General features: G+C 55.9%; 200 protein-coding genes, 6 tRNA genes and 1 riboswitch (1 of these 207 cut by a window edge). Of the genes, 92 read left to right on the top strand and 114 right to left on the bottom strand.

Going from position 1 to position 230,686, the window contains the following annotated elements; genetic code table 11:
• On the bottom strand, nucleotides 1-708 hold the 5' portion of the coding sequence (gene pepQ, locus VIJ98_RS01030) for a Xaa-Pro dipeptidase (protein WP_036648706.1). The gene continues 624 nt to the left of window position 1, outside the view; the window shows 708 of its 1,332 coding nt (coding positions 1-708); the start codon lies at nucleotides 706-708; its stop codon lies beyond the left edge, outside the window.
• 186 nt (nucleotides 709-894) lie between these two features.
• On the opposite strand from pepQ, the gene fadB reads away from it, so the two are divergent.
• On the top strand, nucleotides 895-3,078 hold the full coding sequence (gene fadB / locus VIJ98_RS01025; RefSeq protein ID WP_323271889.1) for a fatty acid oxidation complex subunit alpha FadB: 2,184 nt from the start codon (nucleotides 895-897) through the stop codon (nucleotides 3,076-3,078).
• A gap of 10 nt (nucleotides 3,079-3,088) precedes the next feature.
• Nucleotides 3,089-4,252, top strand: a complete 1,164-nt coding sequence (gene fadA, locus VIJ98_RS01020) for an acetyl-CoA C-acyltransferase FadA (protein ID WP_323271888.1) — start codon at nucleotides 3,089-3,091, stop codon at nucleotides 4,250-4,252.
• Between the two features lie 81 nt (nucleotides 4,253-4,333).
• Here the strand turns inward: fadA and fre are convergent, their stop codons facing one another.
• The 3 genes from fre to pepE form a co-directional block, all read right to left on the bottom strand.
• Nucleotides 4,334-5,035: an NAD(P)H-flavin reductase gene (gene fre, locus VIJ98_RS01015; RefSeq protein ID WP_008105825.1), complete on the bottom strand. Its 702-nt coding sequence runs from the start codon at nucleotides 5,033-5,035 to the stop codon at nucleotides 4,334-4,336.
• A gap of 39 nt (nucleotides 5,036-5,074) precedes the next feature.
• Nucleotides 5,075-6,559, bottom strand: coding sequence for a 4-hydroxy-3-polyprenylbenzoate decarboxylase (gene ubiD / locus VIJ98_RS01010; protein ID WP_008105823.1), 1,485 nt, complete (start codon nucleotides 6,557-6,559; stop codon nucleotides 5,075-5,077).
• Nucleotides 6,560-6,632: 73 nt separating this feature from the next.
• Nucleotides 6,633-7,364, bottom strand: coding sequence for a dipeptidase PepE (gene pepE, locus VIJ98_RS01005; protein ID WP_008105821.1), 732 nt, complete (start codon nucleotides 7,362-7,364; stop codon nucleotides 6,633-6,635).
• A gap of 209 nt (nucleotides 7,365-7,573) precedes the next feature.
• Here pepE and rfaH point away from each other — a divergent pair, with 209 nt between their 5' ends.
• Nucleotides 7,574-8,062, top strand: a complete 489-nt coding sequence (gene rfaH / locus VIJ98_RS01000; protein ID WP_008105818.1) for a transcription/translation regulatory transformer protein RfaH — start codon at nucleotides 7,574-7,576, stop codon at nucleotides 8,060-8,062.
• Here rfaH and tatD read toward each other — a convergent pair.
• The 10 genes from tatD to udp all read right to left on the bottom strand — a co-directional run bounded on the left by tatD (nucleotide 8,059) and on the right by udp (nucleotide 17,484).
• Complete coding sequence (tatD, locus tag VIJ98_RS00995) at nucleotides 8,059-8,841, bottom strand: 3'-5' ssDNA/RNA exonuclease TatD (RefSeq protein WP_061719386.1); 783 nt, start codon at nucleotides 8,839-8,841, stop codon at nucleotides 8,059-8,061. The genes rfaH and tatD overlap by 4 nt on opposite strands.
• 60 nt (nucleotides 8,842-8,901) lie before the next feature.
• On the bottom strand, nucleotides 8,902-9,660 hold the full coding sequence (gene tatC / locus VIJ98_RS00990; protein ID WP_008105814.1) for a Sec-independent protein translocase subunit TatC: 759 nt from the start codon (nucleotides 9,658-9,660) through the stop codon (nucleotides 8,902-8,904).
• Between the two features lie 2 nt (nucleotides 9,661-9,662).
• Nucleotides 9,663-10,190 (bottom strand): Sec-independent protein translocase protein TatB, encoded by a 528-nt coding sequence (gene tatB, locus VIJ98_RS00985; RefSeq protein WP_061719384.1) that lies wholly within the window; start codon nucleotides 10,188-10,190, stop codon nucleotides 9,663-9,665.
• 2 nt (nucleotides 10,191-10,192) lie between these two features.
• Complete coding sequence (gene tatA / locus VIJ98_RS00980; protein ID WP_008105810.1) at nucleotides 10,193-10,447, bottom strand: Sec-independent protein translocase subunit TatA; 255 nt, start codon at nucleotides 10,445-10,447, stop codon at nucleotides 10,193-10,195.
• A 110-nt stretch (nucleotides 10,448-10,557) separates the two neighbouring features.
• Entirely contained in the window at nucleotides 10,558-12,195 is a 1,638-nt protein-coding gene (gene ubiB / locus VIJ98_RS00975) for a ubiquinone biosynthesis regulatory protein kinase UbiB (protein WP_008105809.1), read from the bottom strand.
• A complete protein-coding gene (locus VIJ98_RS00970; protein WP_008105807.1) occupies nucleotides 12,192-12,797 on the bottom strand; it encodes an SCP2 domain-containing protein in 606 nt (201 codons plus the stop codon). The genes ubiB and VIJ98_RS00970 overlap by 4 nt, the downstream gene beginning before the upstream one ends.
• Nucleotides 12,798-12,803: 6 nt before the next feature.
• Nucleotides 12,804-13,562, bottom strand: coding sequence for a bifunctional demethylmenaquinone methyltransferase/2-methoxy-6-polyprenyl-1,4-benzoquinol methylase UbiE (gene ubiE / locus VIJ98_RS00965; RefSeq protein ID WP_008105805.1), 759 nt, complete (start codon nucleotides 13,560-13,562; stop codon nucleotides 12,804-12,806).
• A gap of 75 nt (nucleotides 13,563-13,637) precedes the next feature.
• Nucleotides 13,638-15,149, bottom strand: coding sequence for a DNA recombination protein RmuC (gene rmuC / locus VIJ98_RS00960; protein ID WP_154156852.1), 1,512 nt, complete (start codon nucleotides 15,147-15,149; stop codon nucleotides 13,638-13,640).
• 202 nt (nucleotides 15,150-15,351) lie between these two features.
• Complete coding sequence (locus VIJ98_RS00955; RefSeq protein WP_154156853.1) at nucleotides 15,352-16,623, bottom strand: tetratricopeptide repeat protein; 1,272 nt, start codon at nucleotides 16,621-16,623, stop codon at nucleotides 15,352-15,354.
• A 99-nt stretch (nucleotides 16,624-16,722) separates the two neighbouring features.
• Complete coding sequence (gene udp / locus VIJ98_RS00950) at nucleotides 16,723-17,484, bottom strand: uridine phosphorylase (protein WP_008105797.1); 762 nt, start codon at nucleotides 17,482-17,484, stop codon at nucleotides 16,723-16,725.
• Between the two features lie 302 nt (nucleotides 17,485-17,786).
• On the opposite strand from udp, the gene VIJ98_RS00945 reads away from it, so the two are divergent.
• Nucleotides 17,787-18,623, top strand: coding sequence for a dienelactone hydrolase family protein (locus VIJ98_RS00945; protein WP_323271887.1), 837 nt, complete (start codon nucleotides 17,787-17,789; stop codon nucleotides 18,621-18,623).
• 41 nt (nucleotides 18,624-18,664) lie between these two features.
• Here the strand turns inward: VIJ98_RS00945 and metE are convergent, their stop codons facing one another.
• Nucleotides 18,665-20,935, bottom strand: coding sequence for a 5-methyltetrahydropteroyltriglutamate--homocysteine S-methyltransferase (gene metE, locus VIJ98_RS00940; RefSeq protein ID WP_323271886.1), 2,271 nt, complete (start codon nucleotides 20,933-20,935; stop codon nucleotides 18,665-18,667).
• 135 nt (nucleotides 20,936-21,070) lie between these two features.
• On the opposite strand from metE, the gene metR reads away from it, so the two are divergent.
• Complete coding sequence (gene metR / locus VIJ98_RS00935; protein WP_008105792.1) at nucleotides 21,071-22,003, top strand: HTH-type transcriptional regulator MetR; 933 nt, start codon at nucleotides 21,071-21,073, stop codon at nucleotides 22,001-22,003.
• Nucleotides 22,004-22,096: 93 nt separating this feature from the next.
• Nucleotides 22,097-22,576 carry a DUF1456 family protein gene (locus VIJ98_RS00930; RefSeq protein ID WP_323271885.1) on the top strand — a complete coding sequence of 160 codons (480 nt, stop codon included), beginning with the start codon at nucleotides 22,097-22,099 and terminating at the stop codon, nucleotides 22,574-22,576.
• Nucleotides 22,577-22,712: 136 nt separating this feature from the next.
• Here the strand turns inward: VIJ98_RS00930 and VIJ98_RS00925 are convergent, their stop codons facing one another.
• The gene (locus tag VIJ98_RS00925) at nucleotides 22,713-23,576 is read right to left on the bottom strand and encodes a carboxylate/amino acid/amine transporter (RefSeq protein ID WP_008105787.1); all 864 of its coding nucleotides are present in this window, start codon (nucleotides 23,574-23,576) and stop codon (nucleotides 22,713-22,715) included.
• Between the two features lie 338 nt (nucleotides 23,577-23,914).
• Here VIJ98_RS00925 and glpT point away from each other — a divergent pair, with 338 nt between their 5' ends.
• Complete coding sequence (gene glpT / locus VIJ98_RS00920) at nucleotides 23,915-25,255, top strand: glycerol-3-phosphate transporter (RefSeq protein ID WP_154156856.1); 1,341 nt, start codon at nucleotides 23,915-23,917, stop codon at nucleotides 25,253-25,255.
• A gap of 33 nt (nucleotides 25,256-25,288) precedes the next feature.
• On the opposite strand, the gene yigL is transcribed toward glpT, so the two are convergent.
• Nucleotides 25,289-26,089: a sugar/pyridoxal phosphate phosphatase YigL gene (gene yigL, locus VIJ98_RS00915; RefSeq protein WP_008105786.1), complete on the bottom strand. Its 801-nt coding sequence runs from the start codon at nucleotides 26,087-26,089 to the stop codon at nucleotides 25,289-25,291.
• A gap of 37 nt (nucleotides 26,090-26,126) precedes the next feature.
• Entirely contained in the window at nucleotides 26,127-27,119 is a 993-nt protein-coding gene (gene pldB / locus VIJ98_RS00910; protein ID WP_154194531.1) for a lysophospholipase L2, read from the bottom strand.
• Nucleotides 27,120-27,223: 104 nt separating this feature from the next.
• On the opposite strand from pldB, the gene rhtB reads away from it, so the two are divergent.
• Nucleotides 27,224-27,847 carry a homoserine/homoserine lactone efflux protein gene (gene rhtB, locus VIJ98_RS00905; RefSeq protein ID WP_008105784.1) on the top strand — a complete coding sequence of 208 codons (624 nt, stop codon included), beginning with the start codon at nucleotides 27,224-27,226 and terminating at the stop codon, nucleotides 27,845-27,847.
• Nucleotides 27,848-27,909: 62 nt separating this feature from the next.
• Here the strand turns inward: rhtB and rhtC are convergent, their stop codons facing one another.
• The 3 genes from rhtC to pldA are packed head-to-tail and all read right to left on the bottom strand — an operon-like array spanning nucleotide 27,910 to nucleotide 31,274.
• Nucleotides 27,910-28,533 (bottom strand): threonine export protein RhtC, encoded by a 624-nt coding sequence (gene rhtC / locus VIJ98_RS00900; RefSeq protein ID WP_154156859.1) that lies wholly within the window; start codon nucleotides 28,531-28,533, stop codon nucleotides 27,910-27,912.
• 12 nt (nucleotides 28,534-28,545) lie between these two features.
• On the bottom strand, nucleotides 28,546-30,372 hold the full coding sequence (gene recQ, locus VIJ98_RS00895) for an ATP-dependent DNA helicase RecQ (RefSeq protein WP_061719374.1): 1,827 nt from the start codon (nucleotides 30,370-30,372) through the stop codon (nucleotides 28,546-28,548).
• A gap of 23 nt (nucleotides 30,373-30,395) precedes the next feature.
• On the bottom strand, nucleotides 30,396-31,274 hold the full coding sequence (pldA, locus tag VIJ98_RS00890; RefSeq protein ID WP_323271884.1) for a phospholipase A: 879 nt from the start codon (nucleotides 31,272-31,274) through the stop codon (nucleotides 30,396-30,398).
• Nucleotides 31,275-31,439: 165 nt separating this feature from the next.
• On the opposite strand from pldA, the gene VIJ98_RS00885 reads away from it, so the two are divergent.
• Nucleotides 31,440-31,910 (top strand): thioesterase family protein, encoded by a 471-nt coding sequence (locus tag VIJ98_RS00885; protein WP_008105780.1) that lies wholly within the window; start codon nucleotides 31,440-31,442, stop codon nucleotides 31,908-31,910.
• Between the two features lie 22 nt (nucleotides 31,911-31,932).
• Nucleotides 31,933-32,832, top strand: a complete 900-nt coding sequence (rarD, locus tag VIJ98_RS00880) for an EamA family transporter RarD (RefSeq protein ID WP_061719373.1) — start codon at nucleotides 31,933-31,935, stop codon at nucleotides 32,830-32,832.
• Here the strand turns inward: rarD and VIJ98_RS00875 are convergent.
• From VIJ98_RS00875 to VIJ98_RS00835, 9 genes are all read right to left on the bottom strand, one after another.
• A complete protein-coding gene (locus tag VIJ98_RS00875; RefSeq protein ID WP_323271883.1) occupies nucleotides 32,803-33,855 on the bottom strand; it encodes an AbrB family transcriptional regulator in 1,053 nt (350 codons plus the stop codon). The two genes, rarD and VIJ98_RS00875, sit on opposite strands and share 30 nt — an antisense overlap.
• Before the next feature lie 145 nt (nucleotides 33,856-34,000).
• Entirely contained in the window at nucleotides 34,001-34,954 is a 954-nt protein-coding gene (corA, locus tag VIJ98_RS00870; RefSeq protein ID WP_008105777.1) for a magnesium/cobalt transporter CorA, read from the bottom strand.
• A gap of 310 nt (nucleotides 34,955-35,264) precedes the next feature.
• Nucleotides 35,265-37,427, bottom strand: a complete 2,163-nt coding sequence (uvrD, locus tag VIJ98_RS00865; RefSeq protein WP_154156861.1) for a DNA helicase II — start codon at nucleotides 37,425-37,427, stop codon at nucleotides 35,265-35,267.
• A gap of 52 nt (nucleotides 37,428-37,479) precedes the next feature.
• On the bottom strand, nucleotides 37,480-38,196 hold the full coding sequence (gene yigB, locus VIJ98_RS00860) for a 5-amino-6-(5-phospho-D-ribitylamino)uracil phosphatase YigB (protein WP_061719370.1): 717 nt from the start codon (nucleotides 38,194-38,196) through the stop codon (nucleotides 37,480-37,482).
• On the bottom strand, nucleotides 38,196-39,104 hold the full coding sequence (gene xerC, locus VIJ98_RS00855) for a tyrosine recombinase XerC (RefSeq protein ID WP_323271882.1): 909 nt from the start codon (nucleotides 39,102-39,104) through the stop codon (nucleotides 38,196-38,198). The genes yigB and xerC overlap by 1 nt, the downstream gene beginning before the upstream one ends.
• Nucleotides 39,101-39,805, bottom strand: coding sequence for a DUF484 domain-containing protein (locus VIJ98_RS00850; protein ID WP_061719368.1), 705 nt, complete (start codon nucleotides 39,803-39,805; stop codon nucleotides 39,101-39,103). The genes xerC and VIJ98_RS00850 overlap by 4 nt, the downstream gene beginning before the upstream one ends.
• Entirely contained in the window at nucleotides 39,802-40,626 is an 825-nt protein-coding gene (dapF, locus tag VIJ98_RS00845) for a diaminopimelate epimerase (RefSeq protein WP_008105772.1), read from the bottom strand. Before dapF ends, VIJ98_RS00850 begins: the two co-directional genes overlap by 4 nt.
• A 29-nt stretch (nucleotides 40,627-40,655) precedes the next feature.
• Nucleotides 40,656-40,859, bottom strand: a complete 204-nt coding sequence (gene lptM, locus VIJ98_RS00840) for an LPS translocon maturation chaperone LptM (RefSeq protein WP_008105771.1) — start codon at nucleotides 40,857-40,859, stop codon at nucleotides 40,656-40,658.
• A gap of 134 nt (nucleotides 40,860-40,993) precedes the next feature.
• Entirely contained in the window at nucleotides 40,994-43,555 is a 2,562-nt protein-coding gene (locus tag VIJ98_RS00835; protein WP_036648695.1) for a class I adenylate cyclase, read from the bottom strand.
• 316 nt (nucleotides 43,556-43,871) lie between these two features.
• On the opposite strand from VIJ98_RS00835, the gene hemC reads away from it, so the two are divergent.
• The 6 genes from hemC (at nucleotide 43,872) to VIJ98_RS00805 (ending at nucleotide 48,806) form a co-directional block, all read left to right on the top strand.
• Complete coding sequence (hemC, locus tag VIJ98_RS00830) at nucleotides 43,872-44,813, top strand: hydroxymethylbilane synthase (protein ID WP_323271881.1); 942 nt, start codon at nucleotides 43,872-43,874, stop codon at nucleotides 44,811-44,813.
• A complete protein-coding gene (gene hemD / locus VIJ98_RS00825; protein WP_008105768.1) occupies nucleotides 44,810-45,550 on the top strand; it encodes a uroporphyrinogen-III synthase in 741 nt (246 codons plus the stop codon). Before hemC ends, hemD begins: the two co-directional genes overlap by 4 nt.
• 23 nt (nucleotides 45,551-45,573) lie before the next feature.
• Nucleotides 45,574-46,704, top strand: coding sequence for a uroporphyrinogen-III C-methyltransferase (gene hemX / locus VIJ98_RS00820; RefSeq protein WP_323271880.1), 1,131 nt, complete (start codon nucleotides 45,574-45,576; stop codon nucleotides 46,702-46,704).
• 2 nt (nucleotides 46,705-46,706) lie between these two features.
• Nucleotides 46,707-47,903, top strand: coding sequence for a protoheme IX biogenesis protein HemY (hemY, locus tag VIJ98_RS00815; protein WP_008105766.1), 1,197 nt, complete (start codon nucleotides 46,707-46,709; stop codon nucleotides 47,901-47,903).
• Between the two features lie 160 nt (nucleotides 47,904-48,063).
• A complete protein-coding gene (locus VIJ98_RS00810; protein ID WP_154156865.1) occupies nucleotides 48,064-48,432 on the top strand; it encodes a DUF6516 family protein in 369 nt (122 codons plus the stop codon).
• Nucleotides 48,429-48,806: a MarR family transcriptional regulator gene (locus tag VIJ98_RS00805; RefSeq protein WP_061719364.1), complete on the top strand. Its 378-nt coding sequence runs from the start codon at nucleotides 48,429-48,431 to the stop codon at nucleotides 48,804-48,806. The genes VIJ98_RS00810 and VIJ98_RS00805 overlap by 4 nt, the downstream gene beginning before the upstream one ends.
• A gap of 564 nt (nucleotides 48,807-49,370) precedes the next feature.
• On the opposite strand, the gene VIJ98_RS00800 is transcribed toward VIJ98_RS00805, so the two are convergent.
• The 18 genes from VIJ98_RS00800 to trxA all read right to left on the bottom strand — a co-directional run bounded on the left by VIJ98_RS00800 (nucleotide 49,371) and on the right by trxA (nucleotide 64,966).
• Nucleotides 49,371-49,447, bottom strand: a tRNA-Pro gene (locus tag VIJ98_RS00800).
• A 37-nt stretch (nucleotides 49,448-49,484) separates the two neighbouring features.
• A tRNA-Leu gene (locus tag VIJ98_RS00795) sits at nucleotides 49,485-49,571 on the bottom strand.
• A gap of 16 nt (nucleotides 49,572-49,587) precedes the next feature.
• A tRNA-His gene (locus tag VIJ98_RS00790) sits at nucleotides 49,588-49,663 on the bottom strand.
• Between the two features lie 92 nt (nucleotides 49,664-49,755).
• A tRNA-Arg gene (locus tag VIJ98_RS00785) sits at nucleotides 49,756-49,832 on the bottom strand.
• 159 nt (nucleotides 49,833-49,991) lie between these two features.
• Nucleotides 49,992-50,726 (bottom strand): lipopolysaccharide N-acetylmannosaminouronosyltransferase, encoded by a 735-nt coding sequence (gene wecG / locus VIJ98_RS00780; protein WP_101763764.1) that lies wholly within the window; start codon nucleotides 50,724-50,726, stop codon nucleotides 49,992-49,994.
• A 28-nt stretch (nucleotides 50,727-50,754) separates the two neighbouring features.
• Nucleotides 50,755-52,098 carry an ECA oligosaccharide polymerase gene (wzyE, locus tag VIJ98_RS00775; RefSeq protein ID WP_323271879.1) on the bottom strand — a complete coding sequence of 448 codons (1,344 nt, stop codon included), beginning with the start codon at nucleotides 52,096-52,098 and terminating at the stop codon, nucleotides 50,755-50,757.
• Entirely contained in the window at nucleotides 52,095-53,165 is a 1,071-nt protein-coding gene (locus tag VIJ98_RS00770; RefSeq protein ID WP_323271878.1) for a TDP-N-acetylfucosamine:lipid II N-acetylfucosaminyltransferase, read from the bottom strand. The genes wzyE and VIJ98_RS00770 overlap by 4 nt, the downstream gene beginning before the upstream one ends.
• Nucleotides 53,162-54,415 carry a lipid III flippase WzxE gene (gene wzxE, locus VIJ98_RS00765; RefSeq protein WP_323271877.1) on the bottom strand — a complete coding sequence of 418 codons (1,254 nt, stop codon included), beginning with the start codon at nucleotides 54,413-54,415 and terminating at the stop codon, nucleotides 53,162-53,164. The genes VIJ98_RS00770 and wzxE overlap by 4 nt, the downstream gene beginning before the upstream one ends.
• The gene (gene rffA, locus VIJ98_RS00760) at nucleotides 54,415-55,545 is read right to left on the bottom strand and encodes a dTDP-4-amino-4,6-dideoxygalactose transaminase (RefSeq protein WP_323271876.1); all 1,131 of its coding nucleotides are present in this window, start codon (nucleotides 55,543-55,545) and stop codon (nucleotides 54,415-54,417) included. Before rffA ends, wzxE begins: the two co-directional genes overlap by 1 nt.
• On the bottom strand, nucleotides 55,542-56,240 hold the full coding sequence (gene rffC / locus VIJ98_RS00755) for a dTDP-4-amino-4,6-dideoxy-D-galactose acyltransferase (protein ID WP_323271875.1): 699 nt from the start codon (nucleotides 56,238-56,240) through the stop codon (nucleotides 55,542-55,544). Before rffC ends, rffA begins: the two co-directional genes overlap by 4 nt.
• The gene (gene rfbA, locus VIJ98_RS00750; RefSeq protein ID WP_256698028.1) at nucleotides 56,218-57,099 is read right to left on the bottom strand and encodes a glucose-1-phosphate thymidylyltransferase RfbA; all 882 of its coding nucleotides are present in this window, start codon (nucleotides 57,097-57,099) and stop codon (nucleotides 56,218-56,220) included. Before rfbA ends, rffC begins: the two co-directional genes overlap by 23 nt.
• A gap of 22 nt (nucleotides 57,100-57,121) precedes the next feature.
• Complete coding sequence (gene rfbB, locus VIJ98_RS00745) at nucleotides 57,122-58,198, bottom strand: dTDP-glucose 4,6-dehydratase (protein ID WP_323271874.1); 1,077 nt, start codon at nucleotides 58,196-58,198, stop codon at nucleotides 57,122-57,124.
• The gene (gene wecC / locus VIJ98_RS00740) at nucleotides 58,195-59,454 is read right to left on the bottom strand and encodes a UDP-N-acetyl-D-mannosamine dehydrogenase (protein WP_323271873.1); all 1,260 of its coding nucleotides are present in this window, start codon (nucleotides 59,452-59,454) and stop codon (nucleotides 58,195-58,197) included. Before wecC ends, rfbB begins: the two co-directional genes overlap by 4 nt.
• Before the next feature lie 2 nt (nucleotides 59,455-59,456).
• On the bottom strand, nucleotides 59,457-60,581 hold the full coding sequence (gene wecB / locus VIJ98_RS00735; RefSeq protein ID WP_323271872.1) for a non-hydrolyzing UDP-N-acetylglucosamine 2-epimerase: 1,125 nt from the start codon (nucleotides 60,579-60,581) through the stop codon (nucleotides 59,457-59,459).
• Nucleotides 60,582-60,591: 10 nt separating this feature from the next.
• A complete protein-coding gene (wzzE, locus tag VIJ98_RS00730; RefSeq protein WP_323271871.1) occupies nucleotides 60,592-61,641 on the bottom strand; it encodes an ECA polysaccharide chain length modulation protein in 1,050 nt (349 codons plus the stop codon).
• 35 nt (nucleotides 61,642-61,676) lie between these two features.
• The gene (wecA, locus tag VIJ98_RS00725; RefSeq protein WP_008105746.1) at nucleotides 61,677-62,750 is read right to left on the bottom strand and encodes a UDP-N-acetylglucosamine--undecaprenyl-phosphate N-acetylglucosaminephosphotransferase; all 1,074 of its coding nucleotides are present in this window, start codon (nucleotides 62,748-62,750) and stop codon (nucleotides 61,677-61,679) included.
• Between the two features lie 278 nt (nucleotides 62,751-63,028).
• On the bottom strand, nucleotides 63,029-64,288 hold the full coding sequence (gene rho / locus VIJ98_RS00720) for a transcription termination factor Rho (RefSeq protein ID WP_008105744.1): 1,260 nt from the start codon (nucleotides 64,286-64,288) through the stop codon (nucleotides 63,029-63,031).
• Nucleotides 64,289-64,633: 345 nt separating this feature from the next.
• Nucleotides 64,634-64,966, bottom strand: a complete 333-nt coding sequence (trxA, locus tag VIJ98_RS00715) for a thioredoxin TrxA (RefSeq protein ID WP_008105741.1) — start codon at nucleotides 64,964-64,966, stop codon at nucleotides 64,634-64,636.
• Nucleotides 64,967-65,083: 117 nt separating this feature from the next.
• On the opposite strand from trxA, the gene rhlB reads away from it, so the two are divergent.
• A complete protein-coding gene (gene rhlB, locus VIJ98_RS00710) occupies nucleotides 65,084-66,379 on the top strand; it encodes an ATP-dependent RNA helicase RhlB (RefSeq protein ID WP_008105739.1) in 1,296 nt (431 codons plus the stop codon).
• A gap of 7 nt (nucleotides 66,380-66,386) precedes the next feature.
• Entirely contained in the window at nucleotides 66,387-67,871 is a 1,485-nt protein-coding gene (gene ppx / locus VIJ98_RS00705) for an exopolyphosphatase (protein ID WP_061719353.1), read from the top strand.
• A 64-nt stretch (nucleotides 67,872-67,935) separates the two neighbouring features.
• Here the strand turns inward: ppx and rep are convergent, their stop codons facing one another.
• Nucleotides 67,936-69,957 (bottom strand): DNA helicase Rep, encoded by a 2,022-nt coding sequence (gene rep, locus VIJ98_RS00700; RefSeq protein ID WP_008105735.1) that lies wholly within the window; start codon nucleotides 69,955-69,957, stop codon nucleotides 67,936-67,938.
• A 72-nt stretch (nucleotides 69,958-70,029) separates the two neighbouring features.
• Here rep and ppiC point away from each other — a divergent pair, with 72 nt between their 5' ends.
• Complete coding sequence (gene ppiC, locus VIJ98_RS00695; RefSeq protein WP_008105734.1) at nucleotides 70,030-70,311, top strand: peptidylprolyl isomerase PpiC; 282 nt, start codon at nucleotides 70,030-70,032, stop codon at nucleotides 70,309-70,311.
• Here ppiC and VIJ98_RS00690 read toward each other — a convergent pair whose 3' ends face one another.
• Together VIJ98_RS00690 and pdeH are read right to left on the bottom strand one after the other, a co-directional pair.
• A complete protein-coding gene (locus VIJ98_RS00690; RefSeq protein WP_323271870.1) occupies nucleotides 70,312-72,372 on the bottom strand; it encodes an AsmA family protein in 2,061 nt (686 codons plus the stop codon). It lies immediately after the preceding gene.
• Between the two features lie 61 nt (nucleotides 72,373-72,433).
• Nucleotides 72,434-73,207 (bottom strand): cyclic-guanylate-specific phosphodiesterase, encoded by a 774-nt coding sequence (gene pdeH / locus VIJ98_RS00685; protein ID WP_323271869.1) that lies wholly within the window; start codon nucleotides 73,205-73,207, stop codon nucleotides 72,434-72,436.
• Between the two features lie 282 nt (nucleotides 73,208-73,489).
• On the opposite strand from pdeH, the gene VIJ98_RS00680 reads away from it, so the two are divergent.
• Both VIJ98_RS00680 and VIJ98_RS00675 read left to right on the top strand, forming a co-directional pair.
• A complete protein-coding gene (locus tag VIJ98_RS00680; protein ID WP_323271868.1) occupies nucleotides 73,490-74,422 on the top strand; it encodes a sugar kinase in 933 nt (310 codons plus the stop codon).
• 366 nt (nucleotides 74,423-74,788) lie between these two features.
• Nucleotides 74,789-75,661 (top strand): alpha/beta hydrolase, encoded by an 873-nt coding sequence (locus VIJ98_RS00675; protein ID WP_008105727.1) that lies wholly within the window; start codon nucleotides 74,789-74,791, stop codon nucleotides 75,659-75,661.
• A 3-nt stretch (nucleotides 75,662-75,664) separates the two neighbouring features.
• On the opposite strand, the gene VIJ98_RS00670 is transcribed toward VIJ98_RS00675, so the two are convergent.
• The 6 genes from VIJ98_RS00670 to bcsE all read right to left on the bottom strand — a co-directional run bounded on the left by VIJ98_RS00670 (nucleotide 75,665) and on the right by bcsE (nucleotide 84,933).
• Entirely contained in the window at nucleotides 75,665-77,173 is a 1,509-nt protein-coding gene (locus tag VIJ98_RS00670) for a pitrilysin family protein (protein ID WP_258144303.1), read from the bottom strand.
• Nucleotides 77,174-77,418: 245 nt separating this feature from the next.
• Complete coding sequence (locus tag VIJ98_RS00665) at nucleotides 77,419-78,699, bottom strand: dicarboxylate/amino acid:cation symporter (RefSeq protein WP_008105722.1); 1,281 nt, start codon at nucleotides 78,697-78,699, stop codon at nucleotides 77,419-77,421.
• Nucleotides 78,700-78,927: 228 nt separating this feature from the next.
• Nucleotides 78,928-80,940: a biofilm formation regulator HmsP gene (gene hmsP, locus VIJ98_RS00660; RefSeq protein ID WP_323275716.1), complete on the bottom strand. Its 2,013-nt coding sequence runs from the start codon at nucleotides 80,938-80,940 to the stop codon at nucleotides 78,928-78,930.
• A 633-nt stretch (nucleotides 80,941-81,573) separates the two neighbouring features.
• Nucleotides 81,574-83,205 carry a cellulose biosynthesis protein BcsG gene (gene bcsG / locus VIJ98_RS00655; protein ID WP_323271867.1) on the bottom strand — a complete coding sequence of 544 codons (1,632 nt, stop codon included), beginning with the start codon at nucleotides 83,203-83,205 and terminating at the stop codon, nucleotides 81,574-81,576.
• Nucleotides 83,198-83,386: a cellulose biosynthesis protein BcsF gene (locus VIJ98_RS00650; protein WP_008105667.1), complete on the bottom strand. Its 189-nt coding sequence runs from the start codon at nucleotides 83,384-83,386 to the stop codon at nucleotides 83,198-83,200. The genes bcsG and VIJ98_RS00650 overlap by 8 nt, the downstream gene beginning before the upstream one ends.
• A complete protein-coding gene (bcsE, locus tag VIJ98_RS00645; protein ID WP_154156882.1) occupies nucleotides 83,383-84,933 on the bottom strand; it encodes a cellulose biosynthesis protein BcsE in 1,551 nt (516 codons plus the stop codon). The genes VIJ98_RS00650 and bcsE overlap by 4 nt, the downstream gene beginning before the upstream one ends.
• Before the next feature lie 196 nt (nucleotides 84,934-85,129).
• Here bcsE and bcsR point away from each other — a divergent pair, with 196 nt between their 5' ends.
• Genes bcsR through bcsC form a run of 5 tightly spaced genes read left to right on the top strand, consistent with a single transcriptional unit; the run spans nucleotide 85,130 to nucleotide 94,338 of the window.
• Nucleotides 85,130-85,324, top strand: a complete 195-nt coding sequence (bcsR, locus tag VIJ98_RS00640) for a cellulose biosynthesis protein BcsR (RefSeq protein ID WP_061719343.1) — start codon at nucleotides 85,130-85,132, stop codon at nucleotides 85,322-85,324.
• A complete protein-coding gene (gene bcsQ, locus VIJ98_RS00635) occupies nucleotides 85,324-86,055 on the top strand; it encodes a cellulose biosynthesis protein BcsQ (RefSeq protein WP_323271866.1) in 732 nt (243 codons plus the stop codon). Before bcsR ends, bcsQ (VIJ98_RS00635) begins: the two co-directional genes overlap by 1 nt.
• Entirely contained in the window at nucleotides 86,052-88,655 is a 2,604-nt protein-coding gene (bcsA, locus tag VIJ98_RS00630) for a UDP-forming cellulose synthase catalytic subunit (RefSeq protein ID WP_323271865.1), read from the top strand. The genes bcsQ (VIJ98_RS00635) and bcsA (VIJ98_RS00630) overlap by 4 nt, the downstream gene beginning before the upstream one ends.
• Nucleotides 88,656-88,670: 15 nt before the next feature.
• Nucleotides 88,671-90,956: a cellulose biosynthesis cyclic di-GMP-binding regulatory protein BcsB gene (bcsB, locus tag VIJ98_RS00625; RefSeq protein ID WP_323271864.1), complete on the top strand. Its 2,286-nt coding sequence runs from the start codon at nucleotides 88,671-88,673 to the stop codon at nucleotides 90,954-90,956.
• Nucleotides 90,949-94,338 (top strand): cellulose synthase complex outer membrane protein BcsC, encoded by a 3,390-nt coding sequence (gene bcsC / locus VIJ98_RS00620; protein ID WP_323271863.1) that lies wholly within the window; start codon nucleotides 90,949-90,951, stop codon nucleotides 94,336-94,338. Before bcsB (VIJ98_RS00625) ends, bcsC begins: the two co-directional genes overlap by 8 nt.
• Before the next feature lie 231 nt (nucleotides 94,339-94,569).
• Here the strand turns inward: bcsC and VIJ98_RS00615 are convergent, their stop codons facing one another.
• From VIJ98_RS00615 to VIJ98_RS00540, 16 genes are all read right to left on the bottom strand, one after another.
• Nucleotides 94,570-95,574, bottom strand: a complete 1,005-nt coding sequence (locus tag VIJ98_RS00615; RefSeq protein WP_323271862.1) for a glycosyl hydrolase family 8 — start codon at nucleotides 95,572-95,574, stop codon at nucleotides 94,570-94,572.
• A gap of 9 nt (nucleotides 95,575-95,583) precedes the next feature.
• On the bottom strand, nucleotides 95,584-96,030 hold the full coding sequence (gene bcsD, locus VIJ98_RS00610; RefSeq protein WP_008104594.1) for a cellulose biosynthesis protein BcsD: 447 nt from the start codon (nucleotides 96,028-96,030) through the stop codon (nucleotides 95,584-95,586).
• Nucleotides 96,030-99,833 carry a cellulose synthase subunit BcsC-related outer membrane protein gene (locus VIJ98_RS00605; protein WP_323271861.1) on the bottom strand — a complete coding sequence of 1,268 codons (3,804 nt, stop codon included), beginning with the start codon at nucleotides 99,831-99,833 and terminating at the stop codon, nucleotides 96,030-96,032. Before VIJ98_RS00605 ends, bcsD begins: the two co-directional genes overlap by 1 nt.
• An 11-nt stretch (nucleotides 99,834-99,844) precedes the next feature.
• On the bottom strand, nucleotides 99,845-102,382 hold the full coding sequence (gene bcsB, locus VIJ98_RS00600) for a cellulose biosynthesis cyclic di-GMP-binding regulatory protein BcsB (protein ID WP_323271860.1): 2,538 nt from the start codon (nucleotides 102,380-102,382) through the stop codon (nucleotides 99,845-99,847).
• Complete coding sequence (gene bcsA, locus VIJ98_RS00595) at nucleotides 102,379-104,484, bottom strand: UDP-forming cellulose synthase catalytic subunit (RefSeq protein WP_008104601.1); 2,106 nt, start codon at nucleotides 104,482-104,484, stop codon at nucleotides 102,379-102,381. Before bcsA (VIJ98_RS00595) ends, bcsB (VIJ98_RS00600) begins: the two co-directional genes overlap by 4 nt.
• A 54-nt stretch (nucleotides 104,485-104,538) precedes the next feature.
• Nucleotides 104,539-105,339, bottom strand: coding sequence for a cellulose biosynthesis protein BcsQ (gene bcsQ / locus VIJ98_RS00590; RefSeq protein WP_061719335.1), 801 nt, complete (start codon nucleotides 105,337-105,339; stop codon nucleotides 104,539-104,541).
• Nucleotides 105,330-106,004 (bottom strand): cellulose biosynthesis protein BcsO, encoded by a 675-nt coding sequence (gene bcsO, locus VIJ98_RS00585; RefSeq protein WP_323271859.1) that lies wholly within the window; start codon nucleotides 106,002-106,004, stop codon nucleotides 105,330-105,332. The genes bcsQ (VIJ98_RS00590) and bcsO overlap by 10 nt, the downstream gene beginning before the upstream one ends.
• 474 nt (nucleotides 106,005-106,478) lie before the next feature.
• Nucleotides 106,479-107,486, bottom strand: coding sequence for a dipeptide ABC transporter ATP-binding subunit DppF (gene dppF / locus VIJ98_RS00580; protein WP_008104607.1), 1,008 nt, complete (start codon nucleotides 107,484-107,486; stop codon nucleotides 106,479-106,481).
• Nucleotides 107,476-108,462, bottom strand: a complete 987-nt coding sequence (dppD, locus tag VIJ98_RS00575; RefSeq protein ID WP_008104610.1) for a dipeptide ABC transporter ATP-binding protein — start codon at nucleotides 108,460-108,462, stop codon at nucleotides 107,476-107,478. The genes dppF and dppD overlap by 11 nt, the downstream gene beginning before the upstream one ends.
• A gap of 12 nt (nucleotides 108,463-108,474) precedes the next feature.
• Nucleotides 108,475-109,377 (bottom strand): dipeptide ABC transporter permease DppC, encoded by a 903-nt coding sequence (gene dppC / locus VIJ98_RS00570; protein ID WP_061719333.1) that lies wholly within the window; start codon nucleotides 109,375-109,377, stop codon nucleotides 108,475-108,477.
• Between the two features lie 9 nt (nucleotides 109,378-109,386).
• On the bottom strand, nucleotides 109,387-110,406 hold the full coding sequence (gene dppB, locus VIJ98_RS00565; protein ID WP_008104614.1) for a dipeptide ABC transporter permease DppB: 1,020 nt from the start codon (nucleotides 110,404-110,406) through the stop codon (nucleotides 109,387-109,389).
• Between the two features lie 198 nt (nucleotides 110,407-110,604).
• The gene (gene dppA / locus VIJ98_RS00560; RefSeq protein WP_008104616.1) at nucleotides 110,605-112,215 is read right to left on the bottom strand and encodes a dipeptide ABC transporter periplasmic-binding protein DppA; all 1,611 of its coding nucleotides are present in this window, start codon (nucleotides 112,213-112,215) and stop codon (nucleotides 110,605-110,607) included.
• A gap of 955 nt (nucleotides 112,216-113,170) precedes the next feature.
• Nucleotides 113,171-113,247 (bottom strand) — tRNA-Pro (locus VIJ98_RS00555).
• A 103-nt stretch (nucleotides 113,248-113,350) separates the two neighbouring features.
• On the bottom strand, nucleotides 113,351-115,042 hold the full coding sequence (eptB, locus tag VIJ98_RS00550; RefSeq protein ID WP_323271858.1) for a kdo(2)-lipid A phosphoethanolamine 7''-transferase: 1,692 nt from the start codon (nucleotides 115,040-115,042) through the stop codon (nucleotides 113,351-113,353).
• Between the two features lie 268 nt (nucleotides 115,043-115,310).
• The gene (locus VIJ98_RS00545) at nucleotides 115,311-115,739 is read right to left on the bottom strand and encodes an organic hydroperoxide resistance protein (RefSeq protein ID WP_008104621.1); all 429 of its coding nucleotides are present in this window, start codon (nucleotides 115,737-115,739) and stop codon (nucleotides 115,311-115,313) included.
• A gap of 102 nt (nucleotides 115,740-115,841) precedes the next feature.
• On the bottom strand, nucleotides 115,842-116,306 hold the full coding sequence (locus tag VIJ98_RS00540) for a MarR family winged helix-turn-helix transcriptional regulator (RefSeq protein ID WP_154156892.1): 465 nt from the start codon (nucleotides 116,304-116,306) through the stop codon (nucleotides 115,842-115,844).
• 62 nt (nucleotides 116,307-116,368) lie between these two features.
• Between VIJ98_RS00540 and VIJ98_RS00535 the strand changes: the two genes are divergently transcribed.
• Complete coding sequence (locus VIJ98_RS00535; RefSeq protein WP_154156893.1) at nucleotides 116,369-116,962, top strand: HD domain-containing protein; 594 nt, start codon at nucleotides 116,369-116,371, stop codon at nucleotides 116,960-116,962.
• A 42-nt stretch (nucleotides 116,963-117,004) separates the two neighbouring features.
• Here the strand turns inward: VIJ98_RS00535 and VIJ98_RS00530 are convergent, their stop codons facing one another.
• The 7 genes from VIJ98_RS00530 to VIJ98_RS00500 all read right to left on the bottom strand — a co-directional run bounded on the left by VIJ98_RS00530 (nucleotide 117,005) and on the right by VIJ98_RS00500 (nucleotide 125,224).
• Nucleotides 117,005-117,301 carry an HTH-type transcriptional regulator gene (locus VIJ98_RS00530; protein WP_008104629.1) on the bottom strand — a complete coding sequence of 99 codons (297 nt, stop codon included), beginning with the start codon at nucleotides 117,299-117,301 and terminating at the stop codon, nucleotides 117,005-117,007.
• Nucleotides 117,302-117,548: 247 nt separating this feature from the next.
• Nucleotides 117,549-121,148 (bottom strand): urea carboxylase, encoded by a 3,600-nt coding sequence (gene uca, locus VIJ98_RS00525; protein WP_323271857.1) that lies wholly within the window; start codon nucleotides 121,146-121,148, stop codon nucleotides 117,549-117,551.
• A gap of 79 nt (nucleotides 121,149-121,227) precedes the next feature.
• Complete coding sequence (locus VIJ98_RS00520) at nucleotides 121,228-121,863, bottom strand: urea amidolyase associated protein UAAP2 (protein WP_154156895.1); 636 nt, start codon at nucleotides 121,861-121,863, stop codon at nucleotides 121,228-121,230.
• Entirely contained in the window at nucleotides 121,863-122,570 is a 708-nt protein-coding gene (locus VIJ98_RS00515; RefSeq protein ID WP_154156896.1) for an urea amidolyase associated protein UAAP1, read from the bottom strand. Before VIJ98_RS00515 ends, VIJ98_RS00520 begins: the two co-directional genes overlap by 1 nt.
• 11 nt (nucleotides 122,571-122,581) lie before the next feature.
• On the bottom strand, nucleotides 122,582-123,328 hold the full coding sequence (locus VIJ98_RS00510; RefSeq protein WP_154156897.1) for an ABC transporter ATP-binding protein: 747 nt from the start codon (nucleotides 123,326-123,328) through the stop codon (nucleotides 122,582-122,584).
• Between the two features lie 10 nt (nucleotides 123,329-123,338).
• Nucleotides 123,339-124,151: an ABC transporter permease gene (locus VIJ98_RS00505; RefSeq protein ID WP_008104638.1), complete on the bottom strand. Its 813-nt coding sequence runs from the start codon at nucleotides 124,149-124,151 to the stop codon at nucleotides 123,339-123,341.
• 14 nt (nucleotides 124,152-124,165) lie between these two features.
• A complete protein-coding gene (locus VIJ98_RS00500) occupies nucleotides 124,166-125,224 on the bottom strand; it encodes a putative urea ABC transporter substrate-binding protein (RefSeq protein ID WP_323271856.1) in 1,059 nt (352 codons plus the stop codon).
• A gap of 63 nt (nucleotides 125,225-125,287) precedes the next feature.
• A riboswitch (guanidine-I (ykkC/yxkD leader) is annotated at nucleotides 125,288-125,382 on the bottom strand.
• 407 nt (nucleotides 125,383-125,789) lie between these two features.
• Between VIJ98_RS00500 and VIJ98_RS00495 the strand changes: the two genes are divergently transcribed.
• The 12 genes from VIJ98_RS00495 (at nucleotide 125,790) to VIJ98_RS00440 (ending at nucleotide 139,496) form a co-directional block, all read left to right on the top strand.
• Nucleotides 125,790-126,512, top strand: coding sequence for a FadR/GntR family transcriptional regulator (locus VIJ98_RS00495; RefSeq protein ID WP_323271855.1), 723 nt, complete (start codon nucleotides 125,790-125,792; stop codon nucleotides 126,510-126,512).
• Entirely contained in the window at nucleotides 126,509-127,504 is a 996-nt protein-coding gene (locus tag VIJ98_RS00490; protein WP_323271854.1) for an ABC transporter ATP-binding protein, read from the top strand. Before VIJ98_RS00495 ends, VIJ98_RS00490 begins: the two co-directional genes overlap by 4 nt.
• Nucleotides 127,501-128,562, top strand: a complete 1,062-nt coding sequence (locus VIJ98_RS00485; RefSeq protein WP_323271853.1) for an oligopeptide/dipeptide ABC transporter ATP-binding protein — start codon at nucleotides 127,501-127,503, stop codon at nucleotides 128,560-128,562. Before VIJ98_RS00490 ends, VIJ98_RS00485 begins: the two co-directional genes overlap by 4 nt.
• A 16-nt stretch (nucleotides 128,563-128,578) precedes the next feature.
• Nucleotides 128,579-130,096, top strand: a complete 1,518-nt coding sequence (locus tag VIJ98_RS00480; protein ID WP_061723450.1) for an ABC transporter substrate-binding protein — start codon at nucleotides 128,579-128,581, stop codon at nucleotides 130,094-130,096.
• A gap of 17 nt (nucleotides 130,097-130,113) precedes the next feature.
• Nucleotides 130,114-131,055 (top strand): ABC transporter permease, encoded by a 942-nt coding sequence (locus VIJ98_RS00475; RefSeq protein WP_008104649.1) that lies wholly within the window; start codon nucleotides 130,114-130,116, stop codon nucleotides 131,053-131,055.
• 2 nt (nucleotides 131,056-131,057) lie between these two features.
• The gene (locus tag VIJ98_RS00470; protein ID WP_154181923.1) at nucleotides 131,058-131,939 is read left to right on the top strand and encodes an ABC transporter permease; all 882 of its coding nucleotides are present in this window, start codon (nucleotides 131,058-131,060) and stop codon (nucleotides 131,937-131,939) included.
• A gap of 9 nt (nucleotides 131,940-131,948) precedes the next feature.
• Nucleotides 131,949-133,547, top strand: a complete 1,599-nt coding sequence (locus tag VIJ98_RS00465) for a gamma-glutamyltransferase family protein (protein WP_323271852.1) — start codon at nucleotides 131,949-131,951, stop codon at nucleotides 133,545-133,547.
• Between the two features lie 527 nt (nucleotides 133,548-134,074).
• The gene (locus tag VIJ98_RS00460) at nucleotides 134,075-134,788 is read left to right on the top strand and encodes a DUF3053 domain-containing protein (protein ID WP_008104654.1); all 714 of its coding nucleotides are present in this window, start codon (nucleotides 134,075-134,077) and stop codon (nucleotides 134,786-134,788) included.
• A 457-nt stretch (nucleotides 134,789-135,245) separates the two neighbouring features.
• Nucleotides 135,246-137,180 carry a PTS mannitol transporter subunit IICBA gene (locus VIJ98_RS00455; RefSeq protein ID WP_008104656.1) on the top strand — a complete coding sequence of 645 codons (1,935 nt, stop codon included), beginning with the start codon at nucleotides 135,246-135,248 and terminating at the stop codon, nucleotides 137,178-137,180.
• A gap of 94 nt (nucleotides 137,181-137,274) precedes the next feature.
• Nucleotides 137,275-138,423: a mannitol-1-phosphate 5-dehydrogenase gene (mtlD, locus tag VIJ98_RS00450; protein WP_008104658.1), complete on the top strand. Its 1,149-nt coding sequence runs from the start codon at nucleotides 137,275-137,277 to the stop codon at nucleotides 138,421-138,423.
• A gap of 60 nt (nucleotides 138,424-138,483) precedes the next feature.
• Nucleotides 138,484-139,029 carry a mannitol operon repressor MtlR gene (gene mtlR, locus VIJ98_RS00445; protein ID WP_258144282.1) on the top strand — a complete coding sequence of 182 codons (546 nt, stop codon included), beginning with the start codon at nucleotides 138,484-138,486 and terminating at the stop codon, nucleotides 139,027-139,029.
• Between the two features lie 104 nt (nucleotides 139,030-139,133).
• On the top strand, nucleotides 139,134-139,496 hold the full coding sequence (locus VIJ98_RS00440; protein ID WP_008104662.1) for a YibL family ribosome-associated protein: 363 nt from the start codon (nucleotides 139,134-139,136) through the stop codon (nucleotides 139,494-139,496).
• A 7-nt stretch (nucleotides 139,497-139,503) separates the two neighbouring features.
• Here the strand turns inward: VIJ98_RS00440 and VIJ98_RS00435 are convergent, their stop codons facing one another.
• The 3 genes from VIJ98_RS00435 to VIJ98_RS00425 all read right to left on the bottom strand — a co-directional run bounded on the left by VIJ98_RS00435 (nucleotide 139,504) and on the right by VIJ98_RS00425 (nucleotide 142,456).
• Complete coding sequence (locus VIJ98_RS00435) at nucleotides 139,504-140,466, bottom strand: VirK/YbjX family protein (RefSeq protein WP_154156903.1); 963 nt, start codon at nucleotides 140,464-140,466, stop codon at nucleotides 139,504-139,506.
• Between the two features lie 186 nt (nucleotides 140,467-140,652).
• Complete coding sequence (gene sodA, locus VIJ98_RS00430; protein ID WP_008104664.1) at nucleotides 140,653-141,270, bottom strand: superoxide dismutase [Mn]; 618 nt, start codon at nucleotides 141,268-141,270, stop codon at nucleotides 140,653-140,655.
• A 160-nt stretch (nucleotides 141,271-141,430) separates the two neighbouring features.
• A complete protein-coding gene (locus tag VIJ98_RS00425) occupies nucleotides 141,431-142,456 on the bottom strand; it encodes a LacI family DNA-binding transcriptional regulator (protein WP_154194606.1) in 1,026 nt (341 codons plus the stop codon).
• Nucleotides 142,457-142,814: 358 nt separating this feature from the next.
• On the opposite strand from VIJ98_RS00425, the gene VIJ98_RS00420 reads away from it, so the two are divergent.
• From VIJ98_RS00420 to alsE, 4 genes are read left to right on the top strand one after another with little or no spacing between them, the layout of a single operon-like run.
• Nucleotides 142,815-143,258: a PTS sugar transporter subunit IIA gene (locus VIJ98_RS00420; RefSeq protein ID WP_008104669.1), complete on the top strand. Its 444-nt coding sequence runs from the start codon at nucleotides 142,815-142,817 to the stop codon at nucleotides 143,256-143,258.
• A 15-nt stretch (nucleotides 143,259-143,273) separates the two neighbouring features.
• Nucleotides 143,274-143,540: a PTS sugar transporter subunit IIB gene (locus VIJ98_RS00415; RefSeq protein WP_008104674.1), complete on the top strand. Its 267-nt coding sequence runs from the start codon at nucleotides 143,274-143,276 to the stop codon at nucleotides 143,538-143,540.
• A 44-nt stretch (nucleotides 143,541-143,584) separates the two neighbouring features.
• Nucleotides 143,585-144,844 (top strand): PTS ascorbate transporter subunit IIC, encoded by a 1,260-nt coding sequence (locus tag VIJ98_RS00410; protein WP_008104676.1) that lies wholly within the window; start codon nucleotides 143,585-143,587, stop codon nucleotides 144,842-144,844.
• A gap of 50 nt (nucleotides 144,845-144,894) precedes the next feature.
• Nucleotides 144,895-145,572 (top strand): D-allulose 6-phosphate 3-epimerase, encoded by a 678-nt coding sequence (gene alsE / locus VIJ98_RS00405; RefSeq protein WP_323271851.1) that lies wholly within the window; start codon nucleotides 144,895-144,897, stop codon nucleotides 145,570-145,572.
• A 65-nt stretch (nucleotides 145,573-145,637) separates the two neighbouring features.
• Here the strand turns inward: alsE and VIJ98_RS00400 are convergent, their stop codons facing one another.
• Nucleotides 145,638-146,978, bottom strand: a complete 1,341-nt coding sequence (locus VIJ98_RS00400; RefSeq protein WP_154194610.1) for an aspartate aminotransferase family protein — start codon at nucleotides 146,976-146,978, stop codon at nucleotides 145,638-145,640.
• Nucleotides 146,979-147,152: 174 nt separating this feature from the next.
• On the opposite strand from VIJ98_RS00400, the gene VIJ98_RS00395 reads away from it, so the two are divergent.
• A complete protein-coding gene (locus VIJ98_RS00395; RefSeq protein WP_154156906.1) occupies nucleotides 147,153-147,929 on the top strand; it encodes a DeoR/GlpR family DNA-binding transcription regulator in 777 nt (258 codons plus the stop codon).
• Here VIJ98_RS00395 and fdhD read toward each other — a convergent pair.
• Nucleotides 147,926-148,708 (bottom strand): formate dehydrogenase accessory sulfurtransferase FdhD, encoded by a 783-nt coding sequence (fdhD, locus tag VIJ98_RS00390; protein ID WP_407330312.1) that lies wholly within the window; start codon nucleotides 148,706-148,708, stop codon nucleotides 147,926-147,928. The genes VIJ98_RS00395 and fdhD overlap by 4 nt on opposite strands.
• Before the next feature lie 179 nt (nucleotides 148,709-148,887).
• Between fdhD and fdnG the strand changes: the two genes are divergently transcribed.
• The 9 genes from fdnG to VIJ98_RS00345 all read left to right on the top strand — a co-directional run bounded on the left by fdnG (nucleotide 148,888) and on the right by VIJ98_RS00345 (nucleotide 159,006).
• A complete protein-coding gene (fdnG, locus tag VIJ98_RS00385) occupies nucleotides 148,888-151,935 on the top strand; it encodes a formate dehydrogenase-N subunit alpha (protein ID WP_082208780.1) in 3,048 nt (1,015 codons plus the stop codon).
• Between the two features lie 11 nt (nucleotides 151,936-151,946).
• Nucleotides 151,947-152,846 carry a formate dehydrogenase subunit beta gene (gene fdxH, locus VIJ98_RS00380; RefSeq protein WP_154156908.1) on the top strand — a complete coding sequence of 300 codons (900 nt, stop codon included), beginning with the start codon at nucleotides 151,947-151,949 and terminating at the stop codon, nucleotides 152,844-152,846.
• The gene (gene fdoI / locus VIJ98_RS00375) at nucleotides 152,846-153,487 is read left to right on the top strand and encodes a formate dehydrogenase cytochrome b556 subunit (RefSeq protein ID WP_008104688.1); all 642 of its coding nucleotides are present in this window, start codon (nucleotides 152,846-152,848) and stop codon (nucleotides 153,485-153,487) included. Before fdxH ends, fdoI begins: the two co-directional genes overlap by 1 nt.
• Nucleotides 153,487-154,413 (top strand): formate dehydrogenase accessory protein FdhE, encoded by a 927-nt coding sequence (gene fdhE / locus VIJ98_RS00370; protein WP_154156909.1) that lies wholly within the window; start codon nucleotides 153,487-153,489, stop codon nucleotides 154,411-154,413. The genes fdoI and fdhE overlap by 1 nt, the downstream gene beginning before the upstream one ends.
• Nucleotides 154,414-154,486: 73 nt before the next feature.
• A complete protein-coding gene (locus tag VIJ98_RS00365; protein ID WP_323271849.1) occupies nucleotides 154,487-155,098 on the top strand; it encodes a glutathione S-transferase in 612 nt (203 codons plus the stop codon).
• An 8-nt stretch (nucleotides 155,099-155,106) separates the two neighbouring features.
• Nucleotides 155,107-156,486: an L-seryl-tRNA(Sec) selenium transferase gene (gene selA, locus VIJ98_RS00360; RefSeq protein ID WP_323271848.1), complete on the top strand. Its 1,380-nt coding sequence runs from the start codon at nucleotides 155,107-155,109 to the stop codon at nucleotides 156,484-156,486.
• Nucleotides 156,483-158,336 carry a selenocysteine-specific translation elongation factor gene (gene selB, locus VIJ98_RS00355; RefSeq protein ID WP_323271847.1) on the top strand — a complete coding sequence of 618 codons (1,854 nt, stop codon included), beginning with the start codon at nucleotides 156,483-156,485 and terminating at the stop codon, nucleotides 158,334-158,336. Before selA ends, selB begins: the two co-directional genes overlap by 4 nt.
• 111 nt (nucleotides 158,337-158,447) lie before the next feature.
• Nucleotides 158,448-158,735 carry a type II toxin-antitoxin system ParD family antitoxin gene (locus tag VIJ98_RS00350; RefSeq protein ID WP_154156978.1) on the top strand — a complete coding sequence of 96 codons (288 nt, stop codon included), beginning with the start codon at nucleotides 158,448-158,450 and terminating at the stop codon, nucleotides 158,733-158,735.
• On the top strand, nucleotides 158,719-159,006 hold the full coding sequence (locus VIJ98_RS00345) for a type II toxin-antitoxin system RelE/ParE family toxin (RefSeq protein ID WP_258144274.1): 288 nt from the start codon (nucleotides 158,719-158,721) through the stop codon (nucleotides 159,004-159,006). Before VIJ98_RS00350 ends, VIJ98_RS00345 begins: the two co-directional genes overlap by 17 nt.
• Before the next feature lie 67 nt (nucleotides 159,007-159,073).
• Here the strand turns inward: VIJ98_RS00345 and glyS are convergent, their stop codons facing one another.
• On the bottom strand, nucleotides 159,074-161,143 hold the full coding sequence (gene glyS / locus VIJ98_RS00340) for a glycine--tRNA ligase subunit beta (protein WP_323271846.1): 2,070 nt from the start codon (nucleotides 161,141-161,143) through the stop codon (nucleotides 159,074-159,076).
• A gap of 9 nt (nucleotides 161,144-161,152) precedes the next feature.
• A complete protein-coding gene (glyQ, locus tag VIJ98_RS00335; RefSeq protein ID WP_008105242.1) occupies nucleotides 161,153-162,064 on the bottom strand; it encodes a glycine--tRNA ligase subunit alpha in 912 nt (303 codons plus the stop codon).
• A 347-nt stretch (nucleotides 162,065-162,411) separates the two neighbouring features.
• Here glyQ and VIJ98_RS00330 point away from each other — a divergent pair, with 347 nt between their 5' ends.
• From VIJ98_RS00330 to VIJ98_RS00285, 10 genes are all read left to right on the top strand, one after another.
• Nucleotides 162,412-162,804, top strand: a complete 393-nt coding sequence (locus VIJ98_RS00330) for a RidA family protein (protein ID WP_323271845.1) — start codon at nucleotides 162,412-162,414, stop codon at nucleotides 162,802-162,804.
• Nucleotides 162,804-163,775 carry a D-2-hydroxyacid dehydrogenase gene (locus VIJ98_RS00325; RefSeq protein WP_323271844.1) on the top strand — a complete coding sequence of 324 codons (972 nt, stop codon included), beginning with the start codon at nucleotides 162,804-162,806 and terminating at the stop codon, nucleotides 163,773-163,775. Before VIJ98_RS00330 ends, VIJ98_RS00325 begins: the two co-directional genes overlap by 1 nt.
• A gap of 117 nt (nucleotides 163,776-163,892) precedes the next feature.
• Nucleotides 163,893-164,789 (top strand): transporter substrate-binding domain-containing protein, encoded by an 897-nt coding sequence (locus tag VIJ98_RS00320; protein WP_179452880.1) that lies wholly within the window; start codon nucleotides 163,893-163,895, stop codon nucleotides 164,787-164,789.
• A 55-nt stretch (nucleotides 164,790-164,844) separates the two neighbouring features.
• On the top strand, nucleotides 164,845-166,374 hold the full coding sequence (locus tag VIJ98_RS00315; RefSeq protein WP_323271843.1) for an amino acid ABC transporter permease/ATP-binding protein: 1,530 nt from the start codon (nucleotides 164,845-164,847) through the stop codon (nucleotides 166,372-166,374).
• Nucleotides 166,358-167,401 carry an alpha-hydroxy acid oxidase gene (locus VIJ98_RS00310; protein ID WP_323271842.1) on the top strand — a complete coding sequence of 348 codons (1,044 nt, stop codon included), beginning with the start codon at nucleotides 166,358-166,360 and terminating at the stop codon, nucleotides 167,399-167,401. Before VIJ98_RS00315 ends, VIJ98_RS00310 begins: the two co-directional genes overlap by 17 nt.
• Complete coding sequence (locus VIJ98_RS00305; protein WP_323271841.1) at nucleotides 167,401-168,324, top strand: ABC transporter substrate-binding protein; 924 nt, start codon at nucleotides 167,401-167,403, stop codon at nucleotides 168,322-168,324. The genes VIJ98_RS00310 and VIJ98_RS00305 overlap by 1 nt, the downstream gene beginning before the upstream one ends.
• Entirely contained in the window at nucleotides 168,324-169,700 is a 1,377-nt protein-coding gene (locus tag VIJ98_RS00300) for an amidohydrolase family protein (protein WP_323271840.1), read from the top strand. The genes VIJ98_RS00305 and VIJ98_RS00300 overlap by 1 nt, the downstream gene beginning before the upstream one ends.
• 14 nt (nucleotides 169,701-169,714) lie before the next feature.
• Nucleotides 169,715-170,476, top strand: coding sequence for a GntR family transcriptional regulator (locus tag VIJ98_RS00295; protein WP_008105250.1), 762 nt, complete (start codon nucleotides 169,715-169,717; stop codon nucleotides 170,474-170,476).
• A gap of 32 nt (nucleotides 170,477-170,508) precedes the next feature.
• On the top strand, nucleotides 170,509-171,624 hold the full coding sequence (locus tag VIJ98_RS00290; RefSeq protein WP_323271839.1) for a mandelate racemase/muconate lactonizing enzyme family protein: 1,116 nt from the start codon (nucleotides 170,509-170,511) through the stop codon (nucleotides 171,622-171,624).
• Nucleotides 171,625-171,786: 162 nt separating this feature from the next.
• A complete protein-coding gene (locus VIJ98_RS00285; protein WP_323271838.1) occupies nucleotides 171,787-172,782 on the top strand; it encodes an acyltransferase in 996 nt (331 codons plus the stop codon).
• Here the strand turns inward: VIJ98_RS00285 and VIJ98_RS00280 are convergent.
• The 3 genes from VIJ98_RS00280 to xylA form a co-directional block, all read right to left on the bottom strand.
• On the bottom strand, nucleotides 172,767-173,699 hold the full coding sequence (locus VIJ98_RS00280; RefSeq protein ID WP_323271837.1) for a helix-turn-helix domain-containing protein: 933 nt from the start codon (nucleotides 173,697-173,699) through the stop codon (nucleotides 172,767-172,769). The genes VIJ98_RS00285 and VIJ98_RS00280 overlap by 16 nt on opposite strands.
• 214 nt (nucleotides 173,700-173,913) lie before the next feature.
• Nucleotides 173,914-175,356, bottom strand: coding sequence for a xylulokinase (xylB, locus tag VIJ98_RS00275; RefSeq protein ID WP_323271836.1), 1,443 nt, complete (start codon nucleotides 175,354-175,356; stop codon nucleotides 173,914-173,916).
• 17 nt (nucleotides 175,357-175,373) lie between these two features.
• Entirely contained in the window at nucleotides 175,374-176,696 is a 1,323-nt protein-coding gene (gene xylA / locus VIJ98_RS00270) for a xylose isomerase (RefSeq protein WP_323271835.1), read from the bottom strand.
• Nucleotides 176,697-177,041: 345 nt separating this feature from the next.
• On the opposite strand from xylA, the gene xylF reads away from it, so the two are divergent.
• The 7 genes from xylF to VIJ98_RS00235 all read left to right on the top strand — a co-directional run bounded on the left by xylF (nucleotide 177,042) and on the right by VIJ98_RS00235 (nucleotide 184,243).
• Nucleotides 177,042-178,034 (top strand): D-xylose ABC transporter substrate-binding protein, encoded by a 993-nt coding sequence (gene xylF / locus VIJ98_RS00265; protein WP_008105256.1) that lies wholly within the window; start codon nucleotides 177,042-177,044, stop codon nucleotides 178,032-178,034.
• A 28-nt stretch (nucleotides 178,035-178,062) separates the two neighbouring features.
• A complete protein-coding gene (locus tag VIJ98_RS00260) occupies nucleotides 178,063-179,583 on the top strand; it encodes a xylose ABC transporter ATP-binding protein (RefSeq protein WP_277966846.1) in 1,521 nt (506 codons plus the stop codon).
• Complete coding sequence (xylH, locus tag VIJ98_RS00255; protein ID WP_008105258.1) at nucleotides 179,576-180,757, top strand: xylose ABC transporter permease XylH; 1,182 nt, start codon at nucleotides 179,576-179,578, stop codon at nucleotides 180,755-180,757. The genes VIJ98_RS00260 and xylH overlap by 8 nt, the downstream gene beginning before the upstream one ends.
• Before the next feature lie 93 nt (nucleotides 180,758-180,850).
• Complete coding sequence (gene xylR / locus VIJ98_RS00250; protein ID WP_061719296.1) at nucleotides 180,851-182,029, top strand: D-xylose utilization transcriptional activator XylR; 1,179 nt, start codon at nucleotides 180,851-180,853, stop codon at nucleotides 182,027-182,029.
• 61 nt (nucleotides 182,030-182,090) lie between these two features.
• Nucleotides 182,091-182,185: transfer RNA gene (locus VIJ98_RS00245), tRNA-Sec, on the top strand.
• A 298-nt stretch (nucleotides 182,186-182,483) separates the two neighbouring features.
• The gene (locus tag VIJ98_RS00240) at nucleotides 182,484-183,350 is read left to right on the top strand and encodes a sce7726 family protein (RefSeq protein WP_323271834.1); all 867 of its coding nucleotides are present in this window, start codon (nucleotides 182,484-182,486) and stop codon (nucleotides 183,348-183,350) included.
• The gene (locus VIJ98_RS00235; protein ID WP_323271833.1) at nucleotides 183,332-184,243 is read left to right on the top strand and encodes a sce7725 family protein; all 912 of its coding nucleotides are present in this window, start codon (nucleotides 183,332-183,334) and stop codon (nucleotides 184,241-184,243) included. Before VIJ98_RS00240 ends, VIJ98_RS00235 begins: the two co-directional genes overlap by 19 nt.
• Nucleotides 184,244-184,363: 120 nt before the next feature.
• Here VIJ98_RS00235 and VIJ98_RS00230 read toward each other — a convergent pair whose 3' ends face one another.
• Nucleotides 184,364-185,023 carry a DUF1345 domain-containing protein gene (locus VIJ98_RS00230; RefSeq protein ID WP_061720041.1) on the bottom strand — a complete coding sequence of 220 codons (660 nt, stop codon included), beginning with the start codon at nucleotides 185,021-185,023 and terminating at the stop codon, nucleotides 184,364-184,366.
• Between the two features lie 195 nt (nucleotides 185,024-185,218).
• Here VIJ98_RS00230 and VIJ98_RS00225 point away from each other — a divergent pair, with 195 nt between their 5' ends.
• On the top strand, nucleotides 185,219-186,262 hold the full coding sequence (locus VIJ98_RS00225) for a RhuM family protein (RefSeq protein WP_323271832.1): 1,044 nt from the start codon (nucleotides 185,219-185,221) through the stop codon (nucleotides 186,260-186,262).
• Nucleotides 186,263-186,373: 111 nt separating this feature from the next.
• Nucleotides 186,374-187,222, top strand: a complete 849-nt coding sequence (locus VIJ98_RS00220) for an AraC family transcriptional regulator (protein ID WP_154156931.1) — start codon at nucleotides 186,374-186,376, stop codon at nucleotides 187,220-187,222.
• Here VIJ98_RS00220 and VIJ98_RS00215 read toward each other — a convergent pair.
• On the bottom strand, nucleotides 187,179-187,577 hold the full coding sequence (locus VIJ98_RS00215) for a helix-turn-helix domain-containing protein (RefSeq protein ID WP_312664603.1): 399 nt from the start codon (nucleotides 187,575-187,577) through the stop codon (nucleotides 187,179-187,181). The genes VIJ98_RS00220 and VIJ98_RS00215 overlap by 44 nt on opposite strands.
• Before the next feature lie 225 nt (nucleotides 187,578-187,802).
• Between VIJ98_RS00215 and VIJ98_RS00210 the strand changes: the two genes are divergently transcribed.
• The gene (locus VIJ98_RS00210; protein WP_323271831.1) at nucleotides 187,803-188,180 is read left to right on the top strand and encodes a DUF1360 domain-containing protein; all 378 of its coding nucleotides are present in this window, start codon (nucleotides 187,803-187,805) and stop codon (nucleotides 188,178-188,180) included.
• Nucleotides 188,181-188,210: 30 nt separating this feature from the next.
• Here VIJ98_RS00210 and VIJ98_RS00205 read toward each other — a convergent pair whose 3' ends face one another.
• Nucleotides 188,211-188,675 carry an Rrf2 family transcriptional regulator gene (locus tag VIJ98_RS00205; RefSeq protein ID WP_323271830.1) on the bottom strand — a complete coding sequence of 155 codons (465 nt, stop codon included), beginning with the start codon at nucleotides 188,673-188,675 and terminating at the stop codon, nucleotides 188,211-188,213.
• 38 nt (nucleotides 188,676-188,713) lie between these two features.
• Entirely contained in the window at nucleotides 188,714-189,706 is a 993-nt protein-coding gene (locus VIJ98_RS00200) for a LacI family DNA-binding transcriptional regulator (RefSeq protein ID WP_008105264.1), read from the bottom strand.
• 401 nt (nucleotides 189,707-190,107) lie between these two features.
• Between VIJ98_RS00200 and VIJ98_RS00195 the strand changes: the two genes are divergently transcribed.
• Entirely contained in the window at nucleotides 190,108-191,571 is a 1,464-nt protein-coding gene (locus VIJ98_RS00195) for a sugar porter family MFS transporter (RefSeq protein ID WP_154195039.1), read from the top strand.
• Nucleotides 191,572-191,642: 71 nt separating this feature from the next.
• On the opposite strand, the gene VIJ98_RS00190 is transcribed toward VIJ98_RS00195, so the two are convergent.
• From VIJ98_RS00190 to VIJ98_RS00175, 4 genes are all read right to left on the bottom strand, one after another.
• Nucleotides 191,643-192,776, bottom strand: coding sequence for an ROK family protein (locus VIJ98_RS00190; RefSeq protein ID WP_061720017.1), 1,134 nt, complete (start codon nucleotides 192,774-192,776; stop codon nucleotides 191,643-191,645).
• Nucleotides 192,777-192,784: 8 nt separating this feature from the next.
• On the bottom strand, nucleotides 192,785-193,525 hold the full coding sequence (gene dnaC, locus VIJ98_RS00185; RefSeq protein WP_007893471.1) for a DNA replication protein DnaC: 741 nt from the start codon (nucleotides 193,523-193,525) through the stop codon (nucleotides 192,785-192,787).
• Complete coding sequence (gene dnaT, locus VIJ98_RS00180) at nucleotides 193,525-194,061, bottom strand: primosomal protein DnaT (RefSeq protein ID WP_008105267.1); 537 nt, start codon at nucleotides 194,059-194,061, stop codon at nucleotides 193,525-193,527. Before dnaT ends, dnaC begins: the two co-directional genes overlap by 1 nt.
• Nucleotides 194,062-194,162: 101 nt before the next feature.
• Nucleotides 194,163-194,858, bottom strand: a complete 696-nt coding sequence (locus tag VIJ98_RS00175) for an autotransporter (RefSeq protein ID WP_154156934.1) — start codon at nucleotides 194,856-194,858, stop codon at nucleotides 194,163-194,165.
• Between the two features lie 140 nt (nucleotides 194,859-194,998).
• On the opposite strand from VIJ98_RS00175, the gene VIJ98_RS00170 reads away from it, so the two are divergent.
• The 9 genes from VIJ98_RS00170 (at nucleotide 194,999) to VIJ98_RS00130 (ending at nucleotide 204,187) form a co-directional block, all read left to right on the top strand.
• Nucleotides 194,999-195,559 carry a DNA-3-methyladenine glycosylase I gene (locus VIJ98_RS00170; RefSeq protein ID WP_154156935.1) on the top strand — a complete coding sequence of 187 codons (561 nt, stop codon included), beginning with the start codon at nucleotides 194,999-195,001 and terminating at the stop codon, nucleotides 195,557-195,559.
• 109 nt (nucleotides 195,560-195,668) lie between these two features.
• The gene (locus tag VIJ98_RS00165; RefSeq protein ID WP_008105270.1) at nucleotides 195,669-196,331 is read left to right on the top strand and encodes an OmpA family lipoprotein; all 663 of its coding nucleotides are present in this window, start codon (nucleotides 195,669-195,671) and stop codon (nucleotides 196,329-196,331) included.
• A gap of 157 nt (nucleotides 196,332-196,488) precedes the next feature.
• Complete coding sequence (locus VIJ98_RS00160) at nucleotides 196,489-197,493, top strand: LacI family DNA-binding transcriptional regulator (protein WP_323271829.1); 1,005 nt, start codon at nucleotides 196,489-196,491, stop codon at nucleotides 197,491-197,493.
• Nucleotides 197,494-197,551: 58 nt separating this feature from the next.
• A complete protein-coding gene (locus VIJ98_RS00155; RefSeq protein ID WP_323271828.1) occupies nucleotides 197,552-198,577 on the top strand; it encodes a LacI family DNA-binding transcriptional regulator in 1,026 nt (341 codons plus the stop codon).
• Between the two features lie 125 nt (nucleotides 198,578-198,702).
• Nucleotides 198,703-199,449 carry a sugar phosphate isomerase/epimerase gene (locus tag VIJ98_RS00150; protein WP_312666735.1) on the top strand — a complete coding sequence of 249 codons (747 nt, stop codon included), beginning with the start codon at nucleotides 198,703-198,705 and terminating at the stop codon, nucleotides 199,447-199,449.
• A gap of 10 nt (nucleotides 199,450-199,459) precedes the next feature.
• Nucleotides 199,460-200,404, top strand: coding sequence for a sugar kinase (locus VIJ98_RS00145; protein WP_008105274.1), 945 nt, complete (start codon nucleotides 199,460-199,462; stop codon nucleotides 200,402-200,404).
• A gap of 144 nt (nucleotides 200,405-200,548) precedes the next feature.
• Entirely contained in the window at nucleotides 200,549-201,832 is a 1,284-nt protein-coding gene (locus tag VIJ98_RS00140; RefSeq protein ID WP_323271827.1) for an MFS transporter, read from the top strand.
• 50 nt (nucleotides 201,833-201,882) lie between these two features.
• Complete coding sequence (ghrB, locus tag VIJ98_RS00135; RefSeq protein ID WP_061720009.1) at nucleotides 201,883-202,857, top strand: glyoxylate/hydroxypyruvate reductase GhrB; 975 nt, start codon at nucleotides 201,883-201,885, stop codon at nucleotides 202,855-202,857.
• An 82-nt stretch (nucleotides 202,858-202,939) separates the two neighbouring features.
• Nucleotides 202,940-204,187, top strand: coding sequence for a valine--pyruvate transaminase (locus tag VIJ98_RS00130; RefSeq protein ID WP_154156940.1), 1,248 nt, complete (start codon nucleotides 202,940-202,942; stop codon nucleotides 204,185-204,187).
• Between the two features lie 57 nt (nucleotides 204,188-204,244).
• Here VIJ98_RS00130 and VIJ98_RS00125 read toward each other — a convergent pair whose 3' ends face one another.
• The gene (locus VIJ98_RS00125) at nucleotides 204,245-205,681 is read right to left on the bottom strand and encodes a PLP-dependent aminotransferase family protein (protein WP_323271826.1); all 1,437 of its coding nucleotides are present in this window, start codon (nucleotides 205,679-205,681) and stop codon (nucleotides 204,245-204,247) included.
• 213 nt (nucleotides 205,682-205,894) lie between these two features.
• Here VIJ98_RS00125 and VIJ98_RS00120 point away from each other — a divergent pair, with 213 nt between their 5' ends.
• From VIJ98_RS00120 to VIJ98_RS00095, 6 genes are read left to right on the top strand one after another with little or no spacing between them, the layout of a single operon-like run.
• Nucleotides 205,895-207,361: a hypothetical protein gene (locus VIJ98_RS00120; RefSeq protein ID WP_179452904.1), complete on the top strand. Its 1,467-nt coding sequence runs from the start codon at nucleotides 205,895-205,897 to the stop codon at nucleotides 207,359-207,361.
• 17 nt (nucleotides 207,362-207,378) lie between these two features.
• Nucleotides 207,379-208,656: an ATP-grasp domain-containing protein gene (locus VIJ98_RS00115; protein WP_323271825.1), complete on the top strand. Its 1,278-nt coding sequence runs from the start codon at nucleotides 207,379-207,381 to the stop codon at nucleotides 208,654-208,656.
• A complete protein-coding gene (locus VIJ98_RS00110; RefSeq protein WP_323271824.1) occupies nucleotides 208,644-209,351 on the top strand; it encodes a class II glutamine amidotransferase in 708 nt (235 codons plus the stop codon). Before VIJ98_RS00115 ends, VIJ98_RS00110 begins: the two co-directional genes overlap by 13 nt.
• Before the next feature lie 5 nt (nucleotides 209,352-209,356).
• On the top strand, nucleotides 209,357-210,157 hold the full coding sequence (locus tag VIJ98_RS00105; protein WP_154156943.1) for a 2OG-Fe(II) oxygenase: 801 nt from the start codon (nucleotides 209,357-209,359) through the stop codon (nucleotides 210,155-210,157).
• Nucleotides 210,158-210,184: 27 nt separating this feature from the next.
• Complete coding sequence (locus VIJ98_RS00100) at nucleotides 210,185-210,685, top strand: YbaK/EbsC family protein (RefSeq protein WP_323271823.1); 501 nt, start codon at nucleotides 210,185-210,187, stop codon at nucleotides 210,683-210,685.
• 21 nt (nucleotides 210,686-210,706) lie between these two features.
• Nucleotides 210,707-211,612, top strand: a complete 906-nt coding sequence (locus tag VIJ98_RS00095; RefSeq protein WP_323271822.1) for an EamA family transporter — start codon at nucleotides 210,707-210,709, stop codon at nucleotides 211,610-211,612.
• A gap of 46 nt (nucleotides 211,613-211,658) precedes the next feature.
• Here VIJ98_RS00095 and ibpA read toward each other — a convergent pair whose 3' ends face one another.
• A complete protein-coding gene (gene ibpA, locus VIJ98_RS00090; protein ID WP_008105285.1) occupies nucleotides 211,659-212,072 on the bottom strand; it encodes a small heat shock chaperone IbpA in 414 nt (137 codons plus the stop codon).
• Between the two features lie 286 nt (nucleotides 212,073-212,358).
• Here ibpA and VIJ98_RS00085 point away from each other — a divergent pair, with 286 nt between their 5' ends.
• A complete protein-coding gene (locus VIJ98_RS00085) occupies nucleotides 212,359-212,718 on the top strand; it encodes a YceK/YidQ family lipoprotein (protein ID WP_036648562.1) in 360 nt (119 codons plus the stop codon).
• On the opposite strand, the gene VIJ98_RS00080 is transcribed toward VIJ98_RS00085, so the two are convergent.
• From VIJ98_RS00080 to VIJ98_RS00035, 10 genes are all read right to left on the bottom strand, one after another.
• A complete protein-coding gene (locus VIJ98_RS00080) occupies nucleotides 212,696-213,958 on the bottom strand; it encodes a DUF3748 domain-containing protein (protein WP_323271821.1) in 1,263 nt (420 codons plus the stop codon). The two genes, VIJ98_RS00085 and VIJ98_RS00080, sit on opposite strands and share 23 nt — an antisense overlap.
• Before the next feature lie 158 nt (nucleotides 213,959-214,116).
• On the bottom strand, nucleotides 214,117-215,409 hold the full coding sequence (locus VIJ98_RS00075; protein WP_323271820.1) for an MFS transporter: 1,293 nt from the start codon (nucleotides 215,407-215,409) through the stop codon (nucleotides 214,117-214,119).
• A 192-nt stretch (nucleotides 215,410-215,601) separates the two neighbouring features.
• On the bottom strand, nucleotides 215,602-216,750 hold the full coding sequence (gene dgoD / locus VIJ98_RS00070; RefSeq protein WP_007893527.1) for a galactonate dehydratase: 1,149 nt from the start codon (nucleotides 216,748-216,750) through the stop codon (nucleotides 215,602-215,604).
• Nucleotides 216,747-217,364 (bottom strand): 2-dehydro-3-deoxy-6-phosphogalactonate aldolase, encoded by a 618-nt coding sequence (locus VIJ98_RS00065; RefSeq protein WP_154156948.1) that lies wholly within the window; start codon nucleotides 217,362-217,364, stop codon nucleotides 216,747-216,749. The genes dgoD and VIJ98_RS00065 overlap by 4 nt, the downstream gene beginning before the upstream one ends.
• Nucleotides 217,348-218,226 carry a 2-dehydro-3-deoxygalactonokinase gene (locus tag VIJ98_RS00060; protein WP_323271819.1) on the bottom strand — a complete coding sequence of 293 codons (879 nt, stop codon included), beginning with the start codon at nucleotides 218,224-218,226 and terminating at the stop codon, nucleotides 217,348-217,350. Before VIJ98_RS00060 ends, VIJ98_RS00065 begins: the two co-directional genes overlap by 17 nt.
• Nucleotides 218,223-218,921 carry a FadR/GntR family transcriptional regulator gene (locus VIJ98_RS00055; RefSeq protein ID WP_008105291.1) on the bottom strand — a complete coding sequence of 233 codons (699 nt, stop codon included), beginning with the start codon at nucleotides 218,919-218,921 and terminating at the stop codon, nucleotides 218,223-218,225. Before VIJ98_RS00055 ends, VIJ98_RS00060 begins: the two co-directional genes overlap by 4 nt.
• A 259-nt stretch (nucleotides 218,922-219,180) precedes the next feature.
• On the bottom strand, nucleotides 219,181-219,990 hold the full coding sequence (gene yidA / locus VIJ98_RS00050; RefSeq protein WP_258144236.1) for a sugar-phosphatase: 810 nt from the start codon (nucleotides 219,988-219,990) through the stop codon (nucleotides 219,181-219,183).
• Nucleotides 219,991-220,140: 150 nt separating this feature from the next.
• Nucleotides 220,141-220,455, bottom strand: a complete 315-nt coding sequence (locus VIJ98_RS00045) for a hypothetical protein (RefSeq protein WP_323271818.1) — start codon at nucleotides 220,453-220,455, stop codon at nucleotides 220,141-220,143.
• Nucleotides 220,456-220,522: 67 nt separating this feature from the next.
• Entirely contained in the window at nucleotides 220,523-221,311 is a 789-nt protein-coding gene (locus tag VIJ98_RS00040; protein WP_154195015.1) for a molybdopterin-dependent oxidoreductase, read from the bottom strand.
• Nucleotides 221,312-221,321: 10 nt separating this feature from the next.
• Nucleotides 221,322-221,927: a cytochrome b/b6 domain-containing protein gene (locus VIJ98_RS00035; RefSeq protein WP_091004243.1), complete on the bottom strand. Its 606-nt coding sequence runs from the start codon at nucleotides 221,925-221,927 to the stop codon at nucleotides 221,322-221,324.
• A gap of 322 nt (nucleotides 221,928-222,249) precedes the next feature.
• On the opposite strand from VIJ98_RS00035, the gene VIJ98_RS00030 reads away from it, so the two are divergent.
• The gene (locus tag VIJ98_RS00030) at nucleotides 222,250-222,960 is read left to right on the top strand and encodes a response regulator transcription factor (protein WP_008105296.1); all 711 of its coding nucleotides are present in this window, start codon (nucleotides 222,250-222,252) and stop codon (nucleotides 222,958-222,960) included.
• Between the two features lie 10 nt (nucleotides 222,961-222,970).
• Nucleotides 222,971-224,443: an ATP-binding protein gene (locus VIJ98_RS00025; RefSeq protein WP_154156981.1), complete on the top strand. Its 1,473-nt coding sequence runs from the start codon at nucleotides 222,971-222,973 to the stop codon at nucleotides 224,441-224,443.
• Nucleotides 224,444-224,494: 51 nt separating this feature from the next.
• Here the strand turns inward: VIJ98_RS00025 and gyrB are convergent, their stop codons facing one another.
• From gyrB to dnaA, 4 genes are all read right to left on the bottom strand, one after another.
• The gene (gene gyrB, locus VIJ98_RS00020) at nucleotides 224,495-226,903 is read right to left on the bottom strand and encodes a DNA topoisomerase (ATP-hydrolyzing) subunit B (protein ID WP_008105298.1); all 2,409 of its coding nucleotides are present in this window, start codon (nucleotides 226,901-226,903) and stop codon (nucleotides 224,495-224,497) included.
• Nucleotides 226,904-226,920: 17 nt separating this feature from the next.
• Nucleotides 226,921-228,006, bottom strand: coding sequence for a DNA replication/repair protein RecF (gene recF, locus VIJ98_RS00015; protein ID WP_008105299.1), 1,086 nt, complete (start codon nucleotides 228,004-228,006; stop codon nucleotides 226,921-226,923).
• Between the two features lie 167 nt (nucleotides 228,007-228,173).
• On the bottom strand, nucleotides 228,174-229,274 hold the full coding sequence (gene dnaN / locus VIJ98_RS00010) for a DNA polymerase III subunit beta (protein WP_008105300.1): 1,101 nt from the start codon (nucleotides 229,272-229,274) through the stop codon (nucleotides 228,174-228,176).
• Between the two features lie 5 nt (nucleotides 229,275-229,279).
• Nucleotides 229,280-230,686 (bottom strand): chromosomal replication initiator protein DnaA, encoded by a 1,407-nt coding sequence (gene dnaA / locus VIJ98_RS00005; protein ID WP_008105301.1) that lies wholly within the window; start codon nucleotides 230,684-230,686, stop codon nucleotides 229,280-229,282.

Below are 230,686 nucleotides of genomic sequence, written 5' to 3'. Positions count from 1 at the left end.
CGGTTGATGATCCAGTTTGGTGTAGTGCAGTACTGCGGCATGTTCATTCAGCGCGATGATGTTGCCGTAAGGCACATCGGTATCGCGATGGCCGGTTGCGGTCAGATAGGCGATATTGATATCGAACTCGCTCATGCCAGAGAAGAACGCCTCTTTGGCCGCGCGATGCCCCGCCACCGCCAGCTTCTGCGCTTCACGCATACACGCCAGTTCGTACTCAGTTTTGATACTGCGATGATAATGCAGGAAATCGATCACGCCTTTCGGGTTCACCTGCTCGCTGTTAATGCCGAGCTGGGAAGCGCGTGACGGCACCGGACCGATATACGCCACGTTTTCGCGCTGTGCAGGCAGCAACTGCGCGATCTCATCGGCACTTTTCAGGCCAATCACGTCCACATCGTTGGTCCAGAAGCTGTTGGGCAGCGGCTCAACGTTGTGCCAGTAATCAACCGGCGAATAGAACCACAGCTTGGGTTTATTCACGCCATCAATCCATAACCAGCAGTTTGGCACCTGCGTCACCGGCACCCACGCTTTGAACTGGGGATTCACCTTAAACGGATAGTCGTGATCGTCGAGAAAAACGGTCAATAACTCGCCGGAATGAATCAGCATGGCATCAAGCTTAAAGCGAGCCAGCACCTGCTGCGCTCGCTGCTGCAGCGTATTGATGTGCGCGTGATACAGGGTTTTCAGTGAATCCATGGACTTGTCTCCGATGTCGCGAAAGTGGCCGCAGTGTAGCACAGCCGTGTAAGCGATGCCGTGCTGCACACGCTGTGATCGTTGTATCAAATAAGCAAACTCTCGTTTGCAAATAATTAACATCAGACTCACACTCCAACTCATCTGGTATGACCAGATCAACTTTCGCGGTTTCAGGAGACGGACATGCTCTACCAAGGCGATACCCTTTCAGTTCACTGGCTTGACGACGGCATCGCCGAGCTAGTTTTCGATGCGCCCGGTTCGGTGAACAAACTCGATACCAAAACCGTTGCCTCATTGGGCGAGGCATTAAGCGTATTGGAACAGCAACCCGCGCTGCGTGGTCTGCTGCTCTCGTCGGCCAAACCGGCATTTATCGTCGGTGCCGACATCACGGAATTCCTGTCGCTGTTTGATGCGCCAGAAGAGAAGCTGAGTCAGTGGCTGGCATTTGCCAACAGTATCTTCAATCGCTTAGAAGATTTGCCAGTGCCAACCGTGGCCGCTATCGACGGCTATGCGCTGGGCGGCGGCTGTGAATGCATACTGGCGACCGACTTCCGCATTGCCACGCCCACCGCACGCATCGGCCTGCCGGAAACCAAACTGGGCATCATGCCGGGCTTTGGCGGCAGCGTGCGTTTGCCGCGCCTGCTCGGTGCCGATAGCGCGATGGAAATCATCGCCGCCGGTAAAGATGTTGATGGCAACAGCGCCCTGAAACTCGGTTTAGTGGATGCAGTGGTCAGCAGCGACAAACTACGTGCCGCCGGACTCACCGTTTTGCAGGACGCCATCGTGCAAGGCAACTGGCAAGCACGTCGCGCGCCGAAGCTGGCACCGCTGAAACTCAGCCCGATTGAGGCCGCCATGAGCTTCACCATTGCCAAAAGCATGGTGCTGCAAACCGCAGGCAAACACTATCCGGCACCGATTACCGCCGTGAAAACCATTGAAGCCGCCGCCAGCCTCGGACGTGATGATGCGCTGAAGCTGGAAACCGCTGCTTTTGTACCGCTGGCGCAGAGCGATGTGGCGCGCGCGCTGGTCGGTATCTTCCTGAACGATCAGTACGTCAAAGGCCTGGCGAAGAAGCACAGCAGCGCGGCCGGTGCGCCGCAGCAAGCTGCAGTGTTGGGCGCAGGGATTATGGGCGGCGGCATTGCTTATCAATCGGCATGGAAAGGCGTGCCGGTGATGATGAAAGATATCAATCCGCAGGCGTTAACGCTGGGCATGACCGAAGCCAGCAAGCTGCTGAACAAACAGCTGGAGCGCGGCAAAATTGACGGCGCCAAACTGGCTAGCGTACTCACCACCATTCAGCCGACGCTGGATTACGCCGGATTCGAACGCACCGACGTAGTGGTGGAAGCGGTAGTGGAAAATCCGCAGATCAAAGCCAAAGTGCTGGCAGAAACCGAACAGCATCTGCGCGAGGACGCCATTCTTGCCTCCAACACTTCAACCATTCCGATTAGCCAACTGGCGCAAGCCTTAAAACGCCCGGAAAACTTCTGCGGCATGCACTTCTTCAATCCGGTGCCGCGTATGCCGCTGGTCGAAGTGATTCGCGGTGAGAAAACTTCAGAAGCGACTCTCAGCAAAGTGGTGGCCTGGGCGAGCAAAATGGGCAAGACGCCGATTGTGGTGAATGACTGTCCCGGCTTCTTTGTGAATCGCGTGCTGTTCCCCTACTTCGCCGCTTTCAGCCTGCTGCTGCGCGATGGCGCAGATTTCCGTCAGGTCGATAAAGTGATGGAAAAACAGTTCGGCTGGCCGATGGGCCCAGCGTGGCTGCTGGATGTGGTCGGCATTGATACCGCGCACCACGCTCAGCAAGTGATGGCGCAAGGCTTCCCGTCACGCATGCAGAAAGATTATCGCGACGCGATCGACGTGCTGTTCGAAGCCAAACGTTACGGCCAGAAAAACGGTCAGGGCTTTTACCGCTGGGAGCAGGATAAAAAAGGCAAAGCGCAGAAGAAGGCCGATGCAGCTGTTGATGCGTTGCTGGAACCAATTTGCCAGCCGACGCGCGTGTTCAGCGATGACGAGATCGCCAACCGCATGATGCTGCCGATGCTCAACGAAGTGGTGCGCTGCCTCGAAGAGAAGATCATCGCTTCACCGGCCGAAGCCGATATGGCGCTGGTGTACGGTTTAGGCTTCCCGCCGTTCCGTGGCGGCGCGTTCCGCTACATGGATACGCTGGGCAACAGCAACGTGGTCGATCAGGCCAAACGTTATAGCGCGCTCGGCCCGCTTTACGCGCTGCCGGAGCTGCTGTTGCAAAAAGCCCATCAGCATCAGAGCTGGTATCCCGCGGTGCAACCGATTGACGAAGCGGCGCTGCAAAGTGCCTGAGGTAATGAAAATGGAAAAAGTAGTCATTGTTGATGCGGTCCGCACGCCGATGGGCCGCTCCAAAGGCGGTGCGTTTCGTCAAGTGCGCGCAGAAGATCTCTCGGCGCATTTGATGCGCGAGCTGCTGAGCCGCAATCCGGCGGTCGATCCCGCCACGCTGGACGACATTATCTGGGGCTGCGTACAGCAGACGCTGGAGCAAGGCTTCAACATTGCACGTAACGCCGCGCTGCTGGCCGAGATCCCGCATCGCGTGCCTGCCAGCACCGTCAACCGCCTGTGCGGTTCGTCGATGCAGGCGCTGCACGACGCGGCGCGCGCCATTATGGTTGGCGATGCGCACAGCTGCCTGATTGGCGGCGTAGAACATATGGGCCACGTGCCGATGAGCCACGGCGTGGATTTCCATCCGGGCCTGGGTCGCACGGTGGCGAAAGCGGCGGGCATGATGGGGTTAACCGCCGAAATGCTGGCGCGCATACATCACATCACGCGTGAGCAGCAGGATGCTTTCGCATTGCGTTCACACCAGCGCGCCTGGGCGGCAACCCAGCGCGGCGACTTCAAGCGTGAGATTGTGGCCACCTACGGCCACGACGCCGATGGCGTGTTGAAACGTTTTGAGAGCGATGAAGTGATTCGTGAAGAGACCAGCCTCGAAGGATTGGCTGCGCTGCGCCCGGCGTTCGATCCGGTCAACGGCACCGTGACTGCAGGCAGCTCCTCCGCGCTCTCCGACGGTGCAGCCGCAATGCTGATCATGAGCGAAAGCCGCGCACGCGAACTCGGTCTGACGCCGCGCGCGCGTATTCGCAGCATGGCGGTGGTCGGCTGCGATCCGTCGATTATGGGTTACGGTCCGGTTCCCGCCAGCAAACTGGCGCTCAAGCGTGCCGGACTCAGCGTGCAGGATATCGACCTGTTCGAGTTCAACGAGGCTTTTGCCGCACAAGCGCTGCCGTGCATCAAGGACATGGGTTTGCTGGAACAGCTGGATGAGAAAGTGAATTTGAATGGCGGCGCGATTGCGCTCGGTCATCCGCTGGGATGTTCCGGTGCGCGTATCAGTACCACGCTGCTGAATCTGATGGAGCGTCGCGATGCGCAATTTGGTCTGGCGACCATGTGCATTGGCTTAGGCCAGGGCATCGCCACGGTGTTCGAACGGGTTTAATACGTTAATGTTGCACGTGTTCCCGCCCTTTCGGGCGGGTTTTTTATGGCTGTTCGTCGTAGTCGCCATTGATGGCGACCATCAGATAAACGCAAACGCATCGCCGAACATCTGCGCTTCCAGCGCACCGCGCTCAGCGCAGAAACGCTCACGCGCAATCTTCGCCATCTCAAAACGACCGGCAATATAGATATCGTGCTCGCTCAGCGATGCGAAATCCTGCATCACTGCCGTCAGCACCGTGCCGCTACGTCCGGTCCAGTCATCCGCCGGTTGTTCAACTACCGGAATCACTTTCAGGTTCGGATGCTTAACCGCCAGCGCATTCAGCTCATCCAGATCGTACAGATGCATCAACTCACGGCCGCCCCAGTAAATCGCGATCTCGCGATCGGGTTTCTGTGCCAGCGCGGTCAGCAGAATAGAGCGCGCATAGGAGAAGCCGGTGCCGCCCGCAATCAGAATGATCGGACGCTCACTGTCTTCACGCAGCCAGGCATCGCCGTGCGGCATATCGACGGTAATCTGGCGATCGTTCTTGATGCGGTCCATCACCGCCATCGCGTAGAGATTGAGATCCGATGCGCCGATGTGCAGCTCAATGATGTCCTTTTCCATTGGCGTAGAAGCCAGGGAAAACGGGCGCTTATCGCGCTCATCCATCACCACCATCAAATACTGTCCTGCGCGGAAGTTAAAATCCGCCGCCGGAATTAAACGAACGCGGTAAACCGTGTCCGTAATCGCTTCAACCGAAGTCACTTTGCAGCTTAACGTTGTCATGCGTTCCCTTTTTCTTCGGGTCTAATTGGTCTGCCGCCGTTAGCGCTGCGGCGGCTCGGCAAAGATAGCTAACTCATCCCAAATGGCGTCAATGCGCGCGGTCACCGCCGGATCTTTCACAATCGGCGTGCCCCACTCGCGCGTGGTTTCGCCCGGCCACTTATTGGTCGCATCAAGTCCCATCTTCGAGCCTAAGCCGGAAACCGGCGAGGCGAAGTCGAGATAATCGATCGGCGTGTTCTCAACCAGCACCGTATCGCGCGCCGGATCCATGCGCGTGGTAATCGCCCAAATCACATCATTCCAGTCGCGTGCGTTAACGTCGTCATCGCACACAATCACGAACTTGGTGTACATGAACTGACGCAGGAACGACCACACGCCGAACATCACGCGCTTTGCGTGACCCGCATACTGTTTCTTGATCGTCACTACCGCAAGGCGATAAGAGCAGCCTTCCGGCGGCAGATAGAAATCCACGATCTCCGGGAACTGCTTGATCAGAATCGGCACCAGCACTTCATTGAGCGCCACGCCCAGCACCGCCGGTTCATCCGGTGGACGTCCGGTGTAGGTTGAATGATATATCGGGTTGCGACGTTGCGTTACGTGCGTCACGGTAAACACCGGGAAGCTGTCTACTTCATTGTAGTAGCCCGTGTGGTCGCCGTACGGACCTTCCGGCGCGACATCGCCCGGCTCGATGTATCCTTCCAACACGATTTCCGCGCTGGCCGGCACTTCGAGTTCGTTCGAAACGCACTTCACCACTTCGGTTTTATTCCCGCGCAGCAAACCGGCAAAGGCGTATTCAGAGAGCGTATCCGGCACCGGCGTCACCGCGCCGAGAATGGTGGCTGGATCGGCGCCCAGCGCCACCGACACTGGGAAACGTTCGCCCGGATGCGCTTTACACCACTCCTGGAAATCCAGCGCGCCGCCGCGATGCGACAGCCAACGCATAATCACGCGGTTCTTGCCGATCACCTGCTGACGATAGATACCCAGATTCTGTCGCTCTTTATGCGGGCCGCGCGTGACGGTTAATCCCCACGTAATCAGCGGTGCAGCATCGCCCGGCCAGCATTTCATCACCGGGATGCGCGACAGATCGACTTCATCGCCGCTGAAAATCTCTTCCTGGCACGGCGCATTGCGCAGGCGCTTGGTCGGCATGTTCAGCACTTGCTTGAACTGCGGCATCTTATCGAACAGATCGCGGAAGCCTTTTGGCGGTTCCGGCTCTTTCAGGAACGCCAGCAGCTTGCCGACTTCGCGCAGCGCACTGACCTCTTCCTGGCCCATGCCCATCGCCACGCGCTTTGGTGTGCCAAACAGATTACACAGCACCGGCATGTCGTAGCCTTTCGGGTTTTCGAACAGCAGCGCCGGGCCGCCGGCGCGCAGCGTGCGATCGGCAATTTCAGTCATCTCTAACTCAGGATCGATCTCCTGAGTGATGCGCTTTAACTCGCCACGCTGTTCCAGCAATGCGAGAAAGTCTCGTAAATCCTGATATTTCATGCGGCTTTAGCTTTCCGGCCAGAGTGAAGCGCCATTATAGGGGCGTTTCACGCTGACATGTTGAGGTTTTACGTCAGGCAGGCTGACAGGAAAACGGCACCAGCGACTGAATCGCCAATACATCGTGATAAGCGGCAATCGGCTCGCCGTGGCGGAACACTTTGAAGTCTTCGCCGCGTGCGCTGTAGTAACGCAGGCGATTCTCGCTCACGTGCAGGAAGCTGGCTTCGCGCAGCGCAATCACCGATTCATGCGGATTAACGGCACAGAACTCGGCCAGACGTTCATCACGCGTTTCGCCCATGTGGCCGCTGACGTGCGCATCAAGATAATGCGGATTGATCTGCACCGGGAACAGGCCAAGCGCGGGCAACACCACGCTGCTGCGCACCGGCATATCATTGGTGGTGCGAATTGAAGGCGTTGCCACATTGCAACCGGCGCTCCAGCCAACGTACGGCACATCACGCTCGCGTACCGCGCGTTGGATGGCAACGATCAAGCCGTGCTCATGCAGCATTTGGTTGAGGAACCAGGTATTTCCGCCGCTCACCAGAATCAGCTCAGCTTGTTCAATCGCCGCAACGGGCGATGCAAACTCGTGCACGGTGCGCACTTCAATGCCTAACGACGCGGATAAATCCTGCGCGCGCTGCGCATGATCGCCACGAATAATCGCGTACGGCACCAGCACCGCCGAGGTGATTCCGCGCTGGGCGATCATCGCGTGCAGCTGCGGGTGGGCGTAACCTAACAGCGGCGCATCGTCAGCCACTTTGCCGTTACTCAACAGGAACAGTTCCATCAGCCACTCCTTTTCAATCGAAAGATGGGGATGGAGTCTGATACAGATGGTCGTCAGCCGTCAATTTTCTTGCAAGAAAGCGTAAATAAGCCGCATCAATCGGATAAATCGTAGTGAAATTGTTTTCAGCGCCCGGTTTCCACCCGCCGATGCGCTATAACTCTGACAACTGATTTGATATTCTTAGCGTCCATTATTTGGGAGCGGTTATGGAATCCTGGTACTTACTCTATTGCAAACGTGGACAACTGTTGCGCGCGAAAGAGCATCTTGAGCGGCAAGAGGTGAATTGCCTCAGCCCAATGATCGCTCTGGAGAAGATTGTGCGCGGTAAACGCACCACCGTGAGTGAGCCGCTGTTCCCTAACTATCTGTTTATCGAGTTCGATCCCGAAGCGATTCACACCACCACCATCAGCAGCACGCGCGGCGTCAGCCACTTCGTGCGCTTTGGCACCATGCCGGCCACCGTATCGCATGATGTGATCGAAGCGCTGCAAACCGACGCGCCACAGATCGTGCTGGATCCAGAAACCCCGCAGAGCGGTGATGAAGTGATCATCACCGATGGCACTTTCGAAGGGCTGCGCGCCATTTTTGCCGAGCCGGATGGTGAAACGCGCTCCGTTCTGCTGCTCAACATGCTGAACAAACAGGTGATGCGCAGCGTGGATAACAAGCAGTTCCGCAAACTCTAAGCGAGTTTGAACAGCTGGCGCGCGTTGAGATTAACCTGCGCGCCTAGCGCTTCTGCTTCTTCGCCACGCCAGTTCGCCACCTGCTGCACAATATGCGGCAAGAAGCACGGTTCATTGCGGCGCGAAGTGGGACGCGGATGCATATCGCGCGGCAGTAAATACGGTGCGTCGGTTTCCAGTAACAGGCGCTCAGCCGGAATCAGCGGCAGCAATTCACGCAGTTCCATACCGCGACGCTCATCGCATACCCAGCCGGTAATGCCCACCGACAATCCCAGCGCCAGACACGCTTGCAGCTCGTCACGCGTGCCGGTAAAGCAGTGAACGACAGCGCCGACCAACTTCGGCAGCCACGGCTCAAGCACCGCGACAAAACGATCGTGCGCTTCACGGCAATGCAAAAACACCGGCAATTGCAGCTCAGCGGCCAACGCCAGCTGCGCATCGAAAGCGTATTCCTGCTGATCGTGGGCCGAAAGATTACGATTGAAATCCAGGCCACATTCGCCAATCGCGACCACCTGCTCGCTTTCCGCCAGGCGACGTAAGGTATTCGCGGTTTCCGCCGACCATTCACTGGCATGGTGCGGATGGACGCCAGCGGTTGACCAGCAATATCCTGCATGTTGCGCTGCCAGTTGGCGTGCTTGCTGGCTCTCCAGCGCGTTGGTGCCGGTAATTAACAGGCCGGTGACGCCTGCTTCGCGCGCACGTTTTACCACCTGATCGCGATCTTTTGCGAATTGCGTGCTGGTCAGGTTTACACCGATATCAAACATGTTTTCTCCCCAATAAAAAACCGCCCAACGGGGCGGTTTAGATGCATCTTACCGAAGACATCAGGATTCGGTGTTGTGTTCCTCATCCGAAGACTGACGTCCTTTACCCACATAGTAGCGGGAGAAGAATACGCCGACTTCAAACAGGCAGTACATCGGAATAGCGAGCAAAGTTTGCGAGAAAACATCCGGCGGTGTGAGCAGCATCCCAACCACGAACGCGCCAACCAACATATAAGGACGTTTCTTCTTCAAATCTTCGGGTGAAGTAATGCCGGTCCAGCACAGCAGCACAATCGCAATCGGCACCTCAAACGCCACACCAAACGCCATAAAAATCGTCATGACGAAGTCGAGGTAGTTGGTGATATCCGTTGCAATGGTGACGCCTTGCGGCGCGGTTTTGGCGAAAAAGCCAAACGCCAGCGGGAACACGATGAAGTAAGCAAACGCCACACCGACGTAAAACAGCAGCGTACTGGAGAACAGCAACGGCATCACCAGTTTGCGCTCGTGGCGATAGAGCGCAGGCGCCACAAACGCCCACACCTGATACAAAATCACCGGCACGGCCAGAAACACCGAAACGATAATGGTGAGCTTGATCGGCGTGAAGAACGGCGATGCCACGTCGGTGGCGATCATGCTCGCTCCGGCTGGCATCTGGCTAATCAGCGGTGCCGCGACCAGATGGTAGATATCATTCGCGAAATAGACCAGACACAAAAAGATGACTAAAACAGCGATGATGCAATTCAACAAACGCTTGCGCAGCTCAATCAAATGGCTAATGAGCGGTTGGGTATCTTCAACGGCCATGTTTATCGTTCATCTTTTACGAGAGAAATCTTCGCGGTGCTTTCAGGAGCACTGGCGACGGGATGGGTTTCTGCTTCTGAAGCGACGTTGTCTGGCTGCGGAGCCTGTGCGGGTGCACTGGTTTGATGTTCCGCTGCAGCAGGCGTGACCGCAGGTGAAGTGGCGGGCTGCGCTGCTGCTGGCTGAGTCTGATGAATGGTGTTGGCTTCATCTTCCTCTTTTTCGACATCGATACTCTGCTGTACCGAACGCTTCATCGAGTCGGCGGTTTTACGCAGCTCTTCCATCGACTCTTTCAGCTCGGGTGACAGCGTGCCACGGCCCGCTTCTTCCACCTTTTTCAGGCTGTCCTGCAGTTCCTGCAGTTTCAGCTCTTGCGCCAGTTCGTTTTGTACATTCGCGGCCAGCGAGCGAATGGCTCTGATCCAGCCGACGACGGTTTTCACCGCAACCGGTAATCGTTGCGGGCCAAGCACAATCAGCCCGATCACGAACACCAATACCAGTTCACTAAAACCAATGTCGAACACAGTTATACCTGCTTGTCGTTCCGGGCGTCGTCTTTAGTCGCCGTGGTTTGCTGTTTGTCTGCCAGAGTTTTGGCGTTGAAGTCAGCGTCCTGCTCTTTCGGTTGATCCTTTTTATCGTCTTCATCGCCCATGGCTTTTTTGAAGCCGCGAATGGAAGATCCTAAATCCGAACCCAGGTTGCGAAGCTTGTTGGTACCGAACAGAAGAACAACAATGACGGCAATGATTAACAATTGCCAAATACTGATACCGCCCATGAGATATGCCTCTAATATTCTGTGAAAAACTGTTGACTGTAACGCACAGAAAGCCCGTATGATTTCGGGCTTTAGCTTGCGACATTACGCGATTTGTACCAGGCAGACAATCAGTTTGTCTTGCGCCAGCCAATAAGCCAGGTGACGATGCCAGCGGCCATTAATAGTGCCGGGAAGAAATCCCAATCCGGTCGACTTAACAGCACGGCGGTGCCACTTAATAACAGTGTAGCGCCTACACCAAACAGATAGCGCGCCTGATGATTACGTGTTCGCTGTACGTTTAAATCGGTGACGAGTTTATCGACGCTGTGCTTCAATAATTTGTGCTGGCGCATGCTGTCGTAAAATAGCTCCGGCAACTCCGGCAGTTTTTCCGCCCAGTACGGCGCTTTCTCTTTCACCGCCCGCATAATCGCCGGGATACCAATCTGATCTTTGATCCAATCCTCGAGGAACGGCTTGGCAGTTTTCCACAGGTCGAGCTGCGGATAGAGCTGACGACCAATCCCTTCGATATACAGCAGCGTCTTCTGCAGCAGCACCAGTTGCGGCTGCACTTCCATATTAAAGCGACGCGCGGTGTTGAACAGGTTCAGCAGCACGTGGCCAAACGAGATCTCAGCCAGCGGCTTTTCGAAAATCGGCTCACACACGGTACGAATGGCGAACTCAAAGTCTTCGACGTTGGTATCGGGCGGCACCCAGCCCGAATCCACATGCAGTTCGGCCACTTTGCGGTAATCGCGGTTAAAGAAGGCGATAAAGTTCTCAGCGAGGTAGCGCTTATCTTCTTTGTTTAGCGAACCGACGATACCGCAGTCGATGCCTATGTATTGCGGATCTTCCGGGTGATCGTAGCTGACGAAGATATTGCCGGGATGCATATCGGCATGGAAGAAGCTGTCGCGGAACACCTGCGTGAAGAACACCTGCACACCGCGCTCGGCCAGCAGTTTCATATTAACGCCATGCTGCTCCAGCGTGGCGATATCCGAGATCGGAATGCCGTAAATACGCTCCATCACCATCATCGATTCGCTGCAATAATCCGAGAACACTTCCGGCACATACAGCATGCGGCTCTGGTCAAAGTTACGACGCAGCTGGATGGCGTTCGCCGCTTCACGCAGCAGATTCAGCTCATCAATTAAGGTCTTTTCGTAATCACGCACCACTTCCACCGGACGCAGACGACGTCCATCTGGCAGCAAACGCGGCACCCAACGCGCCAGACGGTAAATCAGTCGCATATCGGCTCTGATCACCGGCAGAATGTCGGGACGAATCACTTTGATCACTACCGCGCGGCCATTGGATTTCAGCGTGGCGGTATGCACCTGCGCGATTGACGCCGACGCCAACGGTTTGATATCGAAGTCCTCAAACCAGGTTTCCACCGGGCCGCCAATCGACTTTTCAATCTGCTCTTTGGCTTTGACGCCATCAAACGGCGCAACGCGGTCTTGCAGCACCGCCAGCTCATCAGCAATCGCCGGTGGGAACAGATCGCGGCGCGTGGAGAGCATTTGACCGAATTTGATCCACACCGGACCCAGTTGCTCCATCGCTAAACGGATGCGCACGCCAGCGGTGGCGTCTTTATGTTTATTAGGGATCCAGAAAATGCAGCGCCGCCATAAGCGTAAAAGCAGCGTGAAGCGCATGCGGGGAATCAGTTCATCAAGGCCGTACGTCAGAAAGATCTTGATGATGAAGTATAAGCGCCGAATTTCTCCCAGCGTCATTTCGCCTCCAGCTGTGCTAAACGCGTTTCAAACGCATTGAGCGAACGTTCCATCGCTTCCACTTCCTCGCAAAACCATGCCAGCTCCAGTGCGCCCGGCGCAACGCGCCACTCTTCCGTCAGCACCTGACCAAGATAATCCTGGCGGCGGGTGAACTGCTGCTGCACGAATTTCAGCGCCTGCTGCGCGGCCTGACTTACACCTTGCGCGGCAATATCGCCAATCCACGGCGCGAGATATTCCGCCGGATCCAGTTCGGCGAGATCCATCAGCGCGGAGAATTGCTGTACCACCTGCAAATCGCCGTCCACCTCCAGTTCACCGCTACGAATCAAGCTGGTGAGCTGCTGGCGGTCGCGCAGTTTCGGCAAGGTACTAACACGCAAGCTCACCGTGCAGTCGCTGTTGTCTTGCCAATCACTCAGCACATCGAGTTGGGATTCGCTAAAAACCAGCACCAAAGGAAAATCGAGCTCTTGCAGACGCAGCATCAATACCTTGCCCGCCAGACGCTGGCGTGCGGCTTTCAGGCTGCGATCGCGATAGAGAACACGGTTCAGGGCGGTCTCAAGACCGCCGGTGATGAGAGGAGTTAAAGTCATGATGGATTAGAATTTAAATCCGCGATGCAGCGCGACAATACCGCCAGTCATGTTGAAGTAGGTGGTATTTTCAAAGCCCGCATCGTTCATCATCGCTTTCAGGGTTTCCTGATCGGGATGCATACGAATCGACTCCGCCAGATAGCGATAGCTTTCAGCATCTTGCGCCACCAGCTGACCAATACGCGGCAGAATATGGAATGAATAGGTATCATAAGCTTTGCTGAGCGGCTCCAGCAGCGGCTTCGAGAACTCCAGCACCAGCAAACGTCCGCCTGGCTTCAGCACGCGGAACATCGATGCCAGCGCTTTCTCTTTTTCGGTCACGTTACGCAAGCCGAAGGAGATGGTGATGCAATCGAAGTAGTTATCCGGGAATGGCAGCGCTTCGGCGTTGGCCTGCACATAGCTAACATTGCCCGACACGCCGAGATTACGCAGCTTTTCGCGGCCCATCTTCAGCATCGAGCTGTTGATGTCTGCCAGCACAACCTGGCCGGTTTCGCCCACCAGACGTGAGAATTTTGCCGTCAGATCGCCGGTACCACCCGCCAGATCCAACACGCGCTGACCGCGGCGCACGCCGCTGCTGTCAATGGTAAAACGCTTCCAGACACGATGGATGCCAAACGACATCAAATCGTTCATCAGGTCATATTTTGCCGCGACGGAGTGAAACACGTCCGCGACTTTATCGGCCTTTTCGCTTTTCGCGACGGTCTGGAAGCCAAAATGGGTAGTTTCCTGCTGTGATTCATCTGCCATCGGTTTTACCTGTTCCACAAACAATTCTTGCCGAAGTGTATCAGAGTCGCGCTACACGAGCACGCGACCACCGTGCTATTCATTGATGCGGCGCAGCGAGTCTGTTGTTGGTTCTGCAACGTTTTCATCCTCGGTGCGATCGTCTGCCCAATCTTCATCCGCCTCTTCCGGCTGCGCTTGTTCAACCAGTTGCGGATTAATTGGACGTTTGATCTCCACGCCAAGCGAACGGAAAGCTTCACTTTGCGCGATCAGGTTGCCGCGCCCTTCAGACAGCTTTTTCATCGCCTGATGATAACTTTGCTGCGCTTTGTCGAGATTGTGGCCGATGCCGCTCATGTCATCGACAAACAGCCGCATTTTGTCGTACAGCCGCGTTGCCCGGTCGGCGATGCGCTGTGCGTTGCGGCTTTGGTGTTCATAACGCCAGAGATTGTTGATAGTGCGCAACGCCACCAGCAACGTGGTGGGACTGACCAGCATAATGTTCTGCTGTAACGCTTCGCTGATCAGCTCAGGCTGGCGATCGATAGCCAGCAGAAACGCCGGTTCCACCGGGATAAACATCAACACATAATCCAGAGAGCGTAAACCGGGCAATTGTTGGTAATCTTTACGGCTCAGCAGGCGGATGTGTCCGCGCATGGCGTTAACGTGCTCCTGAATCGCCTGCTCACGCGTGGCTTCATCGTCGGCGTTGAAGTAGCGCTCGTAGGCAACCAGCGTCATTTTGGCGTCAATCACCACATCTTTGCCCTGCGGCAAACGCACGATCACATCCGGTTGCATCCTGCCCTGCTGTTCCAGCTGCACGCTTACCTGTGTTTGGTATTCGTAGCCTTCACGCAAGCCAGAGGCTTCCAGCACGCGGGCCAATACCACTTCGCCCCAGTTGCCCTGAATTTTGTTGTCGCCTTTCAGCGCTTTAGTAAGATTGACCGCTTCCTGCGCCATCTGCGCGTTGAGTTGCTGCAACTGGCGTATTTCGTGAGTCAGAGTGTGACGCTCGCGCGCTTCCACGCCAAAGCTATCAGTCACTTGACGGCGGAAACCATCCAGCTGTTCACGCAGCGGGCCAATCAGGCTATTCAGACTTTGACGGTTCTGTTCATCGACGCGCCGCCCGCTGTTTTCAAAGATGCGGTTGGCGAGATTTTCAAACTGCGCGCTGAGACGCTGTTCGCTGTTGGTCAGCAGTCGCTGCTTCTCTTCTGCACCGTAGCGTGTCTCTTCAAGACGAATGGTCACTTCACGCAGTTCGGCTTCCTGTGCGCTGTTTACTTCCAGCTGATTGCGCAGCTCCCGGCTGAGCTGTTCACTTTCGCCGCGCCAGTAATCAAGCTGCTGTAAACGTTCCTGCGCACCGCTGAGCGCGCCGTGTAGCTGGCGCATCTCCTGTTCGCGTTGCTGGATTTGCTGCTGTAACTGTTCGAGCTGCTGCTGTTGACGCTGCTGCGCCTCTTCCAACAGGCGACGCTCGGTAGTGAAGCTGGCGTGCTGATGGCCGGCGCGCAGTTGGGCGATGATCCAGCCAATGCCCAAACCGGCCAGCGCCAGCGCGCCGCTAATGATAAGTTGCTGATCCATAATCCCCCCGCGGATCGTCTCGCTGAGGGAAAAGGTAGAGGCGTACTGTATGAATGTCCAGATTTTTTTCCCTTCATACTTCAAGCCGCAGATGCGTTGGCTGCACGTTCTCACCCCAGTCACTTACTGATGTAAGCTCCTGGGGATTCGCTCGCTTGCCGCCTTCCTGCGCCTCGAATTATTTTGGGAAAACGTTTTCTACTTATAGGGCTTTTACGGTTAGATCTCCCGCTTTCCACGCATCAATCAGGAAGAAGGGCATCGGCAACACCCATTCGGTTTCACCCTGGATTTTGGCCGGATAGGTCCAGCTTTTCCCGTCGTAGGTGATCTCAACCTGCTGCCAACCGTTATCAGCATTTTCAACTGGGCCCGCCATGCTGGCAAAACCGGCGTTGCTGCCGACGTGGAAACTGTCGGTTTGCCAGCGAATTGGCTGATGTGCCGGCCATGGTTGTGCGTGGTGGAAGCGGAAAATATCGTCATGATTCAATATGCTTTCGCGCACCGTTGGCCACAGCGCCACTTTGAGGAAGTACTGATCGGTGAAGCGCTCGCTACCGGCATACTGAGCGATAAAGTCACGCATCTGCTGTTCAACATTGTGGAACACGCCATGGCAACCGCCCCACATGCCCGCCAGCAACAGCTCAGTATGCGAGAAGTAATCACGCATATGATGGAACCAATAAGGCGAGTTCAGCCATGCTTCTACCGCCACCACTTCGCGCTCGGACAACAATGAATCCGCGTCACGCACGATATAGCGTTTGACGCTGGCATCGTCCATCACCAGGAAACGCCACAGCGTTGGGAAGATAGTTTTCTCGTGCGACATATCCACCAGCTGAGTGTTTGGCTGCTTCAGGCGCTGCCAGACGTGCTGCGGCACGCTGTCGTCAAGATAGATGCGGCAGATCCAGTCGGGGTAGAACTCGCGCGCCACTTCGATGTTTTTAATCAAGGTTTCGCAGTAGCGTGGCTGGCCGCCATACAGGCTAAAGGAGATGATATTTTCTGCCGGATTGTTACGGTTGATCGGTGGCGGCGCATCAGAAGGGAATGCCACTTTCGCCCCTTTACTGAAGGTCACATCGGAATTCTGCAGTGATTCGAGGCCGTAACGCGCCACCTCATCCTCTTTATTCAGCCAGCCACACACTTCCGTTAATCCATCCAGCCAAGTTTCAGACGCCTGCGCGCGCTGCGCGGCCGGAGCCTGATAGATCTTCTGGTAAATTTTATAGGATTTTTTGTGCTCGCCCACACGCATCAGGGTTAACGCGTAGTCGCTCAGCACCTGCATATGATTGGGCAACACGCGCAGCACTTCTTCACAGCACTGACGCGCAAGAGGATAGTTATTCGCCGCCATCGCCTGGCGAAATCTCGCTGCTGCACCTTCAACGCGTGATTGTGCAGTAGCGGGATTATTCATGAAATTGGGACGTGAGACAGAAACCATTTTGCGCATAAGAAATTTCTCAGTAGCTGCTGAAATTGCGCGCATTCTAATCAGGAAATAGCTGGAATCCTTATAAGCCTGGTCTCGAATTCATCCCTGACTGGCGCACTAAATTAAGCGACGCGCGGCTTCAACCACAATTTTCACCGCATCACTTTCGGTCTGTTTCATGGTCGCGGCATCCGGGATCTCTTTTTGCGTACGGTTCACGATGACACCCGCCACCATGCCGGCACGCAGTCCCTGACTGGCGCACATGGTTAACAGTGTAGCGGATTCCATCTCATAGTTAAGGACGCCCATTTGCTGCCACTCTTCCATTGAACCCTGGAAGCGATTCACCACGCGACCCGAGAAGGTGTCGTAGCGTTCCTGGCCTGGATAGAAGGTATCAGATGAGGCGGTAATACCAATGTGGGTTTTCGCGCCGCACGCTTCTGCGGCTGCCACCAGCGCGGTGGTGCAGGTGAAATCAGCCACGGCCGGGAATTCCATCGGCGCAAAATGCAGGCTGGCGCCGTCGAGGCGCACCGATGCGGTGGTGACCAGCACATCGCCCACATTAATATGCGGCTGGATAGCGCCAGTGGTGCCAACGCGCAGGAAGGTGCGCACGCCGAGCTGCGCCAGCTCTTCAACCGCAATCGAGGTTGAAGGTCCGCCGATACCGGTCGAGCACACCACAACCGGTTTGCCATCCACTTCGGCCAGGTAGGTGGTGAATTCACGGTGTGAAGCCAGATGCTGTGGATTGTCCATCAGCGCGGCGATTTTCTTCACGCGCTCAGGATCGCCAGGCACGATGGCCAACGTGGCTCCTTTCAAATCAGCTTTGGTGATGCCAAGGTGGAAAACGTCAGACTGGGCCATAACAGACTCCTGATAATTAGGGATGTGCGCGCCACTCTACGTGAGCAGGCGGCATAAATATGTGACTCAATTCACCATCAATAATGAAACTTACATTATCAGAAAAACATTATGTGATTTACATCACACATTAACGTTGTGCAATTCTGAATTGCTACAAGCGGTGCTGTGTAAGTGTTGGTGGCAATGTTAATAGAGAAGCAGCACACGTGAAAAAAATCCCTCTGCACCTTACGCCAGCCTTGCTTCACTTCGCCAGGCTATAGTTACGTGATTGCGCATTTGCTAGCACGGAGAGAACAATGAAAACCGAAGACAATATGGCACAAAAAACGGCACCCGGCGGCTTTGCACCAGCCGTTCAGCCCACCGCAAGCAGCACCATTATTACCACCAGCGACGCAATTCATGCTGGCGAGACCTCGGTTCCGAGCCAGGGCGAAAATCTGCCCGCCTATTACGCCCGACCAAAAGAGTATCAAGGCAACTTGCCGGTGGTGTTGGTGGTGCAGGAGATTTTCGGCGTGCACGAGCATATCCGTGATGTCTGCCGCCGTCTGGCGCTGGAAGGTTATCTGGCGATCGCTCCCGAACTCTATTTCCGTGAAGGCGATCCCAACGATTACAACGACATTCCCACGCTGTTCAAAGAGCTGGTGAGCAAAGTTCCGGATTCGCAGGTGTTGTCCGATCTCGATCATGTGGCCAACTGGGCCACACGCCACGATGGTGATATCCGTCGTCTGGCGATTACCGGTTTCTGCTGGGGCGGACGCATTAGCTGGCTGTTTGCCGCGCACAATCCGCAGGTCCGCGCGGCGGTGGCATGGTATGGCCGTTTAGACGGTGAGAAGACGCTGAAGCAGCAGAAGCATCCGATTGATGTTGCGGTCGATTTAAATGCGCCGGTGCTGGGTCTTTACGGTGGTCAGGATGAGAGCATCCCGCTGGAGAGCATTGATAAGATGCGTCAGGCGCTGCACGCCGCCAATGCCAAAGCAGAGATCGTGGTATATCCGGATGCCGGACATGCTTTCAATGCGGATTATCGTGCCAGTTATCACGCTGATTCCGCCAAAGATGGCTGGCAACGCATGCTAGGGTGGTTCGCGCAGTATGGCGTAGCGCCAAACGCGTAATAAAAAGGGGCGCCTATGCGCCCCAACTTCATTCACAGCTTCTAAGCCGTTTCACCCCGCAGGTTTTGCGCCGCTTTGACCATATTCGCCAGTGCCTGACGGGTTTCCGTCCAACCACGGGTTTTCAGGCCACAATCCGGATTCACCCACAAACGCGCTTCCGGGATGCTCTGCGCCGCTTTGCGCAGCAACTCTTCCATCCACTCCACGCTCGGCACATTCGGCGAGTGAATGTCATACACGCCCGGACCGATTTCGTTGGGATAGTCGAATTCCTTAAAGGTATCCAGCAGATCCATATCGGAACGTGAGGTTTCGATTGTGATAACGTCCGCATCCAGCGCGGCAATTGAATCCATGATGTCATTGAACTCGCAGTAACACATGTGGGTGTGAATCTGGGTGTCATCCTGCGCTACGGCGGCATTGAGACGGAACGCATCTACCGCCCAGGTCAGATACGCAGCCCAATCGGACTGATGCAGCGGCAGGCCTTCGCGCAGTGCCGGTTCATCGATCTGAATAATGCCGATCCCGGCTTTTTCCAGATCTTCTACTTCGTCACGCAGCGCCAGCGCAATCTGTTTGGCGATGGTTTCGCGGCTCACATCTTCACGCGGGAATGACCAGCAGAGAATCGTCACCGGACCGGTCAGCATGCCTTTCACCGGCTTGTCGGTCAGCGATTGCGCGTACTTCGCCCACTCAACGGTGATGGCTTGCGGACGGCTCACGTCGCCGATGATGATCGGGGGTTTAACGCAGCGTGAACCGTAGCTCTGTACCCAGCCATTTTGGGTGAACACGAAGCCGTCGAGGTTCTCGCCGAAATATTCCACCATGTCGTTACGCTCTGCTTCACCGTGCACCAGCACGTCGAGGCCCAAACGTTCCTGCTCAACAATCGCCTGTTTGATGTGTTCGGCGATGCCGGTGCGGTAGTTACCGCCATCAATGTTGCCTTTTTTAAAGTCGAGACGCAGGCCGCGAATTTCGGTGGTCTGCGGGAATGAACCGATGGTGGTGGTCGGCCATGCTGGCAGATTGAAGCGGTTACGCTGCGCTTTGGCACGTTCGGTGTAGTTGCTGTTACGTTCAACATCTTTGGCCTGGATTTTCGCCAGACGCTCGCCGACTGCGGCATTATGCACGCGCGTGGAGTTGGCACGCGCACGAATCGGTGCGCTCCACTCGACCAGCGAAGCGGCATCGTTGTTGTTCAGCGCCTGACTCAGCAGTGCAAGCTCAGCGCACTTCTGCAGGGCAAAGGCGAACCAGCTTTTCACTTCTTCATTGAGGCGCGTTTCCACGCTGAGATCGATTGGGCTGTGCAGCAACGAGCAAGATGATCCGATCCACAATTGTTGACGTTGACCCACCAGCGGCTGCAGGCGTGCAAACCAGCTGCTGAGATCCGCGCGCCACACGTTACGTCCGTTGATCACGCCGACGGAAAGCAGCCAATCTGCCGGGATCTGCTCATTAAGCTGTTGGATATCGTCTTTTCCGTGCACCAGGTCAACGTGAAGACCTTGCACCGGCAGCGCCTTGATCACGTCGAGGTTCTGACCGATGCTGTCGAAATAGGTGGTGAGCAGCAGTTTGCTTTCACCCTGCAGCGCGTCGTAAGCCGGTTTGAACGCATCGCGCCAGGCTTGTGGCAGTTCCAGCACCAATGCAGGTTCGTCGATTTGTACCCATTCAATGCCGCGTTTTTTCAGTTCCGCCAGCACCTGTTGGTAAACCGGCAGAATGTCTTTAAGCAGTGACAGGCGATCGAATTGCACACCTTTCACTTTACCCAGCCACAGATAGGTGACCGGGCCGAGTAGCACCGGTTTAATCTTGTGGCCGAGCGCTAGCGCTTCGTCGACTTCATCCAGCAATTGAGTCCAGGTCAGTTTGAACTGCTGGCCCTGAGTGAATTCCGGCACCATGTAGTGATAGTTGGTGTTGAACCATTTAGTCATTTCCGCCGCCGCCGCCGGTGCACCGCTTGGGGCGCGGCCACGGCCAAGACGAAACAGCGTGTCGAGATCGACGGATCCATCTTCGTTATGGTGGCGTGCAGGCACGTTGCCCAGCAGCAGGCTGGTTGTCAGCACGTGATCGTACCAGGCGAAATCGCCGACCGGCAGCAGATCGACGCCCGCCTCTTTCTGCTGTTGCCAGTGACGAGCGCGCAGTTCGCGCCCCACCGCCAGCAGCTCTTCTTGTGAGCTTTTACCTGCCCAGTAGCTTTCCTGTGCTTTTTTCAATTCACGACGCAATCCAACGCGAGGGAAACCGAGAGTGTGGTTCAGAATGGTCATTTTCTGTTCTCCAGATATTCTTAACTGAGTAGGGTGCAGAGATGTTTAGCCGTCCAGATGTTTACACCGCCATAATCTGCGAGTACTGTATGTTCCTCAAGCGCAATTTGTTCAATCTCGATGTGAAGGATTCTCATGATCGAACTCAAACACCTGCGGACGCTGCAGGCGTTACGGAACACCGGCTCGTTAGCCGCCGCCGCCTCACAGCTTCATCAGACGCAATCGGCGTTGTCTCACCAGTTCAGCGATCTGGAGCAGCGGCTGGGCTTTCGTCTGTTTGTGCGCAAAAGCCAGCCGCTGCGTTTTACGCCGCAGGGAGAGATTTTGCTGCAGTTGGCCGAGCAGGTTTTGCCGCAGATTCAGCAGGCTTTGCAGGCGTGTCATGAGCCGCATCAGGCCACGTTGCGTATCGCGATTGAGTGTCACAGCTGTATTCAGTGGCTGACGCCCGCGCTGAATAATTTCCGCCAGAGCTGGCCGCAGGTAGTGATGGATTTCAAATCCGGCGTCACCTTTGATCCGCAACCCGCATTGCAGCAGGGCGAGCTGGATGTGGTGTTGACCTCCGATATTCTGCCGCGCAGCGGATTGTTCTATTCACCGATGTTCGATTTTGAAGTGCGTTTGGTGATGGCACCGGATCATCCTTTGGCGCAGCTTGAGCATATTTCCCCGGAAGATATGGCCGATGAAGTGTTGATGATCTATCCGGTTCAGCGTCAGCGTTTAGATGTGTGGCGCCATTTCCTGCAGCCTGCGGGTGTGAGTCCAGCATTGAAGAGCGTGGACAATACGCTGTTGCTGATTCAGATGGTGTCGGCGCGCATGGGCATCGCCGCACTGCCGCATTGGGTGGTAGAGAATTTTGAGCAGCAGGGATTGGTGGTGACGAAGACCTTGGGCGATGGCTTGTGGAGCCGCTTGTATGCCGCCGTACGCGAAGGCGAGCAGCGTCAGCCGGTGATGGAAGCCTTTGTGCGGTTTGCCCGTCAGCACGCCTGTGAACATCTGCCCTTCGTGCGCGATGCCGCGCGCCCGGGCTCACTGCAAACCCTCTCATCCTGATGTTGTTGGGCGGCGAAGGTCGCCCGCGCTGTTATCCCTGTCCCGCCTGCTCTATAATGCGCCGCCTCAACCCGCGACCAAGAGAGTTTCACCATGATGAGTAACGATGTTCTGCGCAGCGTGCGCTATATGCTTGATTTGAGCGATAGCAAAGTGGTGGAGATTTTTGCCTTAGCGGGGAGTGAAGTTCCGCTAGAAGACGTGCAGGCGTGGATGAAGAAGGATGACGATGCTGCGTTTCGTAAGCTGCCGGATGTGTTGATGGGTTATTTCCTCAACGGTCTGATTTTTTACCGTCGCGGTAAAAGTGAAGATGCGCCCGCGCCTTCGATTGAGCGCCGCATGAATAACAACATTTTCATGAAGAAATTGCGTGTCGCGTTTGAGCTGAAGACCACCGATATCCCGGATGTGCTGCTGAAAGCGAACTTTAAGATTTCACAGGCTGAGGTTGGCGCGATTTTCCGCAACCCGGATCATAAGAATTTCCGCGAATGCGGTGACCAGATTCTGCGTAATTTCCTGAAAGGTTTGACGATGATTCATCGTCCGGGGCCGGCTAAGAAGGGTTAATCGCTTTCAGATCGGAGCCTGGTCAGGAAGTGGCCGCTCCGATCGCGAAGAAATATCACATCCATGTGGATCGCCCTCGCCATCCATGGCTCGGACGCTTCGCTTTTCGCAGCGGCCACTTCCTTCCCTTCTGGCTTTATGCGTTGCTTTTCTTACCTAATACCCAGCGTTTATGTACATAAAGGGATGCGAAAATCACGGCGGCACCGGCGATAAAACTCGGCCAATGCGGTTTCTCCTGCCAGATCGCCAGATTCACCAGCAAGCCTGCAGGCACATGCATGTTGTTCATAATGCCCAAGGTGCCGGCATCCACCTGCGTTGCGCCGTAGTTCCACATGAAGTAGCCCAAACCTGAAGCCGCCACGCCCAGCCACACCAGAATGCCCCACTGCAGCGAGGTGGTTGGCAGTTTGTTCGGATTGCCCCACAAGCTCCACGCGATTACCGCGATGATCACTGCGCCCAGATAGAACCACGAAAACGCGGTGTGCTGCGGCATCGGGCGAGTTTCCTGCAGACGTTTGTAGCCCACCATGCCGATGGCGAAGCAGATGTTTGCCGCCTGCACCAGCAGCAAGCCGAACCAGAAATGATCGCTGACTTTGTCGTAACGAATAATCGCCGCACCGATTACCGCCAGCAGCGCGCTGAAGGCATAGCCAATACGTAGCGGACGTCGGCTGAGCAAATCGTAGATCAGCGTGACGTACAACGGCGTCATCACGGTGAACAGCAGGAATTCGGTCACGCTCAGATAGAGATAGGCTTCAAAGCTCAGCAGGTACATGATGCCAAGCTGCAGCATGCCCACCAGCATATACAGCAAGATGGTGGAAGCACGATATCCGCGCCAGCGCAGGAACGGCAGGAAGACGATGGCGGCGAGCGCCAGACGCATTAACACGGAGAACCAGGAATCCACCTGACCAGCCAGGTATTCCCCGATTAAACTGAAGGAAAAAGCCCACAGAATGGTGGTAACGATCAGTAACGGCACGGTAACGATCCCAAAATGAACAGTGGCGCTAGTGTAAACAAACTGTCGCGATTAGCGTGAACTATCTGGTTTACGATTGTACAAAATGACGACAATTAGTTTTCATCGATCGCCTATTCGCCTGGATAAAAATGCGCGAAATACAACATTTCCTGGTTTTTATCGCTCTTTACTGTCATAAAACTGTAACATATGTGTCACATGTCACAGTAACCGCGTGTGACCATCACTATCCTTTGCGCGAAATGGAAACTTCGCTTTTCCATTTTTACGTCTGTTGCTTTTGCCCCAACCTGCTGGGAACCCATAACTATATCGCGCCCTGGAGGGCCACACTCATGTTGAGTATCTTCAAACCTGCACCGCATCGCCCTCAAGTGGCCGATGATCGTGTCGATCCGCTTTATCGTCGCCTGCGCTGGCAAATTTTCCTGGGAATATTTTTTGGCTATGCCGCCTACTATTTGGTGCGTAAGAACTTTGCGCTGGCGATGCCTTATCTGGTGGAACAAGGTTTTTCGCGCGGCGATCTCGGCTTTGCGCTGTCGGGAATATCCATCGCTTACGGCTTCTCGAAATTCATTATGGGTTCGGTATCGGACCGCTCAAATCCGCGCGTGTTTTTGCCCGCCGGATTAATTCTCGCTGCGGCGGTGATGCTGGTGATGGGGTTCGTGCCGTGGGCCACCTCCAGCATCATGGTGATGTTTGTGCTGCTGTTCCTGTGCGGCTGGTTCCAGGGTATGGGCTGGCCGCCATGCGGGCGCACCATGGTGCACTGGTGGTCGCAAAAGGAGCGCGGCGGAATCGTATCGGTGTGGAACTGCGCGCATAACGTCGGTGGCGGTATTCCTCCACTGCTGTTCCTGCTTGGCATGGCGTGGTTTAACGACTGGAAAGCCGCGCTGTATATGCCGGCGTTTGGCGCCATCCTCATCGCGATTATCGCCTTCGCCTTGATGCGTGACACACCACAATCTTGCGGTTTACCGCCGATTGAAGCGTGGAAAAATGACTATCCGCCGGATTACAACGAGGAGCACGAGCAGGAACTGACGGCGAAGCAGATTTTCATGCAGTACATTCTGCCCAATAAGCTGCTGTGGTACATCGCACTGGCGAACGTGTTTGTTTACCTGCTGCGTTACGGCATTCTCGACTGGTCGCCGACCTACCTGAAAGAGGTGAAGCACTTCACGCTGGATAAATCATCGTGGGCCTACTTCTTCTATGAATATGCCGGTATTCCCGGCACGCTGCTGTGCGGCTGGATGTCCGACAAAGTGTTTCGCGGCAACCGTGGCGCAACCGGCGTGTTCTTTATGACGCTGGTGACCATCGCTACCGTGGTGTACTGGCTGAACCCGCCGGGCAATCCAGGCATCGACATGCTGTGCATGATTGTGATCGGCTTCCTGATTTACGGTCCGGTGATGTTGATTGGCTTGCATGCGCTGGAGCTGGCACCAAAAAAAGCGGCCGGAACGGCAGCGGGCTTTACCGGGCTGTTTGGCTATCTCGGTGGATCGGTAGCGGCCAGTGCAATTGTCGGTTACACAGTGGATTACTTCGGCTGGGATGGCGGATTCATTGTGATGATTGGCGGATCGGTGCTGGCGGTGATTCTGCTGCTGCTGACCATGGTCAGTGAACATAAGCACAAGAAACAGCTGGCATAATCAGAACGGGCCGGTGATAACCGGCCCGTTTTTTTAGGCGAGGAACAGCTTACGCAGCGTGTGCGGTACGGCGTCATCCGCATTACTACCAATCACTTCCAGCGTTGGCAAGGTATCTTTCAGGCGCTGCTGCGCATTACGCATGATGCAGCCTTTACCTGACATGCTGAGCATCTCCACATCATTCATGCCGTCGCCGAAGGCGATGCACTCTTTCAGCGAGTGGCCGAGCTGTTTCGCTACCGCTTCCAGCGCATGACCTTTGGAAACGCCGCCCGCCATTACTTCCAGGCAGGTTGGCAGCGAGAAGCTGACATTCACGCGATCGCCCCAGCGCGCTTCAATCGCCTGCTCCATCGGAACCAAACGCTCCGGATCTTCGCAGGTGAAGAACACTTTGCTGATGCCGTCGGTCGGCAGCATGCCCGGCTGGTAAACCTGATAGTTAAATACTGACTCGCGGAAATAGTCCTGCTCGTCTGGGCGATGACGGCTCATGAACCACTCATCGTCGCGATAAACGTGCGTCAGGATGTGCTCGTCATGATATTGCAGGCCATACAAATCGCTGGCGATGTCGGCGTCGAGGTTGTGGCTGAACACCAGTTCACCTTCGGCGTTGTGCACGCGCGCACCATTGGACGTGATCATATAAGCGGGAATGCCGAGCTTATCGCGCATCTGTCCGACGTCGATATAGTGACGGCCGGTGGCAAAAACAAAGTGGATGTCTCGCGCCACCAGTTCCTGCAGCGTAGTGCGAGCGAACGGCGTCAGGCGGTGATCCGGAGAGAGCAGCGTGCCATCCAGGTCGGATGCGACGATGTGATACATGTAAACCTCGGGTGTTGATATCGGAAAGTAAAATTGATTAAGCGTGGTGTTCAAAAAAATCGACCACCGCGTTTAGCGCTTCGGCACGCATCGCGTCTGTTTCAAACAAGATCTCATGACGCGCTCCTTTTATCACATATGGCGCGTTACCTGCGCAGGGATGTCCTGCTTCGGCCATCGCCGTACAAAATAGATTTTGTGAGCGGTTATCCACCACATCATCTTCACTGGCCTGCAGCAGCAAGGTCGGCGTGGTGATGTTCGCCACCTGATTGAAGATGTCACGCCCGGCCTGCACGCCTTCGCGCACCCAGTGATAAGTGGGCCCACCGACGCGAAGCGCCGGATCGTCAGCGTAAAAACGCAGGTTGCGGCGATAGCGTTCGCGGCTGTGCGTCAGCCGGTTGATGCCAAACGGATTGGCGCGCCAGCGGCCGGTGCCCAATGCGTAGCCTTCACGCAGCGCGGGCAGTTTCTCGGTCCAGTCGAGAATGCGGTGCGCCATCCAGTCGGGCAGCGGCAGCACAATGCCAAACATCGGCGCGGAGAACACCGCAGCGTGAAACGCCTGCGGTTGACGCGCCAGAAACAGCGCTAAAATCGCGCCGCCCATCGAGTGGGCCAGCACGTAGCGCTGCTGATAATGGTTGCTGACTATCTCTTTCAGATACAGCGTTTCAAGATCGTCAACGTAGTCACCAAAATCCACCACATGGCCGCGGTGCGAATCTTCCAGCAGACGTTCGGAACGTCCCTGACCGCGATGGTCGAGAATCACCACATCGTAGCCGCACATGAACAGGTCGTAAGCCAGTTCGGGATACTTGATATAGCTCTCAATGCGGCCAGGCACGACCAGAATGACACGACGATGTTGCGGTGAGGTGAAACGAACGTAGCGAATCTTCAGGTTGCCGACGCCGGTGAATTCACACTCTTCACGGCGACGCCAGAAGTCGAGCAGCGGACCGGTAGCAAAGGCCGAAAAGCCTCGCTCACGTCCGAGCCAACTCTGTTTATGATGCTGCATCCGTCCCCCTGAAAAAAACGTGATTCACGTGCCTGTGCTGCGTAGCGTGCGGCGATTTTCTGTCGTATTGTGTCACACTTCGCTAACTTCAGGGAATGTCACACATGACCATTGAATGGTGGTTAACGTACCTGCTGACCACAACTATCCTCAGCCTTTCTCCCGGTTCCGGCGCGATTAACACCATGAGCACCGGCATCAGCCACGGTTATCGCGGCGCGGTGGCATCGATTACCGGCTTGCAGCTCGGCCTGGCCATTCATATTGTGCTGGTCGGCGCCGGTTTGGGTGCGCTGTTTTCCCAATCAATTCTGGCGTTTGAAGTCCTGAAGTGGGCTGGCGCAGCCTATCTGGTGTGGCTGGGCATTCAACAATGGCGCTCAGCGGGCGGTATCGATCTTGACGCCGTTGCCAAAGCGATGCCGCGTCGACGCCTGTTCAAGCGTGCCGTGTTGGTGAACCTTACCAACCCGAAAAGCATCGTGTTTCTCGCCGCGCTGTTCCCGCAGTTTATTCAGCCGCACCAGCCGCAGCTGATGCAATATCTGGTGCTCGGCGTTACCACCATTGTGGTCGATATCATCGTGATGATTGGTTACGCCACGCTGGCAACGCGCATTGCTGGCTGGATCAAAGGGCCGAAGCAGATGAAGCTGCTGAACCGCACCTTTGGTGGATTGTTTATGGCGGTTGGCGCGCTGTTAGCCAGCGCACGCAGAATGGCGTGATATTCAACCCGGTGGGCATAAATGCCCACCCTACGTAGGGTCGCCATTTATGGCGACCTGGTTTATCTCGAAATGATTAAATGAATGCCAAAACCTGCAAACAACACGCCCGCCATACCATCCACCCACTTCGCCATCCGCTGATACTTATCACGCATCCACGGCATAGCGAAAATCGCCGCTACCAGCGTAAACCACGCGAACGTCTCACCAATAATCAGCAGGAACAAGCCCCAGCGCTCCATCGCGCCGACGTCGTTGCCAACAAACAGTGAGAACACGCTACCGAAGTAGATGATCGCTTTTGGGTTCGACAGGTTAGTCAGGAAACCTTTCAGGAAGCTCATGCCTCTTTTCGGCAGCTCCACCACCGGCGTTTCCGATTGTGGCTGCTTGTGACGTTGACGCGCTGAACGCATCAGCTGCCAGCCCATCCACAGCAGATACAATCCGCCGCCGACCATAATGATTTCATGCAGCCAGGCCATTTTTTCCAGGATCAGATGCAGGCCCATCAGCGCCACACCGGCCCAAATCACAATGCCCAAGGTAATGCCCAGAACGCCCATCATCGCCTCTTTGCGCGAGCGGCTCGCCGCCGTTTGCGACACAAAGAAGAAGTCCGGGCCGGGACTCATCAGCGCAACCAGATGCACCAGCGCGACGGTGGCGAATAACATCAGCATGAATTTTTTCCTTTAACCTTCATCAACATGTTCTTTGATCATCACCAGGAACGGCTTACCAAAACGCTCCAGTTTGCGATGACCGACGCCGTTCACGCTGAGCATTTCTGACGCGCTAATCGGCATTTGTTCTGCCATTTCAATCAGCGTGGCATCGTTAAACACCACGTACGGCGGAATATTCTCTTCATCGGCAATCGCTTTACGCAGCTTACGCAGCTTGGCAAACAGCTGGCGATCGTAATTGCCGCTGTGCACCTTCGGCGAACTGCTGCCGCGCGTCTTCACCGTCACGATACGCGGCACCGCCAGCATCAGCGGCACTTCGGCACGTAATACCGGACGCGCCGCTTCAGTGAGTTGCAGCGCCGAATGCATGGCGATGTTTTGCGTCACCATGCCGAGGTGAATCAGCTGACGCAGCACGCTGATCCAGTGTTCGTGACTATGTTCGCGGCCTAAGCCGTACACCGGCAGTTTGTCGTGGCCGTTGTCACGAATACGCTGATTACTGGCTCCACGCAAAACCTCAACAATATAGCCCATCCCAAAGCGCTGCCCGGTACGATAGATGCTCGACAGCGCCTTTTGCGCCTCGAGCAAGCCGTCGTAGCGACGTGGCGGATCGAGGCAGATATCGCAGTTGTCGCACTGCTGCTGGCGACCTTCGCCGAAATAGTTCAGCAATACCAGACGACGACAGGTTTGCGCTTCGGCAAACGCGCCCATCGCGTTGAGTTTGTGGCGTTCAATATCCTGCAACGGGCCGGGCACTTTCTCTTCCAGACATTTACGCAGCCACGCCATGTCGGCCGGATCGTAAAGCATCATCGCTTCGGCAGGCAGGCCATCACGCCCGGCGCGGCCGGTTTCCTGATAATAGGATTCGATGTTGCGCGGAATATCGAAGTGCACCACGAAGCGCACGTTGGGTTTGTTGATGCCCATACCGAATGCCACGGTGGCGACCACAATTTGCAGATCGTCACGTTGGAAGGCTTCCTGCACGCTGGCACGCTGCGCGCTATCGATACCGGCGTGATAAGCGCCAACGCTCAAGCCACGGCTCTGCAGGCGCGCGGCGGTGTCTTCCACTTTGGCGCGGCTGTTACAGTAAATAATGCCGCTTTTGCCGCGCTGATCCTGCACATAACGCAGTAACTGCTCGGTGGGTTTGAATTTCTCCACCAGCGTGTAGCGAATATTCGGGCGGTCAAAGCTGCTGATTTGAATCAGCGGATCGTCCATCTGCAGCAGATGGGCGATGTCATTACGCGTGGTTTCATCAGCGGTGGCGGTCAACGCCATGACCGGCAGATCGGGGAAGTGCTGACGCAGCTGGCCAATCGAGCCATATTCCGGACGGAAATCGTGGCCCCACTGTGAAATACAGTGCGCTTCATCTACCGCCAGCATCACCGGATTCCACTGGTGCAGACTGTCGAGGAAGTTGTCCATCATCAGGCGTTCAGGCGCGATATATAGCAGCTTGAGTTTGCCAGTACGACAGTCCGCAAACACCTGCTGCTGCTGCTCGCGCGTTTGCGTCGAGTTGAGGCACGCTGCTGCCACGCCGTTCGCCAGCAGCTGATCGACCTGATCTTTCATCAGTGAAATCAGCGGTGAAACCACCAGCGTCAGCCCTTCGCGCACCAGCGCCGGGATTTGATAGCACAGCGATTTGCCGCCGCCGGTCGGCATCACCACCAGACAATCGCGTCCTGACAGGGCGGTTTCGATGATGTTTTGCTGACCTGGGCGGAACTGCTGATAGCCGAAGGTATCTTGTAATACCTGCTGCGCCAGCATTTCCTGATTAAGCACTGCCGATGTTGCCACGGTAATCCTGTCTTTGTTGCGGGTTAGAACAGATCGTTGAGCGTCACGCCCACGCCGAAGCGCGTCTGGCGATGGTTATAGTCGATCAATGATTCACCATAGCCGCTGAACACCTGCGTGTAAAAGCGCACGTGTTCAGAGATTGGGTAGCTCCAGGCGAAGGTTGCACCGCCGAAGCCGCTGTTCCAGTTGTAGTTACCTTCCACGCTGAAAATGTTCTCGCCCATCATGTAGCCGAGCTTGGCGCGGTAGTAACCCATGTATTTGGTGATGTCCGGGTTATCGTCATTGCTTTCACTTTCTGGCAGACGATACCAGGGTTTGATCTCCGCGAGCAGATTGCCGTTCTGCGCCATGAAGCGCGCGTAAACGCGGTTCCAGCTGCGCGAAGTTGGCTCGCTGCGGCCGTTCGACTGATGCACTAAGCCAGTTTCCACATCGCGTAAGGTCCAGCCTGCGAAGGTGTAATCGGTGGCCCAGCCGAGGAAAATCTGTGGCTCATAATCGGTTTCACGGAACGGTGATGACGCACCACGGTTCGAGAGCTGCCACCACGAGCGCTGAGTATAGGACGCCGCCAGCACCGAGTTATCGCCTAAAATGCCGCGCCATAGCGGAAACGCCAGGCTGAGCTGGAATTTTACTTCATCATTTTTAGCTTTGTCTGCCCAGCTGTACGAAGAGATCGCCTCTTTGTTCATGTCTGTGGTGTAGGTGTAGAGCAGATAGTTGTTTTCGTAAGGATAAAGCACGAACGGGTTATCGTGTTTCTCCAGCAGGTTAGCGATAATGCTGCCCTTCACTGCCGGTGCATCATGAACCTCTTTTATCGTGGCTTCTTCAGCCTGCGCCAGGCCAGGAAGGATCAGCGCCGCGGCCAGCAAGGCGTAATGCTTACGCATAGAATTCTCCAGAGAACTGCGTGTCGTAATCGTCAAGTGACGGTTCAAAAAGCAGGCCATTCTACACGCAAAACCTGCGGTTGATCAGCGCCGATTTCCGAAACTGGAAAGCGGCTCGAACGCGGCATAATATACACAACTCGTTAACATTTTAAGGCAGGAATTATGTCATCCCCGTTGCTGACACAGCAGGAAGCGCGCCGTTTGATTGGCGAAATTTTTGTTTATCACATGCCCTTCAATCAGGCGCTCGGATTAGAGCTGGATCGACTGGAAGCAGATTACGCCGAACTCGGCTTCGCCAATAAAACCATGCTGGTCGGCAACGCGGCGCAGCAGATTTTGCATGGCGGCGTCATCGCCTCGGTGCTGGATGTCGCCGCCGGGCTGGTGTGTGTCAGCTATGCGCTGACGCGTCAGGAGAGCATTACCGAGGAAGAGCTGCGTCAGCGCCTGTCCCGTATGGGCACCATTGATATGCGCGTGGATTATCTGCGCCCAGGCCGCGGCGAGCGCTTTATCGCCACCAGCAGCCTGCTGCGCGGCGGCAATAAAGTCGCCGTGGCGCGCGTGGAGTTACATAACCAGCAAGGCGATTACATCGCTACCGCTACCGCCACCTACATGATTGGCTAATCAGTACTTTTGGAATGACATGATGGATTCGCAACAAACTCGCCAGGGTATTGGCTACGCGCTCGGCGCTTACTTCATTTGGGGCATCGCGCCCGCCTACTTCAAGCTGGTCAAAGAGGTGCCCGCCACCGAAATTATGACGCATCGCGTGATTTGGTCCGCGCTGTTTATGCTGCTACTGATCACCCTGACGCGGAGTTGGGCGCAGGTGCGCAGTGTGCTGGCGCAACCGAAAAAGGTGCTGCTGCTGGCGCTGACCGCCGTCACCATTGGCGGTAACTGGCTGCTGTTTATCTGGGCGGTGAATAATCAGCACATGCTGGAAGCCAGCCTCGGCTACTTTATCAACCCGCTGATTAACGTGGTGTTTGGCATGCTGTTCCTGCGCGAACGATTCCGCCGCTTGCAGTGGCTGGCGGTATTACTGGCGACAACCGGTGTGCTGGTGCAGCTGTGGCAATTTGGATCGCTGCCGATTATCGGCCTTGGTCTGGCGCTGAGTTTTGCTTTGTACGGTTTGGTGCGCAAAAAGATTCAGGTCGATGCGCAGAGCGGCATGCTGATCGAGACGCTGTGGCTGTTTCCGCTGGCGGCGATTTACCTGTTTGGCTTTGCAGACAGCGCGACCAGCCATCTCAGTGCCAACGCCATGAGCCTTAATCTCAAGCTGGTCGCGGCGGGCATTATCACCACCATTCCGCTGATGTTGTTTGCGGCCGCCTGCGCGCGTCTGCGCTTATCGACTGTCGGCTTCTTCCAGTATCTGGGCCCGACGTTGATGTTCCTGCTGGCGGTGCTGTTCTACGGCGAGAGCCTGACGCCAGATAAAATGGTGACCTTCGGCTTTATCTGGCTGGCGCTCGCCGTGTTCATTATCGATGCGGTGGCGTTCTCAGCTCGGGCGCGCATGCGCGTAGCGTGAAATAAAACGCGCCAGCGCCGGGCCGGTGAGCAAGATGGTGAACAGACGCAGCGTCTGCAGCGCCATGACAAATGCCATATCGACCCGCGTGCCGGCCGCAATAATCGCCACGGTATCCAGCCCGCCCGGGCTGGTTGCCAGATAGGCGGTCATCAGATCGACGTGCAAAACGCGCGTCAGCATCCAGGCTAATCCGCCGCATAACAGCATTAAGCCGAAAATCGACAGCAGCATTTGCGGCAGCGTTCGCAGCGCCAGCTTGAAAATCGGCCGGGTGAAACGCAATCCCACGCTCCAGCCAATCAACGCATAAGCCAGCGCCAGCAACCATTCCGGTACCTGCAAGGTCGCCACATCCGTGCCGTGCAGCACCGCGCCGATCAGCGCCGGTAGCAACAAAGCGCCGGAAGGAATGCGCAGCTTCTGGCCAAGCCACGCACCGGCGAACATCACCAGCAATGTCAACAGGAAGCTACTGTGCAGCGCGGGAAACCACACCAGTTCAGCCGCACCGCCGTTGGAACCCAAGCCAATGCGCGCCACCACTGCAGCAGCAGTGGCGACAAATAGCACGCGCAGATACTGCATAAACGCCACCAGCCGCACATCCGCCCCGAAATCACCGGCCATTGCTACCATCGCCGAAGCACCGCCTGGCGACGATCCCCATGCGCCAGTTGGGCCGGGCAAATTACTGAAGCGCACCAGCAGAAAACCGGACAGGCCGCTGGCCGCTAGCGTCAGCACCAGCACCGCCAGCACCACCGGCCAATCCTGAATCAGCGGCGTGAGAATGCCCGGCGATAAGCTCTGGCCGATCATGCAGCCGAGCACCGCTTGTGCCAGCACGAAGAAACGCTTATCGATGCGAACGGTAGCGCCGGACAAGCCCATAACGGTGCCGACAATCATTGGGCCAAGAAGCAGGGCCGCAGGAAGGTGGAACAGCTGGAGGATAATCCCCAGCACTAACGAAGCAATCAGCAGAAGTATCCATTGCAGTCGCAATGAGAAGCGCGCCATAGGAGAGAATCAGATAGTGAGCAGAGCCAACAGGTTACGCAGAAAATTAAAGTTTATCTACCAGGTCGCCATAAATGGCGACCCTACGTTTGTCATGAGCGGTTTTGTAGGGTCGTCATTCATGACGACCTGGACTTGAGAACGGTTACAACCAATTCTTGCGTTTGAAATAGAGGTAAGGCGCCAGGCCGGCGAGGATCATCAGGCTAATCGCGCCCGGGTAACCAAAGCTCCATTTCAGCTCCGGCATAAACTCGAAGTTCATCCCGTAGCTTGATGCCACCAGCGTTGGCGGCAGGAATACCACCGATACCACCGAGAAGATCTTGATGATGCGGTTCTGCTCGATGTTAATGAAGCCCATCGCCGCCTGCATCAGGAAGTTAACCTTCTGGAACAGCGATTCGTTATGCGGCAGCAGCGATTCGATATCGCGCAGGATTTCACGTGCCTGCTCCAGCTGGTTGCCCGGCAGACGTGCTTTACGCACCAGGAAGTTGAGGGCGCGCTGGGTATCCATCAGACACAAACGCACTTTCCAGCCGATATCTTCCAGCTCCGCCAAACGTGATAGCGCCTGATCGTACTCTTCGCCCTGCTGGCCTTCCATGATCACGCGGCTGAGTTTTTCCAGCGCGCTATAAATGTTCTCGATCTCATCCGCCAGCTGTTCGATTTTGGTCTCAAACAGATCCAGCAGCAGCTCATAGGCGTTGCCATCGGTCAGCATCTGGTTGCGCGCACGCATGCGATAGAGACGGAAAGCCGGCAGCTCACGTTCGCGCAGCGTATACAGGCGATCTTCGCGGATGGTGAATGCCACAGTGGAGTTGCCCGCGTGGTCTTCGGCATCTTCAAAGAAGAAGAAGGAGTGAATGTGCAGGCCGTCTTCGTCTTCGAAGAAACGCGCCGAGGCTTCGATGTCTTCCAGCTCCGGACGCGTTGCCAGGCTTTGGCCGAGCTCACACTGCACGCGATCGCGTTCGCTGTCGTCGGGTTCGATCAGATCGACCCAAACAGACGTGTTGAGTTTGTCGTTGTCTTCTTCCAGCTCGATGCGCGTCAGGCGATTACGATCGAGTTTAAATGCGCTCAGCATAGCAATAACTCCCCATTTTTTCGGAATGGGACAAGGCGGTGACCACTGTAGATTACGGGCACGGCGAAGCCTGAACACGGAAACTTTCGCTTCAAGGGTAAATCAGTGCTAACTCACGCGACGAGAGTAAAAAAGGGAGGTCGCTGATAACCGCTAAGGCTACCAGCTAAAAGAGGTAACCTTAGGAGTTCCTGTTAAACAGGTGATTGAGCCAGCATCGACTGGGCGCGTCCAAGGCATTGTCCTCTCATGATAATAGTGCGCGCATGTTACGCTGAGACGAAAAAGTCGTCAAGGTAGCGCAACCGCGCTACACCGTTTCCAGACGGGCGTAAGCCGCCACCAGCCACTTGATCCCCTGGCCCTGAAACGCCACTTGCAAACGGCTGTGTTCGCCGCTGCCTTCGAGGTTAATGATGGTGCCTTCACCGAACTTGGCATGGCGCACGCGCTGGCCGAGCGTGAAGCCGCTGTCGTTTTGCGCGATTGGCGTACCCATGCGCTGATGGCTCACCGGACGGCTGACGCTGGCGCGCAAACGCACCTCTTCCACGCACTCTTCCGGCAGCTCGCCGATAAAGCGTGATGGACGGTGATACACTTCCTTACCATAAAGACGACGGCTTTCGGCATAAGTGAGCGTCAACTTGACCATCGCACGCGTTACGCCGACGTAAGCCAGACGACGCTCCTCTTCCAGACGACCGCCTTCATCCAGCGACATCTGGCTCGGGAACATGCCCTCTTCCATGCCGACGATAAATACCTGGCTGAACTCCAGCCCTTTCGCCGAATGCATGGTCATCAGCTGCACCGCGTCCTGCCATTTGTCGGCCTGACCTTCGCCCGCTTCCAGCGCCGCATGCGACAAGAACGCCTGCAGCGGCATCAGATCTTCGTCTTCGTCCTGATAGCTGAACTGGCGCGTTGCAGTGACCAGCTCCTCTAAGTTTTCAATACGCGCCTGGCCCTTCTCGCCCTTCTCCTGCTCGTACATCACCCATAAACCGGAGTCTTTGATGACGCGATCGGTTTGCACATGCAGCGGCATCTCGGATGTTTCGCTGGCCAGTGAATCGACCAGCTCGCAGAAGCGCTGCAGCGCCGACGCGGCGCGTCCGGCTAACACTTTGTTCTGTAACAGCTCGCGCGTGGCTTGCCATAAAGTGAGTTGCTGATCGCGCGCGGTCTGGCGCACCACGTCGAGCGTACGATCGCCCACGCCGCGCACCGGCGTGTTCACCACACGCTCAAATGCCGCATCGTCATTGCGATTGGCCATCAAACGCAGATAGGCCAGCGCATCTTTGATCTCCTGACGCTCGAAGAAGCGCATGCCGCCATAAATGCGATACGGCATGCTGCCTTGCAGCAGCGCCTCTTCCAGCACACGCGATTGGGCGTTGCTGCGGTAGAGAATGGCGCAATCCTGCAGCGCGTTGCCGTTTTCATGCCAGCTTTTGATGCGATTGACCACAAAGCGCGCTTCATCCAGCTCGTTGAATGCGCAGTAGAGCGAGATCTTTTCGCCATCGCTGCCGTCGGTCCACAGCTCTTTACCGAGGCGGCCATTGTTGTTGGCGATCAGCGTGTTAGCGGCTTTCAGAATGTTGTTGGTCGAGCGATAGTTCTGCTCCAGGCGAATGGTTTCTGCGCCGGGGAAATCCTGCAGGAAGCGCTGGATGTTTTCTACCTGGGCACCGCGCCAGCCGTAAATCGACTGATCGTCATCGCCGACGATAATCACGCGGCCGGTATCACCCGCCAGCATGCGAATCCACGCGTACTGAATGTTGTTGGTATCCTGGAACTCATCCACCAGCACGTTACTGAAACGCTCGCGGTAATGATTGAGGATATGCGGCTTGTTGAGCCACAGTTCGTGGGCACGCAGCAGCAGCTCGGCGAAATCCACTAAACCGGCGCGATCGCAGGCTTCCTGATATGCCTGATAGATGCGCAGCCAGGTTTGTTCAACCGGATTGCCGTAGCTTTCGATGTGTTTTGGACGCAGACCTTCATCTTTTTTGCCGTTGATGTACCACATGCCCTGACGCGCAGGCCACTGTTTCTCATCAAGGTTCATGGCTTTGATCAGGCGCTTCAACAGACGCAGCTGGTCGTCGCTGTCGAGAATCTGGAAATCCTGCGGCAAACCGGCATCAAGGTGATGCGCGCGCAGTAAACGGTGCGCCAGGCCGTGGAAGGTACCAATCCACATGCCGCCCTGGCTGGTGCCGATCAGCTGATCGATACGATGGCGCATTTCTGCCGCTGCTTTGTTGGTAAAGGTCACTGCCATAATCGAATACGGCGAGCAGTTCTCTACCGACAGCAGCCAGGCGATGCGATGCACCAGCACACGGGTTTTGCCACTGCCTGCTCCGGCCAGCACCAGCAGGTTGCTGCGCGGTGCGGCGACCGCCTCGCGCTGTTTGTCATTCAAGCCGTCAAGCAGTTCAGAAACGTCCATAAGCACCGTCTAAAAAAGGAGAGCATCCAGTTACTGGATAAATTTACAGCTATTATAGCAGCGAGGTCAGAGATGCCAACCGATCAATTTCAACATGCGGCAGCAAACGCGCATCGTCGATCTTCATCAGATTGCCTTCTCGCAGGTTGATCCAGCAGGCTTGCATCCCGGCACGCAGCGAACCGGCAACATCGGTGGTGAGATCGTCGCCGACGTGCAGAATGTGCTGCGGCGCGATGTCCAAACGCTCAGCGGCCAGATGATACATATCCTGCCACGGCTTGGCGCGACCGTGCGGACCGGCACGCAGCGCGAACTGGAAGTGGTGATGGATGCCGAGCTTTTCCGGACAGGCATTGCCGTTGGTGATCGCCACCAGCGGCACACGCTCACCCAGCCACGTCAGCGTTTGATGTGTCTCTTCTGGCATGGTCACTTCGCTGCGCCATTGATGGAACACGCTCATCACGTCGCTGGCACCGGCGCTGGCTTCTGATGCCGACAAGCCGACATTGAGCAGCGCCAGCTCCACCGAGCGGCGGCGCCATTCAGACACGTCGTGATAAATTTCCGGCTCGCGCGCCAGCAACTCATTACGCAGCGCCTGATAATCCGCCGGGGTGAATTCACGCAGCGCCGGATGATACGCCTGCAGTGCAGCGTGCGATTCGGCGGTGGTTTTGCGGATCACCGGATGGTTGTCATACAAGGTGTCGTCGAGATCAAAAGTGATCGCTTTGATCGGGCCGAGCGGACGATAAAACTTCATTAAGACTTTCCTCGTTTGGCACGTGGATGGGCCGCATCATAAACCGTCGCCAGATGCTGGAAATCCAGATGGGTATAGATTTGCGTGGTCGCCAGATTAGCGTGGCCGAGCAGTTCCTGTACCGCGCGCAGATCGCCGCTCGATTCCAGCAAATGCGTGGCAAAAGAGTGGCGCAGTTTATGCGGATGAATATGGCTGGCGACGCCTTGCTTGATACCCCATTCGGCAAAACGCTTCTGCACATTGCGCGTCGAAATTCGGCTGCCGCGGCTGGAGACAAACACCGCGTCATCCTGCGGCGCAAAGCTATCACGCAGCGATAACCAGTGCTGAATCCAGGTGACCGCCGTGCCGCCAATCGGTACGCGGCGCTCTTTGCTGCCTTTACCCAGCACCCGCACTTCGCCCGCTTCCAAATCCATGTGGCGACAATCCATATTCACCAGCTCGGAGAGACGCAAGCCGCCGCCGTACATGGTTTCCAGCATCGCGCGGTCGCGCACCGCCAGCGGATCGTTGAGATCGATCTCCAGCAGTTGGTTAACTTCGTCGACGTCCATGTTTTTCGGCAGATGGCGCGCGTTACGCGGCGTGGAAATGCCTTTGGCGGGATTGGCGCTTAACATGCCCTGATGCACTTGCCAGTCGAGAAAACTGCGCAGCGCCGACATGCGCAGTGCCAAACTGCTGGCACCCAAACCGCCACGGCGGCTGCGTGCCGCCAGGCTGCGCACCTGCGCCGGTTCCAGCTGCGACCAGCTCGTCAGCTTCATCTCATCGGCAATTGCCATAATCGCCTGCAATTGCCGTTGGTAATTCTTTTGCGTCAGCGGACTGAGCTGGCGTTCGACCTTAAGATAACGCAGAAAGTCATCCACGGCCGGCAGCAGCGGACTGACGTGACTCATGCGCGTTCAATCCAGCGTGACAGCAAATCCGGCAGCATTTGCGCCAGATGCTGCAGCAGCAGCGTGCCCATGCCCGCCTGATAATGCTGATTATCGCGGCTGGTAAACATCAATACGCCCAGCTCGCCGCGCTCGCCCATCAGCGACATCGCCACCGAGCCAATCGCTTTGGCCTGCGGCAACAGCAGCAGCAATTCCGGGCCGTTGAGGCTGCCGAGATAGTGATGTTCATTGCCGAAGCGCTGAATGCGCAATGGTTCGAATGCCTGACGTGACAAGCCGAGTTGGGTGAAATCAGAGGGCGCGCCGATGTGCCACTTGTCATTGAACACGCGCACGTGCGCACCGGCCAGACCGAGTTCGCGCGCCCAGCGGTGCAGACGCGTTAACATCTCTTGCAAGCTGTCGGCGGCGGCAAGATGACCTTGTAGCGCCAGCAGGCGATCAAACAGCTGATGGTTAGCCGTGGCCTGCTCCATCAGCAGCGTGATCTCCTCTTCCAACTGCTGGATGTGGTTGCGCTGACGCGCCATATGCCACTCCACCAGCGAAACGCTGCCGCGTACCGGATGCGGCACCATCATCTGTTCGACCTGGCGCGCATTGCGAATAAAGAAATCGGGGTTTTCGCGCAGAAATGCGCTTACCGATTGATCGTCCAGCAAAACCTCGCTTTCGGTCTGCTCTTCGACATTTTTCATAGATGAATAAACCCATCGTAGACGTGTGTGGCAGGACCGGTCATAAACAGCGGTTGCCCTTCCCCTTTCCAGGCAATATGCAGCGTTCCGCCCGGCAAATCGACGCGGACATTCTCCGCTAAAATGCCCTGCTGAACGCCGCAGGCCACCGCCGCACAAGCGCCGCTGCCGCAAGCCTGGGTTTCGCCCGCGCCACGTTCGTACACGCGCAGACGGATGTGTTCACGATTGACCACTTCCATGAAACCGACGTTAACGCGCTCCGGGAAACGCTCGTGGCTTTCCAGCTCTGGACCGAGCGTTTCCACCGGCGCGGTTTTCACGCTTTCTACCTGAATCACGCAGTGCGGATTGCCCATCGATACCGCACCAAACATCACGGTTTGATCGGCAACACGCTGCAAATAAAGGTTCTCTGCTTTATTGGCACGCAGCGGCACGCTTTGCGGTTCGAAGTTCGGTTGTCCCATATTGACGCGCACCAGCTCATCATTGGTAACGCTGAGCACCATGCGGCCGGTTTGTGTACTGACGCGAATGTCGCTTTTGTTGGTCAACCCTTTCAGACGCACAAAGCGGGCGAAACAGCGAGCGCCGTTGCCGCACTGTGCGACTTCGCTGCCATCGGCGTTGAAAATGCGGTAATGGAAATCGAGATCCGGATCGTAAGGCGGTTCGACGATCAGCAGCTGATCAAAACCGATCCCCAGATTTCTGTCCGCCAGGCGGCGAATCAGTTCCGGCGAAAAAAAGACGTTTTGCGTCACAGCATCCACGACCATAAAGTCGTTGCCGAGACCGTGCATTTTTGAGAACTGCATTTTCTGCTCCGCCGGATTACTCATAGATTTTAGTTCGCCTGCGAACCAGGCTTGCTGGTGACCAAACCACCGACATCAGCATCCTGAGCGGCTTTTTGCTGCTGCTCGGTGACCTGCTGTTTCGGCTTGTTTGGCTGATCTTTCGGCGGGAAATACAGCGGTCCTTTCAGGCCACAGCCTACCAGGCTGACCAGTGCCAGCGCCATACCCAGCTGACTCATCACTCGTATCATTCTGTCTGCTCTTCTGTCCTTAAGCCATGGTTGCTTATCATCGCAGTTGACGTTGTAAAAGCAACAGGAAATAGCCGCATTTCCTGCGGCAGGTCAGAGTTACAGCGCATCCCGCCGCGCGAACGCAGGCGGGATCAATGCATTTGGTAGCGTGGCTGGAAGTCGCCGTTGTCGTTGTCAGGCTGCGTGGCGCAGAGCTGCGTTAACGTTTGGCTGCGGAAAGGAATCACCTGGAAACGCTCGCCAGTATTCACAATCTGATAGAACTGCGGCAGGTTGAAATTGATAAAGCTGGAGCCGTAAGTAAAACGGTCATGCGACGACGAATAGAATCGACTCACGTCGCGCACCAGCTCTTCTTTACTGCCTTCGCAATGGTGATAAACCTCAACGCGATTGGTTTCGTCGAGGATATAGATATTGAATCCGCGATCGTCATTGGTATCTTCAAAGAAGAACTGAATGATGCCTTCGCTGGCGTAGCCGTTTACTACCGGCGGCAACGGCGTCTGGTTCGATTCCACTTTGATCGACAAACCGTGCAGCTTGTTGTTAGAAATCGCGCCATAGAATTCGACGGCGTTTTCCAGCTTCTGTACCGACACGCTCATGCGTTCGAAGAATAAGCCCCAGGTTTGGCCCGCCATGCGCAACGCTTTAAAGCGGCCCGGTTCCTGACGCGTGCTCGACAGACGCAGCTCAATGCATTCCGAAACCAACTGCTGCACGCGAGTACGAATCAAACCGCGCAGATGCTGGCTATAGCAGAACACTTCTACCGTATCCGGCGGCGCAGCATCCTGATGCATTTTGCCGAGAATAGTTTTTAGCGCTTCAATCATCGCCTGCTCGCCGTTGAAGTGCAGCGTACGCACTTCATTCCACGAGTTGCGATAGAGCAGATCGATGCTGCCAATCAGGCATTGCTGCTGCTGACCGAAGCTGAACACATCCAGCTTGCGGAAATCAAAATGCACCACCTGATTGCGGAACGCCGAGGTAGGATCGTGTTCCAGGTTAACGATAATCGCTAAGTGACGAATTTCGCATGGGCTGTAGAGCGCTTTTGGCGTCGGTGCCGGCACGCGCAGCGGAAAGTGGCTCGACACATCGTTCACCAGCTCCTGCAAACGCGGTAGATCGCACAGATCGTTGCCTTTCATATGCAGACGCGTTTTGCTGGTCAGCAAACCGTTAAACCACGCCCACGCCACCAGCTTGTTCAGATAGCGGTTATATTCCAGCGGCTGATGGCTGATGATGGAACTCATATCCGGCGATTGGTTATACAGATACCAACCGGCACGATTGGCGCGGCCCGCCGGGACGTGAATAAAGGTGAGATTCTCTTCCGAGAGATCGGGCGAAATCTGCGGGTTCACCAAGGTGACTTTACCCGGCAGCGCCTCGAATGCGGCATACAGTTTACGCGTCAGCACGCCGATATCCTGCGGGCTGGCGCTGACGCTTAAATTGTTGCGGCGCGCAAAGCGAATCAGGTTGCGATAGCTCTGCATCATCGCATCCAGCAGCTCATTATGCGCTTCACGTACGCGTTCGATTTTCCACTGCGCGCGGTTATCCAGTACCGCTAACTTCTCTTCATCCCAGCCCCACTCTTTAACCAGCTGCGATAGAATCTCGCGGCGCCAGCCGGTGCGCTGATGATGGTGATCTTCGCTCGAGAGCTTTTCACACACTTTTAAATAGAAACATCGACGCACTAAATCGAGGCGCGCCATGTCATCAACGCTGGTGAGATAGCGCGTCACGCGCTCCAGCATCATGCAGTAAGGATCGAGACCGAAGCAGACAATTTCGCCGTCGTGCAGGCGCTGCTTGATGTCCATCGACAGCAGCTGCGTATTGGGATATTCCCAGCTGTAGGCTTCCAGCAGCAGGGTTTTAAGCACCGCTTTGTACGGCGAATCGATACTTTTATACAGCTGCCACAAGCTGGCACCGAAGTACTCTTCCGCTGACAACGTGCCAAGCCCGCCGAGATCCAGCCACTCATTCGGCGTCAGAACGCCTTGTGAATAGAGCGACATGACGTAATCGTCGTAATGGTGCTCCTCTTCGCCGGGCACCATATTCCACAGGATGCGTTTACCCGCCATACGCACGGCGGTACGGTAAAACTCATCCAGCAGCAAAATATGTTGGGTAGAACCGCAATCTTCACCGCCGAGGCTGCCGCTTTCATTGTGGCGGAAACGGTTCTCGTCAATCAGGAAGAAGCTAACTTCCACACCCATCGACACACACCATTTCTGCAACAGCGTACACTTACGCTGCAGATTGAGGCGCTCTTCATTATCCAGCCACGATTGGTGGCACACCCAGATATCAAGGTCGGAGATGCTGTTTTGCCCAACGGACGAAGTGCTGCCCATTGAGTAAATGCCGGTAATCGGACGTTCGCCCGCGACGGCAGAGCTGAGCTCGAGCGGTTGACCGCCCGCTAAGTTCTGCAGCAGCTGAAGTTGGTTTTCATCGGGCGTGTAGAGGCAGACGCCATGCGGAACGTTACCTTCAACGTAGCCAGGCATCAGTGGATGATGGTAGTGCAATAATGTTGGCAGCAGACTGTAGACTTGCTGGAAAGCAGGTCCCATGGCAGCCAGTGCGCGATCTACACGCAGCTGGTTAATCGCATCCAGTCTCTGTTTCAGTGTCTCAATGTAGAGGTACAAGACGTTTCGCCTGATTGTCCCAGTGTTAAGCACCCTGTTTCCGAATTTTGCCGCTTAATAATAAATATATTGGGCAAATAATTGCTGGAAACGTGATCAATCTAACACCTGGAGGATTGACCGTAAAGAAAGTTGCGCTACTTAACAGTTTAGCATGTTCCGACCGTAGCTCTGCTTTTTTCAGACTTCGACTCTAAACTGCGACCCGCAAGATCCAGGCACAGTCTGACATCGCGGCCTTTTCAATCCGTTGAAACTGACAGCATTCCCCTATCAATGATAGGATATTCGATGAACGATCAAAATGGTTAACAGCATGTTAAACAAAATTTTCAGAATTGCTACCAGACAAAGTCCCCTTGCTCTGTGGCAGGCACAATATGTCCAGCAGCGCCTGATGGCGGCTCATCCGGGTCTGCAAGTTGAGCTGCTGCCGATGGTCACCAAAGGTGATGTCATTCTTGATACGCCACTGGCAAAGGTCGGCGGCAAAGGGCTGTTCGTTAAAGAGCTTGAGCTGGCAATGCTGGAAGGACGCGCCGATCTCGCCGTGCACTCGATGAAAGATGTGCCGATCGATTTTCCAGAAGGTCTCGGTCTGGTGACCATTTGCGAGCGTGAAGATCCGCGCGATGCTTTCGTCTCCAATCGTTACAACAGTATTGATGAGCTGCCGCAAGGCGCAGTTGTCGGGACGTCCAGCCTACGCCGCCAGTGTCAGCTTAGCGCCCGCCGTCCGGACTTAGTGATTCGCTCGCTGCGCGGCAACGTCGGCACGCGCCTCGGCAAACTCGATGGCGGTGAATATGACGCCATCATTCTGGCGGCGGCAGGTTTGAAGCGTTTAGGTCTGGAAGATCGCATTCGTCAGGCAATGCCTGCAGAGATTTCCCTGCCAGCTGTGGGTCAAGGCGCTGTCGGCATTGAATGTCGCGTGGATGATGAGCAATTAATTACGCTGCTACAGGCGTTGAATCACGACGATACTGCCGTGTGCGTGCGTGCCGAACGTGCGATGAATACGCGGCTGGAAGGCGGTTGTCAGGTGCCAATCGGCAGCTTCGCAGTGCTGGAAGACGATCAGCTGTGGCTGCGCGGATTAGTCGGCTCACCGGACGGCAGTCAAATGGTGGTGGGCGAGCGCCGTGGTCCACGCGATCACGCCGAAAAAATGGGCATTTCGCTGGCCGAAGAGCTGCTGGATGGCGGCGCGCGCGACATTCTGCGTGAAGTCTATCAAGGTCAACCGCCAGCATGACCATCCTCGTGACCCGCCCGGAACCGGCCGCCACTGAACTGGTCTCGCGTTTGCGCAGCCTGGGCAAGCTGGCATGGAGCCTTCCGCTGATTGAATTCACGCCGGGTCGCGATCTTATTCATTTACCTAAGCAACTTGCTGCGCTCCAGCCAGGCGATCTGGTGTTTTTGCTATCGCAGCAGGTCGTCACGTTCGCCGAACCCGCTTTACAGCAGAGCGCGACTACGTGGCCTGAAGCACTCAACTATTATGCTATTGGCCGCAGCACTGCTTTAGCCCTGCATACCGTCAGTAATCTAAAAGTAGACTATCCTCATGCGCGGGAGACCAGTGAAGAGCTGGTGCGCCTGAATCGTCTGCAGCAGGTTAGCGGCAAACGCGCGCTGATTCTGCGCGGCAGCCCAGGACGCGAGTTGCTGGCGGAAACGCTGATTGAGCGCGGCGCTGAGGTGCAATATTGCGAGTGTTATCAGCGTTGTGAAAAGCACTACAACGGCGCGACGGAAGGCCGGCGCTGGCGCGATCGCGGCATTACAACGCTGGTGGTCACCAGCGGCGAAATGTTACAACAACTCTTTTCTCTTTTTCCGCCAATTGATCGTCGGGAATGGTTACTGCACTGTCGGCTTGTGGTCGTCAGTGAACGTTTGGCTACGCAAGCCGCTGAATTAGGCTGGCAGGATATTGATGTAGCCGATGGTGCCGATAACGACGCGCTGCTGCGCGCGTTACGCTGAACTTAACAATGGGATGAGCCATAATGACGGAACAAAAAGCCTCCTCCGCCATGGTTGAAGAAACCACCCCAGCGGACAATTCTCCCTCTCCAGCAACCAAGCCACCACGCGATAAAAAGAGCGATGGCAAAGTACTGAGTGCAGTGGCGATTGTGATTGCGCTGGCGATTGGGGCGGGACTTTACCTTAATGGGAAACACCAGGCCGATTTACAGGCTCAAACTAATCAGAATCTCACTGAGCAGCTAAGCACCTTGCAGCAGCAACTGGGCAGCGACAAACAGCAACTGACGCAACAGCTGGCTAGCGCCAACAGCGCCTTGCAGGAGACGCGCACACAGCAGGATAACAGCGCTAAAGAGCTGGAAACTCTGCGCGATAAAGTCGCCACCATCTCTGGAAACGACACGCGTACCTGGCTGCTGGCGCAGGCGGATTACCTCGTCAAACTGGCGGGCCGCAAACTGTGGAGCGATCAGGATGTCACCACCGCAGCAGCGTTACTGAAAAGTGCCGATACCAGCCTGGCCGACATGAACGATCCAAGCGTAATGAACGTGCGTCGCGCCTTAACGCAGGACATCAGTTCACTCTCCGCCGTCAGCCAGATTGATTATGACGGCACCATCCTCAAGCTTAATCAGCTGTCGAACGGCGTCGATAATCTGCGTCTGGCTGACAACGACAGCGATGATTCACCTATGGACGCCGATGGCGGTGAGCTCTCCAGTTCGCTGCACGAGTGGCGTCAAAATCTGGTGAAAAGCTGGCACAACTTTATGGATGATTTCATCACCATCCGCCGCCGCGATAACACCGCACAGCCGCTGCTGGCTCCGAATCAGGACGTTTACCTGCGCGAAAACATTCGTTCGCGCCTGCTGATTGCCGCCCAGGCCGTACCGCGTCATCAGGATGAGATCTACAAACAGTCTATCGATGCGGTATCGACCTGGGTTCGCGCCTGGTACGACACCAACGATGCCGCCACCAAAGCCTTCCTTGCGCAGCTGGATGAACTGAGCCAGCAGAGCATTTCGATGGATGTGCCGGATACGCTGGAAAGCCAGCCGCTGCTGGAAAAACTGATGCAAACTCGCGTGCGTAATTTGCTGGCTCAGCCATCGGTTGCTGCTGATCAACAGGGAGGCTAACCATGCTGAAAGTATTGGTGCTTTTCCTGCTGCTGATTGCCGGCATTGTGGTTGGACCGATGGTCGCAGGCCATCAGGGCTACGTGCTGATCCAGACCGACAACTGGAACATTGAAACCAGCGTTACTGGCCTGGCGATCATTTTGATTCTCAGCCTGCTGGTGATCTTGTTGGTGGAATGGATTCTGCGTCGCCTGTTCCGCACCGGCGCACGTACACGCGGCTGGTTCACTGGCCGCAAGCGTCGTAGCGCACAGCGCCACACGCAAAGCGCGTTGATGAAACTGGCGGAAGGTGACTTCAAACAGGCTGAAAAACTGCTGTCGAAAAATGCCGACCACGCCGATCAGCCGGTAGCTAACTACCTGCTGGCTGCAGAAGCGGCGCAGCAACGCGGAGACGAAATCCGTGCGAATCAGCACCTGGAGCGCGCTTCTGAGTTGTCAGTGAACGACACTATTCCGGTCGAAATCACGCGCGTACGTCTGCAACTGGCGCGCAACGAAGATCACGCTGCACGTCACGGCGTTGACCGCCTGCTGGAAGTCGCGCCGCGCCATCCGGAAGTGTTGCGTCTGGCAGAACAAGCCTACATTCGTACCGGCGCGTGGGGCGCATTGCTCGACATTTTACCTGCGATGCAGAAAGTGCAGATCAATGATGAAGCACAGCGCGATGCCTTGCAGCAGCAAGCCTGGCTGGGCCTGATGAACCAGGCGATGGCCGATCAAGGCAGCGACGGTTTGAAAAAATGGTGGCAGAACCAGAGCCGCAAAACGCGTCAGGAAACCGCCTTGCAGGTGGCGATGGCAGAACATCTGATTGAGTGTGACGATCCGGACACCGCGCAGAGCATCGTGCTGGAAGGTCTGAAGCGTCAATATGACGATCGTCTGGTTTTGCTGATGCCGCGCATTAAAAGTGGCGATCCGCAATCTCTGGAGAAAGCGCTACGTCAGCAAATTAAACAGCATGGCGCCACGCCGCTGCTGCACAGTACGCTGGGCCAGATGCTGATGCGTCATGGTGAATGGCAGCAAGCAGCAGAAGCATTCCAGCAAGCGCTGGCTCAGCGTCCTGATGCGTTTGATTATGCCTGGCTGGCCGATGTTTACGACCGCCTGCATCGCCCGGAAGACGCCGCCAAAATGCGTCGCGAAGGCCTGTTACTTACTCTGAAGACCAATCCCAGCGCCTGATTTTACGATTGTTACTTTTGTGCACGCCGGGCTTGTCCCGGCTTTTTTTTGCCTGCAATTTATCGCTAATCAATATCCTGATCTGTTTCGATCATTACCGTGTGGTTCTGATGAAATTTTACACAGCCACATTAAATTGTTATGATCGGATCATAAGTATATGGGTGATGAAGACTACGGATTAAATACGCTGATCGACATGGATGGATATCGCTTTACTTACGAGAACGGATATTGGTGGAAAATTGAGGTTCGTAAGGAAGCACCGTCGAAGTTCAGGCCGCATGGCATAAGGTACAACCTTACCTTCCATAACAATTACAACACCCGCATCTTCGGCATAGATAACGCTCATGCTATTAAGCCGTCGAAGAGAGGTTTTTCGGGGAAATGGCGGGTTTATGACCATATGCATACAACGTCTGTTGATTCTGGGCAGCCTTATTTCTTTGTTTCGGCCAGCCAACTGCTCGAAGACTTTCTGGAAAATGTAGACAAAATAATCAGTGAAAAAGAGGGTAAATCATGAAAGCACTCATAGGCATTATTTCTCCAGAGAATATGCGTAATCGAATGCTGAGCATTGCGAGTGGGCAGTACAAACCTGAAGCTGATGAACCCAAAGTTTGGTTTGCGTCCATGAACGCGATTGCGCAGGTGCTTAGCAATGAGAACATCCTACTTCTCAGGCTGATGCATGAGCGCAAACCTCAGACCGTTACAGAGCTGGCGGAGCTTTCGGGACGTCAGGTCAGTAACCTGTCTACGACGCTGAAAACGTTGGAAGGACACGGATTTGTGAGCTTAAAGAAAATAGGTAATAAAAAAATTCCTACTGCACTTTTCACTGAGTTCGATATACGCGTGACCAGTGAGCTCATCTCAAAACCCGAGGCGGCTTAACTGAACCTTGCATTCCGAAGCCGAATCTACCCTTCGCCATATTGCAGACAAAAAAACACCTGCCATAAGCAGGTGTAAGATCAGGTCGTTAAGACAACTGATGGCATCCGACTCAACGTAATGTCCTTCTTACTGCAGTAAAGCGTGCGCAAATACTGCCAGGCTGGACAACGGATGCCGTAAGGGGCTCTGCATCATTCCCAGGTTTATGTAGCATCAGCAAACATAAGAGGTGGAATGAGCATCTACAGGGAGATTATTGCACAAGACGTGCCAAAGTTGCAGTTAACGCAATAAGTTATTTTATATCAACAGGATAAAACCTAACCCACGTTCCAGGTGTATGCCACTGTCTGTAAATCACGACGCATAAACCAAAAGCTGTCTCCGCAAAGCGACAAGCTATGCAAGGAATTGTAATTCATATATAAATCAGTGAGTTATATGTATCTGAATAGCGACAATATGCAGGATTACGCTTAACGGAAATGATGGGATGAGCGGCGAACGTGAGGAAAAGTACAAACGAAAAAAGCCTGCTTTTTCAAGCAGGCTTTTCGAATATGGTCGGCGAGAGAGGATTCGAACCTCCGACCCACTGGTCCCAAACCAGTTGCGCTACCAAGCTGCGCTACTCGCCGATTTTTTACTTCTTTAACGCTACTGCGTAATTTTGCTTGGTGCGAAGGGAGGGACTTGAACCCTCACGTCCGTAAGAACACTAACACCTGAAGCTAGCGCGTCTACCAATTCCGCCACCATCGCGTGACCGAGCAAAATCTGGGGTGGCTAATGGGACTCGAACCCACGACAACTGGAATCACAATCCAGGGCTCTACCAACTGAGCTATAGCCACCATAATTCTGGTGCGTAAGCATGTCTCGCTTACTAAAATTCACTGCATAACGCGGTCTAACCAACCACCGAAGCTCTTGCGCACAAACTAAATGGCGCGCCCGACAGGATTCGAACCTGAGACCTCTGCCTCCGGAGGGCAGCGCTCTATCCAGCTGAGCTACGGGCGCGTAGCGCCGTTGCGGATGGGCATACTACGGGCTTGACCTCATGCTGTCCAGCCCTTTTTTAGAAAAAAACCGCGTTTGATTACGCTTTGTGCATTCCATCGATAATTACAGCAGTTTGAGGTGCTTACCCTCGTATTTTTGCTGGAAAAACCAGCAATTTCAGAGATCGCCGCGCCAGTGGTAGCGCAAATATTTCAGCAGCTTTAATTGGCGGCGCAGACGCGAAGGCTGACGAATGAGACGATACAGCCATTCCAGCCCGGATTTTTGCCACCAAACGGGCGCGCGCTTAACGTGTCCGGTAAAAACATCGTAAGTGCCACCAACGCCCATATAGAGCGCATGCGGCCAATGTGCGCGGCAATCACGCATCAATAGCTCCTGACGCGGCGAACCTTGTGCCACCGTGACAATCTGCGCACCGCTTGCGGCAATACGTGCAAACAGCGCATCACGTGCTTCAGGCGCAAAGTAACCATCCTGGCTACCAACGATATTCACATTCCACTGCCGCCGCAGCTTGTCGCAGGTTTCCTGCAGCACGGCCTGACGCCCACCAATCAGAAACACCGGAATGCCGCTGCGTCCCGCGCTCTCCATCAGCGCTTCCCACAGATCCGCGCCCGCGATGCGGTTCACCTGCAGCTGGGGATATTTCTTACGTAGCGAACGGACGATGCTGATGCCATCCGGATATTTGAATTCTGCCTCAGCAATCAGTGCGCGTAGCTGCGCATCTTCTTCCAGCGTCAGCATTTTCTCGGCATTCATCGCCACCAGCGTGCCGCAGCGCGGTTTGCCCTCGGGCAGCAGAAAGCGCAGAAAGCTTGCCATATCGTTGAAGGCGTGAAGATCGACTCCGCGCAGGCTATAGCGCGGCTTATCGGTTTCCATGGTATGAATTTCCCGTTGTGCCCAGAGGTTAAGATGGGCTGTGTAAAACCGGCTCGCTGCGCGGACGAATCAATCCCGCGCGCGCCAACAGCCAGTAAAGCAATTTAGCCGCCCACATGCAGGCCGCAAAAATCAAACAAAAGAACACCACGCGCGAGCCGAAAGCATCCAGCCCTTCACGCGCCAGCACGATCATATTAAACACCGCGCCGAAGCAGAAACTCTGCAAAATCGCCCCGCTGTAGCGATTGCTGGTATCGCGACCATAGAGATAAAGGTTATCGAATCCTTTCATCAGCAGGCCGACAGCCACCGCACCGATTGGGATAAACCACACGCCGCCCATCACTACCAGAGAACCCAACAGCGTCGGCGAGATCGCCAACCCGGAATGGTTGTTCAGCACTTCCCAGGTAAAGTAGTTGGCGCTATTGAGAATGGCTGCTGGACGTCCCGGCCACATCCAGCTGGGAATGAACACGTAGAAATCGCGCCAAATCGGTGCCAGGCCCTGAAAATCGATCTTGTCGTAGTTTTGCAGTAATAGCGCCAGATTTTCCCACGGCGAGAAGGTATCGCGCGTCAGATAAAGGAAGGTGTAAAACGCCTCATCGCCGACCACGTCGAGGTTATAGCGACGCAGCGCCAGCCAGAACATGCCGCCGATTGCCATCACACCGGCGCCGACCAGCATCCACAGCGTGATCCAGCCGCGCGTAATACCAATGAACAGGAACAGCGCGAAAGCAATGATGATATTGGCGCGCGTGCCGCCCACCAGCGCGTAGGTCAGCAAGCCAAATGCCACCGACACCAGTAAAAACCACAGCCACTGACGTTGGGTTGGCTTGAGGAAGTAGCGAATCAGCATCGCCGGAATAAAGAAGTAGAAGAAGCGTTTGAGCGCCACGCCGGACACTTCGCTGGAGAAAATCTGGTTGTAAGCCGAAAGTCGGAACAGCAGCAGGCCGTTGTGCATAAAGAACACCGTCACGGTGCCAATCGCCACCAGCGCCAGCAGCAAACAGGTCAGATTGGTTTCAACCCGATTCATCTGCAGCCAGGGCTTACGCGCAGGCGCATTGGCCGGGCGCAGTCGCACTTTGTAGCTGACGTAATAGATGGCATAAAAGCTGGTAGCGGCCAGCAGCGCCTGCAGCAGATATTCCGGCGACACCACCGCCACGTTAAAGCGGAACACCAGCACGCTGGTCAGCGGGAAGCCGAAATAGAAGGTCAGTAAAAAGAGAATGGTGAAGAACAGGTGGAAGTTGAAACGCACCCGTTTAAATTCCCGCCAGGTTAAGGTCAGAATGAAACCCAGCGAAAACAGATAAACCACCAGCAGACCACTAAACTGCATCAGGCTCATGTTCTCTCCCTTTCACTCAGGGTTAGCGCATCGCGCCAGCCTGCCAGATAGCCAGGGGCAAAAAAGGCAATCGATGAGTGATCACATTGCGCTAATTGTCGTTGCGCTTCGGCCACGCTGGCCGCATCCAGCGTATCTTCGCTAAACAGCACCGGCAAACCTTGCTCGCTGAGATCGCGCCAAAACGGATTTTTGCGGTTCAGCACAAACGGAATATTGGCCTGAATCAGCAGGCAAAGCGTACCAATGCCTTGCTGGCGCTCGAACATAAAATAGCCGAGCTGACAGCGGCTAAGCAATGTCAGATAGGCATCAAAGTCGATTTTGTCGCGCAGCAACGTCACTTGCCCCGCCGGGAACAGGCGCTGCGCGGCAGCGGCAATCTCTTCGATGTAAGCGTGATTATTTTGCGGATAACCGAGCGGCACGACGATTTTTACCTGTTCGCCAAACTGCGCGCAAATCGCCTCCAATCCGGCAATGTGGCGATTACTGCGATCGCCTGAATTGCCGAGCAGAATAGTGAAATCGGGACTTTCCACCGACGCGGGCGGCGCCACATTCGGCATACGCGTCGGGAAATAGAGCAGCGAAGCGGGAACGCGCGGATGGCGCTGTTGAAAATGGTGCAAATCACCCCGCGTCGCAAATACACGCGCCACGCGCCCTTGCGCCATTCTGCGCAGCAGATAAAACAGCTGATACTTGAGGCCGCGCCCTTCTTCATAGAGATCCGCGCCCCATACGTGCCAAAACGCCTGCTGACGGCGCAGTTTGCCGCTCAGTAAGGCTATCCAAATGCTGGGATTAAACTGGCCGTGAAAGAAGAATCGCTGCGAGCGATCGGCGGCACGCGCTATCACCGCTTGCGCCAGTGCACGCTTGCTGGCAAAGGTTTCAATCTGCAATGAACTATACGCTTGCAGCGTCTCGGGCGCGCTGGAAACCACCATAAACTGACGCGGCGCAGCGACAGGTAGCTCGGCGCTTATCACGTCATTAAAGAAGCGCAGCACCGTATGATTGTGATGCGGGATATCCGATCCCAATACGTGAAAAGTCGTCATTTTTTCCGGCAATAAATCATGAAGGCGCCACAACACAGGGCGAAATAGAGAACGTAGGTTGCCATGTAAGCCTGCGCGGCCCCGGCAGTTCCGTGCAGCGGAATCAGCCAATGGGAAAAACCGGTCAGCAACGCAAACTGGCTGATTTCCGTCAGAATATAGAAACGCAGCGACGCTTTGGCGATCACCAGATATCCGAAAACATAGGCGCCGACTTTAAACACATCTCCGCACAACTGCCAGACGAAAAGGTCACGCATCGCGCTGAACTGCGGCGAAAACAGCAGCCAGATGGCGACATCGCGCAGCAGCCATACGCAAAAACTGGCTGCCGCCACGGCAGGTAATACAAAGCGCAGCGCACGCCCAATCTCACGCGCGATTTGCGGCTTCTGCTCCAGGCGTGCCAGCGTGGGCAGCAGCCAGACGCTAAAGGTGGCGGTGATAAATTGCAGATAGGCATCGGAAATACTGGTCACGCCCTGCCATAAACCCACCTGCGCCCAGCCTTGTTGCTCAGCCAGCAGATTTCGCATCATCACCCACGCCACCGGCAAGGTGAACGAGGTGATTAACGCCATCAGCGTAAACTTCGCCAGATTGCGCGCCAGTTCGGGATGCCAGCTTGGCATCAGCCAGCTCAGCGGCAACTGATCGCGATGGCGACGCAGCATCAGCAATGCCGGAAACACCAGTAGCGCCGGTACCAGCGCCAATCCCACTAACGCACCGGCATAGCCGCCCAGCCACCAGCACAGCACATAACCCATCACGCCAATTACACTTCCGGCAATCAGCGCCAGCGCATTGCCACGCGCATCGCGAAAACCTTTCAGCAACGCCAGCGTCAGGTTGGCCCAGGCAATGCCGAGTTGCAGAAAGGCGACAATGCGCACCACGTTTGCATATTCAGCATGACCAAACAGCGCCGTGCTGATCGGCGACGCCGCCAGCAAAAACACCAGCGCCAGCAGCGTTGAAAAGCCGAGCACAATCGCCGAAGCCGTGCCGGTCACCGCGCGTAACTGCTGCGGCTGTTGCTGATGTTGCGCTACTAGCGTAGTGACGCCGTTAAAGATGCCCGCGCCCGCCAGCACGCCGAGTACGGTAATCAACTGGCGGAAGTTACCGGCTTGCCCGATCCCTTCCGGCCCAAAGCTCACCGCCAGCAGTTTCACTACCAGCAGGCCAGCAACGATTTTTACCAGCGTCGAAGCGGCGGTCCAGACTGAAGCTTTTGCTAATGACATCAGGCAAAGAAACTCAGCAGCGAACTGATCACCGTACGCTGGTTGTTATCCGACAAGTTGTAGAACAGCGGCAGGCGCAGCAGACGCTCGCTTTCACGCGTGGTGAAGGCATCATCACCATGGAAGCGGCCAAAACGTTCACCCGCTGGCGACGAGTGCAGCGGGATGTAGTGGAACACCGTGAGGATTTCCGCCTCTTTCATCCAGTTGATCAGCGCCTGACGATCGTCGCTGTCGCGCAGCTTGATGTAGAACATGTGCGCATTGTGGCGGCAATTTTTTGGCACCACCGGCAGCTCAATACGACCTGCTGCCGCCAGCGGCTGGAGCGCATCGTAGTAGCGCTGCCACAAACGCAGGCGCTGCTGATTAATCTGCTCCGCCGCTTCCAGCTGCGCCCACAAATAGGCTGCCTGCAGATCCGCCATCAAATAGCTGGAGCCGATATCGCGCCAGGTATATTTATCCACCTGACCACGGAAAAACTGGCTGCGATTAGTGCCTTTTTCACGAATAATCTCGGCCCGATCCACCAGCTTCGCGTCATTAATCAGCGTTGCGCCGCCTTCGCCGCCGGCGGTGTAGTTTTTGGTTTCATGGAAGCTAAAGCAGCCAATATGACCAATGGTGCCCAGCGCGCGCCCTTTGTACTGCGACATCACGCCCTGCGCGGCATCCTCGATAACATAGAGTTTATGCTTCGCCGCCAGCGCCATGATGCTGTCCATCTCGCAGGCCAAGCCCGCGTAATGCACTGGCACGATGGCGCGGGTTTTCGGCGTGATCGCCGCTTCAATCAGCGTTTCGTCGATATTCAACGTATCGGGACGCACGTCGACAAACACAATGGTCGCGCCGCGCAGCACAAAGGCGTTGGAGGTAGAGACGAAGGTGTAGCTCGGCATAATCACTTCATCGCCTGGCTGCAGATCAATCAGTAGCGCTGCCATCTCCAGCGACGCGGTGCAGGATGGCGTTAGCAGCACTTTCTTGCTGCCGAAATGCTGTTCCATCCACTGCTGGCAGCGGCGAGTAAAGCCGCCATCTCCGCACAGCTTGCCGCTGGCCATAGCCGATTGCATGTACTCAACTTCGCTGCCGACAATCGGCGGCGCATTAAATGGGATCATGAGGCTTTCCTGTAGAACCAGTAAGCGGTGCTTTCCAGCCGCGCACCGCTGCGTAAATAGAGGCGCATCGCCGTGAGATTGCTGAGCTGGGTCGCCACGCGCAGATGCGTTAGCTGACGCACGCGGCCCCAGTCGGCGGCAGCGAGCAGCAGGCGCTGGCCGACGCCGCAGCCTTGTGCGGCAGGCAATACCGCCAGCAGACCGATGCGCATTTCGCCGTCAGCTTCGCGCATCGAGACAAAACCTTGCAGCGCACCCTGCTCATCGCAGGCCACCAGACATTGATTATCGAAGGTGCCGCGCACCGCATTTTCAATCCACTGCGCGTAAAAACGTCCGCTATCCGCCGCAGCAAACCACGGTGCGCGGAAACGGCTTTGACTAAACGCCTGCGCAGCCGCTTCACGCAGTGCCGGGATTTGTGCTTCCCGCGCAATGCGCACGCCAACTTGCCGCTCGGTGTGTTTGATGCTGAGAGTGAGATCGGCTTCGCCTTCCACCAACTGAAAACCGTGCTGGCTTAGCGCATCAATGGCATCAACACGTTCAGCGGGCACCTTCACCTGCCACAGCGCATACGGTTGCTGAAGCGCCTCGGCCAGCGGCAGATCGCCATCCAACGACAAGCGCGCGCTGTTCTGACCGAAGAATTCATTCTCCCACGTAAGGGGATCAATATTGACGCGGACGGGCATTGTGAACATCCAGCAGATACTGGCCGTAGCCGGTTTTGGTTAGCGCCTGAGCGGCGGCTAAAAGCTGGGCATCGCTCAGCCAGCCGTTACGCCATGCAATCTCTTCCAGGCAGGCAATTTTAAAGCCCTGACGTTTTTCCACCGTCTGCACAAACATACTCGCCTCAATCAGGCTGTCGTGCGTACCGGTATCCAGCCAGGCAAATCCGCGCCCCAGCAACTCCACCGCTAGCTCGCCCTGATCGAGATACATCTGGTTGATGGCGGTGATTTCCAGCTCGCCCCGCTCGGAAGGTTTCACCTGTTTGGCAAACTCCACCACGCGGTTATCGTAAAAATAGAGGCCGGTTACCGCCCAGCGCGATTTCGGCTGCTGCGGTTTCTCTTCAATGGAGAGCGCGTTGAAATCGTCATCAAACTCCACCACGCCAAAACGTTCCGGATCCATCACCTGATAGGCAAAAACGGTCGCGCCGCTGCTGCGCGCGGCCACTTTCTTCAGTTTGGGGCTGAATCCCTGGCCGAAATAAAGATTGTCGCCCAGCACCAGACAACAGTGATCATTGCCGATAAAGGATTCACCAATAATAAACGCCTGCGCCAACCCATCCGGGCTAGGCTGCTCGGCATAGGCCAGCTGCAAACCGAATTCACTGCCGTCGCCCAACAGGCGTTCAAAGTGGGCACGATCTTCCGGCGTGGTGATGATCAGGATTTCACGGATCCCTGCCAGCATCAGTACCGACAGCGGATAGTAAATCATCGGCTTGTCGTACACCGGCAACAGCTGTTTCGAGATGGCGCGAGTAATCGGATGCAAACGCGTACCCGAACCACCGGCTAAAATGATGCCTTTCATCGCTGCTCCTTCATCATGGGTTTCAGCGCGGCGTGGCTAAGCCTAAACGCTCGCCACGATAGCTGCCGTTAAGAATCGACTGCCACCATTGCGGATTGGCCAGATACCACTGCACCGTTTTGCGGATACCGCTCTCAAAGGTTTCCTGCGGCGTCCAACCCAGCTCGCGCGCGATTTTACTGGCATCAATGGCGTAGCGCTGATCGTGGCCGGGACGATCGGTAACAAAGGTAATCAGGTCGCGATAGCGAGGCAGTTGCGGCGCACGCTGCTGCGGTGCCAGTTCATCCAGCAGATCGCACAGCGTTTCCACTACCTCAAGATTACGTCGTTCATTGTGGCCACCAATATTGTAGGTTTCCCCCACTTTGCCGCTGCTCACCACGCTATACAGCGCCCGCGCGTGATCCTCTACGTACAGCCAGTCACGTATCTGGCTGCCATTGCCGTAAACCGGCAGCGGTTTGCCCGCCAGCGCATTGATGATGGTGAGCGGGATCAGCTTCTCCGGGAAATGATACGGACCGTAATTGTTGGAACAGTTAGTGATGATGACCGGCAAACCGTAGGTACGCAGCCAGGCGCGCACCAAGTGATCGCTGCTGGCTTTGGTCGCCGAATAGGGGCTGCTCGGCGCGTATGGCGTGGTTTCAGTAAAAAAGTCGTCGCTACCATGCAGGTCACCAAACACTTCATCGGTGGAGATATGGTGCAGAATGAAGCCTTTTTTGCGCTCATCTGCCATGCCATTCCAGTAATGACGCGCTGCTTCCAGCAGCTGATAGGTGCCGACAATATTGGTTTCGACGAAGGCGATTGGCCCATCGATCGAACGGTCAACATGGCTTTCCGCCGCCAGGTGCATAATGCAATCCGGCTGATACTGCGCCATAACGCGATCCAGCTCCTCGCGATGGCAAATATCCACCTGCTCAAAGGCAAAACGCGCATCCTGTTGCACCGGCGCCAGCGACGCCAGATTGCCGGCATAGCTCAATTTATCGACCACCACTACGCGGTGATCGGTGTTTTCAATCAGAAAGCGCACCAGCGCCGAACCGATAAAACCTGCTCCGCCGGTGACCAGAAACTGTTTCATCGCCAAACGCCTTTGGTATCAACAATCCACGGTTGGGCAATCTGTGCCGCATCAATCGCGCGGAACTGGGCGTGATCAACCAGCATCACCAGAATATCCGCCTGCTGCAGCGCTACGTCAGTGGCAACCAGCGTGGCTTCGTGCGCCAGACGTTGCGGAATATCTTTCACATGCGGCTCAACCACCCAGGTTGCGCCGCTGTGCCATTCGGCAATCCGATGCGCGACGCTCATCGCCGGGCTTTCGCGCAGGTCATCAATATTCGGTTTGAAGGCCAGACCAAAGCAGGCAATGGTGACATCGCTGGCGCGTTTGCCGCTGGCGGTAAGACATTCTGCTAACGCCTGTTTTACCTGATCCAGCACCCAGCCCGGTTTGGCGTCATTCACTTCGCGCGCGGTGCGAATCAGTCGCGCCTGCTCGGGATTTTGCGCCACGATAAACCACGGATCAACGGCGATACAGTGCCCGCCAACGCCCGGTCCAGGTTGCAGGATGTTGACGCGCGGATGGCGATTCGCCAGCGCAATCAGCTCCCACACGTTGATGCCCTGCTCGGCGCAAATCAGCGACAGCTCATTGGCAAAGGCGATATTTACATCGCGGAAGCTGTTTTCGGTGAGTTTGCACATCTCAGCGGTGCGCGCATTGGTCTCCACACACGCGCCGCGCAGGAAAATGCGATACAGCTCGCTGGCGCGTGCGGAACAGGCTGGCGTCATGCCGCCAATCACGCGATCGTTTTCCAGCAGTTCGACCATCACTTTGCCGGGCAACACGCGCTCCGGGCAGTAAGCGATAAACACATCGCACGCATCACCGTGCTGCGGGAAACGCAGATCGGGACGCGCCGCCGCCAGCCATTCCGCCATTTGCTCGGTGGCACCTACTGGCGACGTCGATTCAAGGATCACCAGGTCGCCCGCTTTTAATACTGGTGCAATCGACAGCGCCGCGGCCTGCACATAGCTGAGATCTGGCTGATGGTCGCCGATAAACGGCGTGGGCACGGCAATCAGGAACGCATCGGCGGCTTCGGCCTGCGTGGTGGCACGCAGATGACCGGTACGCACCGCTTCGCGCACCACATCACCCAACTCGGGTTCCACGATATGGATATCGCCGCGATTAATGGTTTCGACGGCGCGGACATTAATATCCACACCAACGACTTTCTTTCCCTTTGAGGCAAAAACGGCCGCCGTTGGCAGCCCAATGTAGCCCAGTCCGATAACGGAAATGGTTTCAAAACGCATGGTTAGACTCTGTGTTGTTTTAGGGCATGCAAGATGCGCGCGCAGGCATGACCATCGCCATACGGATTGTGCGCGCGGCTCATTGCCTGCCAGGCTTCATCGTCCTGCAACAGCAGGCTGACTTCAGCGACAATTTTACTGATATCGGTGCCGACCAGTTTCACCGTACCTGCGTCCACTGCTTCCGGACGCTCGGTGGTATCACGCATCACCAGCACCGGTTTACCCAGCGATGGTGCTTCTTCCTGAATGCCGCCGGAATCGGTAAGAATCAGCCACGAGCGATTCATCAGCCAGACAAACGGCAGATACTCTTGCGGCTCAATCAGGATGATGTTTTCGATGCCGCTGAGAATGCGATTAACCGGCTCGCTGACGTTGGGATTGAGGTGCACAGGATAGACAATTTGCACCTGCGGATGCTGACGCGCGATTTGCGCCAGCGCACTGCAAATGCGTTCGAAGCCGTCGCCAAAACTTTCGCGGCGATGACCCGTGACCAGAATCAGCTTTTTGTCGGCATCGAGGAACGGATAACGCGCGGCGAGGCGGGCATTGAGATCGGCGTCGTCCAGCACGCGATCACGCACCCACAGCAGCGCATCAATCACCGTGTTGCCAGTGACGAAAATGCGCGCGTCCGGCAGATTCTCTCGCAGCAGGTTTTGCCGCGAGTTTTGCGTCGGCGTGAAGTGATAGCTGGCGAGATGGCCGGTGAGCGTGCGATTGGCCTCTTCGGGCCAAGGCGACATCAGATTACCGGTACGTAAACCCGCTTCCACATGGCCCACCGGAATCTGGTGATAAAACGCCGCCAGGCTCGCCGCAAACGTGGTAGTGGTATCGCCGTGTACTAACACCACATCCGGCTGGAAATCGGCCAGAACGGTTTTCATACCCTGCAGAATGCGGCTGGTGATCTCCGTCAGCCCTTGTTCCGGGCGCATGATATTCAGATCATAATCAGGTTGCAGCTGGAACAAACGCAGCACCTGATCGAGCATTTCACGATGTTGTGCGGTGACGCATAAGCGCGACTCGAACGCAGCATCCTGCGCCAGCGCCTGCACCAGCGGAGCCATTTTGATCGCTTCAGGACGCGTGCCAAATACCGTCAGAACTTTCACGTGGCTTCTCTTAATGGCTCGTTGCTAACGTTGAACGCGGACGACGCACCAGCGCCACTCCCGCACCGACCAGCGCGCCAATCACGCCCCACATGATCATCATAAACAGGCGGCGCGGACTATCGCGCGACACCGGCTCTTCCGGGGTGCGCAAGTAGCGGTATGTCTGGAATTGTTTATCCAGACGCGGCCCGGCCTGCAGCGTACTCAGCATCGCTTTATTTTGATCATAGCTTAAATCGTAAGCAGGTCCGCTGGCTTGTAAAGTGTCAAGTTGCGCCTGCAGCATTTGCTGCCCGAGCAAGAAACGATCGCTGTCTGGCAGCACCTCGCCGGTTGCCGGTGCGCGGTTCTCTTTGATGCCCTGCTCGCTCGCCACTTTCAGCGCCTGCTCGATGCGCTGGCGTTGACGTTCAAATACCGACTGCGCCACCTCCTGCTGGCGGTTAACCTGCGACGCCAGCTGCACGCTGCGCGCCTGCCAGGCGCCTTTCAGTTCCGCATTAAGATGACGCGCCGCACGTTCGCTGGCGTAGGCAATATATTGACGCAGCAGATTGTTGGCATCGCTGGCGGTTTCGGCAACCAGTTTGATGTTATCTAAGATATTGCGCGCCGGATCGGCAGCGGTGAACTGGATGTTGGTGATCAAATCATCAAGCAGCGCCGCATCGTTGTGCGCGTTGCCGCTTTTACGACTTTTGAAGTATTCAGTCTGCTGCCAGAAATCGCGACGCGTATCCCAGGATGCCAGCTGCATGGTGAACTCCTGATAAACCTCATCCATCACGGTTGGGGCTGGCGAGCTGAGATTGAGCGTATTGCTGCGCACATCCAGATTATTGAGGAATTGTTGCTGCACGAAGAAATCACCCAACATATTCACCGTTGGACGATCGGTCACCGCCGTGGTGCTCCACGCTTGCTTCATTAACATCGATGCCAGCCAGGCGACCAGCGCAAACAGCAGCGCCAGACCGATGATCCAGCGTTTACCACGCCAGAGCGTGCAGCCAAGGCCACGCATATCCAGTTCGTTCTCCACAACGACAGAGGTCATAACAAAATCCTTATCAGGGTACTTTTCTGGGTAATTTATTTTTTATCTTCGCTGCTTTGCCAGCGACGTTTAATGCGACGGATTTTGCGCGCCACGCGCCATGCGTGTTTCAGGCAATAGCCGTAAAGGAGGAACGCCATCATGAACAGCACCAGCATCACCCATTCCGGGATGAAAGCCAGATACTCGCCGAGCACACCAATACCCGCCAGAATCGCGGCGGCGACGGTAATCAGCAGGAACGCCTGACGGGAAGTGAATCCGGCGCGCATGATCAAATGGTGAATGTGCTGGCGGTCAGCGGAAAACGGGCTCATGCCTTTACGCAAGCGGCGATACATAATCGCCACCATATCCATCAGCGGAATGGCGATCAGCCACAGCGCGGTGACGGGCGTAATTGGATGGCTGAGACCTTGGGTGGTTTCCAGCAAAATCCAGATGATGGTGAAACCAATCATGGTGCTGCCGGCATCGCCCATAAACACTTTGTAGCGACGGCCAATCAAACCGAGATTGAGCAGGATATAAGGAATGGTGGCGGCGATCATCGCAAAGCACCACATGGCGAGGCTGGTCTGGCCGTCGAAATAGAGAATGATGCCGATCGCAGCGAATGTGACGCTGGAGAGGCCGCCAAGCAGGCCATCAATCCCATCCACCATGTTGAACGCGTTGATGGCGGCCCATACGGCGAACAGCGTCAATACATAGCCAAAGGGACCGACAATCAACTCAACCGGCCCAATAATAAAGCCCAGACTGAGCAAATAGAGTTTGGCACCGACCATCATCACAATGGCGACCGCCGCCTGCACCAGCGCGCGGATTTTAACGCTGATATCGAAGCGATCGTCCAGTGCGCCAACCAATACCAATACGCCCGCGCAGCTCAGATAAAGCATCGCGTGCGGCAAATAATAATTTGAGATGGCAAATGCGAAGCAGATCCCCGCGTACACGGAAATACCGCCAACTAACGGAATGGCGCCATGGTGCCTTTTTCTGGAGTTTGGTGTGTCCACGAGCCCAATTTTTTTAGCTGCTTTGCGAGCAAAAAACAGGAACACTAAAGTAAAAAGAAAAACTAAACCAAGCTCAGTACTCATAGTGAGTAAATTCACGTTAATGCTCTCAGCTAAAATCGTGGACAACAATATGCAAAACACCTGCCATTGCCATATATCCCTATTCCGAATTCTGCTGCAGAAAAGCCTGATTGTTGAAAAAACACCCGCATCTCTGCCACAGTCATTTTAAAAGCTTCCTGACTGCGCTAATCCTAATGCCCATAAATAAAAAACGCCACGTTAAGACGTGGCGTTAGCAATATTTCCTGGCAAATTGTGCGAATCACCGCTTGGCTTAGCGACTCGCCGATCGCAACTTAGGAACGCTTCATCATATCGAAGAATTCGTCGTTGGTTTTGGTCATGGCCAGTTTGTTGATGAGGAACTCCATCGCGTCGATTTCACCCATTGGATGGATGATTTTGCGCAGGATCCACATCTTCTGCAGCTCTTCCTGAGTGGTGAGCAGCTCTTCTTTACGGGTACCGGAACGATTGTAATCAATCGCTGGGAATACACGCTTCTCAGCGATTTTACGCGAGAGGTGCAATTCCATGTTACCTGTACCTTTAAACTCTTCGTAAATCACTTCGTCCATCTTCGAACCGGTATCAACCAGCGCGGTTGCGATGATGGTCAGGCTGCCGCCCTCTTCCACGTTACGTGCCGCACCGAAGAAACGCTTCGGACGATGCAAGGCGTTAGCGTCCACACCACCGGTCAGGACTTTACCTGATGCTGGAACCACGGTGTTGTAGGCACGCGCCAGACGCGTAATGGAGTCAAGCAGGATGATCACGTCTTTCTTGTGCTCAACCAGGCGCTTGGCCTTTTCGATTACCATCTCAGCAACCTGCACGTGACGTGACGCTGGCTCATCAAAGGTCGAAGCGATAACTTCACCTTTAACCAGACGCTGCATCTCGGTCACTTCTTCCGGACGTTCGTCAATCAGCAGCACCATCAGCAGGCAATCTGGATAGTTGTAAGCGATGCTCTGCGCGATGTTCTGCAGCAGCATGGTTTTACCCGCTTTCGGCGGCGCCACAATCAGACCACGTTGACCACGACCAATCGGAGAAGCCAGATCCAGCACGCGTGCAGTCAGGTCTTCAGTCGAGCCATTACCGCGTTCCATACGCATACGCTTGCTGGCGTGCAGCGGCGTAAGGTTTTCGAACAGAATCTTGTTACGCGCGTTTTCCGGCTTGTCGTAGTTAACTTCGTTAACTTTCAACAGCGCAAAGTAGCGTTCACCCTCTTTTGGCGGGCGAATCTTGCCAGAAATGGTGTCACCAGTGCGGAGGTTGAAACGGCGGATTTGACTAGGAGAGACGTAGATATCATCGGGACCGGCGAGGTAGGAGCTATCTCCAGAACGGAGGAAACCAAATCCGTCCTGTAATATCTCCAGCACACCATCACCAAAGATGTCTTCGCCGCTTTTTGCGTGCTGTTTCAGGATAGAGAAAATAATATCCTGCTTGCGCATACGCGCCTGGTTTTCCAGCCCCATATTTTCGCCGAGGGTAATCAGCTCAGAAACCGGCGTATTCTTTAATTCGGTAAGATTCATAGTGATGGGTTCTTAAACTCGGGGTAATTCTCGAAATGATTGTCGTGAGTGGTATGGCAAAAATTCCATGCCTGTTAATGGCTCTTTTTCAACTCAGCTCGACGATTATCGTCAGATGTGGCGATAGGAAACGAGGAGACGGTCGAAAGATGATGCCGAATGTGCTAGTCATCAGATTGCCAAACCACGATAACGTTCATTGCGAGTAGGGTCTGACAAGGGAAAACTTAGATGCAAACTACAAGGTAAGAGCGTAATGCAGTGAACTCAACTTAACACGCTTAAAGTGAGACGTCCAGCAGTGGCGAAAAAATTCACCACCGCCGAACAAACACCACGCTGGGCTTAGGCCAGGTTGGCGTTCAGGAACTCTTTCAACTGTCCTTTAGACAGTGCGCCAACCTTGGTTGCCGCCACTTCGCCGTTCTTGAACAGCAGCAGAGTTGGGATACCGCGGATGCCGTATTTCGGTGCCGTACCCGGGTTGTCATCAATGTTCAACTTAGCGATGGTAAGTTTACCTTCGTACTCTTCTGCGACTTCGTCGAGAATTGGGGCGATCATTTTGCAAGGACCACACCATTCAGCCCAGAAATCTACCAGAGTGACACCGTCTGCTTTCAGTACGTCTGTGTCGAAACTGTCATCGGTCAAGTGAACGATCTTATCGCTGCTCATGTTTAACTCCAAAAGATTGCGCCTGGCGAATTGGCGGAAATGATACCAACGTAGGTTGACTTTATTTCATCGGATACGCTTTCGTAAAGCGCTAGTAAGCTGATATTCTACCACACTATGAGCAAAACACACTTAACTGAACAGAAGTTTTCCGACTTCGCCCTGCACCCTCAGGTGGTAGAAGCCCTTGATACTAAAGGCTTTAGCCACTGCACGCCTATTCAGGCGCTCGCGTTGCCTCTTACGCTTACAGGGCGTGATGTTGCGGGTCAGGCGCAAACCGGTACCGGCAAAACGATGGCGTTCCTTACGTCAACGTTTCATTATCTTCTTTCTCATCCTGCCGCAGAAGGTCGCCAGACTAATCAGCCACGTGCGCTGATCATGGCCCCGACGCGTGAGCTCGCCGTACAAATTCATGCCGATGCTGAACCATTAGCGAAGGTCACTGGCTTAAAGCTGGGCCTGGCTTATGGTGGCGACGGCTACGATAAACAGCTGAAAGTGCTGGCTGAGGGTGTCGATATTCTGGTGGGCACCACCGGACGTCTGATCGACTACGCCAAGCAGAACCATGTCAACCTGGGCGCGATTCAGGTTGTTGTGCTGGATGAAGCCGATCGCATGTTCGATCTCGGCTTTATTAAAGACATTCGTTGGCTGTTCCGCCGCATGCCGCCGGCCACCCAACGCCTGAGTATGCTGTTCTCTGCTACCTTGTCTTACCGCGTGCGTGAACTGGCGTTTGAGCACATGAACAACGCCGAATACGTGGAAGTTGAGCCTGAGCAGAAAACCGGCCACCGCATCAAAGAAGAGCTTTTCTATCCTTCGAATGAAGAGAAAATGCGCTTGCTGCAGACGCTAGTAGAAGAAGAGTGGCCAGATCGCGCCATCATCTTCGCTAACACCAAGCACCGCTGTGAAGACATTTGGGGCCATTTGGCTGCCGATGGTCATCGCGTAGGTCTGCTGACCGGTGATGTGGCGCAGAAAAAACGTCTGCGTATTCTCGACGACTTCACCAAAGGCGATGTGGATATCCTGGTTGCCACCGACGTCGCGGCACGTGGTCTGCACATTCCTGCCGTAACGCATGTGTTCAACTACGATCTGCCTGACGATCGCGAAGACTACGTTCACCGTATTGGCCGTACTGGCCGCGCGGGCGCCAGCGGTCACTCCATCAGCCTGGCGTGCGAAGAGTACGCGCTGAACCTGCCGGCAATCGAAGAGTACATCGGTCACGGTATCCCGGTCAGCAAGTACAACAGCGATGCCTTGCTGAATGAACTGCCACCGCCGAAGCGTCTGCAACGCAGTCGTTCAGGAAACGGTCCACGCCGTGGCGGGAACAACAATAACCGTCGGAGCGGCGCGCCGCGCAATAGCAACCGTAAACGTTCGGGTTAAGCACACCATGCTAAGCGCATCGTCACTCTATGCAGCGATTGATTTAGGTTCTAACAGCTTTCATATGTTGGTGGTGCGCGAGGTGTCTGGCAGTATTCAGACCGTCGCGCGGATAAAGCGCAAAGTGCGTCTGGCGGCTGGCCTCGACAAAGCGAATCATCTCTCTGCTGAGGCGATGCAACGTGGCTGGCAGTGCCTGAAGTTGTTCTCCGAACAGCTGCAGGATATTCCTCCGGAACAAATCCGCGTGGTGGCAACCGCCACGCTGCGCCTTGCCGAAAATGCGCAGGATTTCCTCACAACGGCTGAACAGATTCTTGGCTGCGCGGTGAATGTCATCAGCGGCGAAGAAGAAGCGCGCCTGATTTATCAGGGTGTAGCGCATACCACCGGCGGTTCCGATCAGCGTTTAGTGGTCGATATCGGCGGCGGCAGCACCGAACTGGTGACCGGCGAAGGCTCGCATGCCACCACGCTGTTCAGCTTGTCGATGGGCTGCGTAACCTGGCTTGAACGCTATTTCAGCGATCGCCATCTGGCAAAAGAGAATTTTGAGCAGGCCGAACTGGCCGCGCGCGAGATGATCCGTCCGGTGGCCGCTGCGCTGCGTGAGAAAGGCTGGCAAATCTGTGTCGGCGCGTCAGGCACCGTACAAGCGTTGCAGGAAATTATGATGGCGCAGGGCATGGATGAGCGCATCACCCTGAGCAAACTGCAACAGCTGAAACAACGCGCGATTCAGTGCGGCAAGCTGGAAGAGCTGGAAATTGAAGGATTGACGCTGGAGCGCGCCTTAGTGTTCCCGAGCGGTTTATCGATCCTCATCGCTATCTTCCAGGAACTGAGCATTGAAGGTATGACGCTGGCCGGTGGCGCACTGCGCGAAGGCTTAGTGTATGGCATGCTGCATCTGCCGGTTGATCGCGATATCCGCAGCCGCACATTGCAGAACGTGCAGCGTCGTTTTGCCATTGATATTGATCAGGCCGGTCGTGTGCGTCAGTTGGCGGAGAGTTTCTTCCGTCAGGTGAGCAGCAGCTGGAAGCTGGATAACCGATGTCGCGATCTGCTCCTCAGCGCCTGTTCCATCCACGAAATTGGCTTGAGCGTCGATTTCCGTCAGGCACCGCAACACGCCGCATACCTGATTCGCCATCTCGATCTTCCTGGCTTCACTCCCGCACAGAAAAAAATGCTGGCTTGCCTGCTGCAGAACCAAAGCGGCAGCATTGATTTGGCGTTGCTGACTCAGCAAAACGCCGTGCCGCCGCGCATGGCGGAGCGTTTAAGCCGCTTGCTGCGTTTAGCGATTATTTTCTCGAGTCGTCGTCGCGATGACACTTTGCCTGCCGTGCGTTTACAGGCGGATGATGATGCGCTGCATTTGACGCTGCCAGCCGGTTGGCGCGAAGTGCATCCGCTGCGTTCTGAGCTGCTGGAGCAGGAGAGTCATTATCAGTCGTACGTACATTGGTTATTGACGATTTCCTGATGTTCTGGCGGCATGAATGCCGCCCCTACCATTGACGTAGGGTCGCCATTCATGGTGACCGCTCTCAACCCTTCTTCGCATTCTCCAGCATCGCTCTTAACCCGGCGACACGCGTCTGTCCGGTCTTCACGCGCTCTTCTGCGCTCACCACTTTTTTCTCGCGCTCCCACACCACATCGTCCTGCGGCAACTCCAGCAGGAAGCGACTCGGTTCCGGGCGCATCAGCTCGCCGTACTGACGGCGTTCACGGCATAGCGTAAAGGTCAGCTCTTTCTGCGCACGGGTAATTCCCACGTAAGCCAGACGTCGCTCTTCCTCGATATTGTTCTCATCGATGCTGCTCTGGTGCGGCAATAAGCCCTCTTCCATGCCGACCAGATAGACATACGGGAACTCCAGCCCTTTTGAGGCGTGCAGCGTCATCAGCTGCACCTGATCGAGTTCTTCGTCGCTCTCACCGCGCTCCATCATGTCGCGCAGCGTAAAGCGCGTCACCACCTGCGCCAGCGTCATCGGTTCGTTCAGCTCATCGCCTTCCAGCATCTCGGTCATCCACTGGAACAGCAGATTGACGTTCTTCATGCGCATCTCAGCCGCTTTCGGGCTGGGCGAGGTTTCAAACAGCCAGCTTTCGTAGTCGATGCCGCGAATCAGGTCGCGCACGGCGTTCACCGGCTCACGTTCGGTCAGCTGGACGATCTCATTCAACCAGTGCGTAAAGCGCTGCAGATGCTCCAGCCCCCGCCCGCTCAGCGTTTGCTCAAGCCCCATATCGAAGCTGGCGTTATACAGGCTTTTATTGCGCAGGTTGGCCCATTCGCCCAGCTTTTGCAGCGTTGCCGGACCAATCTCACGGCGCGGCGTATTCACGATACGCAGGAACGCGCTGTCATCTTCCTGATTGGTCAGCACGCGCAGGTAAGCCAGCAAATCTTTGATTTCCGGACGCGAGAAGAACGACGTGCCGCCCGAGATACGATACGGAATACGGTTTTGCATCAGCTGCTTCTCGAACACGCGCGACTGATGATTGCCGCGATAGAGAATGGCGTAATCTTTGTAGGCGGTTTTGTTGATGAAGTGATGCGCGATCAGTTCACCCGCCACGCGTTCCGCTTCGTGATCTTCGTTATTGGCGCTCAGCACCTTCAGCTCGCTGCCCTGCCCCAGTTCTGAGAACAGGCGTTTCTCGAATACGTGCGGATTGTTGGCGATAAGGATATTGGCCGATTTCAGGATGCGCTGCGTCGAGCGATAATTCTGCTCCAGCTTCACCACTTCCAGCGCCGGGAAATCCTGTTGCAGCAGCACCAGATTTTGCGGACGCGCGCCGCGCCACGAGTAAATTGACTGATCGTCATCGCCCACCACGGTAAAGCGCGCCCGCGCGCCCACCAACAGCTTCACCAGCTCATATTGGCTGGTGTTGGTGTCCTGATACTCATCCACCAACAGATAGCGAATGCGCTGCTGCCAGCGTTCGCGCACTTCCTGATTGCGCTGCAGCAGCAGCGTCGGCAGTGCGATTAAGTCGTCGAAATCCAGCACGTTGCAGGATTTCAGGTGTTGGTCATACAGCTGATAACAATGCGCAAAAATCTGGTCACGCTGCGATTGCGCCAAACCGGCTGCGCCCTGCGGATCGACCAAATCATTCTTCCAGTTGGAGATGGTGGAAATCAGCTGCTGTAACAGCGTTTTGTCCTCTTCCAGCCACTGTTTGGTCAGGTCTTTGAGCAAAGCCAGCTGATCCTGATCGTCGAACAGCGAGAAGCTGGCTTTCATTCCCAGCGCCTTGTATTCGCGTTTGATGATCTCCAGCCCCAGCGTATGGAAGGTGGAAATCATCAGGCCGCGCGCCTCTTTACGTCCCAACGTCTGCGCCACACGCTCTTTCATCTCGCGCGAGGCTTTATTGGTAAAGGTCACGGCGGCGATATGGCGCGCCTGATAGCCACATTCGCGGATCAGGTGGGCGATTTTGTTGGTGATCACGCGGGTTTTACCCGAGCCAGCACCGGCCAGCACCAGACAAGGACCGGTGACAAATTCGACAGCTCGTTGTTGGCCGGGGTTTAAACGCATAACGGAATTCGCTCAGTGGGATCAAAAGAAACAGGGTTATAATGGCCGGATTATACACATTAGGACTTCATCATGGCGAAAACCGCGGCGGCTTTACATATCCTCGTGAAAGAGGAAGCGCAGGCCAAATCCCTGCTGGCGCAGCTTGAAAAAGGGGCGAACTTCCAGCAGCTGGCAAAGAAACACTCTACCTGCCCATCCGGGCGCAACGGCGGTGATTTGGGTGAGTTTCGTAAAGGGCAAATGGTGCCGGCATTTGATAAGGCGGTCTTCTCCTGTCCGCTGCTACAGCCTTACGGACCGGTGAAAACCGCCTTTGGTTACCACATCATCAAAGTGCTGTGGCGTAACTGATCACTTCTGATTCTTCATCTGCTGAAGCACGTTATTGCACTGATTGTCGTCGGTATCGCTAGGCGAAATCAGTGCGATCAACGCGGCGGCCGGCGCGACTACTGCACCGAGCGCCACCGCTGCAGCACCGCGCGCAATCAGCGGACCGGCTTTCACGCCGGCATCCGGATTTTTAAAGGTGCCGCGCACATACAGCGGTGAACGCAGCGTAATGATACGAATCCCTTTACTCTCCGGATTGATCGACAAGTCCATGCGTTCATTCGCGAAGTTGACGTTGCCCGTCACGTTGATCACCGCGTTCTCGGTATCCAGCAAGAACAGTTTTGGCGTCGCTAAACCCTGACGAATATTCAGATCGGTTGCCGCGCAGTTGATCTTCACTTCGTCATCGCCGAACAGTTTGCCCACCACATAGTTACCGACGTTCAGTCCGGCAATCTCCATCAGGCTGCGGCTGATCAGGCCATCATTCATCAGTAGCTTCAGTTCGCCATCGCTGGTACCCAGTAAGTCCGCCACAGAATTGCCGGTGCCGCTCAGCGAGGCATCGCCGTTAAGCTGGCCCAAACTGTTCTGCATCGCGGTGACATCCGGGAACAGCTGACGCAGGCGCAGCTTACGCGCATGCAAATCGGCGCGTCCGCGCATCGGGCTGCGATCGCCTTCCAGATGAATGGTGGAGTTGATGCTGCCGCCGGCCATCCCGAAGCGCAGCGGATCGAGCAACAGGTCGCCGTTTTTCAATTGCAGATGGGTATAGAGATCGCTGAGCGGCAGCTTGCTGCTGTGTTCAATGCGTTTGCCGCTGAACTTCACATCCGCATCCATCACATCCCAGCTCTTGGTATCGAACTTGTCATGCGGCAGAACGCGATCGGCAGGCTGCGTTGAGGCATCGCCGCGTTGCGCTTTGGCCTGCTGCGTTTTCTCGCTGCCTTTGCCGGAATTGACGCCAATCAGCGGCCCCAAATCTTCCATCCGCAATTGGTTCGAGGTCAGTTCACCGGTCAAGGTGGGACGCGGTTTACCCTGACGATAAACAAGGGAGCCGTGAATATCGCTGTCGCCGATGTGGCCGTTAAACTTCTCGTAGCGGAACAACGGCCCTTTCTCCTCGTTGAAACGCGCAATCAAATGACCGTCGGTTTCATAAGGTGGCGTATCAGGCAGCAGCACGCCCGTCAGGCCATACAGATTCGCCAGCGTATCGCCCGCGAAGCGCAAACGCACATCCAGCCCGCCAAGATTGAGCGGATCCTGCAAGGTGCCGTCAATGCGCACGCGTGTGGTGCCATTACGCACATCCACCTGCAGCGGGAACGGCGTGGTTTTACTGCGCAGCGATAACATGCCGCCAATTTTACCGTCGCCATCCAGCTTCTGATTGTTGTAAGTGCCGTTCGCCTGCCAGCCAAAGACAAAATCACCCGCGCCCTTCTGCTGATCGTCGCCGCCCGCCACCTGCGCGTATGGCACCGGTTTGCCCAGCGGATTGATGGTTACCGTGACGTCGGCTTTATTGACGGCGTCGCGATAGCGCACTTGTCCCTGATCGAACAGGATGTTGTCGAGGCGGAAAGACCAGGCAGAAGGCGTCGCGTTCGCATCGCTGTTCTGGCTGCTGGCGAGATCAAAGGTCCAGTTATTCTTTTTGTCAGCAGTTTGCACCAGCCGCGCATCCGGCTTTTGCATTTTGATCCACGGCAGGTAGATCTGCTGATGCAGCAGCGCCAGCGGCACAATCGTCGCTTCAACGCGCTGCAGATGCACCATGGTGACATCAGGAATGGATGGCGGATTACCGAGCATCACATCGTCGGCATGCACCTGCGGCCACGGCACCCAGCTGCGCCAGCCTGGTTCTTCGCGATTGCGAACCCATGCCACGCCGAGATCGCCGCGAATCGCGAAAGGTCGGTTCAGTTCGGCTGAAACTTTTTGATTAATCGTAGGTTTCAGGCGGTTCCAGTCAAAGGTGGCGATGATCACCACAATCACTACAACCAATAACAAAAAAATCCCGAACACCCAGCTCAGGATCTTTCGAGTACGTGACATATTGCTTCCTCCTTGCCCTTCCACGTCTGACTAAGGATAGTCGAGACGTCGCGGAACGGGATCAGGGAAGCTCAAGTGCCATGCGTTCAAGCTCGCTAAACGGCACCGGACGCGAGAAGAAGTAGCCCTGCGCCGCCATGGCTGGCGAGCTGCGAACCTGTTGCCACTCCTCTTCGGTTTCCACACCTTCGACGATGACGCCGTTGCAATAACGGTTAATCAACGCCAGCAGCATCGAGAACATTGAGCGGCCTTCATCGCTGGCGCGCAGCAGCATAAACAGCTCGCGCGACAGTTTGATGTAGTCGTAACGCAGTTCGGTCAGCGCCGAGAAGTTCGCCATGCCGGAGCCAAAATCATCCAGCCACAGCGGCCCGAGTTCCGGCATCTTCGCTACCATCTCTTCCTGCGGCAGCGCATGATGTTCCGTCAGTTCGAAGCGCACCCACGGCAGCTGTGCGATCAGCGTGCGAATCGACTCATGCTGCTCAATCTCCATCAGCGTTGGACCGTCGATATTCACCGACGCCACCAGCTGACGCTGATTGAAAAACGGTGACCATGTTATCAGCAGCTCGAGTTGTTCCTGGACGACAGCGAGCCGCTGCGCGATAGTCAGTGCTTCAAAATAGTCTTCGGGCGACAGCCTTTTTTCTGGCGCGGAGGGATGAGTCACCGCCGTCAGTAATTCAATGGCCAGCAAGCGGCCGGAAACCTGATAAATCGGCTGGAAAGTATAGAATCGTTGGCACTGCTGCCAGAAGAGACGCGTTTCCTGTTGTTGTTCCAGTTCATTTGAAACAGGCAGCCGATGACTCAAATTCTTCATCACCATGGTTTTTTCCTGGTTGGTGTCGAGTGCCTGCAAATAGCATCTCAGCGGCAAGTATCGGCGATCGCCGGGATAACTTTATCAATCTCGTTAGTCCCATGAATAGTTGAGTGTAACAGCGTGCGTCGCGCTTAATCGGCAAAACAAAACGCGCTTTGGCCGTTAAATCGCCGTAGCGCCGGCGGTTTACTGCCTTAAGTTAAATCAAAACATCGTTTTAAAAACCATTGACGACTGCCATACCAGACGCGAGACTAAGGCAGAATTCACTATAGGCCGAAGACCATGACGCAGAAGAAAATCGCCATTATTGGCGAATGCATGATTGAGCTGTCCGAGAAAGGTGAGAACATCAAACGCGGTTTTGGCGGTGATACGCTGAACACGGCGGTTTATCTGGCGCGCCAGTCAGATAACCAGCAGCTGCGTGTCGATTATGTCACCGCACTCGGCACCGACAGCTTCAGTGACCAGATGATCGCCGCCTGGCAGCAGGAAAAGGTCGAAACCGCGCTGATTCAGCGCCTCGACAATAAAATGCCAGGCCTGTATTTCATCGAAACCGACGAACACGGCGAGCGCACTTTCTGGTATTGGCGCAACGACGCTGCCGCCCGTTTCTGGCTGGATAGCGCGCAAGCGGACCAGATTTGCCAGCAGCTGGCGCACTACGATTATCTCTATTTGAGCGGCATCAGCCTGGCGATTCTGCCAGCGGCCAGTCGCGACAAATTGATGGCGCTGCTCCGCGCCTGTCGTCAGAACGGCGGCAAGGTGATTTTCGACAACAACTATCGTCCGCGCTTGTGGGCCGATAAAGCCAGCGCCCAGCAAGCGTATGCCGAGATGCTGCGCCATACCGACATGGCATTCCTGACGCTCGACGATGAAGATTTGCTGTGGGGCGAGCAGCCGCTGGATGCGGTGATTGCCCGCACACGCGCCGCTGGCGTAAAGGAAATTGCGATTAAACGCGGTGCAGATTCCTGTCTGGTGGCGGTCGGCGATGAGCCGCTGCGCGACGTCGCCGCCATCAAGCTGGCGAAAGAGAAAGTGATCGATACCACCGCAGCAGGCGACTCCTTCAGCGCCGGTTATCTGGCGGTGCGTTTAGCCGGTGGCAGCGCCGAAGATGCCGCCGCACGCGGTCATCTCACTGCCAGCACGGTGATCCAGCATCGCGGCGCGATTATCCCGCTCAGCGCAATGCCACGTTAATCCAGCTGCACATTTGTAGGGTCGCCATTTATGGCGACCAAATCCATAAACACCGCTAACAAACCCACCCGCAAAGTTTGCCTTAACGCAGCATTTTTCCCTGCCAATTTCCGCTAATCACCTGACTCATCCACTTCTGTAACAAAACCCGCATTGCTTCTTCAATCACGCTAATCAGATCGATTTAAATTCAATGCGTTATGGCACGAAATCTGGCCGCCAGGCATAGTCCGAAACTGGCTAAATCGGCGGTTTTCGGCTGGACGCCAGCGGCAAAAGAGACCATGTTTTAATCAATAACAGCAGGACGCTGTTACTCCGGCCGCGAAAAAAATAACGACAACATGACTCGCTCAGGACTGACTTATGCACACAGAAATCATCAACATCTGGCCACACGGTGATGCGCCAGGCGCGAGCGATTCGCGCGCTCAGCCGCAAATCGTCGATCTCGCCAAAGAGTACGAACCTTATGACCGCGCCGCCACCGGCGTGCGCTGCCCGGAGATTGCCATCTGGCATCCGGAAACCTCGAACGGCATCACGCTGCTGGTGGCGCCGGGCGGCGGTTATCAGCGGGTTTTGATCGACCGCGAAGGCAGCGCGCTCGCCACCTTCTTCACGTCAATGGGCTACACGCTGGCGGTGATGACGTATCGCCTGCCGTATGACGGTCACCATGAAGGTCCAGACGCGCCGCTGGCTGATGCGCAGCGTGCGGTGCGCGTGCTGCGTGAACGTGCGCAGCGCGGGTTGAACGGCAAATATATTGTGATGATGGGCTTCTCGGCGGGCGGACACGTTGCCGCCAGCCTCGGCACGCGCTTTGGCGAGAAACTCTATCCGGTGCAGGATCAGGCCGACAGCTTCACGCCGCGCCCGGATGCGATGGTGCTGCTCTATCCGGTGATCAGTATGCGCGAAGGTCTGGCGCATGAAGGTGCGCGCACCCGCTTGCTCGGCGCGTGGCCGGATCAAAGAATGATTGATGCGTACTCAATGGAAACGCGCGTGCATGCGCAAACGCCACCGACGCTGCTGATTCACGCCTCCGATGATGAGTCGGTTTCGGTGAACAACAGCATGGTGTTCTTCAGCGCGCTGCGTGAGCACAAAGTGCCGGTGGAGATTCACTTCTACCAAAAAGGCGGCCACGGATTTGGTATCCGTGGCGTGGCAGATTTGCCTTTGGCGAGCTGGCCGATGCTCGTCACCGAATGGCTCAGAGCGAAGACCTGATAATCAGGATGATGGCGCGGTCTGTTCCGCCGCGCCTGCACTGTTATCCGGCTTCACGTCTTCCGGGCTAGCCGGAGCCGCTGGCGGTTCCGGTAGCTTCATCACTTTGTCCCAGCCTTCCTGCAGCATCTTCACGTTGGTCTCGGCTTCACCCTGCGGCTGAATCAGCACCATGGTCAGCTCCTGCGACAGTTGCTGACGCAGCTCCTGATTCAACTGATCACGCGTCATCTCGCCGAGGAACGTCTGACGCAGCTTTTGATACTGCTCAGGCGCAATGTCCACTACCGAATTTTGCTGCGAGCGCAGACGCTGGCCCATCAGAATATCGGTGTCGGTGCGGGCGTAAGTGGCAAACAGCTTATTGAGCTCCAGCAGCTTCTGCGCCATCAGCGCATCAAACTCCTCCTGCGGTAACCCTTTGTCGCGCACCGCCGCCAGCTCTTTCGCCACCTGATTCATATTCTGCGGCAAAGAGGCGTTGGGGCTGTCCATGTTGATCGAGCACTGCGCGCGCTGATAAAGCACACGGCAATCGAAACCAACCTGCACGCTTTGCGCTTTGCTGTCAGCCAGCGCGCGCTGCACATGCCAGAACAGCGCTTCACGCGCTAAATCGCTCTGCCAGTAGCGCTGCAAATTCTGCGAATCGCGAATCGGCTGCCATGCGGTGTCCCACACCAGCGACAGGCGATCCTGACTCATGCCGCCATTCACCAGATTCACCGGCTGATGCGGCAGCGGTGACAGCGTTGGTAACGCGGCAGGCGCAACACGCTTGCCTTTCAGCGGCGCAAAAGCTTTGTTGATCTGCTCCGCCATGCTGCGGCTATCGACATTTCCCACCACGTACAGCGTCATGCCGTCTGGCGTGTACCACTGCTGATAGAAGCTGTTGAGCTGGGCGATATCCACCGGCGCGCGCGGTTGCTCGCCCGGATCGTGCGCCAGCATCGCCGAACCTTTTAGGCGATAGCGCCACCACACATCCTGGGTATTAGCGGGCCAGGTGGCAATCGGGTCGGTGGCCGTTAACGCGGTAGCCACCACCTGCTCATTAATCGTCATTTTCCCGGCGGTCGCCGCCAGCCAGCTGAGCGCTTCTTTCAGCAGATCAGGGCGGTTATTCGGCAAGCTCAGGTTGTATTGGGTGTAATCGTACGACGAGATGGCGGGCGGCAGCGGACGTTGCGGATCCATGGCTTGCTGCCACAGCGCGCGTTGCTGATTGGTGTCCAGCGTGGCGTTATGCACCATCGCTAAACGCGGTAAAAGATGGCTATAGCCAGTTTGTTGCGCACTCTCCACCAGCGAACCGGTGTTAACAATCAGGCGTAGTTCAATACGATCGCTTGGACGTTGTGGTGTGGTCAGCAGCTGCCAGCTAAAACCATTGTCCAGTTTGCCTTCCTGCCAGGCGGGATCGGGTTGGAGCGTCTCGGCGTGCACGCCAAAACCGGACGCTGCCAGTAGCAATCCGCCAACCAAAAGCCGAATTCTGGTGCCCTGCATGTGAACCCCTACTCAAACAGATCAACGCTCGTTAGCGCGGCATGTTCGGCCACATCTGGGGTGACCGGTGCGGCATTTTGCCGCCACGTTTATTTAATAACAGACTCTTTGACCACGAGAAGGTCAGGATGTCGCGCAACGAGGCAAAAAATCGGGAAAAAAATCAATGGGGTTTATTATGCAAATGCCCGCTGTCAGGGCAAGCGACAGCGGGCATTTCTCGGCAAATTAACGCAAATAGCAGGTTATGCGGCGGTTTCTGGTGCGTTATTCACCTTTTTCCCTGAAGAAAGCGTCGCATTCAGTTGTTTCTCATCCAGTTGTCCGACCCACTTCGCCACCACGATGGTCGCTACGCCATTACCCACCAGATTGGTCAGCGCACGGGCTTCGGACATAAAGCGGTCAATACCGAGAATCAGCGCCAGACCAGCAACCGGTAAATGTCCCACCGCTGACAAGGTGGCCGCCAGCACGATAAAGCCACTGCCGGTTACGCCCGCTGCGCCTTTTGAGGAGAGCAGCAGCACCACTAACAGCGTGATTTGGTGGAACACATCCATATGCGCGTTGGTCGCCTGCGCGATAAATACCGCCGCCATGGTGAGGTAAATCGAGGTGCCATCGAGGTTGAAGGAGTAGCCGGTTGGAATCACCAGGCCCACCACCGATTTCTTACAGCCCAGCTTCTCCATCTTATCCAGCATGCGCGGCAGCGCCGATTCAGATGAGGAAGTACCGAGCACAATCAGCAGCTCTTCTTTGATGTAGGCGACAAATTTAAAGATGTTGAAGCCGGCGAAGCGTGCAATCAGCCCCAACACCACCACCACGAACAGCACGCAGGTGATATAGAAGCAGATGATCAGTTGACCCAGCTGCACCAGCGAGCCGACACCATATTTACCGATGGTAAAGGCCATTGCCCCGAAGGCACCGATTGGCGCGAGACGCATAATCATGTTGATCACGCCGAAGATCACTTTCGAGAAGCTCTCAATGACGTTGAACATCACGGTGCCAGCGCTGCCGAGGCGATGCAGAGCGAAGCCGAACAGAATAGCGAACAGCAGTACTTGCAGAATGTTGCCGCTGGCGAAGGCACCAATCACGCTATTCGGGATCACATCCAGCAGGAAGGCGACCACACCTTGCTGCTCCGCTTGCTGCGCGTAAACCGCAACCGCTTTAGCATCCAGCGTGGCCGGATCAACGTTCATGCCCGCGCCTGGCTGCACCACGTTAACCACCACCAAACCGATGATCAGCGCGATGGTGCTGACTACTTCAAAGTACAGCAGCGCCACTGCGCCCGTACGTCCAACGGCTTTCATGCTCTCCATGCCGGCAATACCGGTCACCACCGTACAGAAAATCACGGGGGCGATGATCATCTTGATCAACTTAACGAAACCATCGCCAAGCGGCTTCATTTGCGCGCCTAACTCAGGATAGAAGTGGCCCAACAGGACGCCGATGCCGATGGCAACCAGTACCTGAAAATAGAGGCTTTTTAAGATTTTCATAACAGGTGTCCAGTAAGACGGTTCGCACCGCCATTGTTGTGGAGAACGCATGCGGCAAGCCGCCAGAAGCGTAAAACCTTACCGATGGCGAGGAAAATAACACCCTGTTAACAAGATTAATATCCCCTACTATTCCTTACAAAAGTTACAAAACTCTAACTATGAACTGAAACGCTTCAGCACAGCGCTTCGCTACAATTTTGTAAGGAAAATCAATAACCAAGGTGATTATTCAGGGAGTTGCGGGCTATTGAGCCAGCGTTGATTAAAGACGTGGAGCGGCAGCGCTTCAGCGTATAAGTAGCCTTGCCCTATAGTAATTCCGCGCGCCAGCAGCCAGTCGCGCTGCTCGGCGGTTTCCACACCTTCGGCGATGACGTCGAGGTGAATGATGTCGGCAATCGCCGCCACGATGCGCACCATGGTGTCGTCATCCGGCAGCGCGGCGACGAAGCTGCGATCCATTTTCAGCTTATTCACCGGCAGCGCTTTGAACTGATGCAGATAGTTGAGGTTGGAGTAGCCCATACCGAAATCGTCGAGCGCCACTGCCACGCCGGTTTGCTGCAGCAAACGCAGCAGCGCAATCGCCTGCTCGGCATCGCCAATCTGCGCGGTTTCGGTGATTTCCAGTACGAAGTTGCCCGGCGCAATGCGATGGCGCTCCAGCAAGCCCTGCAAATGGCTGACCATGCTGGCATCACGCAGCTGCACCGCCGAGATATTGACGCTGAGCGGGATATTAATGCCCTGCTTCTGCCAGCCGGCCAGAATGCGGCAGGCCTCTTCAAACACCCAGCGACCAATGGCCGAAATCACACCAATTTCTTCGGCGCTGGCAATAAACTCTTCTGACAATCCGTAGCTGCCATCCGGCATGCGCATGCGCAACAGCGCTTCGGCACCGGCCAGCTCGCCGGTTTCCATATTGATTTGCGGCTGCAGATAGAGGGCAAACTGCTCGTCCTGCAAACCTTGCAAGATGTCGTGCTCCTGCGTTAAACGCTTTTGCGCCCGCTCGGTAAGCGCCGGGTCGAAGAACAGAATCTGGTTTTTGCCCTGATGGCGCGCCGACATCATCGCCGAGGTAGCGCGATCAAGCTGTTCGCTGGCCGAAATGCTGTTCTCTTCATGCAGCGCCAGACCGATGCTGGCATTCGGACGCAGCTGCAGCTGTTGCAGGTTCACCGGCTGATTGATGCGAATCATCAGGTTGCGCGCTAAACGCATGGCGCGGAACGGATTGTGCGCGCGCTTCATCAGCAAGGCGAAGTCGCTGGGGCCGGTTTGCGCCAGCAGCGAGTGATCGTCGACGGTGCTGCGAATCTTCTCCACCAGCGTCAGCATCAACGTATCGCGCTGCTCATCGCTCAGTACGCCGTTGGCTTCCTGCAGCGTTTCAATGCGAATCACCATCAAGCCCCACGCCTGACGATTGTGGCGATGGCTTATGTGCTGTTCGAGTAGCGCAAGGAACAACGCGCGATTAGGCAGGTCCGTCACGGCGAAATGGGTGGTCATGCGGCTCATTTCGTCGTGAATCGACTCCAGCACCTGCTGATTGCGGTTGTAGCTGCGGATCAGCATGCCGATTTCATCATCGCGATGATTATGCGGCAGCTTCATTTTGTGGGTCAGAATCGCCTGCGGCGGCAGCTCCTGCAAATCACGCGAAATATCGCGCAGCGGATGCACAATCAAGCGGTTGATACACCAGCTGATGGCGATCGAGAGGATCAGCGCCAGCAGCAGATAAGTGGTGATCATGGTCGACAAGGTGCTGAGCAGGAACTGATAAACGCGCGAGGAGTCGGCTTGCAATACCAGATAGGCAATCGGCTTCGGCAAGCCCGATCGCTCGACCGAATAGAGCGGCAGCGTGATTTGCACCGGCAGTTCAAACAGGCGCGCGACCCAGCGCGGCACCGGTTTTTCCGGCGCGAAATCGGCGTGCAGCGCCTGGAAGGCATTCGGCAACACCACATCGGCGCGCGATAAAATACCGGCCGGTTTTAGGGTATTGAGGATACGTTCCGCTTGCGGAATATCGGCTTTGAGTACTGCTTCGGAGAGCGGCTGACGCACGGTGTGCGCCACATTTTCCATTTGCTGGGCGTAGTCAATCCTGCGCTGCTGCACAAAGTGAAAGAGCTGGATGACAATAAAGATGCAGATGGTCACCATCGCCACGGCGGAAACCGTCGCCATCTGCTTTATCGTTAGAGAACGACTGACGCGCAACAAAACTTCTCCAGGCCACATAGGCGTGTAATGAGATGAAATTCGCAGCGAGTATATCCCAGGTCACGCGTTTTTTTCGCCGGGATAAAGGCGAAAAATAGGCAAGTTGGGTTATTTATGAAGTGATTCGGAATTATGCAGGTTTTGGCGCGCGCGAATGGGGGCCTGCGCCGTACTCGCTTATCGCTCGACGCCCAACACCTCCGCCTGTGATTAAGATAATGGGTTTAGTTTTTCGTAGGGTGCGCATTTATGCGCACCAGGTCGCCATGAATGGCGCCCCTACGGGATTTACAGCGATTGTAAGTCAGAAAATGCATAGTTGCTGCAGCGCGGATGTTGAGGCGACATCCCAAACCGCTGAGCGAGTGAGGGATTCCAGGGCGAGCCGCATGGATGCAGCGAGAGGTGGCGCTGAGCAGGAGCGAATCGACACCGGTCCGTCAGGAATCGTGAATGAGTGAAGGTACCGCGCAGCGGCGGGTTGGGCTGGCGCAGGGCCCGGGAGTGCAGAGGGCGCGGCCAGGCGTCCTCTGCTCGGTCGCCGCACGCAGGTGCTGCAACTGCCTCAGCACATGGCGAACGAAAGTCGCTCTGCGCTTAACTGAGCGGCATTACGCCACGAATGGCAACCTACTGCGGATACGGCACCCAATCGCCGCCGTTCAGGCGGATCCACGGTTTGCCCTGATACATCATCACCACCGCATTGTCGTTCTCCGACACCACCGGCGTCTGCGGCAGATTATCGGTCAGCACCGACATATTAACGTTCGGCGCGTTAAACACCTGACCATCCACCACGCGTGAGACGATTTCCGAGATCGCCATCAGGCTGGTTGGCGTCTCCACGCTAAGCGGCTGGCCCTGATGCGGTGCTTTCATGCCGACAAACTTAATGCCGACCGGCACATGAGTGATATCCGGACTTGGGATGTCACGCAATCCCGACATCTGCATTTTGTCGCCCTGCAGCGCTGCGCCGTGTTCCGGCACCACCAGCACCATCACGCGACGACCCGATTTCTCCAGATTAGTCAGGAAAGCATCGAGCTGATCAAACAGCACTTTGGCGCGCGGCTGCCAGTCGGCGCTGCGCGTGCTGCCCAGCTCGCGCGTACCGTCGTGCAGCGGAATCAGGTTATAGAAGGTGGCGGAGCGCGCATCGCTGCTCTTGGTGCGATCGTCGAGCCAGCGCTGCATCAACTGCGCATCATTAAATACCGGCGAACCATCAAACGACGTCACTTCCGGCGCGATGCCCGCCTGCGACATCAACGGCGCCTGCAGATAGCCCTCTTCACGCAGCTCTTTGAGATAGTTACCAAACACGCCAGTGTGATCCATCATCAACTGCTGTTTGAAGCCCAGCTTTGCAAGGTTATCAAACAGATAGCAGCGCTGATCGGTGGCTTTGTACAGATCGCTGTGCGAGCTCTGGCCGCAGCTGGCACGCAGCAGACGAATCCCCGCTGGGCCACTGTAACCGGTGGCGGAGTTGTAGTTGTTGAGCAGAATATCAAAGTGCTGCCACAGCGGATGATTGCGCAGCTGCGCGACATTCAAATCCGACCATGACAGCGAACAGATATTGATCACCAGAATATCGAACGGCTGCGAATCGGCAGGCAATGCGTCCGGGAAGTGCGTTGAACGCTGGCGCTCGGCGTCGTAAAAACGGTTAAGCCACGCGGTAAGATTGGCGCTGGTTGGCGGCGCGGATTGATCGAGGCCATCTGGCGCTTTCGCCGCTGGCGTATCGTTGAGCTTCACCGTCGGCGTAGCGGCGCTGCTCGGCAGTAAATTCAGTGCCGGTCCGGCGATCGTCAGCACGTTGAGCCAGATCAGCATCAGCGACACCAGCACGGTGACGCGAATCCACTGCGCGACAAACAGATACAGCACCAGCAGCACAAAGCCCGCGCCAATCATCTCCCAGTTGATAAAGCGATTGGCAAGGTCGAGCAAGTAACTGGGCGAGAAGCCCGCCAGCTGACTGCCCTGGCTCATGATCGAGTTGAGTCCCGGCAGCCAGGTATCGTGCCAGAACAGCGCAATGCCAATTGGCAGCGAAATCCACTGACGCAGACGATGCAGCCGCGCGTTCGGCAGCGGGAACAGCAGCCACGCCAGAAACACCAGATTACTCAGCGCGTGGAAATTGAGGTAGCCGTACCACAGCAGCGCAAATTTAATCAGGAAGTAAAAGTTCCAGCCACCGAGGCCGCGCCACCACGAACCGTGCATCGTGAATCTGTTATTCATGTTTATCCGTTTTATTGGTTTTGCGTTGCCACTGCCCTTCTGATTTCAATGCACGCGTCGGCAGCAAACGCAGCAGCGGATTGGTGCCGCTGCGCGTGAGCCCGCGACCAAACAGTGATCTCAGGAACAGTAAAATCAGTAACAGCAGGATCGCCACCTGCACCCAATCCATCAGTGTCATTGGTGGCTTACTCCGTCGAGGTTGAGGGTAATCGGCTGCGGCGTTTGTGCTCCGCGCTCAGGCACGTCGGCCTGCGTAGCGACTGGCACAGCGGCCAACGGCGCGGCTTGTCTGTCACGCTGCGTCACCGATGTCAGCTGACGAATTTTGTCCGCCTCCGACACAATCTGATTATCTTCAAACCAGACGATGCGATTGCTAAACAGCTCGTCATGCGGCAAGGAGAAAATCGATTTGAGCGCGATATCCAAATCGTTGAAGCGGCACGAAGAGAGGAACAGATAGATGCGGTCGTTCACCAGCGTCACCAAATCACCGAAGCGGCGCGGTTTGCACAGCGTCAGAATCTGTTCGGGTTTCAGCTGCGGCACCGCACGCAGCGCCACCAGCAAACCTTTGTCATTTTCCGGCAGCAACGTGTTGGCCATTAGCTGCTGTACCGCCGCGCAAAACGCGTCCAGCGGTAAATAGCCTTTCTGCTGCAATGGCTGCAGCGCCTGCATCAGGGCGTTGAGATTGGCAGGCACATGGCGCGAGAACTGTTGCCCCTGAATCCCTTCCAGCGTGGTGAGAAAACGCGACAGGCTGGCCGCCGTCGGTACGATGGCATTCACCCCGCAGGCCAGCAGCAAACGCTCATCACTGTAGCGTAGCGTGGTACTGATTTCGCGCACCACAATCTTAAGCGCGCTACCGCGTGAACGGCGCAGACTATGGACCATGGTTGCTAAAGAATTAATGTCTTGGTTATGGACCAGGCTAAAGATGACGGTTGCCGCATTTGCCTGCTGGGCACGCGAGAACACGCTTTCATTGTCACTAAATAATTGCCACTGCACAGAAAGTGGCGGTGCGCCTTCCAGCACACCTTCTTGCGCAAGGAATTGGTTTTCATCATTGCGGCTTAATGGAATATTTTGTTCTGCATCATTTTCGGCAATAAATTGATTATCACCGCAACTCAAACGGATAGCACGATCGGCCAGTAATTTATCTGCCGCATACCACCAGTTAATTCGATATTGCCAACTGTCCTGCTGAAACTCTAAATGCGCGAGACCATCAAGCTGGCGAAAATAAGCTTGCAGATGATTACGTAAGTGAATTATTGACGTGCCGGAGGTGATCATTAACAGCGTGATTTGTTTTTTAGTTATCAATCGACGCATGCGCTTAAGCCAAATGGTCAACTCATCGGGCGATAATTTTCCCCACAACGCGGCATTACTATAAAAAATCACCAGGCCGCTACGGCTATTCAGCATGCGGGAAAAATCACTCTCCAACTGCTGTAAGCTGCTTTTATTCGCCGGCAGTGAAAATAACGGCATACGCGCTGGACCGCCGCTGGGATCGGGCGTCAGCAGCGCCTGCGGTTTCTCGTCTGCGCTGATCAGCGTAGCCACCTTTTGCTGGCTAACCACCTGACGTAAAAGCATTCTTGCATCTTCCTGACGCTGGCTAGTAATCCAGTAAAACCCTGGATTCTGCAGAGTATTTAATTCCTGCTGAATCTGCTGCAGGCCAAGCGCATAATGATTTTTCATATTTTATTCGCGATCGATACAATCCAGGCTAGTTTAATCCACACAGCCACAATTGGAACCGGTGAAATAAAAAAATAGCCTATTAATGCAAATCACATTGATCTGTGGATAGCATTTGTCTTTACTTCAGGTTTAAACTTTACAAAAAATAGAACCACAATTCATCCGTTGTCGATTTTTTGGTGGCAAAAAAATAATGAAAACAGAGAATGCATTTTCGCTGAATGCTGCTAGCAGCGAAGAGCACGATGACATTACCGCTTTGAGTGATGCTTTTTCCCTTAAGGCATTTCGCTACATTGATATTGCCCGCGAAGCGCGACTTAATACCATTATGACGCGCTGGCCATTGCTGCGTGAAATAAGCGCGGCACAGGAGTCAGAACGTTAATGCCTGTTATTGCATTACAAGGATTGCGTGGCGGTTGTGGTGCCACTTCGCTGAGCGCCGCGCTCGGCTGGGCGTTTAACGCGCTGCAGCAATCGGTACTGGTTATCGACTTTTCCCCGGTAAATCAACTGGCTGCCCACTTCAATTTGCCGCTGACCCACACTCAGGGCTGGGCACCTGCGCTGCTCGAACAGCAAGCGTGGCAGCAGTGCGCACAGCGCTATCAAGCGGGACTGGATTTTCTGCCGTTTGGCGCACTCACGCCGCAACAGAGCGCCAACATCAGCAATATCAACTCAGAATTTGCCGCACCGCTGCTAAATTCGTTACCGGCCCTGAAATCACACTACGACTGGATTATTTTCGACATCCCAGCGGATCTGTTGCCGTGGCAGCGATCTTTGGTTGCCGCAGCCGATCGTCTGCTGCAGGTGCTGACGCTGGATGCCAACTGCCAGTTGCGTCTGCACCACGCGCGTTTTCCTGCGCACACGCTGTTCCTGATCAACCAGTTCAACGCCAACAGCCAGCTGCAGCAGGATTTGCATCAGCTCTGGATCAGCTCGCTGAAGAACCTGATTCCACAGGTAATCCACCGCGATGAAGCGCTGGCGGAAGCGCTGATGATGAAACAGCCGGTGGGCGAATATCGGCCGCATGCGCTGGCCAGTGAAGAGATCAACACGCTGGCCAACTGGCTGCTGCTGAATGTGGCGGGAGGCGCGGCGTGAATCCATTACGCTGGTTGCTGATGCCGCAAACGTGGCAGGCGCTGCAACGCCGCGCTCAACTGGCGCATCAGCATGGCGCGGGCCGCTTCACCATCGCACTGCATCTGATGTGGTGCGTGCTGGCGTGGTCGCTGTTGCGGCTGGAAACACCCGGCTGGCAGCGCATCCTGCAACATCGTCAGCGCTACTATCCGCAAATTTCGCCGCTGCGACCGCGACCGCTTGACCCGCTGCGCTATGCGCTGCAAAGCCTGTGGCTGATGCTGGTATTGCCGCTCGACAAGCGCACGCGTAAAAGTTTTAGCGTCAAGCCGCTGTTCCGCTGGCGCGAACGGCTGTATCAATGGCTCGGCGCGCTGCCAGCACGGCTGGAACACAACCGTTTTGCCCAGCGCAGCGAACAACGTATTCAGGCGCTGCCCGCGTGGTTGCGCCAGCTGCTGTTTATCGTGGCGGCGATTGTTGCCAGCCTGCTGGCGCTGCTGTGCATTTCGCAGCCCTTCGGCATCACCACGCAGTTTGTCTTCGTGCTGCTGTTATGGGGATTAGCGATGCTGGTGCGGCGTGTGCCTGGGCGCTTGTCGACCATCATGCTGATCGTGTTATCGCTGACGATTTCCTGCCGTTATCTGTGGTGGCGCTACACCGAAACCCTCAACTGGGACGATCCGCTCAGCCTGACGTTTGGTCTGCTGCTGATTGGTGCCGAAACCTATGCGTGGGCGGTATTGGTGTTGGGTTATTTCCAGACGCTGTGGCCGCTCAATCGTCAGCCGGTCTCGATGCCGCCGGAAATTACCTCGTGGCCGAGCGTCGATATTCTGGTGCCGACTTACAACGAACCGCTCAGCGTGGTGAAACCGACCATCTACGCGGCGATGGGCATCGACTGGCCGCAGGACAAACTGAATATCTACCTGCTGGATGATGGCACGCGCGAAGAGTTCCGCGAGTTTGCCGCCAGCGTCGGCGTCAATTACGTGGTGCGCCCTACTCACGAACATGCCAAAGCGGGCAACATCAACCATGCGTTGAAAGCCGTATGCCGCAGCGAATATGTGGCGATTTTCGACTGCGACCATGTGCCGACGCGCTCATTCCTGCAGCTGACCATGGGCTGGTTCCTGAAAGATCATCGGCTGGCGATGCTGCAAACGCCACACCACTTCTTCTCGCCCGATCCGTTCGAACGTAACCTCGGCCGCTTCCGCCAGACGCCTAACGAAGGCTCGCTGTTCTACGGTTTGGTGCAGGATGGCAACGATACCTGGGATGCAGCGTTCTTCTGCGGCTCCTGCGCCGTATTGCGCCGTACCGCGCTGGATCAGATCGGCGGCATTGCGGTAGAAACCGTCACCGAAGATGCACACACCTCGCTGCGCCTGCATCGTCAGGGTTACACCTCGGCGTATATCCGTATTCCGCAGGCTGCCGGTCTGGCCACCGAGAGTTTGTCCGCGCATATCGGCCAGCGTATTCGCTGGGCGCGCGGCATGGTGCAGATTTTCCGCCTCGATAACCCGCTGTTTGGTAAAGGGTTAAAGCTGGTGCAGCGCCTGTGTTATGCCAACGCCATGCTGCACTTTCTCGCTGGGATTCCGCGCCTGATCTTCCTGCTGGCACCGCTGGCGTTTCTGCTGTTCCACGCCTACATCATCTACGCGCCCGCGCTGGCGATCGCCATCTACGTGCTGCCGCACATGCTGCACACCAGTTTGACCAACTCGCGTATTCAGGGCCGCTGGCGTCACTCGTTCTGGAGCGAAGTGTATGAAACCGTGCTGGCGTGGTACATCGCGCGGCCAACCACGGTGGCGCTGTTCAATCCACACAAAGGCAAGTTCAACGTTACTGCCAAAGGCGGTTTGGTGGCCGAGCGTCATCTCGATTGGGTGATTACCAAACCGTACATGATGCTGGTGCTGCTGAATATCGCCGGTATCGGTATGGCCTTCTGGCGCATGGCGTACGGTCCGGCCAACGAAATGCTCACCATTTGGGTCAGCCTGGTGTGGGTGATTTACAACATGATTATCCTCGGCGGCGCGGTGGCGGTTTCGGTTGAAGCGCGCCAAATCCGCGAAGCGCATCGTGTGGAAATCGCCATGCCCGCCGCCATCGCGCGTGAGGATGGACACATGGTGCCGTGCACGCTGCGCGACTATTCCGACGGTGGCGTCGGCGTTGAGCTGCGTGAAGCCGATGCGCTGAAAGAGGACGAAACCGTGTCGCTGCTGCTGCGCCGTGGTCAGCAAGAGTTCAGCTTCCCGTGTCAGGTGCAGCGCGTGTTTGGCCGTCGTGCCGGCATTCGTTTGCATCAACTCAGCACGCGTCAACACATTGAATTTATTCAGTGCACTTTCGCCCGCGCCGATACCTGGGCGCTGTGGCAGGACGGCTTCCCGGAAGACAAACCGGTGCAAAGTCTGGCCGACATTATGGTGCTGGGTTTTAAAGGCTATCTGCGTCTGGCCGAGTATGGCCCTGCGCCGCTGCGCCGTTTATTCCGTGGGCTCACCGCGTTGGTGAGCTGGCTGGCGACACTGCTACCGCAGCGTATTGACCGCCAGCCCGCGACGATCAAAACCGATTTTACTTAAGTTGATGATATGACCATGACGAAAAAACTGAGTTGGTTCACCGCCCTGATGCTGGGCTGCGTAGCTGTGGTGCAGGCCGCGCCACAGACCTCTGGCGCCATCAATGCGCCGCAGCCGTTACCGGAGGTGAACGCGCTGGTCGATGCCAACGCGCCGCTGCGTGACAGCCAGCTGGTGTTTAATCAGGTCGCCCCGCCGCCCGGCAGCATGACGCTGCGCGGTACCGAACCGAGCAGCCAGATTGAGTTCGGCGTGCGCAGCGATGAAGTGGTGACGCGCGCGCTGCTGAATCTGAGCTATCGTCCGTCGCCAGCGCTGATTCCCACGCTGTCGCAGCTTAAGGTCTATCTCAACGATGAACTGGTGGGATTGGTGACCGTCACCGCCGATCAGCTTGGCAAAGAGAATCAAACGCAGATCCCTATCGATCCACGCTTTATCAGCGACTTCAACCGCGTGCGCCTCGAACTGGTCGGTCACTATGCCAACGTATGTGAAAACCCGGCCAACAGCACCATCTGGCTGGATATCGGCAAAGCCAGCAAACTCGATTTGACGCTGCAAAAGCTGCCGCTGAAGAACGACCTGTCGCATTTCCCGGAGCCGTTCTTTGATACGCGCGACAGCCGCCCGCTGCAGCTGCCGATAGTCTTCAACGCCCAGCCGAATCTGCTGCAACAGCGTGCGGCCGGGATTCTGGCTTCATGGTTTGGCAGCAAAGCGCAGTGGCGCGGACAATCCTTCCCGGTGCTGTATAACCAGCTGCCCAAAGAGCAGCATGCGGTGGTGTTTGCCACCAACGATCATCGTCCCGACTTCCTGAAAGATCTGCCGCCGGTAGAGAAACCGACGGTGGAGATGGTGAATCAGCCGGACAATCCGTACGAGAAGATGCTGCTGATTCTGGGTCGCGACGATCAGGATCTGTTAACTGCGGTGGAAGGGATTGCACAAGGTCAGCTGCTGCTGCGCGGCGATACCTCAACCATCGACAGCGTAAAATTGCTGGCCGCGCGCCAGGCGTACGATGCACCGAACTGGGTGCGCACCGATCGCCGCACTACCTTTGCCGAGCTGACGCAGTATCAAAATCAGCTACAGGGCGACGGTTTGCAGCCGAATCCGATCAGCCTGACGCTGAATCTACCGCCAGATCTGTTCCTGGTGCGCGCACGCGGTATCGATATGGATCTGCGTTATCGCTACACCTCGCCGATTCAGCAGGATGGCTCGCGCCTCGCGGTGCATCTCAACAACCAGTTCATGCAGGATTATCCGCTGACGCCGAAAGATACCGCCGGTCAGCAGCTGATGCGCATTCCGCTGATGCAGGGTTTGCAGGACAGCAATCGCCAGTTGACCATTCCAGCGCTGCGCCTCGGTGTGGTGAATCAGCTGCGCTTTAACTTTGATTACGCCAACACCTTTATTGGTGGCACCGCCGATGGCCGCTGCGAAACCGTCACCGCCGTTGGACATCACGTGGTGATCGACGATACCTCAAGCATCGATTTCTCCGGCTATCGCCATTACATCGAAATGCCGTCGCTGGGTGCGTTCGCCAACGCCGGTTTCCCGTATAGCCGTTTCGCCGATCTGGCGCAAACGCTGGTGCTGGTGCAGCCTAAACCGAGCAATGACGAAGTCAGCACGCTGCTCAATGCGCTCGGCAGCATCGGCGCACAAACCGGTTATCCGGCGCTGCGCGTGCAGATGAGCGATGACTGGAGCAAAGCGAAATCAGCGGATGCGGATATGTTGATGATCGGCGGTATTCCGCAGGATCTGCAGGACGATACTAAGATCCCGCTGCTGGCCGATGCCGCACGCAGCTGGATCAGCATGCCCGCACGCGCCAATGCGGCAGCCAATGTGCCGATTTCTGACAGTGAACGCGCCGTGGAAAGCCAAACCACCATCAGCTCACGCGGGCCGATGGGCGCGATTGTTGGCTTCCAGTCACCGTTCAACGATCAACGCAGCGTTGTGGCGCTGCTGGCCGACAGCCCACGCGGCTGGGAATTGCTGAATAACGCGCTGCTCGACAGCGGCAAACGCGCGGCGGTGTTCGGTTCCGCCACGGTGATCCGTGAGTCAGGCGTTAACAGCATTCGCGTCGGCGAAACCTATTACGTTGGTCACCTGCCGTGGTGGGAGCGTCTGTGGAATCTGCTGGCAACGCATCCGGTGTGGCTGGCGATTTGTGCGGTTGTGGTGGTCATTCTGTTTGCGCTGATGGCGTGGCGTTTAATGCGCATGGTAAGCCGTCGCCGTCTGGCCGAGCTGGATGACGATGAATAAACTGCAGCTTGGATTGCTGATTGGCAGCACGCTCGGGGTGTTAGCAGGTTCGGCTGCCGCCCCGATCGGTCCACAAGTTTCGCCGGTTGAGTGGCTGCTGATGCAGATTCGCACCGGTGAATCGACCAACAAACTCGATCTGGTCCAGCAATCACTCTATCGGCTGGAAAAAATCGATCCTGATAATCCGCAGGTGCTGGCGGCGCAAATCCGCATGGCGTTGCGTCAAGGCGATCAGGCCAAAGCGCAAAAACTGCTGGATGAACTGAAGCGCGTGGCACCGAATGCCGCCGCTACGCGCGAATCGGAAGCCGGATTGCGTTTAGTGACCGCAGAAGGTCGTCAGCAGCTGCAGCAGGCGCGCTTGCTGGCCACCGCCGGACACGTCGCCGAAGCCAAAGCCGCGTGGGACGCGCTGTTCCACGGCGTGTTCCCCGATGTAAATACCGAGCTGGAGTATTGGCGGTTGGTGGCGCGTTTACCCGGCCAGCAGCCGCAAGCGTATCAACAGTTGCAGGCGCTGGAGCAGCGCTATCCCGGCAACATCGGCGTCGAACTGCAGCTGGCGCGCATGGCGTTTGATAACAATCAGCCAGGCGAAGCCTTTACGCAGCTGCGTCGTCTCGCCAACCGCAACGGCGGTCGTGATGCCGCTTCCGAGCTGTGGTTGCAGCAGATCCAGAATCAGCCGGTGAGCGAACGTAGCGTCGCCAGCCTGCAGCAATATCTGCAAACCTTCACCGAAGGCGATGCCCAGCAGCGCGGTCAGCAAGAGCTGGCGCGTCAGCAAAAATTCCTCGCCGATCCGGCGTATCGCCAGCGCATGCGTGGTTTGGCGCTGGTGGATGCCGGTGGCGGCGCAAATGCGATTTCCGCGCTCAACGCCGCGTTAAAAGCCAATCCCAACGATGCTGAACTGATGGGCGCGATGGGCCAGGCGCAGGCGCGAGCCAATAATCGCGCCGCCGCCATTAGCTGGCTGGAGAAAGCGATTCAGGCCGGTCAGGCCAGCACGCAGATCGGCAAGTGGCAGTCGCTGCTGCAAACCAACCGTTACTGGCTGGCGATCAACAACGGTGATGCGGCGCTGAAAAAAGGCGACAACGCAACAGCGGAACGTTATTACCGCAGCGCACAAGCGCTGGATAATCGCGATAGCTGGGCGCTGATTGGCCTGGGTGATGCGGCGCTGGCGCGTAAAAACGCTGCGCAGGCAGAAACTTATTGGCAGCAGGCGCTGCGGCTGGATCGCAGCAATAACACGGCGAAAAGTCGTCTGCTACAGCTGCGTACCGATGCGCTGATGGCCGAAGCCGATACGCTGGCGCAGCAAGGCCAATGGCATCAGGCGGCGGAGAAATATCGCCAGGCGGCGCAGGCGAATCCTGATGATATCTGGCTGGCCTATCGTCTGGCTGGCGCGCTGCGCAACGGCGGCGAAGAAACTCAGGGTGCGCAAGTGATGGACGCGATGGTGCGCCAGCATCCTCAGGAACCCGCAGCGCTGTATGCCTCGGCGCTGTGGCTAGCTTCCGGCGACCGCGATGACGCGGCGCTGGCGACCTTGCATCGCTTGCCCACTTCGCGCTGGGACAGCAACATGCATGAGCTGGCCGATCGTCTCGAGCAGGACAAGGTGTTTACCCGCGCCAGTGATTTACGCACGCGCGGCGATGAAACCGCGGCGATTGCGCTGCTGAAACAGCAACCCGCATCCATCCGCCGCGATATCACGCTGGCCGATTGGGCGCTGGAGCGCGGCGATGCCCGCAGCGCGCTGGCGAGCTATCAAAAGGTGCTGCAGAAAGACAGTAAAAACGGCGATGCGGCGCTGGGTCGCATCGAAGCCTTGATCGCCTTAAAACGCCCTGCGGAAGCGCAACGCGCGTTACAAACCTTGCCGCCGAGCGTGGCGCAGCAAAGCGTCAACAGCGGGCGACGCGTGGCGCTCGCCTGGCAAAATAGTGGCGATGCAGTTCGTGCTCAACAGATGTTTGCTGAGCTGAAAACCCGCGCGACGAAACTCGCACCGTCGCAGGAAAAAGCGCTGGTGTATCGCGATGTAGCGCGGCTGGAAACGCAGTTGCAACAGCCCACACAAGCGCAGCAGGATTATCAGCTGGCGATGGCCGCAAGCGGCATCAGCCAGCATGTGCCAAAGGATAACGATCGCTATACGGCGTTAACCCGCAATCAGGCGCAGGATGACTGGCTGAAACGCAGCATCCGCAGCGACGCCGCCGATCTGTATCGCCAGCAGGACACCACGTTCACGCTGGAGCAGGATTACTCGCGCAACAAAGGCAACGGCGGCACCTCCGATTTCACCGCCCATACCACCATGATGCAGGCGGAAACGCCGCTGGCCGATGGCCGCAGCTTTGTGCGTGTCGATCATGTGCTGGTTTCAGCCGGCACCTTCTCCACCGCGAACGGCAGCCACAGCGAGCAGTTCGGCAGCTGTAACGATGAAAATTCTGGTGGATGCAGCCGCGACTTTAATCAGCGCGATGAAGGAACCGCGCTGGGCGTGGGCTGGCATAACGATATATGGTCGGCAGACGTCGGCACCACACCGCTCGGCTTCGAGACCAGCAACTGGGTCGGCGGCGTAAGCTGGAAAACCGACGTTAAAGACATTGGCCTGACGTTCACCGCGTCACGCCGGCCGATCTCCAGCTCGCTGCTGGCGTACGCAGGCGCACGCGATCCCTCGGCGAACGGCGGCAAAACCTGGGGCGGCGTGGTGGCAACCGGCGGCTCGCTCGGACTGAGTTACGATCAGGGCGGCGCGCATGGCGTGTGGGGCGATATCAGTGCGCATCAACTTAGCGGCGATAACGTCGCGGATAATAGCCGCGAACGCCTGATGGCGGGCTATTACTATAAGCTGATTAATGAAGACAATCGCCGCGCCACCGTTGGCCTGAACAGTATGCTGTGGCATTACCAGAAGGATCTCAGCGACTACACCTTCGGCCAGGGCGGCTATTACAGCCCGCAGCAATATTTCTCGCTGTCGGTGCCGGTGACCTATCGCCAACGCACGGAAAATTGGTCGTTTGATCTCGGCGGCTCAGTTTCCTGGTCGCAATCGCATACCGACGGGCAGCAGCGCTATCCGGTCAATCCGGGCTTCACACTGGCGTCGAATCCTACCTCAGACAGCAGCTCGGGTACCGGTTTTGGCTACACGCTGCAGGCGCTGGTGGAGCGACGCATTACGCCGCACTGGTCGGTGGGATTGGCGATGGATATTCAGCAGGCGAAGGATTACACCCCAAGCCACGGTTTGATTTTCATGCGCTACTCCATGTCCGGCTGGGACGGCGATATGGATATGCCACCACAACCGCTGACGCCGTATGCGGATTTTAAATAAGCATCAATGGAGGTCGCCATAAATGGCGCCCCTACGGGTAAGTTGCAGGTTTTGTAGGGTCGCCATTTATGGCGACCACGCGGATGAGGTGCAGATTTTGTAGGGTCGCCATTCATGGCGACCACGCGGATGAGTTGCAGATTTTGTAGGGTCGCCATTCATGGCGACCACGCGGATGAGTTGCAGATTTTGTAGGGTCGCCATTTATGGCGACCTGGCCAAAGACAAGACTTACCTCTTTTCCTGATAAGCCATCCAGGTCAGCAACTGCAGGCTGGCGGAGAAGTAGTTTTGATCCGGCGCGAGACGGTCATTGAGGTAACCGGTTTGATTCAGCGTCAAATCGCGGATCGCTAACAACCCCCCTTCCATGTTGTACGGCGCTGGCGTGTTGCCCAACACATCATACCAGGCGGGCGTAGTCATGCGCGCCGAGCCTTGCCAGACGCGCTGGAACGGCACCAGACGCAGGCTTTGCGCATCGTACCACCAGATATTCAGCGGAATACGGATCGCGTCATAGCTGAAGCGGTTGGAATAGCCGACCGCCGGTGCCACTGAACCATCGGCATTCAGCGCCACCCAATCCAGCGGCAGGCCGGTTTTACCGAAGTGCATATCACCCAGCAAATCCATGCCGTCATCAATCAGCTCATTCCAGATGCGCAGATGACTGTGTTCAGCAAACTCGCGCCAGGCCTCAAACAGGAAATAGGAGGGATTGAGCACCACATAGCTGGTTTTGTTGAAACCCTGTGCGCCCGGCAGCATCACTTTGTGTCCGCCGTAGCTGATCACATTCAGCTTCACGATCGCACGCTGAATGCGGTCGGAAGCTTGCTGGTAATCACCGCCCCACTTCTGCGCCGCACGCTGCAGCGCCCAGGCAATCAGTACATCACCATCGGACGCGTTGTTTTTGTCGGCAATCGGATTGGCAGCACCCGGCGTATAGCGCCAGTAGAACAGATCGTTTTGCGGATTGCGCAGATGAGTGCGCGTCCACTGCCACAGCTGATCGAAGGTGGTGCGATCGTCATGCGCCACCGCTAACAACATGCCGTAGCCCTGACCTTCGGTATGGCTGACATTGTTATTCGCCGTATCGCTGATACGGCCATCGCTGCCCATAAAACGGCTTTTGTAGGTACTCCAGCCATCTGCGGCTGCCTGCGCGCTAAAAAACATCACCATGAAACACAGCATCCATTGACGCCAGAACCGCATCACTCTCATTACAGCTTCCTATTGATATCGATAGTGCAGCGTGCCGCCGTCGTTGTTCTCAAGCGTCACCGGTACCGCCGCGCTGCCACCTTGTGCCTGCAGCCATTGCGCATACACGCCCGCCAGCACTGCGCTCAGCGCCAGCTGCCAGCGTTCAACACCAACGTTGCTGTCGCCCTGCGGCAGCGCGTGGTGCTGAATCAGAATGGCATTCTCCTGCGGCTGTAACTGCACAAAGCCCCAGTTAAAACGCGCCAGCTGCAAATTCATTTCACGCTCCAGATCCTGCACGGTGCGCGCGTCAGGTAAAGGATAGCGCGTTGCCAGCGATACGCCGACGCCGTTGAGGAAGCCTTCCGCTTCCTCGCCCGCGTTGTCCAGCATGCTCTCAATCATCGCGCTCACCAGATCAAACCAGCCCGGCTGATGCGGATGGCTGACACGTGCGGTTACTTGCTCACTCATTAGTAATCTCCGAACATGTAACGGAAGTACAGATTGGCTGTGCTTTCGTTGTAATCGCCAAAGGTGTCGTAGCCTAGCTGACCGCCCACGGTGACATCTTTGTTGATCTTATAATCCGCACCGGCATGCAGGTTGTAGCCAATGCCGTTTTTGCTCTCGCCGCTGTAGAACACATCCTTCACGTAGCCTTGGTCGGCCAGACTTTGCAGCTGTGCCTGCAACGACGGGTTATTCGGGAAGTAGGCGCTCTTATCCTGGCTGTAGGATTGATAACCCACCGAACCGCCGACGTTCACTTTCAGATCGTCAAACTTGCGGCTGAACTCGATAGGGAACGACACCGACGCATAGTTCTGCGGACTGAAGTAGCCGCCCTGACCATAGCTGAAGTAGCTGAGGTTTTTCGAGTAATCCATCCACGACAAACTCATGCCGACTTTCAGCTCGCGATCGTCGAGATGATACGGACGCACATACGCGCCTGCAGTCGCCTGCACGCTGTTGTTGCTCGCCACGTTTTCGCCGATGTAGCTGTACGCGCCGCCGCCAACGTAGAAACCGGCATCGCCGTTGTCATAACTCAGCAAGGCGTTACCGCCGTTTTTGGTCACGCGGCCCCAGCGTTTACCGCTGGTTTTGTCTTCGACACCGACATACGACAACAGGCTGTCGGTCATCGCGCGGCGTTCACCGGTGAGGATCAGCGTCAGGAAGTCGGTCAGCTTCGGCGACCACTGCACGCCACCCACCAGCGTACTCAAGTCTTGACCGAGCGGCGTGCTGCCGAGGTCAATCTTATAGCTGTCGCCCTTCAGCGCCATGTTCAGCTCTACGCCGGTCGCGGATTGCGAATCGGTGGAGGAGTTTGGCGTATCGTCAATTTTCGCATCACCCGATGCCACCACTTGTCCCTGCACCAGCGAGTTGGTGCCGAAACGACGCCATGCGTCGCCACCGGCGCTGCCTGCGGTGAGGGAAATCGGCGTCATGGTGAAATCGAAGCGCGCATCGCCAAACGGCACGGTGGAGAAAGTCAGTGGCGCTTTGGCTTCGGTGAGTTTGCTCAAGCCTGATTCGCCATCACGACCGCGCACCTGCATTTGACCTTGCACCCAGGTGCCGGTTTTCTCTTGCAGATCGTCCATCATGTTGTCGATTTGACGCAGCGTCTGGCTTTGCTGAATCGCCGGCGTGTTGCTCGCCAGCGTCACGCCTTCGGCGCTACTGGTGGCCGCTGGTGCCGACTGCCACGGCATCACCGCGCCATAGCTGGACGGCGAACGACCCACCGGCGAAGTGCCGCGATTGATAAACGGATTGTCGGCCAATGCCAAACCACCGACGCTTGGCACGCTGCCGGTTTCTGCGCCCTGCAGACCAATCAGCTGGCCGCGCGCGGTGCGCAGATAGCTCATCGCCTGGCTGTGTTCACCGTTGGCTTCCGCCACGCGGGCTAACAGCAGCAAGCGATCTGGCGACTGCTCATTGCGCAGGCCGCGCGTTAAGGTATTGGCTTTGTTGACGTCATTCTGCGCCAGCGCCACGTTGATGGCACCGGTGCGCGCGTCTTGCGTCGCGGTATCCTGCGTCATCAGGTAGTCGTACACCACGCCCGCTTCTTTGTTCATCTTGCCGGACTGATAAAGTCGCGCCATGGCGAACATCAGATCGCGGTTCTGCGGATCGTGCTGCAGCGCGCCCACCAGCTTGTCGTAAGCGGCGGCGTACTGTTTCTGCTCACGCAGACGATCCACTTCGTTGATCACGTAGCCGTTGCGGATGCCCGCCAGCTGAGTTGGCGTGCTGCGTGCCTGCAATTCCGGGCTGCTGAGGAAGCTTTGCGCTTCGGTGTTCAGACCGGCCTGATTCAGCACCGCCACCTGCGCGGCGTAATCACCGGCGTTGCCCTGAATGCCGCGCTGCATGTTGCTGCGCACCACGGAAACGGCAGTGGTGAGATCGCCCGCTTTCGCCAGCTTCTGCGCCAGATTACCGGCATCAACCGGATTGGCTGGCGGCGTCGATGCCAGCGCACGCAAGGTGTTGGCCGCTGCCGCGTTCGAGCCCTGCGCCAGATATTGATCGGCGGTAGCCATCTGCAGGTTGAAATTGACGCGCTGCGCCAGCTCGCGCATATCGCTGTTCTTGCTGCTATTAGGTATGCGCGACAGCAGCAAACTCGCCTGCTGCCAGGCGCTGCTTTCACTGGCGTTTAACGCACCCGCGTAGAGTTCTGTCGTGCTGGCACCGCTGCGCATGGTCGGCTGCATGATATTTGCTGCCATCATGTTATCGCCCTGCGCGCGGTAGATACGCGCCAGATCGAGACGCAGCCAGCCATCGTTAGGATAGCGCTGAATACCCGAGGTCAAGGTGGCGATAGCCGCGCTGTTATTGCCCGCCGCCACTTCACGTTTGGCCTGGGCACGAATCGGATCGGTGCTGCTGCCGCGCGGTGCCACGCTTTGACGCACGCTGTCGGGCAGTGACGCCAGCAAGGTGTTGGCTTCTGCACCACGGTTCTGCTGACGCAGCACGTAAAACAAGCCTTCTTTGGCATTGCGGTTATTGGCATCGCTTTGCAGGATGGAACGATAGGTTTGCTCCGCCTGATCGAGCTGATTGCTGCGACGCTGCACATCGGCGCGGAACAGTTTGGCGGAGACGCCTTTCTCACCGTCGGCCTGCGCCAGCGGTTCGCTCAGCGCCAACGCCTGCGCGCTATCACCGTTTTTCAGCGCCTGCTGCGCGGTGGCCAGCTGCGCGTAGAAGCGGGCATCGGCGGCCTGCTTCTGGCGCGTGTCGCTTTGATCGCCACCCAACTGCGCCGCGCGCGTCAGGTAATCCGCCGCTTCGGCATAACGTCCGGCACGCTGGGCGACATAGCCCATGCCGGCCAGCGCATCCGCATCTTGCGGGTTGGCTTGCAGCACTTTCTCAAAGTTGTTCTGCGCGTTGCTGACGTCGCCGCTGTTAAGCGCGGTAAAGCCCGCCCCCTTCTCCGCGCCGCCGACGTTTTTACGGTAGTAATCCAGCACCGCGTTGTCTTGCGGATGGCGCTGCTGCCAGGTTTGGTACAGCGACGCATCGGACGCCTGCGGACCGAGCCACAACAGCGCCTGACGCAGCGAACGGTCCGCTTCTTTGTTACCGTCCGCCAGGCTGCCGAGCACATCAATACCCTGACGACGCGTTGATTCCTGATAGGTCAGCGCTTTACCCAGCGCCAGTTTGGCACCGGTATCCTGCGGATGATCGGCGGAGAACTGACGCAGCGCTTCCACCGCCTGTGGCAGCAGCGAACGATCGCCCGCCATGGTCAGATAATATTCGGCTGCTACGCTCGGCGGCGGCTCGTTGCCGCTGAAGGTGTTACGCCAGGTTTGCAGCGACGCCGCGATGTTGCCGCTGCGTGCCTGCTGGCGCGCCAGCTGCAGCTGCGCCTGCGGAATGGTTTGCAGCTGGCGCGCGTTATCCAGCTCGGTGAGATGCGGATCGTTCGGCGAGGCCGCGCTCAGGCGCGCACGCCACTGCGCCGCTTCCGCCGTGCCGCCGCTCTGCTGCGAATAGAGCGCCAGCAGATAGAGCGCCTGCGTGTTGTTAGGCTCAACCATCAGCACTTTCTGCAGCGAGGCTTTCGCCAAATCGTCATGCGCTTTCTGGTGCCAGTACGCCGCCTGATCGAACAGCGCCTGTAACGCAGGATTAGTGCTCTCCGCCGCCAGCAGCGGCTGAGAGAGCGTCAGTGCCCCACCCAGAATCAGGGCATGACGAATACCGGCACTTAACAGATGTTTTTTCATTGTTTTTATCCTTACTTCTTGCCGGACTTGCTATCAACTTTTGGGTTGAGACGACGCCACGCATGACGTTTCAGCATCACCCATGCACCGCCGCCGACCAACGCTGAAAGCAGCAGCGCCGCCAGCGCCATCAGCACAGAGTGCTGGTTGGCATACCACACCACCATCATGTACCACGGCATTTCGCCGCTCGGGAATTGCGGGCCGACGCGGAAGCTGCGAATGCCGTTCTCATCAGTGATGATGGCGGTATCGCCGCGAATACCGGCGTTGATGCGCGCGGAATTCAGGTCTTCATGCAGGCGCAGCAGTTGCTGATCGCTGGTCGCCACCGTCATCACCACTAAACGATCCGGGTTCCACGGCGAGCGATAGCTGACAAAGCCGCGCCACGCTTCGTTGGACGAGAAGTAACGATCGGCATCAAGCTGCTGGCGATACCAGTCGCCGGTCAGCCAGCCGCGCAGTTTGTCCCAGGTGTTCGGCTCTTTCACACCCAGCGTGTTGCCACTGGTATCAAACGGCGTGTTGGCCAGCATCGCCTGGTTAAAGTCGTTGTTCTGCGTGGTGCTCACCGCCAGCAGATCGCTCTGCTGCAGACGCGTCATGTTGGTGCCGCCGTTTGGCAGACCAAACAGCACCTGGTTTTGCAGCAGCGGTACGCCGGTGGCGTTACCGGCGCGGGAAGCCATATCCAGCAGCGTGGCGATCTCCGCATCGCTCGGTTGTTCCGGCAGCAGCAGCGTGGTCTGCGAGAAGTCCGCCAGACGCGAGAACGGGAACGAGGCGCCCACAAAGTAAGAGAGGTTAGGCAGCATGGTGAAGTGGCGCGTGTGGCTCAGATCGATCCACGAATCCTCTTCGATGCGGCTCTTAATGTTGTTGTTCAGCAGCACGCCGCACGGTGCATCCGCTTTCGGCTTGATGTTGAAGTAGAGTGCCAACTGGTTGTCACCGTAAATCAGGTACGGTTCGAGCTTCAGGGTGTAATGCTCCTGACGCGCGTCACCGCCCAGACGATGCCAGGCGCTCTCCAGCAAGCCGACTTTATTCACCGTCAGGTTGCGCAGGAAGGTGCCGTTAATCATCACGTTGAGGAACGAGTTATTCTCGTCAATCCAGCTTTCAGATGGGAAGCGATAGTGCAGCTCCACCGGAATGGTATCGCCATCCCACAGGAACAGATCCGGCGCGGCGCGGAAGTTGACGCTCAGCGCATCGTGCCAGATGCCGGTGGTGGTCAGGCTCTGGTCTTTGCGCAGCAGTTCGCTCAGACGCACCGGACGCGTGGTGTTGATCCAGCGCGGCGCATCGTACGGCTTACGCACGCCAATCGGCTGCGGCTGCACGTTCAGGCTGCTGGCATCGGTCGCCAGCGGCTGAGTGGTTAAACGGTTAGCGGCCTGACGCAACTGATCGTCATTCGCCCCCACCACCAGCAGCAATTTGTAGACCGGATTGTTGGGGTTATCGATCACCTGTAGCAGCGGGCCGTTGGTGGCTGGCAAAGTCACGGTGCCAATCTTGTCGCCCGGATGCCCGATCAGAATGCCGTTGTGTTCCGGCAGATCGCCGCGCACCACCGGGAAACGGATGCCACGATAATCCGACTGAATGCCCATCCACGATGCCACCAGCGCGGCGGCGCTGATGCTGTCCGGCGCGGCATTGGCGGCAAAGCCAAAAGTGACGCTGGCGGGCGTCATGCGCTGCGCATCGATAAACGGACGCGGGAAGTTACGCAGGCTGGTACCGATGTTCAGCTGCTGGCCTTCGAGGCTCAGCGTGGTTTTCGGCAGAATCGATACCTGATACTGCTGCGCGCTCTCTTTCTCACACAGCAACTTGTCGGCATCGTTAATCTTGAAGCTAAGGTTGTTGCTCGAAACCACCATCGCCGCCGGAATATCCAGCTGGTAATCGCTGACATCGCTGTCGCTGGAGCCCAGCGGCAAAGTGCCAAGCGGCTGACCATTCAGCATCAGCTGCAGCGAGGTGTTGCGTGCTGCCAGTGCCGCCGAGACGCGCAGCGACAGATTGAGGCGCGCGTTGGTGATCACTTCATCGCTGGGCAGCGTGAACACGATACCGGATTGCAGCTGGCCGCCGGTCAATGTGATGCCGCGCGGCTGGCCCATCTGCGCCACCGAAACGGTGCTGCTGATCGGCTGGTTAAGCGTTGTGGAAACCGTATCTGGCATCACCGCCGGTGCGGTTGGCGCTACCGTTGGCAGCACCATTTCTGGTGCGGCTACAGGTGCAGGTTCGCTGGCGGCCGGTTCGGCGGGCGTTTCATTTACCGTTGGCGGTGCCGCTTCCGGTGCGGTTTGTGGTGCTGTTTCTGGTGCGGTTTCTACTGGCGCATAAGGTGCCGCGCCTGCCGCCTGCTGCAGCTGTTGATCGGCCGCACTTTCAATGCCTTGCGGCGGCGGCACGTCAGAAAGTGCACCGCTATCCTGAGTGACCGCCGGGGTTTCGGCCCACGCTGGCGCGAGCAGCAGCGCCGTTGCCAGCGAGCTTGCCAGCAACGTTTGCGTCAAATTCTTCATGCAGCGCTGTCCTCTTTTGCGGCGGGCTGGTTGTCACGCTTACGCTTCTCACGGCGATCTTTCCAGGTCAGCCAGAACAGCTCAAAGACGGTACGAATAATAGTGCCAAGCGAAACCAGTGGATTGTCTTGCTTATATTCCGGCTGAATCCACGCATCCGCACGCGCCAGCACCACGCGCACCAATTCACGACGGCGCGACAGCGGCATATCGCCAAAGCGCAGACGAATGCTCTCTTCATCGCCAGAGATTTTGCTCACCGGAATGGTGATGGTGCCCGATTTCAGCAGCAGATCGATCTCTTCAATTTCATCGTGTTCGTGACGATTGTCCGGCGCATCCAGCTGCGCGCCACCCATCGACAGATCGCTGGTTTTCGTGCGCGACGAGATGCCGCTGGCGTAGTGAATCACCGCCGGAATCTGCACTTCAATACGGATAGTTTTACGCACCTGCTTGGTTTCACGCGCCACGGCAATCGCCGCCATCAGGATAATCAGGCTGAACACCGCCCAGCCGACGTTGAGGGCGATAACGTAAGGATCGACGCCAAAGTAGTCATGCGCCGTGGCACGTACCACGCCAGCGATGATGCCAATCGACAGCAGCACCGCGACAATCACGTGTGGACGCACGATGTGGAAGTCGAAGAAGCCCTGATCGAGCAGGCCGCCTTTATCCGTTACGTTAAACTTGCCGCGCTTCGGTGCCAGCATGGTCAGCAGCGTAGGGATAACGAGGTGGAAGCACATCACGGTTTCGTAGATCTCGCCCCAGAAGGTGTAACGGAACTTGCCGTTCATTCGTGAGTTGACGTAGAGCGACATCACCAGATGCGGCAAGACGTAGGCGAAAATCAGCGATGCGGATGAGTGAATGATATTCAGGTTAAACAGCAGATACGCCAGCGGTGCCGTCAGGAACGCCACGCGCGGCAAGCCGAACTGGAAGTGCAGCATGGCGTTGAGGTAGCACAGACGTTGCTGCCACTTCAATCCACGGCCAAACAGCGGGTTATCGACGCGGAAGATCTGCGTCATGCCGCGCGCCCAGCGGTTACGCTGTACCACGTGCAGACCAAGACGTTCAGTCGCTAAACCGGCCGCCAGCGGAATCGCCAGGAAGGCCGAGCCCCAACCGAGACGCTGCATTTTCAGTGCGGTATGCGCATCTTCAGTGACGGTTTCCACCGCAAAGCCACCGATCTCTTCCAGCGCGCTACGGCGAATCACCGCACAGGAGCCGCAGAAGAAGGTGGCGTTCCAGTTATCGTTACCCTGCTGAACCGGGCCGTAGAACAGTGAACCTTCGTTCGGGATGCTGCGTGCCGCGCGCAGGTTACGCTCGAACGGATCCGGCGAATAGAAGTAGTGCGGGGTTTGCAGCAGCGCCAGCTTCGGATCTTTCAGGAACGGACCGACCGTCGCCTGCAGGAAGGTGCGCGTAGCCACGTGATCGCAGTCGAAGATGCAAATCAGCTCACCTTTGGTGATCTTCATGGCGTGGTTGAGGTTACCGGCTTTGGCGTGATTGTTATCGTCACGGGTGATGTAACCCACGCCGACGTCAGCGGCAAATACCGCAAATTCACTGCGCTTGCCGTCATCCAGCAAATAGACCTTCAACTTGTCGCGCGGGTAATCAATACACTGCGCCGCCAGCACGGTATCACGCACTACATCGAGGCTTTCGTTGTAGGTTGGAACATAAACATCAACCGTCGGCCACAGGCTAGTATCATCTGGCAAAGGTTCGATGGTGCGTTTTAATGGCCAGGTGGTTTGCAGGAAGCCGAGAATTAAGATCAGCCAGACGTACAGTTCGGCCAGATATAAGCCGATACCGAGAATCGCTTCGATCTCAGAATTAAATTGCAGCGTCTCCGTGGTGCGCCACCAGATATATCGGGTCGACATCAGCGCGGATAGGATAACCATGACGATAGTTATTTTGCGGCTTTTGCTGAAGCCCAGTAAAAACATCATGCCGATGCTGATTAAGCCAAATATATATTGCTTCTGGCTGTCCATAGGCGTGATGACGATTACCGCCGCCACCGGTGCAAGCACCAGCAGCAGCAGGTAAAACCCGAGTTTACTCATGATTCACCCTGAAGAAGCTGTGTTGTTATTATGTGGCCGGAGACGGCCTCATTATTAATAGTGGCTGCGAATAGGTGCCTGAACTTCGCCGTTGCCCACGGTGATATTCAGGATATTGGCTACGCGTTTTGCCACTAATTCGATATCAAACGCAGCTGCAGAAGCTGGGCTGAAATCATAAACAGATTGTTGCGAGGCATTGGCTTCCGCGACACTTTCATCACGATGTACCACGCCTAATAAGTTCTCACCCAGGCGCTGCTGCATAAAAGCGGTGACTTCACGGCTAATATTGCGGCGATTGTCGCTCTGATTAAGCACAAAATAATGACCACGCTTATTATTTAGCGGCTGACCAATCATGCGGTCATTTTCAATTTGCGGCAGTAAAGAGACCGACGCGGTATCCGCTAACATCACCACTAAATGCATATCGGCAAGTGCCTGCATTGCTTTAAGCGCTGGACCCGGACCCGGCGGAAAATCGGCGATAATCACCAGCCCCGGATAATTCAGTACCGTATCCAGACCGCGTTTCAGGAAATGCGGATCTTTTACCAGGTTCTCTTCAAAACGTTCACGCTGCTCTTCGCTGACTTCGCCATAAGGCATGACGAAAATGTTGCCGCCGGTGGTCAGAATCGATTGGCTCCAGTCAGCCTGATCTTCAGAGCGCGCGACAAAGCCGCGACCATCATTCAGCGGTACACCGAAATGCAGGCGCAAGGCGTTCTGAACATCGAAATCGATTGCCAATACCTTGCTGCCAGCGCGAGCCAGACTCCACGCAAGGTTGGCCGCCATGGTGGTTTTCCCTACTCCCCCTTTTGGCGAGCACACACAAACTAACGGCATAGCGCAATCTTCTCCAGTAGCGGTTTTAACGGTGTTTCTTTTGACAAATTAGCAGGCTCGGCGGGACGCGAGCGGAACAGCGCACCAAAGCGAGACGGTGCGGGCGCAGCCGGACGTGGCGGTTCAACCGCGGCGGCAAAGGTGTGCGCAGGGGCTGGCGCGATCGGCGCTGGAGTTGCCGGTACAGGCGCGGCAACAGCAGCAGGCTGAGTAATCGGTGCGGCGGGTGCGGCGACAGGTTTGGACGGTGGAAACAGTGAGGTTGTCGCCTGACGCTCGACCAACGTGGCTTTCGGCGCTAATGGCGTAGCAGACGACACCGGTTTAGCCGACGGCGCGGGCGGAAACAGCGATGAGCCGGTCTCCGGTTGGGCGGCAGCAGTCGCGTTCAGGCTGTCGAGAATCGATCCTCGTGCCGGGCTGGCTGGTGCAGCCTGAGTAGGCTCCGGTGGTGCGCTAAATTCATCCCCGCGAATCGGATGCGGTTGCGGCATATCGATGCGCTGGCCGCTACCTAATTCAGGCTCTTGATCGGTGGTCAACTGACGCAGTAACGCCCACTGACTTTGATCGGCTTCATGCGATTGACCGGACATATCCTTAAAAGCGATATCAAGCGTCTGCGTTTTCTCTTTAAAACGCTGCAGATCGTCGTAATTCTTCATGATCAGAGCCTGTAAAAGCGGGAGGGAATTTTCCGCGAATATATCACACACATTAAAAGACGGTGAGACAAATCTGATTATTAAAACGCCGCATTCAACAAAAGAATTCTATCTTAAAGATTGAAAAAACGGGCATGCAAGAAGCGTGCAGTTATTTATTGACGGGTATTAATTAGTATCAATTAACAGAAATAATTACGCAGGGGATTTTAACCTAAGCTACTGAATTTTCTCTACTGCGCTGCAAGTTATGGATTTTATTTCATTGTGATGCCGCTCACGCAATCCTGACGCAAATAAGAATTTGCCTTTACGCTTTAAGTCCTAATCAGGACCAATTGATCACAGATGCAGTGGCGTAATGCTTTTTGCGTGGCTTTGGCGATAACAGGTTTTGTCGTTAATTAATCTGATGTATTAAGGATAAAAGAAAGGCTCCCGCAGGAGCCTTCAATCATTTATAGCGGTAATTTATTACACGCCCACCGGCTGGTTCTCATCCTGATCCACCGCGAAGCAAGCGATTTGCTGATCGCCATACTGCTTCAGCTTTGGCTGCAGCTGAACGCAGGTGCCAAAACGACGACGGCAGCGCGCGTTAAACGCACAGCCCGGCGGCGGATTGAGCGGGCTCGGCAGTTCGCCCGTGAGCTTGATGCGCTCGCGGCGATCGTCCGGGTTAAGACGTGGTGTCGCCGACAGCAGCGCCTGCGTGTAAGGATGGCGCGGATTGCTGAAGATCGCCTCTTTGCTGCCCTTCTCGACGCAGCGGCCGAGATACATCACCATCACCTCATCGGCGATGTGTTCCACCACCGACAGGTCATGCGAGATGAAGACGTAGGACAAGCCTAAATCCTGCTGCAAATCCATCATCAGGTTAAGCACCTGCGCACGTACGGAAACGTCGAGCGCGGAGACCGGCTCATCGGCAATCAGCACATCCGGGTCGAGCATCAAACCGCGCGCAATCGCGATACGCTGACGCTGGCCGCCCGAGAACATGTGCGGATAACGATCGTAATGCTCGGTTTTCAGGCCAACCTTCGCCATCATCTCCAGCGTTTTTTCTTTGCGCTCCGCTTTAGTCAGCGAGGTGTTGATTACCAGCGGCTCTTCCAGAATCTGGCTGATTTTCTTACGCGGATTGAGCGAACCGTACGGGTTCTGGAACACAATCTGGATTTTCTGACGACGCAGTTTCTGCGCCTGCGGATCATGTTTTAGCAGATCCTGACCGTGCCAGAACAGCTGGCCTTCGGTCGGGGTTTCAATCATGGTCAGCAAGCGGCCCAGCGTGGATTTACCACAGCCGGATTCACCCACCACCGCCAGCGTTTTGCCGCGTTCGAGGTTGAACGAGACGCCATCCAGCGCTTTTACCAGACGTTCCTGGCCAAACAGACCTTTCTTCACCGGGTAGTGTTTTTTCAGGTCAATAGCCTGCAGCAGGTAATCCTGCTTATCGTTATCAAGACTCATAAGTCGGTCTCCCGGCATCATCCAGTGGGAAGTGACATTTGGCCTGACGGCCCGGAATGTCGCGCAGCTCCGGCTCTTCGCGGCGGCAGCGATCGGTCACATACGGGCAGCGCGGATTTAACAGGCAGCCGGTTGGACGATCGTATTTACCCGGCACCACGCCAGGCAGCGAAGCCAGACGCGCTTTATCGGCGGCAAACTCCGGCAGCGCGCGCAGCAATGCTTGCGTATACGGATGACGCGGCGCTTTGAAGATATCCACCGCTTTACCGCTTTCCACCACTTGTCCGGCGTACATCACGATGATGTGCTGTGCCGCTTCGGCCACCAGCGCCAGATCGTGGGTAATCAGGATCAGCGCCATGTTCTCCTGCTTCTGCAACTCCAGCAGCAGTTCGATGATTTGCGCCTGAATGGTTACGTCGAGTGCGGTGGTCGGCTCATCGGCGATCAGCAGTTTCGGTTTGCAGGCAATCGCCATCGCGATCATCACGCGCTGGCTCATACCGCCCGACAGCTGGTGCGGATAGACATCCAGACGCGATGCCGGGTCGGGAATGCCCACCTGATCGAGCAGATCTATCGCGCGCTGACGACGCGTACGTTTGCTGCCGCCCTGATGCACCTTCAGCGCTTCCATGATCTGGAAACCGACGGTGTAGCACGGGTTGAGGCTGGTCATTGGGTCCTGGAAAATCATCGCTACTTCTGCGCCCACCAGCTGGCGGCGCTCTTTTTCGGAGATTTTCTGCAGGTCGCGCTGATTGAACTCCAGTTTTTCCGCCATTACGCGGCCGGGATAATCAATCAGGCCCATAATCGCCAGTGAACTCACGGATTTGCCCGAGCCAGATTCACCAACAATACCTACAACCTGGCCTTGCTCGACCTGATAGCTGATGCGGTCAACCGCACGGAACGGTGTTTTTTCGTCGCCGAAATGCACCGATAACTTGTCTACATTTAATAACGCCATCTCGGTGCCTCTTTACTGCTTGAGTTTCGGGTCGAGTGCATCACGCAAACCATCGCCCATGAGGTTGAATGCCAGAACCGTTAGCAGAATGGTCACTCCAGGGAATGTCACCACCCACCAGGCACTTTGCGCATACTGCAACACGTCGGAGAGCATGGTGCCCCACTCCGGCGTTGGCGGCTGCGCCCCCATACCGAGAAAGCCCAACGCCGCCATATCGAGAATGGCGTTGGAGAAACCTAATGATGCCTGCACGATCAGCGGTGCCAGGCAGTTAGGCAGAATATTGATGAACATCTGGCGCAGCGTACCGGCGCCCGCCACGCTCGAAGCCGTGACGTAATCGCGGTTCACTTCAACCAGCACCGCAGCACGCGTCAGACGGATATAGTGCGGCAAGGCGACGAAGGTAATCGCCAGCGAGGCGTTAACAATCGACGGACCAAAAATTGCCACCAGCACCAATGCCAGCAGCAGGCTTGGCAGCGCCAGCATGATATCGACCACACGCATGATGATGGCGTCAACCACGCCGCCGAGGTAGCCGGCCATCAGGCCAAATATCACGCCGAGAATCAGCGACAGCACCACCACCATGCAGCCAACCAGCAGCGACAGGCGTGCGCCGTACATCAGGCGCGACAGCACATCGCGGCCCACGTCATCAGTACCGAGGATGTAGCTCCAGCTGCCGCCTTCCTGCCAGACCGGCGGATGCAGCAAGGCATCGCGGAACTGCTCGGCCGGTGCGTGCGGTGCCAGCACATCAGCAAAGATCGCGATCAACAGCATCAGAACGATGTAAACCAGGCCGATTACCGCGCCTTTGTTACGTTTGAAGTAGTGCCAGAATTCCTGCAACGGGGTCATCGGCTTGGGTGCAGCAGTTACGCTTGCGGGATCAACAGCAGACATGATTCCCCCTTATTTCTTATGACGGATACGTGGATTGACCACGCCGTACAACAGATCAACCAGCAGGTTGACCACGATGATCAGAATCGCCACCAGCAGCACGCCGCCCTGCACTACCGGATAGTCACGGCGTTGCAGCGCTTCGATCAGCCAGCGACCAAGTCCTGGCCACGAGAAGATGGTTTCGGTCAGAATCGCACCCGCCAGCAGCGTACCGACCTGCAAACCGATTACGGTGACGACCGGCAGCATGGCGTTACGCAGCGCATGCACCACAATCACACGCATACGCGTCAGGCCTTTGGCGCGCGCGGTACGGATGTAATCTTCACCCAGCACTTCCAGCATTGAGGAGCGCGTCATACGCACAATCACCGCCAGCGGAATGGTGCCGAGCACGATGGCCGGCAAAATCATGTGCATCACCGCATCTTTGAAATCGCCCTCTTCGCCCCAGAACAGCGTATCAATCAGCATAAAGCCGGTGAGCGGATGGCTGTCGTCGAGGAAGATGGTGTCGCTGACGCGCCCGGAGACCGGCGTGAGGTTCCACTGCACCGAGACCAGCATGATCAGCATGATGCCCCACCAGAAAATCGGCATTGAGTAACCGGTGAGCGAGATACCTACGGCGGTGTGATCGAAGATCGAGCCGCGTTTTACTGCTGCCAGCACGCCAACGGGAATGCCGACCGCCACTGCGAACAACATGGCGCAGATGCCCAGTTCCAGCGTGGCTTTAAAGCGTGGTACGAATTCGTCCCAAACCGGGATACGGCTTTTCAGCGAGATGCCGAGGTCACCGTGCAAGACGCCATTGATGTAGGTGAGATATTGCTTCCACATCGGCTGATCGAGGCCAAATTGCGCCATCAATTGCGCGTGACGTTCAGGAGAGATACCGCGTTCGCCGGCCATGATCAGTACCGGATCGCCGGGGATTAAGTGGACAAACGCGAAGGTCAATAATGTGATACCGATGAACGTTGGGATGACAAGGCCCAAACGTCGGAGTATGAATTGCAGCATAAGCCTGGTTCTCTGACATTTCCCACAGCGTTACCGCCGGGGACAACATTGCTCAACACTCGCAGCCCGCCAGGGGCAGACGCGACGCAAGAAGCGCTTCAATATTAGAATTTGCCGGAAAAAAAGAGCGGAATACGGGCGGCGAAGGTGCCGCCCGAGGGCCAGCAATGCTGGCCCTGACCGCGATAATCCGAAAGGTTATTCCTGGATATCGACGTTTTCGAAGTGATGTTTACCTAATGGATCAACCACATAACCTGTTACTTTCTTGCTCACTGGCTCGTATACGGTTGAGTGAGCGATGATCAGCGCTGGAGCCTGGTCATGCATCACTACCTGAGCCTGTTTGTACAGTTCAATACGTTTGTTGTGATCGGCTTCAGCACGAGCTGGCTGAATCAGATCTTCAAACGGCTTGTAGCACCAACGTGAGTAGTTAGAACCGTCTTTCGCCGCTGCACAGCTGAACAGCGTGGCGAAGAAGTTATCTGGATCCCCATTATCGCCGGTCCAGCCCATCATAACGGTCTGGTGCTCACCGGCTTTCGCACGTTTCAGGTACTCGCCCCATTCGAAGGTGACGATTTTGGCTTTCACGCCAATTTTCGCCCAGTCAGCCTGAACCATTTCCGCCATGCGGCGTGCGTTCGGGTTGTATGGACGCTGAACCGGCATTGCCCACAGGTCGATGGAGAAACCATCCGCCATGCCCGCTTCTTTCAGCAGCGCTTTCGCTTTCTCAGGATCGTAGGCGTAATCTTTGATGTCGTCGTTGTAGCCCCACATGGTTGGTGGGATCAGGTTTTTCGCGGCCTGGCCAGCGCCCTGATAAACGGCATCGATGATGGCTTGTTTGTTCACCGCCATGGTCAGTGCCTGACGCACTTTCACGTTATCCAGCGGTTTTTTCTCGGTGTTGAACGACAGATAACCAACGTTCAGACCAGGCTGTTCCATCAGGTTAATTTTGTCGTCTTTCTTCATGCTGGCGAGATCGGCCGGGTTCGGATACGGCATCACCTGGCACTCACCCTTCTGCAGTTTCGCATAACGCACAGACGCATCTGGCGTGATGGAGAACACTAAGCGATCAATCTTCGGCTTGGTGCCCCAGAAGTCTGGGTTCGCTTTGTACAGAATGCGCGAGTCTTTCTGATACTGCTGCAGTACGAACGGACCGGTACCCACTGGATTGAGGTCCAGCTTCTCAGGCGTGCCCGCTTTCAGCATGTTGTCGGCATATTCTTTAGAAATGATTGAGGCGAAGTCCATGCCGAGGTCAGCGATGAACGGCGCTTCTGGACGCGTCAGGGTGAAGCGTACGGTGTAATCGTCAACTTTCTCGATTTTGGCAATCAGCTTAGGCATGTCCATGCCTTCGAAGTATTCGTAGCTGCCGCCAGAAACACCGTGATATTTGTTGTTTTTGTCGAGCTGGCGCTCGAAGGAGAACACGACGTCATCGGCATTGAAGGTGCGGGTTGGCTTGAAGTCTTTGGTGGTTTGCCACTTCACGCCCTGACGCAGGTGGAAGGTATAGGTTTTACCGTCCGCGCTGACATCCCATTTTTCTGCCAGGCCTGGCTGCAGCTCGGTGGTACCGGTTTTGAACTCAACCAAACGGTTGTAGATCGGTACGGAGCTTGCGTCGTAAGTGGTGCCCGATGTGAAGAGCTGCGGGTTGAAGCCTTCCGGCGAACCTTCTGAACAATAAACGAGGGTTTTCGCCTGGACACCAGCGGCAACGGTCATAGCAATCAGGCTGAGACCGACCTTCAGCATCCTGGATTTAGCCAGGGAGTTGATCATGTTTTGCTCCATTGTGATGTGATGTTGTGTGCGTCGCCCGACCTCTGATTTTTTTATGCGGTTCGGGCAGGTCAATTAAGAGTAAGCAAAATGTGAGCGGTTATTTTTTTGTGCTGGCACCGTGGAATCTGTCAGACACGTCCTTCTCTACATTTTATTGACGCATCAATTTGTCAACTGTTGCAATGAACGTCAATACAGTGTGGGGTTATTTACACAGAGTGTGAGTAAGTGCAAGCAACGATAAAAAACACCCTTCTCAGCGTAAGCCAAAATTAAAAAAGGTGATAAAGCGCTCAATGCCGCGTGATTATCTGGCTATGTAGCCAAATGACAGTGATTATCACCGTTAAAAAACACACAAAACTTATTGGTAAATGTTGAATATCTGAACGATTCTTCGTGCGTTATGACGTTCAGGCAGCGGAATGTGCTAGTGAAATGGCATAAGAAATCAGCATGATGCATAAACCGGTCATAAGAAGAATGTTTCGCGAATTAAGCGCGCGGGTTCGATTTGGCGTGGGGTTCAAGCTTGAAAGTCTGAATAATAGTGGTCATTTTTGATTTGAGAGATGGAACGGGTGAATTTAGGGGTTTTGCTGATTATTGGTGCGTTGCTCAGGAAAGGCGGCTCGAACGCAAAGTCGGCGTGAATACGTCCCTGTAGCCTCGACCGCCGCATCCCTGCGGCGGACGCTTTGCTAACCGAGCCGCCTTCCCATCGCCTGAACGTTGGGTTTCGCTTTAAAACAGAGCGCAGCGGAATTTAATAAAGGATGGAATGCAGGGCCGCGGAGTAAAGCTTCCGACGCATGGATGCGTCGGCAGAGCCCACAGGGATGTGTCCACGGCGACTTTACGGAGCGGCCCTGTATTTCAGCCTGATCGGCACAAGACCCAACAAATTACAGACGAAAAAAAACCTGCTTATAAAAGCAGGTTTCTTCAAAGATGGTCGGCGAGAGAGGATTCGAACCTCCGACCCACTGGTCCCAAACCAGTTGCGCTACCAAGCTGCGCTACTCGCCGATGGGGGCGCATATTACTGTGCTGCTAAAAAAGCGTCAATGCCTTTTACTGAAAACCGAACCGATCGCCTGGAAAGCAAGCAGAAGTCAGCAACCCCAGAAAATCACAGCGGTTTAGCAGGCGTGACCGCTGGGGCTGAACACCAGTTATTCGCGTCTTTAATTCCGCCGTCTGGCGAGGTGTAGCCGAGGCAACCCATAATGGTATCGAACAGCTCAACATGGCGATGGGTTTTACCTACGCGCTGCTGCGCCTGCAAACGTTCGAAGTTGCTGCGGTTAGTTGGGTCCTCAAGATACTTATCAGAAGCCCACACCATCATCGGTACGCGGAATTGCTCCGGTGGCGCCATCTCGCGCGGCGTGCCATGCAAGTGCATATTCTCGCTAATTGATTCACCGTGATCGGAGGCATAGAACACAATCGCCTTCTTATCACGCAGCTGATCGAGCACGCTATCCAGCATGGTATCCACATACAAAATCGAGTTGTCATAGGCGTTAATCAACTGCGCTTTACTGCACTTCTCATCAACGCCCATGCATTCCGGCTTATAGCGCGCGAAATCACGCGGGTAGCGCTGAGAATAAAGGTAGTGCGAACCTTTGGTGTGCAGAATCACCACATGCTTGCCTTTCGGGAAGCGTTGTAACGATGCCTGTAACTCCGGCACTAACAGCATGTCGTCGACCGCTTTGCCCTGATTACGCTTCTCTGAACCAATCTGCTCGCGGAACGAGAAGTTATTGGTGTCAGCGTTATCGTAGAACCACACTTCGCTCTGCATCGCGAACAACTCAGACGTAAAGCCCAGTTCTTTCAATACAGCGAAAACGTTTTGTTCTTTCAGCGTGCGGCCCGGATTATCCATGGTGCCGCCTTCGCGCACGAACATGCAGCGCAGCGACAGCTTGGTGGCGGTATCACAAGATTCACCACGGAACGCGACCAGATTCTTCTCTTTCGACAGCTTCGGCGTGGTATCACGATCGTAGCCAAGCATCCCCATGTGATCCCAGCGCGTGGTTTCACCAATCACGAACACCATATAGGTATCGTCGATGCCCGCTGGCGCGACGTAGGTAAATTTCTTCGCCGGATCGAGCAACTCCTGGCCATCCCACTCTTCATCGACTTTAGTCCAGGCAAACAGGCCCAGCGCGGCGATCCAGTTGGATGGCAGATAGGAGTGCGCCACCACGCCGCCATAACTCGGCAAATCGATGTTGGTGATCTCTTCATTCACCTTCTGCAGCTTGTCGAAATAGCGAATTGGCAGCCACACCAGCGCGACGCTCAGCAGCATAACGGCTATCGGCTTCAGACGCTGCCCAGGCGTTTTAAGTTGTTCAATCAGCGTTTGGCTAAGATTATTGCGCCAGATAAGCAGCAGCGGCAGCGCACTCACCAGCACCATCCACAACACGAAATGCAAGCCAATCACTTCTTTAGAGAGATCGATATCAGTGGTCATCACCGAGGCAATAATGCCGTAGCCAATCACCACGTTGAAAAACGCCATGTAATAGGCGGCAGCAACAGAAATGATCACGGTGAGTGTCGCGAGAATGCGGTAAGCCCATTTCCCGCCCAGCGACAGCAGGCGCATCAGGAAAAAGGTAAGAAGTACGGCGGCCATGACTTCTGCGGCAGCAGAGAGCCAATTAGAGATATTGGATTTTGTTAAAAAGCCGTCAAAGCGGCGATAAAATATTGGCAAATTCAATAATATGCCCAGATATAGGGCAAGCAGCAGAGACAGCTTTTGCTGCGTTAAACTTTTAATATAATTCATGAAAATATCTATTCCCGACCTGGTGTCGTTGTATCAACCGTTATGTGACTGTTTAAAGACAGCAGAGTTCGCTAAACCGCGGAAAAAGCGTGACGCAAGATGCAGGATCGGGACGATTCCGACTGGCGAAGAGGCGATGGCGCGAAGCCGAGCAGTAGAACATTTAACCAATGGTAAGACCAGACAATTTTTCTAATTGAAGCAGTTCGAATTTAATTCAGATGTAAAAAAGGCTCCCGCAGGAGCCTTGTATCGCTAGCCACATCAATTAGTTGATGATGTTCAGCGTCACATCGATGTTGCCACGCGTTGCGTTTGAGTATGGGCAAACGATGTGTGCCGCATCCACCAGTTTCTGCGCTTCCGCAGCGTCCATCTCTGGCAGATGGATATTCAGCTTAGCTTCGATGCCAAAACCGTTCGGGATTGGGCCAATACCCACTTCGCCTTCAATCCACGCATCTTTCGGCATCGCAATCTTGTCGCGGCCAGCTACAAACTTCATCGCGCCGAGGAAACAGGCTGAATAACCCGCTGCAAACAGCTGCTCTGGGTTAGTCACTTCGCCGCCTGCTCCGCCCATCTCTTTTGGCACGCCCAGTTTTACATCCAGCACGTTGTCAGAAGAAGTCGCACGACCATCACGACCGCCGGTGGCTTTTGCTTTTGCAGTATAAACAACTTGTTCTAAAGACATAATAACCTCGTTAATTCGCTATATAATCGCGCACTACTTATTATGCGCAAACCTGAACGTCATCTTTTGGGATGTCGGGACAGCGACTTCCCCTACTCAACATCAATTGGCGCGGTAAAGGCTGTCGCGCAACTCGTCTAACTGACCTTTCAGTGATGCCATTGCCTGATCATCGCAGGCCGTCGCACACTGAATGGCTTCCGGAATGCTTTCTGCTTTTTCACGCAACGCACGACCTTCATCAGTCAGCGTCACCACAACCTGACGCTCATCCTGGCGTGAACGCTGGCGTCGCAATAATCCCGCGCTCTCCAGACGTTTCAGCAGCGGCGTCAGCGTTGCTGAATCAAGAAACAGCTGCTCGCCAATCTCGGAAACCGTCACATCGTCCTGATTCCACAGCACCAGCATCACCAGATATTGTGGATAGGTAATCTCCAGCCTGGATAGCAGCTGGCGATAGACTTTGTGCATCGCGAGATTCGCCGAATACAGCGCAAAGCAGAGCTGCTGATCTAACTGAAGTGGCGCCTGCTTCACTTTTTTGTCATCTTGATTAGTGTTCATGGGTTTGAATATAAATAGCGCGCTAGATAATTGCAAGCGACTTTTCTCTGGGAGAGTGAAATATGCGAGATTCACTGGAAGAGCAAGCGCGCCGTTATGCCACTGAAGCGCATGCTGCTGCGGGTCAACGCCGCAAATACACTGACGAGCCTTACATTGTGCATCCGGCGGCCGTCGCCGAGTTAGTGCGTAGCGTTACCGATGATGAACAGATGATTGCCGCCGCCTGGCTGCATGACACGGTCGAAGACACGCCCAGCACCTTAGATGATATTGAACGCCATTTCGGCCCGCGCGTGGCGGAACTGGTGGACCAACTCACCGACAGCGCGCAGCCTGCAGCGAAAAACCGCGCTGCACGTAAGCTGGCGCATTTCCGTCATACCGCCGATGCCTCGCCCGAGGCGCAAACCATCAAGCTGGCCGACATCATCGACAACACTCGCGCCATCGTGCAGTACGATGCCGACTTTGCGCGCGTCTATCTGGTGGAAAAGCAGATCCAGATCCAGCTACTGCGCGAGGGCGATAGCCATTTGTGGCAGCAAGCCGAACAAACTATCAAACAGGGATTAGTGCAGTTAGCGCAGCCGCCGCACAGCGTGCCAGAGAGCTGGTTCGTCAAACAGGCAGCAAAGTACGGCGCCATAAATTAAAAAACCCGCCATTTAGGCGGGTTGAAGCATCCTAAAAAAGGATTACTCCAGCAGCTGACGCCCCAAATACGGGTTAGCTTGTAACAGCTTCATCAGTTTGCGCGCCGTAGCGGAAGGACGCGTACGTTGCGCCTCCCAGCTTTTAACTGACGAAACGCTAACACCCATCACGCGGGCAAATTCGTCAACCTGCATGCCGGTCATCTCGCGTAAACGCTGCGGCTCGGGAACTGTAGTCTGATTGATAGAAATTTCTGATACGGATGGCTTAGCGTCACGTGTCAAAACAATCTGCTCAAGGCTACTGAGCAACTCGACCATTGGATCTTTTAATTCCATAGAGAACTCCTTAAAAACTCACTATGAAGCACGTGAAAGTAGAGAGGTAAGCGCCACCAGGCGCTGAAACCGGACGATCAGGCTGTATCCCGTAGCGGTTTCGCATAGTTATTATCAAACCGATGCGGGACACAGCCTGTTGTGCACTGCAAAAGATGTCAGGGCAATGCAACAATAGTTCGGGTTTCTAAGTATGGGACAGATCCCCGACTTTGCTGCCAGATTCCTGATTATTTTTTATTCTTTCTTATGCCACTTTTGGGTCGATCACCATAAGCAATTGACCCGCCTGCACTTGCTGCCCAGACTGTCGCGTCAGACTATGGATTTTTCCACTGACGGGCGCGACGATCGGGATTTCCATCTTCATTGATTCGAGTATGCCGACCGTGGCCCCCGCACGAATTTCACTGCCTTCCTCCACCAGCCATTGCCACACGCTGCCCGCCACCTGGCTCTCAACGGGATGACATCCGGCTGGCACCACAATCTCTTCACTGCTCTGCGCTTGCAGCTGGCTATCGAAGGTAAACTGCCCTTCTGCACGCCAGCGCGCCAACTCCTCATCAAATGCCTGCTGGCGCTGCCGCTGGAAGGCATCAATCTCCTGCGCTTGCTGCGTCAGCATCGCCTGATAGTCGGCGAGGCGGAATTCGCCTTGTTCCACGCGCAGCGGATAATCGCCCCACGGAAAACGCTCACGAATCTGCAGCAACTCGTCGGCCTCTACCGGATAAAAACGAATTTGATCGAAGAAGCGCAGTAACCAGGGCTTGGTAAACGCGGCTGTTGGGCGATCGCGGTTCCACATCTGCATGGTGCGTCCAACAAACTGATAGCCGCCCGGCCCTTCCATGCCGTACACGCACATATAAGCGCCGCCGATACCGACCGAATTCTCCGCCGTCCAGGTGCGCGCCGGATTGTATTTGGTGGTCACCAGGCGATGGCGTGGATCGAGTGGCGTCGCCACCGGCGCACCGAGATAGACATCACCCAATCCCATCACCAGATAAGAGGCGCTAAATACGATCTCTTTTACCGACTCAATGCTATCCAGCCCATTGATGCGGCGAATAAATTCAATATTGCTTGGGCACCAGGGCGCATTCGGTCTGACGGATTGATCGTAGCGCACAATCGCTTCACGGCAGGCTGCATCATCCCAGCTGAGCGGCAGCCATACGGTGCGCGAAGGCACGGCTGCATCGGCCAGGCTACCCAATGCTAAATCAGCGTGCAATATTTGCGCCAATAGCTCATTTCTTGCACACAGCTGCGCGTCATAATGGATTTGTAGCGAGCGAATGCCAGGCGTCAATTCCAGTTGCCCCGGTAGCGGATGCGCTTCCAGCCATTGCATCAGCGCATGCACGCGAAAACGCAACGCGATATCCAGCTGCAAATCGCCATATTCCACCAGCAGGAAGCGGTCGCCCGCCGCACGAATAGAGAGCGAAGGACGTTGATCCGATGCCGCAAGATGGTGCAGCACAGGATCAATCAAGGGCAGCGCCGCATTCACTGTAATCGGTTGAGATTGCAGTTTGATGATCTCGTCCCGCTGCGCTTGCGCCAGTTGATCGGCGGCGGCGAGTTCGATCGGCTGGAACTGCACGCGATCGCCGGCTTTCAGCTGCCCCAGCTTCCACAGATCCGCCTCGATCACCGTTGCCGGGCAGACAAATCCTCCCAGAGATGGGCCATCCGGGCCGAGGATCACCGGCATATCGCCGGTAAAATCCACTGTGCCGAAGGCGTACGCATTGTCATGAATATTCGAGGGATGCATGCCCGCTTCGCCGCCGTCGCTGCGCGCCCAGGTCGGTTTGGGGCCGATCAGGCGAATGCCGGTGCGGCTGGAGTTGTAGTGCACTTGCCACTCAGCGGCAAAAAATTCCGCGATGTCGTCATCGGTGAAGAAGGTGGGCGCGCCATGCGGGCCGTAAATCACCCGTAACTGCCAGCAGCCGTTAAGTTGCGGCAGCAGTTCGTCAGGCAATGTTGCGGCACTCAGCACCTGCGGCGCGGCGAGATGCAGCACATCACCGGCGCGCAGCGCGCGTCCGGCATGACCACCAAATTTGCCGAGGGTGAAAGTGCTGCGGCTGCCCAGATAGCGCGGCGTGTCGAGGCCACCGGCCAGCAGCAGATAGCTGCGGCTGCCGTCGCGCACCTCGCCAAGCGTCAGCGTTTGCCCGGCCTGCGCCGTTAGCCGCTGATTCATCGGTAACCTTTGTTGATCAAGCTGAGCAGCAATCGGCGCACCGGTCAGTACAAAACTACATGCCTGATTGAAGCGCAGCGTCGGGCCACGCAAAGTGATCTCCAGCCCGGCGGCCTGAGCATCGTTGTCTAACAGGCGATTGCCGAGCTGGAACGCGCGGCTGTCGAACGGACCGGAAGGCGGCACGCCAACGTGCCAATAGCCGATGCGGCCCGGCGCATCTTGCACCGTGGTTAAGGTGCCGCCGCTGAGAATATCCAGCGTCGGCGGCTGCCACTGCATGGTGCCGAGCGTGGCGGTGATGATGCGTCCCTGCTGCACGTCCGGCAGCGTGCACAGCTGGCGCAGCCACAGCAAATTGGTTTCGATGCCGTACAGCTCGGTGGCGTGCAGCGCCTGCATCATACTGCCGAGCGCGCTGGCGCGATCGGCAGCATGCACAATCACCTTCGCCAGCATCGGATCGTAAAACGGCGAAACCTCCATGCCGCTCTCAACGCTACTGTCGATCCGCAGCGTTGCGCCTCCCATCTCAGTCGGGAATTGCACATGGCTGAGCAATCCAGCGCTGGGCTGGAACTGCTTAGCGGGATCTTCGGCGTAAAGCCGTACCTGAATGGCGTGACCTTGCGCGACCGGCTGCAAATCAGCCAGCGGCGGCAATTTTTGCTGCGCCAGTTCCACCATCCAGCGCACCAAATCAACGCCATACACCATTTCGGTGACGCCATGCTCCACCTGCAAGCGCGTGTTCACTTCAAGAAACCAGAACTGCTGACTGGCATCGTCATACACATATTCCACCGTGCCCGCGCTGCGATAGTTCACCGCCCGCGCCAGCCGCACGGCAGTAGCCTGCAACTGCGCGCGCACGGCTGCGCTCAAGCCCGGTGCAGGCGTCTCTTCCAGCACCTTTTGATTACGACGCTGCGCTGAGCAATCACGCTCACCGAGCGCGATCACCTCACCTGCGCCATCGCCAAAAATCTGTACTTCGATATGGCGCGCACACGCAATAAACTTCTCTAAAAAAACGCCATCGTCGGCGAAGTTGTTGCCTGCCAGGCGCTTCACGCGGGTAAATGCCGCGTCGAGCTGTTCGGCATCGTCACAGCGCTGCATGCCAATCCCGCCGCCGCCTGCGGTGCTTTTCAACATCACCGGATAGCCAATCTGCGCCGCCATCTGCTGCGCCTCGGCAAGCGAAGCCAGTAAGCCGCTGCCCGGCAGCAGCGGCACGTTGTTCTGTTCGGCCAACGCCCTCGCGCTGTGTTTCAGGCCAAAGGCCGCCATCTGCTCGGCGCTCGGCCCAAGAAAATGCACGCCCGCCGCTGCGCAGCGCGTGACAAATTCTGGATTTTCACTGAGAAAACCGTAGCCCGGATGCAGCGCCTGCGCGCCACTCTGCGCGGCTATCGCCAGCAATTTATCCTGATTGAGATAAGTGTCTCGCACCTGACCTTCGCCGAGCGACCAGGCTTCATCCGCCAGACGCACATGGCGCGCATGGCGGTCGGCTTCGGCGTACACGGCAATCGCCCGGATATTCATGGCTTGCAGGGTACGAATAATACGCACGGCAATCGCGCCACGGTTGGCAATTAATACGCGATCAATCATGACTGAATACTCTCGTTGCGGCAGGTCGTCCTGCGTGGCATTGACGGCAGAAAACGGGTCGTCCCGTTGCGTCAGAGAATCACCACACGCTGACTAAAATCGGCGTTGGGTTGTAACCGTTGCAGGGATTATTGAGCTGAGGGCAGTTGGAGATCAGCACCAGCACGTTAATTTGTGCCACCATCTCGACATATTTGCCCGGCGCAGAAATGCCGTCGGCAAAGGTTAATCCGCCGTCATGCGTCACCGGCACGTTCATGAAAAAGTTGATGTTATGGGTGATGTCGCGGCGCGTAAGACCAAACTCCGGCTTTTCCGCCACCGCCAGCATCCAGCTATCGCGGCACGAATGCATATGGCGCTTTTCCAGGTCATAACGCACCGTATTGCTCTCGCACGAGCAGGCGCCGCCAAGTGTGTCGTGACGGCCGCAGGTATCGGCGGTAATGGTCAACATTGGGCGATCAAGGTTGGAGCGCAGTACGCTGCCCGCAGTCAGAAACACGTTGTTCTGCCCGCGCAGCGTGTCGCTCATGCTGTAGCGTTCAGCGGTGTCATCAGCATTGAAAAACAGCGTATCGGCGGCCTGATTGCCTTCCAAATCGGTGATGCGTAGCGTCTGACCGGCTTCGATGCGATGTAGCCAGTAATCGCCGGCATCAATTTTTTGCTGTAAGCGCGCGTCGGCTGGATTGAGCAGACTTTCAGTGATCATCACATTTCTCCTTGCAGTTGATACAGCGCGTTATTCCGCAAGCCGCGTTGATTTTCAGCTCGTTGCAGACAGATTTCGGGCAGCGGCGCGCGCTGCGCATCCAGTTCGATCTGCACCGACTGGCGCGGATAATCCTGCGATGCACTCAGCGGATGCGGGCAAGTGTGCAGCAGCACCAGCGTGTCCATCGCGAAACGTAAACGCACGCTGGCACCCGCCGCACCCTGACGTTCCAGCTGCAAAGTGCCGTTATCGTCGGCGCGCACCTGCGCAAACAGGTTGAGGCAGGACGCCATATCGCGCTGGCCGAGGCCATATTTCGCCAGCTCGACGAGAAAGCTGTCGTAGCCGTTTTGATGGCGCAGGTTGCGCGCCTGCTGATACGTGCTGGCACCAAAACGCGCGGCGGTTTGTTCGGCATTCAGCGTGCCGCACACGCTTTCGTGCCAGCCGAAGCTGTCGTGTTCAATGCCGCAGAAAATGCGCCCCATATCTGAATAGAGACAATGGCCAGCGGTGAGGCGGAAAGTGTGCTGGCACTTCAAGGTGTCGGGCGCGTTATAGCGCTCCAGCAGGTTTTCCGGGTTGTAAAACAGCAGGCCGACGTTGGCGCCACCTTCCACATCGGTGAGGGTCAGCGCGCTACCGCTGCGCATCACCAATGACCAGTGCGCGCCGCTCGGCAACAAGGTTTGATAAGGCTTCATGGTTATCTCCTTTAGGCGACCAGCGGTTCGGATGGCTGTGTGCGATCCAGCGGCAGGTCGTACGTGATGGTCGCGCCCCAGGCTTCAGGCGCGTGCGGATCGTGGCGCAGCTTGTCGAACACCAGCAGACGCGAGGCGAGGCTAAATCCCTCTTTCAGGTCGTGGGTGATCATGAAAATGGTCAGGTTATGCTGCTGCCACAAGCGGGTGATCAGTTGGTGCATCTCGCTGCGGATGCCGGGATCGAGTGCGCCAAAAGGTTCATCGAGCAGCAAAATGCGCGGCTGCTTCATCAGCGCCTGCGCCAGCGCCAGACGCTGCTGCATGCCGCCCGACAGCTGATGCGGATATTTATTCTGCGCATGTTCAAGGCCGACCTGCGCCAGCATGGCCTGCGCACGCTGGCGAATCGCCTGACGCTTCTTTCCCCACACGCGGCCCAGCCAACGCGCACTGCTGAACTCGTCGCCCAGCATCACGTTGCCCAGCACCGTCAGATGCGGAAACACCGAATAACGCTGAAACACCACGCCGCGATGCGCATCCGGTTCGTCGGGAATCGGTTCGCCATCCAGTAACAGCTGGCCTTTGCTGGGCGCTTCTGTGCCGAGCAGCATATTCAGGAAGGTGGTTTTGCCGCAGCCGGACGCACCGACAATCGCCACAAACTCGCCCTCTTCGACCTCGATATTGAGGCGCTCCAGCACCACTTGCTGGCCGTAATGTTTCTCAAGATTTTTCAGTTGCAGTAACGGCATCGCTCGCCCCTTATTTCGCGTGATACCACGGCCAGCAGCGACGGCTAATCAGCCGCAGCAACAGGTCGAGCAGGAAGGCCAGCAGCGCGATCCACGCCACGTACGGCAGAATCACATCCATTGCCAGATAACGTCGCATTAGGAAGATGCGATAGCCCAGACCTTCCGTGGCGGCGATGGCTTCGGCGGCAATCAAAAACAGCCACGCCGACGCCAGCGACAACCGCACCGCATCCAACAGGCGCGGCATCAGCTGCGGCAGGATCACGCGCCACAAAATCTGGGCGCTGTGCGCGCCGAGCGTCTGCGCCTTCACCAGCTGCTCGCGCGGGATTTTCTGCACCTGCAGCTGCAAATCCCGCGTAATCAGCGGCGTGATGCCAATGACAATCAGCACCACTTTTGATACTTCGCCGAGGCCAAAACAGATAAACAGAATCGGCAGAATCGCCAGCGGCGGCACCAGCGCAAACAGCGTCACCAGCGGCGCCAGCACCGCCCGCACCACCGGCAGCGCGCCGGTGAACAGACCCAGCGCCAGCGCCAATAGCGCGCTGATCGCCACGCCGCACAGCAAACGCAGCAGACTGGCTGCGGTATCGCTCCACAGCAGATATTCACCGGTGCGCGGGCTGGGCTGAAACGCCATGCGGCTGATGGCGTCGCCCATGGCGTTAAAGCCTGGCAACAGCTTGTCTGCCGCATTCAGACTGAGACGCGCATCCGACGCGAACAGATACACCAGCAGCAGCGCCAGCAGCGGCAGAATGCCCAGCAGCAAGCGCCCCAGCGGCAGCGGTTGGTAGTTGATCAACTTACGCATCGGCATCGCCTCGCTTACAGCTGCCCGGCGGCGGCCATTTTGGTGTACTCATCGGTGAAGCGCAGTTTGAGGTTGCCCGCATCGCCCCAATTGCCCGCAGGCGTTGCCACGCCAACCACATCCGCGCTCGGCGCGCCCTCGCCCAGCAAGCCGTGCTTGAACGAGAACTCGGCAACCATCTGCATGGTGGCTTTGAGCTGTGGGCTTTGGACGAAATCGAGGGTGGTTTTGGCATCGCTAAACAGATGCGTAGCGGCCAGCTGCTGATCAAAGCCCGCCAGATCGGTGCCGGAAGCCTGCGCCATTTGTGTGCGTGCCGCTTTGGCGCTGTCGGTTGGGCCGGACATGGTTTTCAGCGTTTCATACCATGCGCCGGTCAGCGCTTTGCCGAGCTGCGGATACTTCTGCAGCGTGGCGCTGTTGACCACCAGCAGATCGAGGATTTCGCCCGGAATTTGAGCGGAAGAGAAAATCAGATGGCTGTTCGGCTGCTTCTCCGCTTCGGCGAGCAGCGGATTCCAGGTCACGATAGCGTTGACGTCGGCGGTGCCAAACGCCGCCACCAAATCGGCATCGGCGGTGTTCACCACTTTGACGTCTTTCTCGCTCATGCCGGATTTCTCCAGCGCCCGCGCCAGCAGGTAATGCGAAACCGAGAGCTCGACCAGATTGATCGGCTTGCCTTCCAGCGCCGAGAGGTTGCCCGCGCCTTTCAGCAGAATGCCGTCGTTACCGTTGGAGTAATCGCCGACGATTAGCGCCGTGCTATCCACGCCGCCGGTAGCTGGAATGGTTAGCGCATCCATGTTGGTCATGGTGCAACCAGCAAAACCGCCTGCGGTGTATTGGTTCACCGACTCGATGTAGTCGTTAACCTGCACAAACTGGATATCGATGCCGTATTTGTCGGCCCATTTTTTGACGATGCCGCTCTGCTGCGCGTAATCCCACGGCATCCAGCCCGCGTAGATCGACCAGCAAATCTTGAAGGAGGGTTTGTCGGCGGCCAGCGTGTTGACGCTGAACAGCGTGATGGTGCAAAGCAACAGCAGGCGAAGGCAGGCTTTGATCATGATGGTTCCTCTGACGTTAACGGGCGAAAAAAAAGCAGGAGGCGGCGAGCAACGTTCTCGCTTTCCTCCCGGGCTTTTTTCCCGCCGTGTAACCGTCAGAGGACGGTCGGTCACTCTCGGACCAGCATCTTTCGACCGGAACCCTAGTGACCCATTGCAAATTGTCTGGCGACGTCGGTTGCCCGCTATCGCTCCTGCATCTGCGTTAACCCATACAAAATAGATGCCAAGGTTATATCCAGCTGAAAAATATCAGTTATTAACTATCCGCACGTCGCCACATTGCTGGAATTGCACAGATAAGCAGCGTGCGCGCACCAACGTGAAGCAGCACATAGATGGAAAAGTTGACGCTTCTCGCAATTCTGAACGGGCACTGAAAAAACTTTTACTTTGCGATCATGTGGTTATTACATATTCATGACACACCAATCCGAACCAATTAAATATTGGTTCACTTCTTGCCTACGCTAAGAAAGCTGCCTAATTCGCCTTTCATCAGGAAAAGTGCTGAATACGCGGCGTTTACCGATCTTTTTCTGATGCATAAACAGGCGAACCAATCATGAATGACACGCCAGAAACCAGCCGCAACTCCAGCACCGCACTTGAGCAACTGCGCCAGCTGATTCAGCAACAGGAGCACACGCCAGATCGCGCGCTGCCCACCGAACGTGAGTTAGCTGAGCGCTTTGGCGTGGGACGTCGTGAAATTCGCCGTGCATTAGACGTGCTGGAGGAAGAAGGCCGCATCTGGCGTAAACAGGGTAAAGGGACCTTTGTTGGCCCTTCCGCGCCGGTGCAGCCGCTGGTGTTACAGGATCTGCCGCAGCAATCGAATCTGCTTGAAGTGATGGAAGCGCGTTTGCAGCTGGAGCCGGGGCTGGCAAGTCTTGCCGCCCTGCGCGCCACCAAAGAGCAAATCGCCTTGATGAAACGCCTGCTGGAGCGCATGCACGCCATCACCCCGCCAGAAGATGGCGATCAACATGAACTGTGGGACAGCGCCTTCCATCGCGCTATCGCCGAAGCGGCAGGCAATCGCCTGATGCTCGGGCTGTTCGATGCCGTTGATGCGGTGCGCCGCGATCCCGGCTGGCAGCATTTGCGGGTGCAGGCGCGCACCCCGGCGCGCCTGGATAACTATGACAACCATCATCAGCGGCTGGTGATGCACATCGCCCAGCGCCAGCCTCATGAGGCGGCAGCGGCGATGCGTGAGCATCTGCTTGCGCTGCAACAAGCGCTGATGGAAACGCTCTATTCCCGCCAGGAGGAGATGCCATGACCGCCCATCCCGTTTTATCGCTGCGCAATCTGCGCGTGCAGTTTCGCGGCTCGCCCGTCACGGTGCTGGATGATATTTCGCTAGTTCTTCAGGCGGGAGAAACGCTGGCGCTGGTCGGTGAATCGGGCTGCGGCAAAAGCATCACCTCACTGACGTTGATGGGTTTGCAGCCTGACAGCGCGCACATCTTGCAGGGCGACATGCTGTTTGATGGCCGCGATCTGCGCCAGCTCAGCAGCAGCGAATACGCCAGCCTGCGCGGCAACCAACTGGCAATGATTTTTCAGGAGCCGATGACCTCGCTCAATCCGGCCTTCACGCTTGGCGACCAGCTCAGTGAAGCGGTGATGCGCCATCGCAAGGTGAATAAGCGCCAGGCAATGGACGCGGCGCTGGCAATTCTGCAAAAAGTGCAAATCCCGGCACCAGAACTGCGGCTGAAAGCCTATCCGCATCAGCTTTCCGGCGGCATGCGCCAGCGCGTGATGATTGCCATGGCGCTGATCAACCAGCCAAAACTGCTGATTGCCGATGAGCCGACTACCGCGCTCGACGTCACCATTCAGGCGCAAATTCTGGCGCTGCTGAACACCCTAAAACAGGAAACCGGCACCGCAGTATTGATGATCACCCACGACCTCGGCGTGGTGGCGGAAGTGGCACAGCGCGTGGCGGTGATGTATGCCGGTCAGGTAGTAGAGAGCGGCAGCGTGGAGCGTATTTTCAACGATCCGCAGCATCCTTACACCATTGGCCTGATGGGCTCAATTCCCAGCCTGAGCGCGCGCGAAGGTGCGCTCGCCACCATCCCCGGCCAGGTGCCGTTGCCGGAAAACATGCCGGCTGGCTGTCGCTTTGCCACGCGTTGTCCCTTCGCCGAAACACGCTGCCACCAGCATCGCCCGGCGTTGCGCACGCTGGCGAACGATCATCAGGTGGCTTGTTTCCGCGCCCCGTTAGAGCAATACGTCACGCTGGGAGAAAGTGCATGAAACCGATTTTAGAGTGCCGCGATTTAAGCAAAACCTTCTCTGGGGGCAACCGGGTGTTTTCACGCAATCGCGGCGTGACGGCGGTCGATCGCGTTTCGCTGCAGGTGATGCCGGGCGAAACGCTGGCGATTGTCGGCGAATCCGGCTCCGGTAAATCGACGCTGGGACGTTTGCTGCTGCGATTATTGGCCGCCAGCGCCGGCGACGTGTTCTATCAGGGCGAAAGCATCACCGATGCCAGCGGTGTGCGGCTCAATCAGCTGCGCCGCGAATTGCAGATTATCTTCCAGGATCCGTTTGCCTCGCTCAATCCGCGCATGACGGTGCAGCAGATTGTTGGCGAACCTTTGTGGCTGCACGAAAAGATGAGTCGCGATCAGCGCCATGCACGCGTCGCCGAACTGCTGCGCACCGTTGGTCTGCCTGCGGCCTGGGCCGAGCGTTACCCGCACGAGTTTTCAGGCGGCCAGCGCCAGCGTATTGGTATTGCCCGCGCGCTGGCATCCCAACCGAAATTACTGCTTGGCGATGAGCCGGTTTCAGCGCTGGATGTGTCGGTGCAGGCGCAAGTGGTGAATCTGCTGGAGAGCCTGAAACAGCAGTTTGGTCTGACGATGGTGATCGTGGCGCACGGTTTGGCGGTGATCCGTCATATGAGCGATCGCGTGGCGGTGATGTATCTCGGTCAGATTGTCGAACTGGCCAGCGTCGATGAGATTTTTGATGCGCCGCTCCATCCTTACACGCAAGCACTGATTGCCTCTGCGCCGCAAATGCAGCCGGGCGGCAACCGCACCATTCCGATGTTGCAAGGCGATCTGCCTAATCCCGCCAATCCACCGAGCGGCTGCCGTTTTCATACCCGTTGTCCCTATGCCACGGCGGAATGTCGCCAGTTTGAACCGATTAATCAGGTGCTGAGCGGCGGCCGTCAAATTGCCTGTCATCGCTGGCAGGAGATTAATCGCGATCGTAGCGTCATCACCCTTGCGCCACCTTCCGCCGCTTTTTTACGTCGCCGCGCCCTGTTTGAGCAGGCGGTGAATCAGCAAGCCTAACCTCTGGAGATACACCGTGAAGCAAGCTCGTCATACGTTATTAACCGCCCTCAGCGGTCTGTTACTGCTCGGCGCTAGCGCCCACAGCCAGGCTGACAGTGTGATTCGCATCGGCCTGGGCGCCGATCCCGACATGCTCGATCCGCATCTGGCACGCACCTATTACGGCCGTTTTGTCTTTGCGGCCATGTGCGATCGCCTGGTCGATGTCGATCAAAACCTCAAAGTGGTGCCGGGTCTGGCAACCGATTGGGCGTGGAGCGATGACGGTAAAACGCTGACCATGAATCTGCGCAGCGGCGTAACCTTCCACGATGGCGAAAAATTTGATGCGCAGGCGGTGAAATTCAATATCGAACGTGCGCAAACGCTGCCGGGTTCGCTGCGCAAAAGTGAAATCTCCTCGATTGAAAGCGTGGAAGTGAGTGGCCCGATGCAGGTGAAATTGCATCTAAAAAACCCGGATGCGGCGCTGCTGAGCCAGCTGACCGACCGCGCCGGAGCCATGCTGGCACCGGAAGCGGCGAAAAAGCCCGATTTCGCCGCCCATCCGGTCTGCTCCGGCCCGTATCAGTTCGACAGCCGTGTTCAGCAGGATCGCATTGTGCTGAAGCGCTATGACAATTACTGGAATAAAGGCGCGTATCACTTCGATAAGGTAATTTTCCTGCCGATCCCGGATGCTTCAGTGCGCCTCGCGAACCTGCGTGCGGGTGATTTGGATCTCACCGAAGGCGTGGCCGCCAGCGATGTGAAAACCGTTGAAGCCGATAGCAAACTGGCGCTGGCAAAAGTCACGGGCCTTGGTTATCAGGGCATCACTTTCAATATCAACAACGGCAAAGTCGATGCCAATAGTCCGCTGAAAGATGCGCGCGTGCGTGAAGCGTTCTCACTGGCGATTGACCGTGATGCGCTGAATCAGGTGGCGTTTGAAGGCTTGTATACGCCAGCCAATCAGGCGTTTTCACCGGTCAGCGCGTATCACGTCAAAACACCGATTGCCGCGCGCGATGTGGAAAAAGCCAAAGCCTTGCTCAAGGCCGCAGGCGTCACCACGCCACTCAATCTAACGCTGCTGGTCAGCAATAACCCGACCGCGCAGCAAGTGGGCCAGGTGATTCAGGCGATGGTCGGCGAAGCCGGTTTTAACCTCAATCTGCAAATGAGTGAGTTCGCTACGCTGCTGGATCGTCAGCAACGCGGTGATTATCAGCTCAGCCTGTCGGGTTGGTCTGGTCGTCCGGATCCAGACGGTAGCATCTATTCGTTTATTAACAGCAAAGGCACGCTCAACGACGGACGCTACAGCAATGCGCAGGTCGATGAGTGGCTGAATGCCGCGCGTCTCACCAACGACCAGGCACAGCGTCAGGCGCTGTATACCCAGGTGGTGAACCAGCTGCAAACCGATATGCCGATTGCTTACCTCTACTTTGAGCCACGCATTTTTGGCATGTCGAAGAAATTGCAGGGCTTTAAAGCCTGGCCGGACGGATTGGTGCGTTTGGCTGGCGTGAGTCTGGCGCAGTAAACCGCTAAGGAGCGAGGATGCTGGAACTGATTGTAAAACGGCTATTGCTGGCGATTCCAACGCTGCTGCTGGTGAGCATTATGGTGTTCGCACTGCAAAAGCTGCTGCCGGGCGATCCGGTGCTGGCGATGGCGGGTGAAGAGCGCGATCCGGCGGTTATCGCCCAGCTGCGGGCGGAATATCATCTGGATGATCCGATTCCCACGCAATATTTCGCCTGGATTGGCAATGCGCTAACCGGCGATTTGGGCATGTCGTTGCGCACCAAAGAGCCGGTGACGGCGCTGATCGCCAGCAAATTGCCGGTCACGCTGGAATTGTCATTGCTGGCGATGATTATCGCGCTGGTGATAGGCATCAGCATGGGCATCATCGCCGCAGTGCGCAAAGACAGTTGGGTCGATCACACCACCAACTTTGTCGCGCTTTCAGGGATTTCAGTGCCTCACTTCTGGCTCGGTATTCTGCTGATTCTGCTGTTCTCCGTGCATCTGCAATGGCTACCGGCATCGGGCTTTGTGCCAGTTAGCGAAGATGTGGCGCAGAACCTGAAAACGCTGCTGCTGCCAGCGCTGGTGCTCGGCACCGGACTGGCCGCCACGTTAATGCGTCACACCCGCGCTTCAATGATCGCCGTACTAAAAGCGGATTACATTCGCACCGCACGCGCCAAAGGGCTGCTGGCAAAGAAAGTGGTTCTCAAGCATGCGTTGCGTAATGCACTGATGCCGATTGTTACCCTCACCACGCTGCTGTTTGGCGAGTTACTGGGTGGCGCGGTGCTGACTGAACAGGTCTTCACGCTGCCCGGCTTTGGCAAGATGATTGTCGATGCGGTGTTTAACCGTGATTACGCGGTGGTGCAAGGCGTGGTGCTGGTGGTGGCGATTGGCTTCCTGCTGCTCAATCTGCTGGCCGATGTGCTCTATCTGATCATCAACCCGAAAATGCGAGGCTGACCATGAGCGAGGTATTAACCGCTGGAACACTGCCTGCAGTGGCGAAGCCCAATCGTCGGGTGCTGAAAAAGTTCCTGCGTAACAAAAGTGCGCTGATTGGTGCGGTGATTGTGCTGCTGTTTGTCGCCGTGGCGCTGCTGGCACCGTGGCTGGCTCCGTTTGATCCCATCAAAGCCAATTTCCTTGCAGTGCGCAAAGCGCCAACGGTGCTGCACTGGTTCGGCACTGATGAGCTGGGGCGCGATATTTTGTCGCGCCTGGTGTGGGGCGCGCGCACTTCGCTGCTGGCGGGCTGCATTTCGGTGCTGATCGCCATTCTGATTGGCGTGCCGCTTGGGCTGATTGCCGGTTACTGGCAAGGCTGGTGCGACGGCATTATTTCGCGTTTTATCGAAGCGTTACTGGCGTGCCCGTTTCTGATTCTGGCGATCGCGCTGGGTGCATTTCTCGGCCCGAGCCTGTCGAATGCGATGATTGCCATTGGCCTGTCTGCGATGCCGATTTTCGCCCGCTTGACGCGCGGCCAGGTAATCGCCATTCGTCACGAAGAGTACATTGACGGCGCGCGGGCGATTGGTTTGCCCGATCGCTGGATCATCTTGCGTTACGTGCTGCCCAATGTGCTGTCGCCGATTCTGGTGCAGGCCACGCTGGCGATTGCTTCAGCGATTATCACCGAAGCCAGCCTCTCATTCCTTGGCCTCGGCCAGCAACCGCCCTCGCCTTCATGGGGCGCAATGTTGAATACCGCCAAAGGCTTTCTCGAACAGGCGCCGTGGATGTCGATTTTCCCCGGTCTGGCTATTTTTCTCACCGTGCAGGGCTTCAACCTGCTGGGCGACGGTTTGCGCGACGCGCTCGACCCACGCGATGACTCACACTAAGGAACGATCATGAGTGAACTGGATTTTAACGTCAGCTATGCCTCACACCGCGTACCGATGATGGGACGCAACGCGGTTGCCACCTCACAACCGCTGGCGGCGCAGGCCGGGATGCGCATGCTGCAACAGGGCGGCAATGCGGTGGATGCGGCGATTGCCAGTGCGATGGCGTTAACCGTGCTGGAGCCCAGCGGTAACGGCCTCGGCAGTGACGCCTTTGCGATTATCTGGGATGGCAAAAAACTGCACGGTTTGAATGCCTCAGGCCGCTCGCCTGCGGCATGGAACCCGGAACGCTTTGCCGGACGCGATGCCATGCCGGAAATCGGCTGGGAAGCAGTCACCGTGCCGGGCGCGGTTTCGGCGTGGGTTGAGCTGGCCGAACGCTTTGGCACGCTGCCGCTTACCACGCTGGCGCAACCGGCCATCGAATACGCGCGTGACGGTTTCCCGATTTCACCGTTGATTGGTCATCTGTGGCAGCGCGCCTACAACAAGCTCAAAGATCAGCCTGGTTTTGTCGAGTGCTTTGCACCTGAGGGTCGCCCGCCGCGTGCTGGAGAACTGTTCCGCAATCCGGCGCAAGCGGAAACGCTGCAAAAAATCGCCGAAACGCGCGGTGAAGCCTTCTATCGTGGTGAGCTGGCTGAAAAGATAGTGGCATTTGCTGAGCAGCATGGCGCGGCGCTCAGCCTTGATGATCTGAAAAATCATCGCGCTGATTGGGTTGAATTGTTATCGCGCCCGTTTGCGGGCGGATCGGTGCAGGAGTTGCCACCGAACGGTCAGGGCATCGCCACCTTGATTGCACTGGGCATTCTCGAACAGTGGGATATTGGCCGCTATCAACCGGATTCGGTGCCGTGGCTGCATCTGTCGATTGAAGCGATGAAACTGGCGCTAGCCGATCTGGATCGTTACGTCAGCGATTACGATCACCTCGAGTTCCCGGCGGAACTGCTGCTAAGCGATGAATATTTGAAACAGCGCGCGCAGCTGATTAATCCTGATCAGGCCGGGGATTTTACCTTTGGTTCCCCGCAGCAGAGCGGCACGGTGTATCTCTCTACCGCCGATGCCAGCGGCATGATGGTTTCCTTTATACAGTCAAACTACATGGGCTTCGGTTCTGGCGTGGTGGTGCCGGGCACCGGCATCAGCCTGCAAAACCGTGGCTGCGGTTTCTCACTCGATCCGCAGCATCCCAATGTGGTGGCCGGCGGTAAGCGTCCGTTCCACACCATCATTCCGGCGTTTGCCCTCGATGGTGACGGTCAGCCGCTGATGTCGTTTGGCGTGATGGGCGGCCCGATGCAGGCACAAGGTCATTTGCAGATGGCGCTGCGCATCATGCAGCACAAGCAAAACCCGCAGGCAGCGATTGATGCCCCGCGCTGGCGCGTTGAGCAAGGGCGTGCGGTGGTGGTTGAGCCGGGCATCGACCGTAACGTGCAGGCAAAGCTGCGCGAGATGGGGCATCAAATTACGCTGGAAGATCCGCTGCTCGGCTATAACTTCGGCGGTGCGCAGGCGATTGTGCGCGATCCGCAAGGCTTCTACATCGCCGCCACCGAAAGCCGTAAGGATGGGCAGGCGCTGGTGTTCTGATTTAACGTGTTAAAACGGTCACCATAAATGGTGACCCTACGGGATTTGCAGCGATTGTGAGCCAGGAAAATGCATTGTTGCTGCAGCGCGGGTGTTGAGGCGACATCCGAACCCGCTGAGCGAACGAGGGATTCCAGGGCGAGCCGCATGGATGCGGCGAGAGGTGGCGCTGAGCAGGAGCGAATCGACACCGGTCCGTCAGGAATCGTGAATGAGTGAAGGTACCGCGCAGCGGCGGGTTGGGCTGGCGCAAGGCCCGGGAGTGCAGAGGGCGCGGCCAGGCGTCCTCTGCTCGGTCGCCGCACGAAGGTGCTGCAACTGCCTCAGCAAGAGGCGAACGAAAGTCGCTTTGTGCTTAGCTGATCGGCATTACACCATAAATGGTGACCCTACGAATTCCGCTATTTCCTTGCCTGGTGCGCATTTATGCGCACCAGGCAAACGCCGCCCGTTGTACCCGCCAGGCCATTGCACTATCCTTTAGGACCATTCCCACCGAATCGAATTTGCCATAACAGGAGTTAATCATGGCGTCAGGAATTTCCCGCATCTGGATGCGCACCGGCATGCTGATGGTCAGTGCCTTGGTCGTGCTGCAACTTACGGCCTGTGGCGACAAAGAGGGCGATCAGCGTAAAGCGTTCAGTGACTTCCTTCAGAACACAGTGATGCGCAGCGGCGAACATCTGCCAAGCCTGAGTGAAAATCAGAAGCAGACCTTCGGTAACTACGCCAGCGATTACGCCATCCTGTATGGTTTCTCGCAGCAGACCAATCAGGCGATTGAGCAAGGTATGCGTCCGGTGGTTGATGAGTTAGCGGCGATTCGTGTACCGCAGGATTACCTGACGCGCCGCGATAGCCTGCGCCAGGCCAGCGGTAATCTGAGCGTGCTGACCCAGCAGATTCAGAGCGCCAAAATGCAGGCGGACAGCAGCAAAGCCACGCTGAAACAGCCGGATGACCTGAAGAAAGTCTACGACGCCGCGTTTACCAAAGTGGTAACGCAGCCAGCCAGCACGCTGATTCCGCTGCTGCCACAGCTGCAGGCGCTGAGCCAGGCGGCGGTGCAAACCGGCGACTATCTGCAATCGCAAGGCACACGCGTAACCTTCAACGATGGCGGCGTGCAGTTCCCAACGCAGGATCAGGCAACGCAGTACAACACGCTGATGAGCAATCTCTCCAGCAATGCGCAGGCGCTGACGCAAGCGCAAAATGCGGTGCAAGGCGGGTTATAACAGCCGATATATTTTAGTGGTCGCCATCAATGGCGACCCTACAAGCCATTCGTTTCTTTTCAGAATTTCGTCACTTCCTTACAGCTCACTTTTCTGCTGCAGCATATTGTGATCTGGCGCATTTTCGACCAAAAATAGTTTGTGACATTGATCACATTTACACAACAAAGCACCTACTGCAAAAGGTGACTTAAGTCACATTCATCATCTTGTTTTGCTTAATTTTTCGGCATCGTTGCTTTCTTACAGCGTCTTTTTGTGATCAGCATCACCTTATTGCACCCCAACCACCCCAACTTAGCGTGATCTGCATCACACTTAGGTGCTGCTCTACGCAGCGTAATAAACTAGTGCTAGAGTCCGCGTGCATACAGTAATGCCACGGCCCCCGCCGTAACGTTCAAACAAAAACAAACGCGCTCTCTTATTGCAGCGCGTCTCAATAAGGGGTGGGTTTATGTCCTCATCAGTAAAGGTCAAGGTTCAGAGCTTTGGTCGCTTTCTGAGTAATATGGTGATGCCTAACATCGGTGCGTTTATCGCATGGGGTATCATCACTGCGCTGTTCATCCCAACCGGATGGATTCCAAACGAAACGCTGGCGAAACTCGTCGGCCCAATGATCACCTACCTGCTGCCGCTGCTGATTGGTTTCACCGGTGGACGTCTGGTTGGCGGCGATCGCGGTGGCGTGGTCGGTGCAATCACCACCATGGGCGTGATCGTCGGTGCCGATATGCCGATGTTCCTCGGCTCCATGATTGCCGGCCCGCTTGGCGGCTGGGCGATCAAGTCCTTTGACCGCGCCGTTGATGGCAAGATCAAAAGCGGCTTCGAGATGCTGGTTAACAACTTCTCGGCCGGTATCATCGGTATGCTGCTGGCGCTGTTAGCGTTCCTGGCAATCGGTCCACTGGTTGAAGGCCTGTCACACATTCTCGCCGCTGGCGTGAATCTGATGGTGCAGAACAACCTGCTGCCACTGACGTCGATCTTTGTTGAACCGGCGAAAATCCTGTTCCTCAACAACGCCATCAACCACGGTATCTTCTCTCCACTGGGTATCCAGCAGGCGAGCGAGGCCGGCAAATCAATCTTCTTCCTGATTGAAGCTAACCCAGGTCCGGGTATGGGCGTGCTGGTTGCCTACATGATGTTTGGTCGCGGTAGCGCTAAACAATCTGCAGGCGGTGCAGCGATCATCCACTTCCTGGGTGGTATCCACGAAATTTACTTCCCATACGTGCTGATGGCGCCGCGTCTGTTGCTGGCAGTTATCCTTGGCGGTATGACTGGCGTGTTCACCTTGACGCTGCTGAACGGCGGCCTGGTTTCTCCTGCTTCTCCAGGTTCCATCCTGGCCGTGCTGGCGATGACGCCAAAAGGCGCTTACTTCGCGAACATCGCGGCCATCATCGCTGCATTTGCCGTCTCCTTCGTGGTCTCTTCAATCCTGCTGAAAACCAGCAAAGTGAAAGAAGATGACGATATCGAAGCGGCGACGCAGCGCATGCAGGATATGAAAGCGCAGTCGAAAGGTCAGGCTGTTGCCGGTTCACCGGTTGCTGGCGACGCGATGAGCGTTGACCTGAACCACGTACGCAAAATCATCGTAGCCTGTGACGCCGGTATGGGTTCAAGTGCGATGGGTGCAGGCGTGCTGCGTAAGAAAGTGCAGGACGCGGGTCTGAGCAATATCTCCGTCACCAACACGGCGATTAACTCGCTGCCGGGCGACGTCGATCTGGTGATAACCCACCGCGATCTGACCGAACGTGCGATGCGTCAGGCACCGCAAGCGCAGCACATTTCGCTGAACAACTTCCTCGATAGCGCACTGTATAGCAACCTGACCGAACGTCTGGTTGCCGCTAACCGCAGTGAAGCGCGTCGCGAAACCGTGCAGACCACGCTGGCTGACAGCTACGACGAAGGCAACGCGCACCTGTTCAAACTGGGTGCAGACAACGTGTTCCTCGGCCTGAGCGCCACCCATAAAGAGCAGGCGATTCGCTTTGCGGGTGAGCAGCTGGTGAAAGGCGGCTACGTGCAGCCGGAATATGTTGAAGCGATGCTGGAACGTGAAAAGCTGACGCCAACTTACCTCGGTGAATCCATTGCTGTGCCACACGGTACCGTAGAAGCGAAAGACCGCGTGCTGAAAACCGGCGTGGTGTTCTGTCAGTATCCGGCAGGCGTGCAGTTTGGTGATGAGCCAGAAGACGTGGCGCGTTTGGTGATTGGTATCGCCGCTCGCAATAACGAGCACATTCAGGTGATTACCAGCCTGACCAACGCGCTGGATGATGACAGCGTGATTGAGAAGCTGGCGAATACCACCAGCGTGCAGGACGTGTTGGACCTGCTCTCAGGCAACACCGTTAAAGCGTAATACCACGTTTTACCTTCCCTGGGGCGGGTAAGCCCGTCCCACATTTCCGGGGCGGACTTGCCCGCCCTTTCGTCATTTGATATGGGTCAAATTTATGAAAGCGTTACATTTTGGAGCAGGTAACATTGGTCGCGGTTTTATCGGTAAGTTACTGGCGGATGCCGGCATCGAGCTGGTGTTTGCTGACGTCAATCAGGTGGTACTTGATGCCCTTAACGCCCGTCATGAGTATCCGGTTCATGTGGTTGGCGAGCAGGCAAAAGTCGAAATCGTAACAGGCGTCAGCGCCGTCAATAGCACCAGCGATGACATCGTTGCGCTGATTGCTGAGGTTGATATCGTGACCACGGCGGTTGGCCCGCAGATTCTGGAGCGCATCGCCGGTGGCGTCGCCAAAGGTCTGGCTAAACGCAGCGACAGCGGTAACGTCCGTCCACTCAACATCATCGCCTGTGAAAACATGGTGCGCGGTACCAGCCAGCTGAAACAGCACGTGCTGAAAGCGCTGCCAGAGCAGTATCACGCGTGGGTTGAAGCGCATGTTGGCTTCGTTGATTCTGCTGTCGATCGCATTGTGCCGCCGTCCGAAGCTGGCACCACCGATCCGCTGGAAGTCACCGTGGAAACCTTCAGCGAGTGGATTGTTGATAAAACCCAGTTCAAAGGTGAATTGCCAAACATTCCTGGCATGGAATTGACCGACAACCTGATGGCTTTCGTTGAGCGCAAGCTGTTCACCCTCAATACCGGTCACGCCATCACCGCATATCTCGGTCAGCTGGCCGGTCACGCTACTATTCGTGACGCGATTCTCGACGAGAAAGTGCGTGCGGTAGTGCAAGGCGCGATGCAGGAAAGCGGCGCAGTGCTGATCAAGCGTTATGGCTTTGAGGCCGATAAGCATGCTGCTTACATCCAGAAAATCCTCACCCGCTTCGAAAATCCGTACCTGAAAGATGACGTTGAGCGCGTAGGTCGTCAGCCGCTGCGTAAACTGAGCGCGGGCGATCGCCTAATCAAGCCAACGCTGGGCACCATTGAATACAACCTGCCGCATACCAATCTGGTGCAGGGCATTGCCGCCGCCATGCACTATCGCAGCGAAGCCGATCCGCAGGCGCAGGAACTGGTTGCGCTGCTGGCGGAAAAAGGCCCGCAAGCCACGCTGGCGGAAATTTCTGGCCTGGATGCCAACAGCGAAGTGGTCACCTCAGTGGTGAGCGCTTACAACGCTATGGCATAATGCGCGCCCTTTAGTGGTTAACTCGGGCGCGCTTGCGTGCCCGCTGGCGGTAGCTGAACGATGCAGGCAATGATGGAAGAGAAGCAGGCTTTTGAAAACCGGGTGCTTGAGCGCCTGAACGCCGGTCGTTCGGTGAGAAGCTTCCTGATCGCCGCCGTTGAGCTGCTGACCGAAGCAGTTAACCTGCTGGTGCTGCAAGTGTTTCGCAAGGACGATTACGCGGTCAAATACGCAGTAGAGCCGCTGCTGCTGGGTAATGGTCCGCTGGGCGAACTCTCGGTTCGCCTCAAGCTGATTTACGGCCTGGGCGTGATCAACCGGCATGAGTACGAAGATTGCGAACTGCTGCTGGCGCTGCGTGAGGAGTTGAATCACGATATCAGCGATTATCGTTTTACCGACGATGAGATCCTCGGCCCGTTTGGCGAGCTTCACTGCGTGGTCGCCTGGCCGCCGCAACCGGATTTCAACCGCGACGACGAGCAACTACGCTCAATGCAGCAGCAGCGCTATCTGCAGATGGTGCGTTCAACCATGGTGTTGTCGCTCACCGAGCTGATTTCACGCATTTCGCACAAGCAAGTATTTAAAAAGCCGGCAGTGTAGGGTCGCCATTCATGGCGACCAGGCGAGCATGAATACGCGCCACGCTGCAAAACTGCGTAGATTTGTGTATCCTTTGCCTGTTTTCCTTAACGAGTTTTCCCCCAATGAAAGAACAAGAAAAAGCCGAGATTAAACTGCTGAGCGATCAGCTCGATGCGCTCAACCGCAAAGAAGCCCCGCTGTTAGCCTCTGGCGATGCCGAAAAGCTCGGTGAACTGCTGCGTGAAAAAGAGAAGCTGGAGCTGGAAATTGAGCGCCTGCGCAGTGTGCGCACCGAGAAGCTGAGTAAAGAAGCGCAACAGCTGCAGAAGCTGGGCTTTAGCCGCGAAATCACCAAGAAAGAACAGGCCAACATGGGCGCATTCAAGAAAAGCGTGCGCGGCCTGGTGGTGGTACACCCAATGACCGCGCTCGGACGTGAGATGGGACTGAAAGTGATGACCGGCTACGCGAAGCAGCCGTTCTAATCTTTACTTACGCGGCGTGTGAGACGTCGCGTAGGATGCCAGCCGCCTGATGAACTTGTTCATTCAGACTGTCCAGCAAGGCATAGCGACGGCGATACTCGGCGCGCTTCTTGCTGGCAATCTCTTCCAGATCTTTACGCTCCGCGCGTAACGGCAACGCAAACAGCTCATCAGCACGCGCCACGCCACCCAACGACAACCAAAACTCGCTGTAGCTGGCAAAGAACTTGTCGCCTTTACTGTGACGGTAGCGCAGGCTGCGGAAAACGTGTGTGGTATCGCCAACAGCGGTGATCGCCTCAACGCCACACTGTTGCGCCAGATTAAATACCGCTTCCATCAGCAAACGTTTCGGGAATACGCCGTGTGCCGCTTTCGTGGCATCGCGAATCACGTCGTTGGAAATATGTTTACGCGGCCCCTGCAATCCACCAATTAATAAGGTGCGCTTGTTCTGTTCGCGAATAATAGAGAAAGAGAGCGAAGCAATTAATTGCGATTCATAACGCAGTTCCAGGGTAATTTCACCTTCACGGTCAAAACGTCCCGGACAGCAGTGAATCACAAACGCCTCGTCATTTTTGCCGCTCAACGTCGCCAGTAAATTATCGCCCGGACTCTGCAACAGCTGACGCAGTGCCGCATTCTCTATCTGCTCCATCAACGTATAGTGATCGATGATCGCCTGCGCACGCTGCGCCACGCTGAATCCCGCACGCAGATAAGGACGATGTGGCTTCGCCGGCAGCAAACCCTGCATGGTTAACAGCTGCGGCAGCGCAGACAATTTCGCTAGCTGGTGCAGATAATTAAAGGTCGTCACAGGAAAGACTAGCGACCTTAAGGCAAATTTCGCGCGAAAACTTCCGCTATTCCATAATTTATTCGGCCTGAACTTTCCGCTTATTAATGGTAAAAACAGCGGCGCTGACGAATCATTATTCGTCACAGAAGTTGTGATAGTAGACATGATTATTTAGGCTTGGCGAGACAAATTATCGCCACTATATGCCCCAAATTATCAACGGCAGGTTAATAAGCTTTCGCAGCGTAATAATCGTAAGCGGGAATATTCAGGTCGTTTAGAAAGGGTTTAAAAATGACAAAAAAACCGGTGAAATCATCACCGGTTTCGTGTTGCAGCTTTAGCCTGAACTTACTTAGCAGCAGCGAAAAGCGCTGCAGCTTCGTCCCAGTTCACAACGTTCCAGAATGCTTTGATGTAATCAGGACGTTTGTTCTGATACTTCAGGTAGTAAGCATGTTCCCAAACGTCCAGACCGATGATCGGAGTGCCTGAAACGCCAGCGACCGCTTCACCCATCAATGGGCTGTCCTGGTTTGCGGTTGAAACCACAGCCAGTTTGTCGCCTTTTTTCACCAGCCACGCCCAGCCTGAACCGAAGCGAGTGGTAGCGGCTTTCTCAAACTCAGCCTGGAAAGCTTCAACGCTACCGAAATCTTTTTCGATGGCAGCTTTCAGGTCGCCCTGCAGCGAGGTGCCCAGCTTCAGACCTTTCCAGAAGAAGCTGTGGTTAGCGTGGCCGCCTGCGTTGTTACGCAGTGGACCTTTTTTGTCTGCTGGCAGCTGATCCAGCTTAGCGATCAGTTCTTCAACCGGCAGGTTAGCGAATTCGGTACCTTCCAGCGCAGCGTTAGCGTTGTTAACGTAGGCCTGGTGGTGTTTAGAGTGATGGATTTCCATCGTCTGCTTGTCGAAGTGCGGTTCCAGTGCGTCGTACGCATACGGCAGGGATGGCAGTGAATAACTCATGTTCTTCCTCTCCATTTTAGTGTTTTGCAGCACCACCTCACTGGGCGTGCCGCGTAAGCAGTCGGATCATTATAGTTAAAAACATGATCCGTAAAAGGGTTATCAATGCCTTAGAATTGATAAGGATTTGATGAATCTGAGAAAAGGTGCGCACGCACGGCTACACCTTGTGGCTGCTGGCGCGTAGTTTAAGCTGCACCGGCAGTTCATTGATGGCTGGCGGTTCATCGCCTTTGAGCGCCGCCAGCAGACGTTTACCTGCCGTGCGCCCCATCTCTTCATACGGCAGCACAATGCTGGTCAGCGGCGGCGAGCATACCGCCGCTAACGGGCCGCCGCCGATGCTGGCAATCGCCAACTGGCTGGGAATCGCAATCCCCGCCGCATGGCACGCCATGATGGCACCACAAGCCACTTCATCGCTGGTGCAAATCAGCACATCCAGCTCTGGCCAGGTAAGGCGAATTTCTGCCAGCAAGCTGTGCCCGGCGGCAAAGGTTGGCATTTTCGGCGAGGTAACCACGCGATGCGGCGCCTGATTCATCGCCAGCATGCCGCTGTGCCAGCCATTCAGCAGCTGGCGGAAGATGGTGTTATTACTCTGCGTGCACAACAAACCGAGATTGCGATAACCGCGCTCGACCAGGCTTTGCACCAGTTGGCGAATCGCTTTGGCGTAATCGACACCAATGCTGATCCCCGCCGAGTCCTGATGCACACCGCCAATATCCATCACCGGCAACCCGGAATTGCTCAGCAAACGATGCGCTTCGGCGGCGTTATCGAAATTAAAATGCACCATCGCCGCCGGATTATAGGAGAGCAGCATTTCAATCAGTTCGCTCTCTTCCGCAGCCGAATGATTGGCTTCCGCCAGCATCATGTTGTAGCCCTGCGGCCGCAGCACTTCCTGCAGCGCTTCCGACACAATCGCACTGCCCGGCGTGGCAAACGACGGCACCACCATGGTGATCAGGCGTGATGTCGCCGAGGCGAGATTACTCGCCTGCACGTTCGGTACATAGGAGAGCTCAATCACCGCCGCATCGATTTTGGCGCGAATTTCAGGCGACACTTTTTCCGGCATGCGCAACGCACGCGATGCGGTCATGGTGCTTACGCCCACCAAACGGGCAACATCGGCCAAAGTACTTTTGCCGGTACCGCGCCGTCGCTTCTCAGCCATTCCTGCTCCTATGTCTGCCCTCCATACTTCAAACTGCAGGTGCGTTGGCTGCATTTCAAATGATGAAGGGCACTATTCATAACGTTTACTTTTTGCCAGGACGCAGCTTAAAACCAAATCTGTTAACGCGCCATGTGAAAAACCACAGTTTCGGGCATCCCTGTCCCTGCGATCTTTCCAGAATGCTGAGCATGTCAGGTGCTTGCAACGAAGACAAACGCGCAGCAAGGAAATGTTAGCGATAACACGTTTTTTAACAATAACGGTGTTAGCGCTAACTTTTGCGACAATCATCACAGAAAACCGCTGAGAAAATAACCTACATTGCACCCCATCGACGAATAAACAGGAATTACTGATGCTCACTCAATGGCTAACACCGCAACATATTCGTGTCGTAGAGCAGGTTAGCGACTGGCAGGAAGCTGTGCGTTTATCCGCCGAACCGCTGCTGGCAGCCGGTGCCATCAGCCCGGCTTATCTCGATGCCATCTTCACTTCGCATGCCGAGCTCGGCCCGTATTACGTGCTGGCGCCGGGTCTGGCGATGCCACATGCCCGCCCGGAACAAGGCGCGCGCAAAAATGGCCTGTCGCTGCTGCATGTGAAAAATGGCGTGAGTTTTCAGGCCGATGAGAACGATCCGGTTTATGTGGTCATCATGCTGTGTGCGGTGTCTGGCGACGATCATATTCAGATGATCACCGCATTAGCCGACGTGTTCAGCGACGAATCCCGCCTGCAGCAGTTGCTGTCGGCTTCTACCCTGTCAGCGATTGAAGCTGTCATTGAAAATAAATAACCAGAGAACCCTATTATGAAAAAAGTGCTGATTGTGTGCGGAAATGGTTTAGGCAGCAGCTTCATTGTTGAAATGAACGTGAAGAAGATTGTGGCGGAATTGGGTAAAGAAGCCGAAGTGGGCCATACCGATTTAACCTCAGCGAAATCTGAACAGGCTGATTTAATTATTGCCGCGAAAGATATTGCCGATCAATTAGCCGGACACAGCGCGAAAGTCGTTGGCCTGACTAATCTGCTGGATAATGCAAAAATCAAAGAAATTATCGCTGAAAACATTTAATAACCTTGTAAGGCAAGTACACGCTACTTAATACGGAGTAGGTTATGCTGCAATTTATTATAAAGGATGTTCTTGGAACACCCGCAATACTTGTCGGCCTTTTTTCCCTGTTTGGTTTATTACTGCAAAAGAAACCGGTTTCTGATGTTATTTCCGGTACGCTTAAAACCATCATGGGTTTTGTTATTCTCATCGCCGGGGCCAATTTAATTGCGGCCACATTGACCATCTTCAGCCAGCTGTTTGAGCACTCGTTTAATATTCAGGGCGTGGTGCCAAATACCGATGCAATGGCCGCGCTGGCGCAGAAGAGTTACGGCACCGAAACCGCCATGATCATGGTGTTCGGTATGCTGGTGAACATCTTGCTGGCGCGCATTACACCACTGAAATACATCTTTCTGACCGGGCACCACACGCTGTATATGTCGGCGATGCTGGCGGTGATTCTATCAGTAGGCGGCATACACGGCTTCTGGCTGGTGCTGATTGGTTCGCTGATTCTCGGCACCATGATGGTGGTGTGCCCGGCGATTCTTCAGCCGTTCACCCGCAAAATCACCAACTCGGACGATCTGGCACTCGGCCACTTTGGCTCAACCGGTTATCTGCTCTCCGCGTTAGTCGGCAAAGTGGTCGGGAAAGGCAGCCCGTCGATTGAAGAGCTGAAGGTACCGAAAACCCTAAACTTCCTGCGCGACTCATCGGTAGCGATTTCGCTGACCATGATGATTCTGTTTATCGCGTTGGTTCTGGTTGCGGGCAAAGAGTTTACCGAAAGTATCAGTGGCGGCCAGAACTACATTGTGTTCGCCATCATTCAGTCGATTACCTTTGCTGCTGGCGTCTACATCATCCTCGCCGGTGTGCGTATGGTGATTGCGGAGATCGTGCCGGCCTTTAAAGGCATCGCCGATAAGCTGGTACCCAACGCCAAACCGGCGCTGGATTGCCCAACCGTGTTCCCGTTCGCACCGAACGCGGTGATCATCGGCTTCCTGTCGAGCTTCTCCGCCGGTTTGATCAGCATGTTCCTGTGCCCGCTGTTTGGTTTGAGCGTCATCGTTCCAGGTCTGGTGCCGCACTTCTTCTGCGGTGCAACTGCTGGCGTCTACGGCAATATCACCGGCGGACGTCGTGGCGCAGTGATTGGCGCCTTTGTGCAAGGCCTGCTGATCTCCTTCCTGCCAGCGATTCTGCTGCCGCTGATGGGCGACCTCGGCTTCGCTTCTACTACCTTCGGCGATGCCGACTTCGGTATTGTCGGTATCGTGCTCGGCCACATTATTTCGTTCTTCCATTGATGTCATCAACAGCGCCTGCGGGCGCTGTTTTTGTAATGAGGAAATAAGTTATGCAAGCCAAATTTTCCCCCTCCTTAATGTGCATGGATCTCACGCGTTTTCGCGAACAGGTCGAAGCGATGAATAGCACCGCCGCCTTTTATCATGTCGATATTATGGATGGAAGCTATGTGAAGAATATTACGCTGTCGCCATTCTTTATCGAGAACCTGCGTAAAATTACCGATGTGCCGATTGACGTGCATTTAATGGTGAATCATCCGGAAGATATTATTCCGATGTGCATTGAGGCAGGCGCAGATATTATTAGCTTCCACCCGGAAACCGCTAATAATAAAATCTTTCGCCTGCTGACGCAGATTAAAGACGCGGGCCGTCGCTGCGGCGTGGTTTTAAATCCGGCCACGCCGGCAGAAAGTATTCGTGAATATGCGCATCTGCTGGATAAAGTGACGGTGATGTCGGTGGATCCGGGTTTCGCCGGGCAGAAGTTTATTCCGGAAACGTTGAATAAGATTCGCCAGCTGATCGCCATGCGCGAAGAGCACGGTTATCACTATCTGACTGAAATTGATGGTTCGTGCAACGAGCGCACCTTTAAACAAATCGCCGCTTCCGGCGTCGATGTGTTTATTGTCGGCACGTCAGGATTGTTTAATCTGGATGATGATGTGGCGCAGGCATGGCAGAAGATGGAGAGCATTTTCGCCGAGGAAACCGCAGTGTAATATCCCGTAGGGTCGCCATTCATGGCGACCTTATTCATTACCGCACCCTATCCACAGTGACCGTTTTACCGCCCCAACTCACTCAGCGACTTATCCAGCGCGCCCACCAGCCAGTCGATATCCGCTTCCTGGAACGCCAACGGCGGACGCAGTTTCAGCACGTTACCGTAAGGGCCCGCAACTGACGTCAGCACGCGGTGTTCGCGCAGTTTCTCGATTAAATCCAGCGCCAGCGCTTTGTCCGGCGTTTTGCTGGCGCGGTCCTGCACCAGTTCGAAACCAATAAACAGCCCTGCACCGCGCACGTCACCGATCGATTCATGGCGATCCATCAGTTTCTGCAACTCACCTAACAGTTTGGCGCCCACCACGCGGCTGTGCTCCTGCAAGCCCTCTTCCTTAATCACCGTCAACACCGCTTGCGCTGCGGCCATCGCCACCGGATTACCGCCAAAGGTGTTGAAGTAAGGAATTTCATCGCTGAATGCGGCCAGCACATCGCTTTTCGCCAGCAAACCTGAAACCGGAATGCCGTTGCCCATTGGCTTGCCAGTGGTGATGACATCAGGCACTACGCCGTGACGCGCAAAGCCCCAGAACGCATCGCCGGTACGACCAAAGCCCGGCTGCACTTCATCGGCGATGAAAATCCCGCCGTTGGCATGCACCACATCGACCGCTTTTTGCAGGAAGCCGCGCGGATTCGGTAATACGCCATCGGAAGAGAAGATGGAGTCAGCGAGGAAGCCGGCAAACTTAATGCCGTGCGCCTTCATATCGTCGATCTGCTTCTGAATTTCATTGGCAAACCACTCGCCGAGATCCGGCGCATTCACGCGATAAGCATCCGGCGGTGAAACCAGACGCGTGGTAGCCGCCAGCGGCTGTCCGCTGCCGAGCGCAGGTGACACGCCTGACGTGAGATCGCTGGTGCCGTGATACGCCTCCTGCGACACGATAATGCCGGTGCCGCCGCTGAAAGCACGCGCCACGCGGATCGCCAAATCGTTGGCTTCCGAACCAGTACACATATACATGGCGCGATCGATGGCATCCGGCGTGGTCGCCAACAGCTCCTCGGTGTAATCGAGAATGCGTTCGTGCAGATAGCGCGTGTGGGTGTTCAGCATCTTCATCTGCTGATTCACCGCCTCAATCACCGCCGGATGGCAGTGACCAATGCTCGCCACGTTGTTGTACACATCAAGATATTTATCACCGGCGGCATCCCATAAATACTGCCCTTCGCCGCGCACTAAGTGCACCGGCTTGCGGTAAAACAGGCGATACGACTCGCCCAACACTTTGCTGCGCTTGTCGGTGAGCTTGCGGGTTGCCGCATCCAGCCCGTCGGCGTGCTCAGCACGAAAACTGTTGGTATCCATGATGGTAGAACGTGTAGCCATGGTAACTCCCGTTGCGAAGGTGAAAGGGGTGCATGCGAAATCGCCGTTTGCCAATATCATGCCTGCTTTGGCGACAAATGCAACCAAATACACAAATACAACCAAATACACATGACGGCGTCATGACACTCAGGTAAGCTTAGGCCCAGGTTGAACACGCCACAGGGAAAAGTCATGCTGCAGGAAACCCGCTTACACCGCATTCGCGCGCTGCTGACCACGCAACATCAGCTCAGCACCGAACGCATCATCAACGAGCTTGGCATTTCGCGCGAAACCGCGCGGCGCGACATTATTGAACTGGAAGCGCAGGGATTGGCGCGGCGTGTACATGGCGGTTTGGTTGCCGTTGATAGCCAGCCGGAGCCGCCATTACAGGTGCGCCGCAACGCGCAGGCGAAAGAGAAACGCGCGATTGCGGTTGCCGCCGCGCAGCATCTTCAGCCCGGCCAAACGCTGTTCCTTGATGCCGGCACCACCACCACCATGCTGGCCGAACAGCTGCGCAGCATGTCGGGTTTAACCATCATTACCAACAGTTTGCAGGCCGCGCTGGCACTGAGCGCAGCGGAAGAGCATGAGACGTTGAATAATCAGGTGATTTTGCTTGGCGGCATAATGATGGCAGGCGCGCAGCAAACGCGCGGTGAGATGACGATCGGCGAAATTTATCGTTATCGCGCCGATGTGGCGCTGCTTTCACCGGTCGGCATCGACGCTAAAAACGGTGCCAGCAGCTTTCATCCCCATGAAGCGGCGATTGCCCGCGCCATGGTGCAGCAGGCGAATCGCACCATTTTACTGGCGGATCACAGCAAACTCGGCGTGATAAGCCGCACCGTTTACGCACCGATTGCGGAAGTTGATCTGCTGATTTGCGACAGCGGCGCAGCAAAACCTGGCGCGCTGGCGGCGCTGCAACAGGCGTTGCCGCAGGTGCAGGTGGTTTAACGCAGACGCTGCGGGTGGCTGTAAACCGTGGCGCGACCCGGTTTACTGAAACCGACCAGCGTGAGATTGCAGCGTTCAGCCACCTCAACGGCGAGCTGCGTTGCCGCCGAAACCGCGAACAGTATCTCCACGCCGCACATGGCGGATTTCTGCACCATCTCATAGCTGGCGCGGCTGGAAACCAGCACTGCGCCCTGCTGCCACGGCTGCTGGCTGCGATTCCCCAGCAATTTATCCAGCGCCACATGGCGACCCACATCTTCATAGCCGCCCTGCAATTCGCCTTGCGGTGACATCCACGCCGCCGCATGCGTGCAGCCGGTGAGATTGCCGATCGGCTGGTAGTCGCGCAGCTGCGCCAGGCCTTTATCGAGGTTAGCTAAATCAAAGGTTTGGCTGAATGGCAGCGGCTGTAGCGGCTTACCGATTTGGTCGAGTTGCTCGACGCCACACACGCCGCAGCCGGTGCGGCCAGCCATTGCGCGACGCTGCTCTTTCAGCGCCATAAAGCGGCGGCTGGAGAGTTCAATCTGCACTTCAATGCCTTTACAACCCGGCACCACATCGATGCCGAAGATTTCATCCGGGCGCGCAATAATTCCTTCCGAGAGCGAGAAACCTATCGCAAAAGCTTCCAAATCATTGGGTGTCGCCATCATCACAACGTGCGAAATGCCGTTATACACCAGCGCCACCGGCACTTCCTCGGCCAGCCAGTCAGTTTCCGCAAGGCTGATATCACGCCGCTGATGGACCTGCGCCTGCACCGCGCCTGAGATCTTATTCACATTAATGTGACTTTCCTGCTCATTCTCTGTCACTTTTTTCGCCTCATACAACAACCTTACTAAAGTAGTGGTATTATTAGGTCGCTATTGCCGCAATATTCGTCGGGTTATTGTGACGCCCGATCCACTGAACCGCAAAAGTACAATCAATCATGTTGAAAGGATAATCCATGAACGTCAGCCGAAGAAAATTCTTCAAGGTGTGTGCTGGCGGTATGGCAGGGACAACGGCAGCGCTGCTCGGCTTTGCGCCAGAGGTAGCGCTGGCGGAAACGCGGCAGTACAAACTGCTGCGCGCGCGCGAAACCCGTAACACCTGCACTTACTGCTCAGTTGGCTGTGGCTTGTTAATGTACAGCCTCGGTGACGGCGCGAAAAACGCCAAAGAGACCATTTTCCACATCGAAGGGGATCCGGATCATCCGGTGAGCCGCGGCGCACTGTGCCCGAAAGGCGCAGGCCTGCTCGACTTCATCCACAGTGAAAGTCGCCTGCAATACCCGGAATACCGCGCGCCAGGCTCCAATAAATGGCAGCGCATTAGCTGGGACGATGCATTTGATCGCATCGCGAAGCTGATGAAAGCGGATCGCGACGCTAACTTCGTGGCGCAGAACGCCGCTGGCGTGACGGTCAACCGTTGGCTCTCCACCGGCATGTTGTGTGCTTCCGCATCCAGCAACGAAACCGGCTACTTAACCCAGAAATTTACCCGATCGCTCGGCATGTTAGCGGTCGACAACCAGGCACGCGTTTGACACGGACCAACGGTAGCAAGTCTTGCTCCAACATTTGGTCGCGGTGCGATGACCAATCACTGGGTCGACATCCGTAATGCCAATCTGATCGTTGTGATGGGCGGTAACGCCGCTGAAGCGCATCCCGTGGGATTCCGCTGGGCGATGGAAGCCAAAATTCACAACAAAGCCAAAATTATTGTTATCGATCCGCGTTTCACACGAACCGCATCGGTAGCCGATTTCTATACGCCGATCCGCTCAGGCACCGACATCACTTTCCTGTCGGGCGTACTGCTGTGGCTGCTGCAAAACGAAAAAATCCAGCGCGAATATGTCGAGGCGTACACCAACGCCAGCCTGATCGTACGCGAGGATTATCATTTTGAAGATGGCCTGTTCAGCGGCTACGACGAAGCGAATCGCAAATACGACAAAACCAGCTGGAACTACGAGTTGGGCGATGACGGCTTTGCTAAACGCGACACCACGCTGACGCACCCGCGCTGCGTGTGGAACCTTTTAAAACAGCACGTTAGCCGCTACACGCCAGAAATCGTTGAGCGCATCTGCGGCACGCCAAAAGCTGACTTCCTGCATGTCTGCGAACTGCTGGGCGAAACCAGCGCACGCGATCGCACCACCTCATTCCTGTATGCGCTCGGCTGGACGCAGCACTCGGTTGGTGCGCAGAACATCCGCACCATGGCGATGATTCAGCTGCTGTTGGGCAATATGGGCATGATTGGCGGCGGCATCAACGCACTGCGCGGCCACTCGAATATTCAGGGCCTGACCGACCTCGGTCTGCTGTCGCAGAGTTTGCCGGGTTACATGACCTTGCCGTCGGAGAAACAAACCGATCTGCAGAGTTATCTCGCCGCCAACACGCCAAAAGCGCTGCTGCCGGGCCAGGTGAACTACTGGAGCAACTACCCGAAATTCTTCGTCAGCCAAATGAAAGCCTTCTTCGGCGACAAAGCCCAGAAAGAGAACAACTGGGGCTTCGACTGGTTGCCGAAGTGGGACAAAGGCTACGACGTGCTGCAGTACTTCGAGATGATGTCGCAAGGCAAGGTCAACGGCTATCTGTGCCAGGGCTTTAACCCGGTGGCGTCATTCCCGAACAAGCGCAAAGTGATTGATTCACTGTCGAAGCTGAAGTTCCTGGTCACCATTGATCCGCTTAACACCGAAACCGCTACTTTCTGGGAGAATCACGACGAGTTTAACGATGTTGACCCGTCAAAAATTCAGACCGAAGTGTTCCGTTTGCCCTCCACCTGCTTCGCTGAAGAGAACGGTTCGATCGTCAACTCTGGCCGCTGGCTGCAATGGCACTGGAAAGGTCAGGATGCACCGGGCGAAGCGCTGAATGACGGTGAAATTCTTTCCGGCATCTATTCACGCCTGCGCAAAATGTACGCCAGTGAAGGCGGGGCGCTGCCTGAGCAAGTGCTGAACATGAGCTGGAACTACCTGACGCCAGAAAATCCAGCGCCGGAAGAAGTGGCGATGGAGAACAACGGTAAAGCGCTGGCCGATGTGTTCGATGACAAAGGCACGTTGTTGGTGAAAAAAGGCCAACAGCTCAGCACCTTTGCCCATCTGAAAGATGACGGCAGCACCAGCAGCGGTTGCTGGATTTTCGCCGGCAGCTGGACGCCGGACGGCAACCAAATGGCACGCCGCGACAACACCGATCCCACCGGTTTGGGCAACACGCTGAACTGGAGTTGGGCGTGGCCGCTTAACCGCCGCATCCTCTACAACCGCGCCTCGGCTGACCCGCAAGGCAATCCGTGGGATCCAAAACGCCAAATCCTGAAATGGGATGGTGCGAAATGGGGCGGCATGGATGTACCGGACTACAGCGCCGCCGCGCCAGGCAGCGATGTCGGACCGTTCATCATGCAGCCGGAAGGCATGGGCCGCCTGTTTGCGCTCGACAAAATGGCCGAAGGTCCGTTCCCGGAACACTACGAGCCGTTTGAAACGCCGATCGGCACCAACCCGCTGCATCCGAACGTGGTATCCAACCCGGCGGCGCGCGTGTTCAAGGACGATTTGGCATCGATGGGTCAGGCGGAGCAGTTCCCGTATGTCGGCACCACTTATCGCCTAACCGAGCATTTCCATTACTGGACCAAACACGCGCGGCTCAATGCCATCGCGCAGCCGGAACAGTTTATTGAAATCGGCGAGAAGCTGGCCAACAAGCTCGGCATCGCGCAGGGCGATACGGTGAAAGTGAGCTCCAATCGCGGCTACATCAAAGCCAAAGCGGTGGTCACCAAGCGCATCCGTCCACTCAACGTCGACGGCAAAATCGTCGATACCATCGGCATTCCGATTCACTGGGGTTATCAGGGCGTGGCGAAAAAAGGCTTTATCGCCAACACCCTGACGCCGTTTGTCGGTGATGCCAACACGCAGACGCCAGAATTTAAGGCGTTCCTGGTCAACGTCGAGAAGGTGTAAGGAGAACGAATATGGCTTATCAATCTCAAGACATTATCCGCCGCTCCGCCACCAATGGACTCACGCCTGCCCCGCAGGCGCGTAACCATCAGCAGGAAGTGGCGAAACTGATCGACGTGACCACCTGCATCGGCTGCAAAGCCTGCCAGGTGGCGTGTTCGGAGTGGAACGATATCCGCGATGAAGTGGGACATAACGTTGGGGTGTACGACAATCCCGCTGATTTGACCGCCAAATCCTGGACGGTGATGCGCTTCTCAGAAGTGGAGGAGAACGGCAAGTTAGAGTGGCTGATCCGCAAGGATGGCTGCATGCACTGCGCCGATCCCGGCTGCCTGAAGGCGTGCCCGTCTGAAGGCGCGATTATTCAGTACGCCAACGGCATCGTCGATTTTCAGTCAGAACAGTGCATTGGCTGCGGCTACTGCATCGCTGGCTGTCCGTTCGATGTGCCGCGTATGAATAAAGAGGACAACCGCGTGTATAAATGCACGCTGTGCGTCGATCGCGTCAATGTTGGTCAGGAACCGGCGTGCGTGAAAACCTGTCCGACCGGCGCGATTCACTTCGGCAGCAAAAGCGATATGCAGGCGCTGGCGGGTGAACGTGTGGCCGAGCTCAACACGCGTGGCTATGCCAACGCGGGCTTGTACGATCCGGAAGGCGTCGGCGGTACGCACGTGATGTACGTGCTGCACCACGCAGACAAACCGCAGCTGTATCACGGTTTGCCGGCTAACCCGAGCATCAGCCCGGCGGTGACTTTCTGGAAAGGGATCTGGAAACCGCTGGCGGCGATTGGTTTTGCCGCCACCTTTGCTGCCTCAGTATTCCACTACGTTGGCGTAGGGCCGAACCGCGTGGAAGAGGATGAGGACGAGAACCTGCACGAAAAAGAGGAGCGCGAATAATGAAAAAACGCGATCGTCTGGTGCGCTACAGCGCACCGGAACGCATCAATCACTGGATTGTGGCGTTCTGTTTTGTGCTCGCCGCGCTAAGCGGGCTGGGTTTCTTTTTCCCGTCGTTTAACTGGCTGATGCACGTGCTCGGCACGCCGCAGTTGGCGCGTATCCTGCATCCCTTTATTGGTACGGTGATGTTTGCCGCCTTTATCATCATGTTCTTACGCTATTGGAAACATAATCTGATCAATCGCGAAGACCTGGTGTGGGCGAAAAACATCCACAAAATCGTGCAAAACGAAGAGGTCGGCGATACCGGCAAATACAACTTCGGGCAGAAGTGTGTGTTCTGGGCTGCTATCATCAGCTTAGTCTTGCTGCTGGTGAGCGGAATTGTTATCTGGCGCCCGTACTTTGCCGGTGCCTTTACTATTCCGCTGATTCGCATCGCTTTAGTGGTGCATTCGGTCTCAGCTGTGGCGCTTATCATGGTGATTATGGTGCACATTTACGCCGCGTTGTGGGTAAAAGGCACCATTACCGCCATGGTTGAGGGCTGGGTTCCGGCCGCGTGGGCGAAGAAACATCACCCACGCTGGTATCGCGAGCAGCGCCAACGCCAAACACAACAGGAAAAACGTCCCTGATGAGTATTCGCATCATCCCGCAGGACCAGCTGGAGAAAGGCGAAAAGTACACGGCGGAGCAAGTTCCGCCGTTACTTTTCCCCCGGCTGAAAAATCTGTATAGCCGCCGTGCGGCACGTTTGCGCGACCTGGCCGCGAAGAATCCGCTCGGTGATTACCTGCGCTTTGCTGCGGTGATCGCCGAGGCGCAGGAGATCGTGCTGTATGACCATCCGCTGCAAATCGACCTGCAGCAGCGGCTGACGCAGAGCGCCGAGCAGGGCAAGCCGCCGCTCGATATCCATACCTACCCGCGCGATGCGCACTGGCAACGTCTGCTGCATTCGCTGATCGCCGAGCTGAAGCCGGAGATGAGCGGCCAGGCGCTGGCGGTGCTGGAGAATCTGGAAAAAGCCTCCACCACTGAACTGGAAAATCTGGCGCATGCGCTGCTGGAAGGCGATTTCGCGCAGGTGAGCAGCGATAAATCGCCGTTCATCTGGGCAGCGTTGTCGATTTACTGGGCGCAAATGGCGGCACTGATTCCCGGCAAAGCACGCGCAGAATACGGTGAGCATCGCCAGTTTTGCCCGGTGTGCGCCAGCGTGCCGGTCACCAGCGTGGTGCACATGAGCGTGGGCCAGCAAGGACTGCGCTATCTGCACTGCAATCTGTGTGAAAGTGAATGGTATGTGGTGCGCAGCAAGTGCTCCAACTGCGAACAAACCGGCGATCTGCATTACTGGTCGCTGGACAGCGAAAAAGCGGCGGTGAAAGCAGAGAGCTGCGGCGACTGCGGAACCTACCTGAAGATGTTGTATCAGGAAAAAGATCCGGCGGTGGAACCGGTGGCAGATGACCTCGCTTCGCTGGTGCTGGATGCCCGCATGGAGCAGGAAGGATTCGCGCGCAGCAGCCTGAATCCGTTTATGTTCCCCGGCGACTAACTGTAGGGTCGCCATTCATGGCGACCTTCTCGATGAACGCACAAATCCACGCAGCTCAACACGGAGGCGAACGATGAAACTGATTGGCAGCTACACCAGCCCTTTTGTACGCAAAATTTCAGTCATTCTGTTGGAAAAAGGCCTGGTTTTCGAATTCGTTAATCAATCTCCGTGGACCGATGACAGCGATGTCCCGCAGTACAATCCGCTGGGCAAAGTGCCGGCGCTGATTGATGACAATCAGCTCACCTGGTTCGACTCCTCAATCATCGCGCAGGTGATTGAACTGCGCGGCGATGCGCCTGCGCTGCTGCCTGATGATGCACTGCACGCGTTGCAAATCCGTCAGCTGGAAAAACTCGCCGACGGCATCAATGACGCTGCGGTGATGATCGTGCGCGAGCAGATGCGTCCCGGCGATCAGCAATCCGAAGAGGTGCTGCTGCGCAATCGTGCCAAAATTCAGCGCGGCCTTGATGCGCTGGAAACCGCCGCCGCACAGGGCGAATGGCTCAATAGCGGCACGCTGAATCTGGCCGATATCGCCACCGGCTGCATGATTGGTTACCTGAATTTCCGCCGCGTGCTGCCCAACTGGTGCGTGAATCGTCCGGCGCTGGTGAAGCTGGCCGAAAACCTGTTTGCGCGCGAAAGCTTTGCCCGCACCGTTCCGCCCACTCTCTAAGTCACCTGATGAAAACCCTTTACAGTCAATTGCCTGCGATCGACAGCCTGCTGCGCGATCCCGCGCTGCAGCCGCTGCTTGCGCATCACGGTGCCGCCTTTGCCACGCGCCAGCTGCGCAGCATGCAGCAGGAAGCGCGCGAACATATTCAGCAGCATCAAACCTTGCCGGAATGGCACGAGAACTGGCCGGATGAAGCGCTGCGCCGCAGCCAGCAACAGCAGCAAAGTGCGCTGCGTCCGGTGTTCAATCTTACCGGCACCGTGCTGCACACCAATCTCGGCCGCGCGCAGCTGAGCGATCGCGCCATCGACGCGGTGGTTAACTGCTTGCGTCAGCCGGTCACGCTGGAATATGCGCTGGATGATGCGGCGCGCGGCCATCGCGATCGCGCCGTCAGCGCGCTGCTGTGCGAGTTAACCGGCGCGGAAGCGGCCTGTATCGTCAACAACAACGCCGCCGCCGTATTACTGATGTTGGCTGCTTTAGCACCGGGACGCGAAGTGATTGTCTCGCGTGGCGAGCTGGTGGAAATTGGCGGTGCCTTTCGCATTCCCGATGTAATGCGTCAGGCGGGCTGCAAGCTGGTGGAAGTCGGCACCACCAACCGCACGCACCTGAAAGATTATCGTGCCGCCATCGCGGAAAACAGCGGCCTGCTGATGAAGGTGCACACCAGCAATTATCAGATCCAGGGCTTTACCCATGCAGTAACGGAAGCGGAGTTAGTTGAGCTGGGTGACGCTTATCAACTGCCGGTGATCACCGATCTTGGCAGCGGTTCGCTGGTCGACATGACCGAATTTGGTCTGCCGGCTGAACCGATGCCGCAGCAGCTGATCGCCGCAGGCGTCAGTCTGGTGAGCTTCTCCGGCGACAAACTGCTCGGCGGTCCGCAGGCCGGCATTATCGTCGGCAAGCAGGCGCTGATTGATCAGCTACAGTCACATCCACTGAAACGCGCGCTGCGCGTCGATAAAATGACGCTCGCGGCGCTGGAAGCCACCCTGCAACTCTATCGCCAGCCGGACACGCTGCGCGAAGCCCTGCCGACGCTGCGGCTGCTGACGCGTTCATCGCACGATATTCTGCAGCAGGCCGAGCGATTGATGCCCGCATTACAACAGGCTTATGGTGAAGAATTTTCGCTGGCGATCGCGCCCTGTTCTTCGCAAATCGGCAGCGGATCGCTACCGGTTGAGCGTATTGCCAGTTTCGCCATCACCTTCACGCCACGCGATGGTCGCGGCAGCCAGCTTGCCAATTTGTCACAGCGCTGGCGCAGCTTAGCGCGCCCGGTGATTGGCCGCATTCAGGAAGGCAAACTGTGGCTGGATTTACGCTGCCTTGATGATGAAAGCGCGCTGATTGAGGCCATAGCGCCATGATTATTGCCACCGCTGGACACGTCGATCACGGCAAAACCGCGCTGCTACAGGCATTAACCGGCGTTGATGCCGATCGCCTGCCCGAAGAGAAACGGCGCGGCATGACCATCGATCTCGGCTACGCCTATTGGCCGCAGCAGGACGGGCGCGTGCTCGGCTTTATTGATGTGCCGGGCCACGAGAAATTTCTCGCCAATATGCTGGCAGGCATTGGCGGTATTCATCATGCGCTGCTGGTGGTGGCCTGCGACGATGGCGTAATGCCGCAAACCCGTGAACATCTGCAGCTGCTGAGTTTGGCCGGACAGCCGCCGCTCAGCGTGGCGCTGACCAAAGCCGATCGCGTGGATGAGGCGCGCATCGCGGAAGTCCAGCTGCAGGTGGCGCAACTCACGCAGCAACTCGGCTGGCTGGCGGTACCGCAATTTGTTACCAGCAGCCACACGCAGCAAGGCATTGACGCGCTGCGACAGCATCTCAGCACGCTGGCGGAACCGGCGTTCGACCCGCGTTACCGTTTTCGTCTCGCCATCGATCGCGCCTTCACGCTGAAAGGTACTGGATTGGTGGTCACCGGCACCGCGCTGACGGGTGAAGTGAACGTCGGTGATACCCTTTGGCTCAGCAGCCTGAATCAGCCGCTGCGCGTGCGTGCGCTGCATGCGCAGAACCAATCGGTGACCCGCGCGCAGGCCGGTGAGCGTATTGCATTAAATATCGTTGGCGATGTGGAAAAAGCGCAGATCGCGCGCGGCGACTGGCTGCTGTCACAGGCAAAAGCGGAAGGCACCACGCGCTTAACCGTGGCGCTGCGCTTGCTGCAGCCACTGAAAAGCGCATCGCAGCCGATTCATATCCACCACGCCGCCAGCCACGTCACCGGACGCATCACGCTGCTGGCGGATGATGTCGCGGAAATAGTCCTGAACGAACCGCTGTGGCTGGCGGAGAACGATCGGCTGATTATCCGCGACAGCAATGCACAGCACACGCTGGGCGGCGCGCGCGTGCTGCTGCTCAACAGTAAAAAGCGCGGCAAACGTCAGGCGGAGTATCTTGCCTGGCTGCAGCAGTTGGCCGCCGCACAAGATGATGACGCCAGCCTGCAGGCGCATCTGGCGTATCAACCCACAGAATTACGCGATCTGGCATGGGCGCGTCAGCTTACCGAGCCCGCGCTGGATGCACTGATTGAGAACACAGCGCCAATACAGCTCGGTAATGCGCTGATGAGCGCTGCGCAGGCGGCACTTTGGCAGCAAAAGCTGCTGGAATCGCTGGCGCATTTTCATCAGCAGCATCCCGAAGTGCCGGGCATCGGTCACGACCGTTTGCGTCGCGTGGCAATGCCGCATCAGCCTGCCGAATGGGTGCTAGCACTGATTGATCAGCTGCTGGCGCAAGGCCAGCTGCAACAGCGTCAAGGCTGGCTGCATCTGCCCGATTTCGAACCGCGCTTTAACCCGCAGGAAGAAGTACTTTGGCAGCAGGTCGGCCCGCTGTTTGGCGATCAGCCGCTGTGGGTGCGCGATATCGCGCTGGCGCTACAGCAGGAAGAACAGGCAATTCGATCGCTGCTGCTTACTGCCGCACGGCTCGGACACATCACCGCGATCGTGCGCGATCGCTACTATCGCAGCGACCAGATCCAGATCTTCGCCGATCTGATTCGCCAACGCGCCGCGCAAGATGGCAGCACCAGCGCCGCCGACTTCCGCAACCAGCTGGGCACCGGGCGCAAAGTGGCGATACAGATTCTGGAATTCTTCGACCGCAGCGGCTTCACCCGCCGCCGTGGTAACGATCATCTGCTGCGCGACGCACGCCTGTTTCCCGCCTCATCTGCATAAAATCTCTCGCGTTGCCTCGCAGTTCGGCTTGTAACTGCGCTGCAACGCACATTCCCAGTTGTGCAAAAAAGTGCCAGAATGTAAGAAATACTCTTACATTGGATGGCGATGATGGCACGTACCATGACGATCGATTTAGGCGATGAACTGCGCGAGTTTGTTGAATCTCTGGTTGAGTCCGGCGACTACCGTACGCAAAGCGAAGTGGTGCGCGACTCGCTACGCTTGCTGCGGGAGAAACAGGCGGAATCGAAGCTGGAGAATTTAAAAAAACTGATTCAACAAGGGCTGGATAGCGGCGTGGCTGAAGATTGGAACATTGACGATTTTCTTAAAAGAATGAGAGCCAGGGTAGGCATTGATGAAAAGGATGATCAAGATAATGAAGGAAGCCGATGAAGATTTAGAGTCGATCTGGTTCTACGGCTATTGGAACTTCGGCAGCAAAAAAGCGAAGCAATATGTGCTCATGCTGCATCAGCGTTTTAGTCAGCTGGCCACAAATGAGTTAGGCCGTAAGCGCCCAGAGTTGGGCAAAAATGTATTTGCACTACCGCACCGGGAACATGTCATTTATTACCGCTCGGAAGTTGAAAAGGTATTTATTGTGCGTGTGCTGCATCATTCGCAAGACGCTTTAGTTCATTTTCCTCAGCTTCACTGGCTTTAAAACAACAAGGGGACGATTTCTCGTCCCCTTTGTTTCGTAGGGTCGCCATTCATGGCGACCAGGCCAACTACTGCAGCAGCGAAATATCTGCAACCTGCAGGAACAGCTGACGCAGCTGCGCCAGCAGCGTTAGACGGTTAATACGCACCGCCTGATCGTCAGCGTTCACCATCACTTTATCGAAGAAGTTATCCACCGCTTCACGCAGCTGTGCCAGTTCAACCAGCGCATCCTGATAGCGACCTTCTGCAAAGTACGGCTGCAGCTTATCGCCCAGCGCGGTCACGAAGGTCGCCAGTTGGATCTCTTCGTTCTCTTTCAGCAGGGAAGCCTGCACGCTGTCATTCAGGGTTTCAGTCGATTTCGCCAAGATGTTCGACACACGTTTGTTGGCAGCGGCCAGCGTGGCGGCAGCTTCCAGCGTACGGAAGTGCGAAACCGCCTTCATGCGCGCATCGAAATCAGCCGGACGGGTTGGACGACGCGCCAATACCGCCTGAATGGTGTCAACGCTGTGGCCCTCTTCCTGATACCAGGTACGGAAACGGCCCAGCATAAAGTCGATTACTTCATCGACCACTTTGCCGTTGCTCAGCTTGCTGCCGTAAAGGCGCACCGCTTCTTCGGTCAGCGTTTGCAGATCGAGCGGCAGGTTTTTCTCAACGATGATGCGCAGCACGCCCAGCGCGGCACGGCGCAGCGCGAACGGATCTTTGTCGCCTTTCGGATGCTGACCGATGCCAAAGATACCCGCAAGGGTGTCCATTTTGTCGGCAATCGCTACGGCACACGCCACAGGATTTGACGGCAGATCGTCACCGGCAAAGCGCGGCTGATACTGCTCATTCAGCGCCACAGCCACATCTTCCGCTTCGCCATCGTGGCGCGCGTAGTGCATGCCCATCACGCCCTGGGTGTCAGTGAACTCGAACACCATGTTGGTCATCAGGTCACATTTCGACAGCAAACCGGCGCGGGTAGCGTGATTCACATCAGCACCAATCTGCGCGGCAATCCAGCCAGCCAGCGCCTGAATACGATCGGTTTTATCACGCAGCGTACCCAGCTCTTTCTGGAACAGGACGGTTTCCAGACGCGGCAGATTATCTTCCAGACGCTTTTTGCGGTCGGTGTTGAAGAAGAACTCGGCATCCGCCAGACGCGGGCGCACTACCTTCTCATTACCGGAAATAATCTGCTGAGGATCTTTGGATTCGATGTTGGTGACGAAGATGAAATTCGGCAGCAGCTTGCCCGCCGCGTCGTACACCGGGAAGTATTTCTGGTCACCTTTCATGGTGTAAACCAGCGCTTCAGCCGGCACCGCGAGGAACTTCTCTTCGAATTTCGCCGTCAATACTACCGGCCATTCCACCAGCGAGGTCACTTCTTCCAGCAGGCTTTCGCTCAGATCGGCGATGCCGCCAATCTTCTGTGCCGCCGCTTCCGCGTCCGCTTTGATTTTGGCTTTACGCGCCGCGTAATCCGCCACCACTTTGCCGCGCTCCAGCAGCAGCTGCGGATATTGATCGGCGTTGTCGATGGTGAATTCTGGCTCGCCCATAAAGCGATGGCCGCGAATCACGCGATCGGACTGAATGCCCAGAATCTTCGCGGGGATCAGCTCGTCGCCCAGCAGCAGCGTAACGGTGTGCACCGGACGCACAAACTGCACGTCGCTCGCGCCCCAGCGCATCAGCTTAGGAATCGGCAGCTTGCTCAGCGCGGTACCAACCATCGCGGGCAGCAGCGCCTGCGCGCTTTCGCCGGTGATGGCGGCGCGATGCACCAGCCATTCACCTTTATCCGTGCTCAGACGTTCCGCCTGAGCAACAGTGATGCCGTTACCACGCGCCCAACCTTCGGCCGCTTTGGTGGCGTTGCCATCGGCATCAAACGCGGCGGCGATTGCCGGGCCACGTTTTTCAACTTCGCGATCGGGCTGCGCGGCAGCCAGCTGGGCCACTTTCAACGCCAGACGACGCGGAGCAGCAAACCAGCTCACTTCGCCGTGCGCCAGACCGGCGCTATCGAGTTCAGCGGTGAAGTGCGCAGCAAAGGCTTCTGCCAGGCTGCGCAGCGCTTTCGGAGGCAACTCTTCGGTGCCAATTTCCACCAGGAAAGTTTTATCGGTCATGGCTGCCTCTTACTTGTTTTTATTGCACATCGGGAAGCCAAGCGCCTCACGGGACGCATAATAGGCTTCCGCCACGGCTTTCGTCAGGGTGCGGATACGTAGGATATAGCGCTGGCGTTCGGTAACCGAAATCGCTTTGCGGGCGTCCAGCAGGTTAAAGCTGTGCGCCGCTTTCAGAATGCGCTCGTAAGCCGGCAGCGGCAGCGGTTTTTCCAGCGCCAGCAGCTGCTGCGCTTCTTTCTCATACTGCTCGAAGCAGGTGAAAAGGAAGTCAACGTCCGCGTATTCGAAGTTGTAGGTCGACTGCTCTACTTCGTTCTGATGGAACACTTCGCCGTAGGTGGTTTTACCGAACGGACCGTCGCTCCACACCAGATCGTAAACGCTGTCTACGCCCTGAATGTACATCGCCAGGCGCTCTAAGCCGTACGTAATCTCGCCGGTTACCGGCTTGCACTCCAGGCCGCCAACCTGCTGGAAGTAAGTGAACTGCGTCACTTCCATGCCGTTCAGCCACACTTCCCAACCGAGTCCCCACGCGCCGAGCGTTGGGTTTTCCCAGTTGTCTTCGACAAAGCGAATGTCGTGGATGGTGGGATCCATACCCAGCTCTTTCAGCGACCCAAGGTACAGCTCCTGAAGGTTGTCCGGGTTAGGCTTAATCACCACCTGGAACTGGTAATAGTGCTGTAAACGGTTCGGGTTTTCACCGTAACGTCCATCGGTCGGACGACGAGATGGCTGCACGTAAGCAGTCGCCATCGGCTCTGGGCCTAAGGCACGCAGGCAGGTCATCGGGTGTGAGGTGCCGGCGCCCACTTCCATGTCCAACGGTTGGACAATGGTGCAGCCTTGACGCGCCCAGTAATCCTGCAAGGTCAGGATCAGGCCCTGAAAGGTCTTGGTATCAAACTTTTGCATGTTGAATTCGCACGCGATACGGATCGGTTAAAAAAAGAGTGCGCCAGTATACCCTTTGACCGCAGATTGTGCAGCCGGAAATCCAGGCCAGCGCGCAGGCGATTGCAGCAGGGTTTTGCGGGTAAAAACAGAACAATAAGAAAATCGTATACGATTCGCACCAGCCGCCATCACTTTCAACAAAAACCTCATTAAAACCTTAAATTTCATCATATTGATTGATATATCAGCAAATCCTATTACGTGATACACATCACCTTTTTGACCCGATGGTTAAAAATCGCACATTGACACTCGTATAATCGTATACGAAATTGCGGTGAAACAGTTTTGCTTGAGATTTCACCATGAAGATTGCGTTGAGTTATCCCGGAATGAACGCCAGCGACCGCCCAATGGGGCCTGCGCCGCTCTCTGCCGCCGTGCTGCACGAACCGATGTTGCTTATTTCCGGCCAGGTGGCGATTGATCCCTACAGCGGCGAGATTATTGGCAACGACATCGCCAGCCAGACGCGTCAGGTGCTGAAAAACGTCGGCGATCTGCTGAGCGAAGCGAACATGACCTTCGACAACGTAGTCCGCGTCACCATTTATCTCACCGATCTCAGCACCTTCAGCGCGATGAACGACGCTTACAGTGAATTCTTCCAGTTCCCTTTCCCGGCGCGCGCCACCGTGGGTATTCAACTCAACCATCCTGACCTGCTGGTCGAGATGGAAGTGACGGCGATGCGCTGATGCACATTCATATCGAGAACGACGCCAGCGCGCCGCGCGCACTCCATCTCTCTGCTGAGCAACTGCAACTGCAGCTCGACGCGCATCCGCCTTTGCGCAGCCACTTCACGCTGAGCGAAAACAGCGATGCGGCGCAGACCGCCGACTTCCTCGCCCGCTGCGACATTCTGTGGAGCGGCCGCAAGCTGGCACTCGATCAGTTCAGCACGCCGCGCTTGAGCTGGGTGCAGGTGATGTCGGCGGGTGTTGAACAGTGGCTGGCGCACTGGCCGCAAGGCGTGACGCTCACCAATGCCTCTGGCGTACATGGCGATAAAGGGGCCGAGTTCATTTTGATGGCGGCGCTGATGTTCAACTTCGGCATTCCCGGTTTTCTGCAGGATCAGGCGCAGCGTGTCTGGCGTCCGACCTTTGGCGGCTGCGCACGCGGCAAAACCGTGCTGCTGCTGGGCGTTGGCGGGATTGGCACAGCGGCGGCAAAACTGCTGACGGCACAAGGCTATCGCGTGATTGGCGTGACGCGCAGCGGCCAGTGTGATGCCAACGTGGCGCGCTGCATCCGCATTGACGCGCTCGACGATGTGCTGCCGCAGGTGGATGTGGTGGTGTCGACGCTGCCGCTGACGCCACAAACCCACAACCTGTTTGATCGCCGCCGCCTCGATCTGCTGCCCGTACGCGCGGGCATCGTGATTGTTGGCCGCGCCGATGTGTTTGATTACAGCGCGATGCGCGAAAAACTCAACGCAGGCGAACTGGCTGGCGCAGTGCTGGATGTCTATCCGCAAGAGCCGTTACCTGTCGACGACCCGCTGTGGCACACGCCCGGCGTGGTAATGACGCCGCACTGCAGCCTCGACGATCACAGCGCCTACCTCGCCGGATGCCTTGAGGTGTTTATCGATAACCTGGCGCGTTTCCGCCACGGGCAACCGCTGCGTAATCAGGTTGATCCGGCTCGCGGTTATTAACCTCCGAAATTTCCGTAGGGTCGCCATTCATGGCGACCATCTAAAAAAAGCACCAAAGACGTTCATAAATCACAAGGTCATCGCTTTCTCATTCACCAGCATCAGGGGAACCTTATTATGAAATTTGCACGCACTGCTTTGTTAATCTCTGGTCTCAGCGGCAGCTTACTGGCGGGCCTCTCCAGCGCCCACGCAGCCAGCACCGATCCCATCACGCCTACCGCCAGCGACTTCGCGGCGATGGCGCAGTGCAAAACACTGCAAACCAAATATCCGTCGCTGAAAGGCAAAGATCTGGTGGTTGGCCTCGGCGGCTACACCAAAGGCTTTGAAGCGCCATCGGAAAAAGATCCCAGCATCATTGAAGGTCTCGATCCTTCACTGTTCGAGCGCATCAGCAGCTGCCTCGGCGCAAAACACAGCTACCAAAGCGGCTCGTTCAACGTGCTGCTCACCTCAATCTCCAGCGGACGCGCCGATATCGGCCCGATGCTGTACGTCACCGAAGAACGCATGAAGCAGATCGCCTTCGTCGCCTCGATGCAGGTGCAAGACGGCTCAGTGCTGGCGCAAGGCAACCCTAAAAAAATCAACAGCGTCGATGATCTGTGTGGCAAAACCGTCGCCGCCGCAGCGGGTTCTTACGAAGCCAACAAACTGGTGCCGGAGCAAAGCGCCAAATGCAGCGCCGCCGGTAAGCCAGAAGTGAGCATGCTGATGGTGCAGAACACCGACAACAGCATTCAGGCGGTGAAAAGCGGTCGCGCGGACGTCTATCTGACCGAAGCCGGTTCAGCCATTGCCATCGCCAAAGCCGACAAATCGCTGCAAAGCGGCTTCACCGTAGATCTGCCAATCATGGTTGGCTTCCCGATCGCCAAAGACAACGCCACGCTGCGCGCGGCGGTACTGGACGCGATGAAGGTGATTCAGGAGAGCGGCGCACAGAAAAAACTGCTGGATTACTGGGGCCAGGGCAGCGCTGCCGAACGTCCGGTGGTTGCGCGTGGTTAATGCATAAACTCAGCCGCCTCGGTGACTAAACCGAGGCGTTGAGGAGGATAACGCCTTGGATGATTTTCTTAAGTACCTGACGTTCCCATATTTGTGGGAAGGCGCTGTTATCGCCGTGCAGCTGTTAGTTGGCGCGCTGGCGGGCGGCATTCTGATTGGCTTTTTCCTGGCGTTAGCCAGCAGCTCAAAGCACTGGTTTATTCGCGTGCCGGTGAAAATCTACATCTATACGCTGCGCGGCACGCCGGTGCTGCTGCAGCTAATTCTGCTGTACAACGTGCTGCCGGAATTTGGCCTGCGTTTGAGCCCGTTCACCAGCGCCCTTGTCGCCCTGATGATCAATGAAACCGCCTTCTGCGCCGAAATCATTCGCGGCGGCATTATGGCGACCGATCGCGACCAAAGCATGGCAGCGCAGGCGTTCGGTTACTCGCGCAGCAAAGAGATGATTCACGTGGTGATCCCGCAGGCGCTGCGCGCCATTCTGCCTACCATGGGCAATGAAACCGTTGGGCTGCTGAAATCCACCTCGCTGGCTTCGGTGGTGGGCGTCAATGAGCTGACGATGCGCGGCCAGGCGATTGTGTCGCAAAACTTCCTATTTATTCCGGTGCTGGTCGCCTCGGGCGGCATCTACCTGATTCTTTCCACGCTGCTGGCGGGCGGTCAGTGGTGGCTGGAGAAGTTCTACAACCTTGATGAACGTGCGCGTCGGGCACGCGCGCGGCTGGCGAAACTGCCGCCAGAAGCGGAAGTGATGCCGATGCAGCTACCGAAACGGCGCTGGGATACGCAAACTGCCGCGCCGGTGCTGGAAGTGGATCAGCTGTGCGTTGAATACGCTGGTAAAGCGGTGCTGAAATCGCTGTCGTTAACCGTACGTCGCGGCGAAGTGGTGGTGTTGCTCGGTCGCTCCGGTTCGGGCAAAAGTACGCTGCTGAAATCGATTCTGGCGCTGACGCCACGCAGCAGCGGCACCATTCAAACCGAAGGCCACTTTATGGGCAGCGACGAAAACGGTCGTGCGCTGGCGCAGCGTCATCTGCCGCTGAACCGCGCCAAATCAGGCATTGGCATCGTGTTCCAGCACTTCGCGTTGTTCGATCACCTCACCGCGCTGGAAAATGTGATGAGCATTCTGCTGCGCGTACAGGGCGCACAGCCGGAAATCGCGCGCGGCAAAGCGATGCGCGCGTTGAAAATGGTAGGACTCGGAGATTTCGCCGCCTCGCTGCCGCATGAACTTTCTGGCGGACAGAAGCAGCGCGTCGGCATTGCGCGTGCGCTGGCGGCAGAACCGCAAATCCTGCTGTTTGATGAGCCGACTTCCGCGCTCGATCCGGAGCTGGTGCGCGAAGTGAACCAAACCATGCGCAGCCTGGCGCAAACCGGCATCACCATGATCATCAGCACCCACGACATCGCATTTGCGGCGGGCGTTGCCGATCGCGTGGTGTTCCTGCAGAACGGCGCGCTGATTGAAGAAGGCCCGCCGACAATTCTGCAAAATCCGCAAACGCCAGCGTTTGCCACCTTCCTTGAACATGAAAATGCTGTGGAGGCGCAACATGCCAATGCGCTTTGAACTCACGGCACGCGAACGCCTCGGCGATGCGTTGTTCCGCTATATGCAGGGCCAACCGGCCGATGCGCTAGATAACGAACCCGATGCCAATCAGCAGGCGCTGCGCCGCTTTCGTCTGTTACCGCGCGTGCTGCAGGGCAATGAAAGCATCGACACGCAGATTTCTCTGCACCAGCAAAACTGGTCCGCGCCGATTGGCGTCGGCGCATTTGCCGGTGACCGTATTTTCCACGAAGAAGGTGTCCTGCCGATTGCGCGCGCCTGCAAACGTCTGCAGCTGCCGCTGGTGATCTCCGAAGAGACCGTCACGCCGCTAGAGCAAATTGGTGCGGAGTACGATCGCTGCTGGCTGCAACTGCGTGCGGCGGGCGATGTTGGCCGCATCAAAGAATTAATCGATCAGGCTGCGCAGGCCGGATTTAAAAATATCGTGCTAACGGTGCTGGCACCGGTACATCCGGTGGCGGGATTACAGCCCGGCGGCTTCTCGATTGGCGATGCGTTAAAACAACGCGGCTGGCACACCATCGGCGGCACGCAGCCGGGCGTTGAGCCACTGCCGGCTTTTCCGGTGTGGCGCTGGCAGGAAATTGATGAGGTGGCGGCGCACTGCGCCAATTATCAACTGCCATTGTGGCTAAAAGGCGTTTTGCATCATGACGATGCGGCGCAGGCCGCGCAGCACGGCGTCAGCGGTTTGATTGCCTCGAACATTGGCCTGCGCCAGAGCGCGCGCTGGGCCACGCCAGTCGATCAGCTGCCTGATTTGCAGGCGGTAACGCGTCTGCCGCTGCTGCTGGATGGCGGCGTGCGCTGCGGCAGCGATGCGGTGGTGGCGCGCTGCCTCGGCGCGTCGCTGTCGCTCAGCGTGCGACCAATCATCAGCGCGTTAGTGGCCGGTGGCGAAAGCGCGGTGTTCGATCTGCTGTCCGGCTGGATCAATGAAATCACAGCCATTAGTCACTGGTGCGGCGTCAGCGATATGGCGAGCCTTAACGGCAGTTTCATCACGGAGGTGCGCGGCTAATGCAGACATTGATTTTCAATCAAGGCGATGCCAGCGAATCCCGCATCTATTACTGCGCGCACTATCTGGCGCAAAGCCTTGGCCTGTTTGCCGCGCAGCAGCTGCAGGTGATCTTCACCACCAGCGAATCGGGCGGACACACGGTGCAAGGCGGGCAAGTGCCGGCGGTATTAAGCCGCAACGCCGATCTCACGCTCGGCGGCCCGATGGTGGTGATGAAGCATTTTCAGCAGCATGGCACGGAGCTGCAGTGTTTCTGCGCCTCGGTGGCGGCCAATCCGTGGTTTCTTGCGGCAGCGCAGGCGCAGCCGGATTTTCAGCTCAGCGATCTGCGCGGTAAACGCGTGCTGGATGTCGGCAATGTCGGTACCGCCACCCTGACGTTCCGCTGGCTGCTGGCGCGTCACGGTTTGCAGCATGATGTCGAGTTGATCGCCGGCAGCGGCGACCAGGCGCAGGATTTTGCCGCCGTCGCCCATGGCGCAGCCGATTATGCGCTGCACGCCATGCATATGCTGGCGCCCGCCATCGCCGCCGGACAACTCAACAGCATCAGCAGCCTCGCCAGTTTGTGCGGGCACGTACCCTGGAGCGCCTACATCGCCCGCGCCGATGTGCTGCAGGAGAAAGCCGCTGCCTTCGCCGCCTTCTCCCGCGCCATTGCACAGGCGCTGGCGTGGATGGCGAGCCATGACGCCATTGAGTTAGCGCAACAGGTGCAGGCTTTTTACCCCGATTATCCGCGCGATGCGCTGGTGCGCGGCCTCGCCGCCTATCAACAGGCCGGCGTGTTTGCGCCAGATTGCGTGATTCCGCGCGCCGAATTTGCACATTTCAGCCAGCTGTTAACTGCTATCGGCTGGCTCGACTCTTCACAGCCGGTGCCGTATGCGGCGCTGGTGACGCAGGCAGGAGCAGAGTGATGAAACAGCTGATTATTAATGGTTTGGTGGTGACAGAAACCCGCGCTGAACTGGCCGATCTGCTGATCGAAAACGGCAAGATCAGCGGCGTGTTATCGCCTGGCGCCATCACGCACGGCGTTGATGAAGTGATAGATGCGCGTGGCTTAATCATCGTGCCTGGCGCGATTGATGTGCATACCCATTTCACCGGCTCGCACGATTTCCCCGAGCAGGAACTGCGCGAAGGCACGCGCGGTGCGGCGGCGCACGGCGTCACCACCATCGTCGAGATGCCGCATTCGCTGCCACCGGCGACATCGCTGGCAAATTTCAGCGCCAAGAAAAGCTGGTTGGCTGACAACTGTTCGGTGGATTACGCCATGTGGGCCGGATTAAACGGGCGCAACGTACATGAACTGGCGGCGCTGGATCAGGCCGGTGCGCTGGCTTTCAAAGCCTTCCTGTGCAGCGGCGCGCCCAACGGTGAAGCCACCGATGAGAAAGGTTTGCCGCGTCTCGACGATGACGGTTTGCTGCGTGCCATGCGTGAGTTGGCCACCTTCGACGGGCTGATTGGTGTGCACGCGGAAAACCACGAGATTCTGATCGGTGCCGGTAGCGAACAGCGCCGTGCCGGACGCAAAGATGCACGCGCGCACGCGCTGGCGGGCCCGGAAATCGCCGAGATCGAAGCGGTGGGACGCGTGTTAGCAATTGCCGAAGAGACCGGCGCGCGCTGCCATATCGTGCACGTCAGCTCGGCGCGCGCGGCGGAAACCATCGTCGCCGCCAAAAGCCGTGTGCGCACCAGCTTCGAAACCTGTCCGCACTATTTACTGCTCGACGAAGACGATCTGGTGCGCATCGGCCCCAACGCGCGCTGCGGCCCGCCAATCCGCCCGCGTCCGGTGGTGGATGCGCTGTGGCAGGTGCTGCTGCGTGGCGATATCGACATGATCGCCTCTGACCATTGTCCGTACACGCCCGCACAAAAGCAGGCGGGTGAAGCCAGCATCTGGGATGCAGGCATGGGATTAACCGGTGTGGAAACCCTCAGCCCGATGTTCTTCAGTGCGGCCCACATAGAACGTGGCGTGGCGCTCAGCGAGTTTGCGCGCATGACCGCCAGCGGACCGGCCAAAGCCTTCCAGCTGTGGGGCAAAAAAGGGGCGATTGCGCCTGGCTTCGACGCCGATTTGGTGTTCTACGACGCTAGCCAGAGTTGGACAGTGAGCGGCGCGAATTTTCAGGGACTCGGCAAGTGGAGCGCATTTGAAGGGATGCGCTGTCAGGGTAAAGTGGTGCGCACATTGATTCGTGGCGTCACGGTATTCCAGGATAACCAGATGCAGGTTGAACCCGGCTTCGGTCAGTTCGTGACCCGACAGGTTTAAACAGGACAAATAACATGGCAGGAAAACCTTCTACCGCTAGTCGTAAAAACAGCGCCCCGCTGGCGCAGGACGCGGCCACCGATAACAGCTGGAATACCGCGCGTCCGCGCACGCTGGTCGATCACGCCGTGGATGCCATTCTTAGCGCCGCCTCGCGCGGCCTGATCCTGCCCGGCGACCGCATCGCAGAACCGGAGTTGGTGGCCAAGCTCGGCATGAGCCGCGTGCCGATTCGTGAAGCGCTGCGCATTCTGGAGAGCCAGGGCATCGTCACCAGCGAGCCGTACAAAGGCATTCGCCTGATGGAGATTTCGCATCAGCGGCTGGAGCAGATTATCGATGTGCGCATCCCGCTGGAGACGCTGGCCTGTCGCCGCGCAATTGAGGCCGGACGCAACAGCGCCGAGCAGCTTAATCAGCTGTATCAAGGCGTGGCGCAGATGCAGGCGATGATGCAAAACGACGACGTTTACGGTTTTGCCTCCGCCGATACCGATTTCCACCGCACGCTGTGCAGCTTTGCGCACAACCCGGTGCTGAGCAATTTGTGGGAGTCGATTGCCCGTCAGCTGACGGTGATTTTCGGCCTCTCCACCATGGGCAAATCGATGAGCGACATCATCGAGGAGCACCAACGGCTGATTAATGTCTTTGCCGATGGCGACATCGCCAAAATGACCGACGAGGTTGAGAATCACATCCGCATTCAGGCGCTGGACGTGGATTACGAAACCCTGATTACCCAACGCCGCCAGCACCGTTCTGCTCTCGGCTAATTTCGCATTGCCTTTACACCAGGGAAAACACCATGAAAATCATTAACGTTGAGGCGTTTTACCTGCGCCTGCCAGTGATTGAGCAGCGCACCGACAGCTCTCAGGATGCGCTGCTGATCAAAATCACCACCGATGCCGGCATCACCGGCTGGGGCGAAGTGGATGGCAGTCCGTATGTCACCAAAGCCATCATCGAAGCGCCCTATTCGCACACCATGGTCACCGGCCTGAAGTCGCTGTTGATCGGCGAAAACCCGCTGGAAACCGGCCGTTTGTGGAAGAAGATGCACAAAGCCACTATCTACTACGGCCGCAGCGGCGCGGTTTTGCAGGCGATGGCAGGCATCGATATCGCGTTATGGGATATCAAAGGCAAAGCGCTCGGCAAGCCGATTGTTGAACTGCTGGGCGGCGCGATGCGCGACAAGATGTGCGTTTACTCCTCCAACATGTTCCAGTTCAGCGTGGAAGAGACGGTCGCGCGCGCGCAACATGCGATTGATACCGGCCATAGCGGCGTGAAGTTTGGCTGGGAACCGTTTGGCAACGACGAAGCGCTGGATCTGCGTTATCTCGAGGCGCTGCGTAAAGCGATGGGCGATAACGTGGATCTGATGCTGGATGTCGGCCACGTGTGGGATGCCAAAACCACCATCCGCCGCAGCCAGCGCTATGAACATCTCAATCTGTTCTGGATTGAAGAGCCGCTGCATCCGGATAACTACGCCGGTTACGGCCAGGTTTCCGCCGCGTGCCAGCAGCATATCGCTGCCGGTGAGCAAGAGTGTTCCGTAACGGGTTTCCAGCGCCTGATTGATGAAGGCGGCATCGACATCGTGCAGATCGACCTGACGCGCACCGGCTTTACCCAGGCAATGGAGATCGCCAGCTACGCGCACAGCCGCGGACGCAAAGTGTGCAACCACAACTTCACCACCGACATTAATACCGCCGCCTCGCTGCATTTCCTCTGCGCGATTGAGAATGCGCTGGTGATGGAGTATTGCGTCGAGCCGGGTGAAATCAGCCGCTCGCTGGCGAAGAATCCGGTGCGCATCGCCGACGGTTACGCGTGGCTACCAGGCGAGCCGGGCCTCGGCGTCGAGCCCGACGAAGCGGTGATCGAGAAGTTTTTGGTGCGCGGTTAGCTAGGTCGCCATGAATGGCGCCCCTACGACGGATCGAAATTGTTTTTGTAGGGTCGTCATTTATGGCGACCTGGTAACAGAGTGATCTGAATTACAGCGCAAAAGGTTGTTGGCGCGCGGCTCACTGGCTACCCTTCTTCGCAGCGAATGCAAGAGGACGCCATGCAGCAAAAAATTTACTGGATCGACAACTTACGCGCGGTTGCCTGCCTGATGGTGATCGTCATTCACACCACAACCTGGTACATCACCGGACCGATGGCGGTAACTGGCCTGAGCTGGGATGTGGCGAACCTGCTTAACTCGGCGTCACGCGTCTGTGTGCCGCTGTTCTTTATGATCTCAGGCTATTTGTTTTTCGGCGAACGCAGCGCGCAAGGGCGGCATCTGCTGCGTATCGTGCTGTGCCTGCTGTTCTACAGCGCGGTAGCACTGGTCTATATCACCTGGCTAACGCCGATCAATGAAGGGCGATCGCTGCTCAAGCTGCTGCAAAAACCGGTGTTCTATCACCTGTGGTTCTTCTTCGCCATTATCGGCATCTATCTGTTATCCCCGCTAATTCAAGTGAAAAGCGTGGCGCCGCGCTATGTCGCCATGCTGGTGATCGTGCTGGCGGTGCTGGCGAATCCTAATACTGTGAGCCAATCGCTGGGGCCGTTCCACTGGCTGCCGGTGAATCTGTATGTCAGCGGCGACAGCATCTATTACCTGCTGTATGCGCTGCTCGGACGTGCGATTGGCTGCATGGAGACCGACAAGCGCAGCATCAGCTGGCTGGCGGGATTAGGATTTGTTGCCTGCGTGATTGGCATTGCGCTCGGCACCAAACAGATGCTGAAAATCAACGGCGCGTTCAACGATACCTGGTATCTCTACTGCGGGCCGCTGGTGTTTATTGCCGCCATCAGCTTGTTGATTCTGTTCAAAAATACGCTGAATCAGCGCGCGCTGCCGGGACTTGCCACTATCTCGCGCTATTCACTGCCGATTTACGGCTTTCACGCGCTGTTTATCCACTTTCTGCGCACCAATCATTACGACGATATGTCGCGTCCGTGGCTCGATTTGCCGTGGGTGATGGGCGTGACGCTGATCGGCAGCCTGCTGCTGGCGATGGGCTTACAGCGCGTGGATAAGCGTCATCTGGTGAGCTGATCGTCCCAGCGCTGGTGCGCGCGGCGCAGCTGGCGGGCCGAGGAGAATCCGGCGGCCAGCGCCGCTTTCTCCGCCGCTTCGCCCTGCTGCTGACGTTGCCGCGCAATCACTAAGCGCAGCTGTTCGTGGTACTCGCGAACGCTGATGCCAAGATGCTGGCGAAACAGGCGCGTAAGATGACGTTCGCTGACGTGCGCCCGCTCGGCCAAAGCGGTAAGCGACCAATCGTGTTCGGGATGGGCAATCATCACATCCTGCGCGCGATGAATCGCCGGATGCATATGATTACGATAGCGCAGCCACGGCGACAGCTGCGGATCGTCGCCGGAGCGGCGGAACCACACCACCATTTCGCGCGCCACTTTCAGTGCCTGCGGCGCACCGCACAATCTATTGATTAAATGCAGCGCCAGATCGATACCCGCAGTAATCCCCGCACTGGTCCAGATGCCGCCATCTTCGACGAAAACCCGATTATCTTTCACTAACGCCGCCGGTGCTGCCGCTTTCAGGCGCGGTAATACATCGTGATGCGTGGTGCACTGAATTCCATCCAGCAATCCCGCCTGCGCCGAGAGCAATGCGCCGGAACAGATGCATACCAGCGTGATGCGCTGATCAGTAATCGCCGCTTGCTGCTGGCGTAGCCAGTCACGCGCTATGGCTGCCGGTTCGGAATCGAAACAGACGCGCGAATTGTATACGCCAGGCACCACCAGCAGGCTGTTTTCGGGCAGTTGCGCAGGCAACGGCGCGATGTCGGCGATGGTCATACCGGTGGAGCACAGCACGCTAGGCTGCGGGCCGATGTAATGCAGCGTAAAGTGGCCGTCGGCCAGCTGCAGGGTTTCAGCAGGGCCAGTGAGATCCAGCGCCATCACGCCGGGAAGCACGAGGAAGAAGACGGACTGCGGCATGGTGGGCTCCATCAGTTAGGTGCGGCATTCGGCCAGGTTGGCATAAATGCCAGGTTGGGTGCGTTATTCGGCCAGGTCGCCATTAATGGCGACCCTACAATGTAGGGTTGGCATTTATGCCGACCAAATCAGGCCACTCGATTCAACACAATCACCCAATAATACCTGATAAAACCCCCGACACCCTGCCAAATCCAGCCATCCCTCTCCCACATCAAGACATCAACGGCTGCAACTGCTGATACAAACGCGCAAACACTTCGCGCTGCGGCTGATACGCCTGATGCCGCGCCGCATCCGGTTGGTGCCGCTGCGCAAGGTCCAGCGACGGCCATTCGCTCGCCGGATCAATCGCCAGCTGCGCCAGTCGCGCTGCACCCAGCGCCGGGCCGACTTCGCCACCATGACAATAATCCAGCGTCTGCCCGCTAATATCCGCCAGCATCTGACGCCAGTACGCACTGCGCGCGCCGCCGCCAATCAGCATCACGGTTTTCGGCTGCACGCCGCACTCATGCACCGCATCCATGCCTTCGGCCAGCGCGAAGCCCACGCCTTCCAGCACCGCGCGCGCCAGCTCTGGTCGGCCATGCTGATGCGTTAAACCAAAGAACGCGCCCTGCGCCTGCGGATTATTATGCGGCGTGCGTTCACCAGAGAGATAAGGCAGGAACCACACTGGCGGCACATCGCTGCGCGCTTTTTCCGCCTCACTCAGCAGTTGCGGTACATCGGCGCAGCCGGTCAGCACCGCTGCCCAATCGAGACAGGAAGCCGCGCTCAAAATCACCGACATCAAATGCCAGCGCTGCGGCAGCGCGTGGCAGAAGCTGTGCACCGCGCGCTGTGAATTACTGAGATAACCGTCGCTCACCAGGAAATAGACGCCCGACGTACCAAGCGACAGCATGCCTTGTCCCGGCTCAACCATGCCGACACCCACCGCGCCCGCCGCATTATCGCCGCCGCCCGCCACCAGCGGCACCTTTTGCATACCCCAGCGCGCGGCGACATCCGCCAACAACGTGCCGGTGATCTGATTGCCTTCAAACAGTTGCGGCATCTGGCTGCGCTGCAACTCGCATGCGCTAAGCATCTCATCGCTCCAGTCGCGCTGCGCCACATCCAGCCACATCGTTCCCGCTGCGTCCGACATATCGCTGGCGAAGTCGCCGCTCATGCGGAAGCGCAGATAATCTTTTGGCAGCAGCACTTTAGCCACCTGAGCAAACACCTGCGGCTCATGCTGTTTCACCCACAACAGCTTTGGCGCGGTGAAGCCGGGCATCATCAGATTGCCGGTGATGCGACGCGAATCCGGCACGCGCTTCTCCAGTTCCTGACACTGCTCGCCGCTGCGCCCGTCATTCCACAAAATCGCCGGACGCAGCACCCGATTCTCGCTATTCAGCAAGGTGGCACCGTGCATCTGCCCGCTCAGGCCAATCGCCTTCACGCCGCAGAGATCGTGCTGCTGCGTCAGCGCCTGCATGGCACGATCGGTCGCCTGCCACCAGCTTTCGGCATCTTGCTCGCTCCATAACGGCTGCGGCCGCGACACCTCCAGCGGCGCACTCTCCACTGCAATCACTTTGCCGTGCGCATCCAGCAACGCCACTTTCACGCCGGAGGTGCCTAAATCGATGCCGATAACCATGCTGCGCTCCTGAAAAGTTAAAAATCAAACAAGTAGTGATTCACCAGATTCTCCAGCTGTTCCTGGCGTCCACTACGATGCTGTGGATTGAATTGCTGTTGCTGCGCCTGTTCCGCCAGTGCGGCGAGGGAAAATTCACCCTTCAGAATCTGCTGTCCGAACTCACCGTTCCAGCCGCTGTAACGTTGTGCCACACGCTTATCCAGCTCGCCGTCCGCCACCATGCGGGCCGCGACTTTTAACGCCAGCGCCATAGTATCCATTGCGCCGATATGGCCGTAGAACAGGTCATATTTATCGGTGCTCTGGCGGCGAACTTTGGCATCAAAGTTTAAGCCGCCGGTGGTGAATCCGCCCGCTTTGATAATTTCGTACAGCACCAGCGCATTCTCTTCAACGCTGACCGGGAACTGGTCGGTATCCCAGCCACACTGCATATCGCCACGATTAGCATCCACCGAGCCAAAAATGCCCAGCGCGATGGCCGTTGCGATCTCATGATGGAATGAGTGGCCCGCCAGCGTCGCGTGGTTAGCCTCCACATTCACTTTGATCTCTTTCTCCAGCCCGAACTGCTTCAGGAAGCCATAAACCGTTGCCACATCATAGTCATACTGATGTTTTGTCGGCTCCTGCGGCTTGGGTTCAATCAGCAACATGCCGTGGAAACCGATCTTGTGTTTGTGCTCCACCACCATCTGCATAAACCGGCCAATCTGCTCGCGCTCCTGGCGCAAGTCGGTGTTGAGTAAGGTTTCATACCCTTCGCGCCCGCCCCACAATACATAGTTCTCGCCGCCGAGGGTTTGCGTGGCCTGCATGGCGCTGCACACCTGGCTGGCCGCCCAGGCAAAAATTTCCGGATCTGGATTGGTTGCCGCACCCGCACCGTAACGCGGATGGGTAAAGCAGTTGGCGGTTCCCCACAGCAGTTTCACGCCGGTTTCCTGCTGTTTTTCCAGCAACTTATCCGTCATAACGGCAAAGTTTTCGCGATAGCTTTTCAGCGAATCGCCTTCCGGTGAGACATCCACATCGTGGAAGCAGTAATAAGGCACATTCAGTTTATGGAAGAACTCAAAGGCGACATCGGCCTTTTGTTTCTCCAGCTCAAGCGCATCTCCCGGCTTCTGCCACGGACGATCAAATGCCCCAACGCCAAACATATCCGCGCCGTTCCAGCAGAAGGTATGCCAGTAACAGGCCGCAAAGCGCAGATGCTCCGCCATGGTTTTACCGAGAATCACTTCGTCCGGGTTGTAATGACGAAACGCCAGAGGATTGCGGGTATTACTCCCTTCATAACGAACGCGATCAAGCTGGTCGAAATAGGCGTGCATAGTTAGCTCCTTAGCATGAGGACCCGAATGGTCAGCTTTGAGCCGTTATTGTGATGATGTAATTTACTGCTGCTCAATTACGATATTTAACACTCAACGTAAGATAATTATTATTTGTGCGCCAGCTCGCAAAATAATGTCGTCATTTTCATTCAACCTTCTCAACTTCGTTTTTTCTGAAAGCGTTGAAATATCGATCGCGCTCATAAAATCGCAAATAAACCAAAAAACGTAATAGCCGGATAAAAATCAGTAATTGATGTCATCTGAAACTCAGGGCAACAATTCATCGGCCTGGTTATAAGCCTTACAACGACAACAGCCTCAATCTACAGGATTAATACCATGAACATGAAACAATCACTGTTGGCCGCCTGCGCGGCTCTGGCCCTGTTTAGCCACGCGGGTAGCGCTAAAGAAGTCAAAATCGGTATGGCTATTGATGATTTACGTCTGGAACGCTGGCAAAAAGATCGCGATATCTTTGTTAAACAAGCCGAATCGCTGGGCGCCAAAGTGTTTGTGCAATCGGCCAACGGCAACGAAGAAACGCAGATGTCGCAAATTGAAAATATGATCAATCGCGGCGTCGATGTATTGGTCATCATTCCTTATAACGGCCAGGTTTTAAGTAACGTTGTGGCGGAAGCGAAACGTGAAGGCATTAAAGTGCTGGCGTATGACCGCATGATAAATAACGCCGATATTGATTTTTATATCTCATTCGATAATGAAAAAGTGGGCGAATTACAGGCCGAAAGTATTGTAAAGCAAGTGCCTAAAGGTAATTACTTCCTGATGGGCGGATCGCCGGTGGATAATAATGCGCGCCTGTTCCGTGCCGGTCAGATGAAAGTGTTAAAACCTTATATTGATAATGGCAGTATTAAAGTAGTCGGCGATCAGTGGGTTGATGCCTGGCTGCCGGAAAATGCGCTGAAAATAATGGAAAACGCCTTAACCGCGAACAGCAACCACATTGATGCCGTTGTAGCGTCGAATGATGCCACCGCAGGCGGTGCGATTCAGGCATTAAGCGCGCAGGGACTTTCCGGCAAAGTCGCGATCTCCGGTCAGGATGCCGATCTCGCCGCCATCAAACGCATTATGAACGGCACGCAAACCATGACGGTTTACAAACCCATCACCGAACTGGCGACCGAAGCGGCCAAAATCGCGGTGGAACTCGGTGACGACAAGCAACCCGCCAGCAACAGCAAGCTGAACAACGGCCTGAAAGATGTGCCATCGCGCCTGCTGAATCCTATTCCGGTGAACAAAGACAACATTGAAAGCACGGTAGTCAAAGACGGCTTCCACAAGCAGAGCGAACTCTGAGGCGCGAGCCCGCAAAGGAGATAGGTCGATGTTGCTGGAAATGAACCATATCACCAAACGTTTCGGCGCGGTGAAAGCACTGGATGACGTGAGCCTGCAGCTGGAAGCCGGTGAAGTGATGTCGCTGTGCGGCGAAAACGGCTCGGGAAAATCGACGCTGATGAAGATCCTGTGCGGGCTGTATCCGCACGGTGACTTCGAAGGCACTATCCATTTTGCGGGCGACGAGATTCAGGCGCAGACCATTCGTGATACCGAACGCAAAGGGATCGTGATCATCCATCAAGAGCTGGCGCTGGTGCGGCAGCTGACGGTGATGGAGAACATTTTCCTCGGCGCAGAGCTGGGGCGTTTCGGCATGGTGGATGACGAAACCATGACGCTGCGCTGCCAGCAACTGCTGGAGCGGGTCAAACTGCATGTCTCGCCGGATACGCGCGTCGGAGAGCTGGGATTAGGCCAGCAACAGCTGGTGGAGATTGCACGCGCCCTGAATAAACAGGTGCGCCTGCTAATCCTCGACGAGCCGACCTCTTCGCTTACCGAACAGGAAACCGAGGTGCTGCTGAGCATCATCAAAAACCTGCGCGAGCACGGCATCGCCTGCATCTACATCTCGCACAAACTCAATGAAGTTAAAGCGATTTCGGACACCATCTGCGTGATCCGCGACGGCCAGCATATCGCGACCCGCGCGGCCGCCGGGCTGAGTGAGGATGACATCATCACCATGATGGTCGGGCGCGAGCTGACTGCGCTCTATCCGCATAGCCCACACGAGATTGGCGAAACCCTGTTGCAGGTGGAGAACCTCACGGCGTGGCATCCCATCAACCGCCATATTCGCCGGGTGGATAACGTCTCTTTCAGCCTGAAGCGCGGCGAAATTCTTGGCATTGCCGGGCTGGTCGGTGCCGGGCGAACCGAAACCGTACAGTGTCTGTTTGGCGTTTGGCCGGGACGCTGGCAGGGCGATATTCATATCAACGGTAAGAAAGTCCGTATCAATGACTGCCGCGCCGCCATCGCTCACGGCATCGCGATGGTGCCGGAAGATCGCAAAAAGGATGGCATCGTGCCGCTGATGGGCGTGGGCAAAAACATCACGCTGGCCGCGCTGGACCAATTTAGCCCCCGTCTTTCGCTGCTGGATGAAGCGCAGGAGCAGCAGGCAATTAACCAGGCCATTGCGCGCCTGCGGGTAAAAACCTCGTCGGCGGAACTGCCGATTGGTCGCCTGAGCGGTGGGAATCAACAGAAAGCGATCCTTGCTAAATGCCTGCTGCTCAACCCAAAAATCTTAATTCTTGATGAGCCGACGCGCGGCATTGATGTGGGCGCACGCCAGGAAATCTATCTGCTGATCAACTCGTTAGTGCAGCAAGGGATTGCCGTGATTGTCATTTCGTCTGAGCTGCCCGAAGTACTGGGCCTGAGCGATCGGGTTTTGGTGATGCATGAAGGCAAAATCAAAGCCGATCTGATTAACGATAACCTGACTCAGGAGCAGGTGATGGAAGCCGCCCTGCGGAGTGAACACTATGTTTAAGACCGAAAGTACGCAACGCGGCCTCACCACGCCGGGTAAAGGTGCGCCGGGAAAATTCTCGCTGCCGGATTTGCAGGTGCTGGTGATGCTGGGTGCGATTGTGCTGATCGCCCTGTTCTTCACCTGGACCACCGACGGTGCGTGGCTCAGCGCCCGTAATGTTTCCAACCTGCTGCGCCAGACCGCCATCACCGGCATTCTTGCGGTCGGCATGGTGTTCGTCATTATCTCAGCGGAAATTGATCTCTCAGTCGGTTCGATGATGGGATTGCTCGGCGGTGCGGCGGCCATCTTTGACGTCTGGCTCGGTTGGCCGCTACCGCTCACCATCGTCGTAACCCTGGTGATGGGCCTGCTGCTCGGCACCTGGAACGGCTGGTGGGTGGCCTACCGCAAAGTCCCGTCGTTTATTGTCACGTTGGCGGGGATGCTGGCATTTCGCGGCATTCTGGTCGGCATCACCGACGGCACAACCGTAGCGCCCACCAGCCCGGCGATGTCGCAGATTGGGCAAAGCTATCTGCCTGGCGGGATCGGCTTTGGCTTCGGCTTTGCTGGCCTGGCGCTGTTTATCCTCTGGCAATGGCGCTTGCGCCTGCGTCGCCAACAGCTGGGTCTGACGCAAACCTCCGTCAGCGGTGCGCTGGTGCGACAGGTCATCACCGCTGTTCTGGTGTTAGGCGCGATCTGGCTGCTCAACGATTATCGCGGCGTACCAACGCCGGTGTTACTGCTGGCGCTGCTGCTGCTCGGCGGCATGTTTATGGCGACGCGCACGGCTTTTGGCCGCCGGATCTATGCCATCGGTGGCAACCTGGATGCCGCGCGCCTTTCCGGCATTAATGTGGCCCGCACCAAGCTGGCAGTCTTCGCCATCAATGGCGTGATGGTGGCGATTGCTGGCCTGATTCTCAGCTCACGCCTTGGCGCGGGTTCGCCTTCGGCAGGCAACATCGCCGAGCTGGATGCCATCGCCGCCTGCGTGATTGGCGGCACCAGCCTGGCGGGTGGCGTTGGTTCGGTGGCGGGCGCGGTCATCGGCGCATTTATCATGGCTTCACTGGATAACGGCATGAGCATGATGGATGTCCCGACCTTCTGGCAGTACATCGTCAAGGGCGCCATCCTGCTGCTGGCGGTGTGGATGGATACCGCGACGCGCCGTCGGGTGTAATCGCGTGGGGGATCACAATGTGGCGCAAATTCTTTCTGCTGTCCGTCGTGCCATGCTATGCAAGGTGCTGTCGATTTAGGAGAGTGCGCCATGATGCATGAGAAACGCTTTCGTATTACGTTGCTGTTCAACGCCAATAAGGTCTATGACCGCCAGGTGGTTGAGGGCGTCGGTGAATATTTACAGGCATCTCAAACGGATTGGGACATTTTCATTGAAGAGGATTTTCGTTGCCGCATCGACAACATCCGGGAATGGCTGGGCGATGGAGTTATCGCCGATTACGACGATCCCTCGATTGAAAAACTGCTGGCTAACGTGTCGGTGCCGATTGTCGGCGTCGGCGGCTCCTACCATCAGCCGCAGGACTATCCGCCCGTGCATTACATCGCTACCGATAACGCCGCGCTGGTCGAGAGCGCCTTTTTGCATTTGAAAGAGAAAGGCGTAAACCGCTTTGCTTTCTATGGTTTGCCCGCTGCCAGCGGCAAACGCTGGGCGCAAGAGCGTGAGCATGCGTTTCGCCAGTTGGTGGCGCGCGAGCGTTATCAAGGCGTGGTCTATCAGGGCATGGAAACAGCGCCGGAAAACTGGCAGCACGCCCAGAACCGCCTCGCTGATTGGCTGCAAACGCTGCCGCAGCAAACCGGCATCATCGCCGTCACCGATGCCCGTGCTCGCCATCTGCTGCAGGCTTGCGAATATCTCAAAATTCCGGTGCCGGAAAAGCTCACGGTGATCGGTATCGATAACGAGGAACTGACGCGTTATCTGTCGCGCGTGGCGCTCTCTTCAGTGGCGCAGGGTTCGCGCCAGATGGGTTATCAGGCGGCAAAACTGCTGCATCGCCTGCTGGATAATCAGCCTCTGCAACTGCAACGCATTCTGGTGCCACCGGTAAAAGTGATTGCGCGCCGCTCCACCGACTTCCGCTCCTTGCACGACCCGGCGGTGATTCAGGCGATGCATTACATCCGCTTTAACGCCTGCAAAGGCATTAAGGTTGAACAAGTGCTGGATGCTATCGGCATCTCGCGATCGAATCTGGAAAAACGCTTCCGCGATGAAACCGGCGACACCATTCACGCCATGATTCATCGCGAAAAACTGGAGAAAGCGCGCGAGCTGCTGGCGTGTTCTTCATTGAGCATCAATGAGATTTCACAAATGTGTGGCTACCCGTCGCTGCAATATTTCTATTCGGTGTTTAAGAAGAGTTATGCCAATACGCCGAAGGAGTATCGGCAGCTTCACGGTGAAAACGTGCTGTGACGCACGGCTAAGATCAAGAATTCCGCCGCGATTGTCGCTATACTCCTGCGGCATCTTCAAAGGAAGATCGTCGTCTCCGGTGAGGCGGCCGGATTTCAAATCCGGTTGGGGCCGCCAGCGGTCCTGGGCAGGTTCGACTCCTGTGATCTTCCGCCACTGCAACTCAGTACTCTTTCGAGATCAGTTTAAATTAACCTTTAAAAACAACAAAATAACATGAAACTGTATGCGAGTTGGTTCTTCAATGTTAGCCAGAATTAGCTAAGCTTTACTTGATTTTTTAATTATCAAAAATAAATCATTGATAATTAAAGGTTTTCAAAAAAAATGATATTCAATAGTTCTAAAAAAAGTTTGACGTGCTATTTAAGTTGAGAAAATCCTAAGGATTAGGATAAGCTAAGTTTCTCAGTAATTTTTTAACTATAGGCGCGTAAGTGCGATTAACTTTAATATGAGCAATAATAAAAACATCGGTCAATTATTTACTAGCCAAGCTATAAATGCTATTGCTGATGGTGATTATTCATTGCTTTATAAGCTAGCATCGACAACTGTTCGCTCTCATTGCTTTCCTATAAAAGTGTCAGATATATTCGATTTAGCTTTTACAAAATTATCAAGCGATTATAAATCAGAATATTTTTTCAAAAACGTCATCGCTAATGAAGTGTTTTTGAAAAAACATAAAAATAACAAGGCTGTAATGTTATCTGAATTCCGAGTGGGCACAAATAAAGCCGACTGTGTTATATTAAATGGTTTATCAACATGTTATGAAATTAAGACTGAGCTTGATAATTTAAAAAGACTGCCAGAGCAACTTAATTCATATATAGAATTGTTCGATAAAGTTTATGTCGTTGCGTCAAAAAACCATATCGATAAGATAAAAAACATTACACCTGAGTCAGTTGGCATTATTGAGCTCACTAATAAGAATAAGCTCAAAGAAATTAAGCCTGCATTGATTATAAATTCCGAAATAGATCCAAAACTAATGATAAACTCAATGAGATTAGCGGAATTTAAATTCATGGCTGAAAAAATATCACGAGAGAGCATCGAACTGCCCAACATGGACGTTTATTCATATTGTTTGGAGGTTTTTGAGAGGACTAACTCTGAATTATTGAGAAAAAATTTTCGTGAGGCTCTAAAAATACATAGAGCTAATAACTTTAATTTCATTGAAGCTTTACCAAGATCACTTAAATCAACAGCAATTAGCTATAGTATGACCCAATCTCGTCAGAGATCCCTAACCGAAATACTTTCAAGTTACATAGAAAAGGATGATATATGTACTTTCCACTATTGAGAGGTAAGCAGTACGAATTAACGGCTTTAAGAGAACTATCAAGCATTGTTCAACATACTCTAATAACACCAGTAATAGAGCCAGTACGTGAAAACCTTAAGCAGTTAGAAAACACGATAAAAACCTTAAACGAAAATCATATAACGCCCATCATTGTGGTCAACTCAGAAATCAGCGAACTTAAAGGTAAAACCGATCAATTCATTAGCGATTTATTTGAAATAAAAGAAGTGAACTTTATACCTTGCATAAAATACAATGACAATCCCGATGAATTCGTTCGATTGGAATCACAAATAAAAGGTAAAAAAGCCGCTTACATCGAAAATAGCATTAATCGTAATATTTTATCAAGACTCAATAATTTTGAAGTTAACATAGTACCCGAAAGCTCCCCTAAATCTTTACTTTCCCAATTATCCAATGTCGTATTAATGGACGACCCGTTTAAAAAGAAAAAAAGAAATGCAGATTATCCTTCAAATTCTTACTTCTCTGACCTACATGTCAGATACAAAGAAGTACATAGCTCTGTTATAGGCTTTGGGGACTTTAACATTGCTGGTTCTGACTATGCTGAATCAGGCGGCCCTGCATACGTTGTAACAATCCATGCAAGTTACCTTGATGGTAATGAATTCGATGCTATGTCTGTTAGACACTTTTCTTCAATGGATGATGGAACTCCTTCAAACCCAACGGGAAAATTCCAGCAAGCTTTAGATAAGTTGGTGTTGCACGGTAATAAATTCCCAGAATTCTTTGATAACACTTCTGGTATGCGAGGATTCAAATCTTTACATGCCCGTAGACATTACCCCGGGCTAGGGCAAGTCAAGCAATTCTCCATGCAGCACCATATTGAAACTATCTGCAACTACATCGCAATCTGAAGTCATTGCGTTTAAAAATTTATTAAAGAATGACCTTTAATCATGAATGACCATATGGGTCGATTAGTTAATGGTCATTCTTAACTCCTGTGATCTTAAACCACTTCCACTTCTCCCCCACTAACTCAACAATCCCGCCCCCACATTCACCGACAATCCCAAGATCGCCAGATTGAACACGAACGAAATCACCGACTGCAGCAGAGCGATTTGCCGCATATCCGTGGTGCCCGTTGCCACATCGGCGGTTTGCGAAGCAACCGCGATGGTGAAAGAGAAGTAAAGAAAATCCCAGTATCCCGGCTGCTCGGGCTTTTCGGGAAAGATCATCGGCGTAACGTCTTTGCTGCGACGCAGATAGTGATGATGCGCGTAATGCATGGCGAATGACGTCGGAAGTAGCGCCCATGAGACCACTAAGGTTGCCGCTGTTAGCAGCAGATGCAGCACGCGCGGCGTTCCTGTCAGACTTTTCAGCGTGGTGAGCTCCATCAGGATCGCCAGAATGCTAACCATGCAGGTGAGCGTTACCATGCTCAGTACCAGCGTCGCACTTTCATCTTCGATTTTCGCAATATGCGGAATGTCTTTGGCCTCGGTGCCTAACATGCGCAGCCACAGAAAAGCGAGATAGAGCCATGCCAGCACGTTCCAGCCAATCAGCAGACGCTGCAACATGCCCAGATGCGCAGGCAGGAAAAAATAGCAGGCCACGCCAGCCACAATCGAAACCAGCAAACGCAGGCGTGCGCGAAGGTAATGCATCAGGGAAAGGCTCATGGTGTCAGAGGCTTAGTAAAGGAAGGTGGATAGGTTAACTGTAGACGCTGTTAATGAGGTTGTAATTGTGGAGCACCTTAACCATTCATCGGTTTGGCTCCATTGCAGTTGATAAAATAATCGCCAATCGACTAATGAGCTTCATTGCGTCTATCTGGCATACTGTGAACCAGATCCTATTAGAGCGGAGGCGACATGTCAGAAGAGCAATCCACACCATCACCAGCAGGCGAATTTGTCATGTTTGCGAGCGGAGATGGGAAAGTGCGGGTTGAATGTCGCTTCGAGCAGGAATCGCTTTGGCTTTCACAAGCATCTATTGCCACCCTTTACCAAATTACGCCACAAGCCATTACGCAGCACATTAAGGCGATCTATGAAGAAGGCGAACTTGAACAAAACGCAACCTGTAAGTCTTACTTACAAGTTCAACAGGAAGGAACTCGTCAAGTCAGCCGCAATACCCTTCATTACAATCTGCCAATGATCCTCGCCATCGGTTATCGCGTCCGCTCAGCACGCGGTACTCAGTTCCGCCAATGGGCAACGCAAACCCTGCAAGAATATTTGATCAAGGGTTTTGTGATGGATGACGAGCGGCTGAAAAATCCGCCGGTGGGTTCATCCGCTGTACCTGACTATTTCGATGAGATGCTGGAGCGAATTCGCGATATTCGCGCCAGTGAACGTCGGATGTATTTACGCGTTCGCGAGATTTTTGCCTTAGCGGCTGACTATCAACCTTCCCTCAAAGAGACCACGCAGTTTTTTCAAACCATCCAGAATAAGCTGCACTTTGCCTGTACCGGTTATACTGCAGCCGAGCTGATTCATTTGCGCGCTGACGCCAGCCAATCTCACATGGGTTTGACGAGTTTTAAAGGTGAAGAGGTGCGGAGAAGCGATGTCACCGTGGCTAAAAATTATCTGGTTCAGGACGAAGTGAGCGAGCTCAATCGCGTGGTAACGATGTGGCTGGATTTTGCCGAAGACCAAGCGCGCCGTCGCCAGCAGGTATTTCTTCGCGATTGGCAGAGCAAACTCGATCAATTTCTGCAATTTAACGATCGCGATGTGCTGCAAGGCGCGGGTTCAATCAGTAAGAAAATGGCCGATGAAAAAGCACAGGCTGAATACGGTGAATTCGCCGAGCAACAGCGTCGTCTGAAAGAGTCAGAAGGTGAAAAGAACATTGCCGGTTTGCTGCAGTGGCAACCAAGCCCTAATAAATCGAAATGATCGCCGCTGAGCCGCATCCCGCCCTTTTGCGCCTCAACTTATACGCGCCCATGCTTTACTTCCCCACCAATCTCCGCCACTTTGCTCATTCATCGCATTGTGGAGTCTGGCATGCTAATCCATCCAACCGATACTCTGACTTTCTCGGGCAATCCGCGCCAGGCTGAGCTGCGTCAGCGCCTGCTGGAGCCGGATGCGCCGAAAGTGATTGCCGCTGCGTTAGCGAAACAGCTGGACCGTGAAACCTTCACTCATCGCCACGCCGCCGGGCAGCTCTTCTGTTTAAAACAAGGATTGATGACGGTGAAAACGCCGTCCGGTATTTTCGCCAATCCGCCGCGACTGGTGGGCTGGATTCCGCCCTACTTTGAACATGCGATCATTGGGCCGGGCCCGGTGCTTGGCTGGACGGTATTGGTTGACGATGCGCTGGCCGCGCCGTTGCCAGATCATCCGGTCCTGCTTTCCTGCCCGTCGGTGTTAGAGCCGCTGGCAGAAAGGCTGGCAACCTTGTCGCCCGATCACTGGGGCAGCGCGCGCTACAATCGCCTGAGCGAGGTGTTTCTGGATGAGTTATATGAATCGACTGAACATCCGCTGACGTTACCGTTGCCGACGGAACCGCGCTTGCTGCAGATTGCACGCCTGTTGATGGACGATCCCTCCGATACGCGCACCGGGCCAGAACTGGCGCGTTGGGCGGGACTCAGCCCACGCAGTTTGAGCCGACATTGGGCCAGCGCGGTGGGCATGAGTTTAACGCGCTATCGCCAGGTTTCACGTTTACTCAAATCACTGGAAGGATTGGCGGCAGGCAAAAGTGTGCAGCAAGTAGCGTGGCAGGTCGGATTCGATAGCGTTAGCAGCTATATCAGCGCTTTTCGCAGCGCGTTTGGTTCAACGCCCGGCAAATATTTTACGCCGCCAGTCGACTCTGCGGATGCAAAAACAGCAAGCTAGCAGGCCCATCTATCTCCGGCAAAGTGTGCTGATATTTACGACGGAACGCGCCGGGCGGCAGATCGAACATGCGGCGGAAGGTGCGGCAATAAGTTTGCTGCGAGTCAAAGCCATATTTAATGGCGATATCCATCAGCGGCGTATTGCTGTTCAACAGCGCGATCACCGAAGCCGTTAACTTGCGCTCGCGAATGTAGGTGCCAAGCGCAACGCCGGTGTAACTGCGAAACAGTCGCTGCAGATGCCACTGCGAATACCCGGCGCGTCGCGCCACGGTTTCCAGAATGAGTTTCTGCTCAATATTGTCCTCAATCCAGAGCATCAGTTGCTGCATAAAGGCGGCGTGCATATCCATCTTTCCTCCTGATGTCGAAATGAAAACCGGACGGAAATCCGGCAAGTGGCAAGCATTATAGAAAGTCGCTCACTGGCTATGTGATGGTCAAAAGCCAATAAATAACGATAACTCGCCAATTTATCCTGTTCCGGCAGATCGCAATCTGCGGCATCTTGCAGCAGCACGCATCATGTAATATTGTTAGTTACATGAAAAGATACTTTGAGATGAAAAGGAAAATCTATGAGCAGTTTACTCATGTCCGACCTGTCGCTATGCCTGACGATCGCGCTTGCATCAGCCAGTATTTCCATGACCATTACCCAAACTGAGCTGTTCGCAGGATTACGCGCCTGGACCGCGAAAAAGAACGCGTTATTAGGTCACTTGTTCCATTGCTTCTATTGCATGAGCCATTGGGTAGTATTTTTTGGCATGGTGGTTTATCACCCGGATTTATTACACAGCGGGATGGCAATCGTTGACTGGCTGATGACCGCATTTATTACCCTTACGCTCACAACCTTTATTAATGGTTTGATGTTTAAGGTTTTTCAGGCGGCCATTACTACGCACGTCATGAAGCATGAAGCGCAGATCACCTTACAGAAACAGGATTAACTGATGTGATGAATAACCGGGGAAAATTGGTTATTCACTGCATTTAGGGAAGGTATCGGATGGAAGCCCAAGTTTGGCCATTTTACTTAAATAATCGTCGCTAATATCGGCGACGGTAATTTGACTAAAGCGCTGCAACAACAGCGCTTCCGCTTCGCTAAGTGTTTGATCGAGCTGTGCATCCACCGCATGCTCAACCAGGCAAGGTGAAGGCTCCGCAGCAGGACCGATGCTGAACAGCGCTGGTGCGCCGATTGCCTGATAAACATCCAGCAGCGAAATTTCCGTCAACGGCACACGCAGTTCCCAGCCGCCGCCGTGCCCTTTTTCTGACGCCACATAACCTTTCTCGCGCAGGCCAGACATCATCCTGCGTACCACCACCGGATTGGTGCCCAACATTTTGGCCATCGTTTCGGAAGTGGCGCGTTTCACGTGCCGATCCAGATGAATCAGTGCGTGCAACGAGCGGGACAAGCGATTATCGCGTGGCATAGAACATTCCTTAATACTGGCGAAAGCGTATGTGATGTTTAAATCGTCGCACCCATTGAGAGGCGATAATGCAGGTCGACCTGCTCGATGGTGGGCTGCTGGTTGATTTTTTTCAGGATGATCTCCGTCGCCACTTTTCCCATCTCAAAGCGCGGCGTGATGACGCTGGCTAAGCGTGGCGTGGTTGCCTGGCCGATTTCCAGTCCGTGAAAACCGGCAATCGCCATCGCTTGCGGCACGGCAATGCGCGCCGCCTGACACTCCTGCAGTACGCCGACCGCCAGATCATCATTGGTGCAGAGAATCGCATCCATCTCCGGATAAAGCTGGCGCGCCAGCGTCATCATGCCGGTACCAATCGATACCGATGAGACCTTGTTTGGCACAATCCGTCCTGCGGGCAAACCGGCCGCTTCAACCGCATCGCGATAACCGGCGTAACGTTGTTCATCACGACGATCGGACATCGAACCAAAGTAGATGACGCGCTGTTTGCCGCTGGCCAGTAGCATCGCCGTCATATCGTAGCCGGCGCGATAGTTATCGAAGCCAACATTGATGCGCCCGCGCGCTTCGGTCAATCCCATCACTTCTGCCACCGGAATGTTGGCAGCATTAAGATATTTTTCCGCGCGCACGGTGTGCACTGATTCGGTCAGGATCAGCCCTTTGATGTTAAAGGCTAAAACCGTGGCGATCTGCTCCTCTTCACGCTGGGCGTTGTAGTCGTAATTGACCACCAGCGTTTGATAACCCTGCGCGCTGGTCACCGATTCAATCCCCGCCAGCAGATCGGCAAAGATTTGATTATTAAAGGAAGGAATTAATACGCCGATGCGCGGTGGGTTCTGTTTAGTCGCCGCGACATTATCGGTATCCGCGACGTAGCCAATTTCGGCAATCACGCTGGCGATCTTCTCCGCCGTTTCCGTTTTGACCTTTTCCGGCGTGCGCAGATAGCGACTTACCGTCATTTTGGTGACGCCCGCCAGGGTAGCAATATCGTCCAGAGTGATGCGCTGCGTTTTCATTACGGCGTCCGCAAAGAGGGGCTGAGAATCAACGTATTATGCCCGTTGCCTGTTAAAAAATGAAACGCGCCCGTACGCTTAGTCGGGTGAAATAAAATCGGCGAGTCAGCTTGCATAACAGAATGAAAATTCCAATAAAAAGTAAACTTTGCAATGCCCTTACAAAGTGAATTGATGAAAAACCTATCATTTCATTAGGCTATAAATATGCCCCTGACGACTTATTCAGCAATTTTCGCAACCCTCTTCACACTTTTCGGAAAAAATGATCCAAAAACCATCATTTAGAACATATATTCCAACACGAAGACCTCGCGTGAATAAAAGTTGAACATCTAAACCTACACCACCCTCTTTCTGAACAAGCAACGTTCAGGCCGTAGAGACAAGGGGCTATAACAATGGATACCAGGCAAAAACGCTACAACATGAAGTATGTCATTCTCTGCTGTACTGTCGCGGCATTCGGCGGTCTGCTGATGGGATATGACTCTTCGATTATCTCCGGTGCAATCGAACCCTTAAGTGAATATTTCCAGTTATCGCCCGCTGAAACCGGCTGGGCCGTTTCCAATATCCTGCTCGGCAGTTTGATCGGCTGCTTTATGGCGCCGCGCCTCAGCGACAAGCTGGGACGCAAAAAATCCCTCGCCATCACCGCCCTGCTGTTTACCGTTTCGGTGATCGGGACGGCGCTGGCGCATAACTTCACCGTATTCGTCATTTTCCGCATGATTGGTGGATTGGCGATTGGTCTGGCGTCGGTGATTTCGCCTATCTATCTGGCCGAGCTGTCGCCTTCCAAGTTTCGTGGCCGTACCACCGCGCTGTATGCGGTGTGCTGCGTCGGCGGACAATCGGTGGTGTTGCTGACCAACTACTTCATCACCAAATCCACCTTACCTGACGTGATGATCAATATGGGCTGGCGCTACATCCTCGCCACGGCGCTGGTGCCGTGCGCACTGTTTATCCTGTTCATCGCCTTTATCCCGGAATCGCCGCGCTGGAACGTGCTGAAAGGTAAGTACGATGAAGCGCTGGATACGCTGACCAAAATCTCAAACCGCGAGCATGCTGAGAGCGTGTTCAACGAGATCAAACATTCGTTTTCTGATAAAACCGCGCAGCAGCACAAATCGCGTCTGCGTCTGGATAAAACCACCATTCCACTGCTGATTGTCGGTATCGGTTTGGCGGTGGGTAACCAGATCAGCGGCATCAACGTGATTCAGTACTTTGGACCAACCTTGCTGAAAAACGTCGCGGGCAGCACGGACTCAGCGCTGCTGCAAACCTTCTGGCTGTCGATTTGTCAGTTCATTGGCGTGCTGGCGGGGATGATGCTGATCGATAAAGTCGGTCGTCGTAAGCTGCTGCTGCTGGGTGCCATCACTTCCTGCGTGTGCCTGACCTACTCGTTCATCGCCTTCTATTACCACCTGCCTGGCATGCTGGCGGTGATTGGCCTGTTCGCGTACATGATTTTCTTCGGTATGACGTGGGGCCAGATCGTCTGGACGGTGTTGGGCGAAGTGTTCCCAACTGAGATCCGTTCGATTTGCGTGGGGATTTCCATCTGCGCGATGTCGATGGCCAACTTTGTTATTAGCAGCACCTTCCCGATCATGAACAGCAGCCCGATGCTGCTGGATATGTTCCACGGTGGCTTCCCACTGTTGCTGTTTGCGATTTTCTCGCTGGGGATGTACTTCTTCACCTTCCGCTATCTGCCAGAAACTGCCGGCGTGTCGCTTGAGAAGATTCATGCGCTGGTGCTGCGTAAATTTAACGTCGAAGCAGAGTTGCCGGAGACGACGTCCACTGCGAAAGCGAGCGAGTCGTTTGATATTCCACGGCATTAATCGATAAGGGTGCGCATTTATGCGCACCTGGTCGCCATGAATGGCGACCCTACGAGATCATTGATGGCACCCTATTGGCTGGGGCGTTCGTACTGCTCAATCACCGCCAGCGCTAAGCCGTTGGCCGGATCAATACGCAGCGGCAGGAAATGCAGCGCTGTATGGGCGAAGGTAAAGGCCAGCGTACCGGCCTGCGCCGCCTGCTGCACCGCCTGCACAAATGCCGGCTGCGCATTCCAAGGCCCATCAATAATGATGCTGGCCGGATTCACCAGCTGCATCACCTGACTCAATGCGTTGCCCAAATGGGTGCCCGCCTGCGTCATCACCTCTTTCAGGATTTCCGGCTCGCTATCGCCATTCTGCCAACGCAAGCCCGGTTTGCGTTTTGCCAGCTGCTGCTGAATGGCCGGTTTGCTCACCAGCGTTTCCAGACAACCTAAGCGTCCGCAGCTACAACGTTCGCCATTGGGTTGCACCGTAAGATGGCCGATCTCGCCCGCCGTCCAGCTACTGCCGGTAAACACTTCGCCCTGTTCCACTAGCGCACCGCCCAATCCTTCAGAGATACGCAGATAGAAATGGCTTTGCGACTTATTCAGTTCGAGTTGCTGCACCGAAAGCAGCGCGGCGGCTTTGACGTTATTCATGATGCGCAACGGCAGCGGCATCTCGTGGCTGAGAATGGTCATTACATCCACATTCTGCCAGCCAAGATGGGCGGAAAAATGCACCCAGCCACGATGGGGATCGATGATGCCAGGGAAGCCAATCGCTACGCCGAGCAGTTCTGGATGCGCCGCATGCAAGGTCTGACACACTTCCACCAGCTCATGCAGCAGCTGCTCGGGATCGCTGGTTTCCGTACGCCAGGTTTGCTCAGCAATTACCTGCGAGTAGTAGTCACACACGCGCCAGTGAATCGCCTGGCGCTCCACCATGATGCCCGCACTTTTCAGCTTTTCCGCGCGCAGTGAGATTTCGATTTTAGGACGGCCGGCTGAAGCGACGCTAACCGGGCCGAGCTCATTGATCAGCCCGGCTTCCAGCAAATCATCAACAATCAATGAAACGGTGTTTTTGCTCAGCTCGAGCGCTAATGCCAGATCCTGGCGGGAGGTGATGCGGGTGGTACGCAGTTGCGTCATCACCCGCTTCAGGTTATTCAGACGAAGTAGTGCTGGACCTTTACCGGCTGCTTTCATAGCACTCCTCAATACTCATCACCGCGCACACGGCTGCGATAACTTTCCCAGTCAAAGCGCACCCACAAGCTGTTGCCGAGGCGCATACGATCCATCACGCGTTCACCCAGCAGCGAATTCATGCCCGCCGGATCGAGGTTCGATAGCATGCCGGTCGGGCGTTTCGACGATGAGCGGCGATCGACGATCTGGTTGATGATCACTTTTTCATAGCGCGATTCGCTCTGCATGCCGATCTCATCGATCACCAGCAGATCCACATGGCTGAGATCGTGCAGCAGGCGCTCTTCGGTTAAATCGCTGCCGCCGCTGAAAGTGCCCTTCATGCTCGACATCAAATCGGCGACGGTGACAATCAGCACGCTTTTACCGCGAATAATCAGATCGTTACCAATTGCCGCTGCAAGGTGGTTTTTACCGGTGCCGGGACGACCGGAGAAAACAAAGCTGGAGATGCTATTTTCAAATCCGGCGGCGTATTCGCGCGCCATGGCCAGCGCTTTACGCTGTCCATCATTTTCCACGCGATAGTTGTCGAACGAGCAGTTCATGTGCAGCTCGCGGATGCCCGAGCGCCCCATGATGCGCTGCATTTTCATCGCGCGGTTTTCCCGCACAATCGCTTCCGAGCGCAAACGGCCCTGCTCCTGATTCCAGGCCAGCAGCTCCGCGCCGTTTTTGAATTTCGGCTGCACTTCGGACGGCATCATCTTTTTCAGGCGGCTAAAAAGATCGTTCGGCGTTTTCATTACTCACCTCGGAATCCATCGGGAATATCGTAATCAGTATTGCTGATTTGCGTGAGATCGCGCTTTGGCTGCCCGCCATTGGCGGCGCGATTCATCTGCACGCTGCGCGCTAACTTTTGCTGCCACTGCACATGATGGAACAAACGGCCTTCTGCCTGCCAGTACGCCACAAACGTGGCCAGCTCGGCGGCAGTAACGGCTTCACTCAATGCTACGCCCCAGATTGCTGCCTGACGCTGAAAATCGCTGTCCGGCTGCCAGCCTTCATACATCGCGAACTTGCCAACCGGCGTGGCGATGGGCGCGCTATCGGTCTGAAACAGACTCTCATCCAGCGTGACATCATTGGGCTGCTGCGCGGCGGCTTCCAGCGCCAGCAGCTGCGCCAGACGCTGCGGCGTAAGCGCATAAAACGCCGGCGTATTGTTATGCAGCACCGCCAGCGTGCCGTTATCGGCCTGCTGCAGCACGGCGAGCGGGTCATGGCAGAAGCCATCCAGCCCCACCAACGTTGAAGATAAGATTTTGACTGACATGAAGAAACCTGACGTTAACCAGCATGGTGCGCCGGGCGGTTAATTCAGCCCGACGTAATACGCTCAGTGTAACTGTTTTAGCGCGGCGGATCGCGCGCGATTTAGAAGCTGGCGCTGACGCCAAGACTGTAGATGAACTGCTCGCCGCTGCTCACCGCACCGGTTTGCGCGAAGGAAGCAAAGGCGGCCATATTTTGCCCGAGCGGCATATTGGCGCCGACGCTGACATCCACCCAATTGTTTTCCCGGCCATTGATGTCATCAGCGTGTTCACGGGTGGGTGAAGGCAGCTCTTCATTCACCAGATGGCTGTAGCTCACCTGCGCCCACGGCGATATCCAGCCAAAGCTGGAATCCACGCGCCAGCCAAGCGAGGCAATGTGCTCGGCATTATTGCTGTCCACGCGTTCGCACTTCGGGCAGCTCAAAGTCGAATCATCCACCGCAAACTGCGCAACGGGGCCGGTGCTCACCGCTTCACTCATCGGCATCGACCAACCGGCCGAATAGCGATTCACAAAGGGCGCGGCGCCAACGCTGGCGGTTTCACTGTGCATCACCATCGCGTAGTCGTTCGGCGAATTGAGCGCAGCGTCAAACAGGTTGGCATCGGGATTTTCTGTCAACATCAGATGATTACTGGAAATTTTTTCAGCAAGTATTGCGTTGTAATCGGGCGCGCTATTCTGGCTCGACTGATCAAAGGCATAGGCATTCCCGGCCAGAAATAATAGCCACCAACCGCTAAAAGCCAGCGCAATTTTGTGCTGGCCTGTCCGCTGACTTTTCTGCAACATGAAGGACTCCTGACGAGCCGGGAAGAGATGGGCGTTTAGGTTTTATAAGATCTATATCGGCGCCCGTTGTATAACTATTAATCGAATTTGCCATACGTCAAGGGAACTATCGCTATTTCATATGCTAAGGGAGTGATGCAATGCAACGTTGTGGCTGGGTAACTGAGGATCCACTGTATCTGGCGTACCACGATAAAGAGTGGGGCGTGCCGCAGACCGATAAGCGAGTCTTATTTGAAATGGTCTGTCTTGAAGGCCAGCAGGCGGGGCTTTCATGGATCACCGTGCTGAAGAAACGCGAAAATTACCGCCGCGCATTCCATGAATTCGATCCTGATGCCGTGGCGTTGATGGATGAAAGCGACATGGAACGCCTCATGCAAAATGCGGGACTGATTCGCCATCGCGGCAAGCTGGAAGCGATCATCAACAATGCGCGCGCATTGCTGGCGCTGGAAGCCACAGGAGAGGACTTTTCGCGCTTTATCTGGTCTTTTGTCGACCATACGCCGATTTTGCACCGTTACGCGAATTACAAAGACGCGCCAACCACTTCCGAGCCCGCCATTGCGCTGTCGAAAGCGCTTAAGAAGCGTGGTTTTAAATTCGTCGGACCCACAACCTGCCACTCATTTCTACAGGCCTGCGGCTTAATTAACGATCATCAAACCAGCTGTTTCTGCCATCCTGATAATCTTTAAAGCAAAAGTTTACAAATTAAGACTGACCCTCACGCATTTCCCCATAATTGAACGGCATAATAGTGCCGTTTTGGGGCTTTTCCCCGTTTAAATCTGTGAGGGATTTTTCATGAATAAGCGTATTTTGGCGCTGACCTTGTTATTGAGCGGCAGCCTCGCGCTGTCGGGTTGTACCACCAATCCGTATACCGGCGAATCGCAGGCGGGCAAATCGGGTATCGGCGCCGGTTTAGGTGCGGTGTTAGGCGCGGGCGTTGGCGTGCTGTCGTCGTCGAAGAAAGATCGCGGTAAAGGCGCGCTGATTGGCGCGGCATCCGGTGCTGCTCTGGGCGGCGGCGCGGGTTATTACATGGATGTGCAGGAAGCGAAACTGCGCGACAAAATGCGCGGCACCGGCGTCAGCGTGACGCGTCAGGGCGACAACATCGTGCTCAACATGCCGAATAACGTCACTTTTGATTCCAACAGCAGCAACCTGAAACCGGCGGGCGCCAACACCCTGACCGGCGTCGCGATGGTGCTGAAAGAGTATCCAAAAACCGCCGTGAATGTGGTGGGCTACACCGACAGCACCGGCACGCGCGCGCTGAATATGCGCCTGTCACAGCAGCGTGCTGACAGCGTCGCCAGCGGTCTGATTCTGCAGGGCGTGGCGCAAAACCGCCTGCGCACACAGGGTTTAGGCCCGGATAATCCGGTCGCCAGCAACAGCACCGAAGACGGTAAAGCACAGAACCGTCGCGTTGAGATCACCCTCAGCCCGCTGAGCTAAAAGTAGAGCCGATCTGCGTGAGCAGGTCGGCTTTTATCACTCTTTTTCGCCACTTTTGACGCCACCTTTGTCAGAAAAAGCTAAAAAATTCGTAACTGATAGAGCCGCCTTTTCCTTTATGCTAGCGTGATCAAAAATTGATCAATGGGACGCTATCATGTCACTGAAAGCCATCGCCGCTACCCTTGGCCTCTCTGTTACTACCGTGAGCCGGGCGCTAAATGGCTATGACGATGTAGCGGCCGTCACGCGTAAACGCATTGAAGACGAAGCGCAAGCGCGCGGTTATCGCCCCAACGATGCGGCCCGCCGCCTGAAAACCGGACGCGCCAATGCGGTTGGACTGCTCTTTCCCATCAACCACGCCTCGCTCAATGACAGCTACTACAGCCAAATGCTACTGACGCTGGATCAACGTCTCGCGCAGCACGATATTGATCTGCTGTTGCTACCCGATAAACCGCAGGAGCTGCAACGCAAGCTGATTCGCATGCTGCGCAGCGGCGCCATCGATGCCCTGATTTTAACCCACACCATGCCGCAGGATGCGCGTTTGCAACGCCTGCAACAGAAAGGTTTCCGCTTCCTGACGCTCGGTCGTAGCGAGTTGCCGCTGCCGTACGCGTGGATTGATTACGATAATCACGCCGGTACTTTTCTCGCGGCAGAACACTGCCTGCAACAAGGATGGCCGCGTCTGGCCTATCTTGGCAGTAACGAATCGGCAACGTATATCCTCGATCGCCGCCAGGGATTTATTGATGCGTTGATTCAGCATCAAGCTCCGGTCGATCAATCTCTGATGGCTGCGTTGCCCGCCACGCGCCGATCCGGCTATCAACAAACCAATGCCTGGCTGGCCCAAGGCGATGCGCCGCAGGCTATAATCACCGATTGCAGCACGCTGGGTGAAGGTGCCGCGATTGCGCTGCAGCAAGCGGCCCGCCTCAAGGGCGCGCAGGCAATTCCGCTATATGTTTATGATGGATTGCCGCCCGATTCGATTGTCGATCAGCCGGTAAATGCCATTCTGCAATCATCCCAACAGCAGATTGGCGAGCGCATCGCCGAAATGGTGCTGCAACTGCTTGATGATGCACCGCTGAGCGAGCTGCAAACGCTCTGGCAACCGGTGCTGCGACTCACTTCTGACGCGCAATGATTGCGCCTGGCCCGAGCTGTGTTAGTCTTCGCCTGTTTCTTTTCAGCAGGTGTAAGCAATGAAAACCAGGCCGCCACGAGCCACAATCAGTGACGTTGCCCGTACGGCAAAAACCGGTAAAACCAGCGTTTCCCGCTATCTGAATGGCGAAGTGAATCTGCTCTCGCCCGCTCTCAAAGCCCGTATCGAACAGGCCATCGCCGAACTCAACTATCGTCCCAGCCAGATGGCGCGTGGACTGAAACGCGGCCGCACGCGTTTGATCGGCCTGATCATTGCCGACATCACCAATCCATACTCGGTTGACGTGCTGAGCGGCATCGAAGCGGCGTGTCGTGCGCAAGGCTTTACTCTGCTGATGTGTAACACCAACAACGAAGTCGATCTCGAACAACATTATCTGCAACTGCTAAGCAGTTATCAGGTGGAAGGCATTGTGGTGAATGCCGTGGGCATGCATGAAGAAGTTCTCAATCGGCTGCAACAGTCGATGCTGCCGATGGTGTTGATCGACCGAAAAATCCCCGATTTCGCCTGCGATATGGTGGGGCTCAACAACGTTGAAGCTTCCACTGTTGCGACCCAACATTTGCTGGATAACGGCTATCAAGCCCTGCTCTTCCTCAGCGAGCCGCTCGGCAGCGTCAACACGCGCCGTGAACGTCTGCGCGCCTTCTACGACACGGTGAACAGCGCGCCACAGATTGCGGCAGAGAATGCCGAAGTGGCGCTGCATCAGCCCGACGCGCTGGAAAAACAGCTGCGCGAGTTCCAGCAGCGCCATGCAGATAAACGCTGTGCGGTGATTGCCGCCAATGGCGCGCTGACCTTGCAAGTGGCGCGCGCGCTGCAGCGTCTTGAGCTGCGCTGGGGCGAAGCGATTGGCCTGCTGGGCTTTGACGAACTGGAATGGGCGGCGCTGGCGGGCGTCGGCATCACCACTTTAAAACAGCCCACCTGGCAGATTGGCTTCGCCGCGCTGGAACAAGTCATTGCACGCATCGAAGGCAGCGAGCAATCGATCAGCGAACAGCTTTTCTCCGGCGAGCTGATCGTGCGCGGCTCCAGCCAGCCGCTGCGCTAACCTCCACTTTTATGGCTCACTTCGTGAGCATGATCATAATTTCACGGTCTGCCCCTTCTCTTTGGAACCGGTTCCATTTAGGTTTTTTATAACGAATGGGATGTGGTCATGCCCGGAGAAACGTGATGAAACCAGAAATTATTGTTGTAACTGCCGCATACGGCGCGCAGAAAGTAGCGGAATTGGGTGGCCAGGCCGCGCTGTTACCGCTGATCAAACAGGCGGGCGCGGATGGCGTTGAAATCCGTCGCGAGCTGTTTAACGAAAACGAACTTTGCTTGCTGCACGCACTCGGCAATGCGATTTCCCAGCATCAGCTGAGCGCCAGCTATTCCGTGCCGGAAGCACTGTGGCTGGATGATGGCGCGCTGAATCCGCGTCTGGCGCAGTTCCTGCAGGAAGCTGAACAAATCGGCGCTAAGCGCCTGAAAGTGGCGCTCGGTCATTTTGTGGAACTCGATGCCAGCACACTGCGCGATGTGTTGAAAGCATCAACGGTGACGCTGGTGGTGGAGAACGATCAAACCCCGGACAGCAAACTGGCGCCGATGCTGCGCTTCTTCCATCAGGCCTGCGATGCCGCATTGCCGCTGGATATGACCTTCGATATGGGCAACTGGCAGTGGACCGGAGAAGACGGTTTGCAGGCCGCTGCGCAACTCAGCCGCTACGTTAGCTATATTCACGTTAAAACGGCGGTGCCGCACGGCGAGACTTTCCGCGCTATCGCGCTGGATCAGGCCGACGATAGCTGGCGTTCACTGCTGAACGCGCTGCCAACCGACGCACCGCGCGGCATCGAATTCCCGCTGGAAGGCGCGGATTTGCTGGCGGTCACGCGCCATTACGTTGATCTGCTGCGTGCAGCGTAAGGAGCCGATGATGACGCAAAAAACGCTGGATGTGGTGACGATTGGCGAAGCGATGGCGATGTTTATCGCCCAGCAAACCGGCGATCTCGCCGCAGCGGAAGGCTTCGTCAAACGCATTGCCGGTGCCGAACTCAACGTGGCGATTGGCCTGGCGCGCCTCGGTTTGCAGGTCGGTTGGGTGAGCCGCGTCGGCGACGACAGTTTTGGTCGTTTCACGCTGCAACAGCTGGAAAAAGAGGGCGTCGATCACCGCTGCGTCACCACCGACGCACGCTATCGCACTGGTTTCCAACTTAAATCCCGCGTCGATGACGGCTCCGATCCGGAAGTGGAGTATTTCCGCAAAGGCTCCGCCGCCAGCCATCTGTCGCCCGACGATTTCAACGATGACTACTTTGGCAGCGCGCGCCATCTGCACTTAAGCGGCGTGGCGGCGGCGATCTCCGACAGCTCACTTGCCCTGGCGCAACATGCGGCAAAAGAGATGCGCGCGCGGGGTAAAACCATCTCCTTCGATCCCAATCTGCGTCCGGTGTTATGGCGCAGCGAAGAGGAGATGCGTAAGCAACTCAATCATCTGGCGGAATACGCCGATTGGGTACTGCCGGGCGAAAAAGAGGGTTTGATTCTTACCGGCTATCGCCAGCCGGAAGCCATCGCCGATTTTTACCTCGATAAAGGGGTGAAAGCGGTGGTGATCAAAACCGGTGGCGACGGCGCCTGGTACAAAACCGCCGACGGCCAGCAAGGCCAGGTCGCACCGATTCGCGTTGAGAATGTGGTTGATACCGTGGGTGCGGGCGACGGCTTTGCTGTTGGGCTGATCAGCGCGTTGCTGGAAGGAAAATCCCTGCCGCAGGCGATTCTGCGCGGTAATAAAATCGGTTCGCTGGCGATTCAGGTTGCTGGCGACAGTGAAGGCCTGCCGACGCGTGCGGCGTTGGGCGATTATTAAATATTTACGATAGTCGATACGTTTTTGTAGGGTCGCCATTTATGGCGACCGCCAAACAAAGATTTAAAAAATATCTGTACCTACTACAACTATATTGCGAGGCGCATCCACTGAATGCGTCCACCTCAACCAGAGGAGTCACCCATGAAATCGCAGACAATCGCGCCAAAACGCTGGTGGTTTATCATGCCCATCGTGTTTATCACCTACAGTCTGGCGTATCTGGACCGGGCGAACTTCAGCTTCGCCTCTGCCGCAGGGATAAATGACGATCTCGGCATCACCAAAGGCATGTCATCGCTGCTGGGCGCCCTGTTCTTCCTTGGCTACTTCTTCTTCCAGATCCCCGGCGCGCTGTATGCCGAACGTCGCAGCGTGAAGAAGCTGATTTTCTGGTGCCTGATTTTATGGGGCGGCTGCGCCTCGCTGACCGGCATGGTCAGCAACATCCCGATGCTGGCGGCGATCCGCTTTGTACTCGGCGTGGTGGAAGCGGCGGTGATGCCGGCGATGCTGATCTATATCAGCAACTGGTTTACCAAATCCGAGCGTTCGCGCGCCAATACCTTCCTGATCCTCGGTAATCCGGTCACAGTGCTGTGGATGTCGGTGGTCTCCGGCTATCTGATTGAATCCTTTGGCTGGCGCGAGATGTTTATCTTCGAGGGCATCCCGGCAGTGATTTGGGCAGTTGCCTGGTGGTTCCTGGTGCAGGACAAACCGGCCCAGGCCAAATGGATGAGTGAAAGCGAGAAAGCCGCGCTGCAGGCGCAGCTGCAAAAAGAGCAGGAAGGCATTAAAGCGGTGCGTAACTACGGCGAAGCGTTCCGTAATCGCAACGTGATCCTGCTGTGCCTGCAATATTTTGCCTGGAGCATCGGCGTGTACGGTTTCGTGCTGTGGCTGCCGTCTATTCTGCGTAACGGTTCGCAGATGGGCATGGTTGAAGCCGGTTGGCTGTCAGCGGTGCCGTATCTGGTGGCGACCATTGCGATGATCGTGGTGTCGTGGGCCTCCGATAAAACCCAGAACCGTAAACTGTTTGTCTGGCCGCTGCTGCTGATTGGGGCGCTGGCGTTCCTCGGTTCGTATCTGGTCGGTTCCAGCAACTTCTGGCTGTCGTATACGCTGCTGGTGATTGCCGGTGGTGCGATGTATGCGCCGTACGGTCCATTCTTCGCCATCATTCCGGAGATGTTGCCGCGCAACGTCGCCGGTGGTGCGATGGCACTGATCAACAGCATGGGCGCACTCGGTTCCTTCGTCGGATCGTGGATTGTAGGCTATCTTAATGGCGCGACCGGTTCGCCTGCCGCCTCCTACATTTTCATGGGTGCTGCGCTGTTGGCCTCGGTCTGGCTGACGTTGATCGTCAAACCGGCGCAGAATAAAACATCGCCGCCGATGCATGGCGCAAAGCACGCGTAATCAATTCGGGAGGCCTCAAGGCCTCCTCACCATTTTATAGGGAGCAAAAGATGAAACCTGCTGTGATTCTTTATAAGAGCCTGCCAGATGACCTGCGCACCAAACTGGATGCCCATTTCACCGTTACTGAAGTGCATGATATTTCCCCGGAAACTATCCAGAAACACGCGGCGCAGTTCGAACAGGCGCAAGGTTTGCTCGGCTCTGGCGGCAAAGTGGATGGCGAGCTGCTGGCAAAAATGCCCGCGCTGCGCGCCTGCTCCACCGTGTCGGTGGGTTACGATAACTTCAACGTCGACGCGCTGAATCAACGCAAGGTGTTGCTGATGCATACGCCAACCGTGCTGACCGAAACCGTCGCCGACACCATGATGGCGCTGGTGCTAAGCACCGCACGTCGCGTGACCGAGCTGGATAAGTGGGTGAAAGCCGGCGAGTGGAAAAAGAGCATCGGCCCGGATCATTTCGGCATCGATGTGCACCACAAAACCCTCGGCATCCTCGGCATGGGCCGCATCGGCCTGGCGCTGGCGCAGCGTGCGCACTTTGGCTTCGGCATGAACATTCTTTATAACGCGCGCCGTCAGCATGAAGAGGCGGAAACCCGCTTTGGTGCGCGTGCCTGCGATCTGGAAACCTTGCTGAAAGAGAGTGATTTTGTCTGCATCAGCCTGCCGCTGACCGAACAGACGCACCATATGATTGGCGCGGCGCAGCTCAAGTTGATGAAGCCAAGCGCAATTCTGATCAACGCCGGTCGCGGTCCGGTGGTGGATGAGCAGGCGCTGACTGCGGCGCTAAAAGACGGCACCATCCACGCCGCCGGTCTGGATGTGTTCGAAGTTGAGCCGGTGCCTGCCGATGCCGAGATTTTGACGCTGCCAAACGTAGTGGCGCTGCCGCACATTGGTTCCGCCACGCATGAAACCCGTTACGGCATGGCGCGCGACGCGGTGGATAACCTGATCGCCGCCCTGAGCGGCAAAGTCGAGAAAAACTGCGTTAACCCGCAGATCCAAGGCTAAGCTTGCTGCTTTACCCATTGCGCCTGCCAGCGGCGGGCGCTATGGTGGTTCCCCATTCGATTTCACAACGTTTTAACTTCCTATGTCCTTTTCTCAGTTCGGCGACAAATTTACTCAACACTCCGGCATCTCACGTCTGATGGAAGACATGGGTGAAGGCCTGCGCACGCCCGGCACCATCATGCTTGGCGGCGGTAATCCGGCGCAGATCCCGGCGATGAATGACTATTTCAACCAGTTGCTGATGCAGATGCATCAGGACGGCAAGCTGAGCGAAGCGCTGTGCAACTACGATGGTCCGCGCGGCAAAGCGCTGCTGCTGGATGCGCTGGCGAAGATGCTGCGTGACGAACTTGGCTGGCCATTAACCGCGCAAAACATCGCGCTGACCAACGGCAGTCAGAGCGCGTTCTTCTATCTCTTCAATCTGTTTGCCGGACGTCGCGCCGACGGCAGCAAAAAGCGCGTGCTGTTCCCGCTGGCACCGGAATATCTCGGCTACGCTGATGCCGGTCTGGAAGAGGATCTGTTTGTCTCCGCCAAGCCCAACATTGAGCTGCTGCCGGAAGGCCAGTTCAAATATCACGTCGATTTCGATCATCTGCCGCTGAATGACGATGTCGGCTTGATTTGCGTATCGCGCCCGACCAACCCAACCGGCAACGTGATCACCGATGACGAACTGCTGCAGCTGGATGCGCTGGCACAGCAGCACGGCGTACCGCTGCTGATTGATAACGCCTACGGCGTGCCGTTCCCCGGCATCATCTTTAGCGAAGCGCGCCCGCTGTGGAATCCCAATACCATTCTGTGCATGAGCCTGTCGAAACTCGGCCTGCCGGGCGCACGTTGCGGCATTATCGTCGCCGATGAGAGCACAATCGCCGCGATTGGCAATATGAACGGGATTATCAGCCTGGCACCGGGCAGCATCGGTCCTGCTATTGCCAATGAGATGATTGTGCGCGGGGATTTGCTGCGTCTGTCGGAAGAGGTAATTAAGCCGTTCTATCAGGCCAAAGTGAGCGAGACGATTGCGATTCTGCGCCGCTATCTGCCGGAAGATCGCTGCCTGATTCATAAACCCGAAGGCGCGATTTTCCTCTGGCTGTGGTTCCGCGATCTGCCGATCAGCACCGAAACGCTGTATCAGCGCCTGAAAGCGCGCGGCGTGCTGATGGTGCCCGGCCACTTCTTCTTCCCTGGCCTGGAACACGCATGGCCGCATACCCATCAATGCATGCGTATGAATTATGTGCCGGATGCTGAGAAGATTGAGCGCGCGGTGCAGATATTGGCGGAAGAGTTGGAAAGCGCATTTAGCGATTAATCGGGCAGGTCGCCGATAATCGTGCGGTGTTCGGCCAGGTCGCCACAAATGGCGACCCTACAACCCCGCTGGCAACGACAGCTGGCACCACTGCGCCAGCTGTTGAATCGCCTGCTCCACTTCGGCATTCCAGCCAAACCCGGCATTGAGTCGAAAACAGTGATCGTAGCGGTGATCGGTGGCGAAAATGTGCCCTGGCGCGATACCGATGCCCGCATTGCGCGCCTTGAGAAACAGCGCGCGCACATTCAACGCGCCGATCGGCATTTCCACCCACAACACATAGCCGCCTTCAGGATCAGAAACCCGCGTGCCCGGCGGGAAGTAGCGCAGCACCGCCTGACGCATATGCTGGATTTGATTCTTCAGCTCACGCCGTAGCTTACGCAGATGCGCATCGTAGCCGCCGCTGCGCAGCAGTTCGGCAATCGCCGCCTGCGATAATACCGACGTGCCCATGCTGGTGGTGTATTTCAGCGAGGCGATTTTGCGCATGTAGTTGCTGCTGTGCACCCAGCCAATGCGAATGCCGGGCGCGACGGTTTTCGAGAAGCCGCTACACAAAATAGCGTTCGGGCTGAAGGCGCGCATCGGGAACGGACGGCGCTCGCCGAATGCAGTATCGCCGAAGATATCATCCTCAATGATCACCACATCGTTCTCGTCGGCCTGACGCGCGATATAGGCCTTCTGCTCGTTGGGAATGCTTTTGCCCAGCGGATTATTGATGTTGTTGATGGTGAGATAGGCCTGCACCGCCTTACGCTGAAACAGCGCGGTGAGTTTCTCCACATTAACGTAGCCTTCCGGCCCGGCTTCCACCTCAATCACCCGCAGATTGAGGTTATGCAGCATCTGCAGCAGCACGAAATAGCAGGGCGATTCCACCGCCACGATATCGCCAGGCCGCGTGGTGGCGCGCAGCGCCAGCGAAATCGCTTCGATGCAACCGTTGGTGATCAGGATGTCATCAGCGTTGATATTGCAGCCATAATCCACCGCGCGGCGCGCAATTTCATTTTTTAGCGGCGCATAGCCGGTGCCTTTCACGGTGTTGCCGAGCAGCGCCGGTTTGCTGTATCCCATCTGGCGCATCAGCAAACCAATCTTCTTCACCGGATAGAGTGAGATATCGCCGTTGGCCAGATCGAGCCGTACGCGGCAGTCTGAACCGAGCATCGCCAGATGCAGTTCGGTTTGCTCGTCGAGCGGCGCCACTTCGCGCGCTTGCTCGTTGATGACGGTGGGAAACGTTTTATTAGCAGGCCGTGGGGCGACAAAAAAACCGGACTTAGGACGCGCCACCGCGTAGTGCTCATCCTCAAGGGTACGTAATGTTTTCAGCGCGGTGGTCATGCTGACGCTGTACTGCGTCGCCAGCGTGCGCACCGACGGTAAACGACTGTCGGGCGGCAGCGAGCCGCTGTGAATGGCTTGTTTTATCTGCTCTGCGATTTGACGGTAACGACTGCCCTGTTCCGTTTCACCCGCCATCTGTTCCACCCTATTTCGTCCGGATCTGTGCGTTTTCACCAGATTACATTCAAAGTACTTTAGGCTGCATTAGTTAATTGATAACCATACGCATTAGTTGCAGTGCCGCTTCCGACTAAAAAATTCATTCCGTAGCACCTTCGTGGCCCATTTCCCGTCTGTTGCCGCCAGCACGGCAACAGCGTTTTTATTAGCCAAAGGATGAAGTGAAAAATGAATAATCTGTCCACCATGATGCGAGAGATTAGTGGATATCTCACTCCCACGATTATCGATTCAGCGCAACACTGTTCACGTCGTTTATTGGCCGCACTTCCCGACGCCGCGCACCCGGAAAATAACCGCGTGCTGCTGGCCTACGGCGGCGGCAAGGACAGCAGCTATATGGTGGCGTACGTGCGCTACATTCAGGGGCTGATTTGGCAGCAGCACGGCAGCACCTTTCAGCTGCGCATCAGCACCAACCGTCATGCTGCGATGAACGACAGCGTGATGGAGAATATCGATCGCGTGTATCGCGCGCTGCACATCCTCGATGATGACTTTACCGAATGTCTGGTGACCGACGGCCTGCAAATCCGTCACTTCGATCGTCATTTACCGATGCCCGACAGCGTGCGCCAGCAAAATCGCAACGATGTGCTGATGAATGGCCACCGCTTCCGCGCCGATGCGCGCTCTACCTTTTGTAACGCCTGCAATCTCAGCATGGTGAACTCGTTTGGCCTGGCAGCGCATTACGACGGCGGCGTTGATGTGATCATCACCGGCGATTCGCCGCAGGAACAAACCGCTTATCTGGCATGGGCGCGCCATCTTTCGCGGCTGTTTGATGCGCCGGTGGCGGATAAATCGCGCGGCTTTAGCGGCTTCCTGCAGACGCTGGATGGCGTGGCCGAGCGCTATTTCGCCGATATCTACGGTGCCGATCAGGTGACGCCCGCGCACCGCATTACCTGGCAGCTGGAACGCGATCCGCTGTTCTTCAACATCTATCAAGACACCGCGTATGAAGCCGGCGCGCACTGGGCGCTACTGACCGAATTTATGCATTTCCGCTTTGATGAGCTGATGTTCAGCTTCTCCGAATCGGACTGCGGTAATCCGACGTTAATGGCACATATTCGCGGTCTGCGAGCGGAGACGCTGTTACAGCGTAGCTACGCCGAAGGCATTCGCGAATATGTGCGCTTTGCGCTCGGGCTGATGGTGAAAAAGGATTTCCCGCCGCAGCTGATCGATGAGATGGCGGCACGCTATCAGGACGATGAGGCGATTAAGCGAGCCCGCCAGCGCGCCGCGCAGTTCGCCGAACAAGCATTCGGCCTCAATGAAACCCAACTGGTTTGCATGATCTATTCGCCGTTTATCGCCGAAGGCCATCAGCTGAAAAGCTGGTTGCAGCAGCTGGTCGATGCGCCGGACGAAGCGGCGGTGCGCGCCCTGCTGTGCGGCGAAAGCGACGATCTGTTGCTGGCGCAGCAGCTGGAGCAACTTTCTGGTTTGACCGTGGCGCAGATGCGTCACTGCTGGCGCAGCGCGCAGGTGAGTTCACTGCTGGACGATCAGCGCGGCGATGCGCTTTCGCGCGTGCTGCGTTTTGACCCGCATAAAGCAGTGATTCAGGTGAATAACGGTGTCATGCAAGACGTCGTCACTGAAGTGATCTCCGGGCGTTAACCCGGTAAGGCAACGCGATGAGAAAGATTTTCCTGCAGATTGGTGCCACCCGCGACGGACAAAATCCTTACTGCGCGGTGGCCAAACGCGAGGGCTACTTTACCGTGCTGGCGGAGATGGGCGACTTCGTCGATTACCAATCGCTGAGCATTCCGTTGCCGTTCGATCTGATTGTGCGGCTCGATCGCCCGGAAAATCCGTGGGATGTGCTGCAAGCCTGTTTGCATGCCGGGTTGATGGAACATCCTCACGTGGTGCTGGCCGGCTTTGAAGCCTACAACGCCAGCGCCGGTCGCGTGCGCGAACTGCTGGCGGGGCCCGACGCCGGCGTGAGCTTTATTCCGCCGGATAAGTACGCGCAGCGCATGGCGTTACGTAAAGCCTGGCAGCGCTTTCCGCAGCCGGAATTTCGCTTTTTTGCCTCGCCGCTCAGCATTCGGGATGCGCGTGAAGCGCTGCTCTATCCCTGCGTGATTAAGCCGGTTGATGGCGGCGGCGGGCTTGGCATCTGGCTGGTGAAAGAGTCCAGCCAGCTTGATGCGGTGATTGGCAAGCTGGTCGATACCATGAATTACGGCGGGCGCGGCTTCAGCGGATTTATCGTTGAGAGCTGGCTGGCGGGCGATGAGTATTCGCTGCAAGGCGTGGTGGCGGACGGCCACGCCGTGGCGCTGACCTGTTGCCAAAAGGTGATCGAACACCATAGCGATGCCGATGGCTGCGTCAGTTTTTACGAATCTGGTCATGTGGCGGTCGCGGCGCAACAGCTGCCCGCCAGCTTTACCAGCCTGATGAGCTTCTGCTGCGAAACCTTCGGCTATCGCCATGGCGCGTTTCATATCGACTTTATTTTGGTCAACGGCGAACCGCACTTCCTTGAAATGGGCTTCCGCCTTTCCGGCATGGGCGTGGTGAATCTGGTGCAGGAAGTCACCGGCATCAATTGGGCAGAAGTGGCGTTTCACATCGAAGCCGGTCACGGCATGCCGCCGCTGCATTTCCCGCCGCAGCCGCAGGCGGTGGGCCGCGTGCGTTTGCGTCAGCGCTTGCAGTATGACGCGGCTGAACGCTGGATCGAACAGCATCAACGCGGTCAGCTGTTGCCACCGCTCAATCTGCCCGCGCTGGCGGTTTCGCCGCGCTCTTCGCTGTATGCCGATTTAACCCGCCACGCCGGCATTCTCGCCACCTTCCGCCTCGCAGCCACCAGCCGCGACGAAATTCTGGCGGTGTTCCATCAGATTCTTGAGGTCTCATCGCTCACCACACGGAGAGATTTACTATGTGCAGAATGATTGTGGCGCACGGCCAATTTGATGCCGCTGCGGTGCTGGACGCCGCGCGTGCTATGAGCTGCGGTGAGACTGCCACGCACGAAGGTCCGATTAAACAGCATCCCAACGGTTGGGGCTGTTTATGGCTGGAACAAGGGCACATTCACACGCTGCACGGCACCGGCACTTTCGCCGATGCGCTGCCGACCATTGATGTTGATCGCCTGCGCGGCCGCTTTCTGGCGGTGCATGTACGCCACGCCACGCTGAGCAAAAATCACGGTATCGAATTTTCCCATCCGCTGTGGCGCACCAGCGGCGCAACGCAGTGGTACATGATGCATAACGGTTTTTTGCCCACCGTCTATCAGCAATTGGGCATGGCGGAGTCGCGTTTTGATTCCGCTGAGTATCTGGAATATGTAGTGGATCGCGCCACGCCCGCCGATTTCACCCGCGATTATCTGCGCGACAAGATGGCGCAGGTCGCGCCGGGCGGCAGTTCGGCCAACGCCATTTTTGTCACGCGCGATAAAGCCTGGGCGTGGCAATGGCATCCCGACGATACGCCCTATCCCAACTATTTCACGCTGCACCGCTTACAGAACAACAACACCACTTTCATCTCTTCTGAACCTATTTCAGCACTGGGCACGGCGTCTGAATGGCGTCGTATGAGTAACCATGAACTTCATGAATTTCCTATTGGGGAGTGATCAACATGGCGATTTTCAATCAGATCCGCGTTATTCATCCGAACATGTTTGTGGAAAGCACCTGGCTGGATGACATCGTCACCGCGCGCGTGCCGCTGCTGGTATTACGCAACTTCCTCACGCCGGACGTGCGCGCAGCGGTGGTGGACGATTTGCAGCAGTGCCGCGAACAGGTGCGGGTGTCGCACTATCCGAACGGCGCGCTGACCACGCTTGGTCCTTATCTGGCGAAGCACACCGCTGCGCCGGAAAACTACTTTACCGAGCTGCGCGATATTCAGCCCGCGCTGCCGCCGTCGCTGCACTGCCTGCGCGATCAAATCTACAACTGGGTTAAGCACGCGCTGCGCCTGGAAAGCCTGCAAACCGCTAACGAACCTGAACTGGGCGATTACGCCGGTTCGATTGTGCGCTTCCACGCAAACGGCGTCGCCAATCCCCTGCATAACGACAACATCGTGCGCGATGCCGCTGGCAGCGGATTGGCGGTGACCCACATCCTGCATCAACTCAGCTGCGTGGTCTGTTTGCAGGAGTGCAACGCCGGCGGCGAGCTGCGCATCTTCAATAAGAAGTGGCAGCCGGTGGATGAGTACTACAAAACGCCGGGCGAGCTCGGTTATCAAACCGGCGTCATCGAACACAGCGAGGTGTGCGAGTTCTCACCGCGCAGTGGCGATATCTATCTGTTTAACCCTGCGTTTTATCACGAAATTGATCGCGTGGAAGGCGACACGCGCATCACCATGGGCTTCTTCTTTGGCCTGACCGACAAAAAAATGAAACACGCCATCGCCTGGAGTTAACGCCAGGTTTTCGACGAGGAGACGAGCATGAATACCTATGAAAAAGTGACGGCCCTGCTGGATCAGCATCAGGCGCGTTATCGCGTGGTGGAGCATGAAGCCATCGGCCAGACCGACCTGATTAGCGAGATTCGCGGTAACGATCTCAATCAGGCGGCCAAAGCGATGGTGCTGGAAGTGACGATGCCGGATGGCGCGGATGCGCGCTATCTGCTGGCGATTGTGCCGGGCGACTGCAAGATCAACTTCAAGAGCGCCGCACGCGCCATTGGCGGCAAGAAGTCGAGCTTTGCGCCGCCAGAGAAAGCGCAGGAGTTAACCCAGTGCGTGATGGGCGCGGTGCCGCCGTTTAGTTTTGATGACCGGCTGGCGCTGCGCGTCGATGCGCGCCTGCGCGACGTCGACACGCTGTGGTTCAACGCGGGCGCACTGGAACGCTCCATTGCTTTACAGGTGGATGATTTCTTTAAGATTGTCGGTGAAGAATGTTGTGCTGAGATCGCGACACCGGTAACGGCAACTGCCTGATTACGGCAGGAAGGAATGTGTATGTCAGTTAAAGATATGTTGTTAGCTCTGCTGGTTGTGGTGGCGTGGGGCGTGAATTTTGTGGTGATTAAGCTGGGCCTGCAGGACATGCCGCCCTTCTTGCTGGCGGGATTGCGTTTTAGCCTGGTGGCATTTCCGGCGATCTTGTTTGTGAAACGTCCGGCGATTCCGCTGCGCTGGCTGATCGTCTACGGCATGACCATCAGCTTTGGCCAGTTCGCCTTTCTGTTCCTTGCCATCAAGCTGGGTATGCCGGCAGGATTGGCGTCGCTGGTGCTGCAGGCGCAGGCCTTTTTCACCTTGCTGTTGGGCGCGCTGTTCCTGGCGGAGAAGCTACGCTGGAATCACATCGCCGGCATTTTAGTGGCGACGCTCGGCATGTTTATGCTGGCGACCGCAGGCATGGCAGGCCAAACCACCGCGGGCATTACGCTCACCACCATGATGCTGACGCTGGCTGCGGCGCTGTCGTGGGGGCTCGGCAATATCACCAACAAAATCATTTTGCGTAACCGCAAAGTGCCGGTGATGTCGCTGGTGGTGTGGAGTGCGCTGGTGCCGATAGTGCCGTTTTTTGCCTGCTCGTGGCTGTTCGATGGCGAAGCGGCGATTGTGACCAGCCTGCTGCACATCTCGCTGCAAACGGTGTTGGCGCTGATCTATCTCGCCTTTATCGCCACCATTGTCGGCTACGCGATTTGGGGTAACTTACTGAGTCGCTATGAAACCTGGCGCGTGGCTCCGTTGTCGCTGCTGGTGCCGGTGGTGGGAATTCTCAGCGCGGCGCTGATTCTCGGTGAAACTTTGTCGATTCAGCAGATGATTGGGGTTTCAGTGATCATTCTCGGCCTGCTGGTGAATGTGTTTGGCGGCATGGTCAGTCAGCGATTATTGGTGCGCACATAAACAAAAACGCCGCTTTTCAGCGGCGTTTTTTCAACTCAGATCCTGATTACAGGATTTCGATACGACGCGGTTTCGCCTCTTCCGGGACGATGCGTACTAAATCGATGCTCAGCAGACCATTTTCCAGACGCGCATCGCGCACGGTGATGTGATCGGCCAGCTGGAATTTGCGCTCGAAGTTGCGCTCGGCGATGCCCTGATACAGGTACTTACGCTCCGGCTGCTCTTCAGGATGCGCGCCGCGCACCACCAGCACGTTGTCATGCGAGGTGATATCTAACTCGCTCTGGGCAAAGCCCGCCACGGCAATGGTGATACGGTAAAAATTCTCATCCACCAGCTCAACGTTATACGGAGGATAGCCACCATTGGCCTGGTTTTGATTGGACTCAAGCAGATTAAACAGGCGATCGAAACCAATGGCAGAGCGATAAAGTGGAGAGAGATCAAAATTACGCATAATAAGACTCCTGATATTCAGCAAGTTTAGGCAACCTTCCACTATGGACAGGTTGTGTAGTCCGTTGTTGTCCCTTCCGGCAACAGCAACAAGACCGTTCCTTAAAAGTGGGTGCAGCCTGGTCGCTTTCAAGGGCTGATGCGTATTTTTTTACAGCAATTCTGACGATATGACATACACTCAGGGGACGATTCGCCTGAGAATCAAGACGCGGCCATAGAGCTTTGCTTAACGTCAGGTGACACACTCCAGCCAGGGCCATGCCATGACTGAAGGGATGATGATGATGAATATGATGAAACGCTTTCCGCTCACAGCTGTGCTGGTTTGCAGTACCTTCGTTACCTCAGGTTGCTCCAGCGTTATGTCTCACACCGGTGCCAGCCAGGGCTATTATCCCGGCACGCGCGCCAGCGCAGAGATGATCGCCGACGACAACACCAGCTGGGCGATCAAGCCGCTGGCGCTGATCGATCTCCCGTTCTCAGCGGTGATGGATACCGTGCTGCTGCCATGGGATTATTTCCGTTCTGACGACGATAAAAGTAAGGATTCCATCCACGAGCGCGTGATGCAGAGCGAGAAAATGGCTGGCACGCAATCCAGCCTGGCGACTGCAGCTGCTATGCCCGCGCAGCCGCACTAACGCAAAACAGCTGCCGCCAGCCGTCTACTTCCCGCATATAAGCGATCTTTTCCCCATCCGGTGACCAAACCACCGCATCACCGGATGGCGCCTGATCGCTACGTGGCGTTAAGCGCGTACATTTCCCCGTCGCCATCTCACAGCGCATCACACTGTTATCACAGATAAAGCTTATCGCGCCGCCTTGTGGATGCCAGCTAAACGCCGACTGAATGCTGCTTGCTAGCTGCGTCACCTGACGCGGCTGACCGCCATTGGGTGAAACCGTCCACAGCTGAATCACGCCCTGATCGTCCGCCAGCAAAAAGGCGATGGCGCTGCCATCCGCTGAGGCGCGCAGCCAGTGACGCGGCTGCAGTGCCAGGCCGTTGGTGTGCGTGATGCGGCGCTGCTGCACGCCAGCTGGCGGTGCAGGCAATTTATCCGCCGTGCCCTGCAAGGGCGATGCGCCAGCTTTGGCGTAATCGGCTAATGCGGCGGGCAGATCCACCACGAACACGTCCGGCACTTTGTCGCCGTTAGCCGCACGCGTATCGCCGATAAAGGCGATGGCCCAGCGCTGCCAACTGCCATCCGCTTTCTGATAGCCTTGATTCCCGATCCAGCACTCTTCATAGGCGCGGTCGATCTGGTCGCTGCCCGGCAGTGGATCGCGCTGCGTCTGGCTGACCAGCACGCAATAATGGCTGCCCTCATATTCACGCGGATGCTGTTTGGGCGGACACACCGGATGAAGCGGCACGGCCACGCCGACGTTGCGCAGGTCATCGCCGGCATCTTTTTCATGCATCACATGATCGTTGTAGGTAAAACTCAGGCGCGAACCGTCCGGGCTGAAGACGTGGACATGCGAGCCGCCGCGCAGCGCGCCGGGCGTGTAAGGAGCGGTGATGTCGCAGGCGTCGAGGTTCTCAGCGATGCCTTGCTGCACGATCACGCCACGTCGGTGATGAAAATCGTAGCGCCAGTGCGCGTCCGGATGTTCCGGGCCATGAATACAGACGTAACGAGATGGCAGATCCGGACTGACGGTGACCACACCAACGTGCGCGCCATCGCGTGCCTGATACAGCACTTCAACGGCACCGCTCGCCACGTTGACGCGCTCGATAGTCAGGCTGGTAAAAGAGGCGCCGGAAGGTCGCACATCAAATGCCAGCCACTGGCTGTCGCCGGTCCAGACGTTGATGTTGGTGAGTTGATGATGACGCGCGGCAAAGGTGATTTGTTGTTCTGACATGAGGCAACCTTCCATCTAACAGTTGCCGGATAAATTACGTGATTTGGCGGGGCGATGCGAATAAACCGGGTTGCGGATACAGTGCGGTTATTGGCAAGGTCGCCATTATCGTGCGGTTGTTGGCCAGGTCGCCATAAATGGCGACCCTACGGGGTGTATTAACCTACGCGTTTTACATCACCGACTAACAGGATGTAAGACAGTGCGCCGATCAGCGCCACCGCCGAGATATACACCAGCGCCGGCGCAAAGCCGTAATCCTGCGCCAGATAGCCCACCACCAGCGGCACGGTGATGCCGCCCAGGCCGCCAACAAAGTTGAACATGCCGCCGGTCAAACCAATCAGACGCACCGGCGCCAGCGAGGAGACCAGCGACCAGGTAATTGAGGCGAAACCGTTGCCGAAGAAGGCGATCGCCATCAGCGTCATAATCCAGATTGGATCGTTGGTGTAGTTCGCGCCCATGATGCAGGTGGAGATCAGCAGACCGCAGATGATCGGCGTTTTGCGCGCAAAACCGAGCGAACGGCCGCTGCGCACCAGACGATCGGCGACGATGCCTGACAGAATCACACCAACGAATGCCGCGAGGAATGGCACGGTAGTCATAAAGCCGGCGGTGAGCGCCGCGATGTGTTTTTCCTGCGTCAGATAGTTCGGGAACCAGGTCAGGAAGAACCACAGCGTGGATGTCACGGCGAACTGACCAAGATAGACGCCACACAGCTTGCGGTGGAACACCAGTTTCCAGTCGGCGGCGGTGAGTTTGGTGCGGGTTTTCTTTTCGCTCGGCGCATCGCCATCCACCATCGCGCCGCCTTCACGGATGTATTCCAGCTCGGCTTTATTAATGCCTTTGCTCTGGCTCGGCGCCTGATAGAACTTGATCCAGATAAACGACCAGATGATGCCGATGCCACCGGTAATAATGAACACCCAATGCCAGCTCAGCAGTTCCTGAATCCAGATCAGCAGTGGCGTGAGGAACGCCAGGCCGACAAACTGACCGGACGTGTAGAAACCGACGGCGGAAGCGCGCTCCTGCTCGGGGAACCAGCTGGTTACCAGGCGATTATTGGTAGGGAAAGCCGGCGCTTCAAATATGCCGGTAATCGCACGCAGACCAATTAACGATAATAAGCCGCTGGCGAAACCCTGTAATAAGGTCGCAACCGACCAGCCAAGGATGGCAATAAAATAGGTTAAGCGTGAACCCACGCGATCGAGGAACCAGCCGCCGGGAATTTGGCACAGCGTATATAACCAGGCAAAGGCGGAAAATACATAACCCATTTGCGCTTTGGTAATACCGAACTCTTCCTGAATATGCGCGGAAGCGACGGCTAAATTAGCGCGATCGACATAACAAATGACCACCGTAATAAATATCATCAGCAGCGTGATATAACGACGGCGCGTCGGTTTGGCCTGAACAGCAGAGAGATCCATGGTGTTTCTCCGTAATCGTTTTTGCCGTTTAGGCGCGACAGAGCACGCCCCGGCAAATGTAGGGTAGCGATATAAAAGGTAAAACCGCGTCAGCGGTAAATAAGCTGTGCCGGGAAACAGGCTGAGCGAAGCCCTATACCCTATTTTCCGGCATATAATTATCGAGATTTAATAAAATTTAATACGTATTAATTACCACTCGGCGACAGAACCATCCGGGAATCTCCATAAGGGATTACGCCAGTCAGGTGCATTTTTACTGCGTTCGATCACCAGCTCTTCGTTAATTTCCACGCCGAGGCCCGGTTTATTTAACGGATAGAAATGACCGTCATCCATTTTAAAATCGTCTTTATTGATCACGTAATCGAGCAATTCGGCGCCTTGATTATAGTGAATCCCCATGCTCTGCTCCTGGAACACTGCATTGCGTGAGACGAAGTCAACGTGCAGGCACGCGGCCAGCGCGATTGGGCCCAGCGGACAGTGTGGAGCCAGCGCCACATCGTAAGATTCGGCCATCGCAGCAATTTTGTAGCACTCGGTGATGCCGCCCGCGTGTGACAGATCCGGTTGCAGAATCGCCAGGCCACCCGCTTCCAGCACGCGTTTGAACTCAAAGCGCGAGAACATGCGTTCGCCAGCGGCGATGGGAATGTGAGTTTGCGCTGCCAGACGCGGATAATATTCCGCCTGCTCCGCCAGCACCGGCTCTTCAATAAACAGCGGGCGATAGGGTTCCAGCTCTTTGATCAGTACTTTTGCCATTGGCGCGCTAACGCGGCCGTGGAAATCGAGGCCAAACTCAATCTCTTTGCCAAAGGCTTCACGGATCTGCGCCACGGTATTCACCGCGTCATCGACTTTGCGCGCGTTATCGATAATGCCCATCTCTTCGCAGCCGTTGAGTTTGAAGGTATCAAAACCGATGGTGCGCAGTTTCTTGATGCCATCAATCACATCTGCGGGACGATCGCCGCCCACCCAGCTGTAGGCTTTGATGCTGTCACGCACTAAACCGCCGAGCAGTTGATATACCGGCACGCCGAGCGCTTTGCCTTTGATATCCCACAATGCCTGATCGATACCAGCGATGGCGCTCATCAGAATCGGGCCGCCGCGATAGAAGCCGCCGCGATACATCACCTGCCATAAATCGTTGATGCGCGCCGGATCCTGACCAATCAGGTATTCCGACAGCTCATGCACCGCCGCTTCTACGCTGCGCGCACGGCCTTCAATCACCGGTTCGCCCCAGCCAACGATGCCTTCGTCAGTTTCGATTTTCAGGAACATCCAGCGTGGCGGCAGGCGATAAGTGGTCAGTTTGGTAATTTTCATCGTACAGCGTCCTTATATGCAGCAATAAATGCGCGAGCCTGTTCCACAGTGCGCGACAGCGGCTGGCCGGCGCGATAGAGATCGCTGCCCAAGCCCGCGCCAATGCAGCCTGCGGCCATAAATTCATGCAGGTTTTCCGGCGTCACGCCGCCTACGGCAAACACCGGCACTTCCGGCGGCAGCACCGCTTTCAGCGCTTTGATGTAGCCCGGACCAAAGGCTGACGACGGAAAAATTTTCAGCGCCTGCGCACCTGCCTGTAAGGCGGTGAACGCTTCGGTCGCGGTGGCGCAACCGGCGGCAACAATCATCCCTTTGGCGACTGCCTGACGGATTACCGCAACATCGGTGTTTGGCGTGACGACTAATTTGCTGTTCAGCGTTGCCAGCTCATCGACCTGCGCCGGATTCAGCACCGTACCCGCGCCAATCAGCGCTTTATCGCCGAAGGTTTGCACCATCGCGCCGATGCTTTTCGCCCACTCCGGCGAGTTGAGCGGGATTTCAATCGCATCGAAACCCGCTTCAATCAGTGCTCCAACGTGCGCTTCGGCTTCATCCGGCGTGATGCCGCGCAGAATGGCGATCAGCGGGACTTTAGTTTGCCAGGACATTCGCAATACTCCTTATTCCATGCTGGAAAGCACGATCGCCTTCCAGCGTGACTGAATCCATGCCGATAAACTGCAGCGCCTGCTGATAACGTTGCGCCAGCGCGCTACCGGCAATAATGGTGATCGGTCGGCTGGTGGCGTTGGCCTGTTGCGTCATCAGCGCCACTTCGTGACCAATCAGCAAGCCTGAAAGAAAGTCACTGATATGGCGGCGATCGCGTGCGCCGAGCACGTGAGAAGCGCGGACTTCAAATAGGCGCGAGAGAATCGAAGCATCGTTGCTGCCGACTTGCACACCTTCGCGGAAAGCTGCCGCGTTCTCTTGCTGCTCGGGTAAACCCGCGCCAATCAGCGACTGTTTCAGCAGCAGATGATGCAGTTCACCGGTCATCACGGTGCGGAAATCCAGCACGCGATCCTGTTCCATCTGCACCCACTTGGCGTGCGTTCCTGGCATCACGTAGAGCGGCGCAGGTTGCAGTTCTAACGCGCCGAGCAGCTGCGTCTCTTCACCGCGCATAACGTTGTAGTTGTCAGCACGTTCGACACTCAATCCCGGCACGATCCACGCTTTATCCTCAACGCGCGTCATGCGGCAAGCGATTTCGCCCAGCGCCACCGGACAGGAGAGATACGGCACCGACAGCCAGCCGGCATTGCTGCCCACCATGCCCGCCATCACCACCGGCACGTCGTTGACTGGCCAACCGGCAGTGATGCTGGCAAACACTTCCGCTGGCGTACGATCGCCCAGGCGCGTGACGCCGGCTTCCGAACGACGCTCATCGATGCAAACGCCGGTTTGATAATGCCAGGCGCGCAGGTTGGTTGAGCCCCAATCAATCACGATATAGCTGGTCACATAATCTCCTTGAGTCGCGCCGTTGAGCTGGCAATCATCGCTTTCGCCGCCTGCTCAGCAGCATCGCCATCCTGATGACGAATGGCATCGAACAGTGCTTTGTGTTCGGCGAGCGTGCGCGGCATGTTGCCTTCGTCCGCCATGTAGGTTTGCGCGAACACCGCTTTTTGCAGCTGGCTAATCGCCACATTGAGCTGCTGCAGCACCGGATTGTGTACCGAATTCAGCACCGCTTCGTGATAGCGGATATCCGCTTCATTAAAGGCATCACGATTGAGGTGGTTAGCAACCATCTCGTTGTATGCCAGTTCAATCGCAGCCAGATCGCTTGAGGTGGCGCGTTCGGCTGACCAGCGCGCAATCTGCGGCTCGACCAGCACACGTACTTCGTTCATGGCGGCAATCAGACGCGGGTCCTGATCGTGCGCCAGCGCCCACTGCAATACGTCGCTATCGAGATAGTTCCAGTGATTGCGCGGCGTGACGAACGCGCCGCGATAGCGCTTCATCTCCATCAAACGTTTCGCCATCAGCGAGCGAAACACTTCGCGGATGATGTTGCGCGAGGTGCCGAAGCGCTCACACAGCTCAGCTTCGGCGGGTAACGCCGCGCCCGGTACAAATTTGCCGGCCACAATTTCTTCACCCAGCGTCAGGATGATGCGCTCTGTTTTGCTTAATTGTTCTTGCGTCATGATGTTCCATTCAGTGAAAGGCAGTTACGCATCAGATTACTGCTTTCGCGTAGCGAAGCCTAACGGCCGCCCTGACCTGCGCCGTCGATTGTAGTACCATTAAGTTAAGTTGTACTACAATATGGATCACAAAATAGACAATGCTTGTGTGATGATGTAATAAGGTCGCCACGAATGGCGACCCTACGATGGCTTGGTGAGGTTTGTAGGGTCGCCATTTGTGGCGACCAAAAAACAGCGTGAGGAGAATAAGAAGGGTTTACAGCACCAGCTCTTCAATGGCGTGCGCTACGCCGTCTTCCATATTGGTTTTGGTAATGAACTGTGCGATTTTCTTCACCGAATCAATGGCATTGCCCATTGCTACGCCGGTTCCTGCATACTCAATCATCGCCAGATCATTTTCCTGATCTCCAATTGCCATCACTTCTTCGCGCGCCAGGCCGAGCTTCTCAGCCAGCATTTTCACGCCTTGACCTTTATTCACGCGGGAATCGAGGATTTCGAGGTAGTAAGGCGCGCTTTTGAGAATGGTGTAGTTGTCGCGTGCCTGCTGCGGCAAGCGCTGAATGGCAGAATCCAGCAGATCGGGCTTATCGATCATCATCAGCTTAGGGAAACGCGTGGCGCGATCCATCTCCTCCACGGCACGATAGCGCACTGGAATGCCGGTCAGGCTCGCTTCGTGGATGGTGAATTCGCTAATGTCTTTGTTCGGCGTATAGAGGAAGGATTTGTCGAAGGCCTGGAAGTGGACGCCAAGGTCGCGCGCCAGCTGTTCGATATATAAATAGTCATCAAAACCCAGCGTGATTTCCGCGACGCACTCGCCATCATTAGCGCGATGCACCAGCGCACCGTTGTAGCTGATGCAGTATTGACCTTCATCAACCAGATTCAGCTCCATCAGATAGCGCTGAATGCCGACGAACGGACGGCCGGTAGTGAGCACCACCATCACACCTTTTTTATGTGCGCGCTCAATGGCCGATTTAACTGCAGGCGTGATCTCGTGCTGCGGATTGAGCAGCGTGCCGTCCATATCGATTGCAACCAGTTTTATAGCCATAACGTCCTCGTTGAGTCAGGGTTTTGATCAATGCTAGCGCGATTCAGCTCACATTGACCAGTTTCGCACCCGACTTCAGATTTTTTCCCCGTAAAGAAAAAGGCCATCACGAAAGTGATGGCCCGGCATACATGGAGTAAGAGGATGATCTTAGTGGCTCATGGCGTCTTTTTTCATGCCCATTTCATCTTTCTTCATGGCATCTTTTTTCATGCCCATTTCGTCTTTCTTCATGGCATCTTTCTTCATGCCCATCGCGTCTTTGTGCATGGCATCTTTCTTCATGCCCATTTCGTCTTTCTTCATGGCATCTTTCTTCATGCCCATCGCGTCTTTGTGCATGGCATCTTTCTTCATGCCCATTTCGTCTTTTTTCATGGCGTCTTTGCCCATGGTATCAGCCGCGTAAGCTACAGACATGGTCATCATTGAAGCGATAAAGGTTGCTACGATTACGTTTTTCATCGGGTGTTTCCTTACATTTCTAGGGTTTATAAAAGGTGTTGGCGCAATATGGCACCGAGTTAAGGGATCAGCTTCCGCCGAACCAGTTGTAGCCCTCGTCTTCCCAGTAACCACCGGTATAACGATTGGTTATTTCTATCACCTGAATATGCTTCGGATTTTTGTATCCCAGTTTGGTGGGAATACGGATCTTCATCGGATAACCATATTCAGGCGGTAGAATTCGTCCATCCCAGCTCAGCGCCATGATGGTTTGCGGATGCAGCGCCGATGCCATATCGATGCTGGTGTAATAATCATCCGCACACTTGAAGCTGACGTATTTGGCTGTGGTATCGGCGCCAATCAGCTTCAGGAAATCAGCAAAACGCACGCCACCCCAGCGACCAATTTCACTCCACCCTTCAACGCAGATATGGCGCGTTATCTGATCAACCTGCTGCATGTTGTAGAGCTCAGGCAGCGACCAGCTACGTTTATCATTCACCAACCCGGCAATCTCCAGACGCCACTGATCGCCATTGATCTGCGGGATATCTTCCTCACCGTAAAACGCGTTAAACGGAAAAGATTGCGAGATACGATCGGCGCTGTATTCCGGTGACAGATTGGCCGGATTAAACAGCCAGCTCTGCACACGATCGTTGAAGCGGGAAAATTTATTCAGCACGCTATCAACGTCCGGTTTATCACTGAGATCGCAGCCGGTTAACATCACTACGCCGCCGAGCGTTAAGCCCTGACGTAAAAAGCGGCGACGTGAGGATGAATCCAGTTTGCGTGCCAGTAACTGCTGCGCCTCTTTGACCAAGGCATCTGCATCGCTGGGCGAAAGATCAACATCAATTTTTTTCATTTCGCTCTCCTTAGCGTCCGCGCAACATTGCGAGCAGCGTTTTTGGTACCAGCGCCACCATCACAATATGTACCGCGACAAATCCCACCAGCGCTGACATAGCATAAAAGTGGATGTAACGTGCCGCTTCATAACCGCCCAGCAGGTCTCGTAACAGTCCAAACTGCACCGATTTCCACAGCACTAAGCCAGACAGCACCAGCAGCAGGCAAACCACCATCACAAACAGATAAGCGGCGCGCTGTACGTTGTTGTATTGACGTAAATCTGCATGGGCTAATTTGCCTTTCAGCGCGCTGAGTGCATCATGTAAGAATCCGCGCAAACTCAGCGGCAGAAACTTCTTACCGAAGCGACCGGTAAATAGGTTCATCGCCAGATAAACCACACCATTTGCGGCGAAAATCCACATCGCGGCGAAGTGCCATTGCAACGCACCACCCAACCAACCGCCGAGAGTAATCTCACCGGGAAAGCGAAAATCAAAGAGTGGAGAAGCGTTGTAAATGCGCCATCCGCTCAGCGTCATAATCACAATGGCCGCGGCATTCATCCAGTGACAAACGCGTAACCACCACGGATGGATCACGGCTGAACATTTTGATTTATCATCCATCTGCATCTCCATTTAACCGGTCCCATCAATCAATTCAGGCCGCATTCTGCCGTCATTCCGCCGAGCCGTATGACAAGAAATGTCTCAATAGACGCATGAGCTCATTCTCTGTTTACCTTCCATTTGGCTTGATAACGTCAGCCACTTTCCCCGGTGCAGACGCAATAATTTCCATCCATGTCTGACCTCAATCACTCATGTCTGGATGCTATTGTGTCCAATTGTTGTTCACCAAAGCCTCACGTCGAGTTAAACAAAATGTGAAAACTCTGAGGGGTTTTAAGCGGTAATATTGATTAAATTAGCGAAGCAGGAAGGGATGATGTCTGACGCAAAAAAAGTACTTATCGTCGAAGATGACAGCGGAATTGCCGACGTTCTGCGCTTAAACTTTCAGGATGAAGGCTATGATGTAACACATGCCGCAGACGGAAATCTCGCCGTTAAGCTTCTGGAATCTCAGCATTGGGACGCCTTAATTCTCGATCTGATGTTGCCTGGTATTGATGGTCTGGAAATCTGTCGCCGGGCACGCGCTATGAAGCGCTATACGCCGATCATTATGATCAGCGCACGCTCCAGTGAAGTTCATCGCGTGTTGGGTCTTGAGTTGGGTGCAGATGATTATCTGCCGAAGCCTTTTTCGGTGCTGGAATTGGTGGCGCGACTTAAAGCGCTATTTCGGCGTCAGGAAGCGATGAACTTAAATTCACGCATGGAGGCCGGCACCTTACAGCTGGGCGCATTAATGATTGATCCGGTGGCACGTGAAGTCTGGTTGGACAGTAAGCCGATCACCTTAACGCCTCGGGAATTCGATCTGCTCTATCACTTCGCCAAACATCCGGGAAAAGTGTTCTCCCGCCTCAACCTGCTTAATCAGGTTTGGGGCTATCAACATGATGGCTATGAACACACTGTGAATACACACATCAACCGCTTACGGTTAAAAATTGAAGATAATCCTGCTGAACCGCACTACATCCTTACGGTGTGGGGAAAAGGCTACAAATTCTCGCTACCTGCGAATTAGGTTAATAATGATGAAACGCCTGACACTCAGCCAACGCCTGGCGCTGGTTTTTGCTTCTTTGCTGTTACTTTGCACACTGCTGTCAGGTTGGATGCAGATTCGTATTAACGCGCAATATGGTAGCGCGGTGGTGCAGCGTTTGTCCGATGGATTGGCGCGTAGCATCGCCAGCCTCAATCCCAATATGATTGGTGAAAAAGGCGTTAATTTGCCGCTAATGAAGGCACTGTTTAGCGATTTGATGGTGCTCAATCCCAGCGTGGAAGTCTATTTGCTGGACTTGCAGGGCAACATTCTCGCCGATGCGGCGCCGCCAGGTCATATCAAACGCACCCATGTCAGCCTGAAGCCCATACAGGCGCAACTGAATGGCGCGACATCGCCGGTATACGGTGATGATCCGCGTAATCTCCAGGAAAATAAAGTATTTAGCGTGGCGCCGCTGGCGCGTAATGGTCAAACGGTGGGCTATCTGTATGTGATATTGCAGGGTGAGAATTATCACCAGCTGGCGCAGGAAGCACAGATTGATATTCTGATGCGCACGTCTTTCTGGTCATCTTTACTGGTGGTGTTATTTGGCCTGACGGCGGGCGCGGTGGCGTTTAGTTTGATCACGCGGCCTATGCGTCAGTTAACGCAGCGCGTTCGCCAACTTAACCGTGAAGACATGACCGAGATAAAACAACTGGCTGATCTCCCGCTGCCAAAACCTCATGAAAAAGATGAAGTGAGTTTGTTGCAAGGTGCCTTTGTCGGCATGGCGCGACGCGTCGCTTTTCAGTGGGAAAAGCTGGCTTATCAGGACCAGCTGCGCCGCGATTTTGTTGCCAATATCTCGCACGACCTGCGTACGCCGCTCACCACTTTGCATGGCTACCTCGAAACCCTGCTGTATAAATCGGACAGCCTGAAATCGGCCGAGAGTCAGCGTTATCTGCACATCGCGCTGTCGCAAAGCCAGAAAGTTAGCATGCTGGCGCAGCAGCTTTTTGAGCTGGCACAGCTGGAATATGGCGTGATCAAGCCTAATCGAGAGATGTTTAGCCTCTCGGAACTGACTTACGATGTGGTACAGAAGTTTGAGTTAATGGCCAGCACGCGCAATATCCGCTTTGTGGTGGATATGCCAGAGCAGCTGCCACAGGTGAACGCCGATGTATCGATGATCGATCGCGTGCTGACCAACCTGTTTGATAATGCGATCAAGCATACGCCGGAAGCGGGCACCATTGAGGTGACGTTACGCAGCGCCGATCGTGAGGTAGAAGTGAGTCTGAAAGATTCCGGGCCGGGCATTCCTGATAATTTACGCGCCACGCTGTTTGAACGTCCATCTGCGTTAACGCATGCCAGCACGCGTAAAAACAGCGGGGGTTTGGGGTTGATGGTGGTGCGCCGCATCCTGCAACTGCATGAGCGTGATATCCGTCTGGATGATCAAACATCGGGCGCTTGCTTCCGTTTCTCTGTCCCGCGCTGAAAACAAAAAACCCTTCCAGCTGGGAAGGGTTTTTACGTTTTGCCGTGTCGATTAGATATCGATGTTAGCGGCTTTCAGCGCATTCTCTTCAATGAAGGCGCGACGTGGTTCTACCGCATCGCCCATCAAGGTGGTGAACAGCTGATCGGCAGCAATCGCATCCTTGATGGTCACACGCAACATGCGGCGGCTATCGGGATCCATGGTGGTTTCCCACAGCTGCTCTGGGTTCATCTCACCCAAACCTTTATAACGCTGTACAGACAGACCGCGACGTGACTCTTTCACCAGCCATTCAATCGCCTGCTCGAAGCTGGTGACCGGCTGACGACGTTCGCCACGTTCGATATATGCATCTTCTTCGATCAGGCCACGCAGCTGTTCGCCTAGTGCACAGATTTTGCGGTATTCCGGTCCATCGATGAACTCGCTATCCAGCGGATAATCGGTATCCACGCCGTGCGTACGCACTCGCAGCACCGGTTCAAACAGGTTCTGCTCATGGTTAGCGCGGACGTGCGCAAGGTAGCTGCTGCCATGCGCTTCACGCTCGGTCAAATAGGCCACTAAACCGTCAATCCAGCCCTTCACGTCGGCTTCATTGCTGAGGTCGCTTAAGGTTGGATGGTAGATCAGGCCGCGTAGCAGAGCCGTAGGGAAACGGCGCTCCATACGTTTGATCATGCGCTGCGTGCCGTTGAAATCAGCCACCAGCGTTTCCAGCGGCTGGCCACCCAATGCCGGTGCGCTGGCGTTGGTGTGCAGCGTAGCGCCGTCGAGTGCGATAGAAATCTGATACTGATCCATCGCTTCATCGTCTTTAATGTACTGTTCTTGCTTGCCTTTTTTCACTTTATACAGTGGCGGCTGAGCAATGTAGACGTGACCACGTTCTACAATTTCTGGCATCTGACGGTAGAAGAAGGTCAACAGCAGCGTACGAATGTGCGAGCCGTCGACGTCCGCATCGGTCATGATGATGATGCTGTGATAACGCAATTTGTCCGGATTGTATTCATCACGGCCGATACCACAGCCCAGCGCGGTGATCAGCGTGGCAACTTCCTGCGAAGCGAGCATCTTGTCGAAACGCGCTTTCTCTACGTTGAGGATTTTACCTTTCAACGGCAGAATCGCCTGGTTCTTACGGTTACGGCCCTGTTTTGCTGAGCCGCCCGCTGAGTCCCCTTCCACAAGGTAGATTTCAGACAGCGCCGGATCGCGCTCCTGACAGTCGGCCAGTTTGCCTGGCAAGCCAGCCAAATCCAGCGCGCCTTTACGGCGAGTCATTTCACGTGCACGACGAGCTGCTTCACGCGCACGCGCCGCATCGATGATTTTACCGACCACAATTTTCGCGTCAGATGGGTTTTCCAGCAGGTATTCCGCCAGCAGTTCATTCATCTGCTGCTCAACCGCCGATTTCACTTCTGAAGAGACCAGCTTATCTTTGGTCTGAGAAGAGAATTTCGGATCCGGCACTTTCACGGAAACTACAGCAATCAGGCCTTCACGCGCATCGTCACCGGTCGCGCTGACTTTGGCTTTTTTGCTGTAGCCTTCTTTGTCCATGTAGGCGTTTAGCGTACGCGTCATTGCCGCACGGAAGCCGGCAAGATGCGTACCGCCGTCGCGCTGTGGAATGTTGTTGGTGAAACAGTAGATGTTTTCCTGGAAACCATCGTTCCACTGCAGCGCCACTTCCACGCCGATGCCATCTTTCTCAGTCGAGAAGTAGAACACCGTTGGATGAATTGGGGTTTTGTTCTTGTTGAGATACTCAACAAACGCCTTGATGCCACCTTCGTAGTGGAAGTGATCGTTCTTGCCGTCGCGCTTGTCTTCCAGACGAATTGAGACACCAGAGTTGAGGAACGACAGTTCACGCAGGCGTTTCGCCAGGATTTCGTACTCAAACTCAATCACGTTGGTGAAGGTTTCGTAGCTCGGCCAGAAGCGCACGCGAGTACCGGTTGCATCGGTATCACCCGATACTGCCAGCGGTGCCTGCGGCACGCCGTGCTGATAAACCTGCTGATGCACTTTGCCTTCACGGCGAATGGTCAGCTCCAGCTTCTGCGACAGGGCATTTACGACTGAAACGCCAACGCCGTGCAGACCACCGGAAACTTTATACGAGTTATCATCAAATTTACCGCCGGCGTGCAGGACGGTCATGATCACTTCAGCAGCAGAGACGCCCTCTTCCGGGTGAATGCCGGTAGGAATACCACGGCCATCATCTTGCACTGAGACAGAGTTATCTGCATGAATAGTAACGGTAATGTCACTACAGTGACCGGCGAGCGCTTCGTCGATTGCGTTATCCACGACTTCGAATACCATGTGATGCAGACCGGTGCCGTCATCCGTATCGCCGATGTACATGCCCGGGCGTTTGCGTACCGCATCAAGCCCTTTCAGGACTTTGATACTTGAGGAGTCATAAGAATTCGACATCAACGTTTCTCGCTCATTTAATCTTCAGGTTGAACCACTATTTTACCCTGTTCCACGCGGAACATCTTGCCCTTTTCATCACTCATGTCGATTACATGCTCGACACCAATGGCGCTGACAAATACTTGAGCCTGCGTGGCTTTTAGGCGTTCAGCTAACAGCCGACGACGGGTGTCATCCAGCTCTGAGGCAAAGTCATCAATCAAATACAAACAGCGTCTTCCGCTGCTGCGCGTCAGGTATTCGCCCTGCGCTAAGCGCAGCGCACACATCAGCAGTTTTAACTGGCCGCGTGAGAGTAAATCTTCCACCGGCGTGCCCTCGGCACGAATACGAAAATCGGCTTTATGCGGGCCGCTGGCGGTGTACGTGAGCGCGCGGTCGCGCTCGAAATTGCGCTCCAGCAGTTCGGCGTAATCGCTCTCTTTATCCCAGCCGCGCTGGAAAGAGAACGCCAACTCAAACTCCGGTAAAAACTGGCCGCAGGTGGCGATGATCTCGCGGGAAATCGCCGCGCTGTATTCGGCACGCCATTGGCTTATCTGCTCGGCCAGCGGCACCAGTTCCTGATCCCACGGACGAATCTGGCTGTAGCGCGAAACCTGACGCAGCGCCGCATTGCGCTGTTTTAGCAGACGACGCAAATTGCTCCAGGCATGGAAAAAACCGGGCGAGGCGTGAAAACAGCCCCAATCGATGTAGGCACGACGGTATTTTGGGCCGCCATTGAGCAGGGTAAAACCTTCCGGCGTAATCAGCTGCATCGGCAGCAGCTGCGCCAGCTCCGCCACTTTGTGACCATCGCTGCCATCAATTCGCACTTTGCTGTCGCCAGCACGATTCTTGGTCAAACCGACCGACAATTCACGTTCGCTGCCTTCGATGCGACCGTGCAGCACAAAGGCGTCCTGATCGTGACGAATCACTCGGCCAGCTTGCAAACTGCGAAACGCGCGACCGTGTCCCAGCGTGTAAATCGCCTCCAGCACGCTGGTTTTGCCGCTGCCGTTGGCACCGACAAGGAAATTAAAGCCCGGCGCCAAAGCCAGATCGGCCTGCTCGATGTTGCGAAAATCTTTAATCAGGAGGCGGGTTAAAGCCATAACGAATCCAGCGAGAAGGGGATTTTACCTAACATTTGAGATCCAGGCCGTCGGCGGCGCAGCCAGTCTGGTTACGGCCAGCGCGCAGAACTTGGGAGCATACTGAAGTATGTGACCAAGGGCGAGCACTGCCCGGGACCAGAATGGCAAGTAAGCCAGGCCGATATTTATAAACGCATTGGCATGACGACGTAGGCTGCAGCCGGACTGGCAACATCTTCAATCTGCACGCTTGAAACGCCATCAGTCAGCAGCAAACGCACGTTCTCGCACTTCAGCGCATTCAACACATCCAGCACATAGCTGACGTTGAAACCAATCTCCAGATCGGTGCCGTTGTAAGAAACATCCAGCATCTCTTCCGCTTCTTCCTGCTCTGGGTTGTTCGCTGTGATCTTGAGCTGATTTTCGGTGATATAGATTCGAACGCCGCGGAATTTCTCATTCGAGAGAATCGCCGCACGCGCAAACGCCTGCTTCAAAATATCACAGCCGGCTTCCAGCGCTTTGTCGGGGTTCTTCGGCAATACGCGGCGATAATCCGGGAAACGGCCATCAACCAGCTTCGACGTAAAGATGAAGTCACCCACATGTGCGCGGATATTGCTGCTACCGATTTGCACCTGCAATGGCGTTTCGCCGCCATCCAGCAAACGCATCAGCTCAATCACACCTTTACGCGGCACGATCACCGAATGGTTCGGCAGCGCCTGACCAATCGGCATTGAGCACACCGCAAGGCGGTGACCATCGGTGGCGACGGTACGCAGCTCTTCGCCTTCGGTTTCGAACAACATACCGTTGAGGTAATAACGCACATCCTGATGCGCCATTGAGAACTGCGTGGCTTCGATCAGGCGTTTCAGCGTCGCCTGTGGCAAGGTGAATTCCACCTCGCTTTGCCAGTCATCAAGATTCGGGAAGTCGCTGGCGGGCAACGTTGACAGCGAGAAACGGCTGCGGCCAGAGCGCACCAGCATTCTGTCACCTTCCAGCGTCAGGCTGATCTCAGCGCCTTCCGGCAAACCGCGGCAAATATCGAGGAATTTACGCGCGGGAACCGTGGTCGCGCCCGGCTCGTGCGGCTGCGTCAGCGCAACACGGGCTACCATTTCCATTTCCAGATCGGTACCGGTCAAGCGCAGCGAGCCTTCGCTAACCTGCAGCAGTAAATTTCCCAGGATCGGCAGCGTCGGGCGTCCGCCAAGTGGACCGCTAACCTGTTGCAGTGGCTTCAGTAACTGCTCACGTTCTACAATAAATTTCATATGCGTCAGGAAGATAGTGTTCGAATGAGGTTAGAGAAATCTTCTTTGATGTCGTGGCTCTCTTCACGCAGCTGCTCGATTTTACGACAAGCGTGAAGCACGGTGGTATGGTCGCGGCCACCAAACGCATCGCCAATCTCCGGCAAGCTGTGGTTGGTGAGCTCTTTCGCCATCGCCATCGCCATCTGGCGCGGACGCGCTACCGAACGCGAACGGCGTTTCGACAACAAATCCGCCACTTTAATTTTGTAATACTCGGCCACCGTTTTCTGAATATTATCAATAGTGACCAGCTTTTCCTGCAGCGCCAGCAGATCGCGCAGCGCTTCGCGCACGAAATCGATGGTAATGGCGCGGCCGGTAAAGTTCGCGTTGGCAATCACGCGGTTCAGCGCGCCTTCCAGCTCACGAACGTTGGAACGCAAACGCTTAGCAATAAAGAAGGCAACTTCACCCGGCAGGCGAATATCGTTTTCATCGGCTTTCTTCATCAGGATCGCGACGCGCGTCTCCAGCTCAGGCGGCTCGATCGCCACGGTTAATCCCCAGCCAAAACGTGATTTCAGACGATCTTCTACGCCGTTGATCTCTTTTGGATAGCGATCCGAGGTCAGGATGATCTGTTGATTGCCTTCCAGCAGCGCGTTAAAGGTATGGAAGAACTCTTCCTGCGAGCGCTCTTTATTGGCAAAGAATTGAATGTCATCGATCAGCAGCGCATCAACCGAGCGGTAGTAACGCTTAAACTCTTCGATGGCGTTGTTCTGCAAGGCTTTAACCATGTCCTGCACAAAACGCTCAGAGTGCATGTACACCACTTTGGCATTGGGCTTGCGCGCAATAATGCCGTTACCCACCGCGTGCAACAGGTGAGTTTTACCCAGGCCGGTGCCGCCATAAAGGAACAGTGGGTTATAAGCGCCGCCAGGATTATCCGCCACCTGACGTGCCGCCGCGCGCGCCAGCTGGTTCGATTTACCTTCAACGAAGTTGTCGAAGTTATGACGGTTATTCACATTGGAGCGGTAAGTGACATCCGCCGGCGCAGGCACCGAATCCCAGCTTGGACGCAGGATTTGCGTCGGCGCGGGACGATTTTCAATCGGTGCAGGTGCGCTGTAACTGGACGTGGCCATCGCCGGTTGGCTGGTTGTCACCTGTGCGGCAGGACGCGTGCCGACTTCGAAACGCAGTAACGGCACATTTGCACCGCAGAATTCGTTCAGCAGCCCATTGATACTATTGAGATATTTATCTCTAACCCAGTCGAGTACAAACCGATTTGGTGCATACAAGGTCAGCGTATTGTCGTTCAATTCAGCTTGCAGCGGACGAATCCACATGCTGAATTCGGTGGCAGGAAGCTCATCCTGCAAACGGGCAAGACACTGTTGCCAAAGCGTAAGTGACAC

Source organism: Pantoea sp. S18 (assembly GCF_045689705.1).
GTDB classification, from domain to species: Bacteria; Pseudomonadota; Gammaproteobacteria; order Enterobacterales; family Enterobacteriaceae; genus Pantoea; species Pantoea symbiotica.
This window is presented reverse-complemented; position numbering and strand designations above follow the sequence as displayed.

Coding starts and splice junctions, on each gene's coding strand:
- VIJ98_RS00670 (WP_258144303.1), bottom strand. CDS start 77,173: ATGCAGGGCACCAGAATTCGGCTTTTGGTTGGCGGATTGCTACTGGCA.
- pldB (WP_154194531.1), bottom strand. CDS start 27,119: ATGCAGCATCATAAACAGAGTTGGCTCGGACGTGAGCGAGGCTTTTCG.
- tatC (WP_008105814.1), bottom strand. CDS start 9,660: ATGGCCGTTGAAGATACCCAACCGCTCATTAGCCATTTGATTGAGCTG.
- VIJ98_RS00280 (WP_323271837.1), bottom strand. CDS start 173,699: ATGCCGCAGTCCGTCTTCTTCCTCGTGCTTCCCGGCGTGATGGCGCTG.
- rfbA (WP_256698028.1), bottom strand. CDS start 57,099: ATGAAAGGCATCATTTTAGCCGGTGGTTCGGGTACGCGTTTGCATCCG.
- wecG (WP_101763764.1), bottom strand. CDS start 50,726: ATGGAAACCGATAAGCCGCGCTATAGCCTGCGCGGAGTCGATCTTCAC.
- tatA (WP_008105810.1), bottom strand. CDS start 10,447: ATGGGCGGTATCAGTATTTGGCAATTGTTAATCATTGCCGTCATTGTT.
- xylH (WP_008105258.1), top strand. CDS start 179,576: ATGTTTAAGACCGAAAGTACGCAACGCGGCCTCACCACGCCGGGTAAA.
- VIJ98_RS00350 (WP_154156978.1), top strand. CDS start 158,448: ATGGCACGTACCATGACGATCGATTTAGGCGATGAACTGCGCGAGTTT.
- VIJ98_RS00300 (WP_323271840.1), top strand. CDS start 168,324: ATGAAACAGCTGATTATTAATGGTTTGGTGGTGACAGAAACCCGCGCT.
- VIJ98_RS00165 (WP_008105270.1), top strand. CDS start 195,669: ATGAATAAGCGTATTTTGGCGCTGACCTTGTTATTGAGCGGCAGCCTC.
- VIJ98_RS00770 (WP_323271878.1), bottom strand. CDS start 53,165: ATGACGACTTTTCACGTATTGGGATCGGATATCCCGCATCACAATCAT.
- eptB (WP_323271858.1), bottom strand. CDS start 115,042: ATGAATTATATTAAAAGTTTAACGCAGCAAAAGCTGTCTCTGCTGCTT.
- VIJ98_RS00095 (WP_323271822.1), top strand. CDS start 210,707: ATGTCAGTTAAAGATATGTTGTTAGCTCTGCTGGTTGTGGTGGCGTGG.
- rhtB (WP_008105784.1), top strand. CDS start 27,224: ATGACCATTGAATGGTGGTTAACGTACCTGCTGACCACAACTATCCTC.
- VIJ98_RS00305 (WP_323271841.1), top strand. CDS start 167,401: ATGCAGACATTGATTTTCAATCAAGGCGATGCCAGCGAATCCCGCATC.
- rep (WP_008105735.1), bottom strand. CDS start 69,957: ATGCGTTTAAACCCCGGCCAACAACGAGCTGTCGAATTTGTCACCGGT.
- bcsQ (WP_323271866.1), top strand. CDS start 85,324: ATGCCTGTTATTGCATTACAAGGATTGCGTGGCGGTTGTGGTGCCACT.
- VIJ98_RS00470 (WP_154181923.1), top strand. CDS start 131,058: ATGAGCGAGGTATTAACCGCTGGAACACTGCCTGCAGTGGCGAAGCCC.
- pepE (WP_008105821.1), bottom strand. CDS start 7,364: ATGGAACTGTTCCTGTTGAGTAACGGCAAAGTGGCTGACGATGCGCCG.
- VIJ98_RS00170 (WP_154156935.1), top strand. CDS start 194,999: ATGCAACGTTGTGGCTGGGTAACTGAGGATCCACTGTATCTGGCGTAC.
- pldA (WP_323271884.1), bottom strand. CDS start 31,274: ATGCGTAAGCATTACGCCTTGCTGGCCGCGGCGCTGATCCTTCCTGGC.
- bcsQ (WP_061719335.1), bottom strand. CDS start 105,339: ATGCCGTTAGTTTGTGTGTGCTCGCCAAAAGGGGGAGTAGGGAAAACC.
- VIJ98_RS00665 (WP_008105722.1), bottom strand. CDS start 78,699: ATGAAAATCTTAAAAAGCCTCTATTTTCAGGTACTGGTTGCCATCGGC.
- VIJ98_RS00540 (WP_154156892.1), bottom strand. CDS start 116,306: ATGAACACTAATCAAGATGACAAAAAAGTGAAGCAGGCGCCACTTCAG.
- VIJ98_RS00395 (WP_154156906.1), top strand. CDS start 147,153: ATGCTGCAGGAAACCCGCTTACACCGCATTCGCGCGCTGCTGACCACG.
- glpT (WP_154156856.1), top strand. CDS start 23,915: ATGTTGAGTATCTTCAAACCTGCACCGCATCGCCCTCAAGTGGCCGAT.
- VIJ98_RS00545 (WP_008104621.1), bottom strand. CDS start 115,739: ATGTCTTTAGAACAAGTTGTTTATACTGCAAAAGCAAAAGCCACCGGC.
- VIJ98_RS00140 (WP_323271827.1), top strand. CDS start 200,549: ATGAAATCGCAGACAATCGCGCCAAAACGCTGGTGGTTTATCATGCCC.
- xylB (WP_323271836.1), bottom strand. CDS start 175,356: ATGGTTATCGGCATCGATTTAGGCACCTCCGGCGTGAAAGTGGCGTTG.
- VIJ98_RS00875 (WP_323271883.1), bottom strand. CDS start 33,855: ATGGCGCGCTTCTCATTGCGACTGCAATGGATACTTCTGCTGATTGCT.
- yigL (WP_008105786.1), bottom strand. CDS start 26,089: ATGTATCACATCGTCGCATCCGACCTGGATGGCACGCTGCTCTCTCCG.
- VIJ98_RS00510 (WP_154156897.1), bottom strand. CDS start 123,328: ATGCCGTTACTGCAACTGAAAAATCTTGAGAAACATTACGGCCAGCAA.
- VIJ98_RS00230 (WP_061720041.1), bottom strand. CDS start 185,023: ATGAGCCTTTCCCTGATGCATTACCTTCGCGCACGCCTGCGTTTGCTG.
- recF (WP_008105299.1), bottom strand. CDS start 228,006: ATGGCTTTAACCCGCCTCCTGATTAAAGATTTTCGCAACATCGAGCAG.
- VIJ98_RS00065 (WP_154156948.1), bottom strand. CDS start 217,364: ATGTCCTGGCAAACTAAAGTCCCGCTGATCGCCATTCTGCGCGGCATC.
- wzyE (WP_323271879.1), bottom strand. CDS start 52,098: ATGAGCCTGATGCAGTTTAGTGGTCTGCTGGTGGTTTATCTGTTTTCG.
- bcsO (WP_323271859.1), bottom strand. CDS start 106,004: ATGAAGAATTACGACGATCTGCAGCGTTTTAAAGAGAAAACGCAGACG.
- VIJ98_RS00420 (WP_008104669.1), top strand. CDS start 142,815: ATGCTCACTCAATGGCTAACACCGCAACATATTCGTGTCGTAGAGCAG.
- ubiE (WP_008105805.1), bottom strand. CDS start 13,562: ATGGCAGATGAATCACAGCAGGAAACTACCCATTTTGGCTTCCAGACC.
- rffA (WP_323271876.1), bottom strand. CDS start 55,545: ATGATCCCATTTAATGCGCCGCCGATTGTCGGCAGCGAAGTTGAGTAC.
- VIJ98_RS00215 (WP_312664603.1), bottom strand. CDS start 187,577: ATGGATATGCACGCCGCCTTTATGCAGCAACTGATGCTCTGGATTGAG.
- VIJ98_RS00885 (WP_008105780.1), top strand. CDS start 31,440: ATGTCATCCCCGTTGCTGACACAGCAGGAAGCGCGCCGTTTGATTGGC.
- VIJ98_RS00475 (WP_008104649.1), top strand. CDS start 130,114: ATGCTGGAACTGATTGTAAAACGGCTATTGCTGGCGATTCCAACGCTG.
- VIJ98_RS00045 (WP_323271818.1), bottom strand. CDS start 220,455: ATGAAAAACGTAATCGTAGCAACCTTTATCGCTTCAATGATGACCATG.
- dppB (WP_008104614.1), bottom strand. CDS start 110,406: ATGCTGCAATTCATACTCCGACGTTTGGGCCTTGTCATCCCAACGTTC.
- bcsA (WP_008104601.1), bottom strand. CDS start 104,484: ATGAGTAAACTCGGGTTTTACCTGCTGCTGCTGGTGCTTGCACCGGTG.
- ghrB (WP_061720009.1), top strand. CDS start 201,883: ATGAAACCTGCTGTGATTCTTTATAAGAGCCTGCCAGATGACCTGCGC.
- VIJ98_RS00460 (WP_008104654.1), top strand. CDS start 134,075: ATGGCGTCAGGAATTTCCCGCATCTGGATGCGCACCGGCATGCTGATG.
- VIJ98_RS00970 (WP_008105807.1), bottom strand. CDS start 12,797: ATGACTTTAACTCCTCTCATCACCGGCGGTCTTGAGACCGCCCTGAAC.
- bcsC (WP_323271863.1), top strand. CDS start 90,949: ATGAATAAACTGCAGCTTGGATTGCTGATTGGCAGCACGCTCGGGGTG.
- VIJ98_RS00615 (WP_323271862.1), bottom strand. CDS start 95,574: ATGAGAGTGATGCGGTTCTGGCGTCAATGGATGCTGTGTTTCATGGTG.
- selB (WP_323271847.1), top strand. CDS start 156,483: ATGATTATTGCCACCGCTGGACACGTCGATCACGGCAAAACCGCGCTG.
- VIJ98_RS00805 (WP_061719364.1), top strand. CDS start 48,429: ATGAAAGCACTCATAGGCATTATTTCTCCAGAGAATATGCGTAATCGA.
- VIJ98_RS00285 (WP_323271838.1), top strand. CDS start 171,787: ATGCAGCAAAAAATTTACTGGATCGACAACTTACGCGCGGTTGCCTGC.
- rhlB (WP_008105739.1), top strand. CDS start 65,084: ATGAGCAAAACACACTTAACTGAACAGAAGTTTTCCGACTTCGCCCTG.
- uvrD (WP_154156861.1), bottom strand. CDS start 37,427: ATGGACGTTTCTGAACTGCTTGACGGCTTGAATGACAAACAGCGCGAG.
- hemX (WP_323271880.1), top strand. CDS start 45,574: ATGACGGAACAAAAAGCCTCCTCCGCCATGGTTGAAGAAACCACCCCA.
- VIJ98_RS00295 (WP_008105250.1), top strand. CDS start 169,715: ATGGCAGGAAAACCTTCTACCGCTAGTCGTAAAAACAGCGCCCCGCTG.
- VIJ98_RS00345 (WP_258144274.1), top strand. CDS start 158,719: ATGAAGGAAGCCGATGAAGATTTAGAGTCGATCTGGTTCTACGGCTAT.
- fdoI (WP_008104688.1), top strand. CDS start 152,846: ATGAAAAAACGCGATCGTCTGGTGCGCTACAGCGCACCGGAACGCATC.
- VIJ98_RS00945 (WP_323271887.1), top strand. CDS start 17,787: ATGAAAACCGAAGACAATATGGCACAAAAAACGGCACCCGGCGGCTTT.
- dppA (WP_008104616.1), bottom strand. CDS start 112,215: ATGATCAACTCCCTGGCTAAATCCAGGATGCTGAAGGTCGGTCTCAGC.
- VIJ98_RS00120 (WP_179452904.1), top strand. CDS start 205,895: ATGAATAATCTGTCCACCATGATGCGAGAGATTAGTGGATATCTCACT.
- dnaT (WP_008105267.1), bottom strand. CDS start 194,061: ATGTCAGTCAAAATCTTATCTTCAACGTTGGTGGGGCTGGATGGCTTC.
- VIJ98_RS00205 (WP_323271830.1), bottom strand. CDS start 188,675: ATGCCACGCGATAATCGCTTGTCCCGCTCGTTGCACGCACTGATTCAT.
- VIJ98_RS00235 (WP_323271833.1), top strand. CDS start 183,332: ATGTACTTTCCACTATTGAGAGGTAAGCAGTACGAATTAACGGCTTTA.
- fdxH (WP_154156908.1), top strand. CDS start 151,947: ATGGCTTATCAATCTCAAGACATTATCCGCCGCTCCGCCACCAATGGA.
- metR (WP_008105792.1), top strand. CDS start 21,071: ATGATCGAACTCAAACACCTGCGGACGCTGCAGGCGTTACGGAACACC.
- VIJ98_RS00145 (WP_008105274.1), top strand. CDS start 199,460: ATGACGCAAAAAACGCTGGATGTGGTGACGATTGGCGAAGCGATGGCG.
- hemD (WP_008105768.1), top strand. CDS start 44,810: ATGACCATCCTCGTGACCCGCCCGGAACCGGCCGCCACTGAACTGGTC.
- alsE (WP_323271851.1), top strand. CDS start 144,895: ATGCAAGCCAAATTTTCCCCCTCCTTAATGTGCATGGATCTCACGCGT.
- dnaC (WP_007893471.1), bottom strand. CDS start 193,525: ATGAAAACGCCGAACGATCTTTTTAGCCGCCTGAAAAAGATGATGCCG.
- selA (WP_323271848.1), top strand. CDS start 155,107: ATGAAAACCCTTTACAGTCAATTGCCTGCGATCGACAGCCTGCTGCGC.
- lptM (WP_008105771.1), bottom strand. CDS start 40,859: ATGATACGAGTGATGAGTCAGCTGGGTATGGCGCTGGCACTGGTCAGC.
- corA (WP_008105777.1), bottom strand. CDS start 34,954: ATGCTGAGCGCATTTAAACTCGATCGTAATCGCCTGACGCGCATCGAG.
- VIJ98_RS00505 (WP_008104638.1), bottom strand. CDS start 124,151: ATGCGTAAGTTGATCAACTACCAACCGCTGCCGCTGGGGCGCTTGCTG.
- dppF (WP_008104607.1), bottom strand. CDS start 107,486: ATGAGTCTTGATAACGATAAGCAGGATTACCTGCTGCAGGCTATTGAC.
- rmuC (WP_154156852.1), bottom strand. CDS start 15,149: ATGGATCAGCAACTTATCATTAGCGGCGCGCTGGCGCTGGCCGGTTTG.
- VIJ98_RS00530 (WP_008104629.1), bottom strand. CDS start 117,301: ATGGAATTAAAAGATCCAATGGTCGAGTTGCTCAGTAGCCTTGAGCAG.
- VIJ98_RS00325 (WP_323271844.1), top strand. CDS start 162,804: ATGCACATTCATATCGAGAACGACGCCAGCGCGCCGCGCGCACTCCAT.
- VIJ98_RS00240 (WP_323271834.1), top strand. CDS start 182,484: ATGAGCAATAATAAAAACATCGGTCAATTATTTACTAGCCAAGCTATA.
- xylR (WP_061719296.1), top strand. CDS start 180,851: ATGCATGAGAAACGCTTTCGTATTACGTTGCTGTTCAACGCCAATAAG.
- ppiC (WP_008105734.1), top strand. CDS start 70,030: ATGGCGAAAACCGCGGCGGCTTTACATATCCTCGTGAAAGAGGAAGCG.
- metE (WP_323271886.1), bottom strand. CDS start 20,935: ATGACCATTCTGAACCACACTCTCGGTTTCCCTCGCGTTGGATTGCGT.
- VIJ98_RS00675 (WP_008105727.1), top strand. CDS start 74,789: ATGCACACAGAAATCATCAACATCTGGCCACACGGTGATGCGCCAGGC.
- VIJ98_RS00200 (WP_008105264.1), bottom strand. CDS start 189,706: ATGAAAACGCAGCGCATCACTCTGGACGATATTGCTACCCTGGCGGGC.
- VIJ98_RS00465 (WP_323271852.1), top strand. CDS start 131,949: ATGAGTGAACTGGATTTTAACGTCAGCTATGCCTCACACCGCGTACCG.
- hemY (WP_008105766.1), top strand. CDS start 46,707: ATGCTGAAAGTATTGGTGCTTTTCCTGCTGCTGATTGCCGGCATTGTG.
- VIJ98_RS00110 (WP_323271824.1), top strand. CDS start 208,644: ATGTGCAGAATGATTGTGGCGCACGGCCAATTTGATGCCGCTGCGGTG.
- rho (WP_008105744.1), bottom strand. CDS start 64,288: ATGAATCTTACCGAATTAAAGAATACGCCGGTTTCTGAGCTGATTACC.
- VIJ98_RS00455 (WP_008104656.1), top strand. CDS start 135,246: ATGTCCTCATCAGTAAAGGTCAAGGTTCAGAGCTTTGGTCGCTTTCTG.
- VIJ98_RS00435 (WP_154156903.1), bottom strand. CDS start 140,466: ATGTCTACTATCACAACTTCTGTGACGAATAATGATTCGTCAGCGCCG.
- glyS (WP_323271846.1), bottom strand. CDS start 161,143: ATGACCGATAAAACTTTCCTGGTGGAAATTGGCACCGAAGAGTTGCCT.
- VIJ98_RS00195 (WP_154195039.1), top strand. CDS start 190,108: ATGGATACCAGGCAAAAACGCTACAACATGAAGTATGTCATTCTCTGC.
- VIJ98_RS00260 (WP_277966846.1), top strand. CDS start 178,063: ATGTTGCTGGAAATGAACCATATCACCAAACGTTTCGGCGCGGTGAAA.
- VIJ98_RS00680 (WP_323271868.1), top strand. CDS start 73,490: ATGACGCAGAAGAAAATCGCCATTATTGGCGAATGCATGATTGAGCTG.
- ibpA (WP_008105285.1), bottom strand. CDS start 212,072: ATGCGTAATTTTGATCTCTCTCCACTTTATCGCTCTGCCATTGGTTTC.
- glyQ (WP_008105242.1), bottom strand. CDS start 162,064: ATGCAAAAGTTTGATACCAAGACCTTTCAGGGCCTGATCCTGACCTTG.
- VIJ98_RS00415 (WP_008104674.1), top strand. CDS start 143,274: ATGAAAAAAGTGCTGATTGTGTGCGGAAATGGTTTAGGCAGCAGCTTC.
- rfbB (WP_323271874.1), bottom strand. CDS start 58,198: ATGAAACAGTTTCTGGTCACCGGCGGAGCAGGTTTTATCGGTTCGGCG.
- VIJ98_RS00225 (WP_323271832.1), top strand. CDS start 185,219: ATGTCAGAAGAGCAATCCACACCATCACCAGCAGGCGAATTTGTCATG.
- VIJ98_RS00320 (WP_179452880.1), top strand. CDS start 163,893: ATGAAATTTGCACGCACTGCTTTGTTAATCTCTGGTCTCAGCGGCAGC.
- VIJ98_RS00650 (WP_008105667.1), bottom strand. CDS start 83,386: ATGACACTGATGGATTGGGTGCAGGTGGCGATCCTGCTGTTACTGATT.
- VIJ98_RS00425 (WP_154194606.1), bottom strand. CDS start 142,456: ATGGCTGAGAAGCGACGGCGCGGTACCGGCAAAAGTACTTTGGCCGAT.
- VIJ98_RS00075 (WP_323271820.1), bottom strand. CDS start 215,409: ATGGATCTCTCTGCTGTTCAGGCCAAACCGACGCGCCGTCGTTATATC.
- bcsB (WP_323271860.1), bottom strand. CDS start 102,382: ATGAAGAATTTGACGCAAACGTTGCTGGCAAGCTCGCTGGCAACGGCG.
- VIJ98_RS00040 (WP_154195015.1), bottom strand. CDS start 221,311: ATGAAAAAAATTGATGTTGATCTTTCGCCCAGCGATGCAGATGCCTTG.
- VIJ98_RS00410 (WP_008104676.1), top strand. CDS start 143,585: ATGCTGCAATTTATTATAAAGGATGTTCTTGGAACACCCGCAATACTT.
- VIJ98_RS00130 (WP_154156940.1), top strand. CDS start 202,940: ATGTCCTTTTCTCAGTTCGGCGACAAATTTACTCAACACTCCGGCATC.
- dppC (WP_061719333.1), bottom strand. CDS start 109,377: ATGTCTGCTGTTGATCCCGCAAGCGTAACTGCTGCACCCAAGCCGATG.
- rfaH (WP_008105818.1), top strand. CDS start 7,574: ATGGAATCCTGGTACTTACTCTATTGCAAACGTGGACAACTGTTGCGC.
- VIJ98_RS00400 (WP_154194610.1), bottom strand. CDS start 146,978: ATGGCTACACGTTCTACCATCATGGATACCAACAGTTTTCGTGCTGAG.
- yidA (WP_258144236.1), bottom strand. CDS start 219,990: ATGGCTATAAAACTGGTTGCAATCGATATGGACGGCACGCTGCTCAAT.
- hemC (WP_323271881.1), top strand. CDS start 43,872: ATGTTAAACAAAATTTTCAGAATTGCTACCAGACAAAGTCCCCTTGCT.
- VIJ98_RS00190 (WP_061720017.1), bottom strand. CDS start 192,776: ATGAAAGCAGCCGGTAAAGGTCCAGCACTACTTCGTCTGAATAACCTG.
- VIJ98_RS00125 (WP_323271826.1), bottom strand. CDS start 205,681: ATGGCGGGTGAAACGGAACAGGGCAGTCGTTACCGTCAAATCGCAGAG.
- xerC (WP_323271882.1), bottom strand. CDS start 39,104: ATGAGTCACGTCAGTCCGCTGCTGCCGGCCGTGGATGACTTTCTGCGT.
- wzxE (WP_323271877.1), bottom strand. CDS start 54,415: ATGTCATTAGCAAAAGCTTCAGTCTGGACCGCCGCTTCGACGCTGGTA.
- ppx (WP_061719353.1), top strand. CDS start 66,387: ATGCTAAGCGCATCGTCACTCTATGCAGCGATTGATTTAGGTTCTAAC.
- VIJ98_RS00535 (WP_154156893.1), top strand. CDS start 116,369: ATGCGAGATTCACTGGAAGAGCAAGCGCGCCGTTATGCCACTGAAGCG.
- VIJ98_RS00440 (WP_008104662.1), top strand. CDS start 139,134: ATGAAAGAACAAGAAAAAGCCGAGATTAAACTGCTGAGCGATCAGCTC.
- VIJ98_RS00290 (WP_323271839.1), top strand. CDS start 170,509: ATGAAAATCATTAACGTTGAGGCGTTTTACCTGCGCCTGCCAGTGATT.
- VIJ98_RS00495 (WP_323271855.1), top strand. CDS start 125,790: ATGAATGACACGCCAGAAACCAGCCGCAACTCCAGCACCGCACTTGAG.
- VIJ98_RS00810 (WP_154156865.1), top strand. CDS start 48,064: ATGGGTGATGAAGACTACGGATTAAATACGCTGATCGACATGGATGGA.
- VIJ98_RS00365 (WP_323271849.1), top strand. CDS start 154,487: ATGAAACTGATTGGCAGCTACACCAGCCCTTTTGTACGCAAAATTTCA.
- ubiB (WP_008105809.1), bottom strand. CDS start 12,195: ATGACGCTGGGAGAAATTCGGCGCTTATACTTCATCATCAAGATCTTT.
- gyrB (WP_008105298.1), bottom strand. CDS start 226,903: ATGTCGAATTCTTATGACTCCTCAAGTATCAAAGTCCTGAAAGGGCTT.
- VIJ98_RS00330 (WP_323271845.1), top strand. CDS start 162,412: ATGAAGATTGCGTTGAGTTATCCCGGAATGAACGCCAGCGACCGCCCA.
- VIJ98_RS00930 (WP_323271885.1), top strand. CDS start 22,097: ATGATGAGTAACGATGTTCTGCGCAGCGTGCGCTATATGCTTGATTTG.
- trxA (WP_008105741.1), bottom strand. CDS start 64,966: ATGAGCAGCGATAAGATCGTTCACTTGACCGATGACAGTTTCGACACA.
- VIJ98_RS00220 (WP_154156931.1), top strand. CDS start 186,374: ATGCTAATCCATCCAACCGATACTCTGACTTTCTCGGGCAATCCGCGC.
- xylA (WP_323271835.1), bottom strand. CDS start 176,696: ATGCACGCCTATTTCGACCAGCTTGATCGCGTTCGTTATGAAGGGAGT.
- VIJ98_RS00520 (WP_154156895.1), bottom strand. CDS start 121,863: ATGATCACTGAAAGTCTGCTCAATCCAGCCGACGCGCGCTTACAGCAA.
- VIJ98_RS00500 (WP_323271856.1), bottom strand. CDS start 125,224: ATGATCAAAGCCTGCCTTCGCCTGCTGTTGCTTTGCACCATCACGCTG.
- bcsG (WP_323271867.1), bottom strand. CDS start 83,205: ATGAATAACAGATTCACGATGCACGGTTCGTGGTGGCGCGGCCTCGGT.
- VIJ98_RS00115 (WP_323271825.1), top strand. CDS start 207,379: ATGAGAAAGATTTTCCTGCAGATTGGTGCCACCCGCGACGGACAAAAT.
- VIJ98_RS00175 (WP_154156934.1), bottom strand. CDS start 194,858: ATGTTGCAGAAAAGTCAGCGGACAGGCCAGCACAAAATTGCGCTGGCT.
- yigB (WP_061719370.1), bottom strand. CDS start 38,196: ATGAAGTTTTATCGTCCGCTCGGCCCGATCAAAGCGATCACTTTTGAT.
- VIJ98_RS00605 (WP_323271861.1), bottom strand. CDS start 99,833: ATGAAAAAACATCTGTTAAGTGCCGGTATTCGTCATGCCCTGATTCTG.
- udp (WP_008105797.1), bottom strand. CDS start 17,484: ATGGCCCAGTCTGACGTTTTCCACCTTGGCATCACCAAAGCTGATTTG.
- wzzE (WP_323271871.1), bottom strand. CDS start 61,641: ATGACCTCTGTCGTTGTGGAGAACGAACTGGATATGCGTGGCCTTGGC.
- wecA (WP_008105746.1), bottom strand. CDS start 62,750: ATGAGTACTGAGCTTGGTTTAGTTTTTCTTTTTACTTTAGTGTTCCTG.
- VIJ98_RS00850 (WP_061719368.1), bottom strand. CDS start 39,805: ATGAAAAATGTCGAAGAGCAGACCGAAAGCGAGGTTTTGCTGGACGAT.
- VIJ98_RS00515 (WP_154156896.1), bottom strand. CDS start 122,570: ATGAAGCCTTATCAAACCTTGTTGCCGAGCGGCGCGCACTGGTCATTG.
- mtlR (WP_258144282.1), top strand. CDS start 138,484: ATGCAGGCAATGATGGAAGAGAAGCAGGCTTTTGAAAACCGGGTGCTT.
- ubiD (WP_008105823.1), bottom strand. CDS start 6,559: ATGAAATATCAGGATTTACGAGACTTTCTCGCATTGCTGGAACAGCGT.
- VIJ98_RS00210 (WP_323271831.1), top strand. CDS start 187,803: ATGAGCAGTTTACTCATGTCCGACCTGTCGCTATGCCTGACGATCGCG.
- VIJ98_RS00490 (WP_323271854.1), top strand. CDS start 126,509: ATGACCGCCCATCCCGTTTTATCGCTGCGCAATCTGCGCGTGCAGTTT.
- rffC (WP_323271875.1), bottom strand. CDS start 56,240: ATGCCCGTCCGCGTCAATATTGATCCCCTTACGTGGGAGAATGAATTC.
- VIJ98_RS00035 (WP_091004243.1), bottom strand. CDS start 221,927: ATGGATGATAAATCAAAATGTTCAGCCGTGATCCATCCGTGGTGGTTA.
- VIJ98_RS00150 (WP_312666735.1), top strand. CDS start 198,703: ATGAAACCAGAAATTATTGTTGTAACTGCCGCATACGGCGCGCAGAAA.
- xylF (WP_008105256.1), top strand. CDS start 177,042: ATGAACATGAAACAATCACTGTTGGCCGCCTGCGCGGCTCTGGCCCTG.
- VIJ98_RS00055 (WP_008105291.1), bottom strand. CDS start 218,921: ATGACGCAAGAACAATTAAGCAAAACAGAGCGCATCATCCTGACGCTG.
- bcsD (WP_008104594.1), bottom strand. CDS start 96,030: ATGAGTGAGCAAGTAACCGCACGTGTCAGCCATCCGCATCAGCCGGGC.
- mtlD (WP_008104658.1), top strand. CDS start 137,275: ATGAAAGCGTTACATTTTGGAGCAGGTAACATTGGTCGCGGTTTTATC.
- VIJ98_RS00100 (WP_323271823.1), top strand. CDS start 210,185: ATGAATACCTATGAAAAAGTGACGGCCCTGCTGGATCAGCATCAGGCG.
- bcsE (WP_154156882.1), bottom strand. CDS start 84,933: ATGAAAAATCATTATGCGCTTGGCCTGCAGCAGATTCAGCAGGAATTA.
- VIJ98_RS00025 (WP_154156981.1), top strand. CDS start 222,971: ATGAAACGCCTGACACTCAGCCAACGCCTGGCGCTGGTTTTTGCTTCT.
- VIJ98_RS00485 (WP_323271853.1), top strand. CDS start 127,501: ATGAAACCGATTTTAGAGTGCCGCGATTTAAGCAAAACCTTCTCTGGG.
- VIJ98_RS00310 (WP_323271842.1), top strand. CDS start 166,358: ATGCCAATGCGCTTTGAACTCACGGCACGCGAACGCCTCGGCGATGCG.
- bcsR (WP_061719343.1), top strand. CDS start 85,130: ATGAAAACAGAGAATGCATTTTCGCTGAATGCTGCTAGCAGCGAAGAG.
- fdhE (WP_154156909.1), top strand. CDS start 153,487: ATGAGTATTCGCATCATCCCGCAGGACCAGCTGGAGAAAGGCGAAAAG.
- bcsB (WP_323271864.1), top strand. CDS start 88,671: ATGACGAAAAAACTGAGTTGGTTCACCGCCCTGATGCTGGGCTGCGTA.
- dppD (WP_008104610.1), bottom strand. CDS start 108,462: ATGGCGTTATTAAATGTAGACAAGTTATCGGTGCATTTCGGCGACGAA.
- fadB (WP_323271889.1), top strand. CDS start 895: ATGCTCTACCAAGGCGATACCCTTTCAGTTCACTGGCTTGACGACGGC.
- rhtC (WP_154156859.1), bottom strand. CDS start 28,533: ATGCTGATGTTATTCGCCACCGTCGCGCTGGTGCATCTGGTTGCGCTG.
- VIJ98_RS00155 (WP_323271828.1), top strand. CDS start 197,552: ATGAAAACCAGGCCGCCACGAGCCACAATCAGTGACGTTGCCCGTACG.
- VIJ98_RS00085 (WP_036648562.1), top strand. CDS start 212,359: ATGAATATGATGAAACGCTTTCCGCTCACAGCTGTGCTGGTTTGCAGT.
- pdeH (WP_323271869.1), bottom strand. CDS start 73,207: ATGGTGATGAAGAATTTGAGTCATCGGCTGCCTGTTTCAAATGAACTG.
- VIJ98_RS00955 (WP_154156853.1), bottom strand. CDS start 16,623: ATGCGCAAAATGGTTTCTGTCTCACGTCCCAATTTCATGAATAATCCC.
- VIJ98_RS00160 (WP_323271829.1), top strand. CDS start 196,489: ATGTCACTGAAAGCCATCGCCGCTACCCTTGGCCTCTCTGTTACTACC.
- dgoD (WP_007893527.1), bottom strand. CDS start 216,750: ATGAAAATTACCAAACTGACCACTTATCGCCTGCCGCCACGCTGGATG.
- rarD (WP_061719373.1), top strand. CDS start 31,933: ATGGATTCGCAACAAACTCGCCAGGGTATTGGCTACGCGCTCGGCGCT.
- VIJ98_RS00690 (WP_323271870.1), bottom strand. CDS start 72,372: ATGTCACGTACTCGAAAGATCCTGAGCTGGGTGTTCGGGATTTTTTTG.
- sodA (WP_008104664.1), bottom strand. CDS start 141,270: ATGAGTTATTCACTGCCATCCCTGCCGTATGCGTACGACGCACTGGAA.
- wecC (WP_323271873.1), bottom strand. CDS start 59,454: ATGCGTTTTGAAACCATTTCCGTTATCGGACTGGGCTACATTGGGCTG.
- fadA (WP_323271888.1), top strand. CDS start 3,089: ATGGAAAAAGTAGTCATTGTTGATGCGGTCCGCACGCCGATGGGCCGC.
- dapF (WP_008105772.1), bottom strand. CDS start 40,626: ATGCAGTTCTCAAAAATGCACGGTCTCGGCAACGACTTTATGGTCGTG.
- tatD (WP_061719386.1), bottom strand. CDS start 8,841: ATGTTTGATATCGGTGTAAACCTGACCAGCACGCAATTCGCAAAAGAT.
- VIJ98_RS00080 (WP_323271821.1), bottom strand. CDS start 213,958: ATGTCAGAACAACAAATCACCTTTGCCGCGCGTCATCATCAACTCACC.
- dnaN (WP_008105300.1), bottom strand. CDS start 229,274: ATGAAATTTATTGTAGAACGTGAGCAGTTACTGAAGCCACTGCAACAG.
- VIJ98_RS00105 (WP_154156943.1), top strand. CDS start 209,357: ATGGCGATTTTCAATCAGATCCGCGTTATTCATCCGAACATGTTTGTG.
- fre (WP_008105825.1), bottom strand. CDS start 5,035: ATGACAACGTTAAGCTGCAAAGTGACTTCGGTTGAAGCGATTACGGAC.
- VIJ98_RS00030 (WP_008105296.1), top strand. CDS start 222,250: ATGTCTGACGCAAAAAAAGTACTTATCGTCGAAGATGACAGCGGAATT.
- uca (WP_323271857.1), bottom strand. CDS start 121,148: ATGATTGATCGCGTATTAATTGCCAACCGTGGCGCGATTGCCGTGCGT.